This window comes from Streptomyces marincola, assembly GCF_020410765.1.
In the GTDB taxonomy this organism is placed as follows: domain Bacteria; phylum Actinomycetota; class Actinomycetes; order Streptomycetales; family Streptomycetaceae; genus Streptomyces; species Streptomyces marincola.
This window is the reverse complement of sequence record NZ_CP084541.1, coordinates 461,374-688,918: the sequence shown is the minus strand read 5'-3', so window position 1 is coordinate 688,918 and position 227,545 is coordinate 461,374. Positions and strand designations below refer to the sequence as shown.

General features: G+C 74.0%; 206 protein-coding genes, 6 tRNA genes, 1 pseudogene and 1 riboswitch (2 of these 214 running past the window's edge). Of the genes and pseudogenes, 139 read left to right on the top strand and 74 right to left on the bottom strand.

The window, feature by feature from the left end:
- Positions 1-1,098, bottom strand: partial view of an aminotransferase class V-fold PLP-dependent enzyme gene (locus tag LC193_RS02860; RefSeq protein ID WP_226071132.1) — the 5' portion only. Its footprint begins 228 nt before the window's first position; the window shows 1,098 of its 1,326 coding nt (coding positions 1-1,098); the start codon lies at positions 1,096-1,098; the stop codon falls past the left edge of the window.
- Positions 1,099-1,115: 17 nt separating this feature from the next.
- Positions 1,116-1,235, bottom strand: a riboswitch (SAM riboswitch).
- A gap of 190 nt (positions 1,236-1,425) precedes the next feature.
- On the opposite strand from LC193_RS02860, the gene LC193_RS02855 reads away from it, so the two are divergent.
- Positions 1,426-1,761, top strand: coding sequence for a hypothetical protein (locus LC193_RS02855; protein ID WP_226071130.1), 336 nt, complete (start codon positions 1,426-1,428; stop codon positions 1,759-1,761).
- A 53-nt stretch (positions 1,762-1,814) separates the two neighbouring features.
- Here LC193_RS02855 and LC193_RS02850 read toward each other — a convergent pair whose 3' ends face one another.
- The 5 genes from LC193_RS02850 to LC193_RS02830 form a co-directional block, all read right to left on the bottom strand.
- Complete coding sequence (locus tag LC193_RS02850) at positions 1,815-2,684, bottom strand: alpha/beta fold hydrolase (RefSeq protein ID WP_226071128.1); 870 nt, start codon at positions 2,682-2,684, stop codon at positions 1,815-1,817.
- The gene (locus LC193_RS02845; RefSeq protein WP_226071126.1) at positions 2,671-10,344 is read right to left on the bottom strand and encodes a type I polyketide synthase; all 7,674 of its coding nucleotides are present in this window, start codon (positions 10,342-10,344) and stop codon (positions 2,671-2,673) included. Before LC193_RS02845 ends, LC193_RS02850 begins: the two co-directional genes overlap by 14 nt.
- A gap of 234 nt (positions 10,345-10,578) precedes the next feature.
- Entirely contained in the window at positions 10,579-11,409 is an 831-nt protein-coding gene (locus LC193_RS02840; RefSeq protein WP_226071117.1) for a GNAT family N-acetyltransferase, read from the bottom strand.
- A 90-nt stretch (positions 11,410-11,499) separates the two neighbouring features.
- Positions 11,500-12,906: an aminotransferase class V-fold PLP-dependent enzyme gene (locus LC193_RS02835; RefSeq protein ID WP_226071114.1), complete on the bottom strand. Its 1,407-nt coding sequence runs from the start codon at positions 12,904-12,906 to the stop codon at positions 11,500-11,502.
- 210 nt (positions 12,907-13,116) lie between these two features.
- Positions 13,117-14,142: a glycoside hydrolase family 5 protein gene (locus tag LC193_RS02830; RefSeq protein ID WP_226071112.1), complete on the bottom strand. Its 1,026-nt coding sequence runs from the start codon at positions 14,140-14,142 to the stop codon at positions 13,117-13,119.
- A gap of 212 nt (positions 14,143-14,354) precedes the next feature.
- On the opposite strand from LC193_RS02830, the gene LC193_RS02825 reads away from it, so the two are divergent.
- A complete protein-coding gene (locus LC193_RS02825; protein ID WP_226071110.1) occupies positions 14,355-15,134 on the top strand; it encodes a GNAT family N-acetyltransferase in 780 nt (259 codons plus the stop codon).
- Positions 15,135-15,285: 151 nt separating this feature from the next.
- Here the strand turns inward: LC193_RS02825 and LC193_RS02820 are convergent, their stop codons facing one another.
- The 4 genes from LC193_RS02820 to LC193_RS02805 all read right to left on the bottom strand — a co-directional run bounded on the left by LC193_RS02820 (position 15,286) and on the right by LC193_RS02805 (position 19,969).
- Positions 15,286-15,786, bottom strand: coding sequence for a cupin domain-containing protein (locus tag LC193_RS02820; RefSeq protein ID WP_226071108.1), 501 nt, complete (start codon positions 15,784-15,786; stop codon positions 15,286-15,288).
- Between the two features lie 48 nt (positions 15,787-15,834).
- Positions 15,835-16,509 carry a VanZ family protein gene (locus tag LC193_RS02815; protein WP_226071100.1) on the bottom strand — a complete coding sequence of 225 codons (675 nt, stop codon included), beginning with the start codon at positions 16,507-16,509 and terminating at the stop codon, positions 15,835-15,837.
- A 191-nt stretch (positions 16,510-16,700) separates the two neighbouring features.
- Positions 16,701-18,842 (bottom strand): PQQ-dependent sugar dehydrogenase, encoded by a 2,142-nt coding sequence (locus LC193_RS02810; RefSeq protein ID WP_226071098.1) that lies wholly within the window; start codon positions 18,840-18,842, stop codon positions 16,701-16,703.
- Positions 18,843-18,985: 143 nt separating this feature from the next.
- Positions 18,986-19,969, bottom strand: a complete 984-nt coding sequence (locus tag LC193_RS02805; RefSeq protein ID WP_226071096.1) for a sugar phosphate isomerase/epimerase family protein — start codon at positions 19,967-19,969, stop codon at positions 18,986-18,988.
- Positions 19,970-20,462: 493 nt separating this feature from the next.
- Between LC193_RS02805 and LC193_RS02800 the strand changes: the two genes are divergently transcribed.
- Positions 20,463-21,269 (top strand): alpha/beta fold hydrolase, encoded by an 807-nt coding sequence (locus LC193_RS02800; RefSeq protein WP_226071094.1) that lies wholly within the window; start codon positions 20,463-20,465, stop codon positions 21,267-21,269.
- 96 nt (positions 21,270-21,365) lie between these two features.
- Here LC193_RS02800 and LC193_RS02795 read toward each other — a convergent pair whose 3' ends face one another.
- A complete protein-coding gene (locus tag LC193_RS02795) occupies positions 21,366-22,358 on the bottom strand; it encodes a GNAT family N-acetyltransferase (RefSeq protein ID WP_226071092.1) in 993 nt (330 codons plus the stop codon).
- Positions 22,359-22,973: 615 nt separating this feature from the next.
- Between LC193_RS02795 and LC193_RS02790 the strand changes: the two genes are divergently transcribed.
- The gene (locus tag LC193_RS02790) at positions 22,974-26,006 is read left to right on the top strand and encodes an AfsR/SARP family transcriptional regulator (protein ID WP_226071089.1); all 3,033 of its coding nucleotides are present in this window, start codon (positions 22,974-22,976) and stop codon (positions 26,004-26,006) included.
- A gap of 564 nt (positions 26,007-26,570) precedes the next feature.
- Here LC193_RS02790 and LC193_RS02785 read toward each other — a convergent pair.
- The 4 genes from LC193_RS02785 to LC193_RS02770 form a co-directional block, all read right to left on the bottom strand.
- Complete coding sequence (locus LC193_RS02785; RefSeq protein WP_226071087.1) at positions 26,571-27,632, bottom strand: enoyl-CoA hydratase/isomerase family protein; 1,062 nt, start codon at positions 27,630-27,632, stop codon at positions 26,571-26,573.
- Positions 27,633-27,773: 141 nt separating this feature from the next.
- On the bottom strand, positions 27,774-29,132 hold the full coding sequence (locus LC193_RS02780; protein ID WP_226071079.1) for a family 43 glycosylhydrolase: 1,359 nt from the start codon (positions 29,130-29,132) through the stop codon (positions 27,774-27,776).
- Between the two features lie 79 nt (positions 29,133-29,211).
- Positions 29,212-30,771, bottom strand: a complete 1,560-nt coding sequence (locus LC193_RS02775; protein WP_226071077.1) for a peptidoglycan-binding protein — start codon at positions 30,769-30,771, stop codon at positions 29,212-29,214.
- A 264-nt stretch (positions 30,772-31,035) separates the two neighbouring features.
- Complete coding sequence (locus tag LC193_RS02770) at positions 31,036-31,443, bottom strand: MerR family transcriptional regulator (RefSeq protein WP_226071075.1); 408 nt, start codon at positions 31,441-31,443, stop codon at positions 31,036-31,038.
- Between the two features lie 50 nt (positions 31,444-31,493).
- Between LC193_RS02770 and LC193_RS02765 the strand changes: the two genes are divergently transcribed.
- Positions 31,494-31,925 (top strand): PPOX class F420-dependent oxidoreductase, encoded by a 432-nt coding sequence (locus LC193_RS02765; protein WP_086161442.1) that lies wholly within the window; start codon positions 31,494-31,496, stop codon positions 31,923-31,925.
- A 49-nt stretch (positions 31,926-31,974) separates the two neighbouring features.
- Here LC193_RS02765 and LC193_RS02760 read toward each other — a convergent pair whose 3' ends face one another.
- From LC193_RS02760 to LC193_RS02740, 5 genes are all read right to left on the bottom strand, one after another.
- A complete protein-coding gene (locus LC193_RS02760; RefSeq protein ID WP_226071073.1) occupies positions 31,975-33,195 on the bottom strand; it encodes a threonine synthase in 1,221 nt (406 codons plus the stop codon).
- Between the two features lie 28 nt (positions 33,196-33,223).
- Positions 33,224-34,009, bottom strand: coding sequence for an ABC transporter permease (locus LC193_RS02755; RefSeq protein ID WP_226071071.1), 786 nt, complete (start codon positions 34,007-34,009; stop codon positions 33,224-33,226).
- The gene (locus LC193_RS02750) at positions 34,006-35,004 is read right to left on the bottom strand and encodes an ATP-binding cassette domain-containing protein (protein WP_226071069.1); all 999 of its coding nucleotides are present in this window, start codon (positions 35,002-35,004) and stop codon (positions 34,006-34,008) included. The genes LC193_RS02755 and LC193_RS02750 overlap by 4 nt, the downstream gene beginning before the upstream one ends.
- A gap of 88 nt (positions 35,005-35,092) precedes the next feature.
- Positions 35,093-35,938, bottom strand: coding sequence for a DUF4097 family beta strand repeat-containing protein (locus LC193_RS02745; protein WP_226071067.1), 846 nt, complete (start codon positions 35,936-35,938; stop codon positions 35,093-35,095).
- An 82-nt stretch (positions 35,939-36,020) separates the two neighbouring features.
- Positions 36,021-36,536, bottom strand: a complete 516-nt coding sequence (locus LC193_RS02740) for a hypothetical protein (RefSeq protein WP_226071065.1) — start codon at positions 36,534-36,536, stop codon at positions 36,021-36,023.
- A 169-nt stretch (positions 36,537-36,705) separates the two neighbouring features.
- On the opposite strand from LC193_RS02740, the gene LC193_RS02735 reads away from it, so the two are divergent.
- Entirely contained in the window at positions 36,706-36,885 is a 180-nt protein-coding gene (locus LC193_RS02735) for a hypothetical protein (protein WP_226071063.1), read from the top strand.
- Positions 36,886-36,990: 105 nt separating this feature from the next.
- Here LC193_RS02735 and LC193_RS02730 read toward each other — a convergent pair whose 3' ends face one another.
- From LC193_RS02730 to LC193_RS02720, 3 genes and pseudogenes are all read right to left on the bottom strand, one after another.
- Positions 36,991-37,236: a type II toxin-antitoxin system RelE family toxin gene (locus LC193_RS02730; protein ID WP_226078458.1), complete on the bottom strand. Its 246-nt coding sequence runs from the start codon at positions 37,234-37,236 to the stop codon at positions 36,991-36,993.
- Positions 37,237-37,247: 11 nt separating this feature from the next.
- Positions 37,248-37,541, bottom strand: coding sequence for a hypothetical protein (locus LC193_RS02725; RefSeq protein WP_226071061.1), 294 nt, complete (start codon positions 37,539-37,541; stop codon positions 37,248-37,250).
- 132 nt (positions 37,542-37,673) lie between these two features.
- Positions 37,674-37,884 (bottom strand): annotated as a pseudogene (locus LC193_RS02720) (DUF397 domain-containing protein).
- 409 nt (positions 37,885-38,293) lie between these two features.
- On the opposite strand from LC193_RS02720, the gene LC193_RS02715 reads away from it, so the two are divergent.
- Both LC193_RS02715 and LC193_RS02710 read left to right on the top strand, forming a co-directional pair.
- Positions 38,294-38,626, top strand: coding sequence for a MazG-like family protein (locus LC193_RS02715; RefSeq protein WP_226071059.1), 333 nt, complete (start codon positions 38,294-38,296; stop codon positions 38,624-38,626).
- On the top strand, positions 38,623-39,234 hold the full coding sequence (locus LC193_RS02710; protein ID WP_226071050.1) for a 3'-5' exonuclease: 612 nt from the start codon (positions 38,623-38,625) through the stop codon (positions 39,232-39,234). Before LC193_RS02715 ends, LC193_RS02710 begins: the two co-directional genes overlap by 4 nt.
- 251 nt (positions 39,235-39,485) lie before the next feature.
- On the opposite strand, the gene LC193_RS02705 is transcribed toward LC193_RS02710, so the two are convergent.
- Positions 39,486-39,570: transfer RNA gene (locus tag LC193_RS02705), tRNA-Leu, on the bottom strand.
- Positions 39,571-39,699: 129 nt separating this feature from the next.
- Between LC193_RS02705 and LC193_RS02700 the strand changes: the two genes are divergently transcribed.
- The 3 genes from LC193_RS02700 (at position 39,700) to LC193_RS29055 (ending at position 42,407) form a co-directional block, all read left to right on the top strand.
- Entirely contained in the window at positions 39,700-41,073 is a 1,374-nt protein-coding gene (locus tag LC193_RS02700; RefSeq protein WP_404819336.1) for a M20/M25/M40 family metallo-hydrolase, read from the top strand.
- A gap of 148 nt (positions 41,074-41,221) precedes the next feature.
- Entirely contained in the window at positions 41,222-41,455 is a 234-nt protein-coding gene (locus LC193_RS02695; protein ID WP_086161456.1) for a chaplin, read from the top strand.
- 145 nt (positions 41,456-41,600) lie between these two features.
- The gene (locus LC193_RS29055) at positions 41,601-42,407 is read left to right on the top strand and encodes a chaplin (protein ID WP_226071040.1); all 807 of its coding nucleotides are present in this window, start codon (positions 41,601-41,603) and stop codon (positions 42,405-42,407) included.
- A gap of 55 nt (positions 42,408-42,462) precedes the next feature.
- Here the strand turns inward: LC193_RS29055 and LC193_RS02685 are convergent, their stop codons facing one another.
- Positions 42,463-42,651 (bottom strand): DUF5703 family protein, encoded by a 189-nt coding sequence (locus tag LC193_RS02685; protein WP_059008558.1) that lies wholly within the window; start codon positions 42,649-42,651, stop codon positions 42,463-42,465.
- A gap of 47 nt (positions 42,652-42,698) precedes the next feature.
- Here LC193_RS02685 and LC193_RS02680 point away from each other — a divergent pair, with 47 nt between their 5' ends.
- Positions 42,699-43,364 (top strand): hypothetical protein, encoded by a 666-nt coding sequence (locus LC193_RS02680; RefSeq protein WP_226071038.1) that lies wholly within the window; start codon positions 42,699-42,701, stop codon positions 43,362-43,364.
- A 75-nt stretch (positions 43,365-43,439) separates the two neighbouring features.
- On the opposite strand, the gene LC193_RS02675 is transcribed toward LC193_RS02680, so the two are convergent.
- Both LC193_RS02675 and LC193_RS02670 read right to left on the bottom strand, forming a co-directional pair.
- A complete protein-coding gene (locus tag LC193_RS02675) occupies positions 43,440-45,368 on the bottom strand; it encodes a helix-hairpin-helix domain-containing protein (RefSeq protein ID WP_404819510.1) in 1,929 nt (642 codons plus the stop codon).
- Positions 45,353-46,339 (bottom strand): aldo/keto reductase, encoded by a 987-nt coding sequence (locus LC193_RS02670; protein ID WP_226071034.1) that lies wholly within the window; start codon positions 46,337-46,339, stop codon positions 45,353-45,355. Before LC193_RS02670 ends, LC193_RS02675 begins: the two co-directional genes overlap by 16 nt.
- Positions 46,340-46,424: 85 nt before the next feature.
- Here LC193_RS02670 and LC193_RS02665 point away from each other — a divergent pair, with 85 nt between their 5' ends.
- From LC193_RS02665 to mshC, 5 genes are all read left to right on the top strand, one after another.
- The gene (locus LC193_RS02665; RefSeq protein ID WP_226071032.1) at positions 46,425-47,474 is read left to right on the top strand and encodes an LLM class F420-dependent oxidoreductase; all 1,050 of its coding nucleotides are present in this window, start codon (positions 46,425-46,427) and stop codon (positions 47,472-47,474) included.
- Positions 47,475-47,504: 30 nt separating this feature from the next.
- The gene (locus tag LC193_RS02660; protein WP_226071030.1) at positions 47,505-48,197 is read left to right on the top strand and encodes an MSMEG_4193 family putative phosphomutase; all 693 of its coding nucleotides are present in this window, start codon (positions 47,505-47,507) and stop codon (positions 48,195-48,197) included.
- 65 nt (positions 48,198-48,262) lie between these two features.
- Complete coding sequence (locus LC193_RS02655; protein ID WP_086161463.1) at positions 48,263-48,856, top strand: DUF3090 domain-containing protein; 594 nt, start codon at positions 48,263-48,265, stop codon at positions 48,854-48,856.
- On the top strand, positions 48,817-49,662 hold the full coding sequence (locus LC193_RS02650) for an SCO1664 family protein (RefSeq protein ID WP_226071028.1): 846 nt from the start codon (positions 48,817-48,819) through the stop codon (positions 49,660-49,662). Before LC193_RS02655 ends, LC193_RS02650 begins: the two co-directional genes overlap by 40 nt.
- A gap of 50 nt (positions 49,663-49,712) precedes the next feature.
- On the top strand, positions 49,713-50,942 hold the full coding sequence (gene mshC, locus LC193_RS02645) for a cysteine--1-D-myo-inosityl 2-amino-2-deoxy-alpha-D-glucopyranoside ligase (protein WP_226071026.1): 1,230 nt from the start codon (positions 49,713-49,715) through the stop codon (positions 50,940-50,942).
- A 48-nt stretch (positions 50,943-50,990) separates the two neighbouring features.
- Here mshC and LC193_RS02640 read toward each other — a convergent pair whose 3' ends face one another.
- From LC193_RS02640 to LC193_RS02620, 5 genes are all read right to left on the bottom strand, one after another.
- Positions 50,991-51,971, bottom strand: a complete 981-nt coding sequence (locus tag LC193_RS02640) for a PAC2 family protein (protein WP_226071023.1) — start codon at positions 51,969-51,971, stop codon at positions 50,991-50,993.
- A gap of 226 nt (positions 51,972-52,197) precedes the next feature.
- Positions 52,198-53,787: a glycerol-3-phosphate dehydrogenase/oxidase gene (locus tag LC193_RS02635; protein ID WP_226071021.1), complete on the bottom strand. Its 1,590-nt coding sequence runs from the start codon at positions 53,785-53,787 to the stop codon at positions 52,198-52,200.
- Positions 53,788-53,792: 5 nt separating this feature from the next.
- Positions 53,793-55,337, bottom strand: coding sequence for a glycerol kinase GlpK (glpK, locus tag LC193_RS02630; protein WP_226071019.1), 1,545 nt, complete (start codon positions 55,335-55,337; stop codon positions 53,793-53,795).
- 94 nt (positions 55,338-55,431) lie between these two features.
- A complete protein-coding gene (locus LC193_RS02625; RefSeq protein ID WP_226071017.1) occupies positions 55,432-56,244 on the bottom strand; it encodes an MIP/aquaporin family protein in 813 nt (270 codons plus the stop codon).
- Between the two features lie 147 nt (positions 56,245-56,391).
- The gene (locus LC193_RS02620; protein WP_226071015.1) at positions 56,392-57,156 is read right to left on the bottom strand and encodes an IclR family transcriptional regulator; all 765 of its coding nucleotides are present in this window, start codon (positions 57,154-57,156) and stop codon (positions 56,392-56,394) included.
- A gap of 217 nt (positions 57,157-57,373) precedes the next feature.
- Here LC193_RS02620 and metH point away from each other — a divergent pair, with 217 nt between their 5' ends.
- Both metH and LC193_RS02610 read left to right on the top strand, forming a co-directional pair.
- Entirely contained in the window at positions 57,374-60,886 is a 3,513-nt protein-coding gene (gene metH, locus LC193_RS02615; protein WP_226071013.1) for a methionine synthase, read from the top strand.
- A gap of 133 nt (positions 60,887-61,019) precedes the next feature.
- Positions 61,020-61,730 carry an HAD family hydrolase gene (locus LC193_RS02610; protein ID WP_226071011.1) on the top strand — a complete coding sequence of 237 codons (711 nt, stop codon included), beginning with the start codon at positions 61,020-61,022 and terminating at the stop codon, positions 61,728-61,730.
- 24 nt (positions 61,731-61,754) lie between these two features.
- Here LC193_RS02610 and LC193_RS02605 read toward each other — a convergent pair whose 3' ends face one another.
- Both LC193_RS02605 and LC193_RS02600 read right to left on the bottom strand, forming a co-directional pair.
- Positions 61,755-62,423, bottom strand: coding sequence for a response regulator (locus tag LC193_RS02605; RefSeq protein WP_086161473.1), 669 nt, complete (start codon positions 62,421-62,423; stop codon positions 61,755-61,757).
- A 61-nt stretch (positions 62,424-62,484) separates the two neighbouring features.
- Complete coding sequence (locus tag LC193_RS02600) at positions 62,485-63,534, bottom strand: RecB family exonuclease (protein ID WP_226071009.1); 1,050 nt, start codon at positions 63,532-63,534, stop codon at positions 62,485-62,487.
- Between the two features lie 98 nt (positions 63,535-63,632).
- Between LC193_RS02600 and LC193_RS02595 the strand changes: the two genes are divergently transcribed.
- From LC193_RS02595 to LC193_RS02585, 3 genes are all read left to right on the top strand, one after another.
- Positions 63,633-64,886 carry a site-2 protease family protein gene (locus LC193_RS02595; protein WP_404819335.1) on the top strand — a complete coding sequence of 418 codons (1,254 nt, stop codon included), beginning with the start codon at positions 63,633-63,635 and terminating at the stop codon, positions 64,884-64,886.
- A gap of 24 nt (positions 64,887-64,910) precedes the next feature.
- Positions 64,911-65,810: a tRNA (adenine-N1)-methyltransferase gene (locus LC193_RS02590; protein ID WP_226071007.1), complete on the top strand. Its 900-nt coding sequence runs from the start codon at positions 64,911-64,913 to the stop codon at positions 65,808-65,810.
- Between the two features lie 141 nt (positions 65,811-65,951).
- Complete coding sequence (locus tag LC193_RS02585) at positions 65,952-66,527, top strand: hypothetical protein (protein WP_226071005.1); 576 nt, start codon at positions 65,952-65,954, stop codon at positions 66,525-66,527.
- A 15-nt stretch (positions 66,528-66,542) separates the two neighbouring features.
- Here LC193_RS02585 and LC193_RS02580 read toward each other — a convergent pair whose 3' ends face one another.
- Positions 66,543-66,857: a ferredoxin gene (locus LC193_RS02580; RefSeq protein WP_086161478.1), complete on the bottom strand. Its 315-nt coding sequence runs from the start codon at positions 66,855-66,857 to the stop codon at positions 66,543-66,545.
- 223 nt (positions 66,858-67,080) lie between these two features.
- On the opposite strand from LC193_RS02580, the gene arc reads away from it, so the two are divergent.
- From arc to prcA, 5 genes are all read left to right on the top strand, one after another.
- Positions 67,081-68,865 carry a proteasome ATPase gene (gene arc / locus LC193_RS02575; protein ID WP_404819334.1) on the top strand — a complete coding sequence of 595 codons (1,785 nt, stop codon included), beginning with the start codon at positions 67,081-67,083 and terminating at the stop codon, positions 68,863-68,865.
- A 175-nt stretch (positions 68,866-69,040) separates the two neighbouring features.
- A complete protein-coding gene (gene dop / locus LC193_RS02570; RefSeq protein ID WP_086161479.1) occupies positions 69,041-70,552 on the top strand; it encodes a depupylase/deamidase Dop in 1,512 nt (503 codons plus the stop codon).
- Between the two features lie 122 nt (positions 70,553-70,674).
- On the top strand, positions 70,675-70,893 hold the full coding sequence (locus tag LC193_RS02565; RefSeq protein WP_086161480.1) for a ubiquitin-like protein Pup: 219 nt from the start codon (positions 70,675-70,677) through the stop codon (positions 70,891-70,893).
- Positions 70,894-71,044: 151 nt separating this feature from the next.
- Positions 71,045-71,890, top strand: coding sequence for a proteasome subunit beta (prcB, locus tag LC193_RS02560; protein ID WP_226071000.1), 846 nt, complete (start codon positions 71,045-71,047; stop codon positions 71,888-71,890).
- A 57-nt stretch (positions 71,891-71,947) separates the two neighbouring features.
- Positions 71,948-72,748: a proteasome subunit alpha gene (gene prcA / locus LC193_RS02555; protein ID WP_226070998.1), complete on the top strand. Its 801-nt coding sequence runs from the start codon at positions 71,948-71,950 to the stop codon at positions 72,746-72,748.
- Positions 72,749-72,827: 79 nt separating this feature from the next.
- Here prcA and LC193_RS02550 read toward each other — a convergent pair whose 3' ends face one another.
- Positions 72,828-73,856 (bottom strand): LacI family DNA-binding transcriptional regulator, encoded by a 1,029-nt coding sequence (locus LC193_RS02550; RefSeq protein ID WP_226070997.1) that lies wholly within the window; start codon positions 73,854-73,856, stop codon positions 72,828-72,830.
- 94 nt (positions 73,857-73,950) lie between these two features.
- Here LC193_RS02550 and LC193_RS02545 point away from each other — a divergent pair, with 94 nt between their 5' ends.
- The 11 genes from LC193_RS02545 to LC193_RS02495 all read left to right on the top strand — a co-directional run bounded on the left by LC193_RS02545 (position 73,951) and on the right by LC193_RS02495 (position 85,751).
- The gene (locus LC193_RS02545) at positions 73,951-75,153 is read left to right on the top strand and encodes an MFS transporter (RefSeq protein WP_226070994.1); all 1,203 of its coding nucleotides are present in this window, start codon (positions 73,951-73,953) and stop codon (positions 75,151-75,153) included.
- Positions 75,154-75,222: 69 nt separating this feature from the next.
- Entirely contained in the window at positions 75,223-76,584 is a 1,362-nt protein-coding gene (gene pafA, locus LC193_RS02540) for a Pup--protein ligase (protein ID WP_226070986.1), read from the top strand.
- Between the two features lie 103 nt (positions 76,585-76,687).
- A complete protein-coding gene (locus LC193_RS02535) occupies positions 76,688-77,710 on the top strand; it encodes an FKBP-type peptidyl-prolyl cis-trans isomerase (RefSeq protein ID WP_226070984.1) in 1,023 nt (340 codons plus the stop codon).
- Positions 77,711-77,863: 153 nt separating this feature from the next.
- A complete protein-coding gene (locus LC193_RS02530; RefSeq protein WP_226070982.1) occupies positions 77,864-78,238 on the top strand; it encodes an FKBP-type peptidyl-prolyl cis-trans isomerase in 375 nt (124 codons plus the stop codon).
- Between the two features lie 77 nt (positions 78,239-78,315).
- Positions 78,316-79,266, top strand: a complete 951-nt coding sequence (locus LC193_RS02525; protein WP_226070980.1) for a helix-turn-helix transcriptional regulator — start codon at positions 78,316-78,318, stop codon at positions 79,264-79,266.
- Positions 79,267-79,279: 13 nt separating this feature from the next.
- Positions 79,280-80,248, top strand: a complete 969-nt coding sequence (locus LC193_RS02520; protein ID WP_226070978.1) for a helix-turn-helix transcriptional regulator — start codon at positions 79,280-79,282, stop codon at positions 80,246-80,248.
- A 2-nt stretch (positions 80,249-80,250) separates the two neighbouring features.
- Positions 80,251-80,478 carry a hypothetical protein gene (locus LC193_RS02515; protein ID WP_226070976.1) on the top strand — a complete coding sequence of 76 codons (228 nt, stop codon included), beginning with the start codon at positions 80,251-80,253 and terminating at the stop codon, positions 80,476-80,478.
- A gap of 123 nt (positions 80,479-80,601) precedes the next feature.
- Positions 80,602-80,886: a Sec-independent protein translocase subunit TatA gene (gene tatA / locus LC193_RS02510; RefSeq protein WP_226078456.1), complete on the top strand. Its 285-nt coding sequence runs from the start codon at positions 80,602-80,604 to the stop codon at positions 80,884-80,886.
- 72 nt (positions 80,887-80,958) lie between these two features.
- Positions 80,959-81,894, top strand: coding sequence for a twin-arginine translocase subunit TatC (gene tatC, locus LC193_RS02505; RefSeq protein WP_226070974.1), 936 nt, complete (start codon positions 80,959-80,961; stop codon positions 81,892-81,894).
- 12 nt (positions 81,895-81,906) lie between these two features.
- Positions 81,907-82,848, top strand: coding sequence for a diacylglycerol kinase (locus tag LC193_RS02500; protein WP_226070972.1), 942 nt, complete (start codon positions 81,907-81,909; stop codon positions 82,846-82,848).
- A 95-nt stretch (positions 82,849-82,943) separates the two neighbouring features.
- Positions 82,944-85,751 (top strand): DEAD/DEAH box helicase, encoded by a 2,808-nt coding sequence (locus tag LC193_RS02495; protein WP_226070970.1) that lies wholly within the window; start codon positions 82,944-82,946, stop codon positions 85,749-85,751.
- A gap of 39 nt (positions 85,752-85,790) precedes the next feature.
- On the opposite strand, the gene LC193_RS02490 is transcribed toward LC193_RS02495, so the two are convergent.
- Entirely contained in the window at positions 85,791-86,696 is a 906-nt protein-coding gene (locus LC193_RS02490; protein ID WP_226078455.1) for a 5'-3' exonuclease, read from the bottom strand.
- A gap of 245 nt (positions 86,697-86,941) precedes the next feature.
- Here LC193_RS02490 and LC193_RS02485 point away from each other — a divergent pair, with 245 nt between their 5' ends.
- Positions 86,942-88,135, top strand: a complete 1,194-nt coding sequence (locus tag LC193_RS02485) for a cation:proton antiporter (RefSeq protein WP_226078454.1) — start codon at positions 86,942-86,944, stop codon at positions 88,133-88,135.
- A gap of 26 nt (positions 88,136-88,161) precedes the next feature.
- The gene (locus tag LC193_RS02480) at positions 88,162-88,872 is read left to right on the top strand and encodes a helical backbone metal receptor (RefSeq protein ID WP_226070968.1); all 711 of its coding nucleotides are present in this window, start codon (positions 88,162-88,164) and stop codon (positions 88,870-88,872) included.
- 14 nt (positions 88,873-88,886) lie between these two features.
- Here the strand turns inward: LC193_RS02480 and LC193_RS02475 are convergent, their stop codons facing one another.
- On the bottom strand, positions 88,887-89,633 hold the full coding sequence (locus tag LC193_RS02475) for a gamma-glutamyl-gamma-aminobutyrate hydrolase family protein (protein ID WP_226070967.1): 747 nt from the start codon (positions 89,631-89,633) through the stop codon (positions 88,887-88,889).
- Between the two features lie 366 nt (positions 89,634-89,999).
- Here LC193_RS02475 and LC193_RS02470 point away from each other — a divergent pair, with 366 nt between their 5' ends.
- From LC193_RS02470 to mycP, 3 genes are all read left to right on the top strand, one after another.
- Entirely contained in the window at positions 90,000-90,920 is a 921-nt protein-coding gene (locus LC193_RS02470) for a DUF2510 domain-containing protein (protein WP_226070965.1), read from the top strand.
- 286 nt (positions 90,921-91,206) lie between these two features.
- Positions 91,207-92,034, top strand: a complete 828-nt coding sequence (locus LC193_RS02465) for a hypothetical protein (protein WP_226070957.1) — start codon at positions 91,207-91,209, stop codon at positions 92,032-92,034.
- Positions 92,031-93,254, top strand: a complete 1,224-nt coding sequence (mycP, locus tag LC193_RS02460) for a type VII secretion-associated serine protease mycosin (protein ID WP_226070955.1) — start codon at positions 92,031-92,033, stop codon at positions 93,252-93,254. The genes LC193_RS02465 and mycP overlap by 4 nt, the downstream gene beginning before the upstream one ends.
- On the opposite strand, the gene LC193_RS02455 is transcribed toward mycP, so the two are convergent.
- A complete protein-coding gene (locus tag LC193_RS02455) occupies positions 93,214-94,185 on the bottom strand; it encodes a serine hydrolase (RefSeq protein ID WP_226070954.1) in 972 nt (323 codons plus the stop codon). The genes mycP and LC193_RS02455 overlap by 41 nt on opposite strands.
- A 124-nt stretch (positions 94,186-94,309) precedes the next feature.
- Between LC193_RS02455 and LC193_RS02450 the strand changes: the two genes are divergently transcribed.
- Together LC193_RS02450 and LC193_RS02445 are read left to right on the top strand one after the other, a co-directional pair.
- The gene (locus LC193_RS02450; RefSeq protein WP_226070952.1) at positions 94,310-95,035 is read left to right on the top strand and encodes an SseB family protein; all 726 of its coding nucleotides are present in this window, start codon (positions 94,310-94,312) and stop codon (positions 95,033-95,035) included.
- 100 nt (positions 95,036-95,135) lie between these two features.
- Positions 95,136-95,906, top strand: coding sequence for an MIP/aquaporin family protein (locus LC193_RS02445; protein WP_226070950.1), 771 nt, complete (start codon positions 95,136-95,138; stop codon positions 95,904-95,906).
- On the opposite strand, the gene LC193_RS02440 is transcribed toward LC193_RS02445, so the two are convergent.
- Complete coding sequence (locus tag LC193_RS02440; protein ID WP_226070949.1) at positions 95,884-96,240, bottom strand: DUF1844 domain-containing protein; 357 nt, start codon at positions 96,238-96,240, stop codon at positions 95,884-95,886. The two genes, LC193_RS02445 and LC193_RS02440, sit on opposite strands and share 23 nt — an antisense overlap.
- Positions 96,241-96,538: 298 nt before the next feature.
- On the opposite strand from LC193_RS02440, the gene infC reads away from it, so the two are divergent.
- The 7 genes from infC to pheT all read left to right on the top strand — a co-directional run bounded on the left by infC (position 96,539) and on the right by pheT (position 104,060).
- Complete coding sequence (gene infC, locus LC193_RS02435; protein ID WP_226078453.1) at positions 96,539-97,171, top strand: translation initiation factor IF-3; 633 nt, start codon at positions 96,539-96,541, stop codon at positions 97,169-97,171.
- 54 nt (positions 97,172-97,225) lie between these two features.
- Entirely contained in the window at positions 97,226-97,420 is a 195-nt protein-coding gene (rpmI, locus tag LC193_RS02430) for a 50S ribosomal protein L35 (RefSeq protein ID WP_086161503.1), read from the top strand.
- A 108-nt stretch (positions 97,421-97,528) separates the two neighbouring features.
- The gene (gene rplT, locus LC193_RS02425) at positions 97,529-97,912 is read left to right on the top strand and encodes a 50S ribosomal protein L20 (protein ID WP_086161504.1); all 384 of its coding nucleotides are present in this window, start codon (positions 97,529-97,531) and stop codon (positions 97,910-97,912) included.
- A gap of 216 nt (positions 97,913-98,128) precedes the next feature.
- On the top strand, positions 98,129-98,983 hold the full coding sequence (locus tag LC193_RS02420; RefSeq protein WP_226070940.1) for a TrmH family RNA methyltransferase: 855 nt from the start codon (positions 98,129-98,131) through the stop codon (positions 98,981-98,983).
- 169 nt (positions 98,984-99,152) lie between these two features.
- Positions 99,153-100,232 (top strand): sensor histidine kinase, encoded by a 1,080-nt coding sequence (locus LC193_RS02415; protein WP_226070938.1) that lies wholly within the window; start codon positions 99,153-99,155, stop codon positions 100,230-100,232.
- 187 nt (positions 100,233-100,419) lie between these two features.
- On the top strand, positions 100,420-101,541 hold the full coding sequence (gene pheS / locus LC193_RS02410; RefSeq protein ID WP_226070936.1) for a phenylalanine--tRNA ligase subunit alpha: 1,122 nt from the start codon (positions 100,420-100,422) through the stop codon (positions 101,539-101,541).
- Positions 101,541-104,060: a phenylalanine--tRNA ligase subunit beta gene (gene pheT / locus LC193_RS02405; RefSeq protein WP_226070926.1), complete on the top strand. Its 2,520-nt coding sequence runs from the start codon at positions 101,541-101,543 to the stop codon at positions 104,058-104,060. Before pheS ends, pheT begins: the two co-directional genes overlap by 1 nt.
- 75 nt (positions 104,061-104,135) lie before the next feature.
- Here pheT and ligD read toward each other — a convergent pair whose 3' ends face one another.
- On the bottom strand, positions 104,136-105,026 hold the full coding sequence (gene ligD, locus LC193_RS02400; protein WP_226070924.1) for a non-homologous end-joining DNA ligase: 891 nt from the start codon (positions 105,024-105,026) through the stop codon (positions 104,136-104,138).
- 30 nt (positions 105,027-105,056) lie between these two features.
- Between ligD and ku the strand changes: the two genes are divergently transcribed.
- Positions 105,057-106,079 (top strand): non-homologous end joining protein Ku, encoded by a 1,023-nt coding sequence (ku, locus tag LC193_RS02395; protein ID WP_226078452.1) that lies wholly within the window; start codon positions 105,057-105,059, stop codon positions 106,077-106,079.
- A 30-nt stretch (positions 106,080-106,109) separates the two neighbouring features.
- Here ku and LC193_RS02390 read toward each other — a convergent pair whose 3' ends face one another.
- Complete coding sequence (locus LC193_RS02390; RefSeq protein ID WP_226070922.1) at positions 106,110-106,976, bottom strand: 3-hydroxybutyryl-CoA dehydrogenase; 867 nt, start codon at positions 106,974-106,976, stop codon at positions 106,110-106,112.
- 113 nt (positions 106,977-107,089) lie between these two features.
- Positions 107,090-109,786, bottom strand: a complete 2,697-nt coding sequence (locus tag LC193_RS02385) for a cellulose binding domain-containing protein (RefSeq protein WP_318842122.1) — start codon at positions 109,784-109,786, stop codon at positions 107,090-107,092.
- A 206-nt stretch (positions 109,787-109,992) separates the two neighbouring features.
- On the opposite strand from LC193_RS02385, the gene LC193_RS02380 reads away from it, so the two are divergent.
- The gene (locus LC193_RS02380) at positions 109,993-111,228 is read left to right on the top strand and encodes a glycoside hydrolase family 10 protein (protein ID WP_226070920.1); all 1,236 of its coding nucleotides are present in this window, start codon (positions 109,993-109,995) and stop codon (positions 111,226-111,228) included.
- Between the two features lie 26 nt (positions 111,229-111,254).
- Here LC193_RS02380 and LC193_RS02375 read toward each other — a convergent pair whose 3' ends face one another.
- The 4 genes from LC193_RS02375 to LC193_RS02360 all read right to left on the bottom strand — a co-directional run bounded on the left by LC193_RS02375 (position 111,255) and on the right by LC193_RS02360 (position 115,698).
- Complete coding sequence (locus LC193_RS02375) at positions 111,255-112,247, bottom strand: right-handed parallel beta-helix repeat-containing protein (protein ID WP_226070918.1); 993 nt, start codon at positions 112,245-112,247, stop codon at positions 111,255-111,257.
- A 187-nt stretch (positions 112,248-112,434) separates the two neighbouring features.
- Positions 112,435-114,828: an ATP-binding cassette domain-containing protein gene (locus LC193_RS02370; protein WP_226070916.1), complete on the bottom strand. Its 2,394-nt coding sequence runs from the start codon at positions 114,826-114,828 to the stop codon at positions 112,435-112,437.
- Positions 114,825-115,247 carry a VOC family protein gene (locus tag LC193_RS02365; RefSeq protein WP_226070914.1) on the bottom strand — a complete coding sequence of 141 codons (423 nt, stop codon included), beginning with the start codon at positions 115,245-115,247 and terminating at the stop codon, positions 114,825-114,827. The genes LC193_RS02370 and LC193_RS02365 overlap by 4 nt, the downstream gene beginning before the upstream one ends.
- Positions 115,248-115,257: 10 nt before the next feature.
- Positions 115,258-115,698 (bottom strand): helix-turn-helix transcriptional regulator, encoded by a 441-nt coding sequence (locus LC193_RS02360; RefSeq protein ID WP_226070912.1) that lies wholly within the window; start codon positions 115,696-115,698, stop codon positions 115,258-115,260.
- A gap of 167 nt (positions 115,699-115,865) precedes the next feature.
- Here LC193_RS02360 and LC193_RS02355 point away from each other — a divergent pair, with 167 nt between their 5' ends.
- Entirely contained in the window at positions 115,866-116,411 is a 546-nt protein-coding gene (locus LC193_RS02355) for a GNAT family N-acetyltransferase (protein ID WP_226070910.1), read from the top strand.
- 39 nt (positions 116,412-116,450) lie between these two features.
- Here LC193_RS02355 and LC193_RS02350 read toward each other — a convergent pair whose 3' ends face one another.
- The gene (locus tag LC193_RS02350) at positions 116,451-117,413 is read right to left on the bottom strand and encodes an NAD(P)-dependent alcohol dehydrogenase (protein WP_226070908.1); all 963 of its coding nucleotides are present in this window, start codon (positions 117,411-117,413) and stop codon (positions 116,451-116,453) included.
- A 103-nt stretch (positions 117,414-117,516) separates the two neighbouring features.
- Here LC193_RS02350 and LC193_RS02345 point away from each other — a divergent pair, with 103 nt between their 5' ends.
- The 6 genes from LC193_RS02345 to LC193_RS02320 all read left to right on the top strand — a co-directional run bounded on the left by LC193_RS02345 (position 117,517) and on the right by LC193_RS02320 (position 123,145).
- Positions 117,517-118,101, top strand: coding sequence for a TetR/AcrR family transcriptional regulator (locus tag LC193_RS02345; protein WP_226070906.1), 585 nt, complete (start codon positions 117,517-117,519; stop codon positions 118,099-118,101).
- A gap of 135 nt (positions 118,102-118,236) precedes the next feature.
- Entirely contained in the window at positions 118,237-119,265 is a 1,029-nt protein-coding gene (gene argC, locus LC193_RS02340) for an N-acetyl-gamma-glutamyl-phosphate reductase (RefSeq protein WP_226078450.1), read from the top strand.
- Entirely contained in the window at positions 119,262-120,410 is a 1,149-nt protein-coding gene (gene argJ / locus LC193_RS02335; RefSeq protein ID WP_226070904.1) for a bifunctional glutamate N-acetyltransferase/amino-acid acetyltransferase ArgJ, read from the top strand. The genes argC and argJ overlap by 4 nt, the downstream gene beginning before the upstream one ends.
- Positions 120,407-121,324 carry an acetylglutamate kinase gene (gene argB / locus LC193_RS02330; protein WP_086161519.1) on the top strand — a complete coding sequence of 306 codons (918 nt, stop codon included), beginning with the start codon at positions 120,407-120,409 and terminating at the stop codon, positions 121,322-121,324. Before argJ ends, argB begins: the two co-directional genes overlap by 4 nt.
- The gene (locus LC193_RS02325) at positions 121,321-122,544 is read left to right on the top strand and encodes an acetylornithine transaminase (protein WP_226070902.1); all 1,224 of its coding nucleotides are present in this window, start codon (positions 121,321-121,323) and stop codon (positions 122,542-122,544) included. Before argB ends, LC193_RS02325 begins: the two co-directional genes overlap by 4 nt.
- Before the next feature lie 16 nt (positions 122,545-122,560).
- The gene (locus LC193_RS02320) at positions 122,561-123,145 is read left to right on the top strand and encodes an arginine repressor (RefSeq protein ID WP_226070900.1); all 585 of its coding nucleotides are present in this window, start codon (positions 122,561-122,563) and stop codon (positions 123,143-123,145) included.
- A 72-nt stretch (positions 123,146-123,217) separates the two neighbouring features.
- Here the strand turns inward: LC193_RS02320 and LC193_RS02315 are convergent, their stop codons facing one another.
- Both LC193_RS02315 and LC193_RS02310 read right to left on the bottom strand, forming a co-directional pair.
- Positions 123,218-124,300: a polyprenyl synthetase family protein gene (locus LC193_RS02315; protein ID WP_226070898.1), complete on the bottom strand. Its 1,083-nt coding sequence runs from the start codon at positions 124,298-124,300 to the stop codon at positions 123,218-123,220.
- A gap of 668 nt (positions 124,301-124,968) precedes the next feature.
- On the bottom strand, positions 124,969-125,535 hold the full coding sequence (locus tag LC193_RS02310; protein WP_226070896.1) for a GNAT family N-acetyltransferase: 567 nt from the start codon (positions 125,533-125,535) through the stop codon (positions 124,969-124,971).
- 389 nt (positions 125,536-125,924) lie between these two features.
- Here LC193_RS02310 and LC193_RS02305 point away from each other — a divergent pair, with 389 nt between their 5' ends.
- Positions 125,925-127,121, top strand: a complete 1,197-nt coding sequence (locus LC193_RS02305) for an argininosuccinate synthase (protein WP_226070894.1) — start codon at positions 125,925-125,927, stop codon at positions 127,119-127,121.
- A complete protein-coding gene (argH, locus tag LC193_RS02300; RefSeq protein ID WP_226070884.1) occupies positions 127,118-128,560 on the top strand; it encodes an argininosuccinate lyase in 1,443 nt (480 codons plus the stop codon). The genes LC193_RS02305 and argH overlap by 4 nt, the downstream gene beginning before the upstream one ends.
- 48 nt (positions 128,561-128,608) lie before the next feature.
- On the opposite strand, the gene LC193_RS02295 is transcribed toward argH, so the two are convergent.
- Positions 128,609-129,622, bottom strand: coding sequence for a Gfo/Idh/MocA family protein (locus LC193_RS02295; RefSeq protein ID WP_226070882.1), 1,014 nt, complete (start codon positions 129,620-129,622; stop codon positions 128,609-128,611).
- Between the two features lie 212 nt (positions 129,623-129,834).
- Between LC193_RS02295 and LC193_RS02290 the strand changes: the two genes are divergently transcribed.
- Positions 129,835-130,644 carry an alpha/beta fold hydrolase gene (locus tag LC193_RS02290; protein WP_226070880.1) on the top strand — a complete coding sequence of 270 codons (810 nt, stop codon included), beginning with the start codon at positions 129,835-129,837 and terminating at the stop codon, positions 130,642-130,644.
- Between the two features lie 85 nt (positions 130,645-130,729).
- Positions 130,730-131,701, top strand: a complete 972-nt coding sequence (locus LC193_RS02285; RefSeq protein ID WP_226070878.1) for an aldo/keto reductase — start codon at positions 130,730-130,732, stop codon at positions 131,699-131,701.
- 27 nt (positions 131,702-131,728) lie between these two features.
- Here the strand turns inward: LC193_RS02285 and LC193_RS02280 are convergent, their stop codons facing one another.
- Positions 131,729-132,409, bottom strand: coding sequence for a lysophospholipid acyltransferase family protein (locus LC193_RS02280; protein WP_086161530.1), 681 nt, complete (start codon positions 132,407-132,409; stop codon positions 131,729-131,731).
- A 234-nt stretch (positions 132,410-132,643) separates the two neighbouring features.
- On the opposite strand from LC193_RS02280, the gene LC193_RS02275 reads away from it, so the two are divergent.
- Both LC193_RS02275 and LC193_RS02270 read left to right on the top strand, forming a co-directional pair.
- A complete protein-coding gene (locus tag LC193_RS02275) occupies positions 132,644-133,810 on the top strand; it encodes a glycerophosphodiester phosphodiesterase (protein WP_226070876.1) in 1,167 nt (388 codons plus the stop codon).
- A 206-nt stretch (positions 133,811-134,016) separates the two neighbouring features.
- Positions 134,017-134,517 carry a GNAT family N-acetyltransferase gene (locus LC193_RS02270; protein ID WP_226070874.1) on the top strand — a complete coding sequence of 167 codons (501 nt, stop codon included), beginning with the start codon at positions 134,017-134,019 and terminating at the stop codon, positions 134,515-134,517.
- Positions 134,518-134,539: 22 nt separating this feature from the next.
- Here the strand turns inward: LC193_RS02270 and LC193_RS02265 are convergent, their stop codons facing one another.
- Both LC193_RS02265 and LC193_RS02260 read right to left on the bottom strand, forming a co-directional pair.
- Positions 134,540-135,034 (bottom strand): hypothetical protein, encoded by a 495-nt coding sequence (locus LC193_RS02265; protein WP_404819333.1) that lies wholly within the window; start codon positions 135,032-135,034, stop codon positions 134,540-134,542.
- Positions 135,027-135,401, bottom strand: coding sequence for a hypothetical protein (locus LC193_RS02260; RefSeq protein ID WP_086161533.1), 375 nt, complete (start codon positions 135,399-135,401; stop codon positions 135,027-135,029). Before LC193_RS02260 ends, LC193_RS02265 begins: the two co-directional genes overlap by 8 nt.
- A gap of 436 nt (positions 135,402-135,837) precedes the next feature.
- Between LC193_RS02260 and LC193_RS02255 the strand changes: the two genes are divergently transcribed.
- From LC193_RS02255 to LC193_RS02220, 8 genes are all read left to right on the top strand, one after another.
- Positions 135,838-136,929, top strand: coding sequence for a methionine ABC transporter ATP-binding protein (locus LC193_RS02255; RefSeq protein ID WP_226070869.1), 1,092 nt, complete (start codon positions 135,838-135,840; stop codon positions 136,927-136,929).
- Positions 136,926-137,597, top strand: a complete 672-nt coding sequence (locus LC193_RS02250; RefSeq protein ID WP_086161535.1) for a methionine ABC transporter permease — start codon at positions 136,926-136,928, stop codon at positions 137,595-137,597. The genes LC193_RS02255 and LC193_RS02250 overlap by 4 nt, the downstream gene beginning before the upstream one ends.
- A gap of 76 nt (positions 137,598-137,673) precedes the next feature.
- On the top strand, positions 137,674-138,564 hold the full coding sequence (locus tag LC193_RS02245; RefSeq protein WP_226070867.1) for a MetQ/NlpA family ABC transporter substrate-binding protein: 891 nt from the start codon (positions 137,674-137,676) through the stop codon (positions 138,562-138,564).
- 110 nt (positions 138,565-138,674) lie between these two features.
- Positions 138,675-139,286: a GNAT family N-acetyltransferase gene (locus LC193_RS02240; protein ID WP_226070865.1), complete on the top strand. Its 612-nt coding sequence runs from the start codon at positions 138,675-138,677 to the stop codon at positions 139,284-139,286.
- Positions 139,287-139,332: 46 nt separating this feature from the next.
- Positions 139,333-140,580: a precorrin-6y C5,15-methyltransferase (decarboxylating) subunit CbiE gene (gene cbiE, locus LC193_RS02235; RefSeq protein WP_226070863.1), complete on the top strand. Its 1,248-nt coding sequence runs from the start codon at positions 139,333-139,335 to the stop codon at positions 140,578-140,580.
- A gap of 157 nt (positions 140,581-140,737) precedes the next feature.
- The gene (gene cobT / locus LC193_RS02230; protein WP_226070861.1) at positions 140,738-143,632 is read left to right on the top strand and encodes a nicotinate-nucleotide--dimethylbenzimidazole phosphoribosyltransferase; all 2,895 of its coding nucleotides are present in this window, start codon (positions 140,738-140,740) and stop codon (positions 143,630-143,632) included.
- A 69-nt stretch (positions 143,633-143,701) separates the two neighbouring features.
- Complete coding sequence (gene cobA / locus LC193_RS02225; protein ID WP_226070859.1) at positions 143,702-144,907, top strand: uroporphyrinogen-III C-methyltransferase; 1,206 nt, start codon at positions 143,702-143,704, stop codon at positions 144,905-144,907.
- On the top strand, positions 144,904-145,725 hold the full coding sequence (locus LC193_RS02220) for a TrmH family RNA methyltransferase (RefSeq protein ID WP_226070857.1): 822 nt from the start codon (positions 144,904-144,906) through the stop codon (positions 145,723-145,725). Before cobA ends, LC193_RS02220 begins: the two co-directional genes overlap by 4 nt.
- Before the next feature lie 21 nt (positions 145,726-145,746).
- Here LC193_RS02220 and LC193_RS02215 read toward each other — a convergent pair whose 3' ends face one another.
- Positions 145,747-146,811, bottom strand: a complete 1,065-nt coding sequence (locus LC193_RS02215) for a serine/threonine-protein kinase (protein ID WP_226070849.1) — start codon at positions 146,809-146,811, stop codon at positions 145,747-145,749.
- Between the two features lie 324 nt (positions 146,812-147,135).
- On the opposite strand from LC193_RS02215, the gene LC193_RS02210 reads away from it, so the two are divergent.
- Positions 147,136-147,303 carry a hypothetical protein gene (locus tag LC193_RS02210; RefSeq protein WP_176582995.1) on the top strand — a complete coding sequence of 56 codons (168 nt, stop codon included), beginning with the start codon at positions 147,136-147,138 and terminating at the stop codon, positions 147,301-147,303.
- 217 nt (positions 147,304-147,520) lie between these two features.
- Here LC193_RS02210 and LC193_RS02205 read toward each other — a convergent pair whose 3' ends face one another.
- The 6 genes from LC193_RS02205 to LC193_RS02180 form a co-directional block, all read right to left on the bottom strand.
- Positions 147,521-147,877, bottom strand: coding sequence for a hypothetical protein (locus tag LC193_RS02205; RefSeq protein ID WP_226070847.1), 357 nt, complete (start codon positions 147,875-147,877; stop codon positions 147,521-147,523).
- A gap of 134 nt (positions 147,878-148,011) precedes the next feature.
- Positions 148,012-148,377, bottom strand: a complete 366-nt coding sequence (locus tag LC193_RS02200) for a hypothetical protein (protein WP_226070845.1) — start codon at positions 148,375-148,377, stop codon at positions 148,012-148,014.
- A 370-nt stretch (positions 148,378-148,747) separates the two neighbouring features.
- Positions 148,748-148,822, bottom strand: a tRNA-Val gene (locus LC193_RS02195).
- A gap of 42 nt (positions 148,823-148,864) precedes the next feature.
- Positions 148,865-148,936 (bottom strand) — tRNA-Val (locus LC193_RS02190).
- A gap of 1 nt (position 148,937) precedes the next feature.
- Positions 148,938-149,008, bottom strand: a tRNA-Cys gene (locus LC193_RS02185).
- Between the two features lie 22 nt (positions 149,009-149,030).
- Positions 149,031-149,103, bottom strand: a tRNA-Gly gene (locus LC193_RS02180).
- Positions 149,104-149,239: 136 nt separating this feature from the next.
- Between LC193_RS02180 and LC193_RS02175 the strand changes: the two genes are divergently transcribed.
- From LC193_RS02175 to LC193_RS02165, 3 genes are all read left to right on the top strand, one after another.
- Positions 149,240-150,319, top strand: a complete 1,080-nt coding sequence (locus LC193_RS02175; RefSeq protein WP_226070843.1) for a chorismate-binding protein — start codon at positions 149,240-149,242, stop codon at positions 150,317-150,319.
- Entirely contained in the window at positions 150,294-151,118 is an 825-nt protein-coding gene (locus LC193_RS02170) for an aminotransferase class IV (protein ID WP_226070841.1), read from the top strand. Before LC193_RS02175 ends, LC193_RS02170 begins: the two co-directional genes overlap by 26 nt.
- 64 nt (positions 151,119-151,182) lie before the next feature.
- Positions 151,183-151,896 carry a GNAT family N-acetyltransferase gene (locus LC193_RS02165; RefSeq protein WP_226070839.1) on the top strand — a complete coding sequence of 238 codons (714 nt, stop codon included), beginning with the start codon at positions 151,183-151,185 and terminating at the stop codon, positions 151,894-151,896.
- On the opposite strand, the gene LC193_RS02160 is transcribed toward LC193_RS02165, so the two are convergent.
- Entirely contained in the window at positions 151,854-152,396 is a 543-nt protein-coding gene (locus LC193_RS02160) for a DsbA family protein (RefSeq protein WP_226070837.1), read from the bottom strand. The genes LC193_RS02165 and LC193_RS02160 overlap by 43 nt on opposite strands.
- A gap of 105 nt (positions 152,397-152,501) precedes the next feature.
- On the opposite strand from LC193_RS02160, the gene LC193_RS02155 reads away from it, so the two are divergent.
- Positions 152,502-152,906 carry a hypothetical protein gene (locus LC193_RS02155; RefSeq protein WP_226070834.1) on the top strand — a complete coding sequence of 135 codons (405 nt, stop codon included), beginning with the start codon at positions 152,502-152,504 and terminating at the stop codon, positions 152,904-152,906.
- A 139-nt stretch (positions 152,907-153,045) separates the two neighbouring features.
- Entirely contained in the window at positions 153,046-153,243 is a 198-nt protein-coding gene (locus tag LC193_RS02150; RefSeq protein ID WP_086161547.1) for a hypothetical protein, read from the top strand.
- A 24-nt stretch (positions 153,244-153,267) separates the two neighbouring features.
- Here LC193_RS02150 and LC193_RS02145 read toward each other — a convergent pair whose 3' ends face one another.
- Entirely contained in the window at positions 153,268-153,822 is a 555-nt protein-coding gene (locus LC193_RS02145; RefSeq protein WP_226070832.1) for a CGNR zinc finger domain-containing protein, read from the bottom strand.
- A gap of 187 nt (positions 153,823-154,009) precedes the next feature.
- Complete coding sequence (locus LC193_RS02140; protein WP_003959770.1) at positions 154,010-154,423, bottom strand: SsgA family sporulation/cell division regulator; 414 nt, start codon at positions 154,421-154,423, stop codon at positions 154,010-154,012.
- A 537-nt stretch (positions 154,424-154,960) separates the two neighbouring features.
- Here LC193_RS02140 and LC193_RS02135 point away from each other — a divergent pair.
- From LC193_RS02135 to LC193_RS02125, 3 genes are all read left to right on the top strand, one after another.
- Positions 154,961-155,032: transfer RNA gene (locus LC193_RS02135), tRNA-Val, on the top strand.
- Between the two features lie 158 nt (positions 155,033-155,190).
- A complete protein-coding gene (gene thrS / locus LC193_RS02130; protein WP_226070830.1) occupies positions 155,191-157,170 on the top strand; it encodes a threonine--tRNA ligase in 1,980 nt (659 codons plus the stop codon).
- A gap of 65 nt (positions 157,171-157,235) precedes the next feature.
- Positions 157,236-157,793 (top strand): HIT family protein, encoded by a 558-nt coding sequence (locus LC193_RS02125; protein ID WP_226070829.1) that lies wholly within the window; start codon positions 157,236-157,238, stop codon positions 157,791-157,793.
- Positions 157,794-157,835: 42 nt separating this feature from the next.
- Here LC193_RS02125 and LC193_RS02120 read toward each other — a convergent pair whose 3' ends face one another.
- Entirely contained in the window at positions 157,836-159,512 is a 1,677-nt protein-coding gene (locus tag LC193_RS02120; protein ID WP_226070828.1) for a hypothetical protein, read from the bottom strand.
- Between the two features lie 257 nt (positions 159,513-159,769).
- Here LC193_RS02120 and pgsA point away from each other — a divergent pair, with 257 nt between their 5' ends.
- From pgsA to LC193_RS02045, 15 genes are all read left to right on the top strand, one after another.
- Positions 159,770-160,444 (top strand): phosphatidylinositol phosphate synthase, encoded by a 675-nt coding sequence (gene pgsA / locus LC193_RS02115; RefSeq protein ID WP_226070826.1) that lies wholly within the window; start codon positions 159,770-159,772, stop codon positions 160,442-160,444.
- A complete protein-coding gene (locus LC193_RS02110; protein ID WP_226070825.1) occupies positions 160,441-161,361 on the top strand; it encodes a phosphatidylinositol mannoside acyltransferase in 921 nt (306 codons plus the stop codon). Before pgsA ends, LC193_RS02110 begins: the two co-directional genes overlap by 4 nt.
- Complete coding sequence (locus LC193_RS02105) at positions 161,358-162,518, top strand: glycosyltransferase family 4 protein (protein WP_226070823.1); 1,161 nt, start codon at positions 161,358-161,360, stop codon at positions 162,516-162,518. Before LC193_RS02110 ends, LC193_RS02105 begins: the two co-directional genes overlap by 4 nt.
- 47 nt (positions 162,519-162,565) lie before the next feature.
- Complete coding sequence (locus LC193_RS02100) at positions 162,566-163,096, top strand: LemA family protein (protein WP_226070821.1); 531 nt, start codon at positions 162,566-162,568, stop codon at positions 163,094-163,096.
- Positions 163,097-163,434: 338 nt separating this feature from the next.
- Entirely contained in the window at positions 163,435-164,349 is a 915-nt protein-coding gene (pdxS, locus tag LC193_RS02095) for a pyridoxal 5'-phosphate synthase lyase subunit PdxS (RefSeq protein WP_226070819.1), read from the top strand.
- A gap of 28 nt (positions 164,350-164,377) precedes the next feature.
- The gene (gene pdxT, locus LC193_RS02090; protein ID WP_226070816.1) at positions 164,378-164,968 is read left to right on the top strand and encodes a pyridoxal 5'-phosphate synthase glutaminase subunit PdxT; all 591 of its coding nucleotides are present in this window, start codon (positions 164,378-164,380) and stop codon (positions 164,966-164,968) included.
- Between the two features lie 60 nt (positions 164,969-165,028).
- Positions 165,029-165,781, top strand: coding sequence for a YebC/PmpR family DNA-binding transcriptional regulator (locus LC193_RS02085; RefSeq protein WP_226070813.1), 753 nt, complete (start codon positions 165,029-165,031; stop codon positions 165,779-165,781).
- A gap of 306 nt (positions 165,782-166,087) precedes the next feature.
- A complete protein-coding gene (gene ruvC, locus LC193_RS02080) occupies positions 166,088-166,642 on the top strand; it encodes a crossover junction endodeoxyribonuclease RuvC (protein WP_226070811.1) in 555 nt (184 codons plus the stop codon).
- Entirely contained in the window at positions 166,639-167,265 is a 627-nt protein-coding gene (ruvA, locus tag LC193_RS02075) for a Holliday junction branch migration protein RuvA (RefSeq protein ID WP_226070809.1), read from the top strand. The genes ruvC and ruvA overlap by 4 nt, the downstream gene beginning before the upstream one ends.
- A gap of 12 nt (positions 167,266-167,277) precedes the next feature.
- Positions 167,278-168,345 (top strand): Holliday junction branch migration DNA helicase RuvB, encoded by a 1,068-nt coding sequence (gene ruvB / locus LC193_RS02070; RefSeq protein WP_226070807.1) that lies wholly within the window; start codon positions 167,278-167,280, stop codon positions 168,343-168,345.
- A 171-nt stretch (positions 168,346-168,516) separates the two neighbouring features.
- Positions 168,517-168,969: a preprotein translocase subunit YajC gene (gene yajC / locus LC193_RS02065; RefSeq protein ID WP_226070805.1), complete on the top strand. Its 453-nt coding sequence runs from the start codon at positions 168,517-168,519 to the stop codon at positions 168,967-168,969.
- 89 nt (positions 168,970-169,058) lie between these two features.
- The gene (gene secD / locus LC193_RS02060; protein ID WP_404819332.1) at positions 169,059-170,963 is read left to right on the top strand and encodes a protein translocase subunit SecD; all 1,905 of its coding nucleotides are present in this window, start codon (positions 169,059-169,061) and stop codon (positions 170,961-170,963) included.
- Between the two features lies 1 nt (position 170,964).
- Complete coding sequence (secF, locus tag LC193_RS02055; protein WP_226070803.1) at positions 170,965-172,155, top strand: protein translocase subunit SecF; 1,191 nt, start codon at positions 170,965-170,967, stop codon at positions 172,153-172,155.
- Between the two features lie 5 nt (positions 172,156-172,160).
- Complete coding sequence (locus LC193_RS02050) at positions 172,161-172,712, top strand: adenine phosphoribosyltransferase (protein ID WP_404819509.1); 552 nt, start codon at positions 172,161-172,163, stop codon at positions 172,710-172,712.
- Between the two features lie 215 nt (positions 172,713-172,927).
- The gene (locus LC193_RS02045) at positions 172,928-175,375 is read left to right on the top strand and encodes a RelA/SpoT family protein (RefSeq protein WP_226070800.1); all 2,448 of its coding nucleotides are present in this window, start codon (positions 172,928-172,930) and stop codon (positions 175,373-175,375) included.
- Between the two features lie 103 nt (positions 175,376-175,478).
- Here the strand turns inward: LC193_RS02045 and LC193_RS02040 are convergent, their stop codons facing one another.
- Positions 175,479-176,708 (bottom strand): DUF349 domain-containing protein, encoded by a 1,230-nt coding sequence (locus LC193_RS02040; protein ID WP_226070798.1) that lies wholly within the window; start codon positions 176,706-176,708, stop codon positions 175,479-175,481.
- Between the two features lie 185 nt (positions 176,709-176,893).
- Positions 176,894-177,754, bottom strand: a complete 861-nt coding sequence (locus tag LC193_RS02035) for a peptidylprolyl isomerase (RefSeq protein WP_226070796.1) — start codon at positions 177,752-177,754, stop codon at positions 176,894-176,896.
- Between the two features lie 140 nt (positions 177,755-177,894).
- On the opposite strand from LC193_RS02035, the gene LC193_RS02030 reads away from it, so the two are divergent.
- The 4 genes from LC193_RS02030 (at position 177,895) to LC193_RS02015 (ending at position 182,033) form a co-directional block, all read left to right on the top strand.
- Positions 177,895-178,608, top strand: coding sequence for an MBL fold metallo-hydrolase (locus LC193_RS02030; RefSeq protein WP_226070794.1), 714 nt, complete (start codon positions 177,895-177,897; stop codon positions 178,606-178,608).
- Positions 178,609-178,619: 11 nt separating this feature from the next.
- Positions 178,620-179,882 carry a histidine--tRNA ligase gene (hisS, locus tag LC193_RS02025; protein WP_226070792.1) on the top strand — a complete coding sequence of 421 codons (1,263 nt, stop codon included), beginning with the start codon at positions 178,620-178,622 and terminating at the stop codon, positions 179,880-179,882.
- 96 nt (positions 179,883-179,978) lie between these two features.
- Positions 179,979-180,620, top strand: coding sequence for a vitamin K epoxide reductase family protein (locus LC193_RS02020; protein ID WP_404819331.1), 642 nt, complete (start codon positions 179,979-179,981; stop codon positions 180,618-180,620).
- Between the two features lie 45 nt (positions 180,621-180,665).
- Positions 180,666-182,033 carry a replication-associated recombination protein A gene (locus tag LC193_RS02015; protein WP_226070790.1) on the top strand — a complete coding sequence of 456 codons (1,368 nt, stop codon included), beginning with the start codon at positions 180,666-180,668 and terminating at the stop codon, positions 182,031-182,033.
- A gap of 27 nt (positions 182,034-182,060) precedes the next feature.
- On the opposite strand, the gene LC193_RS02010 is transcribed toward LC193_RS02015, so the two are convergent.
- Positions 182,061-182,918 carry a DUF2470 domain-containing protein gene (locus LC193_RS02010; RefSeq protein WP_226070788.1) on the bottom strand — a complete coding sequence of 286 codons (858 nt, stop codon included), beginning with the start codon at positions 182,916-182,918 and terminating at the stop codon, positions 182,061-182,063.
- A 76-nt stretch (positions 182,919-182,994) separates the two neighbouring features.
- Between LC193_RS02010 and rpsD the strand changes: the two genes are divergently transcribed.
- Complete coding sequence (gene rpsD / locus LC193_RS02005) at positions 182,995-183,606, top strand: 30S ribosomal protein S4 (RefSeq protein WP_226070786.1); 612 nt, start codon at positions 182,995-182,997, stop codon at positions 183,604-183,606.
- Here rpsD and LC193_RS02000 read toward each other — a convergent pair.
- Positions 183,594-185,831, bottom strand: coding sequence for an ATP-binding protein (locus LC193_RS02000; RefSeq protein WP_226070778.1), 2,238 nt, complete (start codon positions 185,829-185,831; stop codon positions 183,594-183,596). The genes rpsD and LC193_RS02000 overlap by 13 nt on opposite strands.
- 209 nt (positions 185,832-186,040) lie before the next feature.
- Here LC193_RS02000 and LC193_RS01995 point away from each other — a divergent pair, with 209 nt between their 5' ends.
- The 14 genes from LC193_RS01995 to nusB all read left to right on the top strand — a co-directional run bounded on the left by LC193_RS01995 (position 186,041) and on the right by nusB (position 199,146).
- The gene (locus LC193_RS01995; protein ID WP_086161574.1) at positions 186,041-186,469 is read left to right on the top strand and encodes a DUF948 domain-containing protein; all 429 of its coding nucleotides are present in this window, start codon (positions 186,041-186,043) and stop codon (positions 186,467-186,469) included.
- A gap of 8 nt (positions 186,470-186,477) precedes the next feature.
- A complete protein-coding gene (locus LC193_RS01990) occupies positions 186,478-186,813 on the top strand; it encodes a DUF6167 family protein (protein ID WP_226070770.1) in 336 nt (111 codons plus the stop codon).
- Positions 186,813-189,482, top strand: coding sequence for an alanine--tRNA ligase (gene alaS / locus LC193_RS01985; RefSeq protein ID WP_226070768.1), 2,670 nt, complete (start codon positions 186,813-186,815; stop codon positions 189,480-189,482). The genes LC193_RS01990 and alaS overlap by 1 nt, the downstream gene beginning before the upstream one ends.
- Entirely contained in the window at positions 189,482-189,946 is a 465-nt protein-coding gene (gene ruvX / locus LC193_RS01980; protein ID WP_226070766.1) for a Holliday junction resolvase RuvX, read from the top strand. The genes alaS and ruvX overlap by 1 nt, the downstream gene beginning before the upstream one ends.
- Positions 189,947-190,032: 86 nt before the next feature.
- Complete coding sequence (mltG, locus tag LC193_RS01975) at positions 190,033-191,835, top strand: endolytic transglycosylase MltG (RefSeq protein WP_226070764.1); 1,803 nt, start codon at positions 190,033-190,035, stop codon at positions 191,833-191,835.
- On the top strand, positions 191,832-192,671 hold the full coding sequence (locus LC193_RS01970; protein ID WP_226070762.1) for a shikimate dehydrogenase: 840 nt from the start codon (positions 191,832-191,834) through the stop codon (positions 192,669-192,671). The genes mltG and LC193_RS01970 overlap by 4 nt, the downstream gene beginning before the upstream one ends.
- A 106-nt stretch (positions 192,672-192,777) precedes the next feature.
- The gene (gene aroC / locus LC193_RS01965; RefSeq protein WP_086161579.1) at positions 192,778-193,962 is read left to right on the top strand and encodes a chorismate synthase; all 1,185 of its coding nucleotides are present in this window, start codon (positions 192,778-192,780) and stop codon (positions 193,960-193,962) included.
- A gap of 71 nt (positions 193,963-194,033) precedes the next feature.
- Positions 194,034-194,534 (top strand): shikimate kinase, encoded by a 501-nt coding sequence (locus LC193_RS01960; protein ID WP_226078446.1) that lies wholly within the window; start codon positions 194,034-194,036, stop codon positions 194,532-194,534.
- Positions 194,531-195,646: a 3-dehydroquinate synthase gene (aroB, locus tag LC193_RS01955; protein ID WP_226070760.1), complete on the top strand. Its 1,116-nt coding sequence runs from the start codon at positions 194,531-194,533 to the stop codon at positions 195,644-195,646. Before LC193_RS01960 ends, aroB begins: the two co-directional genes overlap by 4 nt.
- A complete protein-coding gene (aroQ, locus tag LC193_RS01950; RefSeq protein ID WP_086161582.1) occupies positions 195,643-196,083 on the top strand; it encodes a type II 3-dehydroquinate dehydratase in 441 nt (146 codons plus the stop codon). Before aroB ends, aroQ begins: the two co-directional genes overlap by 4 nt.
- Positions 196,084-196,216: 133 nt before the next feature.
- On the top strand, positions 196,217-196,909 hold the full coding sequence (locus LC193_RS01945; protein WP_404819330.1) for an AAA family ATPase: 693 nt from the start codon (positions 196,217-196,219) through the stop codon (positions 196,907-196,909).
- Positions 196,910-196,973: 64 nt separating this feature from the next.
- Positions 196,974-198,086: a M24 family metallopeptidase gene (locus tag LC193_RS01940; protein ID WP_226070749.1), complete on the top strand. Its 1,113-nt coding sequence runs from the start codon at positions 196,974-196,976 to the stop codon at positions 198,084-198,086.
- A gap of 65 nt (positions 198,087-198,151) precedes the next feature.
- Positions 198,152-198,718, top strand: coding sequence for an elongation factor P (gene efp / locus LC193_RS01935; RefSeq protein ID WP_226070747.1), 567 nt, complete (start codon positions 198,152-198,154; stop codon positions 198,716-198,718).
- 2 nt (positions 198,719-198,720) lie between these two features.
- Positions 198,721-199,146, top strand: a complete 426-nt coding sequence (gene nusB, locus LC193_RS01930) for a transcription antitermination factor NusB (RefSeq protein WP_226070745.1) — start codon at positions 198,721-198,723, stop codon at positions 199,144-199,146.
- A 112-nt stretch (positions 199,147-199,258) separates the two neighbouring features.
- On the opposite strand, the gene bldD is transcribed toward nusB, so the two are convergent.
- Positions 199,259-199,759: a transcriptional regulator BldD gene (gene bldD / locus LC193_RS01925; protein WP_086161587.1), complete on the bottom strand. Its 501-nt coding sequence runs from the start codon at positions 199,757-199,759 to the stop codon at positions 199,259-199,261.
- 199 nt (positions 199,760-199,958) lie between these two features.
- Between bldD and pyrR the strand changes: the two genes are divergently transcribed.
- The 14 genes from pyrR to LC193_RS01855 all read left to right on the top strand — a co-directional run bounded on the left by pyrR (position 199,959) and on the right by LC193_RS01855 (position 216,428).
- Positions 199,959-200,549: a bifunctional pyr operon transcriptional regulator/uracil phosphoribosyltransferase PyrR gene (pyrR, locus tag LC193_RS01920; protein ID WP_086161588.1), complete on the top strand. Its 591-nt coding sequence runs from the start codon at positions 199,959-199,961 to the stop codon at positions 200,547-200,549.
- Positions 200,550-200,605: 56 nt separating this feature from the next.
- The gene (locus LC193_RS01915) at positions 200,606-201,595 is read left to right on the top strand and encodes an aspartate carbamoyltransferase catalytic subunit (RefSeq protein ID WP_226070743.1); all 990 of its coding nucleotides are present in this window, start codon (positions 200,606-200,608) and stop codon (positions 201,593-201,595) included.
- Complete coding sequence (locus LC193_RS01910) at positions 201,592-202,887, top strand: dihydroorotase (RefSeq protein WP_226070741.1); 1,296 nt, start codon at positions 201,592-201,594, stop codon at positions 202,885-202,887. The genes LC193_RS01915 and LC193_RS01910 overlap by 4 nt, the downstream gene beginning before the upstream one ends.
- On the top strand, positions 202,884-203,498 hold the full coding sequence (locus LC193_RS01905; RefSeq protein ID WP_226070739.1) for a PH-like domain-containing protein: 615 nt from the start codon (positions 202,884-202,886) through the stop codon (positions 203,496-203,498). Before LC193_RS01910 ends, LC193_RS01905 begins: the two co-directional genes overlap by 4 nt.
- Positions 203,495-204,637, top strand: coding sequence for a glutamine-hydrolyzing carbamoyl-phosphate synthase small subunit (gene carA / locus LC193_RS01900; protein ID WP_226070737.1), 1,143 nt, complete (start codon positions 203,495-203,497; stop codon positions 204,635-204,637). Before LC193_RS01905 ends, carA begins: the two co-directional genes overlap by 4 nt.
- Positions 204,630-207,941, top strand: a complete 3,312-nt coding sequence (carB, locus tag LC193_RS01895; RefSeq protein WP_226070735.1) for a carbamoyl-phosphate synthase large subunit — start codon at positions 204,630-204,632, stop codon at positions 207,939-207,941. Before carA ends, carB begins: the two co-directional genes overlap by 8 nt.
- Complete coding sequence (locus LC193_RS01890) at positions 207,938-209,086, top strand: quinone-dependent dihydroorotate dehydrogenase (protein ID WP_226070727.1); 1,149 nt, start codon at positions 207,938-207,940, stop codon at positions 209,084-209,086. Before carB ends, LC193_RS01890 begins: the two co-directional genes overlap by 4 nt.
- On the top strand, positions 209,083-209,928 hold the full coding sequence (gene pyrF, locus LC193_RS01885; RefSeq protein WP_226070724.1) for an orotidine-5'-phosphate decarboxylase: 846 nt from the start codon (positions 209,083-209,085) through the stop codon (positions 209,926-209,928). Before LC193_RS01890 ends, pyrF begins: the two co-directional genes overlap by 4 nt.
- 229 nt (positions 209,929-210,157) lie before the next feature.
- On the top strand, positions 210,158-210,481 hold the full coding sequence (locus tag LC193_RS01880) for an integration host factor (protein ID WP_077062580.1): 324 nt from the start codon (positions 210,158-210,160) through the stop codon (positions 210,479-210,481).
- 61 nt (positions 210,482-210,542) lie between these two features.
- Positions 210,543-211,094 (top strand): guanylate kinase, encoded by a 552-nt coding sequence (gmk, locus tag LC193_RS01875; protein WP_086161594.1) that lies wholly within the window; start codon positions 210,543-210,545, stop codon positions 211,092-211,094.
- A gap of 48 nt (positions 211,095-211,142) precedes the next feature.
- Positions 211,143-211,415, top strand: coding sequence for a DNA-directed RNA polymerase subunit omega (rpoZ, locus tag LC193_RS01870; RefSeq protein ID WP_059008417.1), 273 nt, complete (start codon positions 211,143-211,145; stop codon positions 211,413-211,415).
- A 123-nt stretch (positions 211,416-211,538) separates the two neighbouring features.
- Positions 211,539-212,765, top strand: a complete 1,227-nt coding sequence (gene coaBC / locus LC193_RS01865) for a bifunctional phosphopantothenoylcysteine decarboxylase/phosphopantothenate--cysteine ligase CoaBC (RefSeq protein ID WP_226070716.1) — start codon at positions 211,539-211,541, stop codon at positions 212,763-212,765.
- A 213-nt stretch (positions 212,766-212,978) separates the two neighbouring features.
- Positions 212,979-214,187 (top strand): methionine adenosyltransferase, encoded by a 1,209-nt coding sequence (metK, locus tag LC193_RS01860; protein WP_086161596.1) that lies wholly within the window; start codon positions 212,979-212,981, stop codon positions 214,185-214,187.
- A gap of 111 nt (positions 214,188-214,298) precedes the next feature.
- Positions 214,299-216,428: a primosomal protein N' gene (locus LC193_RS01855; RefSeq protein ID WP_404819329.1), complete on the top strand. Its 2,130-nt coding sequence runs from the start codon at positions 214,299-214,301 to the stop codon at positions 216,426-216,428.
- 29 nt (positions 216,429-216,457) lie between these two features.
- Here LC193_RS01855 and LC193_RS01850 read toward each other — a convergent pair whose 3' ends face one another.
- Positions 216,458-216,961, bottom strand: coding sequence for a hypothetical protein (locus LC193_RS01850; protein ID WP_086161598.1), 504 nt, complete (start codon positions 216,959-216,961; stop codon positions 216,458-216,460).
- A gap of 244 nt (positions 216,962-217,205) precedes the next feature.
- Here LC193_RS01850 and fmt point away from each other — a divergent pair, with 244 nt between their 5' ends.
- The 5 genes from fmt (at position 217,206) to LC193_RS01825 (ending at position 223,179) form a co-directional block, all read left to right on the top strand.
- Positions 217,206-218,147, top strand: coding sequence for a methionyl-tRNA formyltransferase (fmt, locus tag LC193_RS01845; protein ID WP_226070714.1), 942 nt, complete (start codon positions 217,206-217,208; stop codon positions 218,145-218,147).
- 44 nt (positions 218,148-218,191) lie between these two features.
- Complete coding sequence (locus LC193_RS01840; RefSeq protein ID WP_226070705.1) at positions 218,192-219,607, top strand: RsmB/NOP family class I SAM-dependent RNA methyltransferase; 1,416 nt, start codon at positions 218,192-218,194, stop codon at positions 219,605-219,607.
- Positions 219,608-219,751: 144 nt separating this feature from the next.
- Entirely contained in the window at positions 219,752-220,426 is a 675-nt protein-coding gene (rpe, locus tag LC193_RS01835) for a ribulose-phosphate 3-epimerase (protein ID WP_226070704.1), read from the top strand.
- A 159-nt stretch (positions 220,427-220,585) separates the two neighbouring features.
- Entirely contained in the window at positions 220,586-221,578 is a 993-nt protein-coding gene (locus LC193_RS01830) for a sugar-binding transcriptional regulator (protein WP_226070702.1), read from the top strand.
- Between the two features lie 161 nt (positions 221,579-221,739).
- Entirely contained in the window at positions 221,740-223,179 is a 1,440-nt protein-coding gene (locus LC193_RS01825; RefSeq protein ID WP_226070700.1) for a GuaB1 family IMP dehydrogenase-related protein, read from the top strand.
- 46 nt (positions 223,180-223,225) lie between these two features.
- Here LC193_RS01825 and LC193_RS01820 read toward each other — a convergent pair whose 3' ends face one another.
- Together LC193_RS01820 and LC193_RS01815 are read right to left on the bottom strand one after the other, a co-directional pair.
- Positions 223,226-223,873: a TetR/AcrR family transcriptional regulator gene (locus LC193_RS01820; protein ID WP_226070698.1), complete on the bottom strand. Its 648-nt coding sequence runs from the start codon at positions 223,871-223,873 to the stop codon at positions 223,226-223,228.
- A gap of 107 nt (positions 223,874-223,980) precedes the next feature.
- A complete protein-coding gene (locus LC193_RS01815) occupies positions 223,981-224,877 on the bottom strand; it encodes an alpha/beta fold hydrolase (protein ID WP_226070696.1) in 897 nt (298 codons plus the stop codon).
- A 240-nt stretch (positions 224,878-225,117) separates the two neighbouring features.
- Between LC193_RS01815 and LC193_RS01810 the strand changes: the two genes are divergently transcribed.
- Positions 225,118-225,576, top strand: a complete 459-nt coding sequence (locus LC193_RS01810) for a phospholipase (protein WP_226070694.1) — start codon at positions 225,118-225,120, stop codon at positions 225,574-225,576.
- Between the two features lie 129 nt (positions 225,577-225,705).
- On the opposite strand, the gene LC193_RS01805 is transcribed toward LC193_RS01810, so the two are convergent.
- Positions 225,706-226,971, bottom strand: coding sequence for an MFS transporter (locus LC193_RS01805; RefSeq protein ID WP_226070692.1), 1,266 nt, complete (start codon positions 226,969-226,971; stop codon positions 225,706-225,708).
- A 128-nt stretch (positions 226,972-227,099) separates the two neighbouring features.
- Between LC193_RS01805 and LC193_RS01800 the strand changes: the two genes are divergently transcribed.
- Positions 227,100-227,545, top strand: the 5' end (the start) of a protein-coding gene (locus LC193_RS01800) for an ROK family transcriptional regulator (RefSeq protein WP_226070690.1). It continues 754 nt past the right edge of the window; the window shows 446 of its 1,200 coding nt (coding positions 1-446); the start codon lies at positions 227,100-227,102; its stop codon lies beyond the right edge, outside the window.

Below are 227,545 nucleotides of genomic sequence, written 5' to 3'. Positions count from 1 at the left end.
CGCGAACGCCGCGCCGTCCCACCCCGCCACGGTGAACGACAGCACCGCGACCCGTGGCGCGTCCGGCCCGAACAGCGAGAGCTCCCGCACCGCGGGCACCCCGGCCAGGCCCTCGCGCAGCACCCCGAGCAGCCGCTCCTCGTGCCCGGCCAGCGCCTCGTACCCGGCCCCCGCCAGGGCGCCGCACGCGGAGGCCACGGCGCGGACGCCGATCACGTTGGGCGAGCCGGCCTCGTGCCGCGCCGCGCCCCGCGCCCACTCCACCTCGACGCCGCCCGCCGTGCCGCGCGCGACCACCCGGGTCGCGCCGCCGCCCGCGAGGTACGGTTCCGCCTCGTCCAGCCAGTCGGCGCGCCCGGCCAGCACCCCGGTGCCGAACGGCGCGTACAGCTTGTGCCCGGAGAACGCCACCCAGTCGACGCCCAGGGCGGCGACGTCCACCGGGCGGTGGGGCACGAGCTGCGCCGCGTCCAGCACGACGCGCGCCCCGTGCCGGTGCGCCACGGCCGCGAGTTCACGCACCGGCCACAGCTCCCCGGTCACGTTCGACGCCCCGGTGACGCACAGCAGTTTCGGCACCCCCGCGGGGGCCGAGGCCAACGCATCCCCGGCCGTGCGCACCGCCGCGTCCGGCGAGCGCGGCGCGGCCAGGAACGTGACCTGGTGGCGGCGCCACGGCAGCAGCGCCGCGTGGTGCTCCGTCTCGAACACGAACACCCGCGTGCCGGCGGGCAGCGCGGCGGCCAGCAGGTTCAGCGAGTCGGTCGTGGACCGGGTGAACACCACCCGGTCCGCCGCGCGGCAGCCGAGGAACGCGGCCACCTCGGCCCGGCTGCGTTCGAACAGGTCCGTGGCGCGCTGCGACAGGTGTCCCGCGCCCCGGTGCACGCTGGCGTACAGCGGCGCGAACTCCGCCACGTCCGCCCAGACCGAGCGCAGGGCGGGGGCGCTCGCCGCGTAGTCGAGCGCCGCGTACTCCACCTCTCCGCCGGTGGTCAGCGGGACCCGCACGCCCTCGCCGAGCACGGGCAGGACCGGGCCGACGGGTCCCGGCGGCCCGGAGCACAGCGAGGAACGACCGGAGGACACAGTGGTCATGGCGCAACAGCTCCCACAATCCGCGCTTGCCGCGGACCTTGCTGCCCGCGGCCCGGTCATCACCCGGGAGCACCCCGCCACGGAAGGAGGGTTGCCGGACAGCGGACCGGGGTCCATGCGTGCTGTCACTCGTGACCTTGCGGGTGATTGTGCCACACGGCCGTGCCGCGCGCCTCACTCGGTCGTGCGACATGAACCACACGAACGAAGTACCCGCCGCATGGCGGCTGTTGGCCCGGGTAGCGAGGGCGGTGATCAGTGGCGCCGATGGGAGCGCCACGCCGCAGCCGCTGCCCCGGGGCAGCGCTGTCCACCCGAGAGGACACCATGCGTATTCGACACGTCGCGGGCGCCCTGGCCGCCGCCGCCCTCATCGCCGTCACGGGGCCCGGCGGCACCGCGCAGGCACAGACCGGGGAGTTGAGGTTCCACACGGTCGGCGGCAACCAGGGCACGGTCGACCTGCCGGAGCCCTACCTGTGCTACCCGCTCGGCGACCCGGAGGAGCCCGCGATCGGCGGCTTCAACGCGACGGTGTTCACCGCCCGCCTGTACGGCGACGGCTCCTGCACCTACGCGCTGCCGCGTGACATCCAGTCGGGCAAGGGCTTCGAGACCCAGGGCGCGGGCAGCGTCAAGTTCTTCCCGTCCAGGGCGGCCTGAAGCCCGTCCGGGCCGCCCCCCGCCGCGGGGGGCGGTCCGGCGCGCCGCCCGGATCACCTGGCGGCGCAGGCCAGTTCGCCCACGGGGCGCCCGGAGAAGAAGTCGTCGAGCAGCCGGACGAACTCAAGCGGGCGCTCCAGCCACATCAGGTGGCCCGCGTCCGGCACCGTCATGAACACGGCGTCCGGCAGCATGTCGGCCACCCGCTGCCCCGTCTCGGGCGGTGTGCACAGGTCGAGTTCGCCCGCGAGCACCAGCGTCGGCACGTGGTGCCCACCGGAGCGCAGCCGCGGATGGGCGAGCACCCGCGCCGAGTTCTCCGCGTACCGGGCGGCGGCCTCGGCCGTCAGCCCGCCGAACTGCGCGCGCAGCATCTCCGTGAGCGCGTCGTTGCGCCCGTCCGCGACGCCCGCGCGGGTCCGCGGAGCCAGCAGCGACACCATCACCTCGGTGAACTCCACCGTCCTGCCCGCCGCGAGCAGTTCGACCGTGCGCTGGTGCGTGGCCCTCGCGTGCGCGGGAGCGCCGTCGAACGCGCCGCTGAGCACCATCCGCGCGACCCGGCCCTGGCACCGCTGCGCCAGGCAGTAGGCCACGAGCGACCCGTAGGACGTGCCCACGAGGTTCACCCGCGCGAGGCCCAGGCCGGTCAGCAGGTGTTCGAGCGCGGCGGCGAGGAAGTCGTAGCCGTAGCGCGCGGGCAGGCCGTCGGCCGCGCCCCACCCGGGCAGGTCCACGGTGACCAGGTCGGCCACCGCGTCGAAGTGCGGCTGGTGCTGCCGCCAGGAGTCCTTGTCCTGGAACGCCCCGCCGACGATCAGCACCGGGTCGAGCCGCGGCTGCCGCGCCCGCACGACACGGCAGCCGTACCGGAAGCCTTCGTAGCTGAACTCCCGCACCTCGGCGCCGTCAGCCCCGCGCACCAGTGGACTCCTTCCGTGTCGGGCGGCCGAGGCGGAGCAGGGCGCGCCGGGCGAGGTCGGTGAGCCCCGCCGCGTTCATGATTTCGAGTGCGGGCAGATCGCAGCCGAGCCGCCGCCGTGCCGCGACCACGAGTTCCGCCGCCATCAGCGAGTCCATGCCGAGCCGGTCGAGGCGGCGGGCGCGGTCGATCCGGCCCGGCTCGGTGTGCAGCACCCGGGCCAGCTCCTCGGCCAGCACGTCGGTCACGGCGGCGACGGCCTCCTCGTCGGAGAGGCGGGACAGCCGCAGGCGCAGCTCCCCCGCGCCGCCCTCGTGCCGCCCGCCCTCGCCCCCGGACAGCACGGCCGCGAACCTCGGCGCGCCCACCGTGGGCATCACCTCCCGCAGCCGGTCCCAGTCGAAGTTGCCCACCGTCCCGGCGGCGACGCCCGCGGCGATGAACGCCTCGGTCGCGGCGTGCACCTGCGCCGGGCTCAGCGGGTGCACCCCGATGCGTGCCAGCCGGTCGGTCAGCAGCGGGTCGCGGGCCGCGAACCCCGTCTCGCCGAGGGTGCCAAGGGCCACGGCGAGCCCGGCGCGGCCCGCGGCGCGGCGGCGGCGGGTCAGCGCCTCAAGGCAGAGGTTGCCCGCGGCGTAGGCGGCCTGGCCGAGGTTCCCGACCCCGGCCGCGAACGACGAGTAGGCGAGGAACAGGTCGAGCGGCAGGCGCGCGGTCAGCTCGTCGAGCAGCGCGCCACCGAGCAGCTTGGGCGCGAGCACCGCGCGGATCCGCGCGGGCGTCAGCTCCGCGAGCGGCGCGTCGTCGATGTGCATGGTCGCGTGCACCACGCCCCGCACAGGACGCCCCGCGGCCTCGGCGCCCGCGATGATCCGCCGCAGGGCCGCCCGGTCGGCGACATCGGCCGCGTGCACCGAGGCCGAGGCGCCGAGCGCGCCGAGCTCCGCCATCAGTTCCGCCGCGCCGGGCGCCGCCGCGCCCTGGCGCGAGACCAGCGCGAGGTGGCCCGCGCCCTCGGCGGCGAGCCGGCGGGCGGTGTCGGCGCCGAGGCCGCTCAGCCCCCCGGCGATCAGGTAGGTGCCCGCCCGGTCGCGGGCGGGCGGCGGTGCCGCGCGCTCCACGCGCGGCGCGCGCGTCAGGTCGATCACGACCTTGCCCAGGTGCCGCGAGCGCCGCAGGGCGCGCAGCGCCTCGCCGGCGCGGTCGGCCTCCCACAGCTGGTGCGGCAGGGCCGGGTAGGCACCCGAGGCGACGTGCCGCGCCACGGCGCGCAAGCGCGCGGCGGCGCGTTCCGGATCGGTCGCGGGCAACCGGGAGGCGTCGACGACGAACAGGCTGATGTTGTCGCGCAGCAGCCGCATCGGCAGCGGACTGTCCGCGTACACGTCGCGCTTGCCCAGCTCGACGAACCGGCCGCCGGCGCGCAGGAGTTCGAGACTGCGGGTGAGTGCCTCGCCCGCGAGCGAGTTGAGCACGACGTCCACGCCCCGGCCGCCCGTCAGCCGGCGGACGTCCTCGGCGAACCGCAGGCTCCGCGAGTCGAGCACGTGCTCGACGCCGAGCAGCCGCAGCAGGGCGCGTTTGGCCGGGGTGCCCGCCGTCGCGATCACGGAGGCGCCGAGCGAACGCGCCAGGTGCGTCGCCGCCATGCCGATCCCGCCGGCGCCGCCGTGCACCAGGACCGTCTCGCCCGGCCCGAGGCGGGCCAGCTCGACCAGGCCGTGGTGCAGCGTGAACCACACGACGGGCAGGGTCGCGCCCGCGGCGAAGTCCATGGCGTCCGGCAGGCGCCCGGCGCACGTCGCGTCGGTCACCACGTGGGAGGCGAGGGAGCCGGGAGCCAGGGCGAACACCCGGTCGCCCGGCGCGAATTCCTCGACACCCGCCCCCGTCGCGCGGACCACGCCGGCGCATTCGAGGCCGAGGCGGTGCGCGACGGAAGCGCCCGCCTCGGCACCGGTCGGCAGCGCGCCGGTGGCCAGCAGGGCGTCCCGGTAGTTCAGGCCGGCGGCCCGCACCTCGATCAGCACCTGCCCGGGGCCGGGAACGAGCGCAGGCGCCGCCGCCCAGGACGTCACGGGCGAGGCGCCCGCCTCCCGCAGGTCGAGGCGGCAGGGCCCGGGACCGCCCCCGGGGCCCGCCCCGCACGGCGTGCCGGGCGCGTCGGGAAGGGCCGGCGCCTGGGCCGCCTCGGGGTCCGTGCGGTCGGGGCGGCCGGCACCGGCGGCGGACGCGCCGCCACCGGCGACGGCGGCGGGCAGGGGCAGCAGGCGGGGCACGAAGCGCCCGCGCCGGGTCAGCACGATCTCGTCGCCGTCCGCGGGCCGCAGCACCTCAAGGGCGAGCCGCGCGGCGTCGGCGGCCGGGTCGGGCCCGCGGTGCAGGGAGATCCGGCGGACGGCCACCGACGGCCGCTCGTTGCCGAACGTGCGGGCCGCCGCCCACGCCGCCGCGTCCCGCACGTGGGACACGCCCTCGGGCGCGGGCAGGGCCGCGCACGGCCGGGTGACCAGGGTGAGCGCGGCACCGGGCGCGGAGACGAACGTTTCGCGGGCCGCGAGCGCGGCCAGCACGCCGGTGCGCCGCACCGCCTCGTCGAGCGCCGCGTGCGGCGCCGCCGCGGCCGGGTCCTCGTCGAGCAGGAGCACGACGTGCGGCCCCTCGCCGCGCGCCCCGGCCGCCTCGTCCGCCCGCCGCGCCGCCTCCTCCGCCGGCACCACGGGCACCGGGCCGCCGGCCGCCGGCCCAAGGGCCGCGGCCAGCGCGCGGGCGAGCGGCGCGTCGGGCCGTTCGGCGGCCACGAGGAAGGACGGGGGGCAGGACGGGAGGAAGGGCGGGAGGAAGGGGGCGGCGCCGGGCGCCGGTTCCGCGGTGGGCGGCGCCGGGCGGCGCGGCCCCGGCACCCCCGGGGGCCGCGGCGCCCGCGGCGTCCTGCGGGCCAGCAGCACCGACATCGCCGGCTCCGCGCCCGGCCCGGCCTCGTCGCCGGCCCGGCACGCCCCGTCGAAGCCGCACTCGGCCAGCACCTCGGTCCAGCGCCGCGCGGACAGCAGCGGCGAGTCGGCGCGCAACTCGCCGTCGGTGAACGCCCAGAAGCCGTCGAGCAGGCCGAAGGCGACCGCGCCGAGACTCGCGTCGTGGAACTCGAACGCCAGCAGCTGACCGCCGTCCGCGAGCAGCCGCGCGACATTGCGCAGGCAGACCCGCAGGTCGGGCGGCACGTGCAGGGAGTTGGCCGCGACCACCAGGTCGAAGCCGCCCTCGGGCAGGCCCTGCGCGACCGGGTCGCCCGCCAGGTCGAGCGTGCGGTACTCGACGAAGTCGTGCCCGGCGAACCTGGCCCGCGCGCGCGGCAGGAAGGCGGCGGACACGTCGGTGAAGACGTACCTGGTCCGCTCCGGCGGCAGCACGCCGATCAGCTCGGCCGTCATGCCGCCCGTGCCGCCGCCCACTTCGAGCACGCGCAGCGGCTGATCGGCCGGCCACCGCGCGACCGCGGCCCGCAGCAGGGCGCGCGCCGTCCCGTTGTGGAACCGGCAGTCCGCCGTGTCGCCGTAGAACTGCTCGACCAGGTGCCGGTCCGCGTCCGCGAACAGCACCTCCACCGGATCGACGCGCCCGAGCAGCACGTCGGCCAGGTGCTCCCCGCAGTGCGCGAACAGGGCCACCGCCGCCGGCTCGCCCGCCAGCGGCCCCGCGAGCGCCGCGCGCACCGCGGCGGCGGGCGCGGGCGGCACGGCCCGGCGCCAGGCGGGCTCGGGGCTCCCGGGCCGCGGCACGAGCAGCCCGCGCCGCTCGGCGAGGCCGAGCAGCAGCCGGCACAGGCCCGCGTACGCGGGCCGCACCCCGGCGGCCAGCAGGCCGGGCACGGTGATGTCCGCCGTGCCGGGGACCAGCCGGGCCAGCGCGCGGGCCGCGAGGTGCGCCTGGACGTCCCGGGCCGCGTCCCGCGCCGCGGCCGGCCGGCCGGCCCGGTGCGCCGCGGCCAGGGCGGCGCGTTCCGCCGCGCTGGCCGCCAGCAGCGCGCCCGGCGCGGGCAGCGGGCAGCGGGCCGCCGCCGTGTCCGGCCGCGGCGCGGCGCGCAGCACGGTCGCCAGCCGCTGCGCGGCCTGCCCGGCGCGCGCCAGCACGCGCAGCCGGCAGCCGGCGAGCTCCATCACGACCCGTCCGGTCCCGTCGGTGACCGTGACGTCCCAGGTGACCTCATGACCGGTGGTCTCGCGGCAGCGCGCGTGCAGCCAGCCCCGGTTCGGCAGCCGGTCCCAGCTGCGCGCGGCGTCCACGGCGGCGGGCAGGAACAGCGCGTCGCGGCCGGTGAGTTCGGCCGCGAGGAAGGCGCCCGTCTGCATCACGGCGTCGAGCAGCGCCGGGTGCGCGCGGTAGCCGGCCGTGTCCACCTCGCCCGCGTAGGCGGCCAGGGCCTCCCCGTCCCCCGCCCACAGCCGCTCGACGACCCGGAACGCGGGCCCGAGCGCGAGGCCGCGCCGCGCCGCCCGCCCGTAGGCGCGCGCCGCGTCCGGCCGCGCGGCGAGCCGGTCGCGGATCGCGGCCACGTCCAGTGGCGCGGGCCGGTCGCGCAGCAGGCGGCGCGCCCGGCAGCGGGCGTGCTCGCGCCACTCGGCGTCCTCGGACGCGCGCGTCGAGATCCGCAGCGCCTGCCCGTCGCGGTCCGCCGCGACCTGCACGCGCGGCCCCGGCTCCCGCGCGTCGCCGCCGGGCAGGACCATGGCGCGGCCGATGGCCAGGTGCGTCACCTCGACGGGCCCAGGGGCGAGCCGGCCGGCGGCGGCGAAACCCATCTCCAGGTAGGCCGCGCCGGGCAGCACGACGAGCCCGTCCACCCGGTGGTCGGCCAGCCACGGCACGCGGGCGGCGTGCGGGGACCCCGACCAGGCCGCGTCCCGCGTCGGCAGCCGGGTGCCGAGCAGCGGGTGCGGCCCGCCGTCCTCGCCGGCGCCCTCGCCGAGGCCGTCGTGGCCGCCGCCCCGCCCGCGCGACCACCACGCGGGAGTGCCGTTCCAGTGCCGCTCGCGCTGCCACGGGTAGGCGGGCAGGTCGACCACGCGCCCCGGTTCGGGGAAGACGGCGGCCCAGTCGGCGCGCGCTCCGGCGGCGAGCGCCCTGGCCACCGCGTGCCGCACGCGGTCCTGGCCGTCGTCGTCGCGGCGGCAGGTGGGCACGACGGCGGCGGGCTCGGCCCGCAGGTTCGTGATGCGGCGCAGGTACGGCGCGAGCACCGGGTGCGGCCCGATCTCGACCAGGACGTCGCAGCCCTCGGCGAGCAGCGCCTCGGTGGCGTCGGCGAACAGCACCGGCTCGCGGACGTTGCGCCACCAGTGGCCCGCGTCCAGGGCCGCGTCCCCGACGAGGGTCCCGGTCACCCCCGAGGCGAACGGCAGTCCTGGCCGTCGCGGACGCAGCCCGGCCAGGGCGGCGCGCAGCGGCTCCTCGATGGGGTCCATGGCCCGGCTGTGGTAGGGGTAGTCGAGATCGAGCATGCGGAAGAAGACGTCCCTGGCGGCGAGTCGGCGCCCCAGCGCGGCGAGGTCGCCGGCCGGGCCGACCAGGGTGACGTCACGCGGGCTGTTGACGCCGGCGATCTCCACGCGGCCGCCGAACGCGGTCAGCGCCTTCCTGGCCTCGCGCTCGGGGAGTCCGACGGCCGCCATCCGGCCGCTGCCCGCCGTGGCGTTCTGCGTCCTGCCGCGCGCGGCGAGGACGAGCGCGGCCGCGGGCAGGTCGAGCGCGCCCGCCGCCCACGCGGCGGCGATCTCGCCGACGCTGTGGCCGAGCACCGCGTCGGGCACCAGGCCGTGCTCGCGCAGCAGCGCGGTCAGGCCCGCCTGGTAGGCGAACAGCAGCGGCTGGGCCACGGCCGCGTCCGCGAGGTCGGGGGCGGGGTGCGGGCCCGCGGCGAGCGTGTCGGCCACCGACCAGCCCAGGTGCCGGGACAGCTCCCGGTCGACCTCGTCGACGGCCGCCGCGAACGTTTCTTCACGGGCGAGGAGCCGCGCGCCCATCCCCGGCCACTGGGACCCGTTGCCGGAGAAGACGAACACCGTCCTGCCGCGCCCCACCGCCGCCGCCGTCGCGGCGCAGGGGGCGCGGCGGCCCTCGGCGAGGGCGCGCAGGGCGCGTTCCGCGACGGCGGGGGAGTCCGCGAGCACGGCGGCGCGGTGCTCGTGGTGCGCGCGCCGCCTGGTGGCGGTCCAGGCGGTGTCGTAGAACGCGCCGGGACCGGCCGCCGCCAGCCGGTCGGCCATGCGGCCCGCCGCCGCGGCGAGGGCGCGCGGGGTGCGGCCGGAGACGAGGAGCGGCAGGTGCCGGGGGCGCGCCGCGGCGGCGGGCGGCGGCGGGGGAGCGGGGGGCGGTGCGAGCACGGCGTGCGCGTTGGCGCCGCCGAAGCCGAAGGAGTTGACGCCGATCACGGGCCTGGCGGGGCCGGGGGGCAGGGGCCGCGCCTCGGGCACGGGCACGAGACCGAAGTCGTCGAACGGAATGCGCGGGTTGCGCGGTTCGGCGTGCACGGTGGGCGGGATGCGGCCGTGGCGGAGGACCAGCAGGGCCTTGAAGAGCCCGGCCATCCCCGAGGCGCACTCCAGGTGCCCGAGGTTGCCCTTCACCGATCCCACGGGAAGCGGCCCGCCCGTGCGGGCCCTGCCCAGCGCGTGCCCGAGCGCGGCGCACTCGATCGGGTCGCCCGCGGGCGTGCCCGTGCCGTGCGCCTCGACGTAGACGAGGTCGTCGGGAGGCACCCCGGCGCGGGCGTAGGTGTCGCGCAACAGGGCTTCCTGCGCGGCGGAGTTGGGCACGGACAGGCCGGCCGTCCGCCCGTCGCTGTTCGCGCCCGTCGCCAGGACGACGCCGTGCACGCGGTCGCCGTCGGCGAGCGCGTCGGGGAGCCGTTTCAGCAGCACCGCGCCGCCGCCCTCGGCCCGCACGTACCCGTCGGCGTCCGCGGCGAAGGGCCGGCACCGCCCGGTCGGCGACAGCATGGCGGCGGCGGAGAACCCCAGGAACGGCACCGGGCTGAGCAGCACGCTCACGCCGCCGGCGAGCACGGCGCGGGAGCGTCCTGCCAGCAGGTGCCCGCAGGCCAGGTGCAGCGCGGTGAGGGAGGACGAGCACGCCGTGTCGACGGCCGTGCTCACCCCGTGCCAGTCCATGGTCCAGGAGATGCGGTTGGCCGCGTTGGCCGCGGCGCCGCCCGCCATGGTCCAGGCGTTGATCCCGGCCGGGTCGGCGGCCTGGAGATCGGCGTAGTCGTGGCCGGAGATGCCGATGAACACGCCCGTGTCGGAGCCCGCGAGTGCCGCCCGGTCCTGCCCGGCGTCGTCCAATGCCTCGACCGCGAGTTCGAGCAGCAGGCGTTGCTGCGGGTCGATGCGTGCCGCCTCGCGGGGCGAAATGCCGAAGAATTCCGCGTCGAATCCGCTCACGTCGTCGAGGAATCCGCCGAACGTGTCCCGGCCGGCCCCCGGCCAGGCCCCGGCGAGGTCCATGCCGGTGCCGAAACGGTCCGGCGGCGCGCTTGTCACCAGGTCACGGCCCCGGTCCAGCACGTCCCACAGGCCGGCCAGGTCGTGGACGCCGCCCGGCATCCGGCACGCGGCGCCCACGATCGCGACGGCGTTCGCTTCTTCTGCCACAGGTTCGGCCACGGTCACGTCTCCACGCTCACGGGTGTCGGAAACCGGCAGGCACCGGCAAAAGGGGCTTTCGTATACGGAGTTGATCGTCGGTCCGCGCCCGCCGCACACGGAATGCCCTCTGCATGGGTACCAGACGCACCGTGAATTCCGCCAATGGCGTTCAGCGGAGCATCATTTCTGCATATGAAGCGAAGAGCCGTCCGGGGGAGTGAATTCACCGCATGACCGCACGGCCCGCACCGGTCAGCGCGCGACCGGCGCGTGGACGAACGGAGTGGTGACCGCCAGGGCCTGGAAGCCCAGGCGCGCCAGGATCGGGCGGCTGGCGTGGGAGGCGTCGGCGTACACGTAGCGGTATCCGCGCCCGGCCGCGAGGGCCGCCCGGTACGCCACCAGCGCGCGGTAGACGCCCCGGCCGCGCCAGTCCGGGACGGTGCCGCCGCCCCACAGGCCCGCGAACGGCGCGCCGGGCGTCAGATCCACGCGGGCCGCGCTCACCGGCCGCCCGCCCGCGACCGCGAGGACCGCCACGACCTGCCCCGCCGCCTCGCCCGCCGCCGGGCGCCCGGCGCCCGCCCCCTCGCCGAACCGCGCGGTGAGCGACCGCAGCAGGCCCTCGGACAGCGGCCCGCCGAACGCCTCCCTGTGCACCTCGGCGAGCAGGCCGACCCCGTCGGCGTCGGTGACGGGCCGCAGCTCGACGCCCTCGGGCGGCGGCACGGACGTCGCCAGCGCGGCCGTCTCCGCCACCATCAACGTCTCGGACTCGCCCGGCGCGAAGCCCGCGGCCCGCAGCCGTTCCGGCAGGTCGCGCGGCCGGTCGTGCCCGTACACCTTCCACTCGAACTCCCGCCCGAGAGCGGCGAAACGCGCGACCTCGGCGGCGATGGCCGCGTCGGCGGTGTCCTCCGTGAGCCCCGACCAGAGCACGCCTTCCCAGGCGCTGGCCGTCGGCCCCGCGCTGACCTGGCGCACCACGTGCCCGGCGCGTTCCACACGAGCGCCGGGCGCGTCCGCCACGGCTTCGCGCCGCATGGTGGTGTCGAACAGGGCGATGACCTCGTCATGATCCATCGCCCCACCCCAGCAGCCGGGCCGCACCGGGACAACCGGATATCGGCCCGCGGCCACAGGGCCCGGCAACGGTCCGCCCGCCGCGCCGCCTCAGCAGCCGACGCGCGGCCCGGAGTGCCTGGTCGCCGGGCCCGAGGCCACCTCGGCGCAGACCGCGAGCAGCCGGTCCACGTCGGCCGCGTTCGCCGCCGCGCCGGGCGACGCCCTGACCGCCCCCTGCGCCGGCACCCGCAGCAGCCGCAGGTACGCGTCCACGTCCTCGGGCGCGCCCCGGGCCAGCGCGTCGCGCACGACGCCCGGGGTCATGCCGTTGACCGCCTCGGCCACGCCCGGATTGCAGAAGCAGCCGGACCGCACGTCGATGCCCGCGGCCGACGCGGCGTCGAGGCACAGCCGTTCGTCGAGGACGGAACCGTCCGCGCGCAGCAGGTTGAACGCCACCACGGGACCCCGGTCCGCGTCCGCCGGCGGCCCGAGCACCACGGCCGCGGGTGCGCCGCCGGGATGCGCGAGCCGCGCCAGTCCGTCGAGCAGCCGCCGGGTGAGCGCCGCCGCGTGGCCGGCGAACGCCGGGCGGCCCACGGCGCGGTACCACGCGACGGCGGCCGTGACGTCCGGCAGCAGGAGGAACGGCGGGGTGCCGTCCTCGAAGCCCTCGGGCGCCGGCGCCGGCAGGTGCCAGTCCGTGCGGGCCGACGAGGCCAGCACGGTGCCGCCCGCGAACCAGGGCCGGCGCAGCCGGGCCAGGGCCTCGCGCCTGGCCACCAGGCAGCCGACGCCCGACGGGTAGCCGGTGATCTTGTACCAGGAGAGGACGACGAAGTCGGCGGGCACCGCGGACAGGTCGAGCGGCCCGGTCGGCGCGTGCGCGGCGGCGTCGAGCAGCACCCGCCAGCCGCGCCGCCGCGCGCCGGCGACCCAGGACAGCGGGTGCCGCACGCCGGTGGCGTTGGACTGGGCCGGGTAGGCGAGCAGGCCGGGGCCCGCCACCGCCTCGCAACCGTCGAGGCAGGCGGACACCGACTCCCAGTCGGCGGTGAGGTCGGCGCGCAACGGCACGACACCGACGGGCACTCCCGCCCTGGACGCGTAACGCCGCATCCCCAGCACCGAGTTGTGGTTGTCGGCGAGCAGCACGAGCGGCCCGTCGCTCCTGGCGGTCAGGCAGGACTCCGCCACCAGGCGGATCGCGGCGGTGGCGTTGGCCGTGAACACCACCACGTACTCGTCGGCCGGTGCCCCGCAGAACGAGAGCACCGCGGCGCGCGCCTCCTCCGCGAGCGCCGTGGAGGCGCGCGAGGCGGGCCCGGCCGCGTGCGGATTGCCGAAGACCCCGCCCGCGAGGCGCTCGGCGTGGCCGCGGACCAGGGAGACGGGCGGCAGCGCGGCCCCCGTGTGGTCGAGGTAGGCCCGGCCGGCCGCGTCGAGGTAGGGGAACTCCCGCGCGCGCAGCGCGTCGACCCGGCATCCGGCGGGGCACTCCGTGCTGCCGGACATGGCCCCTCCGTTCCGCCGCGCGCGCCCGGGCGGCTCGGCTCATGTCCTGGCCCCTACCCCGTGGAGCGCGGCGGGCGGGGCGTGTCGGCGAGAGCGACAGGTGTGCGGGGGCGCGTGAGCGCGCGCCCCCGCATGGGGCCCGGCCCGCGCGCCGGTGGCGTGGCGACGCCGGGCGGGGCCGGGCGGGAACGAGCCGGGCGGGCGCCCCGGTCAGCCGATCCGGTCGCGGATCCATTCTCCCGCGTCCTTCAGCGAGCCGGGGTCGGCCCACGAACCGTTGGCGCACGTGCCCGGCTCGAAGACGGCTCCCGAACGGAAGTCGTCCGAGTAGTTCCAGTTCGTCCAGCTGATGTTCTTCTCGGCCATCAGGTCGATGTACTGCTGCGCGGAGGCGAAGTCGTTCGGGCCGTCCCCGGTGTACTGCTGCGTGCCGAACTCGGTCACGAAGATCGGCAGCCGGTCCGCCGCGCGGGCGAGCGTGGACCGGTACCAGTCCCCGTGGGAGGCCGCGTAGAAGTGGAAGGTGTACATGATGTTCTCCGCGTCCACGGGGTCGGCCACGATCTCCGACTCGTCGGAGCCGTCCGAGACCCCGAGCGAGGACCAGCCGCGCGTGCCGACGAGCACGACCGCGTCCGGGTCGCCGGCGCGCACGACGGGGATGATCCGCTCGGCGTACCTCTTGATGGACTGCCAGCTCACGCCGTTCGGCTCGTTGGCGATCTCGTAGATCAGGTTGTCCTGGTGGCCGTGGCGCCGGGTGATCTCGGTGAAGAAGCGTTCCGCCAGCGCGGTGTTGGCGTTGGGGTCGCCGGGCGTGAGCATGTGCCAGTCGACGATGACGTACATGCCGCGCTCCGTCGCCTGGTCGATGACACGGCTGGCCAGATCGGTGAAGTGCCGCGGGTTCGTCGCGTAACCGCCCTCCTGCACGTAGGTGGACACGCGCAGCACGTCGGCGCCCCAGTCGTCGGCCAGCACGTCGAGGGAGGCGTCGGTGACGCACTGCGCGTACCACTGGGTTCCGTGCGTGCTCATGCCGCGCAGCTGCACCGGCTGCCCGTCCTCACCGCAGAGCGTGGTGCCGCAGACGTGCAGGGCGCCGTGGCTCTGCGCCGGGCCGGCCGCCGGGGTGGCGCCCGCGGCGCCCGCGGGAAGCACCGCCGCGGCACCGGCGGCGAGACCGGCGGCCAGCGCCAGGGTGCGAAGGCGCCCGAGGGTGTGCGTCAGGACCATAGCCATCCTCTCCAGAGGCCCCGGGGGCCTGCCGCCCGCCGGAGGTGGGGGTGGAGCAGGGAACGGTGTGACGGTAGAAGCAACACGCGGCACGGTCAACAGGTCCGTACCAACTTCGCCCGGCGGCCCGGGAACAGCGTTCCGGCACGCGGTTCCCGCCTCCGGCGCCGCGCGCCCGGCGGGGGGCACGGGGCGGTCGTTAGGCTGACCCCGTGACACAGACCCGGCCGGAAGCACTCGCTCGGCTCACCGCGATCCGCGCCTTCCTCGCCGCGTTCGCCCGCCGCCGGGCCGCCCGCACGGTCGACGTGCCCGGTGGATTCGCCGAGTTGAACGACGACTTCGCGCACTCAAGGGCGGACAACCGGCTCGTCGTCGACGGACCGGTGGACCCGCGGGCGCTGCCCGGCCTGGCCGATGAGGCCCTGGGCCACCTGCCCCACCGCCTCATCACCGTGCTCCACGAGGAGACCGGCGTGCTCGGCGCGCCGGGGCTGCTCGCCGCCGGCTACGCGTCGGCCACCCACCTGGTGATGCTGCACACCGGCCGCGTGCCCGAGGGCGGCGGTGCGGCACCGGTCGGCCTCGACGTGCTCAGGGCCGCGCTCGTCAGGCGCTGGCGCGGCTTCCTGCCCGACGCGGACGACGAAACGATCAGGCAGCTCGTCGAACGCCGCCGGCTGCGCGCCCGGGGCGCCGACACGGTGCACTTCGTCGCCTCCCGCACCCGCGCGGGCGAGGCCGCCTCGTGGGCCGACCTCTACCTGGACCCGGCCCGCGGCGTCGCCCAGATCGAGGACCTGCTGACGGCCGAGGAGCACTTGGGCGAAGGGCACGGCAACGCGGTGCTCGCCGCCGCCCTGCGGCTGGCCGCGGACGCCGGCTGCGGCACCCGTTTCCTGCTCGCCGACGAGGACGACTGGCCGCGCCACTGGTACGGCCGCCACGGGTTCACCGCCATCGGACGCGTGCTGGAGTTCGAACGGGCCTGAGGCCGCGCCGGGCGCCCGGCCGCAGGGCGCGCGCGACGGCGCGGGTCGTTCCCCCGGCGCGCCGGTCCCCGTCGGACGTGGCGACGCTGTCCACGCTCCCCTGAACGGGCGGCCCGAGGGCCGTCCCCGGCCCGCGGCCGAGCGCGCGGGCTCAGGCCGGGGCGTCGCCGGTCAGGGCGGTGCCGCAGCGGGCGCAGTAGCGGGCGTCCCGCTCGGCGGCGGGCCGCGCGCACTCCGGGCACAACCGGTGCAGCAGGCAGGCGCTCTCACCGCCCTCGGGTTCCGCGGCCGGGCTCCGGACCGTCAGCGCGGGGCGGCGCCGGTGCACGGTGAGGTGCACGAGTCCTGCGGGCCCGGCGGACAGCGAGCGGCGGGCGCCGCGCGGCAGCCAGGTGACGGTGCCGGGCCGCAGGTCGAGCGGGCCGCCGTCGGTGTCGAGGCGCCCGGCGCCCCCGACCACGAACAGCAGCACGTCGAGGTCCCGTTCGACGTGCGCGCCGATGGCGGCGTGGGGCGCCAGGCGCACCAGGTTCGCGTCGAGCTGCCGCCCCTCGCGGTCGAGCCGCCACAGCGCACCGTCCTGGTCCGCGGGCGCCTCGCGCAGCAACTCGGCCACGCGGGCCAGCACATCGGGCGTCTGCGTCGGCGTCACGTCGTTCTCCTCCACCGCCGGTGTTCTCACGTCCCGCTCTGGATGATGTCACGCGTCGGCCCGCCGCCGTGCCGGGCGAGCGGCCCGGCCGCCGGTCCACCGGTGCCACCAGTGGCGGCGCCTGGGGTGCAGCGCCCGGCCGAGCCGCCGCCCCACCGCGAGGTAGCCGAGGAGGGCACCGGTCACGTTGAGGATCACGTCGTCGATGTCGAACGCCCGCCCCTCCACGATCGACCCCTGGGCGACCTCCACCATCACCATCAGCAGCGCGGTGAACGCCATGACCCGCAGCAGGCCGCGCACGCGCGGGAAGAGCATGGGGAGCAGGACGCCGAGCAGCACGTTGCCGCCGATCTGCCGGAGCGTGTCGAAGCGTTCCGGCTGGTCCAGGTACGTCCGGATCGAGTGGCCCGGCCGGAGATTGGTGTGCACGAGACCGGTCGAGCCGGGCGAGGGCACGAGGGTCACCCGGGCCAGCGCCACCGCGAAGGCCACCATGCACACCAGCGCCGCGGCGAGCACGAGGGCCCTGGCGAGCGTGGCCCGCCTGGTGTCCCGTTGCAGCGCCGGGGGCCGGGGAACGCCTCGCTCCCGCCCGGCTCCCGGCGCGCTGCCTGCCTCCCCTGCGCCCCGGTGGCCTGGGGCCGACTCCCGCGGCGCGCGGTCGTCCCCTGCGGCGGCCCGCGCGCGCCGCCCCGCCCGGAACAGTGTGACTCTCGCCATCGCCACCATCCTTGGTCGGCAGCCGTCACCCGCCGTGTACCCGGGGCCCGGTGGCGCACGCCCCGGCGGGGGCGCGCCGCGCCCCCGACGCGCCCCGGCCGTGCGCGGCCCCCGGGAACGGGGTGCCGCGCACGGCCGGGTGGCTTGGAGGCCGGGCGGTCGGGGGAGCGCGAGCCCGCCCGGCCCCCGGCTCAGTCGACGATCGGGGTCAGGATGACCTGCGCGCTGCCCGTGACGGGCGGCAGGCCGTCACCGCCCGGGTCGGTGTAGGTCGCGTCGAACACGCCGAACAGGTTGTCCTCGTGCGGATCGTGGCCCTCGGGGTCCGTCGTCTGGATGGTTCCGGAGCAGCCCGTCGCCGAGGTCTGCGGGTGCCCGTGGTCGTCGTGGCCGAGGATGTAGGTGACCGTGACGCGGTTGCAGTCGACCGGCTGGTCGTCGGTGACCTCCACCTCGAAGCTGATGACGTCGCCGAACCTGAACTCGTCCCCGTCCCGCGGCGAGACGAAGGAGACGACGGGCACGTCGTTGCCCACCACGATCTCCACCTCGGCGGACGCCGAACGGCCGCGGTGCCAGCCGCCCTGGTCGGTCACGCGGAGACTGGCCCGGTAGACGCCGTTCTCCTCGAACGTGTGCGTCGGGTTCGCCTCGCGGGAGTCGACGCGCCCGTCGGCGTCGAAGTCCCAGGCGTAGCGCAGCCGGTCGCCGTCCGGGTCCTCGGTGCCCTCGCTTGAGAAGGCCACCGTCAGCGGCGCGTCCCCGCCGACCACGTCGGCGGATGCCACGGGAACCGGGGCGTGGTTGCCGTGCCGGCCGATCCAGTCGATCCTGGCGAGCTTCGCCTCGGGGTTCTCCGCGAAGTAGCCCGCGCCGTACTCCAGGATGTACAGCGCGCCGTCGGGGCCGAACTCCATGTCGATCACACCGGACAGCTCAAGTCCCGGCAGGATGTCCACGATGTCCGCCAGCTCGCCCGACCGGTCGAGCGGGAAGCCCTTGATGTAGTTGCGCGTCCACTCGTAGAACAGCGGGATGCCGTCGTAGGACTTGGGCCAGGCCACGGAGTGCCGGCCGAGGGCCGTCCACGGGCTGTAGTCGTACGCGGGGCCCGCCATGGGGCCCACCCCACCGGTGCCGAGTTCGGGGAACTCGGCGGACCCGGCGCCCGGGTACCACACGTCGGGCTGCTCGACCGGCGGCAGTTCCGTCAGGCCGGTGTTGTGCGGCGACTCGTTGACCGGGGCGGCGCAGTCGAACGGCTCGCCCGAGGCGCCCGTCGCGAAGTCGTAGTCGATGTACGGCATGTCGGGCGTCACGCAGTAGGGCCAGCCGTGGTTGCCGGGTTCCGTGGCCACGAACCACTTGCCGTGCCCGTTCGGCCCGCGCTCCGGGTCGGGCCGGCCGGCGTCGGGCGAGTAGTCGGCCACGTAGACGTCGTTCGTCCTGCGGTCGACCTCGATGCGGAACGGGTTGCGCAGGCCCATCAGGTAGATCTCGGGGCGGGTCTGCGGGGTGCCGGGGGAGAAGAGGTTGCCGCGCGGGATGGTGTACGAGCCGTCCCTGCCGACCTTGATGCGCAGCACCTTGCCGCGCAGGTCGTCGGTGTTGGCCGAGGTGCGCTGCGCGTCGTACGCGGGGTTGCGGTCCGCGCGCTCGTCGATGGGCGTGTAACCGCCGGACTCGAACGGGTTGGTGTCGTCCCCGGTCGCCAGGTACAGGTTGCCCCTGCTGTCGAAGGCGATGTCACCGCCGACGTGGCAGCACACGCCGCGGTCGGCCTCGACGTCGAGGATCCGCTGCTCGCTCGACAGGTCGAGGGTGTCGCCGTTGAGCTTGAAGCGGGACAGCCTGGTCACGCCCTCGAACGGCTCGAAGTCCTCGGGGCTGCCGGTGGTCGGGGCGTCGCCCTCGTTGACGTCAGGGGTGGCCGGGTCGTCCACGGGGGTGTCCAGCGTGGGCGCGTAGTAGAGGTAGACCCACCGGTTCGTCAGGCCGTTGAAGCCGGGGTCGACGGCAATGCTCTGTAGCCCCTCCTCGTCGTGCAGGTACACGTCGAGTTCGGCCGCGAGGTGGTTGAGGCCGGTGCGGGGGTCGTTCAGCCACACCTCGCCGTCGCGCGTGGTGTGCAGCACCCGGGAGTCCGGCAGCACGACGAGATCGATGGGCTCGCCGGGGGCGTCGTTGAGGGTGACCTTCTGGAACTCGTCGGTCGGCGTGGTCGGGGCGGACGCCTCCGGTGGACGGTCCTCGTGAGCCGCCGCGGGCAAGGGGGCGGTGAGCAGGGCCGTGGCGGCGAGCGCCGCCGTGGCGAGGGCAGGGACGGTGCGCATGTCGACCTTTCATGGCAGTCCGGCCGTGGCCGGGGGCCGGTCGCGGAACGGAACCGCGACCGGCCGGTACTACGGGTCTCGCCGGCGACGGGGCCGGCGCGCGGGTGCGGGGGCAGCGGGCCTCCCGACCCGGTGACGGCGGGTCAGCGCCGGCCGCGGCGCCCGTGACGCAGGTAGGCCCAGCCGACCTCGGCGGTCTGCAACGGCGTGACGTCAGGAGTGTCGTTCTCGACGATGTACTCCTTGACCGGGTGGGCCCGGAAGATGCGGGGGAAGTCGATCATGCCCGTGCCCGGGTCGATCGTGTCGCCGGTGACCGGGTCGCGGTCCTTGACGTGGTACTGGAGCACGCGCTGGGGCGCGGACCTGATGACGTCGATCGTGAAGCGCTCCGGGTCCCGGACGCCGTCACCGCTCTCGATGCCGCCGGTGACGGCCCAGTAGATGTCGATCTCCAAGTGCACGAGCCGCGGGTCGAGTTCCGAGGTCAGGACGTCCCAGGGCGTCACGCCGCGGCCGAGGTCGATGGTGAACTCGTGCGCGTGGTTGTGGTATCCGTACCGCAGGCCGTACCGCCTGGCCGCCGCGGCCTCCTGGTTCATCTGCTCCGCGAAGCGCTTCCAGTCGTCCAGGGCCTGCGAGTTGAGCCAGGGCACGTTCATGTAGGACTGGCCCAGCGTCCTGGCGTCCCGCAGCTTCGTCTCCAGGGCCGCGCGGTCGGGGCTGATGTCGTTGTGGCTCGACGTGGCGCGCACCCCTATCTCGCGGTAGAACGCGCGCATCTCGCGGGCGGTGCGCCCGAAGAGGCCGAGCGCCTGCTCGACCCGGGGGTAGCCCATCCGGGCCACGGCCCGCAGGGTCGCGTCGTAGCCGCGCGCGCCGTTCAGGTCGTCGCGCATCGTGTACAGCTGGAGGCTGATGAGCCCCGGGGGCACCAGCGGACGCCCGCGCCGGTCCTGGCCGGCGTGCGCCCCCGGCGCGGCCGTCACGCCGGCCGCGAGGGCGCCGGCGCCGACCGCGCCGGCGACGGCGCCGCGCAGCAGCGAGCGCCTGCCGGGGCGGAGGGGGCCGCCGCGCTGGGCGCGCGCGGCGGAAAGCGCTTGGTCATCCGAGATTCCGTAACACATGGCGGCTCCTGTCGGGTGGTTCGGTGCGGCGGCGGGCCCCGGGCCTCGACGTGGTGGTACGGCGGCGATGCCTCGCGGCAGGATCAACGAGCGGTGTCCCGCGGAAGGATCGCCGGGTGGTGCGGGGGCGTGGATCGCGTGCGGCGGACGGGGGAGGGGGACGGCCGCGCGGGGGAACGCGGCCGGCGCGTCGGATGCCGGGCCGGGGCTGGGCCGCGGCGGTGGCGGCGTGGCGGAGGAACGGGGGGCGTGGGGCGCGGCCGTGCGGGCGCTCGGCCTGGCGTTCGTCGAAGCTCGCGAGCCGGGGTCGGTCGTACCGGTGGCGCGCCGGACGTCTCCGGCGCGTCTGCCATGGCGCACAACGTAGAAATGCCTTTACCCGTAGTCAAGAGAAAGTTCCGCTTTTTTCTGCGAAACCTCGTCCGCGTTCGGTACAAAGCTCGCCGGGACCCGCCCGTGCGCGACGGCGGACAGCCCCGTAGGGTGCCGGATCATGTCCACTGCCATCACCGCGGACGGCGTCACGCTCCACTACCAGCCCAGGGGCGGCGGCGAGGTGCTGCTGCTCCTGTCCGGGCAGTCCAACAGCCACCGCTGGTGGGACAGCTGCCGGGAGGACTTCGAACAGGGCGGGTACCGCACGGTGACGTTCGACTACCGGGGCACGGGCGCGAGCGACAAGCCGGACGAGCCCTACTCCACCAGGGAGTTCGCGGCCGACGCCGTCGCGGTGCTCGACGCGCTCGGCGTCCGCAGGGCGCACGTGTACGGCACGTCGATGGGCGGGCGGGTCGCCCAGTGGCTCGCGGCCGACCACCCCGACCGGGTCGGGGCCCTGGTCCTCGGCTGCACCTCACCCGGCGGCGCGCACGGCCACGAGCGCGGCAGGGAGGTCAGGAGGGCGCTGAGCCAGCCGGACCGGAAGGCGGCGGGGCGCGCCCTGCTCGAACTCATGTACACGCCCGGCTGGCTCGCCACGCGCCGGGGGCCCTGGTACACGGTCGGCGACCCGGACATGCCCGCTCATGCCAGGCGCCGCCACCTGGCGGCCAGCGCGGAGCACGACGCCTGGGACGCGCTGCCCCGCATCACCGCGCCCACGCTCGTCGTGCACGGCACCGACGACGAGTTCAACCCCGCGGCCAACGCGCCGCTGCTGGCCGGCCGCGTCCCCGGGGCGCGCGTGCACCTGCTGCCCGGCGCGCGGCACGCCTACTTCGAGGAGTTCCGCGACACCGCCTCCCGCGTCGTGCTCGACTTCCTCGCCGAACACCGGGGCCTGGCCGACAGGGCCGGGTGACGCCCCGTACGCCGGGCGCCGCCCGACGGCCCGCTCCTGGTCCGGTGCCCGGCGCTCGCCGGGCACCGGACCGCGGGCGCGGAGGTCCCGCGTGCGTCAGGCGTCGACGAGGACCGGCCGGGCGGGCGGGCCGTCCGCGAGCAGCCGCGCCAGCAGGGCGGGCAGCCCCGCCGGGCGCAACACGTCGGCCGTCGCGGCCAGTTCGGCGGCCGTCCACCAGCGGTGGCCGGTGACCCTGGCCCGTTCCGCCTCGTCGAAGCCCGAGGTGTCGATCTCGCACACCGGCACCCGCGCCAGGAAGTACCGCTGCCGCAGCTCGTGCGCCACCCCGCCCCAGCGCGCGATCACGGGCCTTCCGCGCCACACCTCGCCGCTCAGGCGCACCCGGGTGAGCCCCGTCTCCTCGCGGATCTCGCGCAGGGCCGCCTCCTCGTGGGTCTCGCCAGGTTCGAGGCCGCCGCCCGCCGTGTACCAGTGCGTCCTGCCGTCCCGGCGGCCGGAGAACAGCAGCAGCCGCCCCTCGTCGTCCACCAGCAGCACCCGGGCGGCGGCCCGCGGCACGGGGACAGGGCCCGGGGCGGCCCCGAACGGCAGCTGGAACAGCCGGTATCCGTTCGCCTCCCCGGAGGCGGCGAAGCCGAGCCGCCGCAGGACCGCCGTGCCGCGCTCGTTCCCGTGCGTGACCGTCGCGTAGACGTCGCGCGCCCCGCGCGCGTCCCGCGCGTGGGCGACCGCCGCGCGCGCGGCGGCCGTGGCGAGTCCGCGGCCGGTGTGCCGCCGGTCGAGCCAGTAGGCGATGCGGTAGCGGGAGGCCGCGGTCGCGATCAGGTCGAGGCGCCCGACCAGCGTCCCGCCGAGCCGGAGTCCGAGGCGTATCGAGCCCTCGGGCGGAACCTCCGCGAGCCGCTCCCCGATCCACGCCGGGTCGCAGGAACGTTCGTCGTCCCAGTCCGCGAACCGGCCGACGTGCGCCTGGTTCGCGGCCAGCAGGGCCACGTATCCGGCCGCGTCGGCGGCAGTCAACTCGCGGAGGGTCAGGTCGTGTTCGGACGTACTCAGGCAGGTCCCGCCATCCCGCTCATGCGTCATAACGGCGTACCCTAGCCCGGCCCCGCCACCGGCGATCAAGACCGCGGGCGGCCTCGGGGCCCGGGGCGCCGACGCGCGGTGCGGGCAGGCGGCCGGACGCACGGCCCGCACGGCGGCACGCAGAGTGATCGTTTATGGAGCGCGCCGACCGCCGCCGTCCCACGATGCGCCGCTACAGCGCGTGACCGCCGACGGGCGGCGCATGCCCGTTCGGGCACCCGGGCCGACCGCTTCCAGCGCCTCGGCGCGCGCCCTGCGCGCCGAACGCCCTCTTCGGAAACCTCAGGACCGTCCGGTGGGATTTTTCCGCACCGCGACACCGGCGAAGATCGCCCGGGGCGCCGGGCGCACGCGAGCTGCCGCAGGTGCCGGAAATACCGTCCGGCTGGTAGGCGTTTTCATGGGTTGTCGTGCATGGGGGGCGCGTGTTCGGAGTCTCGCGCTGGTCAAATGCATCGTCACTGCGGCTATGCGCTCGGTCGCGGTCCCTCGGTCGTCATCACGCGGTGATCCGTTCGGAAAGCCGGTCCTTCGCTCTGGTGACGGCTCGTGAATCCGTGTCATTCTGTGAGCGGAGTACCCGATTCGGGGAGCGATACCGGCAGGAGGGGGCTGGTGGAGTTCCGGATACTCGGTGGTATTGATATCGCGGCCGAGGACGGCGTACGGCGCCTCGGTTCCGTCAAGGAACGCATCGTGCTGGCCGTTCTCGCGCTCGACGTGGGGCGCACCGTGGGGACCGACACGCTGATCGACCGTCTTTGGGAAGAAGACGTGCCCGCCGCGCCACGGGAAAACCTGCGCATCCACATTTCCCGGCTGCGCCGGAGAATGGGAAAGCCGGGCGGGACGCACGGGTCGGTCGTGGTGCAAAGGGACCACGGATACGTGCTCGACGTCGCGCCGGAACGGGTTGACGTCCACCGATACCTGCACCTCGTCGACCGGGCCCGCCATCTGGTCGACCGGGGCGACGACGAGGGGGCGATCGAGGCGCTCGACCGTGCGGGACCCCTCTGGCGCGGTGAGCCGCTGGCCGGAGTGGCCACGGTCTGGGCCGAGGAGGTGCGCGGGACGCTGCGCCCACGGTACCTCGCGGCGGCGCTGACGCGCTCCGAGATCCGGCTGCGGCGCGGGCACTTCGCCGACCTCGTGGGTGAACTCGCCTCGCTCGCCGGTCAGTACCCGCACGACCAGGGGGTGGCGGAGCACCTGATGCTCGCTCTCTACGGGTGCGGGCGCACCTCCGAGGCCCTTGCCGCCTACCAGGACATCCGGCGGCGGTTGCTCGACGAATCAGGCGCGGAACCGGACCGCAGGCTGCGGCGCGTTCAGGAAGGCGTGCTGCGTGACGTGCCCGTCGACCGGCTCCTGCCAGGAGCGTCGGGCACCTCCTCGCGCCTGGTCGGGCACCTCCCGCCGAGCAACCTTCCGGCGCCGTCGGCTCTTGTCGGCAGGACGGCCGAACGCGCCCTCTTGAGGAGCGCGTTGGAGCGCGGAGGGGGCGCGCCGGGGGGCGCGGTCGCCTTGGAATCCATCGAGGGCATGTCCGGCGTGGGGAAGACGGCGCTGGCGTTCTCCGTGGGGCATGAGGTGCGCGACCTGTTCCCGGACGGTCAGGTGTACGTCAACCTGCGGGCCCACGCGGGCGGTTCGGGACCACTCAGTCCGGCGGCGGCCCTCGACTTCCTGCTGCGCAGACTGGGCACCCCTACCGAGCGCATACCGGCCGACGCGGACAGCGCGGCCTCCCTGTGGCGCGCCATGCTCGCGCGCCGGCGTCTCCTGGTCATCCTCGACGACGCGGCCGACCCGGAGCAGATCCGGCCGATCCTTCCGGGCGACTCGCCATCCGCCGTGGTGGTGACCAGCCGCCGCAGGCTCCTCGGCCTACCGGGCGTCCGCCGTATCGCCCTCAGCACCCTTCCGGAGCCGGAGGCGGTCGCGCTCTTTCAGCGGCTCGTCCCGGACGAACGCACGCGGGACACCGTTCAGGTCGCTGATCTCATGCGCGCGGCCGGCCACCTGCCCCTGGCCATAGAAATCCTCGCCGGCCGCCTGAACTCCCACCCGCTGTGGAGCCTTGCCGACCTCAAGCGGCGGCTGCTCGACAGCGAGGCCCGGCTGAGCGAATTCCGGGACGGCTACCGCGAGATCGGCCGCACGTTCGAGTTCTCCTATCGGTGGTTGACCGGTGAACAGCAGACGGTCTTTCGCCGCCTCGGCCTGCACATGGGTCCCGACCTCACGCCGGACGCGGCGGCGGCGCTCACCGGACTTGGGATTCAGCGTACGGAACACGTGCTCGAAGACCTGCTCAATCACTATCTCGTGCAGGAGCTCGCCCCGCATCGTTACTCCGCCCACGACTTGCTGCGCGAGTACGCGCAAATGCTCGCTGAGACGGAGGACAGCGAGGCCGAAAGGGCCGCGGCGGTGGGCGGGTTGATCGACTGGTACCTGAGCCGCGCGGATGCCGCCGACCGCATGCTCTACCCCTACCGCTCCCGCACGCCGCTGGACGGGCCGACGCCCCGGCAGACCCCGGTGTGGCGCGACGCGGAGGAGGCCAGGGCCTGGCTGGCGGCGGAGCGCGAGAACCTTCTCGCGGCGGCGGAACAGGCATGGCGCACCGGACCGCGGCGCCGCGCCGCGCTGTTCGCACACGTGCTCGCGGGCTACCACGACCGCGAACGCCTCGGGCCCGCCGGGCGGCGCCTGATGGAACGGGCGGCGGACCACTGGAGCGACGCCGACGCACCGGCTGAAAAGGCGCGTGCCCTGATCGACCTCTGCGGAGCGCACACGGTAGCGGGCTCGTTGTCCGACGCGCTCAGCACGGCGGAAAAGGCTCTGGAACTCGCGCGCGCCATCGGTGACGAGGAAATCATTGCAGAGGCTCTGTCGCGGCTCGGGCAGTCGAACGGTTTCTCCGGGCGGGACGGAACGGCTGCGCGACTGCACCGTGAGGCACTTGACATCCGTATGCGCTCCGGGCAAGAAGTCCAGATCGCCCGGTCCAGGAACAACCTGGCGATATCCCTGCTCGCACTCGGGCGGTCGGATGCGGCCCTGGAGCTTTTCCGGGCAGCGCTCGAAGGGTTTCTCGCCGCGCGTCAGGCCAATTGGAGTGCTTCCGTGTACAACAATCTGGGCGACTTGTACAGGGCGCGGCAGGAATATGTGCAGGCCCGTTCCTTCTATGACCGCGCACTTCCCATCATGGAGTCACGGGGTGATGTGGTGTCCGCCGCGACGGTGCGGATGAACATCGCTCAGATGCTCCGGGACACCGGGGCACTCGCGGCCTCCTGTGACCTTTACCGCGACGCGCTCTCCGCGTTCCGTCTCGCCGGGGACAGGCGTAGGGAATCGGTTGTGCTCACCGGAATCGGCGGGGTGTTCCGGGTATGGGGCAAGTGGGACGAGGCCGTGTCTTATTGTCGGCAGGCGATCGAGGTCTCACGGAGTATCGGTGCGGCCCGTGAGGAAATGCTTGCCCTGCTGGAATTGAGCCTGACCGCCTCTGCTTCGGGTGACAGGACGATGGCGGTGGAGCATGCGGAGGCGGCCCTTGAGGTCGCTCAGCGTAACCAGGTAGAGGTCGACATCGGCCGCGTGCGGGACCAGCTTGCCGCTTTGCGGTAACAGCATGTGCTGCGCCGAAGTCCTGGGGCGCAGCGGCACTGCCACGGGAAGACGGCCAGGCCACGCGGCCTTTCACCCCCGCCTCATGGCGATTTGATGTCCCAGACGATTTATGCGTTACTGCCTGTCCCCGCTGTTCCGTCGGGAGCAGGGAACGTCGATCGCCATGTCTCCGTGTGGGAGTCCGAACGCTGTGCACACGAAACGCCGTACCAGGGTGGGAACCGTCCATTTTCTCGTTTGGGCCGTTGCCCTGGGGATGGCGGCACAGGACAACCTGTCGATACCCGGGCGCGCGCCGATAACCTCGACAAATTCGGGCACCCTGCCGGTGCGTGAGACAGAACCGGCGCGTGACCGAACTCCCACATCCTCGTTCCATTCTCGCGCCATGCCGACCTCGAAGGGGCGGACCACCGCTGCCAGGGCCGAAGGCGCGCCCGCGCCGATGACAACCGTGCGCCGGGCGCTCGGACCCGCGCCTCGGACCCTGGAATGCATCTACACCGCGACCCCGGCCCGCGGCACGGATGTTCCGGACCACGGCGAACGGGCAACCGCCCCTCAACCGCCGCCGAGAGCGAGTTCCCCGGGGCCGAGGCGGGCGAAGTGGGCCGCCACGGCGGCGTTTCCGACGTCGGCGAGCGTCGGGGGCGACCAGCGGGGCGCGCGGTCCTTGTCGACGACCTGAGCGCGAATGCCCTCCACCAGGTCGGCGTTCGCCAGCGCGGCGCACGAGACGCGGTAGTCCTGTTCGAGTACGCGTTCCACGGAGCCGAGCCGGGCGGCGCGGCGCAGGGCCGCCAGCGTCACCTTCAGGGCGGTGGGGGAACGCCGCAGCAGGACGCGGGCCGCGTCCTCGGCCCCGGCCGTCGGCGCGTCCCGCAGGCGCGCCACGATCTCCTCGACGGTGCCGGGCGCGTAGCAGTGGTCGATCCACTCGCGCTGCGCGGTGAGTTCGGCCGGCGGCGGGTCGGCGGCGTGGCGCGCCAGCGCCTCGGCGGCCGGTGCCCCGGCCAGGTCCGCGCGCAGGGCCGGCAGCCGCTCCGATGGCACGTAGTGGTCGGCCAGGCCGCAGGCGATGGCGTCCCCCGCGCCCACGGCCGCCCCGGTGAGCGCGAGGTGGGTGCCGAGCTCGCCCGGCGCGCGGGCCAGCAGGTACAGGCCCCCGACGTCCGGGACGAACCCGATGCCGGTCTCCGGCATCGCGACCCGTGAACGTTCGGTGACGACGCGCATCCGGCCGTGCGCGGAGACGCCGACCCCGCCGCCCATGACGATGCCGTCCATCAGTGCGACGAAGGGCTTGGGGAAGCGGGCGATACGGGCGTTGAGCCGGTACTCGTCGCGCCAGAACGCCCGGGTCGCCTCGGTGGTGCCCGCCACGGCGTCGCGGTGGATGGCGCGGATGTCGCCGCCGGCGCACAGGCCGCGTTCCCCCGCGCCGTCCAGGACGACGGTCTCCACCGCCGGGTCGCGCTCCCACGCGTCCAGCGCGTCCGCGAGGGCCAGGACCATGCCGTGGGTGAGCGCGTTGAGCGCCTCGGGACGGTTCAGCGTCAGCCGGGCGGCCCGCCCCTCGACGCGCGCCGTCACGTGCGGGTCGCCGGCCCCGGTGCGTTCCATCGCCTCGCCTCTCCTGTCCCGTCGTCCGTCCGTTCGTCCCCGCCCGGCCGAGCGGGTGAGGACGCCTCCCGGCATCCTCTCAACTCCCGCACCGAGGCGGTGCGGACGGGCCGGTGCGCCCGGCCCGCCGGGGACGGCGGGTCAGGCCACTTCGACGTAGTCGAGCTCCGCCCAGCGGCTGAGGAACTGGAGCCGCACGGTGTTGTGCCCGGCCGTCAGCCGCACCGGCACCGACACCTCCGTCCAGTTCTCCCAGCCGCGGTCGGGGTAGTCGACGGTGCCCACGCGCCGCCCGTTCACCGACAGGGCGTGCTGGGCGGCGCCGTAGCCGGCGGCGTAGCCGATGTGCAGGGTGTGCGCGCCGGGACCGGCCGCGAACACGGTCAGGTCCACCCAGCTGTCCGCGTGGTCGATGCCCGCGGCCACCGCGCCCTGCGAGGCGGACGGCGTCTGCCGCACCGCGGCGCGGTGGAGCGCTCCGCGTTCCGCCTCGTGCCGCACCCTGCTGCCCCGCACCACGGGCAGGTCGCCGTCCCAGCCGAGCTGGGCGACGTACAGGCCCCGCCCGCCGGCCGGGCGGGCGCCGTGGAAGAAGACGCGGCCGTCACCGATGTCGGCGCCGCCCGGCCCGCTGACCGCGCCATCGAGGCTCGCGGTCGTCATCAGCGGCCGGTAGGCCCGCGTGTACGGGCCGGTGAGGGACCGCGAAACGGCGTAGCCCGTCTGGTAGTCGGGCGTGCTGTACACCCCGGCCGAGTAGAACAGCACGTAGTGCGACGGGCGCTTCACCAGCACCGGCGCCTCGATCACCCCGTCCTCGGACGGCAGGTTGTTGCGCAGGAGTTCGGCGCGCGAGCCGATGAACGTCGTGCCGTTGGCCGCGACGCGCTGGAGCCACAGGATCGCGGGCCGGCCCACCGCGTTGCCGTCGTTCTTGTAGAGCAGGTAGCGGCTGCCGTCGGAGTCCACGAAGCTCGACGGGTCGATGGCGCCGCCCTCGCCGGGGTCGCACACCAACGGCCGGTCCGATGTGGCCGCGAACGGCCCGGCCGGGCTGGCGGCCAGCGCCGCGCCCAGGCACATGCGGCCCGAGGCGCGGTCCGGGCCGGTGAAGTACATCAGGTACCTGCCGTCGGCGCGGCGGGAGACGTCCGGGGCCCAGAACCCGCCGCCTCCGGTCCAGGCCGGGGCGGTTGGCATCGCGTCGCCCCTGACGGCCCACGGGCCGTCGGGCCCTGGCGCGGTGGCGTAGGGCACGCGGCCGTGCCGGGATGAGGTGGAGTAGGCCCAGTGGGTGCCGCCCTCGGCGAAGACGTCGGGATCGGGGAAGTCGTCGTCGATCACCAGCCCGGGGGCCACCGTGCGCGGCGCCGGCGCGCCGGGCGGCACGTCGGCTGCGGCCGGGACGGGCGCCGCGGGGGCCGCGGTCGCGGGCGACAGGGGGACGAGGGCGGCGAACACCGTCGCCAGCCCGAGCAGGGCACGGGTGGTACTGCGCATCGCGTGGACCTTTCCGCAGGGGCGTGGGCGCTCGGGGCGGGTGCCGAGGGGGCCGCGCCCGCGCGGCCCCCTCGGCCGGTCACCGGCCGGCCTGGAGCGCCGCCCAGGTCCTGGGACCGACCAGCCCGTCGGCGGTCAGCCCGCGCGCGGACTGGTAGGCGCGCACGGCCGTGGCCGTGTCGGGGCCGAAGATGCCGTCGATGGCCACCGTCCGCCCCAGCGCCGCGGTCAGCGCCCGCTGGAGCCGGGACACGGGCTCGCCCGTACTGCCCTGGCCGAGCGACACGGTGCTGCCCGCGGACAGCAGGGCCGTCCACGTCCTGGCTCCGATCACGCCGTCGGCGGTCAGCCCGCGCGAGGTCTGGAACGAGCGGACGGCAGCCGCCGTCGCGGGCCCGAACACCCCGTCGGTCTCGCCCGCGTCGTGCCCGCGGGCGTTCAGCAGGTACTGGGCCGCCGCGACCCGCGGCCCCGTCGAGCCCTCGCGCTGCGTGCCGTACGACGGGAAGTCGAGGCCGGGCGCGCCGGGTTCGCCCGGCTCGCCGGGGTCGCCGCCGACCAGCTCCATGTAGCGGTCCCAGTCCCAGTTCGGTCCCGGGTCGGTGTGGTCGTTGCCCGGCACCTCGACGTGGCCGACGATGTGCTCGCGGTCCTTGGGGATGTCGTAGCGGTCCGCGAGGTGGCGGGTCAGGGCGGCGGACGAACGGTACATGGCGTCGGTGAACCACGCCGGGTCGTCCACCCAGCCCTCGTGTTCGAGGCCGACGCTGTAGGCGTTGCCCGACCTGGCGTGCCAGGCGGTGTCGGCGTCGCGCACCGTCTGCGTGACCTCGCCGTCCGAGGAACGGATCACGTAGTGGGCGCTGACCCGCGAGGCGGGGTTCTGGAACCAGCTGATCGACCCCGCGTAGGAGCCCTGCGTGACGTGGATGACGACCGCGCTGATCGGCTGGGTCCTGCCGGTGCTGTAGTTGCCGCTGTGGGCGGGCACCCAGCGGGCCGGCGGGTAGTCCTGGCTGAGTGCGACGGGGCCCGCGTCGGCGTACCGGCCGCGTTCCGGGGCGACGGCGCGCGGTGCGACCTCCACCGTCTCGCCGCCCTCGACCGGGGCCCGGACGCCGTCGCGCAGCAGTTCGTAGACGGCGTCCGCGTACAGCCGCGCGGTGGCGTCCTCGGCCGCGCCCCCGTACCTGGCCACCGCCGGGTACCAGGCGTCGAGGTCGGCGCGTTCGCCGGGGGAGAGGCCGAGGGTGTCGGCGTAGTGGCGCAGGACGGCCGCGCCGCCGCGGATGTTGGCGGCCGTGTCCTGCCGCAGCCGCGCCTCGGGCAGCCCGGTCTCCTCGGCCGCGGTGTCCAGCGTGCGGTGCTCGGGATTGTCCACCAGGTGCATCACGCCGTAGCCGCGCGCCTGGCTCGGCTGCCCGTCGTGGCCGTCGAGGCGGGACTCGCCGTAGCCGACGGCCACCAGCAGGTCCCGCGGCACTCCGTACTCCTCGGCCGCCTCGTGGAACGCGGCGTTCACCGGCTCCGCGGCACCCGCCGCGACCGCGGGCGCGGTGGGCGCGACCAGCGCCGCGAGTGCGGCGCAGGACAGGGCGGCCACGCGCAACCGTCGTGAGAGGACAGGTCGTCTGATCACGGTTCTCCGTTCGCCGTTGCCGTGCGCGCGCCCCGTGGGGTCGGGCGCGCGCCGGCTCCCACCCTCGGGTAACGCCATGGTCATGTCAATGAGGTGGGCTCGGTTGAACGCGCGTGTCCCGCCGTTCCCCCTCGAACGGCCCAACAGCTCAACGGCTCGACGGCCCAGCGCGCCGCACCCGCCGGGGCCGGGGCCGCGCGCCCCCACGGCGCCACCGGCGCGGCGGCGGTCGAACGGGTGAACGCGCGGCCCGGACGCCGCCGTTCACGCGCGCGTGGGCTCCGCGAGGGCCGGGGCGCACTCGGGCACGGGGCGCGGCACGCGGCGTTCGGTGGCGTCGATGTAGTCGTGCAGCGCCCGGCGCGAGCGGACGAGCGTGTCGATGCGTTCGTCGAGACCTCGCAGGCGGCCCCGCAGCAGGTCGAGCAGCTCGGGGCAGGGCAGCAGGTCGGGGGCCGAGCCCGTGGCGCAGGGCAGCAGGGCGCCGATCTCCTGGGTCGACAGGCCGGCGTCGAGCAGCTTCCTGATCTGCGTCACGGTGAGCACGGCCTCATCGGTGTACTCGCGGTAGCCGCTCGGGCCGCGGCCGGGCCGCAGCAGCCCCTGGGCCTCGTAGTAGCGCAGCAGGTGCGCGTGGACGCCGGTCCGCCGGCTCAGCTCCCCGATCCGCACGACCGCTCCTCCTTGACCTTCATATCGGTGTGAAGGTTGATGATGCCTCCATGACCGTCACACCATTCAACCCGCGTGCCCTGCTGGCCGAAAGCCGCCTCGGCGTCCTCGCGACCATCAAGGCGGACGGCCGCCCCCAGCTGTCACCCGTCCAGCCCTTCTACGACCAGCGGTCCAACATCCTCTACGTGTCCACGAACGAGGGCCTCGCCAAGACCGCGAACCTCCGCCGCGACCCCCGGGCCGCGCTTGAGGTCACCAGCGCCGACGGGCTCTCGTGGGCCACCGCCGAGGGCACCGTGACCCTCACCGGGCCAGGCACCGACCGGCACGGCCCCGAGGTCGAGGCGCTGGTCGATTACTACCGCGCCGCGGCGGGGGAGCACCCGGACTGGGACGAGTACCGCTCCGTGATGGTGAACGACCGCCGCATGCTCATCACGATGCCGGTCGACCGCGTGTACGGGGCCACGATCGGCTGACGGCCGTTCAGGACCGGCCCGCGGCCGTTCCGGGGCGCGGGCCGGCGTGTCAGTCGCCGAGCCCCGCCGCGCGCAGCCGCCGGCTCACCGACTCCCAGTCCCCGGCGATGGGTTCGGTCGTCAGGGTGCCGACGGAACGGTCCTTGAAACCGCTCGACGTGGACACGCAGACCACCGGCCCGTCGTCACCACCCCCGACGGCGCGCAGCCCGGCGAGGCCCGCGGCGGCGGAGAGCTCGGCCCACAGGCCGGCCCGGGCCAGCTCGTCGCGGGCGGCCCGCAGCTGCCCGTCGTCGAGTGCGACCACCTCGCCGCCGCTGTCGCGGACGGCGACCACGCCGCGGTAGCCGCTGACGGCGGCGACGATCGCGTACGCGTCGGTCGGCTCCACGGCCACGTGCGCCGCGGGGACCCCCTCGCGCACGGCCTTGGCCAGGGGCGCGGCGGCGGCGGACTCGCAGGCGACCATGCGGGGCAGGCGATCGGTCAGGCCGAGCCGCCGCAGTTCCGTGAAGCCCTTCCACACCCCGTAGAGCAGTTCGCCGTAGCCGGTGGGCACGAACACGGCTTTCGGTACGCCGATGTCGAGGAAGATCTCGTACGCGATGGTCTTGTAGCCCTCGGGCCCGAAGGCGTGCCCCGTGTGCGTCGGGGTGAGGTTGCTGACCGGGTGCAGGCCCACGCGGTCGACGACCTGCCGCATCAACGGCCACCGCGCCTCCCACGGCACCGGCAGCACCACCGCGCCGTAGGCGCCGAGGAACGCGTCGACCGCCGGCGGCAGGTCGGGCCCCGTGAACACCACGCACGGCAGGCCGGCGCGGGCCGCGTACGCAGCCGCCGACGCGCCGTGGTTGCCCGAGGAGGCGACCACGATGCCCGGCGCGCCCACGCCGACCGCGGCACTGGTGGTGCAGCGGTTCAGGCGGTCCTTGTGGCTCCACGTGGGGTTGCGCGACTCGTCCTTGACGTAGACCCCGGCTTCGAGTTCGACCAGCGGGGTGCCGCCCTCGCCGAGACCGGGCGCGGCCAGCGGCGGGAGCAGCGGCGCCCACCGGTCCAGGCCGGTGCCGCGCGCCGCAGGCCCGCCGGCCGGGGAGAACAGCGCGGCGGAGACCCGCCCGTAGTCGTAGTCGACCTCGACCGGCAGAACGGTGTCACCGGTGGCCGTCTCGGGGCACCCCTCGGTCAGCGGCGGCCACAGCGGGTAGGCGAGGGCCGGGTCGCCCAGTGAACGCTGCACGGTCGCCGAGGAGTTGTTGGTCGCCACGGAGCCGATCCTAATCCGGCCGTCCGCGCTACCGCTGCGGGCGGTTGAACGAGGCCCGCGACCAGAGGTGGCCGAGCCCGGTCAGCGCGAGGCACCAGGCGAGCGCCAGCCACCCGTTGTGGCCGATCCCGCTGCCGAGCAGCAGGCCGCGCAGGGTCTCGATGGCGGGCGTGAACGGCTGGTACTCGGCGATCGGCCGGAACCAGCCGGGCATCGTGTCCACCGGGACGAAGGCGCTGGAGATGAGCGGCAGGAAGATCAGCGGCAACGCGTTGTTGCTCGCGGCCTCGGCGTTCGGGCTGACCAGGCCGATCCCGACGGCGATCCATGTGAGCGCCAGGGAGAACAGGACGAGCAGTGCGAACGCCGCCAGCCACTCCAACGGAGCGGCGTCCGTCGTGCGGAAGCCGATGGCCACCGCGACGGCCCCGACGAGCAGCACGCTCGCCGCGCATTGCAGCACGCTGCCCACGACATGCCCGATGAGCACCGCTCCGCGGTGGATCGCCATGGTGCGGAAGCGGGCGATGATGCCCTCGGCCATGTCGGTGGAGACGGACACCGCGCTGCCGATCGTGGTGCCCCCGATGGTCAGCAGCAGGATGCCGGGGACGATGTACGCGAGGTACTCGGAGCGGCCCGCGCCGCCGACGCCCGCGCTCATGACGTCCCCGAAGACGTGGACGAAGAGCAGCAGCAGTACGACCGGCGTCAGCAGCAGATTCAGGGTCATCGACGGATAGCGGCGCACGTGCAGCAGGTTGCGGCGCAGCATCGTGGAGGAGTCGCGCACGGCGAGGGAGAGGGCGCTCATCGGACATTCTCCTGGGTACGATCGCCGCGGCCGGTCCCGGCGGGCGCGCCGGAGCCGGTCAGGGCGAAGAACACGTCGTCGAGGTCGGGGGTGTGCACGGTGAGTTCGTCCGCCTCGACGCCGGCCGCGTCGAGCCAGTCGAGGAGGGAGCGCAGTTCGCGCTGGCTGCCGTCGCTCGGCATCCGCAAGGTCAGTGCCTCGTCGTCCCTGACGGCCTCGCGCAGGGCGCCCGCGGCGCTCCGGTACGCGGCCGGGTCGAGGAAGCGGAGCCGGACGTGGCCGCCGGGGACGAGCCGCTTCAGCTCGTCCGCGGTGCCCTCGGCCGCGATCCTGCCGTCGTTGAGCACGGCGATGCGGTCGGCCAGCTCGTCGGCTTCCTCCAGGTACTGGGTGGTGAGGAGGACGGTGACGCCGCCGGAGACGAGTTCGCGGATGATCTGCCACATGGTGTGGCGCGAGCGCGGGTCGAGGCCGGTGGTCGGCTCGTCGAGGAAGATGACGCGCGGGTCGCCGACGAGGGTCATGGCGATGTCGAGGCGGCGCCGCATGCCGCCCGAGTAGTTCTGGGCGGGCTTCCCCGCGGCTTCCGCGAGGCCGAACCGCTCCAGCAGTTCGGCGGCCACGCGCCGCCCATCGCGCTTGGGCAGGTGGTGCAGGTCCGCCATGAGGAGCATGTTCTCCTCGCCGGTGATCAGGCCGTCGACGGCGGAGAACTGCCCGGTGACCCCGATCGCGGCCCGCACCCCGTCCGGTGACGCGGCGATGTCGTGGCCCGCGACCCGGGCCTGCCCGGCGTCGGGGGTGATCAGCGTGGAGAGGATCTTCACGACGGTGGTCTTGCCCGCGCCGTTCGGCCCGAGCAGCGCGAACACGGACCCGGCCGGGATGCGCAGATCGATGCCGTCGAGCACGGTCTTGTCGCCGAAGGACTTGCGCAGACCGGTGGCGGAGACGGCGGCCGGCGGCGCACCGCCGCCCGTGCTGGATGTGGGCATGACAGGTGAAGGCATGGGGTTCCCCGTTCGGAGGAGTGACGTCGCTGGGTCGCTGCGGAAAAGGGCCGGCCGGGCGGAGGTGCGGCGTTCAGCTTCCGGCGCGCAGGATGTCGATGGCGCCGTGCCGGGTGCGGGCGCGGACCTCCAGGGTGTCCTCGCCCCGCCGGGCGCCCTCGGCCGTGGCGAGGGTGTTGCGGACCTGGCCCGAGCCGGAGTTGACGTCGAGCCAGGCGGCGGTGCCCTCGCGGATGCCGATCTCGATGGCACCGTAGGAGGTCTCCAACTGGACGGTGCCGCGGGCGACATCGGCGAGGCGTACGGCGCCGTGCGCGGTGGTCGCGGCGACCGAGGACTCGGCGCGCGCGATGTCGATGTCGCCGTGGGCGGCGTTCACCCGCAGATCTCCGGTCACGGCGCGGACGACCGTGCTGCCGTACGAGTTCTTCAGCACGGCGGGGCCGTTGAGGAGGCCGACGCGCAGGCTGCCGGAACTGGTCGTGATCTCGGCCTTGCCCTCGACCCGGTCCACGTTGATCGAACCGTGCGAGGCGGAAAGCCGCAGCGGGCCGGTCGTGTCGAGGCGCACGTCACCCGTCGAGGTCTTCACACGGACCTCGCCGAGCTTCCCTTCGCCGAGCACCTGGGCCCAGGCGCCGGTCACGTCGAGGCGTGAGTCCGCGGGCAGCTGGACCGTCACGTCGACGGTGCCGGTGCGGCCGAACAGGGAACGGCTCTTGGGTGTCCTGACGGTCAGCTCGCCGCCCGCGCAGGTGATCTCGGCCTGGTCGGCCGCCCGCACGTCGTGGTCGCGCTCCGGGTCGCGGGGGCGCACCTCGACGATGGTGTCGAGGCGGTCTGCCGCGATGAACCGGATGGAACCGGCCTCCACGTGTGCGGTGACCGAGATCGGCGCTGGAGTGTTGAATGTAGGCATGGTTGTCCCGTTCTCGTGAGTCATCGGAGCGTCCCCGCAGGTGGGACGTGGTGTGAGGGGAATGGCGCGGGCAGCGGTGCGGCTAGCGCACCCAACCCGTGAATCTCTGGCCGATGGTCTGGACCGGCTCCGCGGCGCGCGGCCGGGCGCCGCCCTCCACCGCGGCCGAGACCGCCCGCACCAGCCACGCGTTGACCGACAGGCCCTCGCGCCCCGCGGCCTCCTCGGCCCGCGCCTTGAGATGGGCCGGCAGGCGCAGGTTGACGCGGGCGGTGCCGCCCTCGTCGCCGTCCGCCGGCGGCGTGGCGGGTTCGGCGGGGGCAGGCGCCGCGACCTCCACCGGGGCGCCGCCGGCGGGCGGCGGCGTCACCACGAAGTCGGGGTCGAGGCCGCGCAGCCGGACATCGACCGAGCCGGGGGCGAGTTCACGGGTGATCTCGTCCATCGCGGCGGAGAGCACGTGCAGCATGGCCAGCCGGGTCGCCGACTCCAGCGGCGCGGTGAGCCGTTCGGCCAGTTCGCGGGCGTCCTCCCCGCCGGCTTCTGCGGCCACCGCGAGGTCGCGGCGGAGGGTCTCGACATACGGAGTGAGGTCCATGACGCCATCATGGCATCATGGTGGCACCATGCGCAAGCCCTAGTGGCGCCATGTGGCACCGGGCGGCGCCATGGTGTGCCATGGTGATGCCGCCCGCAGTGGTTCGGGCCGTCCAGAGCGGAAGCAGGGGCCGTGCGGGAGGGGGCGAGGGGGCAAGAAGAATGAGGCCATGGCGAAGTGCAAGAAGTGCGGTGCGGCCAAGCGCCGCTGGCCCCGCTCCTGCTCCCGGTGCGGCGCCGGCTCGGGCCGGGCGGACGCCGCCGACTTGGCCGTGGCCTCCGGGCTGTTCGGATGGATCTGGCGCGGAATCACGGGGGCGGTGCGGTGGGTACTGCGCGCGCTCGGCTGACCGTCCCGGAGGGCCTGTGCACCGTGCACCACTCGCCACGACCCCGGCAGTCGGCCCCGAGGGCCAACGCGCAACTCCCGGGTTGGGGCGGTGAACTTGCCCCTCTCAGGGGGTCCGAGTCCTGCCCACGTGTTCGACGCCAATGACCAACGGTTTACTGCTCACGATCTTGTAGAGCACTCGGTAGAAGCCGACGCGCATGCGGAACTGGTCGGGCCCGTATGGATGGGCTCCCGAGGGGCGAGGGTTCCTGAGCAGGAGATTGAGGCTGTCCAAGACCTGATCGATGCCGGCTGGGTCAGCTTTGGCCAGCCGAGTCAGTGAGCGTTCCGCCTCCGGGGTGTACTGCACGCGTCCCCGGCTCACTCGTCACTCCTCAGCTTGGCCACCAGATCTTCGTGCGAAATCGGTTCCTTGCCGTCTCGCCGGTCGATCTCGTTGCGCGTGAGGGCGAGCTCTTCCTCCAGGTCTTCCAGCTTCGAGGGGCTGATGACGACGGCGACGATGGCGCCGTCCTCGTCGGTCAACGCGATCTCCTCGCGGGAGTCGGCCACGCGCCGAGCGAGAACGGCCAACTGCTCTCCGGCGGCAGACAGCGGGATGGCATCCCAGGGGCCGAGCTTCACCAAGCCGCGCAACGGAGCGTAATCACTCATGCGCGAAAGTTTACCGGCGTGGGCAGAGGTTCCCGTCTCGACGGAGAGCAGTGGGCTCTCGTCGGTGCCGGAGCCAGTTGATCCCATCGCATCGAACGACGGGGCACCATCAGCAGACAGCTGGCCTGGCGATCAGGTGGTGCCCATTCTTCCGTCCTTGATCCCCGCCACGAACGTCGAGAACGCGGCGGTCGGGAAGTGCAGCACCGGACCGTCGAGGCTTTTGGAGTCGCGGACCGGCACCACCCCTTGGCGTCGCCGCGTAGTTGGCGGCGGCCTCCACGCAGGCGCCACCGTTGTCGCTGTAGGAGGAGGTGAACCAACGCGGTGCTTCGGACGTCACGGGGTGCCCTTTCGTATCTGCTGGATCGAGGCGACGGAGGCCGACCGCAAGTGCCGCTTCCTGACGGCATGTCGCGAAGCAATCCCGACAGGGACCGCTCCGGCCGCGCGGCTCGTTCTCGGTGGCCTCACCATTCTCGAACCCACGCACCGGCCCGGTACGGCTTCTTCCAGCCCTTCGAGTACGAGTTCTATGACTGGTCTCCGGGCACCTCACACCCGTCGTGGTGGACTGCTCCTACGTGCACGAGCCGCGCGAAACTCGGCCGACTGACCACTCTGCGATGTCCGCCGAACTCCGCCCCCCTGTCACCGACCCATTGGTAGGGTCCGGCCCTGCTGTCATGCCGACCGCGGGAACTCTCTTCCGGCAGCCGGCCCCCCCACCTCCATCACGAATCGGTGAGCACATGGACTCGGCGACCTGGACCACGATCAAGCGCCTCGTGGAATGGCTCGACGCCAACGACACCCACCCCCCGGAGCTGACCCGCCTCCTGCGCGTGCTGAAGATTCAGGAGGAGGCGGGGGAGGTCGCCGAGGCTATCCACGGCGCCATGGGCTCGAACCCGCGGAAGGGCGCCAGCCACACCTGGACCGATGTGGAGAAGGAACTGTGCGACGTCATCCTCACCGGCATGGTGTCTTTGGCGACCATCAACCCGGACGCGCAGCAGGTCTTCGAGTACCACCTCAGCCGCGTCGCCCGGCGCTCCCTTGAGGCGACCGGGCCGTCCACGTGAACGACGCGTCGTGGCCCCGGCTGCTGGCCGTCGACATCGAAGGCAACGGGGCGACCCCTCCCGACCTGGTGGAGGTCGCGGTGCTCCCCATTCGAAACGGCTGCTTCGACATCGAGGCAGCCGGGGCCTGGCTCGTCCGACCGCCCATCCCGGTGACCTCCTTCGCCACCCGCGTCCACAAACTCACCAACGATGACCTGGCCGACTGCCCGGAGTGGTCCGAGGTCGCCGAAGAAGTCAACACGGCCCTGGGCGACGCCTGGATCTGCGCCCACAACGCCTCCGTCGAGTACCGCGTTCTCCGCAGGCATCTCCCCGCGTGGACGCCGGCCGGGGTCGTCGACACCCTTCGCCTGGCCCGGACGACGTACCCGGACGCCACGAGTCACACGCTCGACGCTCTCACCGAGCACGTCGGCCTCGACCTCACCAGGGCGCCAGGACAGCGCCACCGAGCCCCCTGCGACGCCTTCGCCGCGGCCCAACTCCTCCTCGCGATGGCCGCCCACTACTCCTCCTGGGAAGAACTGGCCGTGAAGGGCACGCTGCCGGGATGCGCGCCGTCCGAACCCGCAGCACGGCCGACCGCACCGGAAACACTCTTCTGACCTCCACGGCGACCGCCGGGCCCGTGTGGAGGAGGCCGGGCTGAGAGAGGTCATCACAGGCGAGAAGGAGGCGGAGGCCGCCCGGGGCCCCGGCGGCGTGCGGTCCGCGGAGGTCCGGGGCGCCGGAGCGGTCGCGGCGCCGTGGCCGCGGACCGGCGAGACCGCCTCCGTTGGCCACGCGGTTGGCCATACGGGACCCCCGGAAGCCCATGACAACAGAAAAACCCCAGCTCAGCCGGGGTCTCTGTGAGTGTCCGAGGGGGGACTTGAACCCCCACGCCCTTAAACGGGCACTAGCACCTCAAGCTAGCGCGTCTGCCATTCCGCCACCCGGACGGGGTGTGCCGCTCGGGCATGCGCCCTGGCGACGGGAAAACCATAGCAAAGTCCGGGGGGTGCGGTGTCCACCGGTGGGCGGCCCGGGAGCGGGCCTGGTCTTGGGGCCGGTGGGGGCGTGGGTGGAGGATGGGGCCAGCGCCGAACGCAGGAGGAGGCAGCGTGAGTCAGTCGAGCCCGACACCGGACCGGGACGGAGTCAGCCGTCGCGCGGAGGACGAGGTGGTCGGTCTGTGCCGCGACCTCATCCGCATCGACACCAGCAATTACGGGGACGACTCGGGGCCCGGGGAGCGCGCGGCGGCCGAGTACGTGGCGGAGCAGCTGGCCGAGGTGGGGCTCGAACCGCGGATCTTCGAGTCCCGCCCCGGCCGCGCCTCCACCGTGGCCAGGATCGAGGGCGCCGATCCCTCCCGACCCGCGCTGCTCATCCACGGGCACACCGACGTCGTTCCGGCCAACGCCGACGACTGGACGCACCACCCGTTCTCCGGGGAGATCGCCGACGGGTGCGTCTGGGGGCGCGGGGCGGTCGACATGAAGGACATGGACGCCATGACCCTGGCCGTGATCCGCGACCGGCTGCGCACGGGGCGCAAGCCGCCGCGGGACGTGGTGGTCGCGTTCCTCGCGGACGAGGAGGCGGGCGGCCGGTACGGCGCCCGGTACCTCGTCGACCACCACCCGGAGCTGTTCGAGGGGGTCACCGAGGCGATCAGCGAGGTCGGCGGCTTCTCCTTCACCGTGAACGAGAAGCTGCGCCTCTACCTGGTGGAGACCGCCCAGAAGGGCATGCACTGGATGCGGCTGACCGTCGACGGCACCGCGGGCCACGGCTCGATGACCAACAACGACAACGCGATCACGGAGCTGTGCGAGGCGGTCGCGCGGGTCGGGCGGCACCGGTTCCCCGTCCGGGTCACCAAGACCGTCCGGTCGTTCCTCGACGAGCTGTCCGACGCCCTGGGCACGGAACTCGACCCGGAGAACATGGACGAGACGCTCGCCAAGCTCGGCGGCATCGCCAAGATCATCGGCGCGACGCTCCAGAACACCGCCGCGCCCACCCAGCTCGGCGCCGGATACAAGGTGAACGTCATCCCCGGCCAGGCCACCGCACACGTGGACGGGCGGTTCCTGCCCGGCTACGAGGAGGAGTTCCTGGCCGACCTCGACCGGCTGCTCGGCCCGCGGGTCAGGCGCGAGGACGTGCACGCCGACAAGGCCCTGGAGACCACGTTCGACGGTGCGCTGGTCGACGCGATGCAGTCGGCCCTCCAGGCCGAGGACCCCATCGCGCGGGCGGTCCCCTACATGCTGTCCGGCGGCACGGACGCCAAGTCGTTCGACGACCTGGGCATCCGCGGCTTCGGGTTCGCGCCGCTGAAGCTGCCGCCGGAGCTGGACTTCGCGGGCATGTTCCACGGCGTGGACGAGCGCGTGCCCGTCGACGGACTCACGTTCGGGGTCAGGGTGCTGGATCGTTTCCTCGATCAGTGCTGAGGGCGCGGCGGCGCGTGAGAATCGTTCATGCGTCCGGCGTTCCTCAAGGTGAGTGAAAGACCCCGGGGTTTCGTGCCCTCGTTTCACTCCTCCTCGTTGCAGGAAGTGCAGTCCCCGGCTGGGACCGCATTGTCACCAAGGAGGAAGAATGATCAAGAAGGTCGTCGCTGTCGCGGCTGCCACCGGCGGTCTGATGCTGGCCGGGTCGGGTATGGCGCTTGCCGAGTCCAACGCCGGGGGTGCCGCTGTCGGTTCTCCCGGTGTCCTTTCCGGGAACGTCGTCCAGGTGCCGATCAACCTCCCGATCACCGTCTGCGGGAACACCGTTGACATCATCGGCGTTCTGAACCCGGCCTTCGGCAACACCTGCATCGTCAACTGAGGCTCCGGTCCGTTTCTTGAGGGCATGAGCCACGGCCCCGGAGGGCGAGTACCGTCCCTCCGGGGCCGTTCCGGCTGCACAGACAGGCGCGGGTGCCCTCATCCCCCCACCCCGCGTACATGAGAATCGAGGCAGGGGAATCAGCATGCGACAGGTCACGAGAAAGGGCCTGATCACCGTGGCCGCCGCCGGCGGCTTGTTCGGCCTTGCGGCCGGTGGTGCGAGCGCGGAGTCGAACGCCGGCGGCGCTGCCGCGAACTCGCCCGGGGTGGCCTCGGGCAACACCATCCAGGTGCCGGTGAACGCGCCGGTCACGGCCTGTGGGAACACGGTCAACGTGGTCGGTGTGCTCAATCCGGCCTTCGGCAACAACTGCGTCGTCGACGGCGGCGCGCACGGCGGCCCCGGTTCCGCCGGCGGTAGTGAGAGCGGCGGCGGCGAGAGCAGCGGCGGCGGCGCCGAGAGCCAGGCGGGCGGCGGCAGCGTCGGCGGCGGTGGCGCGGAGGCGAGCGGGGCGGCCATCGGTTCCCCGGGCGTGGCCTCGGGGAACGCCGTCGAGGTGCCGGTGAACGCGCCGGTCACCGCGTGCGGCAACAGCATCGACGTGGTCGGTGTGCTCAACCCCGTGTTCGGCAACGGCTGCGCCGTGGACGCCGAACTCCCGCCGGCGCCGGTGCCACCGGCGCAGCCGGAGGCGCCAGGGGACCCGGCGGCTCCCGAAACGCCGGGCGACCCGGCGCCGCCGGCCGACCCGGTGGCGGACGAGCCCGCTCCGCGGCCGGCCGACCCGGCCCCGGTGGCCGACCCGGTCAGTGCCGATCCGGAGCAGTCCGGCGAGCTGGCCGCGACCGGCGGCGGCGTTCCGGCGGGAGCCGTGCTCCCGCTCGGAGCCGGTCTGCTGGTCGGCGGGGTCGTGCTCTACCGGCGCGGCCGTCTGGCCCGCCAGGGCTGACCCCGGCGGCAGGCAGCGTGACGAGTGGGTTCCGCCCGTGGGCGGGGCCCACTCGTCACCATGTGGGGCGCAACTGACGGATGATGCGCCGCCGCAGCCGCACCCGGCGGCTGCCGTCCGGATACAGGCGCAGCCTGGCCAACTCCCAGTGGCCGTACTCGGCGTGCTCGGTCAGCAGGCGGGTGGCGGCGGCCCGGGAGACCCCCCGCGGCACATACACATCGCGAAACTCATATTCCGGCATCGTATCTATTGTGCGGGCAAGCCCCCGATGCCGATACCGTCTGCACCATGTCTGATGCTGTGCAGCCGACCGCTGCCGAAGTCCGCGCCGCCGCCGACGCGCTCAAGGAGGCGATCGACCGGCATCTCGCCGCCATCGAACGGCGAGCCGAGGCGCCCGAGGCGGGTGCCGAGGCGGACGCCGCTGTGTTCGCCGCGTTCAACGACATGGCCGCCGCGGGTGAGGCGTACGACGAGCTGCTCTACGACGCCTACGACGAGGTGACCCCGTTCGAGGTGCCGGAGACCGGCGGCGGGGCCGAGTACGCCGGACCGCGGGACCCGGACGCGCTCAGCGTGTTCATCCGGCGGGACTACACGGTGGTCGAGCCCAGGCGGCTCCTGGCGCAGGCACAGCGCGTCGCGGAACTCGACCCCGACGCGACGGACGGCGAGTACGAGGACGGGGAGGACGGCGAGGGCGGCGGACGCGGCATGCAGGCCGCGCTCGGTGTGCTGTTCGGCGAGTTCGACCCGGACGAGATCGCCAGCAGACACAAGGAGTTCGGCCTGGAGGAGGGCGACGCGACGCTGTGGGTCACGGCCGCCGAGGAGACGGCGGAGCCGGGGGAGTGGCTGGCGGCTCCCTTCGAGTCGGTGGACCCGGAACGTGTCATCTGCCGCTTCGACATCAGCGAGGCGTTCGAGGAGGACGACCTGGAGGCCGCCGACTGAGCGTGCCGCACCCGCGGGGCGCGCGTGCCGCGGCGTGCTCGCCGGGCGGACAACGCGGGCGCCCCGCCCTGCCGTTCAGGCCCCGGACGCCGCCGTCTGCTCTTCGAGCAGGGCACGCAGCCGGGTCGTGCGCGCGGGCGCCGGCGACGCGGCGACGGCCTGCGCCAGCGCGGGGCCCGTGCCCTGCACGACGGACAGGTGGCGCTCCGCACGGCTGAAGGCCGTGTACACCCAGGCCCGGTCGAGACCGGCCGCGGCGTCGCCCGGCAGCACCGCGACCACCGCGGGCCACCGGTGGCCCGCGGCCTGATGCGCGGTGAGGGCCCAGCCGTGCCGCACGGTGTCCGCCACCAGGTCGCGGGACACGGCGAACCGGCCGTCCTGGCCGGTCAGCCAGAGCCCCCTCTCGTCCGCGTCGGCCACGGTCGCCATGCGGGTGTGCCCGGGCGCGGGGGAGTGGACGACCCGGTCGCCCGGGTCGAAGCCGGCGAACCGGCCAGGCCCCGCGTTCAGCCGTTCCTTGAGCGCCGCGTTCAGCACGCGGGTCCCCGCCGCGCCGCCATGCCCCGGCGTGATCACGCACACCTCGTGCGCCGCCACGCCGAAGGCCCGCGGCACCGAGTCGGTGACCAGCTGCACCGTGCGGTGGACGGCCTCGCCCGCGTCCCGCGCCGGCACGATCACCACTTCGTTCTCCGGGGCGGCGACCTGGAGCAGCTCACCCACGCCGATCCCGGAGACCAGTTCGCCGACCGGTCCGGGGTCGGGAGTGCGGGAGCGGACGTGCGGGCCGAAGCCGGCGGCCAGCACGTCGCCGAGCACCTGCCCCGGGCCCGCGGCGCCGAGCAGGTGCGGGTCGCCGCTGAGCACCAGGCGCGCGCCGTCGGGCAGGGACTCGGCGAGCGCGGCGGCGGCCTCGGCGCCGAGCCGGTCCGCGTCGAGAACGGCCAGCAGGTCGGCGGCGAGCAGTCCGTCCTCGTCGCGTCCCGGCCCCTCCGAGCCGTCGAGCAGCCCGCTCACGGTCACCGCCGCGTCGGCGGGCAGCGCAGCGGACAGGCGCCGCCTGCCGTCGTCGCTGTGCGCGGCGGCGAACGCGCGCAGGCCGAGGCCGCGCGCCGCCGCGACCAGCGCGGCCGGCTCCGCGCGGGCGGCCTCGCCGCCGGTGTGCAGCACCACGGGGTGCGCGGCCACCGCACCGATCAGCTCGGCCGCGGAGGGCGAGGCCGCCGCGGTGGCCGCGGCGGCCCAGTCGGGGCCGCCGTCGGCGGTCGGCCGCGGGGCGAACGTGCCGCGCAGCCGCGCCAGTCCGTCGGCCAGGCTCTCCTCGGCCAGCGCGTACCGTTCGAGGCCGAGGAGCAGCCGCACGGGGGCCTCCTCACCGCCGGGCTCCGCCTCGCGCGCGCCGCCGGGCGGCGTGTGCCGGAAGACGAGCACCCCTCCGGCCTCGATCGCGTCGCGGACCGCCGCGTCCGGATCCGGCACGGCGTGCTCGGCCAGGCCCCTGGCGACCGTCTCCGGCTCCAGGGCGGTGTGCCCCGCGGCGGCGGCCCGCTCCATCAGCCAGCCGGTCAGGGCCCGGGTCCTGCGGTCGTCCGCCGGCGTGCACTGGTCCCCGAGCAGCGCGCGGGCGAAGCCGTCCGCCTGCTCGGGGCGTACCCCGCCGACGGCGAGCAGGCGCCACGGGTCGGCCGTCAGCTCGCGCGCCGCCCCCTCGCCCAGGGCCGCCGCGACGCGCGGGGCCAGCGACCGCGGTGCCCCGCCCCGCTCAAGCAGCTCGGGCAGCTCGGCGGGGACGGCCGCGGGGGGCGCCTCCCGCGCCGGCGCGGCGCCGGTCCGGCGGGGGGCCCGCGGGGCGGGCGGCTGCGGTGCGGGCCGGGTGTAGAAGGAGGCGGCCGGGCGCTCACCGCTCTCGACGGCGCGTACGGCGGCCCGCAGCTCGGCCGCGGCGTCCCGGGCGGCGGGCTCGGCGCCCTCGGCGTTCTCGGCGGTCACAGCGAACTCCAGTCCTGGTCGGGGTACCGGTGCACGGGTGCCGAGACGTCGTCGAGCGCCCGGCAGATCTCGTCAGGAAGGCTAAGGTCCTCCACTGACAACGCCTCGTCCAGCTGCCGTGCCGTCCGCGCGCCGAGCAGGGGGGCGGCCACCCCGGGCCGGTCCCTCACCCAGGCCAGCGCCACCTGGAGCGGGGTCACCGCGAGCCCGTCGGCGGCTATCGCCACGGCGTCCACGATGTGCCCCGCCGTGTCGTCGAGGTAGGGCGCGACGAACGCCGCCATGCGGTCGGACGCGCCGCGCGAGCCGGCCGGTGCCTTCCCCCGCCGGTACTTGCCGGTGAGCACGCCGCGTCCCAGCGGCGACGAGGGCAGCAGCCCGACGCCCAGGTCGAGCGCGGCGGGCAGCACCTCGCGTTCCACCCCGCGCTGGAGGAGCGAGTACTCCATCTGCGTGCTGGCCAGGCGGGTGCGCGCGCCGGGAGCCGCGAGCTGCCACGTGGCGGCCTTGGCCAGCTGCCAGCCGCAGAAGTTCGACACGCCCGCGTACCTGGCCCGGCCGCTGCCCACCGCGATCTCCAGGGCCTGGAGCGTCTCCTCCAGCGGGGTATCGGGGTCGAAGGCGTGCACCTGCCACAGGTCCACGTGGTCGGTGTTCAGGCGTTCGAGCGAGGCGTCCAGTGCGGACAGCAGGTGGCCGCGCGAGGCGTCGAACCGCCGCTCGGGGTCGGGCACGCTGCCCGCCTTGGTCGCGATGACCAGGTCCTGCCGCGGCACGAGCCCGTCGAGCAGCCGCCCGAGCAGGTACTCGGAACCGCCGTCCCCGTAGACGTCCGCGGTGTCCACCAGCGTGCCGCCGGCCTCCCAGAACATCTTCAGCAGTTCCGCGGCGTCCTGCTCCCCGATGCTCCTGCCCCAGGTGAGCGTGCCGAGTCCGAGCCGTGAGACGCGCAGGCCGGTGCGGCCCAGGTGCCTGAGATCCATGAGCGTTGAGCGTACTTGCGGGGCACGTTACAGTCCGGGGGGACGGTTGGGTTACTCACGGGTAAGAGCGGCTGGAGGAGCGCGTATGCGACTCGGGATCAACCTCGGCTACTGGGGCGCGGGGATGGACGCGGACAACCTGGCCGTGGCGCGGGAGGCCGACCGGCTCGGCTACGACGTCTGCTGGGCCGCCGAGGCGTACGGCTCCGACGCGCCCACGGTGCTGGCGTGGGTGGCCGCGCAGACCGGCAGGATCGACGTCGGCGCCGCCATCATGCAGATCCCCGCCCGCGCGCCGGCCATGACCGCGATGACGGCGGCGACCCTGGACGCGCTCTCCGGCGGCCGGTTCCGGCTCGGCCTCGGGGTGTCGGGACCCCAGGTCTCCGAGGGCTGGTACGGCACCAAGTTCGACCGCCCGCTGGCCAGGACCCGGGAGTACGTCGAGATCGTCCGAAAGGCGATGTCCCGCGAACGGCTGACCCATCACGGAGAGCACTGGACGCTGCCGCTGCCCGACGGCCCGGGCAAGCCGATCAAGCTCACCGTCCACCCCGTCCGCGAGCACGTGCCGCTGTACATCGCCGCCATCGGCCCCAAGAACCTGACGCAGACGGGCGAGATCGCCGACGGCGCGCTCGTGCTGTTCTTCGCGCCGGAGCACGCCGAGGAGACCACGCTCGCGCCGCTGCGCGCCGGGCGGGCCGCGGCCGGCCTGACGATGGACGGCTTCGACGTGGTGCCGACCGTCCCGCTCGCCGTCGGTGACGACCTGGAGGCACTGGCCGACCAGTTCAGGCCGTATACCGCCCTGTACGTCGGCGGCATGGGCAGCCACCGGCAGAACTTCTACAACCGGCTCGCCGTGCGCATGGGCTACGGCCGGGAGGCCGCCGAGATCCAGGGCCGCTACCTGACCGGTGACCGGGAGGGGGCCGCGGCGGCCGTTCCGCACCGCCTCATCGACGAGACCACGCTGATCGGCCCGCTGCCGCGCATCGCCGACCGCATGCGGGCCTACGCCGAGGCGGGCACCACGACCCTGTCGCTCATGCCCGCCGGGTTCACCCTCGACGAACGGATCGCGGGGCTGCGCGCGGGCGTCGAGGCGCTCGAACGGGCCGGACTCGCCTGAGCCCGGCGTCCGTTGGCCTACGCTTGCCGCATGCCCACGCTGCTGCTTCTCCGGCACGGCCGGACCACGGCCAACTCCTCGGGCGTGCTCGCCGGCCGCGCCCCCGGCGTCCTGCTCGACGCGCACGGCACGCGGCAGGCCGCCGCGCTGCCGGGCCGCCTGTCCGGCGTTCCGCTGGCCGCCGCCGTGCACAGCCCGCTGGAACGCTGCGTCGAGACCCTCGCGCCGCTGCGCGCGGCACGGCCCGAGCTGCCCGTGCACGCCGAGCCGCGCGTCGTCGAGTGCGACTACGGCGAGTGGACGGGACGCACGCTCGCGGACCTCGCGGCCGAGCCGCTGATGGCCACGGTCAGGCGCCAGCCGTCGGCCGTGACCTTCCCCGGCGGCGAGGCGCTGCGCGACGTCCACGCGCGCGTGGTCGCGGCGGCCCGCGAGTGGGACGCGCGGATCGAGGCGGAGCACGGGCCGGACGCCGTCTGGCTGATGTGCACGCACGGGGACAACGTCAAGGCCATCGTGGCCGACGCCCTGGGCCTGCACCTCGACCTGTTCCAGCGCATCGTCCCGCACCCGGCGTCGGTGACGGCCATCCGCTACGGTGAGCCGCCCCTGCTGCTGCGCTTCGGCGACACCGGGGACCTCGGGGAGTTCGTTCCGGACACCGAGGAGGCCGCGCGCGACGCCGCGGAGGCCACCGAGAGCCCGGTGGGCGGTGGTGCCTGACCACGGTGATCGCGAACCGCAGTAGGGTGCCAGTGTCTCGAACCGTCGACCCCACGGAGCAGTACGTGTCCCGTCAGGTGTTCCTCTACGATCCTCCCGAACGCTTTGTCGCCGGGACGGTCGGGCTGCCTGGCCGCCGTACCTTTTTTCTTCAGGCCACGGCGGACGGCCGCACGACCAGCGTCGCTCTGGAGAAGGCGCAGGTCGAGGCGCTCGCCGAGCGCATCGACGAGCTGCTCGACGAGGTCGTGCGCCGCTCCGGCGGCAACACGACGGTGCCCGCCGTCGCGCCCGCGGAACTGACCGACACCCAGCCGCTGCAATCCCCCGTCGAGGAGGAGTTCCGCGTCGGCACCATGGCCCTGGCCTGGGACAGCGACAGCGAACGCATGATCGTCGAGGCCCAGGCGCTGGTCGAGTTGGAGGCCGAGACCGAGGAGGCGTTCGCCGAGGCGGAGGAGCGGCTGCTGCGGGACGACGAGAACGGCCCGCCCATGCTGCGCGTCCGGCTCAGCGGCACCATGGCCCGGGCCTTCGCCAAACGCGCACTCGAAGTCGTCAACGCCGGGCGCCCGCCCTGCCCGCTGTGCAGCCTGCCGCTCGATCCGGAGGGACACGTATGTCCGCGCCAGAACGGATACCGCCGCAGCCGGATGTGACGGCCGACGAGGTGCTCGCCCGCGGCGAGCTGACGGTGCACGGCCGCATCGTCGACGCCTCCAACGCCGTCCTCTACGCGACCGCCGAGCTGTCGGGGCGCAGCCTCGACTGCGTCTACAAGCCCGTGTCGGGGGAGCGCCCGCTGTGGGACTTCCCCGACGGCACCCTGGCCGAGCGCGAGGTGGCCGCCTACGAGGTGTCGCGCGCCCTGGGCTGGGACCTGGTGCCGCCCACCGTCCTGCGGGACGGGCCGCTGGGCCGCGGCATGTGCCAGCAGTGGGTGGGCCCCGCGCCGGGCGCGGAGGCCGCCGGGGGCGGGCCCGACTCGCTGCTCGCGCTGGTCGACGCCGAGGTGCCGGAGCCGGGCTGGAAGGCCGTCGGCTTCGCCGAGGTCGGGGCCGGCCGCACCGCGCTGCTGGTGCACGCCGACGACGAACGGCTGCGGCGGGTCGCCGCGCTCGACGCGGTGATCAACAACGGCGACCGCAAGGGCGGCCACCTGCTGCCGCTGCCGGACGGGCGCCTGTACGGCATCGACCACGGTGTCACGTTCCACACCGACAACAAGCTGCGCACGCTGCTGTGGGGCTGGGCGGGTGAGCCGCTGCCCGCCGCGGTGCACGCGTCGCTGCGCACCCTCGCGGCCGAACTCGCCGACGGCAAGCCCCTGCTGACGCGGTTGCGCGCGCTGCTCACCGACGGGGAGTGCGAGGCCCTGCGGGCCAGGACGGACGCGCTGCTGCGCACCGGCCGTTATCCCGAGCCGAGCGGGGAGTGGCCCGCGATCCCGTGGCCCCTGGTGTGATCCGCCCCGGCCCTGTCGTGGCCGGGGCGGTGGCCGGTTAGGCTCGGGGCATGCATGCCTGGCCAGCCTCAAAGGTTCCCGTTCTGCCCGGTCAGGGCCGTGATCTGGTGGTGCACGACACCGCCACGAACAGCCGGGTCACCCTCACCCCCGGCCCGGTCGCCCGGCTCTACGTCTGCGGCATCACCCCCTACGACGCCACCCACATCGGCCACGCGGCCACCTACACCGCGTTCGACCTCGTCCAACGGGTGTGGCTCGACACCAAGCGCCAGGTGCACTATGTGCAGAACGTCACCGACATCGACGACCCGCTGCTTGAGCGGGCCGCGGCCACCGGTGTCGACTGGACGGCCCTGGCCGAGCGCGAAACGGCCCTGTTCCGCGAGGACATGACGGCGCTGCGCGTGCTGCCGCCGCGCGCCTACGTCGGCGCTGTCGAGTCGATACCGGCCATCGTGCCCCTCGTCGAACGGCTCAGGGCGGCAGGCGCCGCGTACGACGTCGACGGCGACGTGTACTTCTCCGTGCAGGCGGACCCGCACTTCGGCGGGATCTCCCACCTCGGTACCGACGTGATGCGGGCGCTGTCGGCCGAGCGCGGCGGCGACCCGGAGCGGCCGGGCAAGAAGGACCCGGTGGACCCGCTGCTGTGGCGCGCCGCGCGGCCGGGCGAGCCGTCCTGGGACGGCGGCTCGCTCGGCCCCGGCCGGCCCGGCTGGCACATCGAGTGCGTGGCCATCGCCCTCGACCGGCTCGGCATGGGCTTCGACGTGCAGGGCGGCGGATCCGACCTGGTGTTCCCGCACCACGAGATGGGCGCGTCGCACGCGCACGCCCTCACCGACGAGCACCCCTTCGCCCGTTCCTACGTGCACGCCGGCATGGTCGCGTACCAGGGCGAGAAGATGTCCAAGTCGAAGGGCAACCTGGTGTTCGTCTCGCGGCTGCGGCAGGACGGACTCGACCCGGCCGCGATCAGGCTCGCGCTGCTCGCGCACCACTACCGGTCGGACTGGGAGTGGACGGACGAGGTGCCGGCGGCGGCGGCGCGCCGCCTGGCGCACTGGCGGGCCGCGGTGTCGAGGCCCGAGGGCCCGCCGGCCGACGGCCTCGTCGAGGAGATCAGGGCCGCGCTCGCCGACGACCTGGACGCGCCGGCGGCGCTGGCCGCCGTGGACCGCTGGGCCGACGCCCAGCACGCCGCGGGCGGTGCAGAGCCGGGGGCGCCCGGCGTGGTCAGCCGCGCGGTGGACGCCCTGCTCGGCGTCGCTCTCTGAGTGTCACGGGGGCGGCCTGGCGTGCGCCCGGCCGCCCCCGTCGCTCCGTCAGTCGTCGGACTCCTGGCCTCCGGGGTCCTGACCGCCCTGGTCGGACTCCGGCGGGCGCCTGCGGGGCCGGGTGCGCCCGCTGCCCGGGTCGCGCAGGTACGAGCCGGCGTCGCCGGCCGGCGGCTGCCCGTCCCGGCGGCGCAGATACCGTTCGAACTCCTTGGCGATGGCCTCGCCCGACGCCTCGGGTAGGTCGGCGGTGTCCCTGGCCTCTTCGAGCGACTTGACGTACTCGGCGACCTCGCCGTCCTCCGCGGCCAACTGGTCCACGCCGATCTGCCAGGCCCTGGCGTCCTCGGGCAGATCGCCCAGCGGAACGCCGAGCCCGAGCAGGTCCTCAAGCGCGTGCAGGAGGGCGAGCGACGCCTTCGGGTTCGGCGGCTGCGCGACGTAGTGCGGTACCGCGGCCCACAGGGTCACCGCCGGGACCCCGGCGTGCGTGCACGCCTCCTGGAGGATGCCGACGATGCCGGTGGGGCCCTCGTACCTGGACTCCTCAAGGTCGAGCGACCTGGCCAGGTCCTCGTCGGAGGTCACGCTCGTCACGGGGACCGGACGGGTGTGCGGGGTGTCGCCGAGCAGCGCGCCGAGGACCACCACCATCTCCACGCCCAGTTCGTGCGCGAAGCCGAGCAGTTCGTTGCAGAACGAACGCCACCGCATGCTCGGCTCGATGCCGCGGACCAGCACCAGGTCGCGGCGCGGCACCGGGCCGTGCTCCGAGCCGATCCGGACCACCGAGAGGCGGGTCGTCGGCCAGGTGATCCGGCGCACGCCGCCGTCCAGCCAGATGTGCGGGCGGTTGACCTGGAAGTCGTAGTAGTCCTCGGCGTCCAGCGCGGCGAAGACCTCTCCCTTCCACTCCCGCTCCAGATGGGCGACCGCGGCGGAGGCGGCGTCACCAGCATCGTTCCAGCCCTCGAACGCGGCCACCATGACCGGGTCGACCAGCTCGGGAACTCCGTCGAGCTCGATCACCCAGCGCCTCCTCCCGCCGGGGCGGGGAGGTGGTCCCGGCCCGGCTGCCGTAAGTGTTCCGTGCGGCCCCAGCCTACGGCGTGACCGTGCCCAGCCCGGAGTCCTCGTACGCACGCGCGGGGGAACGGTCCCCTGGTCCCGGGCCGTTCCCCGGTGCCGGCGGCGGGGGAACGGCCGGCCAGGGGCTCGGGCGCGGGCGAGGCGTCGGACGGGGGGCCCGTGGCCGTCAGTCCTGGCGCAGCAGGTCCGCGACGCGGGCCCGCACCTCCTCGGTGTCGAGTCCGCGCACGGTCAGCGTGGTGCGCCGGCGCAGCACGTCGTCCGCGGTCGCGGCCCACTCGCGGTCCCTCGCGTAGACCACCTGCGCCCAGATCTCGGGCCCTTCCGGGTGGATGCGTTCGCCGAGCGCCGGGTCGCGCCGGGCGAGGTCGGCGATCTCGAAGGCGAGCGCGCCGTAGTGGGTGGCCAGGTGGCGCACGGTGTCCTGGCTCAGATCGGTGGCCGGGTCGGCCAGCAGCCGGTGGGCCACGGCGTTCGGGTTCGCGACGCCGGGCAGCGGCACGCGCCGCACCAGGTCCCCGACGGGCGCCATGTCCTCGGCCACCGGGGAGCCGGGCAGCTTGGCGAGCTTGTCCAGCACCGTCCGTCCGATGTGCCGGTAGGTGGTCCACTTGCCCCCGGCGACGGACAGCATGCCGCCGCTGCCCTCGGAGACGACGGTCTCGCGCCGCGCCGAGGCCACGCCGCCGGGGCCCGCGGGCAGCACGCGCAGCCCGGCGAAGGCGTAGGTGAGCAGCGAACGGGAGAGGTGTTCGCCGCGGACGGCCAGCGCGGCCTCGTCGAGGATCTGCGCGATGTCGCCCTCGGTGGCGCGCACCTCTCCCGGGTCGCCCTCGTAGGGCTCGTCCGTGGTGCCCAGGAGCAGCTGGTCCTCCCAGGGCAGCGCGAAGGTGATGCGGAACTTGTCCACCGGCGTGGCCATCGCGGCCCGCCACGGCACGGTCCTGCGCAGCACGACGTGGGCGCCCTTGGAGAGCCGGACGCTGGGCTCCGCGGCCGGGTTCTCCATGCGCCTGAGGTGGTCGACCCAGGGTCCTGAGGCGTTCAGCACCAGCCGGGCGGAGACGCCGAACTCGGTGCCGTCGAGCCGGTCGCGCACGTCGGCGCCCGTGACCCGGCCGCGGGTGAAGCGCAGTCCTGTCACCTCGGCGTGGTTGAGCACCGTGGCGCCCGAGGCGACCGCGGCCCGCACGGTCATGACGGCCACGCGCGCGTCGTTCATCTGGTGGTCGTGGTAGACGGCGACGGCCTTGAGGTTCTCCGTGCGCAGCGCCGGATTGACCGCGGCGGCCCGCGCGGGCGAGATGACGCGGCCCACGCCGTCGCCGAACGCGGAGAGCGCCGAGTACGCGAACACGCCGGCGCCCAGCTTCGCCGCGCCGTGCGGGCCGCCCCGGTACACCGGCAGGTGGAAGGTGAGCGGGTTGACCAGGTGCGGCGCGACGTCGCGGGACAGCACGCGGCGTTCGTGGTGGTTCTCCGCGACCAGCCGGACCGCGCCGGTCTGGAGGTACCGGAGCCCGCCGTGGACCAGCTTCGACGAGGCGGACGAGGTGGCGCCGGCGAAGTCGCCGGCGTCCACCATGGCGACCCGCAGCCCCGACTGGGCGGCGTGCCAGGCGACGGAGGTGCCCAGGATGCCGCCGCCGACGACCAGCAGGTCGTAATCGCTCGCGGCGAGTCGGTCCCTGGTCTCGGTGCGTCGTTCCGCCGCGGTCGAGGCGCCGGCTGCGGCAGTCGGGTACGGGTTGTTCATCGCTCTCAGCTCTCCTCGTCGAGCCAGCCCATGGTCCGTTGCACGGCCTTGAGCCAGTACTTGTAGGCGCGGTCGCGTTCGGCCGCGTCCATCTGCGGGGTCCACTCGGCGGCCCGGCGCCAGTTGGCGCGCAGGTCCTCCACGTCGTTCCAGAAGCCCACGGCCAGGCCGGCCGCGTACGCGGCGCCCAGGCAGGTGGTCTCGGAGACCATCGGCCGCACCACGGGTGCGTCGAGGAAGTCCGCGATGTTCTGCATGAGCAGGTTGTTGGAGGTCATGCCGCCGTCCACCTTGAGGGTGGTCAGCTCCATGCCGGAGTCCTTCTTCATGGCGTCGACGATCTCGCGCGTCTGCCAGGCGGTGGCCTCAAGAACGGCCCTGGCGATGTGCGCCTTGGTGACGTAGCGGGTCAGCCCGGTGATGACACCGCGCGCGTCGGAGCGCCAGTAGGGGGCGAACAGGCCCGAGAACGCGGGCACGAAGTAGGCGCCGCCGTTGTCCTCCACGGACCTGGCCAGGGTCTCGATCTCGGCCGCGCTGTTGATCAGGCCCATCTGGTCGCGCATCCACTGCACGAGCGCGCCGGTGACGGCGATGGAGCCCTCAAGCGCGTACACCGGGTCCTGGTCGCCGATGCGGTAGCCGACGGTGGTGACCAGGCCCGCGTAGGAGTTGATGGCCCTGGTGCCGGTGTTCATCAGCAGGAACGTTCCGGTGCCGTAGGTGGACTTGCCCTCGCCGACGGAGAAGCAGGTCTGCCCGAACAGCGCGGCCTGCTGGTCGCCGAGGGCGGAGGCGACCGGCACGCCGTCGAGGGCGCCGCCCTTGGCGGTGCCGAACACTTCGGCCGAGGAGCGGATCTCGGGGAGCAGGGAGGTGGGGACGCCGATGGAGGCGCAGATCTTCTCGTCCCACTGGAGGGAGCGCAGGCCCATCAGCAGCGTCCGCGACGCGTTGGTGACGTCGGTGACGTGGACGCCGCCGTCGGTGCCCCCGGTGAGGTTCCAGATGACCCAGGAGTCCATCGTGCCGAACATGATCTCGCCGCGCTCCGCCCGCTCCTTCAGGCCCTCGACGTTGTCGAGCAGCCAGCGGATCTTGGGACCGGCGAAGTAGGAGGCGAGCGGCAGCCCGGTGTCGCGGCGGAAGCGGTCCTGCCCGACGTTGCGGCCGAGTTCGCGGCACAGCGCGTCGGTGCGGGTGTCCTGCCAGACGATGGCGTTGTGCACGGGCTCACCGGTGTTCCGGTCCCACAGCAGGGTCGTCTCGCGCTGGTTGGTGATGCCGATCGCCTTGACCTGCTCCTTGGCGATGCGGGCCTTGGCCAGGGCGCCGGCGACCACTTCCTGGACGTTGGTCCAGATCTCGGCGGCGTCGTGCTCGACCCAGCCGGGCCTGGGGAAGATCTGCTCGTGCTCCTTCTGGTCGACCGAGACGACGCGCCCGTCCCGGTCGAACACGATGCAACGGCTTGAGGTGGTGCCCTGGTCGATGGCGGCGATGTACTCGCGGGGCGTGCCCTCGGTGTCTGCCTCGTGTGCGTCGGTCATAACGCGGCTCCTCGTCGTCGTGTCGTCGGCGTCGGCGGTTGTGGCGGCTGGTCGGGCTGCGGACGGGTGCGGGCCGGGCGCGGTGCGGCGCATCTCAGAAGAGCAGGCCGTGGATGCCCGCCGCGAGCGCCGCGCCGACCAGCGGGCCCACGATCGGCACCCAGGCGTAGCCCCAGTCGGAGCTGCCCTTGTTGGGCAGCGGCAGCAGGGCGTGGACCAGGCGGGGCCCCAGGTCGCGGGCGGGGTTGATCGCGTAGCCGGTGGGGCCGCCGAGCGAGAGGCCGATGCCGACCACGACCAGGGCGACCATGAGTCCGCCGGTGCCGGAGACGGTCAGCCCGTCGTTCAGGCCGATGCCGAGGACGAGCAGGACCAGCACGGCGGTGCCGATGATCTCGGTGGCGACGTTCTGCACGCTGTTGCGGATCTCGGGGGCGGTGGCGAACACGCCGAGCACGGGTCCTGGCTCGTCGCGCGTCGGCTCCCGCCGCTCCTCGCGGTCCGCGCCCGCGTCGAACGCCTTCGGTCCCGGCGTCCTGGAGCCGCCGACGACCTCGCGGTGCTCCAGGTGGGCCAGGAAGTGGCCGTAGTACGCGAGCCACACCAGCGTGGCGCCGAGCATGGCGCCGACCAGCTGGCCGGCGACGTAGGTGGGAACGTCGTTCCACTCGCCGCTGTCGATCGCGATGCCGAGGGTGACGGCCGGGTTGAGGTGGGCACCGGAGAGCTGGGTGGAGACGTAGAAGCCGGAGAGCACGCCGATGCCCCACCCGAAGGTGATCGCCAGCCATCCGGCGTCGAACGACTTCGACTTCCGCAGCACGTTGCCCGCGACCACACCGCAGCCGAGCAGGATCAGTACGGCGGTGCCGAGCAGCTCACCGAAGAAGATGTCGGAACTGGACACCCGCGACTCCTTTGTCCTTCGTCCAGGGGTACCTGGCCGACTTCCGTCCACTGTTCGACAATGTCGACCATCGAACGGGAGTTTTCTCCCCGCACGGGCTGCCGTCAAGGGGTGCGCGGCTGAAAACTCTCTGATTTCCGTATTGTCCTAGAAACGCCCGGCTCCGAGATCGCGCGACACGGCCCGCGCGCAGTCCCGCACCGCGGCGATCAGCCGCGGGCTCAGCGCGCCGTCCGGGCACACGCGCTCCTCGGCACCCGTGATCCCCACGGCTCCGACGGGCATCCGGCGGCGGTCCATGATCGGCGCGGCGATCGATGCCACGCCTTCCCAGGTCTCCCCGGCCTCACTCGCCCATCCGCGTGACCTGACCCGCTCCAGGTCGCGTTCGAACGCCGCCGGGTCGGTCACGGTCTGCTCCGTGATCGGCGCGAAGTCGCCTTCGAGCGCCTCGTTGTGCGCGACCGGGTCGTAGGCGGCGAGCACCTTGCCGAGCGCCGTGCTGTGCAGGGGCTGCATCGCGCCCACTTCGAGCACCTGCCGGCTGTCGTCGGGGCGGAAGACGTGGTGGACGATCAGCACGCCCCGCTGGTGCAGCACGCCGAGGTAGGCGCTCTCGCCGCTCGCGCGCGCCAGGTCGTCGGTCCACACCAGGGCGCGCGCCCGCAGCTCGTGGACGTCCAGGTAGCTGTTGCCCAGGCGCAGCAGCTCCGCGCCGAGCTGGTAGCGGCCCGACACCGGGTCCTGCTCGACGAAGCCCTCCTGCTGGAGCGTGCGGAGCAGGCCGTGCGTGGTGGCCTTCGCCAGCCCGATGGCGGAGGCGATGTCCGAGAGGCCCAGGCGGCGCTCGCCCCCGGCGAGCAGGCGGAGGACCGCCGCGGCGCGCTCCAGGGACTGGATGGTGCGGGCCATGGGGCCGCCTCCTCGTTCACGATCCTTCCCGGCTGTCGTTCGGCATTGTCGAACAACAGCGGGCCATGCCGATAGCCCTCGGGGGCGAATTGAGTCTACGGCGGCGGCGTGGCCCACGGCGTCTCCCACATGTGAGGCCCTGGCCGTTAGGCTGAATCGGTGCGCTCCGTCACGGAGCCGCATAGCCGACAGCCGTCGCATCCCAGGGAGCACTTCCATGGCCTCTGCCAGTCCGTCCCTCGCCCAGAGCCCCGACCGGGTCGCCGCGCTCAGGGAGGCGTTCGCCTCCCGCGTCGTGGTCGCCGACGGAGGCATGGGGACCATGCTCCAGGCGCAGGACCCCTCGCTTGAGGACTTCCAGCAGCTCGAAGGCTGCAACGAGGTGCTCAACGTCACCCGGCCCGACATCGTCCGCACCGTCCACCAGGCGTACTTCGAGGCCGGTGTGGACTGCGTGGAGACCAACACCTTCGGCGCCAACCTCGCCGCCCTCGGCGAGTACGAGATCGCCGACCGCGTCTTCGAACTGTCGGCCGCCGGGGCCAGGGTGGCCCGCGAGAGCGCGGACGAGTTCACCGCGCGTGACGGCAGGATGCGCTGGGTGCTCGGCTCGATCGGGCCCGGCACCAAGCTGCCGACCCTCGGGCACGTCACCTACGGCGCGCTGCGCGACGCCTACCAGCGCAACGCCGAGGGCTTGATCGACGGGGGCGCGGACGCGCTGCTCGTGGAGACCAGCCAGGACCTGCTCCAGACCAAGGCCGCCGTGCTCGGCGCCCGGCGCGCGCTCACCGCGGCCGGCGCCGACCTGCCGCTACTGGTGCAGGTCACCGTGGAGACCACCGGCACCATGCTCCTCGGCTCCGAGATCGGCGCCGCCCTGACCGCGCTCGAACCGCTCGGCATCGACATGATCGGCCTGAACTGCGCCACCGGGCCCGCGGAGATGAGCGAGCACCTGCGCCACCTGGCGCGGCACGCGGGGGTGGCCCTGTCGTGCATGCCCAACGCCGGGCTTCCCGTGCTCGGCAAGGACGGCGCGCACTACCCGCTCGGCCCCGCGGAACTGGCGGACGCGCACGAGTCGTTCATCGCGGAGTTCGGCCTCTCCCTGGTCGGCGGCTGCTGCGGCACCACGCCTGAGCACCTGCGGCAGGTCGTCGAGAGGGTCCGCGACCTGCGCCCCGGCGTCCGCGACCCCAGGCCCGAGCCCGGCGCGTCCTCGCTCTACCAGACGGTGCCCTTCCGGCAGGACACCTCCTACCTCGCCATCGGCGAGCGCACCAACGCCAACGGGTCCAAGAAGTTCCGCGAGGCGATGCTCGACGGCCGCTGGGACGACTGCGTCGAGCTGGCCCGCGAGCAGATCCGCGAGGGGGCCCACCTGCTCGACCTGTGCGTCGACTACGTCGGCCGAGACGGTGTGGCCGACATGAAGGAGCTGGCGGGCCGCCTCGCCACCGCCTCCACGCTGCCCATCGTCCTTGACTCGACCGAGCCGGACGTGATCGAGGCCGGCCTGGAGAAGCTCGGCGGCCGGGCCGTGATCAACTCGGTGAACTACGAGGACGGCGACGGCCCGGACTCGCGGTTCGCCCGGGTCACCCGGCTCGCGGTCGAGCACGGCGCCGCGCTGATGGCCCTCACGATCGACGAGGAGGGCCAGGCCAGGACCCCGGAGCACAAGGTCGCCATCGCGGAGCGGCTGATCGCCGACCTCACCGGCAACTGGGGCGTCGCCGAGTCCGACATCATCATCGACTGCCTGACGTTCACGATCTGCACCGGGCAGGAGGAGTCCCGCAAGGACGGGCTCAACACCATCGCCGCCATCCGCGAACTGAAGCGGCGCCACCCCGCGGTCCAGACGACACTCGGCCTGTCCAACATCTCCTTCGGCCTCAATCCCGCCGCCCGCCTCGTGCTGAACTCCGTCTTCCTCGACGAGTGCGTGCGGGCCGGGCTCGACTCCGCGATCGTGCACGCGGCCAAGATCCTGCCCATCGCCAGGATCGAGCCGGAGCACGTCGAGGTCGCCCTCGACCTGATCTACGACCGGCGCCGCCCCGGCTACGACCCGCTCCAGCGCTTCCTCGAACTGTTCGAGGGCGTCGACACCAAGTCGATGAAGGCGGGCAAGGCGGAGGAACTGCGCGCCCTGCCCCTGGAGGAACGCCTCCAGCGGCGCATCATCGACGGGGAGCGCAACGGCCTTGAGGCCGACCTCGACGAGGCGCTCGCCGAGCGCCCTGCCCTGGAGATCGTCAACGACACCCTGCTCGCCGGCATGAAGGTGGTCGGTGAGCTGTTCGGCTCCGGCCGGATGCAGCTGCCGTTCGTCCTCCAGTCCGCCGAGGTGATGAAGACGGCCGTCGCGCACCTCGAACCGCACATGGAGAAGTCCGACGACGAGGGCAAGGGCACCATCGTGCTGGCCACCGTGCGCGGCGACGTGCACGACATCGGCAAGAACCTCGTGGACATCATCCTGACCAACAACGGCTACAACGTCGTCAACCTCGGCATCAAGCAGCCGGTCTCCGCGATCCTCGACGCGGCCACCGAGCACCGCGCCGACGTCATCGGCATGTCAGGACTGCTGGTGAAGTCCACCGTGATCATGAAGGAGAACCTGGAGGAGCTGAACCGGCGCGGCATGGCCGCCGACTACCCCGTCATCCTCGGCGGCGCCGCCCTCACCCGCGCCTACGTCGAACAGGACCTGCACGAGGTCTACGAGGGCGAGGTCCGCTACGCCCGGGACGCCTTCGAGGGCCTGCGCCTGATGGACGCGCTCGTCGCCGTCAAGCGGGGCGTGCCGGGTGCGAGCCTGCCGGAGCTGAAGCAGCGCCGCGTGCCCCGGCGCGAGACCCCGCTGCCCGAGCCGGAGGACGCCGGGGCGCCGGCCCGGTCGGCGACGGCCACGGACGTCCCGGTGCCCACCCCGCCGTTCCTCGGCACCCGCGTGGTCAAGGGAATCCCGCTCAAGGACTACGCGGACTGGCTCGACCCCGACGCCCTCTTCAAGGGCCAGTGGGGCCTGAAGGCGGCGCGCGACGACGAGGGGCCCGACTACGCCGAACTGGTCGAGACGGAGGGCAGGCCGCGGCTGCGCGGCTGGCTGGACCGCCTGCACACGGACAACCTGCTCCAGGCGGCCGTCGTCTACGGGTACTTCCCCTGCCACGCCGAGGGCGACGACCTGGTCATCCTCGACGAGGACGGCAAGGAGCGCACCCGGTTCACCTTCCCCCGCCAGCGGCGCGGCCGGCGCCTGTGCCTCGCCGACTTCTTCCGCCCGGCCGAGTCGGGCGAGACCGACGTGGTCGCGCTCCAGACCGTCACCATCGGGCCCCGGGTCAGCGACGCCACGGCGGAGCTGTTCGCCGCCGACGCCTACCGCGACTACCTGGAGCTGCACGGGCTGTCCGTTCAGCTGGCCGAGGCGCTCGCCGAGTACTGGCACGCGCGGGTGCGCTCCGAGCTGGGCATCGCGGGCGACGACCCGCGCGAGCTGGCCGGCATGTTCCGCACCGAGTACCAGGGCTGCCGCTACTCCCTCGGCTACCCGGCCTGCCCCGACCTGGAGGACCGCGCCAAGATCGCCGAACTGCTCGGTTCCGAACGCATCGGGGTGACCCTGTCCGAGGAGTTCCAGCTGCACCCGGAGCAGTCCACCGACGCCCTCGTCCTTCACCACCCCGAAGCCAACTATTTCAACGCGCGTTAGCCCGACCCCCCTCCGACCGGGTGAAATGGAGCGGCGGTCACCCGGCCGCGGACGTAGACTGATCGGTCCGGCGCAGGCCGGTCGTCCCCTCGGGGACGGCCGGCCTGCTCGCTCCCTGTGGAGGTGTGCGCGGATGACGAGTTCCCTGCCCGCTGTCGGCACGGCGGTGCCCACCGGCCCCGGACCCGAGGCGGTCCTGCTGGACATGGACGGCACCCTGGTCGACACCGAGGGCTTCTGGTGGGACGCGGAGGTCGAGGTCTTCAAGGCCCTGGGCCACACGCTGGGGGACGAGCACCGCGAGGTCGTCGTCGGCGGCCCCATGACGCGGAGCGCGGGCTACCTCATCGAGGTCACCGGCGCCGACATCTCGCTCGACGAGCTGCGGGACGAGCTCAACGCCGCGTTCCTGCGCCGTCTGGACGCCGGCGTCGAGCTGATGCCGGGGGCCCGCAGCCTGCTGACCGAGCTGACCGCGCACGAGGTGCCCACCGCCCTGGTCTCCGCCTCGCACCGGGCCGTCATCGACCGCGTCCTCGACTCCATCGGGCCAGGCCACTTCGCCGTCACCGTCGCCGGCGACGAACTGCGCCGCACCAAGCCGCACCCCGACCCCTACGTGACCGCGGCGGCCCGCCTCGGCGCGGACCCGGCGCGCTGCGTCGCCGTGGAGGACACGGCCACCGGCGTGGCCTCGGCCGAGGCGGCGGGCTGCCGGGTCGTCGCCGTGCCCTCGGTGGCCCCCGTCCCGGCCGCGCCCGGGCGCGTGCTGGTGCGCAGCCTCGAAGAGGTCGACCTGGCGTTCCTCCGCTCCGTCGTCGCGGCGGCCACCGCCCTGCCGTGACCCGCGGGACCGCCGGGCCCCGCGTCAGCTGCCGGGCCGCACCAGCCCGCTCTCGTAGGCGTACACGGCGGCCTGCACCCGGTCCCTGAGCCCCAGCTTCGTCAGTACGTGCCCGACGTGCGTCTTCACCGTGGTCTCGCTCACGAACAGGTCGGCCGCGATCTCCGCGTTGGACAGGCCGCGGGCGACCAGCTTCAGCACCTCGACCTCACGGTCCGTGAGCGTGTGCAGCGTGTCGGGCACGGGCTCGTCGCCCGAGGGCAGCTTCTCCGCGTACATGTCGAGCAGCCGCCTGGTGACGCTGGGCGCCAGCATCGCCTCACCGGCCGCGACCACGCGGATGGCCTGCACCAGCTCGGCCGCGGGCGCGTCCTTCAGCAGGAAGCCGCTCGCTCCCGCGCGCAGCGCCTCCACCACGTACTCGTCGAGGTCGAACGTCGTCAGGACCAGCACCTTCACCGGCCCGTCCTTGTCGGGGCCCGTGATCTGCCGGGTCGCCTCGACCCCGTCCATCCGCGGCATGCGGATGTCCATCAGCACCACGTCGGGCTGAAGCGCCCGCACCTGGTCGAGCGCCTGGAGGCCGTCCCCCGCCTCGCCGATGACGGCCAGGTCCGGCTCCGCCTCCAGGATCATCCGGAACCCGGTGCGCAGCAGCGGCTGGTCGTCGACCAGCAGGACGCGGATCGGCATGGGGGATGAGCCTCTCGGTCGGGAACGGCCGGACACGGCCGGCGGCCGTCCTCATTCTCGCTCACGGCGCGGCGCCGCCGGCCTCCGGGCGGCCGCCCGCGGCACCGGCCGGAGCGCCGTCCCCGTCGGGCGCCCCGGCCTGCGCGGGCACGGCCAGCGGGAGCTGGTCCTGCACCAGCAGCGGGTAGGGCGGCGGGGTCCCGCCGAACTCGGGGCAGCGCGCCCGGTGGTCGCACCAGCCGCACAGCCGGCTGCGGCTCGGCCGCCAGTCGCCGGTCTCCGTCGCCCTGCGGATCGCCTCCCACAACGCGTGCAGCTTGCGCTCCACGACCAGCAGGTCCTCCTCGTCCGGGTCGTAGGTCAGCACGTCCCCGCTGCCCAGGTACACCAGCTGGAGCCGGCGCGGCACCGTGCCCCGCAGCCGCCACAGCACCAGCGCGTAGAACTTCATCTGGAACAGCGCGGCGCCCCCGAACTCGGCTCGCGGCGCCTTCCCCGTCTTGTAGTCGACGATCCGCACCTCGCCGGTCGGCGCCACGTCCACCCGGTCGATCACCCCCCGCAGCCGCAGCCCCGAGTCCAGCCGGGTCTCCACGAACAGCTCGCGCTCCGCGGGCTGGAGCCGCGACGGGTCCTCAAGCGTGAACCACCGCTCCACCAACTCCTCGGCCTCGGTGAGCCACTTCGCCAGCCGTTCGCTGTCGATCGGCGCGGCGCCTGAACCCTCGCGCGCGGCCTCACGCGCGCCGTCCCCCTCCCCGCCGTCGCCCGCGCTGCCCGCGCCGTCACCGCCGCCCTCGCTGCCGTCCCCGCCGTCGTCCGCGCCGCCCTCCGGCGCGAACAACCGGGCCAGCTCGGGGCGCCGCGCCAGCAGCCGCTGCCACTCGGGCAGCACGAGCGCCCGCGCCCGCCGCGCGTCGCGCAGCGCGGGGGGCGCGTCGAAGACCCGCTCAAGAACGGCGTGCACGACCGTGCCCCTGGTCGCCGCCGCGCTGGGCTCCTCGGGCAGTTTGTCGATCACCCGGAAGCGGTACAGCAGGGGACACTGCATGAAGTCGGCCGCCCGGGAAGGAGAAAGAGAGTGCGGAGGCGCAGCGGAGGACCCAGTCATGGAGGGAACCCTACGGCGCGTCACTGACACACAGCGGCATACCATCGACTCCGGGCCCGCAGGCACGGCGCGATCGGGCAACGCAGCGAGGGGAACCGGTGGGAGACTCGGACAGCGACCGGACACCGCCCTCCGGGGACCGGCAGATCCCGGAGAACGAGCAGGAGCGCCCGGGGGAGCGCGGCGGGGGCTTCCTCATGGGCCGGGTGTTCGGCGTTCCCGTGTACGTCGCGCCCAGCTGGTTCCTGGTCGCCGCCCTCATCACGTGGTTCTTCGGCAACCAGCTCGACCGGGTGCTGCCGGAGCTCGGCGGCGCCCGCTACCTCGTGTCCCTCTTCTTCGCGGTGGCCTTCTACGCCTCCGTCCTCGTGCACGAGCTGGCCCACACCCTGGCCGCCGTCCGCTTCGACCTGCCCGTGCGCCGCATCCAGCTCCAGTTCTTCGGCGGCGTCTCGGAGATCGAGCGGGAGTCGCAGACGCCGGGGCGCGAGTTCGTCCTCGCGGCCGTCGGCCCGTTGCTCTCCCTCGTCCTCGCCGGGGTCTTCTACCTCGGCATGCTCGTCGTGGAGTCGGGGACCGTCCCCGGCGTCCTGCTGGCCGGTCTGATGATCTCCAACCTCATCGTTGCGGCCTTCAACCTGCTGCCGGGACTGCCGCTCGACGGCGGCATCATGCTGCGCGCCGTGGTCTGGAAGCTGTCGGGCAGCCCCATGACCGGCACCGTGGCCGCCGCCTGGACCGGTCGCCTGCTGGCCATCGCCGTGCTCGTCGGCTTCCCGCTGATCACCCACATGGGCTCGGTCACCGACCGGGACTCCTTCACCGGCCTCCAGTCGCTGACCGACGCGCTGCTCGCCGCGATCCTGGCCGCCATCATCTGGACCGGCGCGGGCAACAGCCTGCGCCGCGCCAGGCTCCGCGAACGCCTGCCCGCGCTCAACGCCAGGGCCCTCACCCGCAGGGCCGTCCCCGTCGCCGCCGAGACCCCGCTCTCCGAGGCGCTGCGCCGCGCCAACGACGTGGGCGCGGGCGCCCTGGTCGTCGTCGACGGGCAGGGCGCGCCCCTGTCCCTGGTCCGCGAGGCCGGCATCGCCGAGGTGCCCGAGCACCGCAGGCCGTGGGTGCCGGTCGGCTCCCTGGCCCAGGTGCTCACCGACGGGATGCGGGTCCCCGCCGACCTGACCGGCGAACGGCTGCTCGACCGGCTCCGGGCCACCCCGGCCACCGAGTACCTGGTGGTCGAGGAGACCGGCGAGATCTACGGCGTGCTCTCCAGCCGCGACGTCGAACGCGCCTTCATCGACGCCATGGCCCGCCCGGGCGCCTCGCCCCGGCCGCGGTCGGCGCCCTGACCCGAGTGGACTAGGCTTGCGTCCATGTCCGAACCGACCGGTGCCGCCCGCCGTCGCGGGCCCTTCGAGGTCGGGGACCAGGTCCAGCTCACCGACCCCAAGGGCCGCCACTACACGTTCACGCTCGAAGCGGGCAAGAGCTTCCACACCCACAAGGGAGCCTTCCCGCACGACGAGCTGATCGGCGCGCCGGAGGGGACCGTCGTCCGCACCACCGGAAACGTCGCCTACCTCGCGCTGCGCCCCCTGCTCCCCGACTACGTCCTGTCCATGCCGCGCGGCGCCGCCGTGGTCTACCCCAAGGACGCGGGGCAGATCCTGGCGATGGCCGACATCTTCGCCGGCGCGAGAGTCGTGGAGGCGGGCGTCGGCTCCGGCTCCCTCAGCACCTTCCTGCTGCGCGCCATCGGCGACCACGGCATGCTGCACTCCTACGAGCGGCGCGAGGACTTCGCCCGGATCGCCGAGGAGAACGTCGCCCGCTACTTCGGCGGGCCGCACCCCGCGTGGCGGCTGACGGTGGGCGACCTCCAGGACCACCTGTCCGACACGGACGTCGACCGGGTCGTCCTCGACATGCTCGCGCCCTGGGAGTGCCTGGACGCCGTGTCGAAGGCGCTGGTGCCCGGCGGGATCGTGTGCGCCTACGTCGCCACCACGACCCAGCTGGCGCGGACCGTGGAGAGCATCAGGGAGCACGGCACGTTCAACGAGCCGCGCGCCTGGGAGACCATGGTGCGCACCTGGCACGTCGAGGGCCTCGCCGTGCGCCCCGACCACCGCATGATCGGGCACACCGGCTTCCTGCTGACCGCGCGGCGCCTGGCCGACGGCGTGGCGCCGCCGCTGCGCCGCCGGCGCCCCGCGCCCGGCGCGTACGGCGCGGACTACACAGGTCCCGGCTCGGGCAGCGGCTCGGACTGAGCCTCCGGGGCGCGCGGAACGCCGGGACCCCGCCGTCACGCGCCGGTGTGAGATGTGGCACGATGCGTGCACCTGCCGACGGGCAGGGCCGGGCGTTCCTCCCCACCGCGCCCGCCGCCGCCGTTCCCTGGAGTCCTCCACGTGCAGCTCCGTCCCGGCTCAGGCCCCGCCCCCACCGGCCTTCCGCACACCAGGGCGCGTGCCCGGCACTGGCTGATCGTGGCCGCCGCGCTCGCGGTCGTCACCGGGGCCGCGGCCCTCGTCCGGCCGCCGGGCGCCACGGCGACGCCCGACGCCCCCGTCGCGGGCCCCGACCCCGCGGCCGTGTCCTACCCGGTGGACTGCGGTCCGCTCGGCGTCGTGGTCGCGGACAGCGCCGAGACCGACTTCGACGGGGACGGGCGGGCGGAGACGGTCGCCGTCGTGCACTGCGACGCGGGTTCCGGCACGCCGCCGCACGGCGTCTACCTGGTGACCCACCCCGCCGAGGGGGAGGGGGCGCCGCGCGTCGCGGAGACCCTGGTCGACCCGGGCGAGGGCATGACCGTGGACGGGCTCGACGTGCGCGAGCGTGAGGGAGCGGTCTCGGCCCGGCTGCGCGGCTACTCGGCGCCCGAGGTGCCCCGCTGCTGCCCCGACCTGCGCCGGGACGTCAGCTGGGCCTGGCGGGACGGGCGGCTCGAACTGTCGGTCGCGCCCGCCCCCGGCAGCATCTGACCGGCCGCGGGCGGGTCACTGGTCCGCGTCGGGTCCGTACACCTCGGTGCGGTCGGACACGCGCCGCACGTGGATGCACTGGCCCGGGCAGTCCTTGACGGACTCGGTGACGTCCCGCAGCAGCGGCAGCGGCACCGGAGCGGTGGCACCCGGCTCGGTCAGCAGGTCGGCCTCCTCGCCCGGGGCCACCGGCGGCTTCACGTAGGCGAGGCCGTCGATGTCCAGCTCGAACACGTCGGGCGCGTACTGCGCACAGATACCGTCGCCCGTGCAGAGGTCCTGATCGATCCAGACCTCAAGTTCTTCGGCGGCTTCGTTCCGCGCGGTCATTGGCCTACCGTTCCTCGTGGTTGTGCAAAGGGAGCCGTCCCTGGCGGGTGTTGACCGCTTACGACCATACAGTGAGCAGCTTTCCTGCGAGACATGCTGGGTATTTCCCTGGGCATGAGGGGAGTGCGCAAGGGTGAAGATCGGACACACCCCGACCGTCTTTGTGATCTAGGGGTTTCGAACTGCACCGGTCCAGGTAGGGTCTGGAAGCGTCCAGCTCCCCTTGGAGGAGGTGAGGACCGTGGTATCCCAGAACGACGACAGCAACCGCGGCATCCGGTCCGGGCGAGGGTCCGACGACTCGGCCGGGCAGATTGCCGACCTTGAGCAGGAGATCACCGTCCTGCGCCGAAAGCTGGCCGACTCTCCGCGGCACACTCGGATTCTCGAAGAGCGGATTGTCGAGCTTCAAACCAACTTGGCCGGCGTTTCGGCGCAGAACGAACGGCTGGCGAGCACCCTCCGCGAGGCGCGCGACCAGATCGTCGCCCTCAAGGAGGAAGTCGACCGGCTGGCCCAGCCCCCCTCCGGGTTCGGGGTCTTCCTGCGCGCCAACGACGACGAGACCGCCGACATCTTCACCGGCGGCCGCAAGCTTCGGGTCAACGTCAGCCCCAGCGTGGAGACGGCCGGTCTCCAGCGTGGCCAGGAGGTCATGCTCAACGAGGCGCTGAACATCGTGGCCGCCATGGAGTTCGAGCGCGCGGGCGACATCGTCACCCTCAAGGAGATCCTGGAGGACGGCGAACGCGCCCTGGTCGTGGGCCACACCGACGAGGAGCGCGTGGTCAAGCTCGCCGAGCCGCTGATGGACGCGACCATCAGGGCCGGCGACGCCCTGCTGCTCGACCCGCGTTCCGGTTACGTCTACGAGGTCGTGCCCAAGAGCGAGGTCGAGGAGCTGGTCCTCGAAGAGGTCCCGGACATCGACTACACGCAGATCGGCGGCCTCGGCGGCCAGATCGAGCTGATCAGGGACGCCGTCGAGCTGCCCTACCTCTACCCCGATCTCTTCCGCGAGCACGAGCTGCGCCCGCCCAAGGGCGTGCTGCTCTACGGCCCGCCCGGCTGCGGCAAGACCCTCATCGCCAAGGCCGTGGCCAACTCGCTGGCCAAGAAGGTCGCCGAGGTCACGGGCAAGCCCGCGGGGAAGAGCTTCTTCCTCAACATCAAGGGCCCCGAGCTGCTCAACAAGTACGTCGGCGAGACCGAGCGGCACATCCGCCTGGTCTTCCAGCGGGCCCGTGAGAAGGCGAGCGAGGGCACGCCCGTCATCGTCTTCTTCGACGAGATGGACTCCCTGTTCCGCACCCGCGGCTCCGGGGTCAGCTCGGACGTGGAGAACACCATCGTCCCGCAGCTGCTCTCCGAGATCGACGGCGTGGAGGGCCTGGAGAACGTCATCGTCATCGGCGCCTCGAACCGCGAGGACATGATCGACCCGGCGATCCTGCGCCCCGGGCGGCTCGACGTCAAGATCAAGATCGAGCGCCCGGACGCCGAGGCCGCGCGGGACATCTTCTCCAAGTACCTCACGCCGCGGCTGCCGCTGCACGCCGACGACGTCTCGGAGCACCGCGGCAGCGCCGAGGCCACGGTCGCCGGCATGATCCAGGCGGTCGTGGAGCAGATGTACGCGGAGACCGAGGAGAACCGTTTTCTGGAGGTCACCTACGCCAACGGTGACAAGGAGGTCCTGTACTTCAAGGACTTCAACTCCGGTGCCATGATCCAGAACATCGTGGACCGGGCGAAGAAGATGGCCATCAAGGACTTCCTCGACCACGACCAGAAGGGCCTGCGCGTCTCCCACCTGCACGCCGCCTGCGTGGACGAGTTCAAGGAGAACGAGGACCTGCCCAACACCACCAACCCCGACGACTGGGCCCGCATCTCCGGCAAGAAGGGCGAGCGGATCGTCTTCATCCGCACGCTCGTCACCGGGAAGCAGGGCGGGGACACCGGCCGGTCCATCGACACGGTGGCCAACACCGGACAGTACCTGTAGCAGTGCGACGAGCTTTTCGGCTGCGGGGTGCGCGAGAGCGGGCCCCGCAGCCGGGCACGTCTCCCAGACAGTCCTGAAGGAGACCCGCGGTGATCTCCTCACCGCACCCCGTGTCGCCTACGCTCGTATCCAGCGGCGGGACGGTGTGGAGCCGCCGCCGGGCTAGGAGGGCCGCATGACTGTACGGCGAGTGATGGGCATCGAGACCGAGTACGGCGTGTCCGTACCGGGACACCCGAACGCCAACGCCATGCTCACCTCGTCCCAGGTGGTGAACGCCTACGCCGCCGCCATGCACCGCGCCAGGCGAGCGCGCTGGGACTTCGAGGAGGAGAACCCGCTGCGCGACGCGCGCGGCTTCGACCTGGCCCGTGAGAACGCCGATTCCAGCCAGCTGACCGACGAGGACATCGGCCTGGCGAACGTCATCCTGACCAACGGCGCCCGCCTGTACGTGGACCACGCCCACCCCGAGTACAGCGCCCCCGAGACCACGAACCCGATGGACGCGCTGCTGTGGGACAAGGCGGGGGAGCGGATCATGGCGGAGGCCGCGCGGCGCGCCGCCGAGGTGCCGGGCGCCCAGCCGATCCACCTCTACAAGAACAACACGGACAACAAGGGCGCCTCCTACGGCACCCACGAGAACTACCTGATGAAGCGTGAGACGCCGTTCTCCGACATCGTGCGCCACCTGACGCCGTTCTTCGTCAGCCGGCAGGTCGTGTGCGGCGCGGGCCGGGTCGGCATCGGACAGGACGGCGGCGAGCACGGCTTCCAGCTGAGCCAGCGCGCGGACTACTTCGAGGTCGAGGTGGGCCTTGAGACCACGCTGAAGCGGCCGATCATCAACACGCGGGACGAGCCGCACGCCGACGCGGAGCGGTACCGCAGGCTCCACGTGATCATCGGCGACGCCAACCTCTCCGAGGTCTCCACCTACCTGAAGCTGGGGACCACCGCGCTGGTCCTCTCCATGATCGAGGACGGGTTCATCGCCGTCGACCTCGCGGTCGACCAGCCCGTGCGCACGCTGCACCGGGTCAGTCACGACGCGTCGCTGCGCGAGCAGGTCACGTTGCGCAACGGCCGCAGGCTCACCGCCGTGCAGCTCCAGATGGAGTACTGCGAGCTGGCCCGCAAATACGTCGACCAGCGCTGGGGCTCGGACGCCGACGACCAGACCACCGACGTGCTCGACCGGTGGGAGGACGTGCTCGGCCGCCTCGAACGCGACCCGATGAGCCTGGCGGGGCAGCTCGACTGGGTCGCCAAGCGGGAGCTGATGGAGGGCTACCGCCGCCGGGACGGCCTGGACTGGGACGCCGCGCGGCTGCACCTGGTCGACCTCCAGTACGCCGACGTGCGGCCGGACAAGGGCCTCTACAACCGTCTGGCGGCCCGTGGCCGGATGACCAGGCTGCTGGCGGACGAGGACGTCCTGCGCGCGCAGAGCGCCCCGCCCGAGGACACCAGGGCCTACTTCAGGGGCCGCTGCCTGGAGCGGTACGCCGACGACGTGGCGGCGGCCTCCTGGGACTCGGTGATCTTCGACCTGCCCGGGCGTGACTCCCTCCAGCGCGTGCCCACCATGGATCCGCTGCGCGGGACGCGCGAGCACGTCAAGGACCTGCTCGACCGGTCGGCGACGGCGGAGGACCTGGTCCGTGCGCTGTCGGGAGGCTGATTCGCGCCGTTCAGGGAATCATGAGGGTGGTTCCCGGACGTTGCAGCAAAGAAGGGCCCATGTCAGACCCTGCCAGTAGGGTCTGAATCCTGATACATCGAGTGATGCGTGGGGTGAGGGTTATGGCGACCAAGGACACCGGCGGCGGCCAGCAGCGGGCGTCACGCAGCAGTGAAGAGGTCGAGGAGCAGACACAGGAGGCCGAGGTCTCCGAGGAGCTGAAGGAGCGGCAGGAGGCCCTGACGGACGACGTGGACTCGGTCCTCGACGAGATCGACGAGGTCCTGGAGTCCAACGCGGAGGACTTCGTCCGCAGCTTCGTCCAGAAGGGCGGCCAGTGAGCGAGGCCGCCGGGCGGCTGTACGGTCCGGGTGGATCTTCGGCATGTGACGGGTAGGGTCCCTGCCATACGCTGCCGAGGGCCCGGCCGCACGGCCGGGCCGCGCGGCAGCGAACCGTTTCTGCGCCTGTTCACTACCCGGAAGGACACCTGTGGCGGCCAACTTCCACGATCAGGGGCGACTCCCGGCGGCTTTCCTGCGGCCGGGGTCCTCCTCCTTTCTGGACTTCCTTTCCGACTACGCACCGGAACGGCTGCCCGGCGGCCGGTCGCTGCCTCCGGTCGAGGGCCCGGTGGAGACCGTGCACGGCACCACGATCGTGGCGGCCACGTTCTCCGGCGGCGTGGTCCTGGCCGGCGACCGCAGGGCCACCATGGGCAACATGATCGCCCAGCGCGATGTCGAGAAGGTGTTCCCCGCCGACGAGTTCTCCGCGGTCGGCATCGCGGGCACCGCCGGGATCGCGGTCGAGCTGGTGCGGCTGTTCCAGCTGGAGCTTGAGCACTTCGAGAAGGTCGAGGGGCACGCCCTCTCCCTGGAGGGCAAGGCCAACCGGCTGTCCACGATGATCCGCGGCAATCTCGGCATGGCCCTCCAGGGGCTGGCCGTGGTACCGATGTTCGCGGGGTACGACGTGGAGCGGCAGCGCGGCCGGATCTTCTCCTACGACGTGACCGGCGGCCGTTCCGAGGAACTGGGCTTCGCCGCCGTCGGCTCCGGCTCGATCTTCGCCCGCGGCTCGCTCAAGAAGCTGCACCGCGACGACCTCGGCGAGGAGCAGGCGACCACGGCCGTGGTGCAGGCCCTCTACGACGCGGCGGACGACGATTCGGCGACGGGCGGCCCCGATCTGGCCAGGCGGATCTTCCCCATCGTCGCGGTGATCACCGAGGATGGGTACCGCAGGCTCACCGAGGACGAGGTGTCCGGGATCGCGCGGGCCGTGCACGAGGCCCGGCTCCAGCTCCCGAACGGGCCCCAGGCACCGGTTCTGTAGTTTCCCGCCCGGTGGCGCCGCAGACTTTTTCGACGGACAGGAAGGGACGAGTAGCCGGTGTCGACGCCGTTCTATGTCTCACCCCAGCAGGCCATGGCGGACCGCGCGGAGTACGCCCGCAAGGGCATCGCGCGCGGGCGCGGCCTGGTCGTGTTGCAGTACGCCGACGGCATCGTGTTCGTCGCGGAGAACCCCTCGCGCGCCCTGCACAAGGTCAGCGAGATCTACGACCGGATCGCGTTCGCCGCGACCGGCAAGTACAACGAGTACGAGAGCCTGCGCATCGGCGGCACCCGCTACGCCGACCTGCGCGGATACACCTACGACCGCGAGGACGTGACCGCCCGCGGTCTTGCCAACCTGTACGCGCAGACCCTGGGGAACATCTTCTCCAGCGGTGCGGAGAAGCCGTACGAGGTCGAGCTGCTGGTCGCGGAGGTGGGCGAGAGCCCCGCCGAGGACGAGATCTACCGGCTGCCCCACGACGGGTCGATCATCGACGAGCACGGCTCGGTCGCGGTGGGCGGCAACTCGGATCAGATCGGCAGCTACCTCGGGCAGCGGCACCGGGACGACATGGATCTCGGCGAGGCGCTGCGGCTGGCCGTCGAGTCGCTCGGGCGGGACTCGGGGGGCAACGACCGCACGCTGACGGCCGATCAGCTTGAGGTCGCGCTGCTCGACCGGAAGCGACCGCAGCAGCGGAAGTTCAAGCGCCTGCTCGGCCGGCAGCTGGCCGAGCTGCTCGACGGCGCGGGCACGCCCGCCCCGGCCGAGGGCGGCGGCGAGGAGGCGGCGGAGTCCGGCGCGGCCCCGGACGAGGGCGCGGCCGGCGCCGAGGACGGCTCGAAGGACTGAGCGGAACCCGCGGCCGTTCGCCCGCGCCCCCGGCCGGAGCCACCGCTCCGCCCCGGGGGCGCGGGCGTGTGCGGGCCGCTCAGGCGGCGGGCGGCCGGCCGGTGGAGCCGCGCCGCACGAGGGCGGCGGGGAGGACGGTGGTGCCGGGCCGTTCGCCGCGCAGCACGGCGAGCAGGGCCCGCATGCCCCTGGCGCCCAGCTCCTCGCCGGGGAGGTGAACGGTCGTCAGCTCCGGTTCCACCGCGACCGCGAGCGTGAGGTCGTCGAACCCGGTCACCGAGACGTCCTCGGGCACCCGGAGGCCGAGCCTGCGCGCGGCCTTGCAGACCCCGACGGCCAGCAGGTCGTCGTCGCACACCAGCGCGGTGGGCCGGCTCCCGACCCTCGGGGCCAGCGCCTGCTCGGCGGCGAGGACGCCGCCCGGCATGGCGATCGGCGCCCGGCACGTGGCCAGCAGGCGGGCCCCGGGCACCGCGGCCAGTTCCTCGGCCAGCACCCGCGCCCGCTCGCGGAACGTCCAGGAGTCGACATCGGCCGCGATGTGCGCGAACCGCCGGTGGCCGAGGTCCAGCAGGTGCCGCGCCACATGGCGCGTGGCCGCCCCGATGTCGAAGTTGACCGTGGCCGCGGCCCGGCCGCCGGGCTCGCTGTCCAGCATCACCAGAGGCAGGCCGCCGTCGCTGAGCGTCGTGAGCGCGTCCGCGGCCATCGAGGAGGCCAGCACCCCGTCGACGGCGGCCCCGGCCGAGACGAACGGGTCGCGCGCCGGCCCGCTGCCGAGCGGTGAGTTGTACAGGACCACGCCCACGTCGTCCTCCTCGGCCACGCGCACTGCCCCCGCGTGCACCCGTGCGAAGAACTCGTTGGTCAGGGCGGGGACGACGACCAGCACGGTCCTGCCGCGCCCGAGCCGCAGCGCCCGGGCCGCCTCGTTCGGCCGGTAGCCGAGCTCCCGGGCGGCGGCCCGCACGGCCTCCGCCCGCGCGGGGGAGACCCGGCCCCGCCAGCGGTCCCTGAGCACCAGCGAGACGGTCGCCTGCGAGACCCCGGCGCGCCCCGCCACGTCCCGACTCGTGGGCGCGGCGCGGCCCGTGCGTCGTTCACTCACGCTCGAAGGCTCCCATCGGCTCCCGGAATGCCGCCATCGTACGTACAATCAAGCGCGTTATACGTAACACTTCAACGGGCGGGAGGAGCGCCGCATGGCGACGGGGTACGCGGAACTGCTGCGGGGGCGCCACGTGCTGCGCCTCCTGGCGGGCACGCTCGTGGGGCGGCTTCCCCACGGCACGGCCGCACTGGCCATCGTCCTGTTCACCCGGGCCGACGGCGGCGGCTACGCGCTGGCCGGCGTGTTCGCCGCGGCGCACGGACTGGCCACGGCCGTGGGCCAGCCGCTGCTCGGCCGGCTGGTCGACCTGCACGGGCAGTTCCGCGTGATGCTGCCGGCGGCGGTGGCCTCCGCGCTCGCGATGGGCCTGTTCGCCGTGCTGGGCACCGAGCCGTTCGCCGCGGCCTGCGCGGCCGTCGTGGTCGCGGGGCTGACCACGCCGCCGCTTGAGGGCGGGCTGCGCGCCCTGTGGCCGAGCGTGCTGGGGCGCGCCGACCTCGTGCACCGCGCGTACGCGCTGGACGCGGTCGCGCAGGAGGTGATGTTCGCGGGCGGGCCCCTGGTCGTGATGCTGCTCGTGGCCGCCTGGTCCGAGGCCGCCGCCCTGCTGGTGATCAACGCCGTCGGTGTGCTCGGCGCCCTGTCGGTGGTGCTGTCCGCCCCTTCGAGGCGCTGGCGCGGAGCGGCGCGCGAGGCGCACTGGCTCGGTGCGCTGCGCTCGCGGGGGCTGCGCACGCTGCTCGGGTGCTTCTTCTTCGTGGGCGTCGCGCTGGGAGCCATCTCGGTCGCCGCCGTGGCCTACGCGGACGAGCGCGGGAACGAACTGGTGGCGACCTACCTGCTGTCCGCGCTCGGGGCCGGCGCGCTGCTCGGCGGCCTGTGGTACGGGGGCCGGGAGTGGACGGGAGAGCCGGAGCGGCGCCTGCTCGGCCTCACCGCGGCGCTGGCCGCCTGCTACGTGCCGCTGTTCCTGGTGCCCGAGCACGTCGCGGCCATGACGGCGCTCGCAGGCGTCGCGGGCGTCTTCCTCGCACCCGCCCTGGCCTGCGCGTTCGTCGTCGTCGACCGGCACGCGCCGGTGGGCACGGTCACGGAGGCGTTCTCCTGGCTGGTCACGACGTTCGGGGTCGGCACGGCCGTGGGCACGGCCGTGGTGGGCCCGGTCATCGAATGGGGGCGGGACGCGGCGGGGTTCGCGGTGGCCGCCGCGGGCGGCGCCTGCGCCCTCGCGGCCCTGCTCGCCGGCCGGCGCGCGCTGGCCGTCCCGGCCCTCGCGCCTACCCCGTCGCGGTGATCGCAAAATGATCGAAACGCCGCACGCCAACCCGGTTTCAGAACCCGGCATCGGGCGTAATGTTCACTCATGGATCGCCGAATCTTCGGGTTGGAGAACGAGTACGGCGTCACCTGTACGTTCCGCGGGCAGCGGCGGCTGTCACCGGACGAAGTGGCGCGGTACCTCTTCCGCCGAGTCGTGTCCTGGGGCCGCAGCAGCAACGTTTTCCTGCGGAACGGCGCACGGCTCTATCTGGACGTCGGTTCGCACCCGGAGTACGCCACCCCCGAGTGCGACAACGTGACCGAGCTGATCACGCACGACAAGGCCGGCGAGCGCATTCTCGAAGGGCTGCTGGTCGACGCCGAGCGGCGGCTGCACGAGGAGGGCATCGCCGGCGACGTCTACCTGTTCAAGAACAACACGGACTCCGCGGGCAACTCCTACGGCTGCCACGAGAACTACCTGGTGGCCAGGCACGGCGAGTTCTCGCGGCTCGCGGACGTGCTGATCCCGTTCCTCGTCACGCGCCAGCTGGTGTGCGGCGCGGGCAAGGTGCTCCAGACGCCGCGCGGCGCGGTCTTCTGCGTGAGCCAGCGCGCCGAGCACATCTGGGAGGGGGTCAGCTCGGCCACCACCAGGTCGCGGCCCATCATCAACACCAGGGACGAGCCGCACGCCGACGCCGAGCGGTACCGCAGGCTCCACGTGATCGTCGGCGACTCGAACATGTCGGAGACGACCATGCTGCTGAAGGTCGGGGCCACCGACCTCGTGCTGCGCATGATCGAGGCCGGCACCGTGATGCGGGACCTCACCCTGGAGAACCCGATCCGCGCCATCCGCGAGGTCAGCCACGACATCACGGGGCAGCGCAAGGTGCGGCTCGCCACCGGGCGCGAGGCGTCGGCGCTGGAGATCCAGCAGGAGTACTACGAGAAGGCGCTGGACTTCTGCGAGCGCCGCGGCATGCGGACCGGACTGACCGAGCAGATCCTCGAACTGTGGGGGCGGGCCCTCGACGCGATCCGCGCCCAGGAGCTCGACAAGATCAACACCGAGATCGACTGGGTCATGAAGTACCAGCTCATCGAGCGGTACCGGGCCAAGCACAACCTCACGATGTCCCACCCGAGGGTCGCGCAGATAGACCTCGCGTACCACGACATCCACCGGCGCCGCGGGCTGTACTACCTGCTGGAGCGCCGCGGCCAGGCACAGCGCGTCTGCAACGACCTGAAGATCTTCCAGGGCAAGTCGGTGCCGCCGCAGACCACGCGCGCGCGCCTGCGCGGCGACTTCATCCGCCGCGCCCAGGAGCAGCGCCGCGACTTCACGGTGGACTGGGTCCACCTGAAGCTGAACGACCAGGCGCAGCGCACCGTGCTGTGCAAGGACCCCTTCCGCTCCGTGGACGAGCGGGTGGAGAAGCTGATCGCCGGCATGTGAGGCGCGGCCGGGCGCCGGACAAACGGGCACGCAGGGGAAGAAGCCGTAGGGTGGGCGGGACCAGCGGGGTCCCGCCCCGGACGTGCTAGCCCAAGTTGGACAGATGATCCCCACCAAACGAGCGCACCGCGTCGCCGCGGTGCTGGCCGTTCCCGCACTGCTCCTGACTGCCTGCGGCTCCGAGGACTCCGGGGCCGCCGACGACTCCTCCGCCCCTTCGGGGCCGGTGGCCACCGTCTCCGGTGATCTCGGCGCGCCCCCGGAGATCACCGTCGACGAGGACGCCGAGATCGGCGAGGAGACGGTGGTCGAAGTCGTCAGTGAGGGGGACGGCGCCGAGGTGCGGGACGGGGACTTCGTCCGGGTGGACGTGGTCGGCCAGGTCACCACCAACCAGATGGAACTGCTCAACACCTGGGCCAACACCGAGCAGACCCAGGGCGGCGGGCAGGCCGATGAGGGCGGCGAGGCGCCCCGGCAGCAGTTCGTCGTGCAGGTGGGGGCCGAGTCCATGATCCCCGCCCCGGCCACCGCGCCGCTCGCGGGCACCACCGTGGGCAGCCGGGTCCAGGTCGAGGGATCGGTCACCGAGATGCTCGGCGCCGGGGCGGTGAACGCCGGCTTCGGTGAGCAGGACGGCGTGGTGTGGGTCTTCGACATCGGCGGCACGGTGACCGTCGACGCCGCCTCGCACGTCGAGGGCGAGCACGCGGCCACGGCCGACGGCATGCCCGAGGTCACCGACCAGGGGGACGAGGCGCCCGCCGTCACGATCCCCGAGGGCCAGGACCCGCCGGCCGAGCTCCAGGAGCAGGTGCTCATCGAGGGCGACGGCCCCGAGGTCACCGACGGGCAGGGCGTCATCGCCCAGTACGTCGGCCTGACGTGGGCCGACGGCGAGACGTTCGACTCCTCCTGGGAGCGCGGCGCCGCCTCCGGATTCCAGATCGGCACCCAGTCGGTCGTCGCGGGCTGGGACCAGGGCCTGGCCGGCAAGAACGTGGGGGACCGGGTGCTGCTGGTGATCCCGCCCGACCTCGGCTACGGCGACAACGAGTCCGGCAACGGCGCCATTCCGCCCGGTTCGACGCTGGTGTTCGTGGTCGACGTCATCGGCGTGGTCTGAGCCCCCACCCCGCCCGGAGGGCCGTCGCACGGCCACAGCAGACTGGGGTGCCGCGACGGTCGACGGCTGCGTCCCGGCACGGTCGCGGATTCTGTCCGAGGTTTCGTCCACCGGCATGCCCGCGGGTGTGTCCGCAAGGAGGAGTGAGTTTCTGTGAGCACCGAGAAGCCCGAGGTCGACTTCCCCGGCGGCGAGCCGCCCGCCGACCTGGAGATCAAGGATCTCTGGGAGGGCGAGGGCCCCGTCGCGCAGGCCGGGACGGAGGTCTCCGTGCACTACGTGGGGGTCGCCTTCAGCTCCGGTGAGGAGTTCGACGCCAGCTGGAACCGCGGCGCGCCGCTGCGCTTCCAGCTCGGTGCCGGCCAGGTCATCCCCGGTTGGGACCGCGGCGTCCAGGGCATGCGCGTCGGCGGTCGCCGGCAGCTGATCATCCCGCCGCACCTCGCGTACGGGGACGCCGGCGCGGGCGGCGGGCGGATCAAGCCGGGCGAGACGCTGATCTTCGTCTGCGATCTGGTCTCGGCCTGATCCGCGCAGGCGGTACGGTGGGCCCATCCCCTCGCGGGGGTGGGCCTGCTGCGTTGAGGAGGAGGGGCGGCGCGTCAATGGCGATTGCCAAGGCCGAGCGGCTGATGAATCTGGCCCTGTGCCTGCTGGGGACGGGACGGGCGCTGACCAAACGGGAGTTGCGCACCTCCATCGAGGCGTACCTTGAGGTGGGCTCCGACGACGCCTTCAACCGGATGTTCGAGCGGGACAAGGACGACCTGCGCGAGCTCGGCATGGTCATCGAGACGGTGGAGAACCTCGACGGCGACGTCGGCTACGTGGCCCGTCGCGACCGCAACCAGCTGCCGCCCGTGACCCTGGACGCCGAGGAGGCCGCGGCCCTGGGCCTGGCGGCGAAGGTGTGGCAGCAGGCCAGGCTCGCCGGGGCCGCGAGCGGCGCGCTCCAGAAGCTGCGCGCCGCCGGCATGCCCCTGGAGGAGGACCGGGAGGCGTACAGCGCGCTCGAACCCAGGGTGCCGGCGGGCGAGGCGGCGTTCGAGCCGCTGATGATCGCCTGCCGGGACCGGCGCCCGGTGTCCTTCGACTACCGCAAGTCCAACGCCGCGCGCCCCGGGACCCGGCACGTCGAGCCCTGGGCCCTGGAGTGCTGGCGCGGGCACTGGTACCTCGCGGGCTTCGACCGCGACCGCGGCGCGGTCCGCGTCTTCCGGCTCTCGCGCATCGTCGGCCGCGTCAGGTCGCGTTCGGGAACGTTCACCGCCGAGGTGCCGGGCCAGGTCGCGGTGCGCGAGAGCGTGGCCAGGTGGGCGGGGGAGCACGCCACGGGGCAGGCCAGAATCCTCCTGCGCGCCGGCGCGGGCTACCCGCTGCGGGCACGCGCCACCGTGGTCAGCGAGCGGGACGGGGGCTGGGACGAACTGGAGATTCCCCACGGGCACGGCCTGGGCGCGTGGCTCGCGGAGTTCGGCCCGGACGTGATCGTGCTGGAGCCCGCGGAGCTGCGGGCGGACGTGGTGGACCGGCTGCGCGCCGTCGCCAAGGGCTGAGGGGGAGACCGACGTGGCGACCACGGCGATCGACAGGACCCGGCGGATGCTGTCGCTGGTGACCTACCTGAGGGAACGGCCCGGCGCCCGGGTGGACGAGGTGGCCCGGGCGTTCGGCATCACGGAGGACGAGCTGATCTCCGACCTGAACGTGCTGCCGATGTGCGGCACGAGTTTCCGGGGCGGCGACCTGCTCGACATCGACACCGACGGCGAGCACATCTGGTGGTACAACGCGGACGCCACCGGCTCGGGCACGGGCCAGCCGCTGCGGCTGGCCGCCGACGAGGCCACCGCGCTGCTCGTCGCCGCCCGCGCGGTGGCCACCCTGCCGGGGCTGCGCGACGGGGACCGGGACGCCCTCGTGCGGGCCACGGCGAAGCTGGAGGCGGCGGCGGGGGAGAGCGCGGGGGCCAGCTCGCGGGTCTCGGTGACGTTCGAGTCCGAGGGCGGGGTGTTCGCGGACGTCGACCGCGCCATCACGGAACGCCGCAGGCTGCGCATCCGCTACTACTCGCCGGGCCGCGACGAGCTGACCGACCGGGAGATCGACCCGATCCGGCTGTTCGCGGTCGGCCACACCTACGTCGAGGCGTGGTGCCGCAGGAGCGAGGCGCGCCGCACGTTCCGGCTGGACCGGGTGGCCGGCATCGAACTGCTCGACACCCCGGCCGATCCGCCGCCGATCGAGCCGCGCGACCTCAGCGAGGGCCTGGTGCAGCCCGCGCCGACCGACCCCGAGGTGGTGATCGAGGTCGGCCCCGGCGGGCGCTGGGTCGCCGAGTACTATCCGCATGACGCGGCCGAAGAACTGCCGGACGGCGGGCTGCGGGTCACGCTCCGCACCCCGGACCCGGCGACGCTGCGCAGGCTCGCGCTGCGGCTGGGCCGGGACGGGCGCATCGTCTCGCCCCCCGCGCTGGCCGACAGCGCGCGTGAGGCGGCCCGCGCCGCGCTCGACCAGTACGAGGAGGTGCCGTAGCGGTGTTCTGGCCGATGTTCCAGCTCGCCCTCGCGTTCTGCGGGGTGGCCGTGCTCGGCGTGCTCGCGGTCCGCGTCGGCATCGAGGTGCGCCGGTTCGCGCGGGCCGTGGGGGACAGCACGGAACGGATCACCAGGGCGATGGAGGACCTGGAGCGTTCGGCGGCGCCGCTGGCCGCCAGGGGCGGACTGGTCCGGCGATCGAACGGCGGACACAATGCGGACGAATAGGTGGCCGTTCAGGCATTGCCTCGCGTTCACCCTTGCGCGTTAGGATTACTGCTCGTACGGGACGGTCGGGAATGTCCGTGCCGGACCGCCCGAAGGGCATTCCCCGATGAGAGAGAAGACGGAATTATGGGTCAGATCGGACCATGGCAGATCGTCCTCATCGCAGTCCTCGTCATCCTGGTCTTCGGGGCCAAGCGGCTGCCGGACACGGCCCGTTCCCTGGGCAAGTCGCTGCGCATCCTGAAGAGCGAGACCGCCGCGATGAAGAACGACGGCGGAAAGACCGACGCGGACGCCTCGACCGCGCCGTCCGCGGACACCGCGGCACCGCGCACCATCCAGGCCGCGCCGGGCGACATCGAAAGCTCCCGCCCCGTGGACGAGCCGAGGCGGACCTCGCAGGGCTGACGCCCCGCCGTTACCAGGAGTGAGGCCGGGCGGTCGGAGCTGATCCGGCCGTCCCAGAGACGAGGACGTGGGGTGCCCAGGGCCACGCGTAAGCAGGAGAAGGACCCCGAGGGGCGGATGCCTCTCACCGAGCACTTGCGCGAGCTGCGCAATCGCCTCGGTATTTCGCTGGCCGCGGTCCTCGCGATCACGATCGTCGCGCTGTTCTTCGCCAGGGACATCATGGAGGTGCTCACCGAGCCGCTCCCCGAGTGCCATGAGGTCAACGAGACGGAGCGGGCCACGGAGCGCTGCGCCACGCTCACCCAGCAGGGCCTGACCTCGCCGTTCGCGACCTACCTGCGGGTGTCGCTGCTGGTGGGCCTGATCGCCGCCTCGCCGGTGTGGCTCTACCAGGTGTGGGCGTTCATCGCGCCCGGCCTGCACCGCAACGAGAAGAAGTACGCGCGGTCGGTCGTCGCCGTCGGGGTCCCGCTGTTCCTGACCGGTGTCTACTTCGCCTACTGGCTGCTGCCCCGCGCGATCCCGGTGCTGTTGCAGTTCAGCCCTCCGGGCGTGGACAACCTCGTGACCGTCGAGGAACTGCTTGACATCACCGTCCGCATGGCGCTGGCCTTCGGGTTGTCCTTCGAGCTGCCCCTGCTCCTGGTCCTGCTGAACTTCGGCGGGGTCGTCTCGGGCCGGCGCATGCTGAGCTGGTGGCGCTGGATGGTCGTCGGGATCGCGGTCTTCGCCGCCGCCATCACCCCGACCGACTTCATGTCGATGATCGCCCTCCAGGTCCCGGTCACCGGACTGTACTTCCTGGCCTGCGGCATCGCCCTGCTCAACGACAAGCGGCGGCGCAGGTCGAACCCGGACCACGCGCTGAGCGACGACGAGGCGTCCGACATCGACCTCACGCCGTCCAGCATCGACGAGCCCGAGCCGGTCACGACCGCGCGCGACGGCTCCCGTCCGGAGTCCGGGGGATCGACCCGGCTCAACGGCTTCGACGACGCCACCTGACCCGGCGCGGCCGTGAGCGGCGAGATCACGCTGCTGGTCAATCCGGCGGCGGGTGAGGGGGGCGCCTCGCGCGCCGCCCTGCGCGCCGGGCGTGTGCTGCGGGACGCGGGTTTCCTGGTCCGCGCCGTCGTCGGCGCGGACGCGCGGGACACCGTGCGGCGTGCCCGCGCCGCGGTCGACCGGGGCACCGGCGCCCTGGTCGTGGCCGGCGGGGACGGCACGGTGGGGCTCGCCCTGCGCGCCGTCGCCGGAACCACCACGCCGCTCGGCCTCGTCCCCGCGGGCACGGGCAACGACATCGCGCGCGCCTGCGGGCTGCCGCTCGGCGATCCCGCGGCGGCGGCCCGGCTGGTCGCGGCGGCGCTGAAGGGCGGCCACGTCCGCGCGTTCGACCTCGGCCGGGTGGGGCCCGCCTGGTTCGGCAGCGTGCTGGCCTCCGGCTTCGACTCGCGCGTCAACGACCGCGGCAACCGGATGCGCCGGCCGCGCGGGCGGCTGCGCTACGACGTGGCGATGCTCGCCGAGCTGGGGAGGCTGCGCGCCGTTCCCTACCGCATGCGGCTGGACGGCGGGCCGTGGCGCGAGTTCGAGGCCACGCTGGTCGCCGTCGGCAACGGGCCCGGCTACGGGGGCGGCATGCGCATCTGCGCCGGGGCGAGGACGGACGACGGGCTGTTCGACATCACGGTGGTCGGCGAGGTGAGCCGCCGCACGCTGCTGCGGGTCTTCCCGCGCGTGTACCGCGGGACCCACCTCGGCCACCCCGCGGTCTCGGTGCACCGCGCCGCCGAGGTGGTCATCGACGCGCCGGGGGTGACCGGCTGGGCGGACGGGGAGCCGCTGGGGCCGCTGCCCCTGACGGCGCGCTGCGTGCCGGGCGCGCTGCGGCTGCTCGCGCCGGCGGAGCCGGGCGGCGGCGCGGCGGAGCCGGCGGCCGGGCCGCGGCGGCCGTGACCGGTCGTGCCGGGCGCGCGGTGGCGGGCGGTCCCGGGCGGCCGGGAGAAGTCCCCGGGGCGCCGGCCGCCCGGGCCGGTAGGCTCGTAGGCACAATGACCGACCACATGTCCCCTGCTGAGCGCTACTCCGCCGCCAGGCGGCGCGCCGCCGAGCAGGCCACCGCCCTCGCGTCGTTCCGGGAGCTGTACGACTTCGGTCTCGACGCGTTCCAGATCGAGGCGTGCCAGGCCCTGGAGGCCGGCAAGGGGGTGCTCGTCGCGGCCCCCACAGGATCGGGCAAGACGATCGTGGGGGAGTTCGCCGTCCACCTGGCCCTGGCGCAGGGCCGCAAGTGCTTCTACACCACGCCGATCAAGGCCCTGTCGAACCAGAAGTACACCGATCTGGTCAAGCGGTACGGCGCCGACCGGGTGGGTCTGCTCACCGGTGACAACAGCGTCAACTCCGACGCGCCCGTGGTTGTGATGACCACCGAGGTCCTGCGCAACATGCTGTACGCGGGCTCGCAGGCGCTGCGCGGCCTCGGGCACGTCGTGATGGACGAGGTGCACTACCTCTCGGACCGCTTCCGCGGCGCGGTCTGGGAGGAGGTGATCATCCACCTGCCCGAGTCGGTGACGCTGGTGTCGCTCTCCGCGACCGTCTCCAACGCCGAGGAGTTCGGCGACTGGCTGGACACGGTGCGCGGCGACACCGAGGTCATCGTCTCCGAGCACCGGCCCGTGCCGCTGTGGCAGCACGTGCTCGCGGGCCGGCGGATGTACGACCTGTTCGAGGAGTCGGAGGACAAGCGCGAGGTCAACCCCGACCTGGTGCGCATGGCGCGGATGGAGAACAGCCGTCCGTGGACCGCGCGCGAGCGCTACCGCAACGGGCGCGACCGCAAGCGGGCCGCCGAGCGGGAACGCGAGCGCAGGCAGCGCGCGCGCACGTACACGCCGAGCCGGGTCGAGGTCATCGACCGGCTCGACGCGGAAGGGCTGCTGCCCGCCATCACGTTCATCTTCAGCCGGGCCGGCTGCGAGGCCGCCGTCCAGCAGTGCCTGCACGCCGGGCTGCGGCTGAACGACGCGGCGGCCCGCGGGCGGGTGCGCGAGATCGTGGAGCGGCGCACGGCCGCGATCCCCGACGAGGACCTGCACGTCCTGGGCTACTTCGAGTGGCTCGAAGGGCTGGAACGCGGCATCGCGGCGCACCACGCGGGGATGCTGCCGACGTTCAAGGAGATCGTCGAGGAGCTGTTCGTCCAGGGGCTGGTGAAGGCGGTGTTCGCCACGGAGACGCTGGCGCTCGGCATCAACATGCCGGCGCGTTCCGTGGTGCTGGAGAAGCTGGTCAAGTGGAACGGCGAGCAGCACGCCGACATCACGCCGGGCGAGTACACCCAGCTCACCGGGCGGGCCGGCCGCCGCGGCATCGACATCGAGGGCCACGCGGTCGTGCTGTGGCAGCGCGGCATGGACCCGGCGGCGCTCGCGGGGCTGGCGGGGACCAGGACCTACCCGCTGCGCTCGTCCTTCCGGCCCTCCTACAACATGGCCGTGAACCTGGTCGCGCAGTTCGGCAGGCAGCGCTCGCGCGAGCTGCTTGAGACCTCGTTCGCCCAGTTCCAGGCGGACCGCTCCGTGGTGGGCATCTCCCGGCAGGTGCAGCGCAACGAGAACGGGCTGCGCGGCTACCGCGAGGCGATGACCTGCCACCTGGGCGACTTCACCGAGTACGCGCGGCTGCGGCGCCGGCTGAAGGACCGCGAGACCGAGCTGGCGAAGCAGGGCGTGGCGCAGCGCAGGGCCGCGGCGCACACCTCGCTCGAACAGCTGCGGCCGGGGGACATCATCCACGTCCCGACCGGGAAGTTCGCCGGCCTCGCGCTCGTGCTCGACCCGGGCGTGCCCGGCGGGGGCGGCGGGCGGCGCGGCTTCGAGCACCACGAGGGCCCGCGTCCGCTGGTGCTGACGGAGCAGCGGCAGGTGAAGCGGCTGGCCTCGATCGACTTCCCCGTGCCGGTGGAGCCGCTGGAGCGCATGCGCATTCCCAAGTCGTTCAACCCGCGCAGCCCGCAGTCGCGGCGCGACCTGGCGTCGGCGCTGCGCACCAAGGCGGGGCACGTGGTGCCGAGGCGGCACCGCAAGGAGCGGTCGGCCGCGGCCGACGACCACGAGATCGCGCGGCTGCGCGCGGAGATCAGGGCCCACCCCTGCCACGGCTGCGACGAGCGGGAGGACCACGCCAGGTGGGCGGAACGCTACGAGCGGCTGCGGCGGGACACCAGGCAGCTTGAGCGGCGCATCGAGGGCAGGACGAACACGATCGCCCGTACCTTCGACGACGTGGCGGCGCTGCTGACCGAGCTCGACTACCTGCGGGGCGACGAGGTGACGCCGGACGGCCGGCGGCTGGCGCGGCTGTACGGCGAGCTCGACCTGCTGGCCGGCGAGTGCCTGCGCGACGGCGTGTGGGAGGGGCTCGGCCCGGCGGAGCTCGCGGCCTGCGCCTCCGCCCTGGTCTACGAGGCCAGGTCGGCGGACGACGCGCCCGCGCCCGAGGTGCCGGGCGGGCGCACGCGCCAGGCGCTGAGCGAGATGATCGGCATCTGGGGGCGGCTCGACGCACTGGAGGAGCGGCACCACATCGGCCAGGCGACCGGGGTCGGGCAGCGCGAGCCCGACCTGGGGTTCGCGTGGCCGGCGTACCGGTGGGCGCAGGGGAGCGGCCTGGACGAGGTGCTGCGGGACGCGGACATGCCGGCCGGTGACTTCGTGCGCTGGTGCAAGCAGGTCATCGACGTGCTCGGCCAGCTCGCCGCCGCGGCGCCCGAGGACGGCACGGTGCCGCGCACCGCGCGGAAGGCCGTCGACAAGATGCTGCGCGGAGTGGTGGCCTACAGCTCGGTCGGCTGACGGCCGCCGGGCGCCCTGGCCGCCCCGGTGGGCCGCCGTTCAGCCGCCCAGGGTGGTGAGCAGGCGCGTGAGGGAGCCGCCCAGGCCCCAGCGGGTGGCGAGCTCGTCCACGCGGCGCGGGTCCGCGGGCGCTGCGGGCAGCGCCGGGTCGTGGTCGGGCAGCGGGATGTCGGTGGCGACCCGGACCACGCGCGGGGCGACGGCCAGGTAGGGTTCGGCCTCGGTGAGCCTCTTGCGCTGGGCCGGGGTGAACCCGGGATCCTGCGCCCGGAGCGCGGCGAGGATGCCGTCCAGGCTGCCGTACCGGTCCAGGAGGCGGGCCGCGGTCTTCTCGCCGACGCCGGGGACGCCGGGCAGGCCGTCGCTCGGGTCGCCGCGCAGCAGCGCCAGGTCGGCGTACCCGGGGCCGTCGACGCCGTACTTCCCGCGCAGCGCGGTCTCGTCGAACGTGGTGAGCGTGCCGACGCCCTTGACGGGGTAGAGCACCCGCACACCACGGGCGTCGTCCACGAGCTGGAGCAGGTCGCGGTCGCCGGTGACGATGTCGACCGGGCCCGTGGCGCGGTGCGTCAGGGTGCCGATGACGTCGTCGGCCTCGTAGCCGGGCGCGCCGATCCTGGCGATCCCGATCGCGTCGAGCACGTCGAGGATGACGGGCACCTGCGGGGTGAGCGTGTCGGGAACGGCCTCGGCGTCGGGGCCGCCGGTTGTCTCCTCGGCGACGCGGTGTGCCTTGTAGGTGGGGATCAGCGCCACGCGCCAGGCGGGCCGCCAGTCCTCGTCGAGGCAGGCCACCAGGTCGTCGGGCCGGTGGTCGGCCACGAGCCTGGCGATGAAATCAAGCAGGCCCCGCACGGCGTTGACAGGAGTGCCGTCCGGGGCGCGGACGGATTCGGGGACACCGAAGTAGGCCCGGAAGTACAGGGACGCGGTGTCGAGCAGCATGAGTCGTCGGGTCACACCCCGGATCATGCCGCACCGGTCCCCGGCGGGTGACCCGCCCCTGGGGCCCGAAAAAATCGTTTGGTAAGCTAAGTATTAACGCTTTCTTGACGCTCATCGACCGAGCCGTCCGGACGCCTAGGAGGAGCCATCCGCTTTCCGACGCCCGCCCGACCCGGCCGCCGTCCGTTTTCCGCAACCGTCAGTGAGGGGTGAGAGTCATGGGACACGCCGACACGCTGCTCGCCATGGGCGGCGCCTTCGTCGCCGCCGCCATCCTCGCCCGCCTCGGCGGGCGCATAGGACTGCCCACGATCCCGCTGTTCATCCTCGCCGGGATACTTCTCGGCCCCAACACCCCGGGTTTCGTGCTCCTTGACGATCCGCACGACCTGGAGATGCTTTCCGCGCTCGGCCTGGTGCTGCTGCTGTTCTACCTCGGTCTTGAGTTCCACATGGACGACCTCAAGACCGGTGGCCGCAAGATGGTGGTGGCCGGCACCGCCTACCTGATACTCAACGTGGGGGCCGGCCTGGCGTTCGGCTTCGCGCTCGGCTGGGGCACCTCGGAGGCGCTGGTGCTCGCCGGTGTCCTCGGCATCTCGTCCTCGGCGATCGTCACCAAGGTCCTGGTCGACCTCGGCCGCATCGGCAATCCGGAGACCAAGCCCATCCTCGGCATCATCGTCGTCGAGGACATCTTCCTCGCCCTCTACCTGGCGGCGCTCCAGCCGGTGATCTCGGGTGCCGACGACGTGGGCGCCATGCTGCTCGACATCGGCAAGGCGTTCGGATTCCTGCTGCTGCTCGCCATCGCGGCCCGCTGGGGCACGGGCATCATCGGCCGGCTGTTCGACACCAAGGACAACGAGCTGCTGGTCATCTCCTTCCTCGGCGCCGCGGTGCTCGTGGCCGGGATCGCGGAGAAGTTCGGCGTGGCCGACGCCATCGCCGCGTTCATGGTCGGCCTCATCCTGGGCAACACCAGCTCCCGGGGGCGCGTGCTCAACCTCGTGCATCCGCTGCGCGACGCGTTCGCCGCGATCTTCTTCTTCGGCTTCGGCCTGTCGATCGACCCGGGCGACCTGCCGAGCGTCATCTGGCCGGTACTGGCCGCCGTCGTGGTCACGCTGTCGATGAACGTGCTGGCCGGCCTGTTCGCCGCGCGCATCTACGGCTTCGGCCCGCAACCGACGGCGAACGTGGCGACCACGCTGCTCGCGCGCGGCGAGTTCGCGCTGATCCTCGCCACCATGGCGGCAGCCGCTGGTCTCGACGCCAGGCTCTCCCCGTTCATCGCCGGATACGTGCTCATCCTCGCCGTGGTCGCACCGCTCGTGGCCGGGCGCTCGCACTGGCTCGCCCGCCTGCTGCCCGGCGGCAAGGTGATGGCGGAGCGGCAGCGGGAAGAGGAGGAGCAACCGGCTCCCGCGGCCCGGTGAACGGGAGCGGCACGGGCCCGGGGCGCGTGGTCTCCCTCGTGCCGTCGCTGACCGAGGCGGTCGCGGCGACCGCGCCCGGGCTGCTCGCGGGGGCCACCGACTGGTGCGCCCACCCGGAGGACCTTGAGGTCGCCCGGGTGGGCGGCACTAAGAACCCCGACGTGGCGCGGATCGTCGCGCTGCGCCCCGGCCTCGTGCTCGCCAACGAGGAGGAGAACCGGCGGCCCGACCTGGACGCGCTCAGGGCCGCGGGGCTCGACGTCCTGGTCACCCGGGTGCGCTCGCTGCCCGAGGCGTTCACCGAGCTGACCCGCGTGCTCGCCGCCTGCGGCCTGCCCGGGCCGCCGTGGCTTGAACGGGCCGAGGCGGCCTGGCGGGCCGCGGTCCCGGCCGACCGCGACCGGGCCGCCGTGGTGCCGGTGTGGCGGCGCCCGTGGATGGTGCTCGGCCGGGACACCTTCGCGGGCGACGTGCTGCGCCGGCTCGGCGTGCGCAACGTGTACGCGGACCACGCCGAACGCTATCCGCGCGTCCCGCTCGCGGAACTGACCGCACCGGGCCGCGCCGACCTCGTCGTCCTGCCCGACGAGCCGTACGCCTTCTCGGCCGACGACGGGCCCGAGGCGTTCCCCGGACTGCCCGCCGCCCTCGTCAGCGGCCGGCACCTCACCTGGTACGGACCCTCCCTGGCCGAGGCGCCCGCCGTGCTGGGCGCGGCGCTCGCCGCCGCGCGCTGACGCCCTGCCGGCGCTCAGCCGCCGGGCGGGCCGGCGGGCCCCGGCACCCCGGGCGAGCGGGCCGCCCCGGCGGTCGCGGCGCCGGTCAGGGCCCGCATGACCGCCACGTCGTGCGGACCGCCGCCCGCCTCCGGGTGCCACTGCACGCCCAGCACGAGGCCGCCGGGAACGGGCAGTTCGACCGCCTCGACCGTGCCGTCCGGCGCGAAGGCGGACGCGACCAGGCCGTGGCCGAGCACGTCGACCGCCTGGTGGTGGTAGGCGGTCACGGCGAACGGCCCGGGCAGCACCGCGGCGAGCGACGTTCCGGCGACGGGCCGCACCTCGTGCTCGGTGAAGACGCCGGGCGGCCCGGCGTGGCCGTCGACGTGCTGGCGCAGGCTGCCGCCGAGCGCCACGTTCAGCAACTGCATGCCCCGGCACACCCCGAGCAGGGGCAGCCGCCGGTCGAGCGCCGCCTCGATCAGGGCCAGCTCCCAGCGGTCCCGCTCCGGCGCGGGCGGGCCGGTGCGCGGATCGCGCGCCGCGCCGTAGCAGGCCGGGTCGACGTCGGGGCCGCCCGCGATCACCAGCCCGTCGAGCCGGGTCACCGCGGCCACCGCCGCGGGCGCCTCGTCCGGCGGCAGCAGGACCGCGAGGCCGCCCGCGCGCCGCACCAGCCGGTGGTAGCCGGCCGGCAGCAGTGCCGCCGAGTCGTGCCACACCCCCCAGCGGACAGAATCCTCCAGATAGGTGCTGACGCCGATCAAGGGTGGTCGCACTCCCGCTCCCCTCGGTCATCGCAGGCCGCCGGTATGCCGGGCGGCTCCGGTCGGCCGGAGCCGCCTGACGCCTCGCCTGACGCCTCCGGCGCCGTGGCCGCCGGACGGTGAGCCGACTGTAGAAGGCGACGGGGCCGATGGCCACCACGCGCGCACCCGGCGCCCGCGCCCGCGCGCGTGGTGGCGCGCGGTCCGCCCGCGACGGCTCCGGTGCTGCCCGGTGCGGCCCGGGGCGGCCCCGCCGCGGCCCAACTCCCCGCAGGCGGTGGCATTCCGGGCACCCGGCGCGCGCCCGCGCCCGCCGGCGGAACCCCCTGGCCGACGGGGAGGTGGCCGGGACGGCCCCGGTGTGAGAAGTTTCCGTCTGTGAGCGCAACGACTCCGCCCGGGTGGTACTCCGACCCGAGCCACACCGGCCAGGGGCCCGCACCGGAACGCTGGTGGGACGGCTCCGCGTGGACCGATCACACCCGCGAGGCCGGGACGAATCCCGCCGTCCCCGCGACCGCGCCGGGCAGCACGCCGCCCGGCGCGGCGCCGTTCCCGCCCGGCGGGACGCCCGGCGCGCCGCCCCCGCCGCCGTTCGCCCCGCGGGCCACGGCCCGCCGGGGCCCGCGGGCCGGCATCGTCGTCGGCGGCCTCGCGCTCGCCGCCGCGCTCGTGGCCGGGGCGCTGGTCCTGCCGGGCGACGGGGACGGCCGGCCCGCGGGCGTGGGCGCCCTCGCCGAGGGGGACGAGGAGTCGGGGGACGACGCCCGCGAGGGCGGCTCGCACACCGAGGCCGCGCCCGGGGGCGTCGCCCTGCCGCTCCTCGACGGCTGGGAGGAGATGGGGCAGGACGGCGGCGCCGCCGTCGGCATCGGCCCCCACCCCTGCCCGGGCGGCGGGACCGCCACCTGCCTGCGCGCCGGCGTGAGCCTGGGCTTCATACCCGGGGCCGCGAACGTCCCGCCCGAGGAGTACGTGCGGGCCGACATCGGCGCGGCCGAGAGCGCCTCGTACGGCGAGGACACCTACGGGGCCATCACCGAGCGGGAGGAAGTGCTCGCCGAGGCCGCCACGTTCGCCGGGCAGGACGGATACCGCGTCCGCACCCGCATCGAAACGGCCTCGGGCACCGCCGCCCACGTCGAGTCCGCGGCCTTCCCCGCGCCCGACGGCAGCGGCGGGCTCGTCGTCATCCGCGCCGGCTTCGACATCGGGGACGAGGCGCCGCCGCCCGAGGACATCGACCGCGTCGTCCTCGGCGTGCGGGCCGCCGCGCCCGGGGCAGGTACCGAAGTCTGAGCAGGCACACGTAAAGTGACCGAGTCGATCGTGCACAGGTGACCAGCGGGCAGCCGGGCGGCCGGGGAGTGTGGGGATGAGCACCGAGCAGGGACCGCGGTCTTCACCACTGCCGCCCCTGACGCCCCCGGCTGTCCCGCCCCGGCGCCCCGCGCCCCCGAGAGCCGCGCGCTTCCCGCGCCCGGCCGCGCCCCCGCACCCGGTCGCCCCGCCCCGCCCCGCCGCGGCGCCCCGTTCGGCGCCGCGGCCCCCGGGACACCCGCCGGCCGCCGGCGAGCCGCCACCGGTGCCCCCGCACGTGCCGCCGCCCGCGGCGCGCCCGCGCCGCCGGGCCGGCGCGCTGCTGCGTGCCGCCACCGCCCACGCCTCGTCCCGGCTGGCCGCCGCCCTCGTGCTCGGCGTGCTCGGCACCGGGCTGCTCGGCGGCGCGGCGGCGGGCACCTGGCTGGCGGGCGGGGACGACCGCACGGCGGCGGAGGTCGCGTTCGACGCGCGCCGCGGGCTGTGGCGCGAGGTGCCCGTGGACGAGCTGTTCCCGCCCGAGATCACCGGCGAGGGCGCGGGACCCGGCGGCGCCGACCGGCGCTGGGTGCGCGTCGCCGTCGCCCCCGACAGCACCTGCGCCGAGGCGTTCGATCCCCTGCTCTCCGAAGTCCTCGCCGCCGTCGGCTGCCACCGGCTCCTGCGCGCCACCTACACCGACGAGACGGAGACCTCGGTGACCACGGTGGGCCTGCTGTTCACCGAGGCCGACGCCGGCGCCATGGCGGCGCTCGACGCCAGGCTCACCGACGAGGAACTGGCCGCGCGCCCCGACCTGCTGCCGCTGCCCTACGCCGCCCCCGGCACCGCCGCCGAGGACTTCGGCCCCCGGCAGCGCGCCAGCTGGACCATCGGCGTCGTGCCGGGACTGCCCGTCGTCGCCTGGGGGGTCTCGGGATTCGCCGACGGCCGGGTGTACGGCACCCCCGAGCCCGCCGCCGCGGCCACCGCGGAGGGCCACGACAGCACCGCGGCCCTCGCAGGACTCGGCCACGACGCCCGCGGCCTGACCGGCCACGTCGAGGAGCGGCTCGTGACCACCGCGGAACGGTACGCGGAGGAGCCGCGGTGACCGGCGGGTCCCGCGCGCGCGGCGCCCTGGCCCTGGCCTGTGTGCTGGCCGTCGCGCCGCTGCCCGCGACGGCGGCCCGCGCCGACTCGATACGCGACCAGCAGCAGTGGGCCCTGGACGCCATCAACGCGCCCGCCGCCTGGCAGACGACCCGGGGCCACGGCGTCACCGTCGCCGTGCTCGACACCGGCGTCGACCCCACCCACCCCGACCTGGCCGGCGCGGTGCGCCGGGGCACGGACTTCGTCGGCATGGGCGCCGAGCCCGGCGACCCGGAGTGGGCCGCGCACGGCACGGCCATGGCCGGCATCATCGCCGGCCGCGGCCACGGCGCGGGCCGCGACTCGGGCATCATCGGCGTCGCCCCCGAGGCCACCGTGCTGCCCGTCCGCGTGCTGCTCGAAGACGACGACCCGCAGCGGGACGAGGCCCGGGAGGCGCGTTCCGGCGCGCTCGCCGACGGCATCAGGTGGGCCGCCGACCAGGGCGCCGACGTCATCAACCTCTCCCTGGGCGACGACAGCGAGTCCGCCCACCCCGACCCGGCCGAGGACGCCGCCGTCCGCTACGCCCTCGCCCGGGGCGCGGTCGTCGTCGCCTCGGCCGGCAACGGCGGCGAACGCGGCGACCCCGTCTCCTACCCGGCCGGCTACCCCGGCGTCATCGCGGTCGCCGCGGTGGACCGCGGCGGACGCCCCGCGGAGTTCTCCACGCGCCGCTGGTACGCCACCGTCTGCGCGCCGGGCAAGGACGTGATCGTCGCGGACCCCGACCGCGAGTACTACACCGGCTGGGGAACGTCCGCCGCCGCCGCGTTCGTCTCCGGCTCCGCCGCCCTGCTGCTCGCCGCCCACCCGGAACTGACCCCGGCCCAGGTGCGCGACCTGCTCGCGAGCACCGCGCAGGACCCGCCGCGCGAGGGCCGCAACGACGCCATCGGCAGCGGAACGGTCGACCCGGCCGCCGCGATCGAGGCCGCCGCCGGACTCACCGGCCGGCCCCTGGAACCGGCCGCGGGCCCGCACGGCGCCGAGTACTTCGGCCCCGGCCCGCGCGAGGAGGCCGCCGGCTCCGGCGGCACGGCCTGGCTCGCGCCGGTCTCCGGCGGCATCGGCGTGCTGCTGCTCGGCGCCTCGGGCGCGCTGCTCACCGGGCGGATCGCCCGCCGGCGGGGCGGGCTCAGACCTCCGGCCGCGCGGCCGGGCCATCCGCCGCGGTGAGCGACGCCACGGCGGCCTCCGCCGCCGCCTCGACCGCCGCGATGCCCTCCTCGCGCGTCGCGTGCCCGTCGGACACCACGGCCACCAGGTAGTCCCGGCCGCCCGCGGTGACCCGGCCGATGCTGTTGATGTCCCACAGCTCGGTGCCGGTCCGCGGCAGCCAGCCGTTCTTCAGCTCGAACGCGCCGTCGGCCGCCGCGGAGACCCCCCACCGCTGGCCGTCCACGACGCCGCCCATCAGGTCGCGGATGTAGGCGCGCGAGGCCGGGGCGAGCGCGGACCGCTCACCGAATATCGCGCGCAGCAGCGCCACCTGGTCCTTGCTCGTGGTCTGGGTGAGGCCCCAGTGCCCCCCGGCGCCCCCGGTGGTGGCGGCCAGGCCGAGCCGCCGGTTGGCCGTGTCGAGGCCCGCGGCGCCGCCTATGGACAGCCACAGCGCGTCGGTCGCCTCGTTGTCGCTGTTCCGGATCATCACCTCGGCCCGCGACCGCTCCGCCGGGGTCAACGCGCGCCCCGCGTCCTGCGCCTGGAGCAGCAGCGCCGCCAGGATGTCGACCTTGACGATGCTCGCGGTGTCGAACCGCTCGTCGCCGAACGACGCGCCCCGCCCGCCCGCGAGCGGCTGCACCGAGACGGAGATCCGCGCCGGGCCGCCGGCGAGCAGCGGGCCCATGGCCTCGGCGAGCACGAAGTCGGGGCCGGAGCGCGGCGCCAGCAGGCTCCGCGAGGTGCCGCCCGGTCCTGGGGACGCCGGCCGGAGGGCGGCGTCCGGCACCGCGTCGCCCGGCGCGGCGTCGTCCACCGGCCGCGGCAGGTCCTCAGGACCCCGCGGCGGCGGGCCCGCGTCCCCGGCGACGGTGATGGCGAGCAGCGTGGTCGCGAGCGCCGTGTGCACCACCAGGGCAGGGCGGAAACGCCGCGGCAGATTCATGACGGCACGTTATCTCGCACGCCCTTGCGAGTCAGCGCCGGTCGCATGAAGAACGCGTAACGGTGCCCACCGCCCCGGGAGGGCCCCCCGCACGCGGCGCGCGGCCCTCGCATACCCTCGTCGGGTGGCGCTCAAGAACATCCCGCGACCGGCGTTCGCCGACGACGACGGAACGGCCGACCCGGCCCTGCGGCGGGCACTCGCCGCATACGCCCGCGACCGGGCGGCCGAGCCGGCCGTCCTGGCCGCGCTGGCCGGCGCCCGGCTGCTCGTGCCCGTGGTCGCGGTGCTCGGCGAGGCCGAGACCGGCCCGGACGGGCTGCGCAGGGAGAAGAGCAGCGACATGGCCGTGCTCACCCTTGAGGTCCCCGACGGCAGGCGGGCCCTGCCGGTCTTCACCTCAACGGACTCCCTCGCCCGGTGGCGCGAGGACGCGCGCCCCGTCGCCGTCACCGTGCGGCAGGCCCTGTCGGCGGCCGTCCAGGAGGGCGCGGGAGCGCTCGTGCTCGATCTCGCGGGCCCGGTCACCTACACCCTGGCGGGACCCGCGCTGCGCACGGTGGCCGCCGACGGCGGCCCCGCCGTGGGCCCGGACGTCGAACGCGCCGTGCACGACGTGCTCGCGGCGGAACCGGCGGTCGTGGCCGCCCGCCTCGTGCCCGGCGGTGACGCGGACGGCACTCTGGCCCTCGTGCTCGACGCGCGGGCGCCCGCGGAGGAGACCGTCGGCGGCCTCGCCCGCGCCCTGGCCGCGCACGAGGTGCTGCGCACGCGCCTGGTCCGCGGCCTGCGCATCGCCCTGCTGCCGCCGGGGAGCGAGGTCCCCGGGGGGCCGACCTACCGGCGCTGAGGCGCCGCGCGCCACCCGGATGGCGCGAGCCGGGATGCACCGGCGCCCGGCCGGGGCCCAGACTGCGACCAGGACGCACGACAGGCACAGGAGGGCGCTCATGTCCGCGGAGACAGAACCGCAACCGCTCGCGGCGGAATTCCTCGGCACGCTGGTCCTCGTCTTCTTCGCCGTCGGTTCCGCGGTACTGGCCGGCGAGTACATCGGCACGCTGGGCATAGCCCTGGCCTTCGGGCTCACCCTGGTCGCCCTCGTCTGGGCGCTCGGCCCGGTCTCGGGCGCGCACGTCAACCCGGCCGTGACGCTCGGCGTGCTGCTGTCGGGCCGGATGGGGCTGCGGACCGCGGGCCTGTACTGGGCGGCGCAGTTCCTGGGCGCCGTCGTCGGCGCCGCGCTGCTCTTCCTCGTCGCCCACCAGGTGCCGGGACTTGAGACGAGCGAGGCGTTCGGCACCAACGGCTACGGCGACAGGTCGGCGGTCGGCCTCTCGACCGGCGGCGCCTTCGTCGCGGAGGCGATGCTGGCGTTCCTGCTCGTCTTCGTGTGGCTCTCGGTCAGCCGCGGCCTGCTGCTCGAACGGCTCGACGGGCTGCCCGTCGGCCTGGCGCTCGGCGTCGTGCACCTCGTGGGCATTCCCCTGACCGGCGCCTCCCTCAACCCCGCGCGGAGCCTGGGGCCCGCGCTGTTCGCGGGCGGGGACGCGCTGGTGCAGCTGTGGCTGTTCATCCTGGCGCCCCTGGTCGGCGCGGCCCTCGGGGTGATCGCGCACCGGGTCGTCCACCCGCAGGAGGACGAGTGGCTCACCGAGCGTAAGGCCGGCAGGCGGGGGCGCGGGCCGGGCGGGGAGGCTAGCGGGGAAGCGGACCGGTGAACGCCTCGCCCGGGCCCGCGCCCGGCTCGTCCGGTACCGCGGACTCCTCGCGGAAGGCGAGCTGGAGCGACTTCAGGCCGTCCCGCAGGGGCGCGGCGTGCTGGGGGCCGAGGTCGGGCGCGCTGGCCGTGACCAGGCCGGCGAGCGCCGTGATCAGCTTGCGGGCCTCGTCCAGGTCCCGGTGCCGCTCGCCGTCCTCCGCCAGGCCGAGGCTGACCGCGGCCGAACTCATCAGGTGCACCGCGACCGTGGTGATCAGCTCGGCCGCCGGCACCTCCGCGATGTCGCGGGCCATGCCGCCGACGCGGTCGCCGTGCTCGCTGGGGTCGCTCATGCGGGCCAGCCTATGCGGCCCGCGGCGGCCCGCCGTTTCGGGGCCCGCGCCCGCGCGCCCCCCTTGTCCTGGTGTTGTACGATGGAAAGTGACCGGCCGGACATCCATGTGCCCGGCCCGCAAGTGGAGGCTCCGCGCTCCCACCTGATCGGCCTCGCGGCCGGCAGGTCTTCGGTCAGGCTGCGCCCCGCGATGAGCCGCGGTGGTGCTCCCGGTCTGTGGAGCCCCGCCCGCGTGCTGCCCGGGGCGTTTTTTCGACGCCGCGCGGCGGCGGTCCACATGATCTATTCCGGCACGGCTGTCCGCCAGGCATCCGTGCGGCGCCAACCGAGGAGGCCCCATCAGCGCCGAGCCCCGTATCAACGACCGGATTCGCGTCCCCGAGGTGCGACTCGTCGGTCCCAGCGGCGAGCAGGTCGGCATCGTGCCGCTTGCCAAGGCCCTGGAGCTTGCCCAGGAGTACGACCTGGACCTGGTCGAGGTGGCGGCGAACGCCCGCCCGCCGGTGTGCAAGCTCATGGACTACGGAAAGTTCAAGTACGAGTCGGCCATGAAGGCCCGTGAGGCGCGCAAGAACCAGGCGCACACGGTCATCAAGGAGATGAAGCTCCGGCCGAAGATCGATCCGCACGACTACGACACCAAGAAGGGTCACGTCGTCCGGTTCCTCAAGCAGGGGGACAAGGTCAAGATCACGATCATGTTCCGCGGTCGTGAGCAGTCCCGCCCGGAGCTGGGATACCGGCTGTTGCAGCGGCTCGCCGAGGATGTCCAGGACCTGGGCTTCGTTGAGTCCAACCCGAAGCAGGACGGGCGGAACATGATCATGGTTCTCGGTCCGCACAAGAAGAAGACCGAGGCCATGGCAGAGGCCAGGGAGGCCCAGGCCGCCCGCAAGGCCGAGCGCCAGCAGGGCAAGGCGTCCGCCTGAGCCGGACGCCGCCCCGCGGCACAGGAAAGCAAGACGACGAGGAGACACGGCGACATGCCGAAGAACAAGACGCACAGCGGTACCAGCAAGCGCTTCAAGGTGACTGGTTCCGGCAAGGTGATGCGCCAGCGCGCCGGTCGCCGCCACTACTTGGAGCACAAGTCGTCGACGCTGACCCGTCGCCTCGCCGGCACCACGGAGACGGCCCCGGCCGACGCCAAGAGGATCAAGAAGCTTCTCGGCATGTGAGCCGGGCGCGCCCGCCGGCACCCGGCGGCGCCGCCCGATCAGAAGGCCGGACCCCATCCGTTCCGGGCCGCGTGAGCACACCGCGGCCCCGCTACAAGGAGTACACACGTGGCACGCGTCAAGCGGGCAGTCAACGCCCACAAGAAGCGCCGGGCGATCCTGGAGCAGGCCAGCGGCTACCGCGGCCAGCGCTCCCGCCTGTACCGCAAGGCGAAGGAGCAGGTCACCCACTCCCTCGTCTACAACTACAACGACCGCAAGAAGCGCAAGGGCGACTTCCGGCAGCTGTGGATCCAGCGGATCAACGCCGCCGCCCGCGCCAACGGCATCACCTACAACCGGTTCATCCAGGGCCTGAAGGCCGCTGAGATCGAGGTGGACCGCAAGATGCTCGCCGACCTCGCGGTCAACGACCCGAACGCGTTCGCGGTGCTGGTGGAGACGGCCCAGAAGGCCCTTCCCAGCGACGTCAACGCCCCGAAGGCCGCCTGAGCCGACGGCAGGGGCGGGCCGTGCGCCCCGCCCGCCGTCCACCGGCGCGACCGGACCCGCAGGCTGTGCCTGCGGGTCCTCGTCTTCCCGGACGCCCCCCGCGCCTCCGCCGCGCTCCGCGTTCCGCCCGGATCGCGCCGCCTCCACCGTGCCGTTCGCGCCGTCGCTCCCGGCGCGCCCGCCGCCTACGCCCGCACCGGAAGTGAGCCGCCTGCCATGGGTCCTGCCGCCGAGCCCGTCTCCCCGCGCGCGGCGCGTGTCGCCGCGGCGCGCCGGCTGAGCCGGCGCAGCCTGCGGGGCAAGGAGCGCCGTTTCCTCGCCGAGGGGCCGCAGGCCGTCGGCGAGGCCGTCGCGCACAGGACCGACGGCGTCGGCACGCTGGTCGAGCTGTTCGCGACGCCGGAGGCCGCGGAACGGCACGCCGCCCTCGTCGACCAGGCGCGGGCCGCCGGCGCCCGGGTGCACCTGGCCAGCCCCGAGGCGGTCGCGGGCATCTCGCAGACCGTGACGCCGCAGGGGCTCGTCGGCGTATGCCGCTTCCTCGACCGGCCGCTGGCCGGCATCGTGGCCGCCCGGCCCCGGCTGGTCGCCGTGCTGGCGCACGTGCGCGACCCGGGCAACGCCGGCACGGTGCTGCGCTGCGCCGACGCCGCGGGCGCCGACGCCGTCGTCTTCACCGACGCCTCCGTCGACCTGTACAACCCCAAGGCGGTCCGCGCCTCGGTCGGCAGCCTCTTCCACCTCCCCGTCGCCGTCGGGGTGCCGGTGGCGGACGCGGTGCGCGAACTCGCCGCGGCGGGGGTGCGGGTGCTCGCCGCGGACGGCGCCGGCGACCGGGACCTGGACGCCGAGCTTGACGCGGGCACGATGGGCGGGCCCACCGCCTGGGTCTTCGGCAACGAGGCGTGGGGGCTGCCTGAGCCGACCAGGGCGCTCGCGGACGCCGTGGTGCGCGTGCCCATCCACGGCCAGGCCGAGAGCCTCAACCTCGCCACCGCGGCGGCCGTGTGCCTCTACGCCTCGGCGCGCGCCCAGCGGGCGCCGGGCGGGTGCCGGGCGCCCGCCCGGTGATTGCGCGTTCAACAGATGAGGCATGCTTCTCCCGGGCCCCGCGCCCGGCCGTCCCGCCCCGCGCGGCGCGGTGGGGCCCGGAAGGGCCAGGACGGACCCTAGTAGGCTGACGCTTCCCGGGGCCCGCGGAGACCGGGGAGGTAGCCCCATGGGAGAGGGGTGGACGGGGATGGACACCGCAGGCGGTGCCGGCCGGCTCGACATGCGGCCCGACGACCTTCCCGACGGACTGGTGATCGCCGACCGGCTCGGCCTGGTCACCTGCTTCAACGCCGAGGCCGCCCGGCTCACCGGGCACGCGGCGGCCGGAGCCCTGGGCCGGCCCGTCGAACGCGTGCTGCCCCTTGAGGACTTCGACGGCCGCCCCTGGTGGCGGCTGACCGACCCCTACGGCGGCCTGGCCACCCGGTCGGGACAGCCGGAGCGCAACCTGCTGCTGCCCGGCGGCCGCGAGGTGCTGGTCGCGGCGCGCTACGTGCGCACCCGGCCCGGAGGACCGGTGCGGCGCCTGGTCGTGACCCTCCGCGGCACGGACGCGCGCAGGCGCACCGAGCGCAGCAACGCGGAGCTGATCGCGACGGTCGCCCACGAACTGCGGTCCCCGCTCACCTCCGTGAAGGGGTTCACCGCGACGATGCTGGACAAGTGGGACCGCTTCACCGACGAGCAGAAGCGGCTGATGCTCCAGACCGTCGACGGCGACGCGGACCGCGTCACCCGCCTGATCACGGAACTGCTCGACGTCTCACGGATCGACTCCGGACGCCTTGAGATCCGCAGGCAGCCCGTGCGGCTCGACGAGGCCGTGCGCCGGCACGTGGAGACGATGGTCAACGGCGGCTGCGCGGCCGACCGGTTCGACCTGCGCATCCCCGAGCCGCTCCCGGGCCTGTGGGCCGATCCTGACAAGCTCGACCAGGTGCTCGGCAACCTGCTGGAGAACGCCGTGCGCCACGGCGGCGGTAGAGTCACCATCGAGATGGATCGCGTACCGCCCACCAGGACCCGTCAGGAAGGCATGGCCGTCACCGTGAGCGACGAAGGACCCGGCATCCCGGAAGAGGCGATGCAGCGGGTCTTCACGCGCTTCTGGCGGGGCAGCGACCGGGGCGGCACCGGGCTCGGGCTCTACATCGTCAAGGGCATCGTCGAGGCCCACGGCGGCACGGTCACCGTCGGGCGGTCGTCGGGCGGGGGCGCGCGCTTCCGATTTATCCTGCCCGCGGGCACCCCGGCCTTCCTCTCCTGAGCAGGGCCGCGAGCGCCCGGGGCAGGGACGGCGCCCGGGCTCACCGGCCCGGAGCGCGCCGCCGCCCCGGCCGGTCCCGCGGGCTCCACCGCGTACGCAACGCCTGCACACACCCCCTTAGACTCGGTCCCCGGACAACCCCCCGGGGGCGCGGCGGGGGCCAAGCCACACGGAAGCACGGGAAGAGATGTCGGCACCCAACAAGTCGTACGACCCAGTCGAGGTCGAGGCGCTGAAACCGGACGTGATCGAGCGGCAGCGCGACGAGGCGCTCGCCGCGATCGCCGCGGCCGGCAGCCTCGACGCGCTGCGCGAGGTCAAGGTCGCGCACGCGGGCGACCGTTCGCCGCTCGCGCTCGCCAACCGGGAGATCGGCGCCCTGCCCCCGCACGCCAAGGCCGCCGCGGGCCGGCTCGTCGGCCAGTCGAGGGGCGCCGTGAACAAGGCGCTCGCCGCCCGCCTGGCCGAGCTGGAGGCCGAGCGCGACGAGCGCGTCCTGGTCGAGGAGGCCGTGGACGTCACGCTGCCCCACGACCGCGTGCCCGCCGGGGCGCGGCACCCCCTCACGACCCTCGCCGAGCGCATCGAGGACATCTTCGTCGCGATGGGCTACGAGGTCGCGGAGGGCCCGGAGGCCGAGGCCGAGTGGTTCAACTTCGACGCGCTGAACATCGGGCCCGACCACCCGGCCCGCTCCCCGCAGGACACGTTCTTCGTCGAGGGGGCCGCGCGGGACCGTGACTCGGGCCTGGTGCTGCGGACGCAGACCTCGCCGGTGCAGATCCGTTCGATGCTGGACCGCGAACCCCCGATCTACGTCATCTGCCCCGGCCGGGTCTTCAGGACGGACGAGCTGGACGCCACGCACACCCCGGTGTTCCACCAGGTCGAGCTGCTCGCGATCGACAAGGGCCTGACCATGGCCGACCTCAAGGGCACCCTGGACCACATGGTGCAGTCGCTGTTCGGCGAGGGCATGCGCACCCGGCTGCGGCCCGACTACTTCCCGTTCACCGAGCCGTCCGCCGAGATGGACATGGTGTGCTTCCGCTGCCGCGGCGAGTCCGTCGGCAACCCGGACAGGACCTGCCGCACCTGCTCGAACGAGGGCTGGATCGAGCTGGGCGGCTGCGGCGTGGTCAACCCCCGGGTGCTCGTCGCCTGCGGCATCGACCCCGAGGAGTACAGCGGCTTCGCGTTCGGCTTCGGCATCGAGCGGCTGCTGATGTTCCGGCACAACGTCGCCGACATGCGCGACATGATCGAGGGGGACGTGCGGTTCACCCGCCCGTTCGGGATGGAGATCTGATGCGCGCCCCGCTTTCCTGGCTGCGCGAGTACGTCGACCTGCCCGCCGCGGTCACCGGCCGCGACGTGGCCGAACGGCTGATCGCCGCGGGTCTTCAGGTCGAGACCGTGGAACGGCTCGGCACCGACATCACCGGCCCGCTCGTCGTCGGGCGCGTGCTGGCGATCGAGGAGCTGACCGAGTTCAAAAAGCCGATCCGCTACTGCCAGGTGGACGTCGGCTCGGCGAACGGCACGGGGGAGCCGCAGAACATCATCTGCGGCGCGCGGAACTTCCGCGAGGGCGACAAGGTCGTCGTCATCCTGCCGGGCGGCGTGCTGCCCGGCGGGTTCGAGATCACCGCGCGCAAGACGTACGGCAGGGTCTCGGAGGGCATGATCTGCTCGGTGCGCGAACTGGGCATCGGGGACGACCACGACGGCATCCTGGTGCTCCCGCCCGAGCACGAGCCCGGAACCGACGCCATCGAACTGCTCGAACTGGTCGACGAGGTGCTCGACATCTCGGTGAACCCCGACCGCGGCTACTGCCTGTCGATGCGCGGCGTCGCGCGGGAGACCGCCACCGCCTTCGGACTCCCGCTGCGCGACCCGGCGCTGCTCGACGTGCCGCAGGCCAACGACGCGGGCCACCCCGCGCGGATCGAGGACCCGGGCGCCTGCGACCGGCTCGTGGTGCGCACCGTGCGCGGGCTGCGGCCCGGCGCGCGTTCCCCGCTGTGGTTGCAGCGGCGCCTTCAGAAGGCGGGCATGCGGCCCATCTCGCTGGCCGTCGACGTCACCAACTACGTGATGCTGGAGATCGGCCAGCCCCTGCACGCCTACGACCGCGCCCGCCTTTCCGGGCCGATCACGGTGCGCCGGGCCAGGCCGGGCGAGAAGCTGACCACGCTCGACGGAGCGGCCCGCGCCCTCGATCCCGAGGACCTCGTCATCACCGACGGCTCCGGCCCCATCGGCCTGGCCGGCGTGATGGGCGGCGCGGACACCGAGATCGCCGACGCGCCGCAGTCCGGTGAGGCCGGCGGCACCAGCGAGATCGTGCTGGAGATCGCCCACTTCGACCCGGTCGCGGTGGCGCGCACCGCCCGGCGGCACAAGCTGTCGAGCGAGGCCGCCAGGCGCTTCGAGCGCGGCGTCGACCCGGAGGCGGCAGCCGCCGCCGGGCAGCGCGCCGTCGACCTGCTCGTCCTCCTGGCCGGTGGCACGGCCGACCCGGGCGTCACCGAGGCCGGCGCCGCGGCACCGCCGCGCGGCATCGTCATCCGCGCCGACCACCCCGACCGGGTGGCCGGGGTGGTCTACGGGCGCGAGACCGTGGTGCGCAGGCTCCAGGAGGTCGGCTGCCAGGTCACCGGCACCGACGAGCTGACCGTCACCCCGCCGAGCTGGCGTCCCGACCTCACCGACCCCAACGACCTGGCGGAAGAGGTCATCAGGCTGGAGGGCTACGCGGCGCTGCCCGCCACGCTGCCCCGCCCGCCCGCGGGCCGCGGGCTGAGCCCGCGGCAGCGGCTGCGCCGCAGGATCGGCCGCGCCCTGGCCGGCGCCGGGTACGTCGAGGCGCCGAACTACCCGTTCGTGGGCCCGGCGGCGTTCGACGCGCTCGGACTGGCCGAGGGGGACGACCGGCGCCGCACCGTCGCGCTGGTCAACCCGCTCTCCGACGAGGAGCCCTGGCTGCGCACCACGCTGCTGCCCGGGCTGCTCGACGCGCTGCGCCGCAACGACGGCAGGGGCAGCCACGACCTGGCGCTGTTCGAGACGGGCCAGGTGTTCCTGCCGACCGGGCACGAGGGCGGCGCGGCCCGGCCGCCGGTCACGGCCCGCCCCTCCGACGAGGAGATCGCCGCCCTGGACGCGGCCCTGCCGAGCCAGCCCCGCCGGGTCGCCGTGGTCCTCGCGGGCGCCAGGGAGCAGGCCGGCTGGTGGGGCGGCGGCCGGCCCGCCGACTGGGCGGACGCCGTCGAGGCGGCCCGCGTCGTCGCGCGCGAGGCGGGCGTCGAGCTGAGCGTGGAGAACGCCCAGTACGCGCCGTGGCACCCGGGCCGCTGCGCCGCGCTCCACGTGACCCTGCCGGGCGGCGAGCGGGTGCTCGTCGGCCACGCCGGCGAGCTGCACCCGCGCGTGGTGAAGGCGCTCGGCCTGCCGGAGCGGACCTGTGCGATGGAGGCCGACCTCGACCGGATCGCGGAGGCCGCCGCGGGCGTGCCGCCGGCGCCGCCGGTGTCGTCGTTCCCGGTGGCGACCCAGGACGTCGCCCTCGTGGTCGACGCGTCCGTGCCCGCGGCCGACGTCGAGGCCGCGCTGCGCGCGGGGGCGGGTGAACTGCTCGAATCCATCCGGCTGTTCGACGTCTTCACCGGCGAGCAGCTGGGCGCGGGCCGCAAGTCGCTCGCCTACGCGCTGCGTTTCCGGGCGGGCGACCGCACCCTGACCGCCGAGGAGGCCGGCGCGGCCCGCGAGTCGGCCGTCGCCGCCGCGGTGGAGCGCACCGGGGCCGCGTTGCGCGGCGCCTGACACCGCGCACCCGCCCCGCGCCGCACCCGTCACCGGGCGCGGCGCGGGGCGGCGTCGTGCCGGGGCGCCCGCGCCTCAGCCGGCCGCCGGCAGGGGAGCGGCGCCGCGCCCGGTGCCGAGGCCGCTCATCAGGTCGCCGTGCCGCTCCAGCCGGGCGGGCAGGTCGGCGAGGGTGAAGGCGAGCCGGTCGGGGTCCGCGCACTCCTCGACCTCCTCCCAGGTGACCGGCGCGGAGACGAACGGGGCGGCCCTGGCCCGCAGCGTGTAGGGCGTCGCGGTGGTCTTGCGCGCGGCGTTCTGGCTGTGGTCGATGAACACCCGGCCGGGACGCAGGCGCTTGGCCATCGTCGCGATGGCGAGGCCGGGCAGGGCGGCGGTGGCCTCCTCGGCCAGCGCCCTGGCGTAGGCCGAGACGGCGGCGGACGGCGCCGTGGGCCGCAGCGGGCACAGCAGGTGCAGCCCCTTGGCGCCCGAGGTCTTCGGGTAGGCGGTGAGCCCGTCGGCGGCCAGCCGGTCGCGCAGCCAGCGCGCCACCTCGCAGCACTGCACGACGGTGGCCGGCGCCCCGGGGTCGAGGTCGAGAACGAGCCGGTCGGCCATGGCCGGGTCGGCCGCGCGCCACTGCGGGGTGTGGAACTCCGCCACGAGGTTCGCCGCCCACACCAGCGCGGGCAGGTCGGCCACGACGAGCTGCCGCTGGGTGCCGCCGCCGGAGCGCGGCACCTCCGCGGTGTTCACCCAGTCGGGCGTGCCGGGCGGGACGTTCTTGGTGAAGAACGTTCCGCCGTCCGGGCCGTCCGGGTAGCGCAGCAGGCTGAGCGGGCGGTCCGCGAGGTGGGGGAGGAGGACGCTCCCGTGGACCGCGTAGTAGTGCAGCAGCTCTCCCTTGGTGGTGCCGTCCGGGTGGATGACCTTGTCCAGGTTCGACAGCGGCAGGCGGCGTCCCTCCACGGTGACGACAGGCATACCCTGAGAGTGGCACGAAAGGGGTAGATGGTGCGAACGATATGGAAAGGGTCCATTTCATTTGGTCTGGTGACGATTCCGATCAAGGTGGTCGGTGCCACGGAGAACCACTCCGTGTCCTTCCGCCAGATCCATACCTCCGACGAGGGCCGCATCCGGTACCGCAAGGTGTGCGAGCTGGACGGCGAGGAGGTGCCGAGCGACGAGATCGGCAAGGGCTACGAAACGGGGGACGGCACCCTCGTCCAGCTCACCGACGACGACCTGGCCGCGCTGCCCCTGCCCACGGCCAGGACCGTGGAGATCCTCGGCTTCGTGCCGGTCGCCGACATCGACCCCTACCAGCTCGACCGTTCGTACTACCTGACGGCCGACGCGGGCGCGGCCAAACCCTACGTGCTGCTGCGGGAGGCGCTGCGCCGCGCCGGGCGGGGCGCCATCGCCAAGCTCGCCATGCGCGGCCGGGAGACCCTCGCCCTGGTCCGGGCCCTGGACGACGAGGACGTGCTCGGCATGCACACCCTGCTGTGGCCGGACGAGATCAGGCCGGCCGCCGGGCTGGCCCCCGACGAGCAGGTGACCGTGCGCGACGCGGAACTCGACCTGGCCGACACCCTGATGGACACCCTGGGCACCGTCGACATGGCCGAGCTGCGCGACGAGTACCGCGAGGCGGTGGAGGCCCTGGTCGGCGCGAAGCTCGCGGGCGCCGAGCCCGACCTCGGCGCGTTCGCCGCGCCCGAGGGCGGCAAGGTCGTCGACCTGATGGCCGCGCTTGAGGACAGCGTCCGCAGCGCCCGCGAGGCGCGCGGGGAGGACACGGAGGAGCGCGAGGCCACCATCACCCCGATCAAGAAGTCCGCGAAGAAGGGCGCGAAGCGGACCGAGAAGCAGACCGGCGCGAAGAAGACGGCGAAGAAGGCGCCCGCCAAGAAGGCGGCGCGGTCCAAGCAGGCGGAGCGGCAGGGCGGCGAGGGCGAGGGCGCGGACAAGGGCCAGGGACGCGGCACGCCCGCCAAGAAGAAGGCGGCGGGCCGCAAACGCGCCTCCTGAACCGCGCGGGCCCCCGCCAGGGCCGCCGGCTCAGCCCGCCGGGTACGGGTAGAAGCCGGCCCCCGACTTCCTGCCCAGCTGCCCCGCGGCCACCATGCGCAGCAGCAGCGGCGGCGGCGCGTACAGCGGCTCCTTCAGCTCCGCGTACATCGACTCGGCGATGGACACCACCGTGTCGAGGCCGATCAGGTCCGCGGTCTTCAGCGGCCCGAGCGGGTGCGCGCACCCCTGCTCCATCCCGCTGTCGATGTCCTCGCGGCTCGCGGCGCCCGACTCGAACATCCGCACGGCGGCGAGCAGGTAGGGGATGAGCAGCGCGTTGACCACGAATCCGGACCGGTCCTGCGCCCGGATCGGGTGCTTGCCCAGCACGTCGGACACCAGCCGCTCCGCCCGCCTGACCGTCTCCTCCGACGTGGTCAGCGCGGGGATCAGCTCGACGAGCCGCTGCACCTGCGCGGGGTTGAAGAAGTGGATGCCGAGCACCTGCGCGGGGCGCGTGGTCGCCACCGCGAGGTTCACCAGGGGGATCGCGGAGGTGTTCGACGCGAGCAGGGCGTCCTGGCGGGTCACGACCTGGTCGAGCACATGGAAGATCTCCGTCTTCACCTGCTCGCTCTCGACGACCGCCTCGATCACCAGGTCCCGGTCGGCGAACTCGCCGAGATCCGTCGTGAACGTCATCCGCTCAAGCGCCGCGTCCCGTTCCGCCCCGTCGAGCTTGCCGCGCGCGACGGCCTTGTCCAGCGAGTTGACCAGGCGGGTGCGGCCCAGTTCGAGCGCTTCCCCCGTGGTCTCCGCCACCCGGACGTCCAGGCCGGCCCGCGCGCAGACCTCGGCGATCCCGGAACCCATCTGGCCGCAGCCGACGACTCCGACCCGTTCGATATCGGTCACACCAGACCCCTCCGCCGATCCTTCCGCATCCCCAGACCGTACCGCCTGCGGCGCGTCGGCCGCTCGGGGGGCGCAGGCGACCGCCCGCGCCCCCCGAGTCCGTGCCGGGTCGCTCAGCCGGTGGCGCAGGCGGTGCCGTCGACCGCGAACGCGCGCGGCACCTCGTTGCTCCCCGACCAGCTGCCGGTGAAGCCGATCGTGGCGGAGGCCCCGGGCGCCAGGGTCGCGTTCCACGCGGCGGGGGAGACGGTGACGTCCGCTCCGCTTTGCGCGTAGGTGCCGTTCCACAGGTGGCCGATGCGCTGCCCGGAGGGGAACGCCCAGGTCAGGCGCCAGTCGGACAGCGGCTCTTCGCCCGTGTTCCGCAGCGTGACCTCACCCTGGAAGCCGCCCTGCCACTGCCCGCTCACGCGGTAGCCCACCGAGCAGTCGGCCTCGGCCGGCGGCTCACCTGGGCCGGGACCGGGACCGGGACCGGGGCCGGGGCCCGGCTCGCCGCCGCCGGACTCCGAGGTGTCGCCGTAGATCACACCGCGCCCGTTCGTACCGATGTATACCCGGCCGAACACGTCCGGGTCACCGGTGATCGCGGAACCGGTCCAGGCCCACTGGTGCTCGTCGTCGTTGATCCGCTCCCAGGTGGCGCCCGCGTCCAGGGACCTGTGGATGCCGCGCACGCCGTCGACGACGCCGCTGCTGTACAGCGCGTGGTAGTCGGCGCCCGGCGCCGCGGCCCCGAACCCGATGTTGTCCGCCGCGATGCCCTCGACCTCGGTGAACGTGGCCCCCGCGTCCGTTGAGCGCCACAGGCCGCCGCCCGCCACCCACACGTCGCCGCGCGCACCCGGCACGGCGGCGAAGCGGACGTCGCCCGTGGGCAGCCCGGTGGCGGCCGAGGCGCTGAACGTCGCGCCGCCGTCCGTGCTGACGTAGAAGGTGCCGCCCGCGATGCCGTAGAACACGTCGGGGTCGACGCGGTCCGCCTCGACCCTGGCGCCCTGCGGCAGCCCGCGGGACGCGGTCCAGCTGTTGCCGAACCCGACCGAGACGTGCGGACCCGCGCCCTCGGCCGGGCTCCACACGAACCGGCTGCCGTCCGCCGCCGCGGCCACGGTGCCGCCCGTGGCGCCCGAGGGCGCGGTGCCCTGGAACCAGGTGGACCCGCCGTCGGTGGAGAAGCCGACCAGCGGGGCCGTTCCCTCGCCCACGTGGTTGCCCACGCGCACGACGGTGCCGGGGGACAGCTCGGCGAAGTCCAGGCTCGTGGTCGTGCCGAACGCCGGGAACATCGCGTCGGGCACCCGCTCCACGTCGGTGTGCCGGAAGCCGCCCACGTCGCCGAGGCCGCTGAGCACCTCGGTGGCGCCGGGCGGCGCGGCCAGGTCCTGCACCGAGGTCTCCTCAAGGCCGCGCACCATGGGCCGCACGGTGAAGGTCTCGTCGCGGTCCCAGTTGGTCAGTTCCGTGGTGCCGTACAGCGTCGCGCCCGTGCCGTACATCAGCCGGTCGGAGTCGAACGGGTCGATCTCCATGCCCTCGGTCATCCACCCGAGCTTCGGGGTCTCCTCGGGCGGCTGCGGGTTCGAGCCGAACGTCAGCCACGGGAACTCGGAGATGTCCATCTCGTAGCGCTTGGCGCGCTCGGGGTAGGCGCCCCACGACCACGCCTGCGTCCAGTTCTCGCCGCTGTCGGTGGACCGGAAGATCTGCGTGTCGGGCCACCACGAGCTGTAGCCCGTCACCATGACGGTGCCCGGGTTCTGCCGGTCCACGGTCAGGCCGCTGAAGCCGAACCAGCGGTCGCCGCCGGCCGGGACCGGCGACACGTCGGTCCACGTGCCGTCCGCGGTGTCCAGGCGCCACACCTCGCCGTCCTCGCCCGCGTACGGGCCCGGGTTGTCGCTGGTGGCGATGTACAGGTGGCCGTTCTCCTCGTCGAGCACGCCCTTGTGCGGCAGGAAGCCGGTCGGCTGGCCCGGCACCGCCTGCCACGTCGCGCCGCCGTCGGTGGAGCGGTAGACGCTCTCCTCCAGGTCGGCCACGCCGGCGTACAGGGTCTGCGTCGGACTGCCGGGCGAGCCGGTCGCCGGGTCGAACGTGATCCAGGCGACGCCGATGATGTCGTTCTCAAGTCCCCAGGGGTCGTCCGGGTTGAGCACGTAGTCGCCCGGGTTGGGGAAGGAGGCGACCTCGGCCCACGTCTCCCCGGCGTCCGTGCTGCGCCACAGGCCGTGGCCGCTCGGCGCGCCGAGGTACAGCACGTCGTTGTCGTTCGGGTCGACCACGAGCCGCTCGCCCATGCCGCGCCCCGGCATGTTCCCGCCGAGCTTGAACGGCAGTTCGCTGGTCTGCCAGGTCTCGCCGCGGTCCGAGGAACGCAGCACCGCGCCGTTGTTGGGGTCCCAGTCGTTGGTGTAGGTGCCGACCGCCGCGTAGACGCGGTCCGGGTCGACCGCGTCGGTGGCGATCGAGGCGACGCCCGAGTAGCCCCACTCGTCCCAGCCGACGTGGTCGAGGAGCGGGATCCACTCCTGCTCGGCCTCGTCCCAGCGGTAGGCCCCGCCGATGTCGGTCCGCGCGTAGGCGAGGCCGGGTTCCGAGCGGTTGAAGACGATGCCGGGGACGAAGCCGCCGCCGCCGATCTGCGCGTTGTCCCACGTGTAGTGTTCGGCCGCCGCGGTCCCCGGCGCCCTGCCCGGGTCGGCGGCCCGGGCCGCCGGGGCCGTGGCCGCGGCCGTGCCGGCCGTCAGCAGCCCGCCGGTGAGTGCCAGGCCGGCCAGCAAGGCCGTGGCCGGTCTCCTTCTGCGCACGCTGGTGCTCCTCTCCGCGCTCCGCCGCGCACGGCGGTGGTGGATCTGGGGGGTGGGCAAAGCAGTGGGAGCGCTCCCAAGCGTGTCGCTGATGTTAACTGTCGAATGTTGTTCGCATAAGGGGTGTGTCCGCGAGGAAGGCGTGGAGGATCGGCGTCACCCTGTGCTGGGTATGCGTGACGGTGGGAGACGAAAGGGGGCAGGACATGGGACGTATCAGCCGCAGGGGTCTGGCCGTCGCGGCCTTCGGAACGGTCGCGGGGGCGCTGACGCTGAGCCGGGCCGCGGCCCACGTGCCGTTCGGGGCCGCCGGCCGGCGGCGGGAGCGGGACGTGCCGGAGATGCGCGGCATGTGGATCGCGACCGTCGCCAACATCGACTGGCCCGGCGGGCAGGGACTTCCGGCCGACGAGGCGCGGGCGGAGCTGACCGGGCTGCTGGACGCGGCGGCCGACTGGCGGCTCAACACCGTGTTCCTCCAGGTCCGTCCGACCGCCGACGCGCTGTGGCCCTCGCCGCACGAGCCGTGGTCGCAGTGGCTCACCGGTGAGCCCGGGCGCGACCCGGGCTGGGACCCGCTGGACTTCGCCGTCCGCGAGGCGCACAGCCGCGGCCTCGACCTGCACGCCTGGTTCAACCCCTACCGCGTCGCCACGCACGGGGACATCGGGCGGCTGGCGGAGGGCCACCCGGTCCGCGAGCACCCCGACTGGGCCGTGCGCTACGGCGGGCGGCTCTACTACAACCCCGGGCTGCCGGAGGTCAGGGCCTTCGTGCAGGACGCCATGATGCACGCGGTCGAGTCCTACGACGTCGACGGCGTGCACTGGGACGACTACTTCTACCCGTACCCGGTGGCGGGCGAGGAGTTCGACGACGACGCGGCGTTCCGCGAGCACGGCGGCGACTTCGGCGACCGCGGCGACTGGCGTCGGCACAACATCGACCTGCTCGTGCGGGAGATGGGCGACCGGGTGCGCGCCGCCCGGCCCGGCATCCCGTTCGGCGTGAGCCCGTTCGCCGTCTGGCGGAACAAGGCGACCGATCCGCTCGGCTCGGACACGCGCGGCGGGGTCCAGACCTACGACGACCTCTACGCGGACGTGCGGGCGTGGGTCAAGGGCGGGCTGCTCGACTACGTGATGCCGCAGGTGTACTGGCACATCGGCCACGAGGCGGCCGACTACGAGACGCTCGTCCGCTGGTGGTCGGACGTCGTCGGGGGCACCGGCACGGCGCTGCACATCGGGGAGGCGATCTACAAGGCGGGGGATCCCGCGCAGCCCGAGGCGTGGCAGGATCCGGCCGAGTTGTCGCGCCACCTCACGCTGTGCCGCGACCTCGCGAACGTCGGGGGGCACGTCTTCTACTCGGCGTCCCAGGTCGTGGCCGATCCGGTCGGCGCCATGAGCCGCGTGCACGAGGACCACTACCGCGACTGACAGGACCGGCCGGGGCCCGGCCTGGTTCAGCCGACCGGTACGCCCGGATTGACCAGGCCGTTCCCTCCGGTGACGGTGTTGTCGCCGGTGACCGTCACCGGGCAGGTGGCCGGGTCGTGGCGGGTGACGTTGATCGCGTAGCGGTCCGGTCCCGTGGCGCCGGTGAGGTCCGCGTGGTTGTCGCGGAAGACGGTGCCGCAGCCCCAGCCGTCGCGCACCTGGTGGGTCTGGAACCCGTCGTTCGTGGTGCGGGTGCCGGTGTTGCCCTCGACGAGCACGTCGTTGCCCTTGATGTCGACCCAGGAGTCGTCGTAGTGGGCGCCGGTCAGGCCGCTGCCGTCGAAGGTGTTGCCGATGATCCTGGCCCCGGTCGTGCCCTCCTTGATGTCGACGTTCTCGCCGCCGATGCCGGGCCCGAGGTGGTTGCCCTGGATGAGGACGTGGTCGCTGCGGTCGTCGGTGTCGCCCGCGCTGCCCACGTAGACGCCCTCGCCCATGCCGCGGCCGTCGGTGCCGGTGTCGTGCACGCGCGAGTCGCGCAGGGAACCGTGGGAGCTTGAGTCGCGGAAGTGGACCGCCTCCATCGCCAGGTCGTGCAGGGTCACGCCGGTGATGTGCACGTGGTCGGAGGCGTCCATGACGATGCCCTTCTGGCCGCCGGTGACGGTGAAGCCTGACAGGTTCCAGTGGGCGGCGCCGTCGAGGTGCAGCCCGTAGCCGCCGCGGGCGGTCAGCACGGCGCCGGCCGGGCCCGTCAGCGTGATGGGGGCGTCGGCGGTGCCGTCCGCGGTGGCGTCGAAATTGCCCCGGTAGGTGCCGGCCGCGAGGCGGATCGTGTCCCCGGGCGACGCGTCGGCCAGGGCCGCTGCCAACTGCTCGGCGTCCGCCACCTCGACGACGGCCGTCGCCGCGTGCGCGGCGACGGCGGGCGGGGACAGCGCCGTCAGCAGGCCGGCCGCGCACACGGCGGCGCACGCGTGCGGACGGCGGGCGGTGGCGCGGGCGGGGCGGACGGGCATGGCGCTCCTTCACACGAGGGCGGCCGGGCGCGGGCGCGCGGGCCGGGGAGGAGAAACGACGCTCGGAACCGGAACCTACGAACGCCGCCCGGGACCGTCAAGGCGGGCGCGGCCCGTTGGCGGGGCGCCCGCCGCCGGGCCGCGGTCGCCCCGAACGGCGGGCGCGGCCGGGTGCCGGGCCCGGCCGTCAGGCGCCGACGTAGGCCGCGAGGTGCTCGCCGGTGAGGGTGGACCGGGCGGCGACGAGATCGGCTGGCGTGCCCTCGAACACGATCCGGCCGCCGTCGTGCCCGGCCCCTGGGCCGAGGTCGATGATCCAGTCGGCGTGCGCCATGACCGCCTGGTGGTGCTCGATGACGATCACCGACGTGCCGGAGTCGACGAGGCGGTCGAGCAGGCCGAGCAACTGCTCGACATCGGCGAGGTGGAGCCCTGTGGTCGGCTCGTCGAGAACGTAGACACCGCCCTTCTCGCCCATGTGGGCGGCCAGTTTGAGCCGTTGCCGTTCGCCGCCCGACAGCGTGGTGAGCGGCTGGCCGAGTGCGAGGTAGCCGAGCCCCACGTCGGCGAGCCGGCCGAGGACGGTGTGCGCGGCGGGGGTGCGCGCCTCGCCCGCGCCGAAGAACTCCTCGGCCTCGGCCACCGACATCGCGAGCACCTCGCTGATGTCCCGCCCGCCGAGGCGATGGTCGAGCACCGACGCCTGGAACCGCTTCCCGCCGCACTCCTCGCACGGGGTGGCGACGCCGGCCATCATCGCCAGGTCGGTGTAGACGACGCCGGCCCCGTTGCACTGCGGGCAGGCGCCCTCGGAGTTGGGGCTGAACAGGGACGGCTTGACGCCGTTGGCCTTGGCGAACGCCTTGCGGATCGGGTCGAGCAGCCCCGTGTAGGTGGCGGGGTTGCTGCGCCGCGAGCCGCGGATCGCGTCCTGGCCGACCGCCACCACTCCCGCGCCCGCCGGGACCGACTCGCGCACGAGCGAACTCTTGCCCGAGCCCGCGATGCCGGTGACCACCACGAGCACCCCGAGCGGGATGTCCACGTCGACGTCGCGCAGGTTGTGCGCGGCGGCGCCCCGGATCTCCAGGGCGCCGGTGGGCGTCCGCACCGTCTTCTTGAGCGCCGTCCGGTCGTCGAGGTGGCGGCCGGTGAGGGTGCCGCTGGCCCGCAGTCCCGCCGGGGTGCCCTCGAAGCAGATCTCGCCGCCGGAGGTGCCGGCGCCGGGGCCGAGGTCGACGACGTGGTCGGCGATGGCGACGACCTCGGGCTTGTGCTCGACGACCAGCACCGTGTTGCCCTTGTCGCGCAGCCGCAGCAGCAGGTCGTTCATCCGCTGGATGTCGTGCGGGTGCAGGCCGGTGGTGGGCTCGTCGAACACGTAGGTCACGTCCGTGAGGCTGGAGCCGAGGTGGCGGACCATCTTCACGCGCTGCGACTCGCCGCCCGACAGCGTGCCGGAGGGCCGGTCGAGCGAGAGGTAGCCGAGCCCGATCTCCACCAGCGAGCCGAGCAGGTCGCGCAGCGCGCCGAGCAGCGGAGCGGCGGACGGCTCGTCGAGACCGCGCACCCACGCGGCCAGGTCGCTGATCTGCATCGCGCAGGCGTCGGCGATGCTGATCCCGGCGATCCGGGAGGAACGGGCGGCCTCGTTGAGCCGCGTGCCGCCGCAGTCGGGGCAGTCGGTGAACGTGACGGCGCGGTCCACGAACGCCCGGATGTGCGGCTGCAACGCCTCCCGGCTCTTGGTGAGGAACGACTTCTCGACCCGGGGGATGAGCCCTTCGTAGGTCAGGTTGGTGTTCTCGATCCTCACCTTGGTCGGCTCGCGGTGGAGGAAGTCGTGCAGCTCGGTCTCCGAGTAGTCACGGATCGGCTTGTCCGCGTCGAGGAACCCCGAGGCGGTGAAGACGCGCACCGACCAGCCGTCCGCCTTGTAGCCGGGAACGGTGATGGCGCCCTCGGCGAGGGACTTGTCCTCGTCGTAGAGCTGGGCCGGGTCGATGTCGCTCACCCGGCCCATGCCCTCGCAGGCCGGGCACATGCCCCCGGTGACCGTGTACGTCCGGCGCACGGTCGCGCGGTCACCGCGCTCGACGGTGATCGCGCCGCTCGCCCGCAGCGAGGCGACGTTGAAGGAGAACGCGTTGGGCGAGCCGACGTGCGGCTGCCCGAACCGGCTGAACAGGATGCGGAGCAGGGCGTTGGCGTCGGTGGCCGTGCCGACCGTGGAGCGGGCGTTGGCTCCCATCGGCTCCTGGTCGACGATGATCGCGGTGGTCAGCCCTTCGAGCAGGTCGGCGTCGGGTCGCGCGAGCGCCGGCATGAAGCCCTGGACGAAGGCGCTGTACGTCTCGTTGATCATCCGCTGCGACTCCGCGGCGATCGTGCCGAAGACCAGCGAGCTCTTGCCCGACCCCGAGACACCGGTGAACACGGTCAGCCGGCGCTTGGGGAGGTCGACGCGGACGTCCTTCAGGTTGTTCTCGCGCGCGCCCCGCACCCGGATCAGGTCGTGGCTGTCGGCGGCGTGCGGCGCGGCCGTCCGTTCGCCGTCCGCGCGCGGCCCGGTCGCTGTCACCGGGCGTCCCGGCGCGGCTCCTGGAGGCGGACCAGGTTGCCCGCGGGGTCGCGGACGGCGCAGTCGCGCACGCCGTACGGCTGCTCGGCGGGCTCCTGCACGATCTCGGCGCCCCCGGCCCGCAGGCGTTCGAAGACGCCGTCGAGGTCGGTGGCCGCCAGGAGGATGCCGGCGTAGGTGCCCTTGGCCATCATCTCGACGATGGTGCGCCGTTCCTCCTCGGTGATGCCCGGGTCGGCCGCGGGCGGTTGCAGGACGATCGAGGTGCCGGGCCGGCCGGGGGGACCGACGGTGATCCAGCGCATGCCGTCGTAGCCGACGTCGTCGCGCACCTCGAAACCGAGGAGGTCGCGGTAGAAGGCGAGCGAGGCGTCCGGGTCGTCGTGCGGGAGGAAACTGGCGTGAATGGTGACGTCCATGGCGGCCACGTTAGGCGCGGCCCGCCACCTGCGCTTCTCGATTCCTGACCGGTCGGGTCACCTGCTTCGCCACGCACGACGGGATGCCTGCCGTCGCCCGGGCCGCCCGGCGCCGGTAGGCGCTCGGCGGCATCCCGACCAGCTCGGTGAACCGGGTGCTGAAGGTGCCGAGCGAGGAGCAGCCGACGGTGAAGCAGACCTCGGTGACGCTGAGGTCGCCGCGCCGCAGCAGCGCCATCGCGCGCTCGATGCGCCGCGTCATCAGGTAGCCGTACGGCGACTCGCCGTAGGCGCGCCGGAACGCGCGGCTGAGGTGCCCGGCCGACATGTGCGCGCCGCGGGCGAGGGCCTCCACGTCCAGCGGCTGCGCGTACTCCCGGTCGATGCGGTCGCGGACGCGCCGCAGTGCGGCGAGGTCGCGCAGCCGCGCCTCGGTCGGTCTGCTGGTCACCCGGCGATCGTGCCACGGCGCGCCGCGCGTGCCCAAGGCGGCCCGCTGCGGTGCGGCCCGCTGCGGCGGTGCGGCCGGGACCCGCGTGCGCCCGGGACCGGCCCAGGCGCGTAACCTCCGCCAGGGGGCGTGCGCAGGCGCGCGGCCGTTGCAGAAGGGGGCTTGTGGTGTTCACGTGGCGTCGGATCGGGGAACGGGACTTCCCGCTGCTGCGGTCATGGCTGGAGCAGGCCCACGTGCGGCGCTGGTGGAACCACGAGACCTCGGCGGCGGCGGTGGCGCGCGACTTCGGCCCCGCGGCGCGGGGGGAGGAGCCCTCCGAGGACCTCCTCGCGTTCCTCGACGGCCGCCCGGTCGGCCTGGTGCAGCGTTCACGCCTGTGCGACTACCCCGAGTACCTGGCCGAGTTGGCGGCCGTCGTCCCGGTGCCCGACGGCGCGATGACCATCGACTACCTGATCGGCGCGCCCGAGGACACCGGCCGGGGCGTCGGAACGGCGATGCTCCGCTCCGTCGTCGAGCGGACGTGGACCGAGCACCCGGCCGCCCCGTGCGTCCTCGTTCCCGTGGTGGCGGCCAATCGCGCTTCGTGGCGCGCCTTGGAGCGCGCGGGGCTGCGCCGGGTCGGCGCCGGGGAACTGGAGCCGGACAACCCGGTCGACGACCGGGCCCACTACCTCTACCGCGTGGACCGGCCGGGAAGCGGAGGCTGACGGGGCGGCGGCGCCGCCGCGCTCCGGCGTCCGGTGCGGCTACGGGCGTCCGCGTTCCATGTCGATCAGGTACTTCCCCCGGACGCCGCCGGCTTCGAGTCTTCTGTGCGCCTCCGCGACACCGGTCGCGGGGAAGACCGAGTCGACCACCGGCCGGACGCTCCCCGCCTCGGCGAGGCGGGTCAGTTCCGCTATCCGGTCCGCCGAAGGGTTGTTGCTGAAGAGCTTGAACCGCCGCGGTGCGACGGCTGCCCGCGCTCCGGACGCGAGGATGGAGGTGAGCAAGCGGTCGGGGTCGAAGGCGAGGGCCACCATGCGCCCCCTGCGCGTCAGCCGCGCCCGATAGGCGCGCAGATCGGTGCCCACGACATCGAGGATCACGTCGAACCGCTCCAGGTCCTCGGGCCGCGTGGTGCGGTAGTCGCGTGCCTCGTCGGCTCCGAGCGCGGTGACCCAGGCCAGGTTGCCGGCCGAGGCGAGGGCGGTGACGTGGGCGCCGATGGCCTTCCCCAACTGGACCGCGATGCTGCCGACGCCTCCGGTCGCACCGCGGACCAGGAGCCGTTCCCCGGAGGCGAGCCGCGCCTTGTCGGTCAGCGCGGTCAGCGCGGTGGTGCCCGAGACGGGAAGCGCGGCGGCTTCGAGGAGGCTCAGGTTCTCCGGTGCCCGGGCCAGCCGCTCCTGGGGAACGGAGACGTAGTCGGCCATGGAGCCGAAGGCGAAGTGGGGCATGAGTCCCCACACCGCGTCCCCGGCCCGCCAGGTCCGGACACCGGGCCCGACCGCCGAGACGCGGCCGGTGAAGTCGCCGCCCGTGCGGCGAGGGAATCCCGCCCGGCTGACCCTCCGCAGCCGGCCCGAGCGGAAGGCGATCTCCCCCGCGTCCACGCTGGCGGCGCGGACCTCGACGAGCACCTCTCCACGGCCCGGCCGCGGGACGGGCACCTCGTCGACGCGTAGCACCTCGGGCGGGCCGAAACGGTCGTACTGCACGGCACGCATGGCGTGCTCCCCTCACTCTCGGCAAAAGTGGGGTGGCACCCCACTTTCCTTCGGCTACAGTAACCGGAGAGGCGCCCCATTTCGCACACCGCAGGAGGCCAGCGTGGCCGAGCCCGCCCGGCGGCGCCCCATGCGCGCGGACGCCCGGCGCAACCGCGACCGCATCGTCGCCGCGGCCCAGGAGGTGTTCGCCGCGGACGGCGCCCGCGCCTCGCTGGAGGAGATCGCCCGCCGTGCCGGGGTGGGGTCCGCGACGCTGCACCGGCACTTCCCCACCCGGCGCTCCCTGCTCGACGTGGTCTTCCACGACCGCGTCGAGGCGCTCTGCGCCAAGGCCGGGGAGCACGCCGACCGGAGGGAGCCGGGTGACGCGCTCGTCGCCTGGCTCGGCGACCTCAACGTCTACGCGGCGGCCAGCCACGGACTCGTGTCCTCGCTGCTCCGCGACGGTCCTGACGCCGACCTCCTGAAGCGGAACGACGACTGCCAGGCGATGATCACGGCCGCGGCCGGAGAACTCCTGGACCGCGCGCAGCGGGCGGGCGCGGCGCGCCCCGGTGTGCGCGTCGAGGACCTGCTCGCGCTGGTCAGCGCGCTGTCGCTCGCCGCCGAGCAGCGCGATGACGACGAAGGCCGGGCGAACAGGCTGCTGGACATCGCCGTCAACGGCGTCCTCCTGCCCCGGTGACGCACCCGCCCCGGGGCGTTCCCCGGGGCGCGCTCGCGCCTGACCGGCCGGCCGCGCCGGGCGTCTCCCACCCGGGCACCATTGCATAAAACTGCCGTGCTGCGTATAGTCATGCTACTCACTCTTGAGGAGGCGATGGTCGTGCGAGCTGCGGTGGCGGGAGCGAGTGGCTACGCGGGAGGGGAACTCCTGCGGCTGCTCCTGGGACACCCCGAGGTCGAGATCGGGGCGCTGACCGGTCATGCCAACGCGGGACAGCCCCTCGGGGCGCTCCAGCCGCAGCTGGGGCCGTTGGCCGACCGGGTGCTGGCGCCGACCTCGGCCGAGTCCCTGGCCGGACACGACGTCGTGTTCCTCGCCCTGCCGCACGGGCAGTCCGGGGCCCTCGCGGCGCAGCTCGGGGACGAGACGCTGGTCATCGACTGCGGCGCCGACTTCAGGCTGTCCGACGCGGCCGACTGGGAACGGTTCTACGGTTCCCCGCACGCGGGGACCTGGCCCTACGGGCTGCCCGAGCTGCCCGGCGCGCGGGACGCGCTCAAGGGCGCCCGGCGCGTCGCGGTCCCCGGCTGCTACCCGACGGCCGTGACCCTGGCCCTGTTCCCCGCCTACGCCGCCCGCCTCGTCGAGCCCGAGGCCGTCGTCGTCGCCGCGAGCGGCACCTCGGGCGCGGGGCGCTCCCTCAAGACCCACCTGCTCGGCAGCGAGGTCATGGGGTCCATGAGCCCCTACGGCGTCGGCGGCACGCACCGCCACACGCCCGAGATGATCCAGAACCTCTCCGGCGTCGCGGGGGAGCGGGTGTCCGTCTCGTTCACCCCGATGCTCGCCCCCATGCCCCGCGGCATCCTCGCCACCTGCTCGGCCGCGGCGCGCCCCGGCGTCACCGCGGCCCGGCTGCGGGAGACCTACGAACGGGCGCTGGCCGCCGAGCCGTTCGTCCGGCTGCTGCCCGAGGGGCAGTGGCCCAGCACGGCCGCCGTCGCCGGCTCCAACGCGGTCGCGGTCCAGGTCGCCCTCGACGAGGCCGCCGGGCGCGTCATCGCGATCAGCGCCGTCGACAACCTCACCAAGGGCACCGCGGGCGGCGCGGTGCAGAGCATGAACCTCGCCCTGGGCCTCCCGGAGGAACTGGGCCTCTCGACGATCGGAGTGGCGCCGTGAGCGTGACCGCAGCACAGGGATTCACCGCGGCCGGTGTCGCCGCAGGCATCAAGGACAGCGGCCTCGACCTGGCCCTCGTCGTCAACCAGGGGCCGCGCTCCGCGGCGGCCGGCGTGTTCACCAGCAACCGTGTCAAGGCCGCCCCCGTCCTGTGGTCGGAGCAGGTGCTCAAGGGCGGCAGCGTGACGGCCGTCGTGCTCAACTCAGGCGGCGCCAACGCCTGCACGGGCCCGCTCGGCTTCCAGGACACCCACGCCACCGCGGAACGCGCCGCCGACGTGCTCGGACTGAACGCGGCCGAGGTGGCCGTGGCCTCCACCGGCCTGATCGGCACCAGGCTGCCGACCGAGAAGCTGCTCGCCGGGGTCGGCACCGCCGCCGCCGAGCTGACCGCGCACGGCGGTGAGCGCGCCGCGCTCGCCATCATGACGACCGACACCGTGCACAAGACCGCCGTCGTCGAGGGCGAGGGCTGGCGCGTCGGCGGCATGGCCAAGGGCGCGGGCATGCTCGCCCCCGGCCTGGCGACCATGCTGGTCGTGCTCACCACCGACGCCGACGTGGAGGCGCCCGCGCTCGACCGCGCGCTGCGCGCCGCCACCCGCACCACCTTCGACCGCGTCGACTCCGACGGCTGCATGTCCACCAACGACACGGTGCTGCTGCTGGCCTCGGGCGCCGCCGGCGTCACGCCGGACGAGGCCGAGTTCGCCGAGGCCGTGCGCGCCGTCTGCGCGGACCTCGCGCTCCAGCTCGTCAAGGACGCGGAAGGCGCGTCCAAGGACATCCGCGTCGAGGTCGTCGGCGCGGCCACCGAGGACGACGCCCTGGAGGCGGCCCGCTCCATCGCCCGCAACAACCTCCTGAAGTGCGCGGTCCACGGCGAGGACCCCAACTGGGGCCGGGTGCTCGCGGCCGTCGGCACCACCTCGGCCGCGTTCGAGCCCGACCGGCTCGCCGTCGCGATCAACGGGGTCTGGGTCTGCCGTGACGGCTCCATCGGCGAGGACCGCTCCCTGGTCGACATGCGCTACCGCGAGGTCACGATCACCGCCGACCTCGGCGCGGGCGACGCGTCGGTCGTCGTCTGGACCAACGACCTCACCGCCGACTACGTCCACGAGAACAGCGCCTACTCCTCATGACCCACGCCCCCGCCCGCAAACACACCGCGCTGCCCAAGGCGCGCATCCTCATCGAGGCCCTGCCCTGGCTGACCCGTCACCACGGCAAGACCGTCGTCATCAAGTTCGGCGGCAACGCCATGGTCGACGACGACCTGAAGGCCGCGTTCGCCCAGGACGTCGCGTTCCTCAGGCACGCGGGACTGCGCCCCGTCGTCGTGCACGGCGGCGGACCGCAGATCACGGCGCAGCTGGAACGGCTGGGCCTGACCTCCGAGTTCCGCGCCGGTCTGAGGGTGACGACCCCCGAGACCATGGACGTGGTGCGCATGGTGCTGGCCGGCCAGGTCCAGCGCGAACTGGTCGGGCTGCTCAACCGGCACGGACCGCTGGCCGTCGGCATGACGGGCGAGGACGCCCGGCTGATGTCCGCGGTGCGCCGCTACGCCGACGTCGACGGGGAGCGGGTCGACATCGGCCGCGTCGGCGACGTCACCGAGGTGGACACAGGAGCCGTCCGCGCGCTGCTCGACGACGGCCGCGTCCCGGTCATCTCCTCCATCGCCCGCAGCGCCGACGACGAGAGCGTCTACAACGTCAACGCCGACACCGCCGCCGCCGCGCTGGCCGCCGCCCTCGGCGCGGAGACCCTGATGGTGCTGACGGACGTCGAGGGCCTGTACGCCGACTGGCCGGCGAGCGACGAGGTGATCAGCCGGCTCACCGAGAGCCAGCTGGAGAAGCTGCTGCCCGACCTGGCCAGCGGCATGGTGCCGAAGATGGAGGGCTGCCTCTTCGCGGTCCGCAACGGCGTGCGGACCGCGCGCGTCATCGACGGCCGGGTCCAGCACTCCATCCTGCTGGAGATCTTCACGGACGAGGGCATCGGAACGATGGTGGTGCCCGACGCGGCAGCCAAGGGAGAGCCGACATGAGCAACGCACCCGCCCACCCCGCGCCGGCCGCCGGCAACGCGTCGTTCGCCGCCCGCTGGCGCGGCGCGCTGATGGACAACTACGGCACCCCCCGGCTGGCCCTCACCCACGGCGAGGGCGCCCGGCTGTGGGACGCGGACGGCAACGCCTACCTGGACTTCGTCGGCGGCATCGCCGTCAGCTCGCTCGGCACCGGCCACCCGGCCGTCGTGCGGGCCGTCTCGGAGCAGATCGCGCGCCTCGGCCACGTGTCGAACCTCTACATCGCCGAGCCCCCGGTCGCCCTGGCGGAACGCCTGCTCGGGCTCGCGGGCCGGCCGGGCCGCGTGTTCTTCTCCAACTCGGGCGCCGAGGCGGTCGAGGCCGCGTTCAAGATCGGCCGGCTCACCGGTCGCCCGCACATGGTGGCCACCGAGGGGGGCTTCCACGGCCGCACCATGGGCGCGCTCGCGCTCACCGGGCAGCCGAAGAAGCAGCAGGGGTTCGGGCCGCTGCCCGGCGAGGTCACGCACGTCCCCTACGGTGACGCCGACGCCCTGCGCGCGGCGGTCACCGAACGCACGGCGCTGGTGATCATCGAGCCCGTCCAGGGCGAGAACGGCGTGGTGGTGCCGCCCGAGGGCTACCTGACCGCCGCGCGCGAGATCACCGGGGCCACCGGGACCCTGCTCGTCCTCGACGAGGTGCAGACCGGCGTCGGCCGGACCGGGCACTGGTTCGCCGGGCAGGCGGAGGGCGTGGAACCCGACCTGGTCACGCTCGCCAAGGGCCTCGGGGGCGGCCTGCCGATCGGCGCCACGCTGGCGTTCGGCGCCGCCGCAGAACTGCTGGCGCCCGGCGGGCACGGCTCCACCTTCGGCGGCAACCCGGTCGCGTGCGCCGCCGCCCTGGCCGTGCTCGACACCATCGAGTCCGAGCACCTGCTCCAGCGGGTCAAGGAGGCCGGGGAGCGGCTGCGCGACGGGATCTGGCGCCTGGGCCACCCCTTGGTCGACCGGGTCAGGGGCGCCGGGCTGCTGCTCGGTATCGTGCTCACCGAGCCCCGCGCCCCCCAGGCGCAGCAGGCGGCTCAGGACGCCGGACTTCTGGTGAACGCCGTCGCCCCCGACGTGCTGCGGCTCGCCCCGCCGCTGATCATCGGCGACGCGGAGATCGACGCGTTCCTCACGGCCCTGCCCGGCGTTCTCGACATCGTGGACACGGCGAGCGGAGAGCGATGAGCACGGGAGAGAGAACGTGACCGAGGAGTCGGGTGCCGCACCGGCGTCGCCGCGCGCCAGAGCCGCCGCGTCCGCGGCGGGCCCCGCCGTGCCGCAGACCCGCGCGGCACGGCACCGCCGCATCGTCGACATCCTCAACCGCCAGCCGGTGCGGTCGCAGAGCCAGTTGGCGAAGCTCCTCGCCGACGACGGGCTGACCGTCACCCAGGCGACACTCAGCCGGGACCTCGACGAACTCGGCGCGGTGAAGATCCGCAACACCGGCGGTGAGCTGATCTACGCCGTGCCGAGCGAGGGCGGCTACCGCACGCCCCGGGTGCCGCTCGGGGAGTCGGCCAAGGAGGAGCGGATGGCCAGGCTCGCCGGGGAACTGCTGATCTCGGCCGAGGCGTCGGCGAACCTGGTCGTGCTGCGCACCCCGCCGGGCGCCGCCCAGTTCCTGGCCTCCGCCATCGACCAGGCGGAGGTCCACGACATCCTGGGCACCATCGCGGGCGACGACACGCTGCTGCTGATCAGCCGCGACCCGGCGGGCGGCCAGTCCCTGGCCGACCACCTTCTGCGGCTGGCCCAGAAGGGGAAGGAGGAGCCGGAGGGCTGACCGCCCCCCGGCCTCGCCCTCCCCTCCCGGGCGCCCCCCAGTCGCACCGTGCCCTCCGGGCGGCCCGTCCGCTCAGCGGTCCCTGCGGCAGGCGAGCCGGGCGAGCGCGGCGAGCCGTTCGCCCGCGGCGGGTTCGGGACGGGCCGCGTCCAGGCACTGGAGCGCCAACCGCAGCTCCTCCTGCGCCGCCTGCTCCGCCCAGGCCCTGCCGCCCGCCTCCTCGACCAGGCCCGCGAGGCGGGCCGTCAGCTCGGGATCCGGCGCCTCCCGCCCCCGCCCGCCGTCCGCCCCGGAGGCCCCGCCGCCCGGCAGGTACAGCTCGGCGAGCCGCCGGGCGGCGGGCGTGCCGGAATCGAGGGCGGCGACCACGGGCAGCGACTTCTTGCGGCTGACCAGGTCGGCACCCGCCGGTTTGCCGGTGACGGCCGGGTCGCCCCAGATGCCGAGCAGGTCGTCGGTGAGCTGGAACGCCATGCCGAGGTGGGTGCCGAAGCGGCGCATCGCCTCGATGGCCTCGGGCGACCCGCCGCCCCACAGCGCCCCGAGGGCGCACGAACAGGCCAGCAGCGCCGCCGTCTTGCGCTCGGTCATCGCCAGGCACTCGGCCAGCGTCACCTGCGTGCGTTCCTCGAACGAGATGTCGGTCTGCTCGCCCTCGATCAACTGGGTGGTGGCCTCGCTGAGCCAGCGGATGCCGGTGAGGCTCGCGAGCCCGGCGGGCTGCTCGGTGAGCACGCGTCCCGCGTGGATCAGCAGCGCGTCCCCCGCGAGCAGCGCGGCCGAGGAGCCGAACACCGCCCAGGCGGTGGTCCGGTGCCTCCGGGTGGTGTCGCCGTCGAGGATGTCGTCGTGCAGCAGCGAGAAGTTGTGCACGAGCTCCACGGCGACGGCCGGCCCCACCGCGTCCTCGGGGGCTGCGCCGACGGCCTCGGCGCAGCCGAACACGAGCGCGGGCCGCAGGGCCTTGCCCGCGGGCGCGCTGTCGGGCCGACCCGCGGCGTCGGTCCAGCCGAAGTGGTACGAGGCGACCCGTGCGACGGGAGCGGGCAGGCGGTGCACCCAGGTGCGCAGTGCCGGGTCGAGCAACTCGCGCGCCCGGCGCAACGAGTCGAGAGCTGTGTGGTGCTCGTCCGCTGTGTGGGGGACGGTGGTCATGGCAGGGCCTCCGGTTCCTCCGCTTCGTGGGCTTGCTCGGTGAGGGCCAGGGCGGCCTCTCGCGGCGCTTCGGCGGCGCGGCTCCCGGGAACCGTGCGGACGGCCTCGCCCCGCACGCGGACGCGCCCCCCATCCGCGCCCCACGACGCCTCGGGGCACGCCCCCGCGGGGCCGTCGGGCCGGACCCGCGCGCGGCCCGACCGCGGCGCGGGGCCGGTGCCGCGTGGGCGGGGGCCGGGCAACGGGAGGCTCCGGATGGCGGCGTTCACCTCCTCGACGGGCGGGGCGTACCACGGGGAACGGGTCGTGCCGCCGGCGCCCTGGCCCGGCACCTGCCCCAACGTGACAGCGGACGTGACCGTTCCCCGCGGCGGCGGCCCCACCGCGGCTCCCCCAGGGCGCGGGGGCGCGGGCCGCCGTGCGGGGCGCCGGAACCGCCCGGTCGGCGCGGGCGGGCCGGGAGCCGCGGTCATCCCCGCACCCCCTCATACCGATCGCTGATCATGCGGCCAGCTTGACCGGGCGAGGGGAGCGCTGGAAGGCGCGTTCGGGAATCGCCGTGCGCCCCACGGGGGCAACCTCGCGCCCTCAGGCGGGGAGCCAGCCGAGCTGACCTGGAGTTCTTCTCAGGCCAAAGGCTCCGCGCTGCCGCGCCGGCCGTCCGCTAATCACCCGATCGAGTGAGGGGCCGCACGCTGCCGCCATTCCTCGCCGAGCACCGCCCAAACCTCCAGGTCATGCCGCTTTCCGTCCATTTCGAAAACGCTGCGCAGCGTGCCCTCGTGCGTCATGCCGAGGCGCCGGGCCACGGCGATGCTCCGCACGTTGTCCGGACTCACCAGCCACTCGACCCGCGCCAGTCCCCGCGTCCGCACGGCCCAGTCGATCATGGCCGTGGCCGCCCCGGTCACCAGCCCGCGGCCCTCAGCCCCGGGCGACAGCCAGGCGCCGAGCTCGCACGATCCCTGCCGGGCGTCGAACAACCGGTACATCATGCCGCCGACCAGTTCGCCCGACAGCCAGATGCCGTACAGGCGCGGCCCGTCCGCCGCCTGGCTCTCGGCGAACCGCCGCAGGAAGCGCCGCGCCGAATCGGCGTCCGTCACCGACCGGGTCCAGGGCAGCCACGGCGCCAGGTGGTCCCGCGCGCGGTCGGTGTAGGCCGCGAGCTCCTCGGCCTGCCAGGGTTCGAGCGGGCCGAGGCGGGCCTCGGGGCCGAGGGGATGACTGAGCACGTGGTGTGTCCTCTCCGGCCGCGGGCGCCCGTCCCCGGGATCCGCGGCCCTGGCGTCGGTTCGGCTGGTGAAGGGCGCGATCGCCTGGGAGAGGCCGTCCGGGCCGGTGCGCCCCCGCGCGGGCCGAGCGCGGCGGACACCCGGGAGGTACCCCCGTCCCCGGCGGTCCCTCCCGTCCCGGCCGCCGCGGCCCGCGGCGATTCCCCCATGCGTCCCCCAGGCGTCGTCGCGCGTCCATGCTCGCCCGGGCGGCTCCCGCCGCGCGACCGCTTTTCCGCGGTCTCTCCGCGGCGAGGCCGCGTTCTCGGGCCGCCGACCTGGCGAATTGACGAACCATGCGACACCCTGCATACTTATTCCAGTCAGCGTATGCATCCTAAGGAGACACCGTGACCCAGCGCGTCGTGCTCGCCTACTCCGGCGGCCTGGACACATCTGTCTGCATCGGCTGGATCGCCGAGGCGACCGGCGCCGAGGTCGTCGCCGTCGCCGTCGACGTCGGCCAGGGCGGCGAGAGCCTGGATGTCATCCGCAAGCGCGCGCTCGCCTGCGGTGCCGTCGAGGCGGAGGTCGTCGACGCGAAGGACGAGTTCGCGCAGGAGTACTGCCTGCCGGCGATCAAGGCCAACGGCCTCTACATGGACCGCTACCCGCTCGTCTCCGCCCTCTCGCGGCCCGTGATCGTCAAGCACCTCGTCGCCGCGGCCCGCAAGCACGGCGCCGACACCGTGGCGCACGGCTGCACCGGCAAGGGGAACGACCAGGTCAGGTTCGAGGCCGGCATCTCCTCCCTGGCCCCCGACCTCACGTGCATCGCGCCCGTCCGGGACTACGCCATGACCCGGGACAAGGCCATCGCGTTCGCCGAGAGCAAGGGCCTGCCGATCGCCACCAGCAAGAAGTCGCCCTACTCCATCGACGCCAACGTCTTCGGCCGCGCCATCGAGACCGGCTTCCTTGAGGACATCTGGAACGGGCCGATCGAGGACATCTACGAGTACACGCAGAACCCGGCGACCCCCAGGGAAGCCGACGAGGTGGTCATCACCTTCGAGCGGGGCGTTCCCGTGGCCGTCGACGGCCGGGCCGTCAGCGTCCTCCAGGCCGTGCAGGAGCTGAACGAGCGGGCCGGCGCGCAGGGCGTGGGCCGCATCGACATCGTCGAGGACCGCCTGGTGGGCATCAAGTCCCGCGAGGTCTACGAGGCACCCGGCGCCATCGCGCTGATCACCGCGCACCAGGAGCTGGAGAACGTCACGGTCGAGCGCGAGCTGGCCCGCTACAAGCGGCAGGTCGAGCAGCGCTGGTCCGAGCTGGTCTACGACGGCCTGTGGTACTCGCCGCTGAAGCGGGCGCTCGACGGCTTCGTGGAAGAGGCGAACGAGCACGTCAGCGGTGACATCCGGATGACGCTGCACGGCGGGCGCGCCGTGGTCACCGGGCGGCGCTCCGGCGAGTCGCTGTACGACTTCAGCCTGGCGACGTACGACACCGGCGACACCTTCGACCAGTCGCAGGCCAAGGGCTTCATCGACATCTTCGGCCTGTCCACCAAGATCGCGGCGCGGCGGGACCTCGCCCAGTGAGTGCCGACCAGCCCGAGGTGCGGCTGTGGGGCGGCCGGTTCGCGCACGGACCGGCCGAGGCCCTCGAACGGCTGAGCGCCTCCGTCCACTTCGACTGGCGCCTCGCGCCCTACGACATCGCGGGCTCGCGGGCCCACGCCAGGGTCCTGCACCGGGCGGGGCTGCTGACCGCCGAGGAGCTCGATCGGATGCTGGCCGGCCTCGACCGGCTCGCCGCCGACGTGGAGAGCGGCGCGTTCACCGGCACCGTGGCCGACGAGGACGTGCACACCGCGCTCGAACGCGGGCTGATCGAGCGGCTCGGCCCTGAGCTCGGCGGCAAGCTGCGCGCCGGGCGGTCGCGCAACGACCAGGTCGCCACGCTCTTCCGGATGTACCTGCGGGACCACGCGCGGATCGTCGCCGGTCTGCTGGCCGAGCTCCAGGGCGCCCTGATCGGCCTCGCCGAGGCGCACCCCGACGTGCCCATGCCCGGGCGCACGCACTTCCAGCACGCGCAGCCCGTGCTGTTCTCGCACCACGTCCTGGCGCACGTCCAGGCCCTGAGCAGGAACGCCGAGCGCCTGCGGCAGTGGGACGCCCGCACGGCCGTCTCGCCCTACGGCTCGGGGGCGCTGGCCGGCTCCTCGCTCGGCCTCGACCCGGAGGCCGTGGCCCGCGACCTCGGTTTCGAGGGCGGCTCCGCGGCGAACTCCATCGACGGCACCTCATCCCGCGACTTCGTCGCCGAGTTCGCGTTCATCACGGCGATGGCCGGCGTGGACATCTCCCGGATCGCGGAGGAGGTCATCGTGTGGAACACGAAGGAGTTCTCCTTCGTCACCCTGCACGACTCGTTCTCCACCGGCAGTTCGATCATGCCGCAGAAGAAGAACCCGGACATCGCGGAGCTGGCCAGGGGCAAGTCGGGACGCCTCATCGGCAACCTGACGGGTCTGCTCGCCACGCTCAAGGCGCTGCCGCTCGCGTACAACCGGGACCTCCAGGAGGACAAGGAGCCGGTCTTCGACTCCTGCGACCAGCTGGAGATCCTGCTCCCGGCGTTCACCGGCATGATCGCCACCCTGAAGGTCAACCGGGAGCGCATGGCGGAACTGGCGCCGGCCGGCTTCTCGCTCGCCACGGACGTCGCCGAGTGGCTCGTCAAGCGCGGCGTGCCGTTCCGGGTGGCCCACGAGGTCGCGGGGGAGTGCGTCAGGGTCTGCGAGGCGGAGGGCATCGAGCTCGACGCGCTGACCGACGAGCAGTTCGCGAAGATCTCCCCGCACCTCACGCCCGAGGTCCGCACCGTGCTGACCGTGGAGGGCGCCCTGGCCGCGCGCGACGCCAGGGGCGGCACCGCGCCCGCGGCCGTGGCCGTGCAGCTGCGCGAGGCCAAGGAGGACCTGGCGCGCCAGCTGGAGTGGGCGCGGCGGCCCGCGGGGCCGGTCGCGGGCTGAAGCCACGGGGATGCCGCGGCGGCCGGCCGGCCGCCGCGGCACCGCGCGCTACTCGCCCGGGTAGCGCAGGCCGATGCGGTCCCTGACCGCGTCCAAGGTGCGCATCACGGCCAGGCTGTCGTCCAGCGGCACCAGCGGCGACTCGGTCTCACCGGCCCGCAGGCAGCGCATGACCTCGGCCGCCTGGTGCGCGAACGAACCGGCGGGGCCGGGCCCCGAGAACTCCTCGGGCTCGCGGCCGTCCCGGTGCAGCACGAACCGCTCGGGGTGGAAGAAGCCGCGGGGGAACTCGATCCGGCCGCCGGTGCCCGTCACGGACGCCGTGCGCGCGGTGTCCGCGACCAGCGAGCAGGTCAGCGCGGCCACCGCGCCCGAGGCGTGGCCGAGCAGCATCCCGGTGTTCTCGTCGACCCCGTCGCGCAGCCGGGCCCACGCCGCGACCTCCGACGGCTCACCGAGCAGCAGGTGCGCGAAGGACACGGGGTACACGCCCAGGTCGAGCAGCGCGCCGCCGCCGAGGGCGGGGTCGAGCAGCCGGTGGCCCGGGTCGAGCGGCCCGCCGATGCCGAAGTCCGCGTGAATCGTGCGGATTTCGCCGATCGCTCCGTCCCGCACCAGGTCGGCCATGCGCCGGATCACCGGGTTGCAGTTCATCCACATGGCCTCCATCAGGAAGACGCCGCGGGACCTGGCCAGGCCGACCAGGTCCTTCGCCTCGGCCGCGGTGAGGGTGAACGGCTTCTCGCACAGGACCGGCTTGCCCGCATCGAGGCACAGGCGCGTCGCGGCGTGGTGCGCCGAGTGCGGCGTGGCCACGTACACCACGTCCACGTCGGGGTCGGCCGCGAGGTCGGCCCAACTGCCGTGGGAGCGCGGGATGTCGAACCGCCGGGCGAACTCCGCGGCCGGTCCTGGCGCGCGGGAGGCCACCGCGGCCACCTCGGCGTCCGGCAGGTCCGCGAGGTCCCCGGCCAGTTTGGCGGCGATGCCGCCGGTCGCCAGGATGCCCCACCGCACGGGGCGGTCCGCCGCGACGGCCCCGCCCTTCCCGCCGTCCGCCATGCCCAACTCCTCGTTCGTGCCGCGCGGTCCACGCCCCGGCTGCGTCAGAAATCAGGATCATCGTATGTGACAGTCCCGGTCGGGCCGCGTGAGCAAGATCGCCGGAGCCGCCCCCGCCCCCAAGTCCGCACCGGCCACCGGCTATTGTCGGCTGCCGCGTTCCGGCCGTCCCGGCCGGGACACCGTCCGTGCGGGGGATGAAGGGAAGCACCATGGAGAACGAGCCATCCGTACCGCTGCGGTACGCCGACGTGCGCGGCCTGCGCCTGGCGTACGCCGACTTCGGCGGCACGGGCCGGCCCCTGCTCGCCCTGCACGGGCACTTCGGCCGCGCCCGGATGTTCGCGCCCCTGGCCGCCGCGCTCGGCTCCGGCCACCGGGTGATCGCCCTCGAACAGCGCGCGCACGGCCGCAGCGGACGGGACGGCGACGTGCACCCCGACGCCTACCTTGAGGACGCGGCAACGTTTCTGCGCGACCTCGGCGCCGGCCCCGCCGTCGTGCTCGGGCACTCCGCGGGCGGGGTCACCGCGTTCCGCCTCGCGGCCCGTCACCCCGAGCTGGTCGCCGCCCTGATCGTCGAGGACCACGGGGCGCTCAACCGGCAGCCGGACGTCGCGAACCCTGTCCTCGACATCAGCGGCTGGCCGCGGCGCACGGGCTCGCTCGCCGGACTGCGCCGGGCCGTCGAGGCGCACGGCATCCCGGACGCCGGGTACTTCCTGGAGAGCGCGACCGAGTACGAGGACGGCTGGGGCTTCCTGTTCGACCACGACCAGCTGATGGAGTCCCAGCGCCTCCTCATGGGCGACTGGTGGCCCGACTGGCTCGCCTCGACCTGCCCCGCGCTGCTGATCCACGGCACGGAGAGCTTCGTGCTGCCCACCGCGATGGCCCACGCGATGGCCGAACGCCGGCCGCGCACCACGCTGCGGGAGTTCCCCGGCCGCGGGCACTGGGTCCACGACGAGGATCCCGAGGGCTTCGCCCGCGCCGTCGCGGACTTCCTCGCCACCCTCTGAGCCGGCCGCGGCGCCCGGGGTGGATACGGTGAGGGCACGCACCCGAGGCCGCCGCGAGGGCGGCACACGTTCCGAAGGTCACCGCATGGCGTTCTCCCGCTTCACCCCGGCCGCGACCGGCACCGCCCGCATCGGGCTCGGCCTCGCCGCCGTCGGCCGCCCCGGGTACATCAACCTCGGGCGGGCCCGCGACCTGCCCGCGCCGCGCACGCCCGAGGCGCTGCGGGCCCGCACCCACCAGCTGCTCGACGCGGCCCACGCGGCCGGCGTCCGCTACCTCGACACGGCGCGTTCCTACGGCAGGGCCGAGGAGTTCCTCGCCGACTGGCTCACCGGGCGGCCGGAGGCGACCGACGTCGTGGTCGGCAGCAAGTGGGGCTACACCTACACGGCGGACTGGCGTGCCGACGCGGACGTCCACGAGGTCAAGGACCACGGGGCCGCCACGTTCGACCGGCAGTGGGCCGAGAGCCGGGCGCTGCTCGGCGGCCGGCTCGACCTGTACCAGATCCACTCGGCCACCCAGGACAGCCGGGTGCTGGCCGACCCGGCCGTGCTCGACCGGCTGGCCGGCCTGGCCGACACCGGCGTCGACGTGGGCCTGTCCACCAGCGGCCCGCGCCAGGCGGAGACGATCCGGGCGGCGCTGGAGATCGAACGGGGCGGGCGGCCCCTGTTCCGGACGGTGCAGGCCACGTACAACGTGCTGGAGCAGTCCGCCGCCCCCGCGCTCGCGGAGGCGCACGCGGCGGGCCGCACCGTCATCGTCAAGGAGGCGCTGGCCAACGGCCGCCTCGCCGGGGCCGAGGCGCCGGGCGAGCTGCGGGAGGTCGCGGATGCGACCGGCACCGGGCCCGACGCCGTTGCCCTCGCCGCCGTGCTGGCCCAGCCGTGGACCGGGATCGTCCTGTCGGGGGCGGCCACCGAGGAGCAGCTCGCGGACAACCTCGCCGCCGCCCGGCTGCGCCTGGACGCCGCGCACCTGGACGCGTTCACCCGGCTGGCCGAACCGCCGGACGCGTACTGGCGCAGCCGCTCCGCGCTGCCCTGGACCTGACGCGGGGCGCGGGGGCGGGGCGCGCCCTCAGGCGGCCTTCGCCTTGGTGGCGTACATGTCCACGTACTCCTGCCCGGAGAGGCGCATCACCTCGGTCATCACCTCGTCGGTGACGGCACGCAGCACGTAGCGGTCCCGGTCCATGCCCTCGTACCGCGAGAAGTCGAGCGGCTGGCCGAACCGCACCGTGATCCTGCGCCCCCGGCCGACCCGCGGCAGGCCGCGCCCCCCCGGCTGGACCCGGTCGGTGCCGATCATCGCGAACGGCACCACCGGCGCGCCCGTCATCAGCGTGAGCCGCGCGATCCCGGTGCGCCCCCGGTACAGACGTCCGTCGGGTGACCGGGTGCCCTCCGGGTAGATGCCGAAGACCTTGCCCTCCTCCAGGACACGCCGCCCGGTCATGAGCGCGGCCACCCCGCCGTGCCCGCCGTCCCGGTCGACCGGGATCATGCCGACGGCCGTGAAGAACCACGCCATCAGGCGACCCCGCAGGGAACGGCCCTTGACGTACTCGTCCTTGCCGATGAAGAAGACCTGCCGCTCCATGACCAGCGGCAGAATGATCGAATCGATGAACGTGAGGTGGTTCCCGGCCAGGATCACCGGCCCGTCGGCGGGGATCTGCCGGATTCCCTCGACCCGGGGCCGGAAGAAAAGCTTCAGCAGCGGGCCGAGCAGCACCTTCAGCAGCACGAAACGGGACAACTTCCCCTCCGGTCGGTCATGGGCATGCGTGTTTCAGCATGCCTAGGGACGATACCCGCGCCGGGGCACGCCGCGCGCACCGGGTGCTCGCCCCCGATACTCGGGTTTGACGCGCATTCCCCGGCCGTTCCCCCGCATGTACCCGTGCGGACAGCGCCGCTTCCCTACGATCGGGCGCGATCACGGGCCGCCGGAGCGCGCGGCCCGACGACGGACGAGCCCTACGGAGTGACGATGGCAGCTCACCAGACGGCAGGCGCGGACGCGGGGCACCCCGGACGTCGGGCCCTGCTCGGCATGACGGCCGGCGCGGCCGGCGCCGCCGCCCTGCTCGGCACCGCGGCACCCGCGGTCGCGGGCTCGCGCCCGGGCGCGCGCGACCTCTCCCGCGAACTGCCCGTCCCCACGGTCGTCGCCCACCGCGGCGCCTCCGGCTACCGGCCGGAACACACCATCGGCGCCTACCAGCTCGGGCTCGACATGGGGGCCGACATCATCGAGCAGGACCTGGTGCCCACCAAGGACGGCCACCTGGTCTGCCGGCACGAGAACGACATCTCCGGCACCACCGACGTCGCGGACCACCCGGAGTTCGCCGACCGCCGCACCACCAAGACCGTCGACGGGCAGGAGCTGACCGGCTGGTTCACCGAGGACTTCACGCTCCGGGAGCTGAAGACCCTGCGCGCCGTCGAGCGGATACCCGAGCAGCGCCCCAACAACACCCTGTACGACGGACGTTGGGCCGTCCCGACCTTCGAGGAAGTCCTCGACTGGGCCGCCGAGCAGGGGCGCGAGCGGGGCCGTCCGGTGTGGCTGTACACCGAGACCAAGCACCCCACCTACTTCCGCTCCCTGGGCCTGGGCCTGGAGGAACCGCTCGCCCGCCTGCTGCGCCGGCACCGGCTGCACCGCGCCAACTCCCGCCTGATCCTCCAGTCCTTCGAGCCCTCCAGCATGGAGCGCATGGCCAGGCTCGTGGACACCCCGCGCGTCGTGCTGCTCTCCTCGGCTGGCTCCCGCCCGTGGGACTTCGTGGAGTCCGGCGACCCGCGCACCGTCGCCGACCTCGTCACGCGCCGCGGGCTGCGAGAGATCGCCCGGTACGCGCAGGGCATCGGCCCCACCCTCGACCTCGTCATCCCGCGCGCGGCCGACGGCTCGCTCGGCCGCCCCACCTCCCTCGTCGAGGACGCGCACCGCGCCGGACTGCTCGTGCACCCCTACACGCTGCGCAACGAGAACCGGTACCTGCCCGCCGAGTTCCGCCGCGGCGAGGACCCGCACGCGTACGGGGACGTGTTCGGCGCGCTGGACGCCTACTTCGCGACCGGGATCGACGGCGTGTTCGCCGACCACCCCGACACCGCGCTGCTGGCCGCCGCCGACTTCCGCGACTGAACGCCCGGCCCGTTCACCCGTCCGGGTACCGGTGAGTCGGAAATCTCACAAGCCAGTTGGCGCCGGCGCATTCCCCCGGCGGCCCGCGGCCCAGCACAATGCTGACGGCGCAGGTCACACCCTGCGCCGTCAGGGCAATCGCCGGCCGGTGCGCGACCCTCACCCCTGCGCGCGGCCGGCCCGGACCTCACCGGAGGCGTGTGCACATGGGTATGAGCGTCACCATCGGCCTGGCCGACCACCAGGACGCGGAGCAGATCCTGAAGTTGCAGTACCTCTGCTACCAGTCGGAGGCCGAACTCTACGGCGACTATTCCATCGAGCCCCTGACCGAGACGCTGGCCGCCGCGCGCGCCGAGATCAGCGAGACCTGCGTCCTGGTGGCCAGGCTCGGCCCCGAGGTCGTCGGCGCGGTCAGGGGACGCGTGGACGCCGACGGCACCGCCTGCATCGGACGCCTCATCGTCCACCCGAGGATGCAGCGGCACGGCCTGGGCGGCCGGCTGCTGGTCGCGATCGAGGACCGGCTCGCGGCCGAACGCGCCGCCGCGCGCTACCGCCTGTTCACCGGTCACCGCAGCGAGGGCAACCTGCGCCTGTACCGCAGGCTCGGCTACGCGCCCGTGAGCACCGAGCAGGTGTCGCGCCACCTGAGCCTGATCACCCTGGAGAAGGAAGCGCCCGCCTCCGTCGCGGCGGCGGTCTGACCCGCCCTCGCCGCGCACGCGGTCACGACGGCGCGTCCGGGCCCTCCGCGCGGGGGGCCCGGCGCAGCCACAGCAGCCCGGCGACCGGCAGCACCACGGGCAGGTAGAGGTACCCCTGCCCGAAGTCCGACCAGACCGTCGCGTCGGGGAACGCCGCCGGGTCCGCGACGGACCAGGCCCCCACGGTCAGCACCCCGGCGAGTTCCGCGACGCAGGCCGCCAGCGCCCCGCGCCGCGCGCGCTCCCCGCCGCGGACCAGGGACACGGTGATGAACGCGTAGACCAGCGCGGCCAGCGCGGACAGCAGATAGGCCAGCGGCGCCTCGTCGAAACGGGTCGACAGCTGGTACACCGAGCGTGACGTCGCACCCACGGTGAAGATCCCGTACAGCGTGACGAGCAGCCGGCCCGGGCCGCTGCTCAGGCCCCGCCGGCCCCGGCCGGCCCCCGTCCCCGCGCCGCGCTCCCCGGCCTCCGCGGCGTTCTCCCCGGCGCCGCCCGCGACCCGCTCAGGCACCGGTGCCTCCCGCCCAGACGTCGGCGAGCCGCAGTTGCAGGGCCGCGAGCACCAGCGCACCCGCGGCCACCGTCGCGGAACCCCACCGGGAGCGTTCCCCCAGCGCGACGACGCCCACCACCGGCAGGCACAGGGACACGGAGAAGAGATAGGACACGAACGTGGCGGTGCCGCCCTCGGCGGGCCGCTCGCCACCCGCGAGCCGCACCAGGCCGACGGCCAGCTGCACGAGCGTGAGCAGCAGCACGACGGCCATGCCGAGGTAGTGCCAGTCCTTGACCGGCTGGTCGCGCAGGGACGCGTACCCGCACCAGGCGGCGAGGAGCAACGCGGTCACGGCGACCGCCACCGTCAGTGGCGAGAACATGCGAGGACTCTAACGGGGCGCGCGCCCCCGCCCGCCAAGGCCCCCCTGACCGCGCCGCCGGCCCGCGCCGGTCCGCCCGCCGGCGGGCACCGCGGCCGGGAGCCGCGTGGTGTTGGCCACACCCGTCCTGACCACCTCGTTCCGCGTAGGGAACATCTGTTTTACTGGTCCGCATGACCGCGACGAGCAGCCGTCCGCAGACGACCGAGGCACTCCGTATGCCCGGTGCTCGCTGTCGCTGTCGAATGTGTGACATCTGAGGGCCATCGCCCGAGCAGCCTCGCGCCCCGAAGCGACGCCGGCAGGCCGGTCCACGGCGGACCGCGCCCCGCTGCCGGGTCCTGCTCCCCGCTCGTGCTCCGCCTGCACCTGCCCCGTGCCGTGCCGCGGCGGCGCCGTTCCCGCGCCCCGGGCACCCGACAGTGACGGATAACCAGTGATCACCACCAGGGACCTGACCAAGGTCTACCGCTCGCGCGGCCGTGAGGTCACCGCGCTCGACCACGTGGACCTCCACGTCAGGCCGGGCGAGGTCTACGGCGTCATCGGCCGCAGCGGAGCGGGGAAATCCACCCTGATCCGCTGCGTCAACCTGCTGGAGCGGCCCACCTCGGGAACCGTCACGGTCGACGGGCAGGACCTCACGGCGCTCGGCGGGCGCGGCAACCGCGCCCCCCGCCCGCTGCGCCAGGCCCGCGGCGGCATCGGCATGATCTTCCAGCACTTCAACCTGCTGTCCTCCCGCACCGTGCAGGGCAACGTGGAACTGCCGCTCGAAATCCTCGGCCTCGGCCGCAGGGAGCGCGCCCGCAAGGCCCTCGACCTGCTCGACCTGGTCGGCCTCTCCGACCACGCCCGCAGCTACCCCTCCCGCCTCTCCGGCGGGCAGAAGCAGCGCGTCGGCATCGCCCGCGCACTGGCCGGCGACCCCAAGGTCCTGCTCTCCGACGAGGCCACCTCGGCCCTCGACCCGGAGACCACCCGCTCGGTGCTGAGCCTGCTGCGCGACCTCAACCGGCAGCTCGGCCTGACGATCCTGCTGATCACCCACGAGATGGACGTGGTCAAGTCCGTGTGCGACTCGGCCGCCCTGATGGAGAAGGGGCGCATCGTGGAGTCCGGTGTGGTCTCCGACCTCCTCGCCACCCCGGGCTCGCGGCTGGCCCACGAGCTGTTCCCCGTGGGCGGCACGGCCTCGGGCGAGGACCGCACAGTCGTCGACATCACCTTCCACGGCGAGAGCGCGGACCGGCCCGTCATCTCTCAGCTCACGCGCGCCCACGACCTCGACGTCTCCATCCTCGGCGCCGCCATGGACACCGTGGGGGGCCGCCAGGTCGGCAGGATGCGCATCGAGCTGCCGGGACGGCCCGCGGACAACGGCGCGCCGCTCGACTTCCTGCGCGCCCAGGGCCTCACCGTCGAACTCGCGGACCCCGCACCGCCCGGCGAGGCGGCCGGCGCCTCGGCCGACGGCCCGCGGCTGGAGAAGCGGCGGCAGGAACGCACGGAGGAGAGCGCCCGATGACCTGGGAGGAGATGCGGCCCCTGCTGGAGCAGGGCACCATCGACACGCTGTACATGGTCGGCTGGTCGACGTTCTACGCGCTGCTCGGCGGCCTGCCCATCGGCGTGCTGCTGGTCCTGACCGACCGCGGCGGGCCCTTGGCCAACGTCGTGGTCAACAAGGTGCTCGGCGTGATCGTCAACATCGGCCGGTCCCTGCCGTTCATCGTCATGATGGTGGCGCTGATCCCGTTCACCCGCTTCGTCATCGGCACGGCGGTCGGCCCCACGGCCGCCGTCGTCCCGCTGGCCATCGGGGCCATCCCCTTCTTCGCCAGGCTCGTGGAGACCGCGGTCCGCGAGGTCGACCACGGCCTGACCGAAGCCGCCTGGGCGATGGGCGGCGGCACGTGGACCGTCGTGCTGAAGGTGCTGCTGCCCCAGGCCCTGCCGTCCCTCGTCGCCGGGCTCACCACCACCGTGATCGCCCTCATCGGCTACTCCGCCATGGCGGGCGCGGTCGGCGGCGGCGGGCTCGGCACCCTCGCCCTCACCTACGGCTACCAGCGCTTCGAGGACGGCTTCATGCTCGCCACCGTCCTCGTCCTCATCGTCATCGTGACGGCGGTCCAGCTCCTCGGCGACCTCGCCGTCCGGCTGATCCGCCGCCGCGAACGAGCCGCCGGCTGACCGGCGGCCCCACGACCTCTCGGGCGGCCCCAGGCCACCGGGACCCACCCGCACAGCACAACGAAAGGCACTTTTCGTGCGTACCGCATCACGCTCCCCGTTCAGAACGGGCGCCCTCCTGGCGGCCACCGCCGCCCTCACCCTCGGCCTCGCCGCCTGCGGCACCGACTCCGACCCGGACACCGGCGGCGACGGCGGCTCGGGCGACGGCGGCACCGAACAGACCCCGTCGGGTCCGCTGAGCGTCGCCGCCAGCCCCACCCCGCACGCGGCCATCCTCACCTTCGTCCGGGACAACCTCGCCGAGGAGGCGGGCCTGGAACTCGAAGTCCGCGAGTTCGCCGACTACGTCCTGCCCAACACCGCCGTCGACAGCGGCGAGATCGACGCCAACTACTTCCAGCACCGGCCCTACCTGGACGACTTCAACGAGAACCAGGGCACCGACATCGTCCCGGTCGTCAACGTGCACCTGGAGCCGCTCGGCCTCTACTCCAACTCCCTCCAGAGCGCCGACGACCTGGCCGAGGGCGACACGGTCGCGATCCCCAACGACGCGACCAACGCCGGCCGGGCCCTGCACCTGCTGGCCGACAACGGCGTCATCGAACTGGCCGAGGACGCCGGCGCCGAGGCCACCGTCGCCGACATCACCGACGACGGCGGGCTGTCGTTCCAGGAACTTGAGGCCGCCACACTGCCCCGCGCGCTTGAGGACTTCGACGCCGCCGTCATCAACGGCAACTACGCGATCGAGGCCGACCTGGCCCCCGCCGACGACGCCCTGCTCCTGGAGGCGGCCGAGGGCAACCCGTACGCCAACTTCCTCGCCGTCAAGGCGGGCAACGAGGACGACCCCCGCGTGCGCACCCTCGCGGAACTCCTGAACTCCGACGAGGTCGAGCAGTTCATCGAGGAGACCTACGCCGGGTCCGTGGTGCCCGCGTTCGGCGCCCCCGCCTCCTGACCCGCACCGCCACCCGGCCCGGGCCCCGGCGAACCAGCCGGGGCCCGGCGCCGTGTCCAGCCCCGCCGTATTGCATGCTGGCATCCCGGACTTCAGCCAGGGAGCGGCGCATGACACCCACCTTTCCCGACATCACGATCAGCACGGAGCGGCTCGTGCTGCGCCCGTTCGAGGAAGCGGACGTGCCCGAGCTGATCGCCATGATGAACGACGAACTCACCACCGCCTGGACCTCCGTTCCCGTTCCGTACACCGTGGTCGACGCCAGGGAGTGGGTCCAGCGCCAGGCCCCGCGCGAGCGCACCTCGGGCCGGGGCCTGGTCCTGGCCATGACCGAGCACCTGACCCACCGGCTGGTGGGCACCATGCACCTCAAGGCCACCAACTGGCGTTCCCTGAGCACCGAGGTGGGCTACGTCGTCGCCCCCTGGGCCAGGGGCGAGGGCTACGCGGCCGAGGCGGTGCTCGCCCTCGCGCAGTGGCTCTTCCGCGACCAGAAGTTCGAACGGCTCGAACTGCGCACCGCGGCGGGCAACACGGCCTCCCAGCAGGTCGCACAGAAGATCGGCTGCATCAGCGAGGGCATCCTGCGCAACGCGCTGATAGTCCGCTCCAGGACCGAGGACGGCGGCTGGGCGGACATCCGCACCGACCTCATCGTCTGGGGCCTGCTGCCCGAGGACCTGGAGGACGCGCCGGAGACCGGCCACCGCGCACGGTAGGCTTGCGCCGTCCCCGACCGGCGAGCAGCCCAGGAGCGCCCCGACCATGGCCGACCGCGTCACCGTGATCGGATGGGACGGCTCGCCGCTCGACCCGCCCGCCCGAACGGCCCTCCAGGCGGCGACCCTGGTGGCAGGCGCGCCGCGGCACCTGGATCTCCCCGAAGTCCCCGCCCACGCCGAACGCGTCCAGCTCGGCAGCCTGTCGCTCGCCGCCCGCCGCATCGCGGCCCACCGCGGCACCGCCGTCGTCCTCGCCGACGGCGACCCCGGCTTCTTCGGCGTCGTCCGCACGCTGCGCGATCCGGAGCACGGCCTCGAAGTCGAGGTCGTCCCCGCCGTGTCCGCGGTGTCGGCCGGGTTCGCCCGCGCCGGCATGCCCTGGGACGACGCGCGGATCGTCGTCGCCAACCGCAGGACCCTGCGCCGCGCCGTCAACGTCTGCCGCGCCCACCCCAAGGTCGCCGTGCTCACCTCGCCCGGCGCCGGACCCACCGAGATCGCGCTGCTCCTCGGCCCGGTGCACCGGACGTTCGTCGTGTGCGAGTCCCTGGGCACCGACAGGGAACGCGTCTCCGTGCTGACCTCCGACACCGTCACGCAGCACCGCTGGACCGACCCCAACCTGGTCATCGTGATCGGCGGCGGCAGCCGCGGGCCGGGCGGCAGCAGCTGGCTGGCCGGGCTCGACCCGGGCGGCTCGGAGCAGCCGCGCGGCTTCGGCCTGGCCGCCACCGAGTACCACCCCTACGCGCCCGGGGCCGATCCGGTGCCCGAGGCCGGCGGCCCCGGCGGCAGCCGGCGCCTGCGCGCGCTGCAACTCGCCGCGCTCGGGCCGGTCATGGGCGACCTGACCTGGGACGTCGGTTCGGGCAACGGCCTGGCCGCCATCGAGGCCGCCCGGCTCGGCTCCGCGGTGATCGCCGTGGACCGCGACGCGCAGGCGTGCGCCGCGACGGAGGCCGCCGCCCGCCGCCTCGGCGTCCAGGTCCACGTCGTGCACGGGGTCGCGCCGCAGGCCCTCGAAGACCTGCCGGAGCCCGACGTGATCCGCGTCGGCGGCGGCGGCGCGCGGACCCTGGCCGCGTGCGCCGACCGCAGGGCCCAGCGCATCGTGACGCACGCCATGACCCGGGATCAGGCGGAGGCGGCGGGGCGCGTGCTGATCGCGGCCGGCTACGACGTCGAGTGCACCCTGGTGCAGTCCGTCGAACTCTCCACCGCGGACTGGTCGGAACGCGGGCGCGTGGTGGTCTTCCTCCTCGTCGCGCGCCGTCTGCCCGCCCCCAGGTGACGAAGCCGGACCTCTCGGGATCACTCGTGCACCCGTGAGCGGGGAGCCGCCGTATCCCGGGTAGGCTGACTGACCGTTGTGCCGTCGGCCGGACTTGATGTTTCGTCCGTCAATGTCCGGGGTCGGAAGGAGCTTGTGCGATGGGCGAGGTGCACGCATGACGGACGCCGGCCGGGTCCCGGAAGAGGGACAGCCGGAGCACGCGGGAGTGGGGCCGGACCAGCTCGCGCAGCCGGGCGGGCCGGTTCCCGCGGCCTACCCGTTCCCCGCCGCGCCTGACGACGCGGGGGACGGCGACCTCGACGAGGAAGAACTGCTGATGCCGGGAGCGAACGTCGCCTGGGGCGAGGCCGCCACCGCGGCGCCGAGGCCCTCGGCCCCGGCGCCCGCCGCCGCGCCGCAGCCGGAGCCCGCTCCCGCGGTCACCCACAGGCCCGCGCCCCCGGCGCCCCGCGGCCCGCACCCCACCGAGCCCGAGTACCTCGACGTGCCCGCGGCCGAGACCGTGCCGCCGCCGGCCGCCCCGGCCGCCCCGGCCGCCCCGGCCGGTCCGCCGTCGCCCGCCGTGCCGCGGCAGGCCGGGCCCGGCCAGGACCTGGTGCCCGAGCCCGCGGCCGAGGCGCCAGGACCCGTGGCCGCGGCGCCCGTTCCTCCGGCGCCCGCGCCCCTGCCCGAACCGCCCGGCGCCTGGGAGCCGGTCCCGGCGCCCGCCGCCGTACCCGACGCGTCCGCGGCGCCGCCGGCCGGCGTCCCCGCCGCGGGGGAGCCGGAGCCGGCCGCCGTGCCGGGACCGGCGGACCCGGCGGGCCAGGGCGGCGGGGAGCCCGGCGCCGCTCCCGCCGTTCCGGCGGAGCCGGCCGCCGCCGAGCAGCCCGAGGCATCGGCGGAGCCGGTGGCCGTTCCGGCGGAGCAGCCGGCCGCGGCGGAGGAGCCTGCCGTCGCTGCCGAGCCCGTCGTCGCGCAGGCGCCCGCCCCGGCCGAGGAGCCGCCCGCCCCGGCCGAGGAGCCGCCCGCCGCCGCTGAGCCGCCCGCCGGGCCCGTCCCGCCGCCGGTCCCCGAAGTCCCCGTGCGGCAGGCGGGCGAGCAGCCCGAGGCATCGGCGGAGCCGGTGGCCGCGCCGGGGGAGCAGCCGGCCGCGGCGCAGGGGCCTGCCGTCGCTGCCGAGCCCGCCGTCGCGCAGGCGCCCGCCCCGGCCGAGGAGCCGCCCGCCGCACCGCCTCAGGCCCCGGCCGTGCCGGGCCCACGCCCGGCCCCCGAACCCGCTGCCGAGGCCGAGGAGCCGCAGGAGCAGGCGCGGCCCGCGGCCGGCGCCGCCGGCCCGCCCGCCCCCGGCTACCCGGAGTCCGAGCGCGCCGCCGTGCACCGCCTGATGCGCGAACGCCGCGACATCCGCAACGGCTTCCGGCTCGACCCGATCCCCAACGACGTGCTGCTCCGCGTCCTCGAAGCCGCGCACACCGCGCCGAGCGTGGGTCTTTCCCAGCCGTGGGACTTCGTCGTCGTCCGCTCCGCCGAGACCCGGGAGGCCGTCCACGAGGTCGCCGTGAAGCAGCGCGCGGCGTACGCCAAGTCGCTGCCCAAGGGCCGGGCCAAGCACTTCAAGGAACTGAAGATCGAGGCCATCCTCGACACCCCGGTCAACATCGTGGTCACGGCCGACCCCACGCGCGGCGGCCGGCACACCCTCGGCCGCATGGGCGTGCCGCAGATGGCGCCCTACTCCTCCGCGCTCGCGGTGGAGAACCTGTGGCTCGCGGCCCGTGCCGAGGGCCTCGGCGTCGGCTGGGTCAGCTTCTTCGACGAGCGCGAACTCTCGCGCGTCCTCGACCTGCCCGAGCACCTCGACATCGTCGCCTACCTCTGCGTCGGCTACGTCGACGCGTTCCCCGACGAGCCGGAGCTGGCCCAGAACGGCTGGTCGCGCCGCCGCCCGCTGTCCTGGGTCGTGCACGACGAGGTGTACGGCCGGCGCGCGCTGCCCGGCGCCGAGCCGCACGACCTGCTCAGCGAGACCCTCGCCGAGATCCGCCCGCTCGACGCGCAGGCCCTCGGCGAGGCGTGGGAGCGGCAGAAGCGCATGACGAAGCCGTCCGGCGCGCTCGGCGCGCTCGAAGTGCTCGCCGCGCAGCTGTGCGGCCTTTCCCGCAGCTGCCCCCCGCCGGTGCCGGAGCCGGCCGCGGTGGCCGTGTTCGCCGGGGACCACGGCGTCCACGCGCAGGGCGTCACCCCCTGGCCGCAGGAGGTCACCGGGCAGATGGTGGCCAACTTCCTGGGCGGGGGAGCCGTGTGCAACGCGTTCGCCGCCCAGGTGGGCGCCGAGGTCTGCGTCGTGGACGTCGGCGTCAGGTCCGAACTGCCCACCGCCACCGGCCTGCTGCCGCGCAAGGTCAGGGCGGGCACCGGCGACATCACCGTGGGTCCCGCCATGACGCGCGAAGAGGCGCTGCGGGCCGTCGAGGTCGGCATCGAGACCGCGCGCGACCTGGTGGCGGCGGGCAACCGCGCGCTGCTCACCGGGGAGATGGGCATCGCCAACACGACGGTCTCGGCGGCCCTGGTGGCGGCGTTCACCGACGCGGATCCGGCCGATGTCACCGGCCGGGGCACCGGCATCGACGACGAGACGCACGCCAGGAAGGTCGACGTCGTGCGCCGCGCCCTGGCGTTCCACGAGCCGGAGGCCACCGATCCGCTCGGCGTGCTCGCCGCCGTCGGCGGCCTCGAACACGCCGCGCTCACCGGGTTCATCCTGGGCGGCGCCTCGCTGCGGGTGCCGGTGATCCTGGACGGCGTCACCGCCGGCGCCGCGGCGCTGGCCGCCCGCGCCATCGCGCCCGAGGCGGTGTCCGTCTGCATCGCCGGGCACCGCAGCGCCGAGCCGGGCCACCAGGCGGCCCTGATGGCCCTCGGCCTGCGCCCGCTGGTCGACCTCGACCTCCGCCTCGGCGAGGGCACCGGGGCCCTGCTCGCCCTGCCGGTGGTGCAGAGCGCCGCCCGCGCGGTGCGCGAGGTCGCGACCTTCGACGCGGCCGGAGTCACCGACAAGAATTAGGGTGGGGGCGGCCGGGGCCGGGAGGCCCCCGGCCGGCCCGGCCCGCCGCCCGAGGAGCCCGCACCACCCATGTCAGAGAACCCCGCCTACCCCGTCGGTCTGCGCCTGACCGGCCGCCGCGTGCTCGTCCTCGGCGGCGGCACCGTCGCCCAGCGCCGTCTGCCCGCGCTGCTCGCCGCGGGCGCCGATGTCCGGCTGATCGCTCCCGCGGTCACGCCGTCCGTGCAGGCCATGGCCGACGCGGGCGAGCTGACCTGGGAGCCGAGGGGCTACCGGCCCGGCGACGTCGAGGGCGCCTGGTACGTGCTGGTCGCCACGGACGACCGCGAGGTCAACGAGGCCGTGTCCGCCGAGGCGGAGGAGCGCCGCGTGTGGTGCGTCCGCAGCGACGACGCCGCGGCGGCGACCGCCTGGACCCCGGCGACCGGCCGCGGCGACGGCGTCACCGTGGCCGTGCTCACGGGCCACGACCCGCGCCGTTCCGCCGCTGTCAGGGACGCGGTCGTCGAGGGGCTGCGCGACGGCACGCTCAGCGCGCCCAGGCACCGCGTCCGCCGCCAGGGCGTCGCCCTGGTCGGGGGCGGGCCGGGGGATCCGGGGCTCATCACCGTCCGCGGCCGGCAACTGCTCGCCGAGGCGGACGTCGTGATCGCCGACCGGCTCGGCCCCCGGGATCTTCTGGACGAACTGCCGCCGCACGTCGAGGTCGTCGACGCCGCCAAGATCCCCTACGGCCGGGCCATGGCGCAGCAGGCGATCAACGACGCCCTCGTCGAGCACGCCAGGGCCGGGAAGTTCGTGGTGCGCCTCAAGGGCGGCGACCCGTTCGTCTTCGGGCGCGGCAAGGAGGAGGCGCAGGCACTGGCCGAGGCGGGCATCGCCGTCACGGTGGTACCCGGCGTCACCAGCGCCATCAGCGTGCCGTCGGCCGTGGGCATCCCGGTCACGCACCGGGGGGTGGCCCACGAGTTCACCGTGGTGAGCGGGCACGTCGGGCCCGACGACCCGCGTTCGCTGGTCGACTGGAAGTCGCTCGCCGCGCTGCGCGGCACCCTGGTGCTCCTGATGGCCGTCGAACGCATGCCCGTCATCGCGGAGGCGCTGATCCGGTTCGGCCGCCCGGCCGACACACCGGTCGCCGTCGTCCAGGAGGGCACCACGGCGGCGCAGCGGCGGCTGGACGCCACGCTCGGGACCGTGGCCGACCGCATCGCGCGGGAGGGCATACGGCCGCCCGCGATCGTCGTCGTGGGCGACGTGGTGGCCGTCGGGTGAACGCCCCCGTTCCCGTCACCGACCCGGACGACCCCAGGCTCGCCGACTACACCGGCCTGACCGACGTGGCGCTGCGCAGGCGGCGCGAGCCGGCCGACGGCCTGTTCATGGCCGAGGGCGACAAGGTGATCCGCCGGGCCCTGGACGCCGGTTACCCGATGCGCTCGATGCTGCTGACCCCCCGGTGGGCCGAGGCGATGGCGGACGTGGCCGCGGCCACGGGGGCGCCGGTCTACCTGGTGGACGAGGCGCTGGCCGAGCGCGTCACCGGCTACCACGTGCACCGCGGCGCGCTGGCCGCCATGCAGCGCACGCCGCTGCCGCCGCCGGCCGGCCTGCTGGCCACCGCCGGGCGGCTCGTCGTTCTCGAAGCGGTGAACGACCACACCAACATCGGCGCCGTCTTCCGCGGCGCGGCGGCACTCGGCATGGACGGCGTGCTGCTCACGCCCGACTGCGCCGACCCCCTGTACCGCAGGTCCGTCAAGGTCTCCATGGGCGCGGTCTTCTCGCTGCCCTACGCGCGGCTGCCGCACGGCCCCGGGCACCTCGACGCGGTGCGAGAGGCCGGGTTCAGGCTGCTCGCGCTGACCCCGGACCCGCGGGCCCGCGACATCCGGGAGGTGGCGGCCGAGGAGGCCGGCGCCCGGACGGCACTGCTGCTCGGCGCCGAGGGCAACGGACTGTCCGCCCGCGCCCTCGCGGCGGCGGACGTCCGGGTGCGCATCCCGATGGCGCACGGTGTGGATTCGCTCAACGTCGCCGCCGCCGCGGCCGTCGCGTTCTTCGCCCTGGCGGAGCCGCGCCCCGGGCCCTGAGCCGGCACGGGACGGCAGGGCCTACACCGGCCCCTGGCAGCCCTGCGCCGCCGCGAGGCCGAGGACCACGAGCAGCGTGACCGTCACGAAGACGATCAGGCGCTGGCGCAGCAGCCGGCTGTCCACGCGGCCGGCCCGCGGCCTGGCGGCCGGTCCGCGGGCGCCGGTCCGCCGGGGCGCCGTGCGCCCCTCGGGGCGCCGTGGCTCCGGCGCCCGCGCCGGGGCGGGGGCAGGGCGCGCGCGCCCTGCGGGGCGGGAGACGCCGCGGGCCTCGCGCGCGGCGATCTCCTTGAGCCGCAGCGAGAGCTGGAGCGTACTCGGGCGCTCCTGCGCGGACTTCGCCAGGCACGAGCGCAGCAGGGGCGCCAAGGCGGCGGGGACTCCGTGCAGTTGCGGCTCCTCGTGCACCACGCGGTACAGCATCACCTCGGAACTGCCCTGGCCGAACGGCGAGTCGCCGAGCGCCGCGTAGGCCAGGGTGGCGCCGAGCGAGAAGACGTCGGACGCGGGCGTCACCGGCTGGCCGCGCACCTGCTCCGGCGCGAGGAACCCGGGGGAGCCGACGGCGGTGCCGACGTGCGTGAGGGTGCTGGCCCCGGTGGCCCAGGCGATGCCGAAGTCGATGATGCGCGGGCCCTTGGGCGAGAGCAGGATGTTCGACGGCTTGAGGTCGCGGTGCACCACACCGGCCTCGTGCACGGCCACCAGCCCTTCGGCGAGCGCGGCGCCGACGGCCGCCGTCTCGGCCGCGGACAGGGCGCCGTGCTCCGCCACCTTGTCGTGCAGCGAGGGTCCCGGCACGTACTGAGTGGCGAACCACGGCTTGGCGGCGTCGAGATCGGCGGCGACCAGGCGGGCCGTGCACCCGCCGCGGATGCGCCGCGCGGCGGAGACCTCCCGGGCGAACCGCGAACGGAACTCCTGGTCCTCCGCGAGGTCGGGTCTGATCACCTTGAGCGCGACCCGTTGCCCGCGCCGGTCGGAACCGAGGTACACCACCCCCATGCCGCCGGCGCCGAGCCGTCGGTGGAGCCGGAACGCGCCGATGACTCGCGGGTCCTCGCGCCGGAGCCGCATCATCGCCATGTCTACCTCGCTGCCCGGTGCTTGTGATGAGCCACAGCTTACGGACTGCGCGGCGCAAGCAGCGAGAAGGCCGGCGCGCAGGCGTTTTCTGCGTTTCCGCCGGCCCACCCGCAGGGGGGATCCCCGGTATCGGGGCCCCGGTGTCCACCCTGAGGAGTAGCCGGGCCGACCCGGTGTCCTCCTGCGGGATGCCACGGGTGCGGTACGCCGGGTTGACGTCACGACAGGTGGCGCGCGCCTAGGGTGGTCGGTGAGCGGCGGGCGCAGAACTCGTCCCCCGAGGTCACCCGCCCGCCGCGCCAACGAGAGGACGGGAGGGGACAGATGGCACGCACCGCGGTGCCGGACGACACCGTGCGGGCAGACCGGCGCCATCCGCTGGTGGCCACGGCCATGGTGTTGCCGTTCGCCATCGCCCTCGCCGTGGTCATCGGCGGCGTCGAGGCCGTCATGACCCAGGCGTCGTCCGTGGCCGGCATGCTGGGGCGCTGAGCGGCGCTCCGGACCCGGGAGAGCGGCCCGGGTCGGGGACACCGGCGAGCAGCCCCGTGGGGACGGGGGTGACACGGACGGCTGGGGGCCCGGGCAGCTGGGGAGCTGCCCGGGCCCCGCGTCGTACGCCCAGCCGGTCCAGGACCTGGCCGGGGGAGGGGTCAGGGAAGCGGACAGCCGGAGAACGGCCGCTCGCCACGCGTGGTGCCGGGGGATCTCAGGTCCAGGGGCCGCATTGGGTCAGCCCTCCGACCTGCACGCAGGCTCGTATCCTCCAGATGTCCTGGTGCTCGTGCTTGGTCACGGACGTGTTGCCGCCGAACACCTGGAGGTTCTGCACGCTGCCGTCGTAGAACGCGTACTCGACGGACCCCGCCGAGACGCCCGCGCCCGCGTGCACCCAGACCCAGCTCTCGGCTCCGTTCCCCGGGTTGTTGTCGAAGGCGGCGGAGACCCCTTGGTAGTGGGTGGTGACCTGGGACGCGGCGGCGGGCTGTGCGGCGGGGCCGAGCAGGCCCGCGAGGGCGGCCGTCGCCGCGGCGGCGGCCATGGCGGAGAGACGCTTGATGCTCATCCTTCTCATTCCTCCAGGACTGACGGCTCGGTGGTGGGTTCCGGGCTCCGCCCGGGTCGGGTGTCCGGCGCACGGCAGGGCACGAGCCGGTGGCCGGGCGGATGTCCCCTGGTTACTCGGGCTGTCCTCGGGCATCAGGTCCAGGGACCGCACCCCAGGGTCCTCGGGTACGGCCAGTGCAGGCAGGCCCGTATTCTCCAGATGTCCCGCGTCTCGTCCCGGGTCGCTGAGGCGTTGGCCTCCAGCACGTAGAGGCGTTGCGTGGTGCCGTCGTAGAACGCGTACTCCACGAGCGCGGGCACCGGGGTGTTCGGGCCGGCGTGCACCCAGACCCAGCTCTCGGCTCCGTTCCCCGGGTTGTTGTCGAAGGCGGCCGTGACCATCTCGTAGGACGTGGTGACCTGGGCCGCGGCGGCGGGCTGTGCGGCGGGGCCGAGCAGGCCCGCGAGGGCGGCCGTCGCCGCGGCGGCGGCCATGGCGGGGAAGCGCCTGATTCTCATCGTCTCCCGACTCTCCTGGTTCCTGGTCGAAGATCCCGCTCGTTCGCCTGGCCGAGCCCGCGACCGGCTGCCCAGGGGGTTCCGGTCATGCGCCGGCGCACAGGTGCGTCGCGGCGGCCCGCAAACGATCAATCCCTCACGCGCCGGAGATAATGAAAACTTCAACCAATGCCGTGGCGGCAGGCGCATACCGGCCAACGTGATCCGCTCGGCGGCGCGTTCTCGACCACGGCCGGCGTCCCCCGCGAGCGGGGGTGCTCAAGAAACTGAAGAAAAAGAGGAACAGCGCCCTCCCGGGTGGGAGGACGCTGTCCTGGAGACCTGAAGGCCCTACGTGGCCTCGACGCGGGGAAGCCCGGATGTCGGCCTGTGGTGCGCGATACTGGGATTGAACCAGTGACCTCTTCCGTGTCAGGGAAGCGCTCTCCCGCTGAGCTAATCGCGCGGGCCCGCGGCTGCCGCCGCGGGGCGGACCCGGTGGGTCCAGTGGACGATACTGGGATTGAACCAGTGACCTCTTCCGTGTCAGGGAAGCGCTCTCCCGCTGAGCTAATCGTCCGAGGTGGAGACGGGATTTGAACCCGTGTAGACGGCTTTGCAGGCCGTTGCCTCGCCTCTCGGCCACTCCACCGAATGGGGGCGTGCCCCCTTCGAGCGGACGACGAGATTCGAACTCGCGACCCCCACCTTGGCAAGGTGGTGCTCTACCAACTGAGCTACGTCCGCAGTGTTGTCCCCGCCGCTGCCGTCCGTCTGTGACGTCCGTGCCGCGGCGACGTCATGAACCTTAGCGGATTCGCGGGCCAGCTCAAACTCGGTACCGTGCGGGCCGCCGTGCGAGGGCCGCCATAGACTCGCACGCGTGCCCGATACCTTCCCGCTCGCCCGCCTCGGCGGATTCCTCGCCACCGGGCTGCGCGACGTCACCAGCGACCCCGGGGCCCTGGAGTCGAGCGGCTGGTGGGCGGTGGTCGCGGGCTATGAAGGTGACCTGCTGTGCGCCAGGTTCGACGACGTCCGCCCGGCGCGCGCCGGCGCGCCCCCGCGCCCCGGCGCCTGGCGCGGGCCGGGGCCGCACGCGTGGCGCAGCTCGCTCGACCGCGCCGCCTACGGCGCGGCCGTCGAGCGCGTGCGGGAGCACATCGCCGCGGGCGACGTCTACCAGGCCAACCTGTGCCGCGTGCTGTCCGCGCCGCTCCCCGCGGGTGACGACATCGACGCCCTGACGGCGCTGCTCACGCGGCGCAACGCGGCACGGTTCGCCGGCACGGTCCGGCTGCCCCACCACGGCACGGAGATCGCCACCGCGTCCCCCGAGCTGTTCCTGCGCCGCCGGGGCCGCGTCGTGGAGTCGGGGCCGATCAAGGGCACCGCCCGGCGGGCCGAGGACCTCGGCGCGAAGGAGCGGGCCGAGAACGTCATGATCGTCGACCTGGTCCGCAACGACCTCGGCACCGTCTGCGTCCCCGGCACCGTCACCGTGCCCGAGCTGTGCGTCCCCGAGGAGCGGCCCGGGCTGACCCACCTGGTCTCCACCGTCCGCGGCGAACTGGCCCCCGGCGCCGGCTGGCCGGAACTGCTCGCGGGGGCGTTCCCGCCCGGCTCCGTCACCGGAGCGCCGAAGTCCAGCGCCCTGCGCGTCATCGACGTACTCGAACCGGCGCCGCGCGGCCCGTACTGCGGCGCGGTCGGCTGGGTCGACGCCGACCGCGGCACCGGTGAACTCGCCGTCGCCATCCGCACGTTCTGGATCGACCGGCACGGCGGGACCGCCGAACTGCGGTTCGGCACCGGCGCGGGCATCATCTGGGACTCGGACCCGGAGCGCGAATGGGCGGAGACGCAGCTGAAGGCGGCCCGGCTGATCGGGGTAGCGTCTACGGGAGGGCAGCCGAACGGCGGCGAAAGGAGCCAACATGGCGCTGATCTGGCTGGACGGTGAGCTGCGCGACGCCGACAGCGCGCGGGTCTCCGTCTTCGACCACGGACTGACCGTCGGCGACGGCGTCTTCGAGACGCTGAAGACCGAGGACGGCCGGGCCTTCGCCACGACCAGGCACCTGAACCGCCTCGCCGCCTCCGCGGCCGGCCTCGGCCTGCCGGAGCCGGACCTGGCCGAAGTCGAACGCGCCTGCGCCGCGGTCCTGCGGGCGGTCCCGCTGCCGCTCGGCCGGCTCCGCGTCACCTACACCGGCGGTCCCGGCCCGCTCGGCTCCGGCCGCGACGAGGGCCCGCCGACCCTGCTCGTGGCGCACGCCCCGATGGCCCGCCGCCCCGACACCACCTCGGTCATCACCGTCCCCTGGACCCGCAACGAGCGCGGGGCCCTGGCCGGCCTGAAGACGACCTCGTACGCCGAGAACGTGATCGCCCTGGCCCGTGCCCGCCAGGAGGCGGCGTCCGAGGCGCTGTTCGCCAACACGGCGGGCCGGCTGTGCGAGGGGACGGGAAGCAACGTGTTCGTGGTCATCGGCGGCGAGGTGCACACGCCGCCGCTGTCCGACGGCCCCCTCGCGGGTGTCACGCGGGCCCTGGTCGTCGAGTGGACCGGGGCGAAGGAGACCGAACTGCCGATGGACGTCCTGCGCACGGCCGACGAGGTGTTCCTCACCTCAAGCGCCCGCGACGTGCAGGCCGTGCGCCGGATCGACGGCCGGGAGCTGCCCGGCGCGCCCGGGCCGGTGACGGCCGGGGCGATGCGGGTGTTCGCCGAGCGCGCGGCGGCCGACATCGACCCCTGACCGCACCGGGCGCGCACGGGACGGGCACGCTGCAACCGGCCGCCGCCCGGGTAGGAATGGCCGCGTGACCACCACACTGCGCCCGGCGGGGCCGGGGGAGCCGCTGTCAGGGGAGCCCGGCTCGGCCCAGACGTTCGACATCCGCGTCAACGGCCGCCGCGTGGGCGGCCTGCGCCTCCTGGTGCGCGGCTCGGGCCGTGACGCCGAAGGAGAGATCAGCGACCTCCTGGTCGACCCGGACGAGCGCCGGCGCGGGCGTGCCACCGTCGCGCTCCTGGCCGCCGAGGAGGTGCTGCGGTCCCGGGGCTGCCCGCGGGCCGACGCGGTCGTGCCCGCGACGGCGCACGGCGCCCTCGCGCTCGCCGCGGCGCTCGGCTGGACCGAACGGGCCCGCGGCCTGGTCAAGCACCTGACCGGGCCGCCCCCGCCGCTGCCGCCCGACCTCGCCGTGCGCGACGCGGGCGCCGGGGCGCTGCGCCTGCTCACCCGCGAGGGCGCGGGCACCGGGCACGTCGGGGAGCTGCGCGTCTCCCGGCCCCCGGCCGGCGCCGCGCCGACGGGCGCCGTCGTGTCCGTGAGCGCGCTGCGGGTGCCCGAGGAGCACCGGCGCCGCGGCTACGGGCGGGCGCTGCTGCACGAGGCGGAACGCGTGTGCCTGGCCGCCGGCGGGCACGTCCTCGGCGCGACGGTGCCCCGCCGCGCGGCGGAGGGCCTGCGGCTGCTGGCCTCCCTCGGTTACGAGGCGGCGGAGTTCCACCTGTCCAAGCCGCTCGGCTGAGCCAGCAGCTGCTCGACCAGCTCCGCGATGCGGTCCAGCAGCCCCTCCTGGCTCTTGCCGCCGTCCAGGCGCTGCCCGCCGATCACGTACGTCGGGGTGCCGGTGACGCCCAGGGCCTGGCCCTCGGCCTGGTCGGCGTCCACCATCAGCATGTGCCGCCCGTCGACCAGCGCGGTGTCCACCTCGTCCGCGTCCAGGCCCAGCCCGCGGGCGACATCGAGCAGGACCGGCGTCCCGCGTTCCGACAGCTCGGCGGTGCGCGCGAGCAGCGCCGTCCAGAAGGCGTCGCCGCTGCCCTGCGCGTGCGCCTCCTCGGCCGCCTGGGCGGCGGCCAGGGCGTGCTGGTGGCGGGGCAGCGGGAAGTGCCGGCGGCGGATCTCCAGGGCCGGCCCGAAACGTTCCGCCAGGACGCGCAGATCCGACTCGGCGCGGTGGCAGTCCGGGCACTGGAGGTCGCACCACACGTCCAGCACGACGGGGCGGCCGGTGTTCTCGTTCATACGCACAGTCTTCCATCCGGCGGCCCTCGGGGGCGCACCCGGAAATGTCCCTGAGTCCGACCACGGGCCATGGCGTCACGGGCACGGGAGCGGCAGGATGGAAAGATGTTGATTGGCACCGCCTGTACCCTTCTTTCCGCCGCGGGCCTCGGCATCGCCTTCGTGGTGGCCCGCAGGCGCCGCTACGCGCTGGCGCTGAGGACCGCCGCGGTGGCGCTGCTGCCCGTCGGCCTCGCGATGACGGGCGTGGTGCGCTTCGTGCTCAATATGACCTTCAACCCCCTGGCGTGGGCCGGTTTCGGGGTCCTCGGGCTGGCCGTGCTGCTGTTCCTCTCCGGCCGGCTCGTCGAGGGCAGGGGCAAGGACCGGGGCGCGGGAGCGCGCGCGGCGGCGGAACCCGCGGCCGGGACGCCGCGTTCCCTGCCCCGCGGCGGTCGGCGGGGCGCGGGCGCCGCGGACGCGGACGACTTCTCCGACATCGAGGCCATCCTGAAGAAGCACGGCATCTGACCGCCGGCCGGCCGCCGGACGAGCCCTCTGACCTGTGACCGAACCGTCCCTCGATCCAGTTCGACATTCACCGCACGAGCGGTCAAATGGGATGTGTTGATCGCGCCGCGTGCTCCGGCTGCGCCATGATCGCCGCGACATGGCGCACATCACGCGGGAACCGACTCCCGACACCTCGAACCGGCCGGGGCCGGCCGTCCAGGCGGAACGCGCGCACGCGGCACCCGAGGGCCGCGGCTGCCTGTTCGCGCTCTCCCAGCCGCCGTTGATGCTCTTCCTCACCGTCATCGGCACGCTGCTGCTCATCGCGGGGGTGCATGACCTGTTCCTTCTCTGACCGGCGCGCGGCGGGGCCCGCGCGTCACGGCAGGCGGCGCCTGGCCCGGTAGGCGGCCACGTGCATGCGGTTGCCGCAGGTGCGGTTGGAGCAGTAACGGCGGGACCGGTTGCGGGAGAAGTCGACGAACGCCTGCCCGCAGCCGGGGGCGGCGCATCGGCGCAGCCGCTCGCGTTCCCCCGCGACCACGAGGAAGCCCAGGGCCATGCCGCCGTCCGCGGCCAGGTGGTCGGCCACGCAGGCCCCCGGCGCGAAGTAGTGCACGTGCCAGCCGTGGCCGTCGTGGTCGGTCAGTCGCGGGGTGGTGCCCGCGTTGGCCACCAGTTCGTTGATCAGCCCGGCGGCGGCGCGGTCGGTGGGCGCGTCCAGGATCTCGGCGAAACGGTCCCGCACCTCGTGCACGGCCCGCAGGTCGGCGGGGCCGAGCCGGTCCGGGCGGACGTCGCTGACGTTGTGCGCGGCCACGAAGGCGCGCAGCGCGCCGAGGTCCGCGAGTCCGTCCGCCGAGGGTCCTGGCGCGGTGTTGAGCAGGCCGACCGCGTGGTCGAGCGCGCACCGGGTGTCGTGGCTGATCTGCACCGAGGGCTCCGGGGTCCGCGGGTGCCCCGGCCGGCGTGGCGGCCGGGGCGGTCGTCCACGCGACTCTAGTCGCGACATGGCGCGTGGCGCCGCCGTGGCCGGGGCCACAGCGGCGCCACCGGGTGCGCCTGCCGCCGGTTCCGCGCCGTCACCCCGAGTCAGACGGCGCGAAGAACCGGCGAGTCCGTCAGCTCTCGGCCAGGATGTGCGAGAGCTCCGTGTCGAGATCGAAGTGGCGGTGCTCCGTGCCTGGCGGCACGGCCGCGTCGGTGCGCTTCAGGAACGACTCAAGGGCCCTGGCGGGGGCCTCAAGCAGTGCCTCGCCCTCCGGCGAGCTGAGGGCGATGCAGACCACGCCCTGTCCGTGGCTGCGGGAGGGCCACACCCGGACGTCACCCGTGCCCGTCGGCCGGTGCAGACCTTCGGCCAGCAGATCGCGGGCGAAAACCCATTCGACGGTTTCTTCGGCTCCGGTGTGAAACGTGGCGTGGACGGCGTAGGGGTCCGCCGTGTCATACCGCAGCCCCGCGGGTACAGGAAGTGAGGACTCGCTCGATACGACGAGGCGCAGGTGCAGCTCGCAGCTGACCGTGGTGTTCATAAGCGCCAGGGCCTTTCGCTCAGTGTGCGCTCGGGGATTCGCACGTCGGCGAAATCGAGATGCCACGTACCCGCCAGTTGTAAACCCCTCTGCCCTAATTATGGCCTTTAACGTCATTCCAATGGCCGATTGGCGATATCGGGCATGACGGGAGGAGCGGGATGGTGAGCGCCGGCCGAGTCGTTTCCGATTTCATGGCGACTGGTTGGTAGCTGCCCCGTCCGGGAGTGTTTATGCCGCACTGCACCTTCCCGCGGCCGTCCGCCGCCGTGTTCCCGGATCGCGCACGCGGCCCGCAGGGGGCGGGGGAGAGCGGGGGAGGCGGACGGAGGGGCGGGGTGCGGACGGGCCGCGCGGGCCCCGGCGCACGCGGCGCGGCGGGGCGTGCCGGGCCCGTCCCGGCCCGGGGGCGGACGGGCCGTGCGGGGGCCGCGGGCAGGCCGTGGGAAGCGGGTCTCCTGGCCTGGCGAGGAGCGCATTTGGACCATGGGTGATCGGCACTGTATGGTTCTTCCCGTGCCGCAGGGCACAAGCCCCGGGCGATTAGCTCAGCGGGAGAGCGCTTCGTTCACACCGAAGAGGTCACTGGTTCGATCCCAGTATCGCCCACCGCGGGGAAGGCCGGTCCGTAGCAGCGGACCGGCCTTCTGCGTGTGCGCCGCCGCCCGTTGCCGTTTCGCGGCCCGGGTCGCCCGCTCGGTACGATGCGGGTCTGCGCGGCCAGGGCAGGCCAGGCCGCTTCCGCTTCAGCACGTCAGGAGAGACCGGTGTCGGACGTCCGTGTGACCCTCAAACGCGATTCCGAGCGGGAAGAACGTGTGGTGGTCACGGGCACGACGGCCGCGGCGCTCTTCGAAGGGGAACGCTCCGTCGTGGCGGTCCGCGTCGGCGGTCAACTGCGGGATCTGGCGCATCAGCTCGCCGACGGCGACGAGATCGAGCCGGTCGACATCACCTCGCCCGACGGCCTCGACATCCTGCGGCACTCCACCGCGCACGTGATGGCGCAGGCCGTGCAGGAGCTGTTCCCCGAGGCCAAGCTGGGCATCGGGCCGCCCATCAGGGACGGCTTCTACTACGACTTCGACGTCGAGCGCCCCTTCCAGCCGGAGGACCTGGGCCGCATCGAGAAGCGCATGCAGCAGATCCAGAAGCAGGGCCAGCTCTTCGCCCGCCGGGTCGTCACCGACGAGGAGGCCAGGGGTGAACTGGCCGCGGAGCCCTACAAGCTCGAACTGATCGGTCTCAAGGGCGCGGCGGCCGAGTCGGCCGAGGGCGCGGGGGCCGAGGTGGGCGCGGGCGAGCTGACGATCTACGACAACCTCGACCCGAAGTCGGGCGAGCTGTGCTGGAAGGACCTCTGCCGCGGCCCGCACCTGCCGAGCACCCGGCTCATCCCGGCGTTCAAGCTCATGCGCAGCGCCGCCGCCTACTGGCGCGGCAGCGAGCGCAACCCGCAGCTCCAGCGCATCTACGGCACCGCCTGGCCGAGCCGTGACGAGCTGAAGGCGCACCTGGCGTTCCTGGCCGAGGCCGAGAAGCGCGACCACAGGAAGCTCGCGGCGGAACTCGACCTGTTCTCGATCCCCGAGGAGCTGGGTTCAGGACTCGCCGTCTTCCACCCCAAGGGCGGCGTCATCCGCAAGGTGATGGAGGACTACTCCCGCCGCAGGCACGTGGAATCGGGCTACGACTTCGTCAACACCCCGCACATCAGCAAGGCCAACCTTTTCGAAACGTCGGGGCATCTTCCCCACTACGCCGAGTCGATGTTCCCGCCCATGGAATTCGAGGGGCAGGACTATTACCTCAAGGCGATGAACTGCCCCATGCACAACCTGATCTTCCGGGCGCGCGGGCGGTCGTACCGGGAATTGCCGCTGCGGCTTTTCGAGTTCGGCACGGTCTACCGCTACGAGAAGTCGGGTGTCGTGCACGGGCTCACCCGCGCCCGCGGCTTCACGCAGGACGATTCGCACATCTACTGCACCAAGGAGCAGATGCCCGACGAGCTGGACGCGCTGCTCACCTTCGTGCTCGGCCTGCTGCGCGACTACGGGCTCAGCGAGTTCTACCTCGAACTGTCCACCCGAGGCGACTCCGACAAGTTCATCGGCGAGCCGCAGGAGTGGGCGGAGGCTACCGAGACGCTGCGGCAGGCGGCCGGCAAGCAGGGGCTTGAGCTGGTCATGGACCCGGGCGGGGCGGCCTACTACGGCCCGAAGATCTCCGTCCAGGCGAAGGACGCGATCGGCAGGACCTGGCAAATGTCCACCATCCAGGTCGACTTCCAGCAGCCGAAGCGTTTCGGGCTCGAATACACCGCGGCCGACGGCTCGCGGCAGACGCCGGTGATGATCCACCGGGCCCTCTTCGGTTCGATCGAGCGATTCTTCGCCGTACTGCTCGAACACTACGCGGGCGTCTTCCCGCCGTGGCTCGCGCCCGTCCAGGCCGTCGGCATCCCGATCGGTGACGCCCACGTGCCCTACCTCCAGGAGTTCGCGGCCGAGGCCAAGGCGGCGGGGCTGCGGATGGACGTGGATTCCTCCGCGGACCGCATGCAGAAGAAGATCCGGAACGCGCAGAAGCAGAAGATCCCGTTCATGGTGATCGCGGGTGACGACGACGTCGCCCAGGGTGCCGTGAGTTTCCGCTACCGGGACGGTTCGCAGAAGAACGGTATTCCGCGCGCCGAAGCACTCCGCGAGATCGCGGAGGCCGTGGAGACCCGCGCCCAGGTGTGAGCGTCCGGGCGATCGGGCTCCGGGGCGGTCCCGCCCCGGAGCCCGGCCCCGGGCGGCGACGCCATATGCTGGCCGCCATGAGCAGCGAGCCGGAGCACCAGATCGGGGTCGGGACGCCGGACGCGTTCCAGCGCCTGTGGACGCCCCACCGGATGGCGTACATCCAGGGGGAGGGCAAACCGACGGGGCCCGGCGCCGACGACGGCTGCCCGTTCTGCTCCATCCCCGGCAAGAGCGACGAGGACGGGCTGATCATCGCGCGGGGCCGCGAGGTCTACGCGGTCCTCAACCTGTACCCGTACAACGGCGGCCACCTGCTCGTGGTCCCCTACCGGCACGTCGCCGACTACACCGAGCTGACGGGGTCGGAGACCGCGGAGCTCGCGGAGCTGACCAAACAGGCCATGATCGCCATCCGCCGCGCCTCCGGGGCCCACGGGTTCAACATCGGCATGAACCAGGGCACGGCGGCGGGCGCGGGTATCGCGCCCCACCTGCACCAGCACGTCGTGCCCCGGTGGGGCGGCGACGCCAACTTCATGCCGGTCGTCGGCCACACCAAGGTGCTGCCCCAACTCCTCGCCGACACCCGGCGCATGCTCGCCGACCAGTGGCCCGCCTGATCCCGCCTACGGCCGGGCCCCGCGCGCCGGCCGGGCCCCGGCTCACATGTTGTAGCGGTCGGCGTGCTTGGGCTCGGCCGTCTGCACCTGGCCGCTGAGCGCCTGCGACCTGCTCTCGAACGGCGTGATGTCGACGCCGTGCTCGTCGAGCACCCGCAGGGCCGCCGCGTGCGCGACCCGCAGCACCGGGGTCGCCGCCCGCAGCGCGTCGTCCACCATGAACCGGTGGTTCCACGGCGTGGTCGCCCACGTGTGCCGCAGGCCGAAGGGCTCCGGCAGGGCCAGCGTGCCGCCGAACGCGTCGAGACGCGCGGGGAACCACGTCAGCGGCGCCCGGGCGGCCAGGCGCACGACCTCCTTGGCGTCCACGAGCGGCAGCGGCTGCTTCTGCTTCTTCCAGGGCCGCAGCGGGTTGCGGATCTCCTTGCTCGGAGTGTCAGGGCCCTTGCGGAAGAAGCCGTGGATCGGCCCGAGCGCGTGGGCGGTCACCTCGATGCGCAGCGTGTGGTGCAGCACGGTCACCGTGATCATCATGGTGACGACCAACTCGCCGTCCCACAGCACGAACTGGACCCCCAGGTAGTGGCGGTCGCCGCTGCCGAACTGCTGCTCGTTGCAGATGCGCTGCACTTCGAGGTTGCTGAAGCTGTAGCCCTCCGCGTTGGGGCCCTCGGGCCTCGACACCGCGGAGGCGCCCTCCCCGACGTGCCGCACCACCCAGTGGGTTATCGAGGGAGGGGAGAAGCCCCCGGTGTGCAGCGGCCCGCGTTCCAGCATCCGCAGCTGGTCGTACATGGCGCGCGCCACGTCCCAGCTGCGGAACGGGTCGATCTCGCGTCCCGGGTTCTTGGGCCGCAGCTCCTCGGCGAGCTGCCAGCTCGCCCAGCGCACCCCCATGCCCAGTATCCCCTTGGGCCCCGCGTAGTGGACGAGGTTGCTGCCCTGCTCGGCGGCGAGCTTCGCCAGGCCAAGGCGCAGGCGCTCGGCGTCCGCGTCGTTCGGGTTCTGCGGAACGGCCTCCGGTATCCGCGCCCCGGCCCCGCCGCCCCCGAGCAGCTCGGACCAGTGCGCGCGCAGGTTCACCGCGGTCCGCTCGCTGATCTGCCGGGCCAGGAACCAGCCGAGGATCGGCGCGGGCAGCATGGCGAGGACGTAGATCTGGAGGACGCCGGTGACCGGCAGTTGCAGCACGAGGAACACGATCAGCGCGCAGAGCAGCACGAGCAGCGCCATGCCGAACGCGCCGGCGCGCTTGTCCTGCGCCCCCGCGATGGTGCGCCGCAGCTGGAACAGCCCGAGCCATATCAGCACGCCCGGCAGGAACAGCAGGCCGAAGACGAGCATGATGGCCGTCAGCCGGGTGTCCCGCTGCTTCCTGATCCGCTTCGCGGCCAGCGCGTGCTCCACCACCATCTGCGGCTCGGCGCCGAAGGACTGGATCAGCGGCTTGCGGTCGTCGGCGAGCATGCGGACCTCGACGGCGCGGGTGAACGCCTCCCCGAGGTTGGGTTCGAGCAGGGAGAACTTGCCCGGCTTGAACGAGGCCGCGTCGTTGGCCTCGCATATGTCCTTCGGCGCCACGTCGCGGTAGGCGACCGAGGCGATGGCGTGAGAGACCCCCGTCTTCCCGCTGCTCACGGAGGACAGCGGGACCTGGGCACCGGGCGCGAAGTCGAACTCGACTCCGGCCGCCCGCCTCAGGTCGTCAAGACCGGCCATCGGCCACCCCCACACTCTTCCCGCCCCCGGCACGCGCCCGGGGGCCGCTGACTCGGTCGCCGACAGGCCCTTGCCCATCCGGGGCCCGCGGCAACCCTGCGCGGGATCAGCCTAGCGGGGGGAGTGCCCGCCGGGTGGCGGATTCGGGACCGCCGGGACAGGGGCCGGGTGCCGCGCGAGTGCCCGCGCGGCGTGACTACGATGGGGCCCTCACGGCGGCCGCCGCAGCGCGGCCCCCTGCGACCCCTGGGAAGGACATGCTCAACAAGTACGCGCGTGCCTTTTTCACGCGTGTCCTCACGCCGTTCGCCGCCCTGCTGCTGAGATGGCGGGTCAGCCCGGACGCCGTGACACTCATCGGCACCGCCGGTGTGATGGCGGGAGCGCTGGCCTTCTACCCTCGGGGCGAGTTCTTCTGGGGCACCGTCGTGATCACGCTTTTCGTGTTCTCCGACCTCATCGACGGCAACATGGCCCGGCAGCTCGGGACGTCGAGCCGGTGGGGGGCGTTCCTCGACTCCACGCTCGACCGCCTCGCGGACGCGGCCATCTTCTCCGGCATCGCCCTGTGGTACGCGGGCGAGGGCGACAACCTGGCGCTGTGCTCCGTGACGCTGTTCTGCCTCGCCAGCGGGCAGGTCGTCTCCTACACCAAGGCCAGGGGCGAGAGCATCGGCCTGCCGGTGAAGGTCAACGGCCTCGTCGAACGCGCCGAGCGGCTCGTCATCACGCTGGTGTGCGCCGGCTTCGCCGGCTGGGAGCGGACCTTCGGCGTGCCGCACATCGACATCCTGCTGCCCGTGGCGCTGTGGGTGGTGGCCGCGGGCAGCGCCGTCACGCTCGCCCAGCGCGTGGTCACCGTGCGCCGGGAGTCCGCGGAGGCGGACGCGGCCGAGCGCGGGGAGGCGCGGGGCAGCGGGCCGGCCTCATGAACGAACGGCTCGCGGGCGCGCTGTACGGCGCCGGGTGGGGCGCGGTCAAACGGCTCCCCGAGCCGGCGGCGCGCGCGCTGGGACGGCGCACGGCCGATGTCGCGTGGCGCCGGCGCGGACCCGGCGTGCGCCGCCTTGAGGCGAACCTCGCGCGTGTGGTGCCCGAGGCGGGGCCCGAGGCGCTGCGCGAGCTGTCGCGGGCCGGGATGCGCAGCTACCTGCGGTACTGGATGGAGTCCTTCCGGCTCTCCACGTGGAGCAGGCAGCGCATCGCCGCGTCCTTCGCGGCCCAGGACATCGACCGGCTCACCGACGGCCTGGCCTCGGGCCGCGGCGTGGTCATCGCGCTGCCCCACACGGCGAACTGGGACCTCGCGGGCGCCTGGGCGGGCGCGGCGCTCGGCGTTCCGCTGACGACGGTCGCGGAACGGCTGAAACCCGACAGCGTCTTCGACCGTTTCGTCGCCCACCGCGAGTCGCTTGGCATGGAGGTGCTGGCCCACACGGGCGGCACCTCGTTCGGGCGCCTCGCCCGCAGGCTGCGCGACGGCGGGCTCGTGGCGCTGGTCGCCGACCGCGACCTGTCGGCGTCCGGGGTCGAGGTCGCGTTCTTCGGCTCGGCCACGCGCATGCCCGCCGGGCCCGCGCTGCTGGCCCAGCAGACAGGCGCCCTGCTGCTGCCCGTCACCCTGTGGTACGACGAGACCCCGGTGATGAAGGGGCGGATCCACCCGCCGGTGCCCGTGCCCGCCGGCGGCACGCGCGCGGAGCGCACGGCGGTCATGACGCAGGCCGTGGCGGACCGCTTCGCGGCCGGTATCGCCGCGCACCCGCAGGACTGGCACATGCTCCAGCGGCTGTGGCTCGACGACCTGGAGCCGCGGCCCGCTGGGGCGAACGGAGGCGGAACGGCATGAGGATCGGCATCGTCTGCCCCTACTCGTGGGATGTGCCGGGCGGCGTGCAGTTCCACGTGCGCGATCTCGCCGAGCACCTGCTGCGGCTCGGCCACCACGTGTCGGTGCTCGCCCCCGCGGAGGACGGGACCCCGCTGCCGCCCTACGTGGTGCCGGCGGGGGGCGCCGTCTCGGTGCCGTACAACGGCTCCGTCGCCCGGGTCAACCTCGGCGTGATGTCGGTCGGCCGGGTCCGCAGGTGGGTCAAGGAGGGCGACTTCGACGTCCTGCACATCCACGAGCCGGTCGTTCCCTCCCTCGGGCTGCTGACCTGCTGGGCGGCGCGCGGCCCCATCGTCGCCACGTTCCACACCTCCAACTCCAGGTCCAGGGCCATGAGCGCGGCCTATCCGATCCTCCAGCCCGCGCTGGAGAAGATCAGCGCCAGGATCGCGGTGAGCGAGTACGCGCGCCGCACCCTCGTGGAGCACCTGGGCGGGGACGCGGTGGTGATCCCGAACGGGGTCGACGTGCGCTTCTTCGCGGACGCCGAGCCGAGAGCCGAGTGGCAGGACCAGACCATCGGCTTCATCGGGCGCATCGACGAGCCGCGCAAGGGGCTCCCGGTGCTGATGCGGGCCCTGCCCGGCATCCTCGCCGCCAGGCCGGGCGCGCGCCTGCTCGTGGCCGGCCGCGGGGACGAGAAGGAGGCCGTCGCCGGGCTGCCGCGGCACATGCGCGACCGGGTCGAGTTCCTCGGCATGGTCAGCGACGAGGACAAGGCCAGGCTGCTGCGCAGCGTCGACCTGTACGTGGCGCCCAACACCGGGGGCGAGAGCTTCGGCATCATCCTGGTCGAGGCCATGTCGGCGGGCGCCCCGGTGCTGGCGAGCGACCTGGACGCGTTCGCGCAGGTGCTCGGCGGCGGGACGGCGGGTGAGCTGTTCCCCAACGAGGACGCCGACGCGCTTGCGCGCGCCGCCGCGGGGCTGCTCGCCGACCCGCGGCGGCGTGCCGACCTGCGGGAACGCGGCAGCGAGCACGTGCGGAAGTTCGACTGGGCCACGGTCGGCGCCGATGTCCTCGCCGTCTACGAGACGGTCGCCGCGGGCGCGGAGGCCGTGGCGCCCGACGACCGGGCCGGGCTGCTCGGCCGGCTCGGCTTCGCCAGGGACTGAGCGGTGGCCGGGGGCCCGGCCGCGGGCGGCCGGTAGGGTGACGGGCCGTGACCACTGTCATCTGGATCGCCGTCGCCCTGGTGCTGGTCGGCATCTACCTCAGCTGGACAGCCGGCCGCCTCGACCGGCTGCACGCGCGCATCGACGCGGCCCGCGCGGCGCTGGACGCCCAGTTGCTGCGCCGCGCCTCCGTCGCGCAGGAACTGGCCACGGCGGGGGTGTTCGACCCGGCCGCCTCGATGGTGCTCCACCAGGCGGCGCACGCGGCGCGGCTCGCGGAGGACGAGCACCGCGAGGTCGCGGAGAGCGAGCTGAGCCAGGCGCTGCGGGTGGTGCTCGCCGAGCCCGCGCAGGTGCGCGCGCTGCGCGAGGCGCCCGGCGGGTCCGGCACGGCGGAGGAGCTGCTCGCCGCGGTGCGCCGCGTGCCCATGGCCAGGCGTTTCCACAACGACGCGGTGCGCGCGGCGCGGGCCGTGCGGCGGCACAGGACGGTGCGGTGGTTCCGGCTGGCCGGGCACGCGCCCTTCCCGCTCGCGTTCGAGATGGACGACGAGCCGCCCGCCGCGCTCACCGAATAGTGCCGCGAGTCAGGGTTTGCCCGTCGAGGAGCGGCGATCCGGTGCGGTGCATCGCAAGGCGCCGGATCGCCCTCGTGCTGGGCGCACTTGGGTGATGCGGCAACGCAGCGAGGTGACGTGCCGGGCGTCGCGACGGGGCAGGCCTTGGCTGATGGGGCACTGGGGGACCCGGGCCGAGGGACCGGGCCACTGAGCGTCGATTGGCCCTTCCGGAACGGGCCACCGCGCGGTTCCATCGGGAGGTGGCGCCCGCCGGGCGGCGGAGTGCTCCGCGGTTCGCTCAGGCGCGGCCCTACCATGGTCGTATCGCACACATTTCCGTCGAGTGAGGTCAATTCGTGTCGAGCACGTCATCCAGCGCCCCCCAGACCCCGGAAACCGGTACCGCCCGCGTCAAGCGCGGCATGGCGGAGCAGCTCAAGGGCGGCGTGATCATGGACGTCGTCACGCCCGAGCAGGCGAAGATCGCGGAGGACGCGGGAGCGGTCGCCGTGATGGCGCTGGAGCGCGTCCCCGCGGACATCCGCAAGGACGGCGGCGTGGCCCGCATGTCCGACCCGGACATGATCGACGGCATCATCGAGGCCGTCTCGATCCCCGTGATGGCCAAGTCCCGCATCGGGCACGTCGTCGAGGCCCAGGTGCTCCAGGCGCTCGGCGTCGACTACATCGACGAGTCCGAGGTGCTGACCCCGGCCGACGAGGTCAACCACACCGACAAGTGGTCGTTCACCACCCCCTTCGTCTGCGGCGCGACCAACCTGGGCGAAGCGCTGCGCCGCATCGCCGAGGGCGCGGCCATGATCCGCTCCAAGGGCGAGGCCGGGACGGGCAACGTCGTCGAGGCCGTCCGCCACATGCGTCAGATCCGGGGCGAGATCGGCCGGCTGCGCGCCCTGGACAACCACGAGCTGTACGCCGCGGCCAAGGAGCTGCGCGCCCCCTACGAACTGGTCCGCGAGGTCGCCGAACTCGGCAGGCTGCCGGTCGTGCTGTTCTCCGCCGGCGGCGTGGCCACCCCGGCCGACGCGGCGCTGATGCGGCAGCTCGGCGCCGAGGGCGTCTTCGTCGGCTCCGGCATCTTCAAGTCGGGCGACCCGGCCAAGCGCGCCGCCGCCATCGTCAAGGCCACGACGTTCCACGACGACCCGAAGGTCGTGGCGGACGTCTCGCGCGGTCTCGGCGAGGCCATGGTCGGCATCAACATCGACACCACGCCGGGCGCCGAGCGCTACGCCGAGCGCGGCTGGTGAGCGGAACGGGAAAGCGAGGCACCGCACCGTGACGACCCCCGTCGTCGGCGTGCTCGCCCTCCAGGGCGACGTGCGCGAACATCTCGCCGCGCTCACCGGGGCCGGCGTACGGGCTGTTTCCGTGCGCCGCCCCGAGGAGCTGGCCTCGGTGGACGGCCTGGTCATCCCCGGCGGGGAGTCCACCGCCATCTCCAAGCTCGCGGTCGCGTTCGGCCTGCTCGGGCCGCTGCGGGAGCGGGTGCGCGACGGGCTGCCGGTGTACGGCTCGTGCGCCGGCATGATCATGCTCGCGGACAAGATCCTCGATCCGCGCTCGGGCCAGGAGACCGTCGGGGGCATCGACATGATCGTGCGGCGCAACGCCTTCGGCCGCCAGAACGAGTCGTTCGAGGCCGCCGTCGAGGTGGCCGGGGTGCCGGGTGGGCCCGTTCACGGCGTGTTCATCCGCGCCCCCTGGGTGGAGTCGATCGGGGCCGCCGCCGAGCCGGTCGCCGAGTACGGCGGCCACACCGTCGCGGTGCGGCAGGGAGCCCTGCTCGCGACCGCGTTCCACCCCGAGCTGACGGGGGACCACCGGGTGCACGCCCTGTTCGCCGACATGGTGCGCGCCGCCAGGTAGGCCGCTCCCGGTAGGATCACCACGTCGGTTGAATTCTGGTGACATCGAAGGAGCAGCGCTGTGTCCGGCCACTCCAAGTGGGCAACCACCAAGCACAAGAAGGCCGTGATCGATGCCAAGCGCGGCAAGCTGTTCGCCAAGCTGATCAAGAACATCGAGGTCGCGGCGCGCACGGGGGGCGGGGACCCGGACGGCAACCCCACGCTCTACGACGCCATCCAGAAGGCCAAGAAGAGCTCGGTCCCGAACAACAACATCGAGCGTGCCGTCAAGCGCGGCGCGGGACTCGAAGCGGGCGGCGCGGACTACCAGACGATCATGTACGAGGGCTACGGCCCCAACGGCGTCGCCGTGCTGATCGAGTGCCTCACCGACAACAGGAACCGGGCGGCCTCCGACGTGCGCGTCGCCATGACCCGCAACGGCGGCTCCATGGCCGACCCCGGCTCGGTCTCCTACCTGTTCAACAGGAAGGGCGTCGTCCTGGTCCCCAAGGGCGGGCTGACGGAGGACGACGTCCTCGGCGCCGTTCTCGACGCGGGCGCGGAGGAGGTCAACGACCTGGGCGAGTCCTTCGAGGTGCTGAGCGAGGCGGGCGACCTGGTCGCGGTCCGCACGGCCCTCCAGGACGCCGGGATCGACTACGACTCGGCCGAGGCGGCGTTCGTGCCGACCATGCAGGTCGAGCTCGACGAGGACGGTGCCCGCAAGATCTTCCGGCTGATCGACGCGCTGGAGGACAGCGACGACGTGCAGAACGTCTTCGCCAACTTCGATGTCGCCGACGACGTCATGGCCAAGGTCGACGCCTAGGCCCTGGCCCGCGGGCGCTCCCGCCCGCCGCGCGCGGCCGGCAGCTCCCTGGTCCCGGCCTGCCCTGCCGCTCTTCCGATACCTGCTCGCGGCGCGGGGACCGGTTCCGACGGGCCGCGGCGGAACGGCACCCGGCCCGGGGGAGGGGCGCGCGTCGTTCCGGTGCGCTCCGGGGGCGCGGAACCTCCGTCCGGGCGGCACCGGCGCGCGGGTGGGCGGCCGGCTTCGCCGCGCGCCCCGTTGTCGGTGGTGGCCGGTAGCCTGCCGCACGGCTGAAGGCTGATCACGGCGAGCGAGGGAGGGCCGGTGCGAGTCATGGGCGTGGACCCGGGGCTGACGCGCTGCGGGGTGGGGGTGGTGGACGGCAGCACCGGGCGCCCGCTGCACATGGCGGCCGTCGGCGTCCTGCGCACCCCGGCGGACGAGGAGACCGCGCGGCGCCTGGTCATGATCGAGCGGGGCATCGAGGAATGGCTCGACGCGCACAGCCCCGATGTCGTCGCCGTCGAGCGGGTCTTCAGCCAGCACAACATCAGGACGGTCATGGGCACGGCCCAGGCCAGCGCCGTGGCCATGCTCTGCGCGGCCCGCCGCGGACTGCCGCTCGCCCTGCACACCCCCAGCGAGGTGAAGGCCGCCGTCACCGGCAGCGGCCGGGCCGACAAGGCCCAGGTCGGCGCCATGGTGACCCGGTTGCTCAGGCTCCGCGAGGCACCGCGCCCGGCCGACGCGGCCGATGCCCTGGCCCTGGCGATCTGCCACATCTGGCGCGCACCCGCCCACGACCGCCTGCGCCGGGCCCGCGCGGTGGCCCACCCGGAGCACGGCACCATCCGATCGAAGGGCAGCACCCCGTCATGATCGCGTTCGTCCAGGGGCCCGTCGCGGCCCTGGCCCCCGGCTCCGCCGTCGTGGAGGTCGGGGGCGTCGGCATCGTCGTCCAGTGCACCCCGGGCACGCTCGCCGGGCTGCGCCAGGGCGAGCCGTCCAGGCTGGCCACCTCGCTCGTGGTCCGCGAGGACTCGCTCACCCTCTACGGCTTCGCCGACGAGGACGAACGGCAGGTGTTCGAGCTGCTCCAGTCCGCCAGCGGCGTCGGGCCGCGACTGGCCCAGGCGATGCTCGCCGTGCACACGCCCGAGGCCCTGCGCCGGGCCGTCGCCGCCGGCGACGAGAAGGCGCTCACGGCGGTGCCCGGCATCGGCAAGAAGGGGGCCCAGAAGCTGCTCCTTGAGCTGAAGGACAGGCTCGGCGAGCCCCGGGGCACCGGCGCCGCGGCCACCACGCGCCCGACGGCCGCCGCGGCGGGCTGGCGGGACCAGCTGCACGCCGCGCTCGTCGGTCTCGGCTACGTGCCGCGCGAGGCCGACGAGGCGGTCGCGGCCGTCACCCCGCAGGCCGAGGCCGCGGCGGCCGAGGGGGCCGCCCCGGCCGTGTCGCAGCTGCTGCGTGCCGCCCTCCAGACACTCAACCGCACCCGGTAGGAAGCGATCCGCATGAGCGCGAACGAACAGGCAGGCGGCGAGGCGGCGGAACGCCTGGTGGGGGCCGCGGCGGACGGCGAGGACCTGGCGGTCGAGGCGGCTCTGCGGCCCAAGGACCTGGAGGAGTTCATCGGGCAGACCCGGGTCCGCGAGCAGCTCGACCTCGTGCTGCGCGCGGCGCGGGCCCGCGGGGGGACCGCGGACCACGTCCTGCTCTCGGGCTCGCCCGGCCTCGGCAAGACCACGCTCTCCATGATCATCGCCGCCGAGATGGGGGCCCCGATCCGCATCACCTCGGGCCCGGCCATCCAGCACGCGGGCGACCTCGCGGCGATCCTCTCCTCGCTGACCGAGGGCGAGGTGCTGTTCCTCGACGAGATCCACCGCATGTCGAGGCCCGCCGAGGAGATGCTGTACATGGCGATGGAGGACTTCCGGGTCGACGTCGTCGTCGGCAAGGGCCCGGGCGCGACCGCGATCCCCCTGGAGCTGCCGCCGTTCACCCTGGTCGGCGCGACCACGCGGGCCGGGCTGCTGCCGCCGCCGCTGCGCGACCGGTTCGGCTTCACCGGGCACATGGAGTTCTACGAGCCGCCCGAGCTTGAGCGCGTCGTGCGCCGTTCCGCGGGGCTGCTCGGCGTCGAGGTCACGGCGGAGGGCGCGGCCGAGATCGCCGGCCGTTCCCGCGGCACCCCCCGCATCGCCAACCGCCTGCTGCGCCGGGTCCGCGACTACGCCCAGGTGCGGTCCGACGGCATCGTCACGCGTGAGACGGCGACGCGGGCGCTGGCCGTGTACGAGGTCGACGAGCGGGGCCTCGACCGGCTCGACCGCGCGGTGCTGAACGCCCTGCTCAAGCTGTTCGGCGGCGGACCCGTCGGCCTTTCGACGCTGTCCGTCGCGGTGGGGGAGGAGCGGGAGACGGTCGAGGAGGTCGCCGAGCCGTTCCTGGTGCGGGAGGGCCTGCTGGCCCGCACCCCGCGCGGACGGGTCGCGACCCCGGCCGCGTGGCACCACCTCGGGCTCCAGCCGCCCCGTTCCCCGGCCGGCGGCGGGCAGGACGGATTGTTCGGCGGCTGAGGATCGGGCACCGCGCGGATCACCCCGCCACGGAACTCCGATAGCATCCTGCACGTTGTTCCCCAGGCGCGGCCTCGCTTAGACTCCGCCGACGTCGTCCCACTCAGGACGGCGTGCCCACCCCCGCACATCAGGCCGCTCCGGCTGCCGGACAAAGGAAATCCCGCCACCGTGGACATCGCGTTTCTCTTCCCGTTCATTCTGCTCATCGGTGTCATGTTCCTCATGACGCGCTCCGCCAAGAACCGGCAGCGCGAGGCTCTGGCGATGAGGGACTCGATGCAGCCGGGCTCCGGGGTGCGGACCATCGGGGGCCTGTACGCCGAGGTGAAGGAGGTCCGCGAGGACACCGTTCTCGTCGAGATCGCGCCGGGCGTGCACACCGTGTTCACGAAGAACGCCATCGCCGCGGTCCTGGACGCCGAGGAGTACGCCAGGATCATCAGCGGTGAGGACGCCTACGCCGACGGTGAGGAGCCGGTCGTCCCCGACGACGCCTCCTCGCTGACCGAGGGCGGGGAAAAGCGGATCGGGCTCGACAAGAACGACGCCGAGGACCGCGATCGCACCGAGTCGCGGGACGCCAGGGACGACGACGGCGAGAACGGAACTGCCAAGTCCTGAACGCGGCGGCACCGGCCGCCCGTCAGTCATTCCGCTGAGCCGCGCGGCGGTCACCGGCCGCGGGTCGCTGGACAGAGAGAGACGAGAAGGTGGCGACACCGAAGAGGGACTTCAAGTCCTCCCGGAAAGGGAAATCCCCGATCCGGGGAGCACAGGGCAAACCAGGGCGTCCCCTGCTGCTGGTCGTGCTCATCATGGCGGCGCTGACCGGGGGCATGTTCCTCTCCGGCCACACCACGCCGCGGCTGGGCATCGACCTCGCCGGTGGTACGAGCATCACGCTCTCGGCCGTGGCAGAGGAGGGCGCCGAGGACGCGATCAACTCGACGAACCTCAACACCGCCGTCAGCATCATCGAGCGGCGCGTGAACGGCCTCGGCGTCTCCGAGGCCGAGGTCCAGACCCAGGGCGACCGGAACATCATCGTCAACATCCCCCGGGGCAGCAACGAGGACCAGGCCCGCGAGCAGGTCGGCACCACGGCGGAACTCGGTTTCAGGCCGGTGCTCTCCATGGGCACCGCCATGCCGGCCGAGCAGCCCGCCGAGGAGCCGGCGGACGGGGAGTCCGGGGAGCCCTCCGAGGGCGAGTCCGAGGAGCCGGCGGACGGCGCGTCCGAGGAACCGGCGGACGGCGCGTCCGAGGAACCGGCGGACGGCGCGTCCGAGGAGCCCGCGGACGAGCCCACCGAGGGGACGGGCGAGGGCACGGAGAACCAGAGCCTGTCCGCCCCGGGCGGCACCGGCTTCCTCACCCAGGCCTCCTACCGGACCGACGAGACCGAGGCGCCCGCGGGCGAGGAGGAGTCGGGCGAACCGGCCGAGGAGGAGTCGGGCGAACCGGCCGAGGAGCCCCAGGACCAGGAGCAGATCGCGCAGGACGCCGCCGACCTCCAGGCGCGGCTCGACGAGCTCGACTGCTCCACCGAGGAGGCCCGCGTCGCGGCGGGCCGCGAGGCGGCGCGGGCGCAGGACGAGGACGTCGTCGTCGCGTGCGACGCGGACGGCCTGTACAAGTACGCGCTCGGTCCCGTCGCGGTCCCCGGCACCGACGTCAGCGACGCGGCCGCGGTCTACGACACCCAGCGCGGCCAGGGCTGGATCGTCCAGATGGAGTTCAACGACGCCGGCGCGGGCAAGTTCGCCGACATCACCGCCGAGCTCGCCACCCAGGTCCAGCCGCAGAACCAGTTCGCCATCGTCCTCGACGGCGGCGTCGTCTCGGCCCCCTCGGTGTCCGAGCGGCTCGGCGGCGGCAGTGCCGAGATCTCGGGCGGCTTCACCCAGGAGTCCGCGGACGACCTGGCCAACATCCTCAGCTACGGCGCCCTGCCGCTGAGCTTCGAGGAGTCGAGCGTCTCGACGGTCTCCCCGACCCTGGGCGGCGAGCAGTTGGAGGCCGGCCTCATCGCCGGCGCCATCGGCCTGCTCCTGGTCGTCCTCTACATGATCACGTACTACCGCGGCCTGGCCCTGATCGCCCTCGCCAGCCTGGTGGTCTCCGGCATCCTGACCTACACGATCATGGCGCTGCTCGGACCGGCCATCGGCTTCGCGCTGAACCTGCCGGCCGTCTGCGGAGCCATCGTCGCCATCGGCATCACGGCCGACTCCTTCATCGTCTACTTCGAACGCATCAGGGACGAGGTGAGGGAGGGCAGGAGTCTGCGCCCGGCGGTGGAACGCGCCTGGCCGCGGGCCCGGCGCACCATCCTCGTGTCGGACTTCGTGTCCTTCCTGGCCGCCGCGGTGCTGTTCGTGGTCACCGTCGGCAAGGTGCAGGGCTTCGCGTTCACGCTCGGCCTCACCACGGCCCTCGACGTGGTCGTCGTCTTCCTGTTCACCAAGCCGCTGATGACGCTGCTGGCCCGCAGGAAGTTCTTCCTGAGCGGCCACCCGTGGTCAGGGCTGGACCCGAGGCGCCTGGGAGCACGGCCCCCGCTGCGCCGCGGCCGGCGTCCCGTCACCGTTCCCAGCGACCCGAAGGAGGCGTGAGATGTCACGGCTCGGCGATTTCGGTGCCCGCCTGTACCGCGGCGAGGTCGGTTTCGACTTCGTGGGCAAGCGGAAGATCTGGTATGCCTTCTCCATCCTGATCACCATCCTCGCCTTCGCCGGTCTCGGCGTCCGCGGTCTGCACATGGGCGTGGAGTTCGAGGGCGGCGCGGTCTTCACCACCGAGGCGACCGACGTCTCGGTGGAGCGGATGAGGGACGTGGCGGAGGAGGCCTCGGGCAGCCTGCCCCTGGTGCAGACGCTCGGTGACGACGGGGCGATGCGCATCCAGGTCAGCGGGCTCGACACCGAGGCGTCCAACGTGACGCGCGCGGCCCTCGCCGAGGAGCTCGGCGTGCCCACGGAGCAGCTGAACGCCGAGCTGATCGGCCCGAGCTGGGGCTCCCAGATCGCCAACCGCGCCTGGCAGGGCCTGGTGATCTTCCTCGTGCTCGTGGTCGTCTACCTGGCCATCGCCTTCGAGTGGCGCATGGCGCTCGCGGCCCTGATCGCCCTCATCCACGACCTCACGATCACCGTCGGCGTGTACGCGCTCGTCGGCTTCGAGGTCACGCCGGGCACGGTGATCGGCCTGCTGACGATCCTCGGCTACTCCTTGTACGACACCGTCGTGGTCTTCGACGGACTCAAGGAGAGTACGAAGAACTTCACCAAGCAGAGCAGGTTCACCTACGCCGAGCTGGCCAACCGCAGTCTCAACGGCACGCTGGTGCGGTCGATCAACACGTCCGTGGTCGCCCTGCTCCCGGTCGCCGGCCTGCTGTTCATCGGTGGCGGCGTCCTCGGCGGCGGCATGCTGAACGACATCGCGCTGTCGCTGTTCGTGGGCCTGACCGCCGGTGCCTACTCGTCCATCGTGATCGCCACCCCGCTGGTCGCGGACTTCAAGTCGCGTGAGCCCGCCGTGCGCGCGCAGGACCGCAAGGTCCTGGCCAAGCGGGCCAAGCGCGCGGAGGACGGGATCGAGGACGAGGAGGAGGACGAGCACGGCGACCGCGACGGTGCCGCGTTCGCCGACGACGGCGACGACGGCGACGACGACGGGCCGCACGACACGAGGGAGGGTGCCGGGAGCGGCCCCGCGCCCGTCGCCGCCGGTGCGTCCGGGCCGCGGCGGCAGCCGGTCTCGCGCACGCGGGGCAAAGGCCGCCCCTCGGGGAAGCGGAGGTGAGCGCCGTGGCACAGGTGCGCGACGACCTCGTCCGGCTGCTGCTGAGCCGCATCCGCGACGTGCAGGACCACCCGAAGCCCGGGATCGTCTTCAAGGACATCACCCCGCTGCTCGCGGACCCTGAGGCGTTCTCCGCGCTCACCGACGCGCTGGCCGCGTTCTGCCGCGAACAGGGCGCGACCAAGGTGGTGGGCCTCGAAGCGCGCGGCTTCATCCTCGCCGCCCCGGTCGCCGTCCGGGCCGGCCTCGGCTTCGTGCCCGTCCGCAAGGCGGGCAAGCTGCCGGGCGCCACCCTCTCCCAGCGCTACGACCTGGAGTACGGCAGCGCGGAGATGGAGATCCACGCCGAGGACCTGTCCGGGACCGACCGCGTGCTGGTGATCGACGACGTGCTGGCGACCGGCGGCACGGCGGAGGCGTCCCTGCGGCTGATCCGGCGCTCGGGGGCCCAGGTGGCCGGACTCGCCGTGCTGATGGAGCTGAATTTCCTCGGCGGGCGCGAGCGCATCCTGCCCGTGCTCGACGGGGCCCCCTACCAGGCACTCGTCACCGTGTGACAGGGACCGCGCACGCCACGGGCGCCCGGCCACCGGCCGGGCGCCCGTCGCTTGCGCGGGCTTGGGCGCGTGCGGTCCCGCCGGGCTCGTTACCATGGCAGTCCGATCGCATCCCGGCCGGACCCTCCACGGGGGCCGACGGCGACCCGGAGGACCGGCACCGCCCGGCTCCCTCCCCGGCCGCCGCGGCCGGAGAGGCCCGAGAAGGAGTGCCCTTGCCAGACGACGCCCAGCCGCTCACCTCGGCACAGCGGAAGAGTGCCAAGCCGTCCACCGCCCTCGGCTGGCGGGACGGCGCGGACGGCCGTACCCAGGCGCCCGCCCCGGCTCAGCCGGCCGTGTCCGGCGTCTCGGGCCGTTCCGGCTCGTCCAACCGGGTGCGCGCCCGGCTCGCCAGGCTCGGCGTCCAGCGGTCCAACCCCTACAACCCGGTCCTCGAACCGCTGCTCCGGGTGGTCCGCGCGTCGGACCCCAAGGCGGACACCACGGTGCTGCGGCAGATCGAGCGGGCCTACCAGGTCGCCGAGCGCTGGCACCGGGGACAGAAGCGCAAGAGCGGCGACCCGTACATCACGCACCCGCTGGCCGTGACCACCATCCTGGCGGAGCTGGGCATGGACCCGGCCACGCTGATGGCCGGGCTCCTGCACGACACCGTCGAGGACACCGAGTACGGCCTCGACGCGCTGCGCCGGGACTTCGGCGACCAGGTCGCACAGCTCGTCGACGGGGTCACCAAGCTCGACAAGGTCAAGTTCGGCGAGGCCGCCCAGGCCGAGACGGTGCGCAAGATGGTCGTCGCGATGGCCAAGGACCCCAGGGTCCTGGTGATCAAGCTCGCCGACCGCCTGCACAACATGCGGACCATGCGGTACCTCAAGCGCGCCAAGCAGGAGCAGAAGGCGCGCGAGACGCTGGAGATCTACGCCCCGCTCGCCCACCGGCTCGGGATGAACACGATCAAGTGGGAGCTGGAGGACCTGGCGTTCGCCATCCTCTACCCCAAGATGTACGACGAGATCGTGCGGCTCGTCGCCGAGCGCGCCCCCAAGCGCGACGAGTACCTGGCCACCGTCATCGACGAGGTGCAGGCCGACCTGCGCGGTGCCCGGATCAGGGCCACCGTCACCGGCCGCCCCAAGCACTACTACAGCGTCTACCAGAAGATGATCGTGCGCGGCCGGGACTTCGCCGAGATCTACGACCTGGTGGGCATCCGCGTCCTCGTGGACACCGTGCGCGACTGCTACGCGGCGCTCGGCACCGTGCACGCCCGGTGGAACCCCGTGCCCGGGCGGTTCAAGGACTACATCGCGATGCCGAAGTTCAACATGTACCAGTCGCTGCACACCACGGTGATAGGGCCGGGCGGCAAGCCGGTGGAGCTCCAGATCCGCACGTTCGACATGCACAGGCGCGCCGAGTTCGGCATCGCCGCGCACTGGAAGTACAAGCAGCAGGCCGCGGCGGGATCGGTCAGGACCCGTTCCGACGCCCCCAGGAAGGGCGAGCGCAGGAACGGCCACAGCACCGTCGACGACATGGCGTGGCTGCGGCAGCTGCTCGACTGGCAGAAGGAGACCGAGGACCCGGGCGAGTTCCTCGAATCGCTGCGCTTCGACCTGTCGCGCAACGAGGTGTTCGTCTTCACGCCCAAGGGCGACGTGATCGCCCTGCCCGCCGGCGCCACCCCCGTCGACTTCGCCTACGCGGTGCACACCGAGGTCGGCCACCGCACCATAGGGGCCAAGGTCAACGGGCGCCTGGTGCCGCTGGAGTCGACGCTCGACAACGGCGACACGGTGGAGATCTTCACCTCCAAGGCCGAGGGCGCCGGGCCGTCCCGCGACTGGCTCGGCTTCGTGAAGTCCCCCCGGGCGCGGAACAAGATCCGCGGCTGGTTCTCCAAGGAGCGCAGGGACGAGGCGATCGAGCAGGGCAAGGACTTCATCACCCGGGCCGTGCGCAAGCAGAACCTCCCCATCCAGCACGTGCTCAGCGGCGACGCGCTGGTCACCCTCGCGCACGAGATGCGCTACCCCGACATCTCCTCGCTGTACGCGGCGATCGGGGAGGGGCACGTCTCGGCGCAGACCGTCGTGCAGAAGCTGGTGCAGGCGGTGGGCGGCGAGGAGGCGGCCAACGAGGACATCGCGGAGGCCGCCCCGCCGGTCCCGGCCCGGGGCAGGCGCCGCACGACGGCTGATCCCGGCGTGGTCGTCAAGGGCGTCGACGACGTGTGGGTCAAGCTGGCCCGGTGCTGCACGCCGGTGCCCGGCGATCCCATCATCGGCTTCGTGACCCGGGGCAACGGGGTGTCCGTGCACCGCGCGGACTGCGTCAACGTCGACTCGCTGGCCAGGGAACCCGAGCGCATGCTGGACGTCGAGTGGGCGCCCACCCAGTCCTCGGTCTTCCTGGTCGCCATCCAGGTCGAGGCCCTCGACCGCTCCCGCCTGCTGTCGGACGTCACGCGCGTGCTGTCCGACCAGCACGTCAACATCCTGTCCGCCGCGGTGCAGACCTCGCGCGACCGCGTCGCGACCTCGCGCTTCACCTTCGAGATGGGCGACCCCAAGCACCTGGGGCACGTCCTGAAGGCCGTACGGGGCGTCGAGGGCGTCTACGACGTGTACCGGGTGACCTCGCCGCGCCGCCCCTGACCCGCTGCCGGGATCCGGCGGCGGCACGGCGCCCCGCACGGCAGCGGGCCGCGCCGGGGCACTCCCCGGCGCGGCCCGCTGCGGCGGTCCCGCGACCCCGCGGTCAGCCGCCGAACTCCTCCAGGCCCTTGAGCGCCTGGTCGAGCAGCGCCTGCCGGCCGGCCAGCTCCTGCTCCAGCTTCTCGGCCTTCGCGGTGTTGCCCGCGGCCCTGGCCCGCTCCGCCTGGTCCCTGAGCCGGTCGACCGCGTCCTGGAGCTGCCCGGTCAGCCCGGCCGCACGGGCCCTGGCCTCCGGGTTGGTGCGGCGCCACTCGGCCTCTTCCGCCTCGGCGACGGCGCGTTCCACCGCGTGCATCCGGCCCTCGATGGCGGCCCGCGCGTCCCGGGGGACGTGCCCGATCGCCTCCCAGCGCTCACCGATGGACCGCAGCGCGCTCCTGGCGGTCCTCAGGTCCGTCACGGGCAGCAGCTTCTCCGCCTCGGCCGCGAGCTGCTCCTTGCGGGCCAGGTTGTCCCGCTGCTCGGCGTCCCGTTCGGCGAACGCGGACCCCCGCGCCTGGAAGAAGACGTCCTGCGCGGCGCGGAACCGCGCCCACAGGTCCTCCTCCGCGTCCCGGTGCGCCCGGCCCGCGGCCTTCCAGTCGCGCATCAGGTCCCGGTACCGGGCCGCGGTCGCGACCCAGTCCTGGGAGTCCGAGAGCGCCTCCGCCTCGGCGATCAGCTTCTCCTTGCGACGCCTGGTCTCCTCGCGCTGGGCGTCGAGCGCCGCGAAGTGCGACTTGCGGCGCTTGGAGAACGCGGAACGCGCCTGCGAGAACCGGTGCCACAGCTCGTCGTCGGTCCTGCGGTCCAGCCGCGGCAGGCCCTTCCAGGTGTCCACCAGGCCCCGCAGCCGCTCCCCGGCGAAGCGCCACTGCTCGCTCGCCGCCAGCTCCTCGGCCTCCGCGACCAGGGCCTCCTTGGCCGCTTTCGCCTCCTCGGTCTGCCTGGCCTTGGCCGCCTTCCGCTCCTCGCGGCGGGCGTCCACGGTCGCCACCAGGTCGTCGAGTCGGCGGCCGAGTGCCGCCAGGTCGCCCACCGCGTGCGCGTCGTCCACCTGCTCGCGCAGGTGCCCGATGGCGGTCATCGCGTCCTTGGCCGACAGGTCGGTCGTCCGCACCCGGCGTTCCAGGAGGTCGACCTCGACGGCGAGCCCCTCGTATTTGCGCTCGTAGTACGCGAGCGCCTCCTCCGGGGAGCCCGCCTGCCAGGAGCCGACGGCCCTCTCGCCGTCCGCCGTCCGCACGTACACGGTCCCCGTCTCGTCAACGCGGCCCCACGGCTCGCTGCTCACAGCGCCTCCTCGTTTGATGCGCGCGACAGGGCGGTCACGCCCCCGGCACCGTCCACATTCCCAGCCGGTCCAACCGTTGTCTTCTCCCGCCCGACCGGCGCAGGCACCCTACACAACGCCAACATAGGCGACAGCCCGCCCGGCTGTCCGCACCTTCCCTGGCGGAAGTTGCCGCTCAGCCGGGCTCACTCGGAGCCCACCGGTTCCACGGTGGCCTCGTTGATGACGACGGTCGCGTGCGGCGCTGTGTTCCCCGATGCCGGATCCGGCGGCGCCGCACCGGCCTCGGCGATCAGCTCGACCACGTCGAGGCCCTCGGTCACGGTGCCGAACGGGGTGTAGTCCGGCGGCAGTTGGCTGTCCTCGTAGACGATGAAGAACTGGCTGCTGCCGCTGTCGCGCCCGCTGTCGTCCTGCGGGTTGTACTGGTTCGCCATCGCGACGGTGCCCGCCGGGTAGACGCCGTCCGCCACGTCCGGGTCGTCCAGGTTCTCGTCCGGGATGGTGTACCCCGGGCTGCCCGCCCCGGTGCCCGTGGGATCGCCGCACTGGAGCACGTGGATGCCCTCCGTGACCAGGCGGTGGCAGCGGGAGTGGTCGAAATACCCCTCGCCGGCGAGGAAGGCGAACGAGTTCACCGTGCGCGGCGCCGCCTCGGTGTCCATGGTGATCCCGATGTCGCCGCACGAGGTGCGCAGCCGCATCAGGTGGTCGGTGCCCGTGTCCACCGTCAACTCCGGCTCCTCCTCCCAGGTCTGCGTGGACGGCTCGCCCGGCTGCGGCTCGTCGCACGGGTCGGGCGCCGGCTCGGTCGGCTCGGCCGTCGGCTCCGCCGTCGCGCCGTCACCGGCCTGGTCCGACTGCCCGTCGTCGTCCCTGCTCAGCACCGCCCACGCCGTTCCGCCGCCCGCGACGAGCACCACGAGCAGGGCGACGAGCACGATCCGGCGCCGTCGGCCGCGCTGCGCCCTGCGGGCCCTGCGCTCCTGCTGCCGTTCGAACTTCGCCCGCGCGAGCTGCTTGCGGCGCTGCTCCTTGCTGACCACCGCGCACTCCCTTGTCTCGACTGTCCCGACGTTGCTGCCGACCGGCCGCGTGGCGTCACCGTATACGGGTTCGCCCGGGCTGCACCGCCGCCGGTAGGCTCTCTTCACAGCCGCACCGCCACGACGACCGAAGGACGACCGTGCTCATCGCTGGCTTTCCCGCCGGGGCCTGGGGGACCAACTGCTACCTGGTCGCCCCCGCGGCGGGTGAGGAATGCGTCATCATCGACCCCGGGCACCGGGCCGCGCCCGGTGTGGAGGAGACGATCGCGAAGCACCGGCTCAAGCCGGTGGCGGTGATCCTCACGCACGGCCACATCGACCACGTCGCCTCGGTCGTCCCCGTCTGCGGGGCCAACGGCGTGCCGGCCTGGATCCACCCGTCGGACCGCTTCATGCTCAGCGACCCGGAGAAGGCGCTCGGCGTCCGGCTCGGTGCCCCGCTGCTCGGCGAGCTGACCGTGGGGGAGCCGGACGACCTGCGCGAGCTGGGCGACGGCGCGGAGCTGTCGCTCGCGGGCCTTGAGTTCACCGTCGCGCACGCGCCGGGCCATACCAAGGGGTCGGTGGCCTTCAAGCTGCCCGAGCAGGCGGACGTTCCGCCGGTGCTGTTCTCGGGCGACCTGCTGTTCGCCGGCTCCATCGGACGCACCGATCTGCCCGGCGGGGACCACGCCGAGATCCTGCGGTCGCTGGCCCGTGTCTGCCTGCCGCTCGCCGACTCGACCGTGGTGCTCTCCGGGCATGGACCCCAGACCACCATCGGACGCGAGCGCGCCAGCAACCCGTTTCTCCGGGACCTGGCCGCCGGCCGGGGACCCGCGGCCGACGCGGCCCCGCGAACAGGAATGTGAAGACCCCTTCCGTGAGCACTTTCTCCGCCCCCAAAGGCACCTACGACCTGCTGCCGCCCGACTCGGCGGCCGTTCTCGCCGTGCGCGAGGCACTCGCCGCGCCGCTGCGCGCCGCGGGCTACGGCTACGCCGAGACGCCGGGCTTCGAGCACGTCGAGCTGTTCTCCCGCGGTGTCGGTGAGTCCACCGACATCGTGACCAAGGAGATGTACACCCTCACCACCAAGGGGGGCACGCGCCTCGCGCTGCGCCCCGAGGGCACCGCGTCCGTGCTGCGGGCCACCCTCCAGGCGAACCTGCACCGGGCGGGCAACCTGCCGGTCAAGCTCTGGTACTCGGGCACGTACTACCGGTACGAGCGCCCGCAGGCCGGCCGCTACCGGCACTTCTCGCAGATCGGCGCCGAGGCCATCGGCACGGAGGACCCCGCGCTCGACGCCGAACTGATCATCCTGGCCGCCGACGCGTACCGTTCGCTCGGCCTGACCGGCGTGCGGCTCCTGCTGAACTCGCTGGGCGACCGCGCCTGCCGGCCCGCCTACCGGACGGCGCTCCAGGACTTCCTCCGGGGGCTCGACCTCGACGAGGAGACGCGGGCCCGCATCGAGGTCAACCCGCTGCGCGTGCTGGACGACAAGCGGGAGAGCGTGCGGCGGCAGCTCGCCGGGGCCCCGGCGATGCGCGACCACCTGTGCGAGGCGTGCAAGGAGTACCACGAGCAGGTGCGTGAGCTGCTCACGGACGCGGGCGTCGCCTTCACGGATGACGAACGGCTCGTCCGCGGCCTGGATTACTACACCCGCACTACGTTCGAATTCGTACACGACGGGCTGGGCTCGCAGTCGGCCGTCGGCGGCGGTGGGCGCTACGACGGGCTGTCGGAGATGCTGGGCGGTCCGCCGCTCCCCTCGGTCGGCTGGGCCATCGGCGTGGACCGGACCCTGCTCGCGCTGCGCGCGGAGGGCGCGGCCCCGGCCGCGGCCCCGGCCACGGACGTGTTCGCCGTCCCGCTCGGGGACCGGGCGAGGCGGGAGCTGTTCACCGTGGTCACCGCGCTGCGCAGGGCGGGCGTCGCCGCCGACTTCGGCTACGGCGGGCGCGGCGTGAAGTCGGCCATGAAGTCCGCCAACCGCAGTGGCGCCAGGTTCGCGCTGGTCGCCGGCGAGCGCGATCTCGCCGACGGCGTGGTCCAGCTCAAGGACCTGGAAAGCGGCGAGCAGACGCCGGTCGCGCTGTCGGACGTCGTCGAGGACCTGCGGCGCCGGCTGGGGTGACGGCCGGGACCCGTGGCCGGTTGACATCGGCGCGGTGTGAGCGTTGGGTCACTGAGGCAGAATGGGCAGCAGGACCGAACGAGAGCGGATGACGAGATGGCAGCATCGGCGATGGACGTGGCCCGCCCGCGGGGGGCGACGGACGAGGGCGGCGGACACGGGCCCGTGGGGGCCGGGCGCGGCTTCGCGCTGACGCTCGTGGTCACCGGCCTCGCGGGCCTGCTGGCCTCGTGGGTCATCGTGCTGGACAAGTTCCATCTGCTTGAGGATCCGGACTTCACGCCCGCGTGCAGCCTCAACCCGGTGGTCTCCTGCGGCAACATCATGGAGAGCGACCAGGCGGAGGTCTTCGGCTTCCCGAACCCGATGCTCGGCCTGGTGACCTACGGAGCCGTGGTCGCCATCGGCATGGGGCTGCTGGCCGGCGCCGCCTACCGGCGCTGGTTCTGGCTCGGCCTCCAGGGCGGCACGCTGTTCGGGGTCGCCTTCTGCACCTGGCTCCAGTACCAGTCGCTGTACGAGATCAACGCGCTGTGCCTGTGGTGCTGCCTGGCCTGGGCCGCGACCATCGTCATGTTCTGGTACACCACGCTGCACAACGTGCGGCACGGCTTCCTCCCCGTGCCGCAGGGCGTCAGGCGGACGATGGAGGAGTTCCACTGGCTGATCCCCGCGGTGCACCTGGGCATCATCGGCATGCTCATCCTGACCCGCTGGTGGGACTTCTGGACCAGCTGACCCTGGCCCGCCCGGCTGTCGGTGGTGTGACTTAGGGTCGGTGGCGTGGAGCCCGATCTGTTCACCGCCGCCGCCGAGGAGCGCGCGGAAAAGGACGTGTCAGCCCGGCCGCTGGCGGTCCGCATGCGCCCGCGCACCCTGGACGAGGTCGTGGGCCAGCAGCACCTGCTGCGCCCGGGGTCGCCCCTGCGCCGCCTGGTCGGCGAGCGCGGCGGAGGCCCGGCCGGGCCGTCCTCCGTCATCCTGTGGGGCCCGCCGGGCACGGGGAAGACCACGCTCGCCTACGTGGTGAGCCAGGCCACCGACAAGCGTTTCGTGGAGCTGTCCGCGATCACCGCGGGGGGCAAGGAGGTACGGGCCGTCATCGACGGGGCGCGGCGCTCCTCGGGGGCGTACGGCAAGGACACGGTCCTGTTCCTCGACGAGATCCACCGGTTCAGCAAGGCCCAGCAGGACTCCTTGCTGCCGGCCGTGGAGAACCGCTGGGTCACCCTCATCGCGGCCACCACGGAGAACCCGCACTTCTCGGTGATCTCCCCGCTGCTCTCCCGGTCGCTGCTGCTGACGCTCGAACCGCTCACCGAGGACGACCTGCGCGGGCTGCTGCGCCGGGCGGTGGCCGACGAGCGCGGGCTCGGCGGCGCGGTGGCGCTGCCGGCCGAGAGCGAGGGGCACCTGCTGCGCGTCGCGGGCGGCGACGCCAGGCGCGCGTTGACGGCGCTTGAGGCGGGTGCGGGCGCGGCCCTGGAGAAGGGGGAGTCCGAGCTCACCCTGTCGACGCTTGAGGAGGCGGTGGACCGCGCGGCGGTGCGCTACGACAGGGACGGCGACCAGCACTACGACGTGGCGAGCGCGTTCATCAAGTCGATCCGCGGCTCGGACGTGGACGCCGCACTGCACTACCTGGCGCGGATGGTGGAGGCGGGGGAGGACCCGAGGTTCATCGCCAGGCGGCTGATGATCTCGGCGAGCGAGGACATCGGCATGGCGGACCCGACGGCGCTGCCGACGGCGGTCGCCGCGGCGCAGGCGGTCGCCATGATCGGCTTCCCGGAGGCGGCGATCACCCTGAGCCACGCCACCATCGCGCTCGCGCTGGCGCCGAAGTCCAACGCGGCCGTCGTCGCCATCGGCGAGGCGCAGGCGGACATCAGGGCGGGGCTGGCCGGGCCCGTGCCCGCGCACCTGCGCGACAGCCACTACCGGGGCGCGGAACGGCTCGGCCACGGGGCCGGCTACCAGTACCCGCACGACCTGCCCGGCGGCATCGCGGCCCAGCAGTACGCGCCGGACGCCGTGCACGGCAAGCGGTACTACCGGCCGACCGGGCACGGCGCGGAGGCGCGGTACGGGGAGGTGCTCGACCGGGTCAGGCACCGGCTGGCGGGCGAGGGCCGGGAGCCGCGCGGCTGACCCGCGCGCCCCGGGCCGCGGTCCGGCTCAGGTGCCCGCCGCCTCGAACAGCTGCCGCATCGCGCGGCGGAGCTGGGTGAGGTCGCGCACCGGCTCGGGGAACTCGAACCTGGCGTCGAAGCAGGCCGCTCCGGCCCGGAAGCGGACCCGCAGGCCGAAGCGGTCGAGGCCGAGCGGCACGACCGTCTCCCAGGGGGTGCCGCCCTGCCCGTACGGTGGCCCGCACGTCGCGGGGCCGTCCCCGAGCAGCGTGCAGAGGGTGCGGAGCTGGGCCCCGTGGGCGGCGGCGAGGTGCTGGAGCAGGTCCGCCTCGTGCCTGGCCAACGGGTCGGGCGCCGCCTCGGCGAACTCCTCGGGTTCCACGTGGCACGCGCCCCACAGGTCGTCGGTGAACGCCTCGCCCACTTCGAGCCGCAGCACGCGTCCGGTGGCGGCGGGCGAGGCGGCCGGCCGGGTGCCGGGCAGCGCGTCCAGCGCCGGATAGCGGTCGGTGAGCAGCCGCAGCGCGGTGTGCCGTTCCTGGTCCGACGCGGTGGTGAGCCAGCCCGCCACCCAGCCGCGCCCCCGGATACGCTGGGGAACGGCGACGGGGGCGACGTCCGTGAGCTCGATCACTGCCGTGAGTTCGTCGTCGAGCGCGTGCGCGGCGATGCGTGCCGCGGGGGACCCGGGGGCGGCCAGCAGGTAGACGTCGCCGGAGGGGGCGACGACCCGGTGGTCGAGCTGCCAGGCGGCGGGATCGTCCTGGTCGGCCCCAGGAATGGTCAGGGTCGCGGACGCGTTGGAGGCCAGCAGGGTGCGCACCCGCTCGGCCGCCGACGGCTGCCGGGGCTCCTCGTCGGGGCGCGGGAGGTCCTCCGGGTCGCGGTGTCCGGTGCCGGGCATGGGGCTCCCAGGTCGAATCATGCGCACTCCTCAGCTAAGGTAAGGCTCACCTAACTTACATGGAGGTTCGTTCAACGTGAACCAGTCGCGTCCCAAGGTCAAGAAGTCCCGGGCCCTCGGCATCGCGCTGACCCCGAAGGCCGTGAAGTACTTCGAGAAGCGCCCCTACCCGCCGGGGGAGCACGGGCGCGGCCGGAAGCAGACCAGTGACTACAAGGTGCGCCTGCTGGAGAAGCAGCGGCTGCGCGCCCAGTACGACATCAGCGAGCGCCAGATGGCCCGCGCCTACGACCGCGCCCGCAAGGTCGAGGGCAAGACGGGCGAGGCGCTGATCATCGAGCTGGAGCGCCGCCTCGACGCCCTGGTGCTGCGCTCCGGGCTGGCCCGCACGATCTACCAGGCCCGCCAGATGGTCGTGCACGGCCACATCGCGGTCAACGGCCGCAAGGTCGACAAGCCGTCCTTCCGGGTCCGCCCCGACGATGTCGTGTCCGTGCGCGAACGCAGCCGCGCCAAGCACCCGTTCCTCGTGGCCAGGGAGGGCGGCTACGCGGGCGAGGGCGAGACGCCGCGCTACCTCCAGGTCAACCTTGAGGCCCTGGCGTTCCGCCTGGACCGGGACCCCAACCGCCGTGAGATCCCTGTGATCTGCGACGAGCAGCTGGTCGTCGAGTACTACGCCCGCTGACCGCCGCCCCGCCGCCCGGTCCCCCCGCGGTCCGGGCGGCCGACGGCCGCGGGCGCGGAAGGGGTCCCGGTGCCCGACGACGTGGGCCCCGCCGCGCGGCGCCGCAGCGCACGCGCGACCGCGGCGTCGGTGTCCAGGCGCCGCCCCTCCTCGAAGCACTCGGTGAACCTCGCGGTGCCGAGCTGGCGCCGCAGCAGCCGCTCGCACTGGACGTGCGGGGCGTTGAAGTAGACCGAGCCGAACAGCCTCATGCCCACCGAGCGCCACAGCCGTGCCGCGGCGCCCTGGAGAACGGCCGCCTCGCCCGGGTCGCCCTCGGTCGCCGTGACCCCCGCGAGGAGTTCAAGCGCGAGCACGGTGCCCACCAGGTCGCGGAAGGCGTGGTTCACGGGCAGCGACGTCTCCATGAGATGCCTGGCCTCCACCGTGTCGCCCCGGCTCCACGCGGCGAAGCCCAGCACGTACAGCGCGTAGGTGCGGGCCCACTGCTCGCCGTGCTCCTCGCAGATGCGCCTGGCCTCCTCGCACAGCCCGACCGCGCCCGCCAGGTCGCCCTGGAACGCGACGGCCATGGCCAGTTGGGCCTGGCACATCAGCACGTCGCTGTTCAGCTCGCCGATCTCCGCGAACCGGTCGAGCGCGGCCCGCAGCAGCCGTTCCGCGCGCTGGGTCTCGTCGCTGATCAGCGCGAGACAGCCGTTGCGGTGGTCGGCGTAGGCGGCGGCCCGCGCGCTGCCGGTCCGCTCCGCGCCCTCCTGGCACTCGTGCAGGGCGGAGAGCGCGCTCACGGTGTCGCCCCGCAGGACGGCGACGTAGCCGGCCACCCACAGGGCCTTCAGCCGCGCCTCCTCGTGCTCCGTCTCCAGTTGCAGCGCCCGCCCCAGCCAGTGCGCGCCCTCGCCGAGCCGCCCGCAGCCGACCCAGCCGAACCACAGCGTGCCGGTCAGGTAGAGGGCCAGGCGCGCGTCCCGCTCGTGGTCGAGGGCGAACTCCAGGGTGGCCCGCAGGTTCGGCATCTCGTCCTCGATGCGCCGCGCCACCTCCGCCTGCCGCGGGCTGAACCACTCAAGTTCGCACCATGTGACCAGGCCCGTGTACCAGTCGCGGTGCCGGCGGCGCAGACGTGCCGTGTCGCCCGTCGCCGCGAGCCAGTCGGCCCCGTAGGCGCGCAGGGTCTCAAGCAGCCGGTACCGCACGCCCGAGGCGCCGTCCTCGCGCGTCACGACCGACTGCGCGACCAGCTCCGTCAGGACGTCGAGCACCTCGTCCGCGCCGAGGTCGGGCCCCGAGCAGACGTACTCGGCCGCCTCCAGGTCGAAGTGCCCGGCGAAGACGGAGAGCCTGGCCCACAGCAGCCGCTGGGCCGGCGTGCACAGCTCGTGGCTCCAGCCGATCGCCGTGCGCATCGTCTGGTGGTGGTGCGGGGCGTCCCTGCTGCCCCCGACCAGCAGCCGGAACCGGTCGCCGAGCCGGTCGAGCGCCTGCCCGAGCGAAAGGGTCCGCAGCCGGCCCGCGGCCAGTTCGAGTGCCAGCGGGATGCCGTCGAGCCGGTGGCACAGCTCGGCGACCACCCGGTAGTTCTCCGCGCCGATAGCGAAGCCGGGCAGCACGGCGGCGGCCCGGTCGGCGAACAGCCAGGCCGCCTCGCTCAGCGGCGCGCTCGCGTCCTCCTCGTCGGGGCGGGGCGCCGGTGCCGCCAGCGGCGGCAGCGGGTACAGCCGTTCGCCCGTCACCCCCAACGGGCGGCGCCCGGTGGCGAGCACCCGCAGGCCGGGCGCCCGGCGCAGCAGGTCGTGGACCAGTTCGGCGGACGGCTCGACGAGGTGCTCGAAGCCGTCGAGGACGAGCAGCAGGCGCCGGCCGGCCAGCCGTTCCACCAGGACCGTGCGCGGCGGCCTGCCGGTGTGGTCGGTGAGCCCCAGCGCGTCGACGACGGCGTGATCGAGCAGCTCCGCGTCGCGCACCGTGGCCAGTTCGACCAGCCAGACGCCGTCGCAAAAGCGTTCCTGCAACTCCCGGGCGGCCCGCATCGCGCACCGCGACTTGCCGACCCCGCCGACCCCCGTCACCGTCACCAGCCGTGACTCCGTCAACTGCTGCACAATCGAGCCCACTTCGGTGTGCCGACCGATGAACCGGGTCAGCTCGGCCGGCAGGTTGCCCGAGCCGCGGCCGGTCGCCTGGTTCTCCCGGCCCGCAGGCCCGGTGCCGTGAAAGCCTCGCATGGGACACGCAGCGTACTCGTGGGTATGCACAACGTACAATCGCGCCTCCCGGCCCTGGCGGCGCCGGGCGCAATACGGTACGAGCGCGCGCACGCGGCGCGATAAGGTCGGGACCTGCCGCCGTACCGTTGGGAGGGCCGCCCGCCCGGGGCGCACGGCGGCCGACCGACAGCTGTCCAAAGAACCCATCCGAGGGAAGCGGTGCGCCTGTGTCCGGTGGAGAAGTGGCCGGCCTGCTCGTGGCCGTCTTCTGGGCGATCCTGGTCTCGTTCCTCGCCGTGGCCCTGTACCGGCTGGCGCAGGCGCTCAGGGCCGCGACCGAACTGGTCACGGGAGTCACCGAGCACGCCGTCCCGCTGCTCGGCGAGGCGTCGCGGACCGTGCGGTCGGCGCAGACCCAGCTCGACCGCGTGGAGAGCATCGCCTCCGACGTGCAGGACGTCGCCGCGAACGCGTCCGCGCTCTCCGGCACCGTCGCCTCCACCTTCGGCGGCCCGCTCGTGAAGGTGGCGGCCTTCGGCTACGGCGTGCGGCAGGCGCTGCGCCGCCGCGGCGGCCCGCGCCCGCCGGCCGCGCCCGGGCGCGCCGCACCCGGCGCGTTCCCCGCCCCCAGGCGCCGCTCCCCGCGAAAGGACTGATCCCGGCCATGTTCCGCCGCGCCTTCTGGTTCACCACCGGCGCCGCAGCAGGCGTCTGGGCCACCACCCGGGTCCAGCGCCGGCTGCGCGAACTCGCGCCAGAGAGCCTCGCCGTCCGCGCGGCGGGCCGCGCCGTCGAGACGGGCCACCGCGTCCGCGGATTCGCCCTCGACGTCCGGGCCGGCATGGCCAGGCGCGAGGACGAGCTGAACGACGCGCTCGGCATCGGCCGCGGCCCCGCGCCCCGCGCGGCGCTCCTCCCCCCACCCGCGCACGGGGCCGGGACCTTCCCGGCCCCTGAGACCACCGGAACGACCGGAACGACCGGAAAAGAGGACCACTGATGGAGTCGGCCGAAATCCGCCGCCGCTGGCTGAGCTTCTTCGAGAAGCGCGGGCACCAGGTCGTGCCCTCGGCGTCGCTGATCGCCGACGACCCCACGCTGCTGCTCGTGCCCGCGGGCATGGTGCCGTTCAAGCCGTACTTCCTCGGCGAGGCGACCCCGCCCCACCCGCGCGCCGTCAGCGTGCAGAAGTGCGTGCGGACGCCGGACATCGAGGAGGTCGGCAAGACCACGAGGCACGGCACGTTCTTCCAGATGTGCGGCAACTTCTCCTTCGGCGACTACTTCAAGGAACGGGCCATCCCCCTCGCCTGGGAGCTGATGACCTCGCCGGTCGCCGACGGCGGCTACGGTCTCGACCCGGAACGGCTGTGGATCACCGTCTACGAGGAGGACGACGAGGCCGAGCGCATCTGGCGGGACGTCGTCGGCGTGCCGGCCGAGCGCCTCCAGCGCCTGGGGATGGGCCCCAACTTCTGGTCCATGGGCGTGCCGGGGCCCTGCGGCCCCTGTTCCGAGATCCACTACGACCGCGGCCCCGAGTTCGGCGCGGAGGGCGGCCCCGCCGTCAACGACGAGCGGTACGTCGAGCTGTGGAACCTGGTCTTCATGCAGTACGAGCGGGGGCCGGGCGCGGGCAAGGAGGGCTACCCCATCCTCGGGGACCTGCCCGCCAAGAACATCGACACCGGCCTCGGCCTGGAACGCCTCGCGATGATCCTCCAGGGCGTCCAGAACATGTTCGAGACGGACACCCTGCGTGTCGTCATCGACAAGGCGGGCGACCTGACCGGCGTGCGGTACGGGGCCGGTGAGGACACCGACGTCTCGCTGCGCGTGGTCGCCGACCACATGCGCACCTCCGTCATGCTGATCGGCGACGGCGTCACACCGGGCAACGAGGGCCGCGGTTACGTGCTGCGGCGCATCATGCGCCGGGCGATCCGCAACATGCGCCTCCTCGGCGCCGAGGGCCCCGTGGTCCGCGAGCTCGTCGACGTCGTGCTGACCACGATGGGCGAGCAGTACCCCGAGCTGCTGACCGAGCGCCGGCGCATCGAGACGGTGGCGCTCGCCGAGGAGGCGGCGTTCCTGAAGACGCTCAAGGCCGGGACCAACATCTTCGACCTCGCGGTCACCGAGACCCGCGCCGCGGGCAGCGGCGTCCTGCCGGGCGACAAGGCGTTCCTGCTCCACGACACGTGGGGCTTCCCCATCGACCTGACGCTTGAGATGGCCGCGGAGGCCGGACTCTCGGTCGACGAGGGCGGCTTCAGGCGGCTGATGAAGGAGCAGCGCGAACGGGCCAAGGCCGACGCGCGCGCCAAGAAGCAGGGGCACGCCGACCTGTCCGCCTACCGCCAGGTCGCGGACGCGGCGGGACCCTCGGAGTTCATCGGCTACAGCCGCACCGACGGCGAGTCCACCGTGGTCGGGCTGCTCGTCGACGGGGTCGCCGCCCCCGCCGCGCACGAGGGCGACGAGGTGGAAGTGGTGCTCGACCGCACCCCGTTCTACGCCGAGGGCGGCGGCCAGCTCGCGGACACCGGGCGCATCCGCCTCGACTCCGGTGCCGTGATCGAGGTCAGGGACGTGCAGCAGCCCGTGCCCGGCGTCATCGTGCACAAGGGCGAGGTGCAGGTGGGCGAGGCGACCGTGGGCGCCGGCGCGTACTGCCACATCGACGTGCAGCGCCGCCGTGCCATCGCCCGCGCGCACAGTGCCACGCACCTCACCCACCAGGCGCTGCGCGACGCGCTCGGCCCGACCGCCGCCCAGGCCGGTTCCGAGAACTCGCCCGGGCGCTTCCGCTTCGACTTCGGCTCGCCCGCCGCCGTGCCGGGCGCGGTGCTCACGGACGTGGAGCAGAAGATCAACGAGGTGCTCGCGCGCGAACTCGACGTCACCGCCGAGGTGATGTCGATGGACGAGGCGAGGAAGCAGGGCGCCATCGCCGAGTTCGGCGAGAAGTACGGCGACCGCGTCCGCGTCGTCACCATCGGCGACTACTCCAAGGAGCTGTGCGGCGGCACCCACGTGCACAACACCGCCCAACTCGGCCTGGTGAAGCTGCTCGGGGAGTCCTCCATCGGCTCGGGCGTGCGCCGGGTCGAGGCGCTGGTGGGCGCGGACGCCTACCGGTTCCTGGCCCGCGAGCACGCCGTGGTGGCGCAGCTCACCGAGCTGGTCAAGGGCAGGCCGGAGGAACTGCCGGAACGCGTCTCCGGCATGCTCGCGCGCCTGAAGGAGGCGGAGAAGGAGATCGAGCGGTTCCGCGCGGAGAAGGTGCTCCAGGCCGCGGGTTCGCTCGCCGCCGGAGCGCGGGACGTGCGCGGCGTGGCGCTGGCCACCGGGCGCGTGCCCGACGGCACCACGCCCGACGACCTGCGCCGGCTCGTGCTGGACGTGCGGGCCCGCATCCAGGGCGACCGGCCCGCCGTCGTGGCGCTGTTCACGGTGGTCAAGGACCGTCCGCTGACCGTCGTGGCCACCAACGAGGCCGCGCGCGAACGCGGTCTGAAGGCCGGCGACCTGGTGCGCACCGCGGCCAAGGCGCTCGGCGGCGGCGGGGGCGGCAAGCCGGACGTGGCGCAGGGCGGCGGGCAGGACCCCGCGGCCATCGACGAGGCGCTCGCCGCCGTGGAACGCCAGGTCGCGGACGTCGCCTGATGCGACGTGGCAGGCGGCTGGCCGTCGATGTCGGCGAGGCCAGGATCGGGGTCGCGAGCTGCGACCCCGACGGCCTGCTCGCCACGCCCGTGGAGACCGTGCCGGGGCGCGACGCCGAGGCGGCGCGGCGCCGACTGGCCGCGCTGACCGAGGAGTACGAGCCGATCGAGGTGCTGGTCGGGCTCCCGCGGTCGCTCAGCGGCGGCGAGGGCCCGGCCGCGGCCCGCGTCCGGGCGTTCGCCGAACGGCTGGCGCGCCGGCTCGCGCCGGTGCCGGTGCGGCTGGTGGACGAGCGGATGAGCACGGTCAGCGCCGCGCGCGGCATGCGGGCATCAGGGGTGTCGGCCAAGAAGGGCAGGTCCAGGATCGATCAGGCCGCAGCGGTGGTGATCCTCCAGGCCGCGCTGGACGCGGAGCGCAGCGCGGGGCAGCCGCCCGGGCAGTGCGTCGAAGTGGTTGTCTGATCGCGGTACGGTAACGTTCCGCGCGACAGGGCAGCCGCGCGGATCGCGTGGGGGATCGGCTGCCACCTTGCGTGACAAGGGGTTCGATGACTGACGATGGCCGGAATCCCGGCTCCGAACCGTGGTATCCCGACGATCCGCGCTACGCGGACCAGGGATGGTCCGGCGGGTACGAGGGAGCCGGAGGCCACCCCGCGCAACAAGGCTCGTGGCAGCACCACTACGGGGCGCAGCAGCAGTATCACGGACAGCAGTACGATGCGCAACCGGGATACGACGGGCAGCAGTACGGGGGGCAGCAGTACGGGGACGGCGGGCCGTACGCCTCGAACGACCCGCACTACGGGGACGGGCAGCAGTACCACCAGCAGCAGCCGTACCAGGGGCAGGGCGGATGGGAGAGCGCCGGCGGGCACTACGGGCAGGGGTACGGGGAGGATCCGTACGCCACCGCGGGGCAGCCGGGCCCGGTGCAGGACCCCGGGGGCTTCCAGGGCGCCTACGGCGCGGACCAGGGCTACCCGGGGCAGCCGTACGACACGGCAGGGCACCAGCCGGGCCAGGACGGGCACCCCTACGCCTCGGACCAGCAGTACGCCGGGCAGCCGGGGCACCCGGCGGCGCCGCGGCCGGAGCACGAGCGGCAGCAGGCCCCCGGCGCGGTCGGCGGGCAGCCGGGGGAGCGGCGCCGTGAGCCGGAGCCCGACCCGGAGACGGGCTGGGACCCCGGGCCCGACCAGGGGGAGCTGGACTTCTTCCGCCGCGAGGACGAGGACGGGGACGAGGGCCGCGCCGGCGACTCGGGACGCGGCTCCGGCCGCCGGGGCGACCGGCAGAAGAGCGCCAAGAGGCGGCGCGGCGGCCGCGGTTGCGCGGTGGCGGCCGTGCTCGTGCTCGCGGGCGTCGGCGGGGTCGGGTACTACGGATACGACTTCTACCAGGAGCGGTTCGGCCCGGCGCCCGACTACCAGGGCGAGGGCACCGGCGAGGTGCAGGTCACGATTCCGGACGGCGCCACCGTCTCCCAGATGGCCAACATCCTGCGCGAGGCCGGCGTGGTCCGCAGCCACGACGCGTTCGTCGACGCGGCCGGCGGCCAGGCGCTCCAGGCGGGCGTCTACACGCTGCGGGAGCAGATGTCGGCCGAGTCGGCCGTCGCGATGATGCTCAACGGCGAGGCCGTCGGCGGCCTGATCATCCCCGAGGGCCGGCGGGCCACCGAGGTCTACACCATGATCGACGAGTACCTGGGCCTGGCCGAGGGCGCCACGGCCGAGGCCGCCGAGGCCGCCGATCTCGGCCTGCCCGACTGGGCCGAGGGCGACCCCGAGGGCTTCCTCTTCCCCGCCCGCTACGACGTCGGCACCGACACGGCGCCCGAGGAAGTGCTGCGTCAGATGGTGCAACGGGCCACGGCCGAGTTCACCGAGACCGACCTCGAAGGCCAGGCCGCCTCGATCGGCAGGACGCCGCGCGAAGTGCTGGTGATCGCCTCGCTGATCGAGGCGGAGGGGCAGTCGGACGAGGAGTTCGTCCGGGTCTCGCGGGTCATCCACAACCGCCTCGAACAGAACATCCGCCTGGAGTTCGACTCGACCGTCAACTACGCGTTGGGGCGCCACACGCTGGACGTCTCACTCGACGACACCGACATCGACTCGCCGTACAACACCTATGAGGAGTTCGGGCTGCCGCCCGGGCCCATCGCCAACCCCGGGCACGCGGCCATCGAGGCGGCGCTCAACCCGGCGGACGGCCCCTGGCTGTTCTTCGTCACCGTGCGCCCCGGGGACACCCGTTTCACCGACGACTACGACGAGCACCTCCAGAACGTGCTGGACTTCAACGCCGCGCAGCGGGAGGCCAGGGAGCAGGAGGGCGGCGAGTGAGCGGCGCGCCTTTCTCCGGCCGCCGCGCGGCGGTCCTGGGCTCCCCGATCGCCCACTCGCTCTCCCCGGTGCTGCACCGGGCCGCCTACCGCGCCCTCGGCCTCGACGACTGGACCTACGAGCGGTTCGAGGTGGACGAGCGGGCCCTGCCCGGTTTCGTCGCGGACCTGGGCCCCGAGTGGGCGGGCCTGTCCCTCACGATGCCGCTCAAGCGCGCCGTTCTCCCGCTGCTCGACGAGATCAGCGAGACCGCGGCCTCCGTCTCCGCGGTCAACACCGTCACGTTCACCCGGGAAGGACGCAGGCGCGGGGACAACACCGACATCCCCGGCATGGTCGAGGCCCTGCGGGAGCGCGGCGTGACGCGGGTGGAGCGCGCCGCCGTGCTCGGCGCGGGCGCCACCGCGTCCTCCGCGCTCGCCGCGCTCGCCCGGATCTGCGACGGGGAGATCACCGCCTACGTGCGCGGCGCGGAGCGTGCCGCCGAGATGCGGGAGTGGGGGAGCCGGCTGGGCGCGGCCGTGCGGATCGGTGCCTGGGAGGACGCGGCGCAGGCACTGGAGGCGCCGCTGGTCGTGGCCACCACGCCCGCGGGGGCCACCGACGCCCTGGCGGGCGCCGTGCCCGCGGCGCCCGGAACGCTGTTCGACGTCCTGTACGAGCCGTGGCCCACGGCGCTCGCCGGCGCCTGGGCCGCCGGGGGCGGCGCGGTCGTCGGCGGCCTCGACCTGCTGGTGCACCAGGCCGTCCTCCAGGTCGAGGCCATGACAGGGCTGGCGCCTGCCCCGCTCGAACGGATGCGCGCGGCAGGCGAGGAGGCGCTCGGCGCGGGCTGAGCGTCGCGCGACCTGGTCCGCGCCCCACCCCGAGGAGTCGTGTCGCAGGGGCGTGGGAGGATCTGCGGAGGAAGGTCCCACAGGCGTTGAATACTGAGGAGCACCGTTGAGCAGGCTGCGCTGGCTGACGGCGGGAGAGTCGCACGGTCCCGCACTGGTGGCGACTCTGGAGGGGCTGCCCTCCGGGGTACCGGTGACCACGGAGATGGTGGGGGACGCGCTGGCACGCCGGCGCCTCGGCTACGGTCGCGGGGCCCGGATGAAGTTCGAGCGCGACGAGGTCACGTTCCTCGGCGGCGTCAGGCACGGGCTGACGCTCGGCTCGCCGGTCGCCATCATGGTGGGCAACACGGAGTGGCCCAAGTGGGAGAAGGTCATGGCGGCCGACCCCGTGGACCCGGAGGAGCTGGCGGGGCTCGCCCGCAACGCGCCGCTGACGCGTCCGCGCCCCGGCCACGCCGACCTCGCGGGCATGCAGAAGTACGGCGTGAACGACGCGCGGCCCATCCTGGAACGCGCCTCCGCGCGCGAGACGGCCGCCCGTGTCGCGCTCGGCACCGTCGCCCGGTCCTACCTCAAGGAGACGGCCGGTATCGAACTCGTCTCGCACGTCATCGAGTTGGGCGGGGCCCGCGCCCCGAGGGACGTGCTGCCGCACCCGCGCGACCTCATGACCCTGGACGCGGACCCGGTGCGGTGCCTCGACCCGCTGGCGTCCAAGGCGATGGTCGACGTGATCGACCAGGCGCACCGGGACGGCGACACCCTCGGCGGCGTCGTGGAGGTCGTGGCCTACGGCGTACCGGTCGGGCTCGGCTCGCACGTCCACTGGGACCGGCGGCTCGACGCGCGGCTCGCGGGCGCGCTCATGGGGATCCAGGCCATCAAGGGCGTGGAGCTGGGCGACGGCTTCGACCTGGCCCGCGTGCCCGGTTCGCAGGCCCACGACGAGATCGTGGCGGGCGAGGACGGCATCCGGCGCGCCAGCGGCAGGTCGGGCGGCACGGAGGGCGGCCTGTCCACGGGCGAGGTACTGCGCGTGCGCGCCGCGATGAAGCCGATCGCCACCGTGCCCCGGGCCCTGGCCACGGTGGACGTCGCCACCGGCGAGGCGACCAGCGCCCACCACCAGCGTTCCGACGTGTGCGCGGTCCCGGCGGCCGGGATCGTCGCCGAGGCCATGGTCGCGCTCGTCCTCGCGGACGCGGTGGCGGAGAAGTTCGGCGGTGACAGCGTGACCGAGACCCGGCGCAACGTCACCGCGTTCCTCGACCACCTGGAGATCCGGTGACCGCCGAGCCCGCCGCGCGGGCGGCCGGGGCGCCGGACGCGGCGGGCTCGGCAGGTCCCGCGACCCCCGCCGTGGTGCTCGTCGGGCCGCCGGGCTCCGGCAAGTCCACGGTCGGCGCGCTGCTCGCCCGGCGGCTCGGCGTCACGGTCCGCGACACCGACACCGACGTCGAACGCACCGCGGGCAAGCCGATCCCCGACATCTTCGTCGAGGACGGCGAGCCGCGGTTCCGCGCACTGGAGGCCGCCGCGGTGCGGGCCGCCGTCACCGGCCACGAGGGCGTGGTCTCGCTCGGCGGCGGCGCCGTGCTCGACCCGGAGAGCCGGGCCCTGCTGGCCGGGCTGCCGGTGGCCTTCCTCGACGTGCCGCTGGCCGAGGCGGTCCGCCGCGTCGGCCTCGACGTGCCGCGCCCGTTGCTCGCCGTCAACCCCAGGCAGCGCTGGCGCGTGCTCATGGAGGAACGCCGCCCGCTGTACACGGAGGTCGCCAGGGCGGTCGTGGAGACCGCCGAGCGCACCCCGGACGAGGTTGCCCAGGCCGTCCTCGACGCATTGGAGATCACGACCCCATGAGCGTTCCCCCGAAGGACGCGCGCCCCACCGACCCGACCAGGATCACGGTGGGGGGCAGCGCGGGTACCGAGCCCTATGACGTGCTGGTGGGCCACCACCTGCTCGGCGAGCTGCCGCGCCTGATCGGCACGGCCGCGCGGCGTGTCGCGGTGCTGCACCCGCGGGCCCTGAGCGGGACCGGCGAGGCGGTGCGCGAGGACCTCGCGGGCCAGGGGTACGAGACCATCGCCGTCGAGCTGCCGGACGCGGAGGAGGCCAAGACCGCCGAGGTCGCCGCCTACTGCTGGAAGGCGCTCGGATCGAGCGGGTTCACCAGGACCGACGTGATCGTCGCGGTCGGCGGCGGCGCCACCACCGATCTGGCGGGCTTCGTCGCGGCCTCCTGGCTGCGCGGCGTGCGCTGGGTCGCCGTGCCGACCACGGTGCTCGGCATGGTCGACGCGGCCGTCGGCGGCAAGACCGGGATCAACACGGCCGAGGGCAAGAACCTGGTGGGCGCCTTCCACCCGCCCGCCGGCGTGCTGTGCGACCTCGCCGCGCTGGCGACACTGCCGGTCAACGACTACGTGTCCGGCCTCGCCGAGATCATCAAGGCCGGGTTCATCTCCGATCCCGTGATCCTCGACCTGATCGAGTCCGACCCCGAGGCCGCCCGCGGCCCCGCGGGACCGCACACCGCGGAGCTGATCGAGCGCGCGGTGCGGGTGAAGGCCGCCGTGGTGGCCACCGACCTGAAGGAGTCGGGCCTGCGGGAGATCCTGAACTACGGGCACACCCTGGCGCACGCCATCGAGAAGAACGAGCGCTACAGCTGGCGGCACGGCGCCGCGGTCTCCGTCGGCATGGTCTTCGCCGCGGAGCTCGGGCGCGTCGCGGGCCGCCTCGACGACGCCACGGCCGACCGCCACCGCGCGGTGCTGACGTCCGTGGGGCTTCCCGTGACCTACCGCGGCGACCAGTGGCCGCGCCTGCTTGAGACGATGCGCGTGGACAAGAAGACCCGCGGCAACCTGCTGCGTTTCATCGTGCTCGACGGGCTGGCCAAGCCCGCCGTCCTTGAGGCCCCCGACCCGGCGATGCTGCTGGCCGCACACGCGGAGATCGCCGCGTGAGCCGCCGGGTGCTCGTGCTGAACGGGCCCAACCTCGGCCGTCTCGGCTCCCGCGAGCCCGACGTGTACGGCTCGACCTCCTACGCCGGCCTCGTCGAGCGGTGCACCGCGCTGGGCGGGGAACTGGGCCTGGATGTCGAGGTCCGGGAGACCAACGACGAGGGCGAGCTGATCCGGTGGCTGCACGAGGCGGCCGACGGGGCCGTGCCCGTCGTGATCAACCCGGGGGCGTTCACCCACTACTCCTACGGGCTGCGCGACGCCGCCGCCCAGCGGACGGCCCCGCTCGTCGAGGTGCACATCTCCAACCCGTACGCCAGGGAGGAGTTCCGCCACACCTCGGTGATCGCCGCCGTGGCGAGCGGCACGGTCGCGGGGTTCGGCATCGGCTCGTACCTCATGGCCCTGCGCGCGCTCGCCGAGGGAACGGCGGACTGACGGGGGGCGCGCGGCACTTCGGTGAAGGGGCGCGCGTTCACGAAGGGCCGGGTGCCACCGGGTACGGTGTGACTGGTCCGAAGGGGATGCACGAGCCGCCGCGCCGTGCGGGAAGGACAGAGGTGGGGAGCGGATGCAACAGTCCGGCGGAGTGCCTGTGCCACCGTCCGCCCCGCTCGACGGCGGGACGGCCGCGTACCTGAGCCCGCCCGCCGGCGGGGTCCCGGCGCCTTCGCCGCCCCCGGGGGCGGCGCGCCCCGACGTCTCGCACGCCGCGGTCGCGGTGCTCCTGATCGGCCCGGCCGGGGCGGGCAAGACGACGGTCGCCAGGTACTGGGCCGAGCGCCGCCCGGTGCCGACGGCCCACATCAGCCTCGACGATGTGCGGGAATGGGTGCGTTCGGGCTTCGCCGACCCGCGCTCCGGCTGGGACGACCGCTCCGAGGCCCAGTACCGGCTGGCCCGCAGGACGTGCGGCTTCTCCGCCCGCAACTTCCTGGCCAACGGCATCTCCTGCATCCTGGACGACGCCGTCTTCCCCGACCGGCCGGCCGTCGGGCTCGGCGGCTGGAAGCGGCACGTGGGCCCCGGGCTCATCCCGATCGTGCTGCTGCCTGGGCTCGACATCGTCCTGGAGCGGAACGCGGCGCGATCCGGCACCCGCCGCCTCTCCGACGAGGAGGTGGCCACGATCCACGGGCGGATGGCCGGGTGGTACGGCTCGGGGCTGCCGATCATCGACAACTCGCGGCACGACGTGGCGACCACCGCCCGCATGCTGGACGACGCGGTGGCGAGGAGCCTGACCAGCCCGCCGCAGTGGTGAGGGCCGTGCTCGTCCGGACGAGTTCAGGCAGCCGAAGCCGCGCGGTGGTGCGTAGGCTCGACCCATGTCCGAGGTACACGCGGCCAGGCGGTCGCGGCTGCGTGCCCGCCACGCGTCGACCGGCCCGCAGGCGGCGCTGGTCTCCCGGCCGGCCAACGTCCGCTACCTGGCCGGTCCCGCGCCCGCGGGTGCCGTGCTGCTGGTGGGGGAGTCGGGCGAGGACGTCCTGTTCGGCCACTGGGACCCGGCGGTCGCGCCGGAGGTGCCCAGGCCGGCCGGTGGCGGCGGACTGCGCGGCGTGGCGCTCGACGGGCACGTCGACCCGGTCGTGGCCGCCGCCGCGCAGGCGGAGCGGGCGGGTGCGGCGGCGCTGGCCGTCGAGGAGCACCACCTGACCGTCGCCAGGCACCGCGCCGTGGCCACCGAGTTCCCGCGGCTGCGCCTGACCGACCTGGGCTGTGCGGTGGAGCAGCAGCGGCTGGTCAAGGACGAGGACGAGATCGCCGCCCTGAGGTCCGCCGCCGAGATCACCGACCGGGCGCTGGGCGAGCTGCTGGAGTCGATCCTCGTCGGCCGCACGGAGCGGCACCTGGCGCTCGAACTGGAGCGGCGGCTGGTGGACCACGGGGCGGACGGCCCGGCGTTCCCCACCTCGGTGGCCACCGGCAGCCACTCCGGGGTGGCCGGCCACCGGCCGACCGACCGCCGGGTGGAGGAGGGCGACTTCCTCACCGTCCGCCTCGGGGCCCGCTACCGCGGCTACCGGTGCCAGATCGGCCGGACCTTCGTCATCGGCACCAGCCCGGCCGCGTGGCAGATCGAGCTGTACGAGGTGGTGTTCGCCGCGCAGCGGGCGGCCAGGGAAACGCTGGCGCCCGGCGCCGAGTACCGCGCGGTGGACCTGGCCGCGCGGGAGGTGCTGACCGCCGCGGGGCACGGCGCGGCGCTCGGTCCCGGCACAGGTCACGGGGTGGGGCTGGAAATCGGGGAGGACCCTCAGCTGGCTCCCGCGGCCACGGGTAGACTTGGCCCTTGCGTTCCGGTCACCGTCGAGCCGGGGGTCCATCTTCCCGGCAGGGGCGGCGTCCGGATCGATGACACGCTCGTCGTGCGCTCAGCGGCGGACGGCGGACCTGAGCTACTCACCATCACGACCAAGGAGCTCCTCGCCCTGTAGGCACTGCCGGGGGCGGTGGAGGAACTCGGTCCCCCAAGCAGCAGTCGGTAGGAGATTCCGCGACCGTGGCCACCACGAACGACCTGAAGAACGGCATGGTGCTCAAGCTCGACGGGGGCCAGCTCTGGTCCGTTGTCGAGTTCCAGCACGTGAAGCCCGGCAAGGGCGGCGCTTTCGTGCGCACCAAGCTCAAGAACGTACTCTCCGGCAAGGTGGTCGACCGGACCTTCAACGCCGGCACGAAGGTCGACACGGCCACCGTGGACCGACGGGGCATGCAGTTCTCCTACAAGGACGGCACCGACTTCGTCTTCATGGACACCGAGACCTACGACCAGCTGCACATCAACCCGGAGACCGTGGGCGACGCGGCCAACTACCTGCTGGAGGGCCAGGACTGCACCGTGGCCATCCACGAGGAGAACCCGCTGTTCGTGGAGCTGCCGGCGGCCGTCGAGCTGGTCATCGAGTACACCGAGCCCGGCGTGCAGGGCGACCGGTCCACCGGTGGCACCAAGCCGGCCCGGCTGGAGACCGGCTACGAGATCGGCGTGCCCCTGTTCATCACGACCGGGGAGAAGATCAAGGTCGACACCCGCTCCGGCGAATACCTTGGCCGGGTGAACAGCTAACCGTGGCTGCCCGCAGCAAGGCCCGCCAGCGCGCCCTCCAGATCCTCTTCGAGGCCGACCAGCGGGGCGTCCCGCCGGTCGACGTCCTCGCGGACTGGGTCAGGCTCGCGCGGACCGACGACCGGCAGCCGCCGGTCAGCGAGTACACCCGCGAGCTGGTCGAGGGCTACGCCGCCCACGCGCACCGCATCGACGAACTCATCAGCCAGTACACCGTGAGCTGGCCCCTGGACCGCATGCCGGTCGTCGACCGCAACATCCTGCGGCTGAGCACCTTCGAGCTGATCTGGCAGGACGGCACGCCCGATCCCGTGGTGCTCGACGAGGCGGTGCGCCTGGCCAAGGAGTTCTCCACGGACGACTCCCCGTCCTTCGTCAACGGCCTCCTCGGCCGTCTGAAGGACCTCAAGCCCACGCTCCGCCGTTAGGGCCTCTCGCGCGGGCCTGCTTCCGCGCGGCGTCCCCCGCGTGTCGGGGAGGGCGCCGACGGGCCGACCGGCCGGGTACGGAACCCCGCACCCGGCCGGCCCGGCACGTGCGTCAGCTGTCCTCGGTCTGGACCGCCCGGCGCGCGTCAGCGCCCAGCACGCCCCAGCTGATCAGCTGCTCGGTCAGCACGGAAGGCGACTGGTCGTAGATCACGGCCAGAGTGCGCAGGTCGTCCTGGCGGATCGACAGCACCTTGCCGTTGTAGTCGCCGCGCTGGCTCTGGATCGTCGCGGTGTACCTCTGGAGCGGGCCCGCCTTCTCGCTGGGCACGTGGGCCAGGCGCTCCAGGTCGAGGACGAGCTTCGGCGGCGGCTCGGCGGCACCCCCGGGCGTCGAGCCGGGCAGCAGCTCCTGCACCGGGACGCCGTAGAAGTCCGCCAGCTCCGCGAGGCGCTGCACGGTCACGGCACGGTCGCCGCGCTCGTAGGAGCCGACGACGACCGCCTTCCAGCGGCCCTGCGACTTCTCCTCGACGCCGTGAAGCGACAGACCCTGCTGGGTGCGGATGGCGCGGAGCTTGGCTCCGAGCTGTTTGGCGTATTCGCTGGACAATGTGTCTCCCCGGACGGCTACTTCGTAACTCACTGTGATGTTACGCAGCGTGATATCTCCCGTCAAGCCGGGGTCCGGCACCCAGGCTCTGACCTGGGGGAATGCGGAGTGTGCCGATCGGCCTGCTATTGTCGGCCCCGATCGGCCCAGGCGTCCTTTAAGGCCCGTCCCGTGAGGCGGGGAAGGAGGTCCTTTTCGTATGGATGAAACCCAGCCACCCCAGCAAGCCAGGCCCCCGGCCCGCTCCGTCCTGGAGCCGCCGGACATCGCGCGGGCCCTGACCCGCATCGCCCACGAGATCGTCGAGCGCGCCAAGGGCGCCGACGACGTGGTGCTGCTCGGCATCCCGACCAGGGGAGTCTTCCTCGCCCGGCGGCTCGCCGCCAAGCTGCGGGAGGTCACCGGCCACCCCGTGCCCGTCGGTTCCCTCGACGTCACGATGTACCGGGACGACCTGCGGCTGCGGCCCGCCCGCGCCCTCGCCCGCACCGACATCCCGGGCGACGGCGTCGACGGCCGGCTCGTCGTGCTCGTGGACGACGTGCTGTTCTCCGGCCGCACCATCAGGGCCGCCCTCGACGCCCTGGGCGACATCGGCCGCCCGCGCGCCGTCCAGCTCGCCGTCCTCGTCGACCGCGGGCACCGCGAGCTGCCCATCAGGGCCGACTACGTCGGCAAGAACATCCCGACCTCGCAGCGGGAGACCGTCAAGGTGCTGCTCACCGAGGAGGACGGCCGCGACGGCGTGCTGCTCGGCGTGCGCGAGCACACGCCGGCCGACGAGCGCTGACGCGCCGTCACGCCCCGGTCCACGGCACACCTCAACTCTCCCACGGAAGGCACCAGATGAAGCACCACCTCATCTCGGCCACCGATCTCACCCGCGACGACACGGTGCTCATCCTCGACACCGCCGAGGAGCTCGCCCGGGTCGCCGACCGGCCGATCAAGAAACTGCCGACGCTGCGCGGTCGCACCGTGGTGAACCTCTTCTTCGAGGACTCCACCAGGACCCGCATCTCCTTCGAGGCGGCGGCGAAACGACTCTCAGCCGACGTGATCAACTTCTCCGCGAAGGGGTCGTCCGTCTCCAAGGGCGAGTCCCTCAAGGACACCGCCCTGACGCTTGAGGCGATGGGCGCCGACGCCGTCGTCATCAGGCACCACGACTCGGGAGCCCCGCACCGGCTGGCGACCTCGGGCTGGATCGGGGGCAGCGTCGTCAACGCGGGGGACGGCACGCACGAGCACCCGACGCAGGCGCTGCTCGACGCGTTCACCCTGCGCCGCCGCCTGGCGGGCGGTCCCGAGCGCGGCATGGGCGGTGACCTGTCCGGCCGCCGCGTCACCATCGTGGGGGACATCCTGCACAGCCGGGTGGCCCGTTCCAACGTCCACCTGCTGACGGCACTGGGCGCCGAGGTCACCGTCGTCGCCCCGCCGACCCTGCTGCCCGTGGGCGTATCGCACTGGCCCTGCGCGGTGTCCTACGACCTGGACACGGTGCTGCCCACGTCCGACGCCGTGATGATGCTGCGCGTGCAGCGCGAGCGGATGAACGCCGCCTACTTCCCGACCGAGCGGGAGTACGCGCGCCGCTACGGGCTGCACGGCGAGCGCATGGCCAGGATGCCGGAGCACGCCCTCGTGATGCACCCGGGCCCGATGAACCGCGGCATGGAGATCACCGCGGAGGTCGCGGACTCGCCGCGCTGCACCGCCGTCGAGCAGGTCTCCGGCGGCGTCAGCGTCCGCATGGCGGTGCTCTACCTCCTGCTCGGCGGCGCCGAGCCCGCCGCCACCACCCGTACCGACGAGAACGGACAGCCCGCATGAACCGGAACGAGCGCACCCTGATCCGCGGCGCGCGTATCCTCGGCGGCCCGCCGCAGGACCTCCTGATCGACGGCTCCGCCGTCGCCGCCGTGGGCACCGGTCTCCCCGCCGACGGCGCGGCCGTCGTCGAGGCCGAAGGGCTCGTCCTGCTGCCTGGACTGGTCGACCTGCACACCCACCTGCGCGAGCCCGGCCGCGAGGACTCGGAGACGGTCCTCACCGGCACCCGCGCCGCCGCCGCCGGGGGCTTCACGGCCGTGCACGCGATGGCCAACACCTTCCCCGTGGCCGACACCGCGGGCGTCGTCGAGCAGGTCTGGCGCCTGGGCACGGAGTCCGGCTACTGCGACGTGCAGCCCGTCGGCGCGGTCACGGTCGGCCTTGAGGGCAAGCAGCTGGCCGAGCTGGGCGCGATGCACGAGTCGGCCGCCCGGGTCGTCGTCTTCTCGGACGACGGCAAGTGCGTCGACGACGCGGTGATCATGCGCAGGGCCCTGGAGTACGTGAAGGCGTTCGACGGCGTCATCGCCCAGCACGCGCAGGAGCCGCGGCTGACCGAGGGCGCGCAGATGAACGAGGGCGTCGTCTCGGCCGAACTCGGCCTCGCCGGCTGGCCGGCCGTCGCCGAGGAGTCGATCATCGCGCGGGACGTGCTGCTCGCCGCCCACGTCGGCTCCCGGGTCCACGTCTGCCACCTGAGCACCGCGGGCTCCGTCGAGCTGGTCCGCTGGGCCAAGTCCAAGGGCTGGCAGGTCACCGCCGAGGTCACCCCGCACCACCTGCTGCTCACCGACGAGCTGGTGCGTTCCTACGACCCGGTCTACAAGGTGAACCCGCCGCTGCGCACCCGGGAGGACGTCCTGGCGCTGCGCGAGGCGCTGGCCGACGGCACCATCGACTGCGTGGCCACCGATCACGCCCCGCACCCGCGCGAGGACAAGGACTGCGAGTGGGGCGCGGCGGCCATGGGCATGATCGGCCTGGAAACGGCGCTCTCCGTGGTCCAGCACACCATGGTCGACACCGGGCTGCTCGACTGGGCCGCGGTCGCCGACCGGATGTCGTTCAGGCCCGCCGCCATCGGCCGCCTGGCCGGGCAGGGCCGCCCGGTGGCCGAGGGCGAGCCGGCGAACCTGACGCTGGTCGACCCCGACCACCGCGCGGTGGTCGAGCCCGCCGGGTTCGTCTCCCGCAGCCGCAACACCCCCTACCGCGGCATCGAACTGCCCGGGCGGGTGGTGCACACGTTCCTGCGCGGCCGGGCCACGGTGCGGGACGGGGCGCCGGTATGACCTCCGCGCCGCTGCTCCGCCTCGCGGCGGACGGCGAACTCGAACGCAGGTCGCAGGAGGTGACCGACTGGGCCGCGCGCATCGGCTGGATCGTGGGCATCCTGCTGTTCCTCGCGCTGGTCTACTGGCTCATGCGCGAGGGCTGGAAGTGGCGAGCCGTGCTCCAGGACGACCTGCCCGAGCTGACTCCCGCGCCCGAGGACCCGCCAGGGGCGCGCCTGGCACTGGCCGGCCGCTACCACGGCACCACCACCGCCGGGCAGTGGCTGGACCGCATCGTGGCCCGCGGCCTCGGCGCGCGCAGCCGGGCCGAGCTGACGCTGAGCGGCGCGGGCGTGACCGTGCTGCGCCCGGGCGCGACCGACTTCCACATCCCCGCCGACCGGGTCCGCGGCGCCCGCCTGGACAAGGGCATCGCCGGCAAGGTGCTCACCGAGGGCGGCCTGCTGGTGATCACCTGGGAGCACGGCGGGCGCCTGCTCGACTCCGGATTCCGGGCCGACCGGCCCGCGGAACACGCCGCGTGGGTCGGGGAACTCGGCGCGTTCGACCCGTACGAAGGCTCCCTCGTGGGCCACACCCGCAACACCCCTGAGGAAGGTGCACCATGACCACCGCCCCGCGGCACACCGCCACGGCTCCCGCCGTGCTGGTCCTGGAGGACGGCCGGGTGTTCCACGGCCGGGCCTACGGCGCGGTCGGCGAGACCTTCGGGGAAGCCGTCTTCGCCACCGGCATGACCGGCTACCAGGAAACGCTGACCGACCCGTCCTACCACCGGCAGGTGGTCGTCATGACCGCCCCGCACATCGGCAACACCGGCGTGAACGACGAGGACCCGGAATCCCGGCGCATCTGGGTCGCCGGCTACGTGGTCCGCGACCCCGCCCGGGTGCCGTCCAACTGGCGCTCGGTGCGCCCGCTCGATGCCGAGCTGGCGAGCCAGGGCGTCGTCGGCATCAGCGGCGTCGACACCCGGGCCCTGACGCGGCACCTGCGCGAACGCGGCGCGATGCGCGCCGGCGTCTTCTCCGGGCCCGCGCTCGCCGACACCGAGACGCTGCTCGCGCGCGTCAGGTCGGCTCCCGAGATGACGGGCGCCGACCTGTCCGCCGAGGTCGCCACGACCGAGACCTACGTCGTACCGGCCATCGGCGAGAAGCGGTACACCGTCGCCGCGGTCGACCTCGGCATCAAGGGCATGACGCCGCACCGCATGGCGCAGCGCGGCATCGAGGTGCACGTGCTGCCCGCGACCGCGACCCTGGACGAGGTGTACGCGGCCGGCCCCGACGGGGTCTTCTTCTCCAACGGCCCGGGCGACCCGGCGGCGGCCGACCACCCGGTCTCGCTGATGCGCGGGGTGCTCGACCGCCGCACGCCGCTGTTCGGCATCTGCTTCGGCAACCAGATCCTGGGCCGCGCGCTCGGCTTCGGCACGTTCAAGCTGAAGTACGGGCACCGCGGCATCAACCAGCCGGTGAAGGACCTGGCCACCGGCCGCGTCGAGGTCACCGCGCACAACCACGGCTTCGCCGTCGACGCGCCGATCGACAAGGTGTCAGAGACGCCGCACGGCCGCGTCGAGGTCTCGCACGTCTGCCTGAACGACGACGTCGTCGAGGGGCTGCGGCTCCTGGACCGCCCGGCCTTCAGCGTGCAGTACCACCCCGAGGCCGCCGCGGGTCCCCACGACGCCGCCTACCTGTTCGACCGCTTCGTCTCCCTGATGGAGGACCAGCGTGCCTAAGCGCACCGATATCCAGTCCGTCCTGGTCATCGGCTCGGGTCCGATCGTCATCGGCCAGGCCGCCGAGTTCGACTACTCCGGTACCCAGGCGTGCCGCGTGCTGAAGTCCGAGGGGCTGCGCGTCATCCTCGTCAACTCCAATCCGGCCACCATCATGACCGACCCGGAGATCGCCGACGCGACCTACGTCGAGCCGATCACGCCGGAGTTCGTCGAGCGGATCATCGCCAAGGAGCGCCCGGACGCGCTGCTGCCGACCCTGGGCGGCCAGACCGCGCTGAACACCGCGGTCGCGCTGCACGAGGCCGGCACCCTGGACGCGCACGGCGTGGAGCTGATCGGCGCGAACGTGGCGGCGATCCACAAGGGCGAGGACCGCGAGCAGTTCAAGCACGTCGTCGCCGCGGTCCGGGAGCGCATCGGGCACGGCGAGTCGGCCCGTTCCGTCATCTGCCACTCCATGGACGAGGTGCTGGCCGGCGTCGAGGGGCTCGGCGGCTACCCGGTCGTCGTCAGGCCCTCCTTCACCATGGGCGGGGCCGGCTCGGGCTTCGCGCACGACGAGGCGGAGCTGCGCCGCATCGCGGGCCAGGGCCTCGCCCTTTCGCCGACCACCGAGGTGCTCCTTGAGGAGTCGATCCTCGGCTGGAAGGAGTACGAGCTTGAGCTGATGCGCGACCGCAACGACAACGTGGTCGTGGTCTGCTCGATCGAGAACCTCGACCCCATGGGGGTCCACACCGGAGACTCGATCACGGTGGCCCCCGCGATGACGCTGACCGACCGCGAGTACCAGGTGCTGCGCAACATCGGCATCGAGGTCATCAGGGAGGTCGGGGTCGACACGGGCGGCTGCAACATCCAGTTCGCCGTGAACCCCGAGGACGGCCGGGTCGTCGTCATCGAGATGAACCCGCGGGTGTCCCGCTCCTCCGCGCTCGCGTCCAAGGCCACCGGCTTCCCCATCGCGAAGATCGCCGCCCGCCTCGCCATCGGCTACACGCTGGACGAGATCCCCAACGACATCACCGAGCAGACGCCGGCCTCGTTCGAGCCGACCCTCGACTATGTCGTCGTCAAGGTGCCGCGGTTCGCGTTCGAGAAGTTCCCCGCGGCCGACCCGACCCTCACGACCACCATGAAGTCCGTCGGCGAGGCCATGGCGATCGGCCGCAGCTTCACCGAGGCGCTGAACAAGGCGCTGCGGTCGGTCGAGAAGAAGGACGCGCCGTTCGACTTCACCGGGGAGCCGGGCGACAAGGAGGCCCTGCTGCGGCTGGCGGCCGTCCCCACCGACGGCAGGCTCAACACCGTGATGGCCGCCATCAGGGCGGGGGCCACGCCCGACGAGGTGTTCGAGGCCACGCGCATCGACCCCTGGTTCGTCGACCAGCTCTTCCTGATCAAGGAGATCGCCGACGAACTCGCGGCGGCCGACCGGCTGGGCCCGGAGCTGCTGGCCGCCGCCAAGCGGCACGGCTTCTCCGACGCCCAGATCGGGGGCATCCGCGGCCTGCGCGAGAACGTCGTCCGCGAGGTCAGGCACGCGCTGGGCGTGCGCCCGGTGTACAAGACCGTCGACACCTGCGCCGCGGAGTTCGCGGCCCGCACGCCCTACCTGTACTCGTCCTACGACGAGGAGTCCGAGGTCACGCCGCGGGAGAAGCCCGCGGTGATCATCCTCGGCTCCGGCCCCAACCGCATCGGCCAGGGCATCGAGTTCGACTACTCGTGCGTCCACGCGTGCTTCGCGCTCAGCGAGGCGGGCTACGAGACCGTGATGGTCAACTGCAACCCGGAGACGGTCTCCACCGACTACGACACCTCCGACCGGCTGTACTTCGAGCCGCTGACCCTGGAGGACGTCCTTGAGGTCGTCCACGCCGAGACGCAGGCGGGCCCCGTCGCCGGGGTGCTGGTGCAGCTCGGCGGGCAGACCCCGCTCGGCCTGGCGCAGGCGCTGAAGGACAACGGCGTGCCCGTGGTCGGCACCTCGCCCGAGGCGATCGACCTCGCCGAGGAGCGCGGCGCGTTCGGCCGTGTCCTGGCCGACGCGGGACTGCCCGCGCCGAAGTACGGCACCGCGTTCTCCTTCGACGAGGCCAAGGACATCGCCGCGGGCATCGGCTACCCGGTCATGGTGCGGCCCAGCTACGTGCTCGGCGGCCGCGGGATGCAGATCGTGTACGACGAGCCCGCGCTCGCCGAGTACCTGAGGCTGCACGCCGGGCTGATCTCCGAACACCCGGTCCTGATCGACCGGTTCCTCGACGACGCCATCGAGATCGACGTCGACGCCCTCTACGACGGCGAGGAGCTGTACCTCGGCGGCGTGATGGAGCACATCGAGGAGGCCGGCATCCACTCGGGCGACTCCGCCTGCGCGCTGCCCCCGATCACGCTGGGCGGCCACGACATCAAGCGGCTGCGCGCCTCCACGGAGGCCATCGCCCGCGGCGTCGGCGTCCGCGGACTGATCAACATCCAGTTCGCGCTGGCAGGCGACATCCTGTACGTGCTCGAAGCCAACCCCCGCGCCTCCCGCACCGTGCCGTTCACCTCCAAGGCCACCGCCGTGCCGCTGGCCAAGGCGGCGGCGCGCATCTCGCTGGGCGCCACCGTGGCGCAGCTGCGGGCCGAGGGCCTGCTGCCGGCGCACGGGGACGGCGGAACGCTGCCCCCGTCCGCGCCGATCTCCGTGAAGGAGGCGGTGATGCCCTGGTCGAGGTTCCGCGACGTGCACGGGCGCGGCGTGGACACCGTGCTCGGCCCGGAGATGCGGTCGACGGGCGAGGTCATGGGCATCGACTCGGTCTTCGGCACCGCCTACGCCAAGTCGCAGGCGGGCGCCTACGGCGCGCTGCCGACCAAGGGCCGGGCCTTCGTCTCGGTCGCCAACCGCGACAAGCGCGCCGTGATCTTCCCCGCCAGGGCCCTGGTCGAGCACGGCTTCGAGCTGCTGGCCACCTCGGGGACGGCCGAGGTGCTCCAGCGCAACGGCATCCAGGCCACCGTCGTGCGCAAGCAGAGCGAGGGGACGGGCCCGCAGGGCCAGCCGACCATCGTCACGCTGATCCACGAGGGCCAGGTCGACCTCATCGTCAACACGCCCTACGGCACTGGCGGCCGGCTCGACGGCTACGACATCAGGACCGCCGCCGTCGCCCGCGGGGTGCCCTGCCTGACGACGGTGCAGGCACTGGCCGCCGCGGTGCAGGGCATCGACGCCCTGAACCGCGGCGAGGTCGGGGTCCGCTCCCTCCAGGACCACGCGCGCGACCTCGACGCGACCAGGGAGCGGTGAGCGACGTGCCCGCCTACCAACTGCTGTTCGACAAGGTCCTGCGGCGCGTGGACGCCGAACGCGCGCACCACCTGGCGTTCGGGCTCATCAGGGCCGCCGCCCGGGTCCCCGGCGCGCGTGGTGCGGTGCGCACCGCGTACGCGCCCTCGCACCCCTCCCTGCGCGTTCACGCGCTCGGGCTCGACCTGCCGGGACCGCTCGGCCTCGCCGCCGGATTCGACAAGAACGCCGTGGGCGTCACGGGCCTGGCCGCCCTCGGCTTCGACTTCGTCGAGATCGGCACCGTGACCGCCCGTCCGCAGCCGGGGAACCCGGCGCCGCGCCTGTTCCGGTTGCCGGCCGACCGGGCCCTGATCAACCGGATGGGCTTCAACAACGACGGCTCGGTCGCCGTCGCGGCCCGCCTGGCCAGGCTCCGCGCCCCCAGGCCCGTGGTCGGCGTCAACATCGGCAAGAACAAATCCGTCCCCGAATCGGAGGCAGTCGCCGACTACGTCACCACGACCCGGCGGCTGGCCCGCCACGCCGACTACCTCGTGGTCAACGTGTCCTCGCCGAACACCCCGGGGCTGCGCGACCTCCAGGCCGCCGACCGGCTGCGGCCCCTGCTCGCCGCCGTCCGCGAGGCCGCCGACCGGTCCTCGCCCGTGCGCCGCGTTCCGCTGCTGGTCAAGATCGCCCCCGATCTGGCAGACGAGGACATCGACGCGGTCGCCGACCTCGCCGTCGAGACCGGCCTCGACGGCATCGTCGCGACCAACACGACCACGGGGCGCGCGGGGCTGACCACCGGGGCCGCGGCGGTCGAGGCCCTCGGCGCCGGCGGCCTGTCCGGCGCCCCGCTCAAGGAGCGCTCGCTCGCCGTGCTCCGCCGCCTGTACGCGCGGGCCGGCGACCGGCTGACCCTGATCGGCGTGGGCGGCATCGAGACCGCGGACGACGCCTGGCAGCACATCCTGGCCGGCGCCACGCTCGTGCAGGGGTACAGCGGCTTCGTCTACGGCGGTCCAGGATGGGCCCGCGACCTGCACCGCGGCATCGCGGAACGGCTGGCCGCGAGCCCGTACCGCAGCCTGGCCGAGGCCGTCGGCGCCTCGGCGGAAACCGGCCCGGCCGCCGCCCGCGCCCCCGAGGAGTCGCGATGACCGCGCCCGAGCCGTTCGGCGCGCGCCTGCGCCGTGCCATGGACGAACGCGGCCCGCTGTGCGTGGGCATCGACCCGCACGCCGCGCTGCTCGCCGAGTGGGGGCTGCCCGACGACGTCGGCGGCCTCGAACGGTTCACCGCGACGGTGGTGGAGGCGCTGGCCGACCGGGTCGCGGTACTCAAACCGCAGTCGGCGTTCTTCGAACGCTTCGGCTCCCGCGGCGTGGCCGTGCTGGAGCGGGCCATCGCGGACGCCAGGGCGGCGGGCGCGCTGGTCGTCACGGACGTCAAGCGCGGCGACATCGGTTCGACGATGGCCGCCTACGCGGACGCCTACCTGGCCGAGGGCGCGCCGCTGCGCTCGGACGCGGTCACGCTGAGCCCCTACCTCGGGTTCGACGCGCTGCGGCCGGCGTTCGACCTGGCGCGCGCGCACGGCGCGGGCGTGTTCGTGCTCGCCCTCACCTCCAACCCGGAGGGCGCCGAGGTGCAGCGGGCGACGACGGAGGCGGGGCCCTCGGTGGCCGGTGCCGTGCTCGGGCGGCTGCGCGCGGAGAACGCGGGCGCCCTGCCGCTGGGCTCCTTCGGCGCCGTGGTCGGCGCGACCCTCGCGGAGGCGGGCGAGGATCTCGCGATGGGCGGACCGCTGCTGGCCCCGGGGCTCGGCGCGCAGGGGGCGCGCGCGGCCGACCTGCCGCGCGTCTTCGGCGGCGCGCTGCGCGACGTGCTGCCCAGCGTGAGCAGGGGCGTGCTGCGGCACGGCCCGGACGCGGGCGCCCTGCGCGCCGCGGCGGAGCGTGAGGCCGCGGCCCTGGCCGCGTGCGTCGGTGCCGGAGGGTGACGGGCCGTCGCCTTGGGGCGCCGACGGGTGCGTTATGTCGGAAATGTGGAGGCCGCTTCACAGCTGACCAGGACTTTTTGTCGATTCTCCCTGACTTATTGCGTCGAGCACCGCTAGTCTCCGTCGAGAACGGGGCACCCGAGCGTTGCTCGTTGCCCCACTGGTGCGGGGACCACTAGGTTCCTCACCGTTCCGTATCCGACAGTTCGACAACCGAGGTGACGTAGGCGTGGCTCTACCGCCCCTAACCCCTGAACAGCGCGCAGCCGCGCTTGAGAAGGCCGCCGCGGCTCGCCGGGAGCGCGCCGAGGTCAAGAATCGGCTCAAGCACTCCGGCGCGTCGCTGCACGAGGTCATCAAGCAGGGCCAGGAGAACGATGTCATCGGCAAGATGAAGGTCAGCGCCCTGCTGGAGTCGATGCCTGGCGTCGGCAAGGTCCGCGCCCGCCAGATCATGGAGCGGCTCGGCATCTCCGAGAGCCGCCGGGTCCGCGGGCTCGGCTCCAACCAGATCGCGGCGCTGGAACGCGAGTTCGGCAGCACTCCGGCCTGACCCGCGCGCGACCCGGCGGCGCGGTTTTCGCCGCCGCCGCGGGAGAAGCGATAATCACCGCATGACCGATCGTCCGCGACTGACCGTGCTCTCCGGCCCCTCGGGGGTCGGCAAGAGCACGGTCGTCGCTCATCTGCGCAAGGCCCATCCCGAGGTGTGGCTCTCCGTCTCCGCCACCACGCGCAAGCCCCGCCCGGGCGAGCGGCACGGCGTGCACTATTTCTTCGTGGACGACGAGGAGTTCGACAAGCTGGTCGCCAACGGCGAGCTGCTGGAGTGGGCCGAGTTCGCCGGCAACCGCTACGGAACGCCCCGTCGCGCCGTGCTCGACCGCCTCGACTCGGGCGCGCCCGTGCTCCTGGAGATCGACCTCCAGGGCGCCCGCCTGGTGCGGACGTCCATGCCGGACGCCCGGCTCGTGTTCCTCGCGCCGCCCAGCTGGGAGGAGCTGGTCCGCCGGCTCACCGGCCGCGGCACGGAGGCGCCCGCCGTCGTCGAGCGCCGCCTCGCCGTGGCGCGCACGGAGCTCGCGGCGGAGCGTGAGTTCGACATCACGCTGGTCAACACCTCGGTCGAGGACGTCGCGGCCGAACTGCTAGCCTTGATTCGTTGACCCCTACCCATCGTGGGGCATCCTGAGACATCCAGCGGAAGGCAGAGCGTGTCCTCTTCCATCACCACGCCCGAGGGCATCATCAACCCGCCGATCGACGAGCTGCTTGAGGCCACGGATTCGAAGTACAGCCTCGTGATCTACGCCGCCAAGCGCGCGCGCCAGATCAACGCCTACTACTCGCAGCTCGGCGAGGGCCTGCTGGAGTACGTCGGGCCGCTCGTGGACACGCACGTCCACGAGAAGCCGCTCTCCATCGCGCTGCGTGAGATCAACGCGGGACTGCTGACCTCGGAGGCGGTCGAGGGCGCCACCGACTGACGGCGTTCCCGACCCGAAGGCCCGGCCGCGCGCCGGGCCTTTTCCGTGCCGTGCGGCAGGATGGACCTCCGAAGACGGGCGGCGGCGGGAGAAGCGGCCCAGGACTACAGGGAGAGGCGAGCGATGGAGCGGCCCAGGGTCGTGCTCGGAGTGGGGGGCGGCATCGCCGCCTACAAGGCGTGCGAGCTGCTGCGGCAGTTCACCGAGTCGGGGCACGAGGTGCGCGTGGTCCCGACGGCCTCGGCACTGAAGTTCGTCGGCGCCCCCACGTGGGCCGCCCTGTCCGGCGCCCCGGTGACCACGGAGGTCTGGCAGGACGTCGAGGAGGTGCCGCACGTCCGCATCGGCCGGGCGGCCGACCTGGTGGTCGTCGCCCCGGCGACGGCGGACGTCCTCGCCCGGGCCGCCGGCGGCCGGGCCGACGACCTGCTGACGAACGTCCTGCTCACCGCCACCTGCCCCGTGGTCTTCGCACCCGCGATGCACACCGAGATGTGGGAGCACCCCGCCACCCGGGAGAACGTGGCGACCCTCAGGCGGCGCGGCTGCCTCGTCATCGAGCCCGCCGTGGGGCGGCTGACGGGCGCGGACACGGGCAAGGGGCGGCTGCCCGACCCCGACGCCATCTTCGCGGTGTGCCGGCGGGTGCTGTCCCGCGCGGGCACCGCCCCGGCGGCGGACCTCGCGGGCCGGCACGTCGTCGTCACCGCGGGCGGCACCCGCGAACCGCTGGACCCGGTGCGCTTCCTCGGCAACCGTTCCTCGGGCAAACAGGGATACGCCCTGGCCAGGACGGCCGTCGCCCGGGGCGCGCGCGTCACGCTGATCGCCGCGAACACCGCGCTGCCCGCGCCCGCGGGCGCCGAGGTCGTCGAGGTCGGCACCGCGCTCGAACTGCGCGCGGCGGCCCTCGAAGCCGCGGGGGACGCCGACGCGGTGGTCATGGCGGCGGCCGTGGCCGACTTCCGGCCCGCCGTCCGCGCCGACCGCAAGATCAAGAAGCGGGACGGGGAGGACCCCGAGCCGGTCGCCCTCGTCCGCAACCCCGACATCCTGGCCGAACTGGCCGCGAACCGGCGCCGGGGCAGCGTCGTCGCGGGCTTCGCGGCCGAGACCGACGACGTCCTCGCCAACGGCCGCGCCAAGCTGGCCCGCAAGGGCTGCGACCTGCTCGTCGTCAACCGGGTCGGTGAAGCACTGGTGTTCGGCGCCGAGGAGAACGAGGCGGTCGTCATCGAGGCCGAGGGCGGCGAGACCGCCGTTCCGCGCGGCACGAAGGACGAGGTGGCGGACCGGATCTGGGACATCGTGGGCAGGCGCCTGACCGGCGCACCCGCGCCCGGGGCCTGACCGCCGCGCGGCGCGGGACGTCTCGCAGTGCGGGCGGCCTCTATGCCGGAGGGATACCGGACCGTTACTGTGGTCCCCGGTATCCATGCCAGGACCGAGGCCGTGCCGCAGGTCCTGGCCGGGTTCCGGCCGGATACACTGGCGCCGGCCCCGCCCCCGTGGGCGATCAGCCAGTGACTTGAGTCAGCAGCCGCTGCAACACGAGGGAGCGATGTGTCCCGCCGTCTTTTCACCTCGGAATCCGTGACCGAGGGTCACCCCGACAAGATCGCCGACCAGATCAGCGACACCATTCTCGACGCGCTGCTGCGGGAGGACCCCTCCTCGCGCGTGGCCGTGGAAACGCTGATCACGACCGGCCAGGTCCATGTGGCCGGCGAGGTCACCACGCAGGCATACGCGCCGATCGCCTCGCTCGTGCGCGACAAGATCCTCGAAATCGGTTACGACTCCTCCAAGAAGGGGTTCGACGGCGCCTCCTGCGGCGTCTCCGTCTCCATCGGCGCGCAGTCCCCCGACATCGCCCAGGGCGTGGACACCGCCTACGAGAACCGGGTGGAGGGCGACGAGGACGAGCTGGACCGCCAGGGCGCGGGCGACCAGGGCCTGATGTTCGGCTACGCGTGCGACGAGACGCCGGAACTGATGCCGCTGCCGATCCGGCTGGCCCACCGCCTCTCGCACCGCCTGTCCGAGGTGCGCAAGAACGGCACCATCCCCTACCTGCGCCCCGACGGCAAGACCCAGGTCACCATCGAGTACGACGGCGACAAGGCCGCCCGTCTCGACACGGTCGTGGTGTCGAGCCAGCACGCGAGCGACATCGACCTCGACTCGCTCCTGGCGCCCGACATCCGCGAGTTCGTCGTCGAGGCCGAGCTGAAGCTGCTGACGGACGAGGGCATCAAGCTGGAGACGGACGGGTACCGCCTCCTGGTGAACCCGACCGGGCGGTTCGAGATCGGCGGCCCGATGGGCGACGCGGGACTCACCGGCCGGAAGATCATCATCGACACCTACGGCGGCATGGCGCGGCACGGCGGCGGCGCGTTCTCCGGCAAGGACCCCTCGAAGGTGGACCGTTCCGCGGCCTACGCGATGCGCTGGGTCGCCAAGAACGTCGTGGCCGCCGGGCTCGCCACCCGCTGCGAGGTGCAGGTCGCGTACGCCATCGGCAAGGCCGAGCCGGTCGGTCTCTTCGTGGAGACCTTCGGCACCGCCACCGTGCCGGCCGAGCGCATCGAACAGGCCATCTCCCAGGTCTTCGACCTGCGCCCGGCCGCCATCATCCGCGACCTCGACCTGCTGCGCCCCATCTACGCCAGGACCGCCGCCTACGGCCACTTCGGCCGCGAGCTGCCGGAGTTCACCTGGGAGCGCACCGACCGCGTCGACGCCCTGCGCGCCGCGACCGGTCTCTGAGGCACCGCCGCCGGGGGGCGCCCCGCCGCGCCCCCCGCCCCGGCCCGCAGGTGACGCCGTGCCGCCCCGGGCGGCACACGGGCGTCCGACCCGTTTGATGTACTGGGTGCCGTGGGCGAGGCAGCGGAACGGGAAGCGCGCGGCGGTGAGCAGCTGGCGCTGCTGCGCGCCGCCGCCCGCGGCGGCGCGGCCCCCCGGGCCAGGCCGCGCACCTGGCGCGGCGCCCGGCCCGCGGAGCACCTGCCCGTCGCCCGCGTGCTGGTCGACAAGGGCCTGGTCCACCTCGACCGCTACTTCGACTACGCGGTGCCCGCGGCCATGGACGCCGAGGCCCAGCCGGGCGTCAGGGTCAGGGTCCGCTTCGGCGCCGGCCAGCGCGACGGCCGCCGCGAGGGCGGCCGTCTGATCAACGGGTACATCGTCGAACGGCGCGCCGACTCCGACTTCCCCGGCGTGCTCGCCCCGCTCGCCCAGGTGCTCTCCACCGAACGGGTCCTCACGCCCACGCTCCTGCGCCTGTGCCGCGCGGTGGCCGACCGGTACGCGGGGACCCTCGCCGATGTCGTCGCCCTCGCGGTGCCGCCCCGCATGGCCCGCGCGGAACGGCAGCCGTCCGCGGGACCGCAGGCCCCGCCCGCGCCGCCAGGACCCGGCGGCTGGGCCCGCTACCCGCACGGGCCCGGCTTCCTCGACGCCGTCGCCCGCGGCGAGGCGCCGCGGGCCGTGTGGACCGCGCTGCCAGGACCCGGCTGGGCCGAGGAGCTGGCCACCGCGCTGGCCACCGCGCTGGCCGCCGGCCGGGGCGCGCTCGCCGTCCTGCCCGACGGCCGGGCCGCGGCCCGTGTCGACGCCGCGCTGACCGCGCTGACCGGCGGCGGCGCCCACGTGCTGCTGACCGCCGACGCGGGGCGCGAGGCGCGCTACCGGCGCTGGCTCGCCGTCAGCCGGGGAGCCGTGCGCGGCGTCGTGGGCACGCGGGCCGCGATGTTCGCGCCCGTGCACGACCTGGCCATCGCGGCCGTCTGGGACGACGGCGACCCGGCGCATCGCGACGAGCACGCGCCGCGTCCGCACGCCCGCGACGTCCTCGTGCTGCGCGCCGCCCAGGAGGGCGCCGCCGTCCTGCTCGGCGGGCACGCCGTGACCGCCGAGGCGGCCCAGCTCGTCGAGACCGGCTGGGCCCGCCCGCTGGCCGCCGACCGGGACACCGTGCGTGCGGCGGCCCCGCTGGTGCGGACCGTGGGCGACGAGGACCAGGCGAGGGACGAGGCCGCCAGGTCGGCCCGGCTGCCCACCGTCGCCTGGCACGCGCTGCGCGCCGGGCTCGCCGAAGGCCCGGTGCTCGTGCAGGTGCCGCGCCGCGGCTACGCGCCGCACCTGGCCTGCCACCGCTGCCGCGCCCAGGCCCGCTGCGGCCACTGCCACGGCCCGCTGGCCGCGGAGGCCGCGGACGAGGTGCTCGGCTGCGGCTGGTGCGGCACGCGCCAGCCGGACTGGCACTGCCGGGACTGCGGCGGCACGCGGCTGCGCGCCGTCGTGATCGGGGCCAGGCGGACGGCGGAGGAGCTGGGGCGGGCGTTCCCCGCCGTTCCCGTGCGCACCTCGGGGCGCGACCACGTCCTCGACACGGTGCCCGACGCTCCCGCCCTCGTCGTGAGCACCCCGGGGGCAGAACCCGTGGCCGCAGGACCCGGCTACGCGGCGGCCCTGCTGCTCGACGGGTGGGCGCTGCTCGGGCGGCCCGACCTGCGGGCGGGGGAGGAGGCGCTGCGCCGCTGGCTGAACGCCGCGGCCCTGGTCAGGCCCCAAGCGGCGGGCGGCACGGTCGTGGTGCTCGCGGAGTCCGCCGTGCGCCCCGTCCAGTCGCTCGTGCGCTGGGACCCGGCGGGCCACGCGCGGCGCGAGCTGGCCGACCGCGCCGCGCTCGGCTTCCCGCCGGTCTCGCGCATGGCGGCGGTCACCGGGCCGCAGGACGCGGTGGCCGCGCTGCTCGGCGGCGCGGAACTGCCGCCGGAGGCCGAGGTCCTCGGCCCCGTGCCGCTTCCGGCCGCGGACCCGGGCCGCCCGCGCCGCACCGGCGACCCGCCGCCGGGCGAGCGCTGGGAACGGGCGCTGGTCCGGGTGCCCCCGGGCCGCGGGGCCGCGCTCGCCCGCGCGTTGAAGACGGCCAGGGCGGCCCGGCTCGCGCAGCGCGACGGAGCCGTGGCGCGCGTGCTGATCGACCCGGCCGACATCGGCTGACGCCGGGCCGCGGCCCGGCGCCGCGCGCCTCAGCCGCTGCGCTGCCCGGGGAACGCGCCGGGCCGCGCCTCGTCCACTCCCGGCGGGCCGCCCTGCCCCGGTACCCCGCGTGCCTGCGGCACCGCGGGCGGCACCGCCACCTCGGGCCGCCCCGCCTCGCGTGCCGGGGCCGGCGGCGCGCCCGCGGGCCGGCGCGCCCCGTAGCGGCGGTGCACCGCCTGCTTGGTCACGCCGAGCGCGGAGCCCACGGCGTCCCAGGAGAAGCCGAGCGAACGGTCGAAGTCCACCGCCGCCGTCACCAGGGACTCGACACTGTCCCTGAGTTCCTGCGCGAGGCGCACCGTCGGCGCGGGGGCCCGCCCGTACACCACGAATCCGGCCGATGGCCCGGTGCGGCGCGGGCGGTAGACGTTGCCGAGCTGAGCGGTGAGGGTGCGCAGCGCGTCCACCTGGCGGCGGACCCGCTCGATGTCCCGCACCAGCACATGCAAGCTGGCCCGTGCCTGAGCGTCAGGGGTGGCGTGGTCGGCCATGAACAAGCCTCTCGAACCGGCGTCAAGGAAGCGGGCCCCAAAACGGCCCGTTGCGGTCAATCTGTCTTGACAACGCGCCACCGCCCGTCGGGGTCACGCTGGCGGCGCGCATTGTCAACTCGGCGCGGCGCCCGATGACCTGCACGCCCCTGGCGGCGCCGGGCCCCGGCGGACCGTAGACTTGCCAGCCGCCCCGCGGGTGCGCTCCTCGCCCGCACCGTCCACGAGAGGTGAATACCGCACGATGAGGCTTGTCTTCGCCGGCACGCCCGAGGTGGCCGTTCCCGCCCTGGACGCCCTGCTGGCCTCGGAGCGGCACGAGGTGGTCGCCGTCGTCACCCGGCCCGACGCCCCCGCGGGGCGCGGGCGCCGCCTGGTGCGCAGCCCCGTGGCCGAGCGCGCCGACGAGGCGGGGATCGAGGTCCTCACGCCCGCGCGCCCCAGGGAACCGGCGTTCCTCGACCGCCTCCGCGAGATCGCCCCCGACTGCTGCCCCGTCGTCGCCTACGGCGCGCTCCTGCCCAAGGCGGCCCTCGACATCCCGGCCAGGGGCTGGGTCAACCTGCACTTCTCCCTGCTGCCCGCCTGGCGCGGCGCGGCGCCGGTGCAGCGGGCCCTGCTCGCGGGCGACGAGATCACCGGGGCGGCCACGTTCCAGATCGAGGAGGGACTCGACTCCGGTCCCGTGTTCGGCCTGCTGACCGAGCGGATCAGGCCCGAGGACACCAGCGGCGACCTGCTGACCCGGCTCGCGCTCGCCGGGGCCGGGCTGCTCGCCGCGACCATGGACGGCATCGAGGACGGCACGCTGACGGCCAGGCCGCAGCCGGCCGAGGGCGTGAGCATGGCACCGAAGCTCACCGTCGAGGACGCCGCCGTCGACTGGAACGCGCCCGCCCTGCACGTCGACCGCCAGGTGCGCGCCTGCACGCCGGCGCCCGGCGCCTGGACGGTCTTCCGCGGCGAGCGGCTGAAGCTGCGGCAGGTCGCGCCGGCGCCCGCGCGCGCGGGGCTCGCCCCGGGCGAGCTGGCCGCGGACAAGCAGTCGGTCCACGTGGGGACCGGCTCGCACGCCGTCGAGCTGCTGTGGGTGCAGCCGCAGGGCAAGAAGCCGATGCGCGCCGCCGACTGGGCGCGCGGCGTCCGGGTCGCGGCCGGGGAGCGGCTGACCGCGCCGCAGCCGTAGGCTTGCACCGCACCCGTCCCGTACCACCCGGAGTTGACCGCACCGTGAGCACCCGGCCGCGCCGTCCCGACAGGCCCTACCGCAAGCCCCGCAGGGACCCGGTGCGCCTGCTCGCCTTCGACGCGCTGCGCGCCGTCGACGAGCGCGGCGCGTACGCCAACCTGGTCCTGCCCCCGATGCTCGCCAAGGCCAGGGCGGACGGCACGCTCGACGCGCGCGATGCCGCCCTGGCCACCGAGCTGGTGTACGGCACGCTGCGCCGCCAGGGCACCTACGACGCCGTGCTCGCCGCGTGTGTGGACCGGCCGTTGCGCGAGGTCGACCCGCCGGTGCTCGACGTGCTCTCGCTCGGCGCGCACCAGCTGCTCGGCACCCGCATCCCGAGCCACGCGGCGGTCAGCGCCTCCGTCGAGCTGGCGCGCTGCGTGCTGGGCGACGGGCGGGCGAAGTTCGTCAACGCGGTGCTGCGCAAGGTCACCGCGCACGACCTCGACGGGTGGCTTGAGCGGGTCGCCCCGCCGTACGACGAGGACCCGGAGCAGCACCTGGCGCTGGTGCACGCGCACCCGCGCTGGATCGTCTCCGCCCTGTGGGACGCGCTCGGCGGCGACCGCGAAGGGATCGAGAGCCTGCTCGCGGCCGACAACGACAGGCCGCGGGTGACGCTGGCCGCCCGCCCCGGCCGTTCCACCGTGGCCGAACTGCTCGCCGACGGCCGCGCGGAGCCCGGCCGTTACTCCCCCTACGCGGCGCGGCTGGCCGAGGGCGGCGAGCCCGGCGCGCTCGACCCCGTCCGCGAGGGCAGGGCCGGCGTGCAGGACGAGGGCAGCCAACTGGTGGCTCTCGCGCTGGCCAACGCCCCGCTGACCGGCCGCGACGCCCGCTGGCTCGACGGCTGCGCGGGTCCAGGCGGCAAGGCCGCCCTGCTCGCGGCCCTGGCGGCCGAGCGCGGCGCCGCGCTGGTGGCCGCCGAGAAGCAGCCGCACCGGGCCCGGCTCGTGGCCCGCGCGCTGGCGGGCAATCCGGGCCCGGCGCACGCGGTCGTCGCCGACGGCACCAGGCCCGCGTGGCGGCCCGGCACGTTCGACCGGGTCCTGGTGGACGTGCCGTGCACGGGTCTCGGCGCGCTGCGCCGCCGCCCGGAGGCGCGCTGGCGCCGCCGTCCCGAGGACCTGGACCGACTCACCGCGCTCCAGCGCGACTTGCTGCGCGGCGCCCTGGCCGCGGTGAGACCCGGCGGGGTGGTGGGCTACGCGACGTGTTCTCCGCACCTGGCCGAGACCCGTCTGGTCGTGGGCGACGTGCTGAAGGGGCTCGACGGCATCGGCGTGGAACGCGTCGACGCGCGCCCCCTGCTGCCCGGGGTGCCCGCGCTCGGCGAGGGCCCCGATGTCCAGCTGTGGCCGCACCTGCACGGCACCGACGCGATGTACCTGGCCCTGCTGCGGCGCACGCGGTAGGGGGTCGCGCGTTTCCGAACGAGGCGCCGCGCGCCGGGCATGGTGTGCCGCGCGCCGGGGAGGGTGTGCCGCGCGCCCCGGTGCGCACCTCCCGCGGCCGGGGGGCGCGCGGGGCGCCGGCCGTGATGCTGAATACTTGCGGCCATGGCTCAGATCAACCCCAGTATGCTGTCGGCCGACTTCGCGCGCCTCGCCGAGGAGGCCGCCGCCGTCGAGGGCGCCGACTGGTTGCACATCGACGTGATGGACAACCACTTCGTGCCCAACCTGACGCTCGGACTGCCCGTCGTCGAGGCGCTGGGCCGGGCCACCCGTACCCCGCTCGACTGCCACCTGATGATCGAGGACCCCGACCGGTGGGCGCCGCAGTACGTCGAGGCGGGCGCGGGCTCGGTGACCTTCCACGCCGAGGCCGCCGCGGCCCCGGTCCGGCTGGCACGGGAGATCAGGGCCAAGGGCGCGCGGGCCTCGCTCGCGCTGAAGCCGGCCACGCCGATCGAACCTTACGAGGACCTGCTGCCCGAACTCGACATGGTCCTGGTGATGACCGTCGAGCCGGGCTTCGGCGGGCAGGCGTTCCTCGACGTCATGCTGCCGAAGATCCGGCGGACCCGGCAGCTCATCGACCGCCACGGGCTGCCGCTGTGGCTCCAGGTGGACGGCGGGGTCTCCGCGTCGACGATCGAGCGGTGCGCCGAGGCGGGCGCGGACGTGTTCGTCGCGGGCTCGGCCGTCTACGGGGCCGACGACCCCGCGGCGGCGGTCGCCGCGCTGCGCGAGCAGGCGCGGCGGGCCGCTTCCGGGCCCACGGCGGGATGAACAGCTGCTGTCGATCAGGTGCCGTGCCGCCCGGGGGTGTGCGGCACCCGGCTCGGCGGTGCCCGGCATCTGCGAGGATGAACGCGGAGACGTGAGCGGGGACACATGGCGGAGGACAGTGAGGTGAGTGCGGTGCCGACCGGGAGGTCATCCACACGGATGGGGCCCGCCGAGCTGATGCAGGCGGCGGCGATGGCGCGCCGCTTCTACTTGGAAGGCAAGTCGAAGATCCAGATCGCCGACGAGTTCGGCGTCAGCCGGTTCAAGGTCGCCCGCGTGCTGGAGTCCGCGGTGGAGCACGACCTGGTGCGCATCGAGATCCGGGTGCCCGCGGAGCTCGACGCGGAACGGTCCGACGCGCTGCGCGCGCGGTTCGGCCTGCGGCACGTCGTGGTCGCCGAGTCGCCGCCCGGCGCGGCGGACGACACGCCGGACCCCGAGCACCTGGGGGAGGTGGCGGCCGAGCTGCTGGGCGAGCTGGTGTCGGAGGGCGACGTGCTCGGGCTCGCGTGGGGGCGCTCGACGATCCACATGGCGGCGGCGCTGCGGGAGTTGCCGCCCTGCACGGTGGTGCAGCTCACCGGCGTGTACGACGCGGGCACGGCGGAGCGCGGCTCGGTCGAGGCGGTGCGCCGGGCGGCGGCCGTCTCGGGCGGCGCCGCGCACCCGATCTACGCGCCGATGCTGCTGCCCGACCCGGGGACGGCGGCGGCGCTGCGCCGGCAGCCCGGCATCGCCGCGGCGTTCGAGTTCTTCGACCGGGTGACGATCGCCGCCGTGTCCATCGGCTCCTGGGAGCCGGGCATCTCGGCGGTGCACGACATGCTCGGCAAGGACGAGCGGGAGCACTACGCCTCGCTCGGTGTGGCGGCCGAGATGTCGGCGCATCTGTTCGCCGAGGACGGCCGCCGCGTGGGGCGGGACCTGGGGGAGCGGTGCATCACCGTGGAGGCGGACCGGCTGCGGCGCGTGCCCGAGGTGGTCGCCATCGCGGGCGGCCGTCGCAAGGCGGACGCCATCGGGGCGGTGCTGCGCTCCGGCCTGGTGACCAGCCTGGTCACCGACACCGCCGCCGCAGACCGCCTGCTGGCGCAGCCCTCGGGACGGCAGCCGGCCCTGGACCGGGAGGACCCCGACCTGCGGGCCTCGTGACCGCGGCGGGCGGCGCCGCGCCGCGGCCCGCCCGCCGCGGCGAGCGCCCCCGCCCGCGGCGCCGGGGCGGTTCGTTCCTCCGCGCCGGGATCGGCGATACTGACACAGGAGCCGCAGCTCCCCACCGGCCGGACCCGTACAGCAGCAGGTGAGAGAGCGACATGAGGTTCCTCAACGACGTCACGCCGTCCTACGATCTGACGTACGACGACGTGTTCATGATTCCCAACCGTTCCGCGGTCGGCTCCCGGCAGGCCGTCGACCTCGCCACCCCGGACGGCACGGGCACGACGATCCCGCTGGTCGTGGCGAACATGACCGCCGTCGCCGGCCGCCGGATGGCGGAGACCGTGGCGCGCCGCGGCGGGCTCGTGGTGATCCCGCAGGACATCCCGCTCGACGTCGTCACCGAGGTCATCGGCTGGGTCAAGCGCCGCCACCTGGTGCTCGACACCCCCATCGTCCTGGCGCCCACGCAGACCGTCGCCGACGCGCTCGCCCTGCTCCCCAAGCGCGCGCACGGCGCGGCCGTGGTGGTCTCGTCGGAACGGCCGGTCGGCATCGTCACGGAGGCCGACCTGCTGGGCGTCGACCGGTTCACCCAGGTGGGCGAGGTGATGTCCCGGGACCTGCTGGTGCTCGACGCGGGCCTCGACCCGCGCGAGGCGTTCCACACGCTGGACAGCGCGCACCGCAAGATCGCCCCGGCCGTCGGCGCCGACGGCCGCCTCGTCGGCATCCTCAACCGCAAGGGCGCGCTGCGCGCGACGCTGTACACGCCGGCCACCGACGCGGACGGGCGGCTGCGCGTCGCCGCAGCCGTCGGCATCAACGGCGACGTCGCCGGGCGGGCCAAGGCGCTGCTCGAAGCGGGGGTCGACACGCTCGTGGTGGACACCGCGCACGGCCACCAGGAGTCGATGATCTCGACGCTGCGCGCGGTGCGCGCCCTCGACCCGGGGGTGCCGGTCGTCGCGGGCAACGTGGTCTCGGCCGAGGGCACCAGGGACCTGATCGAGGCGGGGGCCGACATCGTGAAGGTCGGCGTGGGTCCCGGCGCGATGTGCACCACGCGCATGATGACGGGCGTGGGGCGCCCGCAGTTCTCCGCCGTGCTCGAATGCGCCGCGCAGGCGCGCAGGCTCGGCAAGCACGTGTGGGCCGACGGCGGGGTCAGGCACCCGAGGGACGTGGCGATGGCCCTGGCCGCGGGGGCGTCGAACGTGATGATCGGCTCGTGGTTCGCCGGCACCTTCGAGTCGCCCGGCGACCTCCAGCAGACCGCCGACGGGCGGCTGTACAAGGAGAGTTTCGGCATGGCCTCGGCACGTGCCGTGCGGAACAGGACGAGTGAGGAGTCCGCCTACGACCGGGCGCGCAAGGCGCTGTTCGAGGAGGGCATCTCGACCTCGCGCATGTTCCTCGATCCGGCCCGGCCCGGGGTGGAGGACCTCGTCGACTCCATCGTGGCCGGGATCAGGTCCGCCTGCACCTACTCGGGCGCGGCGACCCTGGAGGAGTTCGCCGAACGCGCGGTGGTCGGGGTGCAGAGCGCCGCGGGATACGCGGAGGGCAAGCCGCTGCACGCCAGTTGGCAGTGAGGGCGCCGGGGGCGCGCGGCCTGGCCGGCGCCCCCGGGCGGCGGTGTCACGGGGCGGACAGCCGCGACGGGTCGACGGCCACGCGCAGCAGGCGGTCGAGGATTCCCCTGGCCGCTTTGCCGTAGGCCGTGACGTCGTCGTGCAGGACGGATTCGGCGTTCGCCATCTCAAGCAGCGCCGCGAGTTCGAAGACGAGCTGCGGCAGGTCCGCGTCCGCCGTCAGCTCGCCCGCCTCCCGTGCCTCCCGCGCGGTCCGCTCCAGGTAGGCGAGCCAGTCGGAACGCGCCGTGACGAGCGCGTCGTGCACCTTGCCCGCGCGGGCGTCGTACTCGGCGGACACCGAGTAGAAGAAGCACCCGCCGGGGAAGACCCGTTCGCGGGAATAGGCGAGCCAGCTGTCGCACAGGTGCTTCAGCCGGCCGATGCCCGCGGGCAGTTCGCCGGCCGGTCCGACCACGTGCGTGGTGAAGACGGCGACGGCGGCGCGGATGGTCGCGAGTTGCAGGTCCTCCTTGGAGCCGAAGAGGGCGAACACACCGCTCTTGCTCAGCTTCAGCTCCGAGGCGAGCCGCCCCATGGAGAGCGCGTCGAGGCCCTCGACCGAGGCGATCTCCATGGCCCGCCCGAGGACGAGCCGCCGGGTCTGCTCGCCGCGCGCGATCCGGCCGTCCACCCGCGTTCCTGCCGTACCCATGCGCACCTGCCTTCCCGGGCCCCGGACTCCCGTGGCATCGCCGTGGTGACCGAGTGTAGCGAACGGGTGGACGGCTGCCCGCCCGCCCGCGGGACAGGCGCGCGGCCTCAGCCCGCCGCCGTCGCGCGGGGGTTCGTTCCGTCCGCGGGGTCGGGGCCGTTGTCCACGAAGTCGAGAACGGTGCGGAGCACGTCGGCGTCGCCGAGGACGCGCCGGTGGCCGAGGCCGCGGGTGACGACGAGCCTGGCCCGGTCGCCGAACGCGGCGGCGAGCCGCCTGCCCTGCGCGACCCGGATCCTGGTGTCGTCCTCGTCGTGGACCACCAGGAGCGGTGCGGACACGTGGGCGGGCATGTCCGTGAGGGAGAAGGGCGTCTCGTCGGCGGGCAGGCCGGGGAACAGCCGGGTGCGGACCTCCGCGCGCAGCCGGGACCTGAGCCGGTCGCCGGCCCCGACCTCCGCGCAGAACTCGTCGACCAGGTAGTCGAAGTCGCAGACGCCGCCGATGGTGACGATCCTGCGGGCCCGCGCGCCGTGCCGCAGCCCGAAGAACGAGCCGAGCGCGCCCAGGGAGTGGGCGATGAGGCAGTCGAACGTCCCGTACCGGTCGTCGAGGGCGAGGACGATGTCGCGGTAGTCCAGGATCGTGGTGCTGCGGCCGTCCGCCTCGCCGTGGGCAGGGGCGTCGAAGGCGATGACGCTGTGGCCGCGTTCGAGCAGTTCGGGGACGAAGCAGGCCAGCCGGGAGGCCCGCGACTGCCAGCCGTGCGCGAGCAGCGCGGGGCGGTCGCCGCCGCCCCAGTGGTAGGCCACCGCGTGCCTGCCGCTGCCGAGGCGTATCCGGTCCACCCGGGCCTTTTCGAACACCTTTCGTTCCGCGGTGCGCAGCCGACTGCGCACCATCGGCATGTGGAACAGGGAGAACGCGCCCCTGCCCGCCGCCCGGCCCGGAAGGAGCGCGGTGGCGTTGAGGATGCTGCTGGCGACGGCCACGGCAGGTTTCATGCCGGTCGCTCCTTTGTCTGGGAGGGGAGAGGAGGACGCCAAGATTAGCACGAACGGTCGTGCACTTTTCTGTGCCGCTCGGTCCGTCCGCCGTTCCCGCGCCCTGCGGCCGGATGTTCGAAAGGTAGTCAACTCGTGTAAACGCGCGGAGGGTTGTGCATTCCACCCCCGGGTCGTAACTTCAACCTCCGGTCCCCACACGGCTGTTCCCCAGGCCGTCCGATTCCCCGGAGGATGCGCATGCGCACCCGTCATCGGCTCGCCACCACCCTGTCCGCCGCCGCCCTCGCGGTCGGCGGCGTCGCCGCGACGGCCGCTCCCGCCGCGGCGGCTCCCGCCGACAAGCCCCAGGTGCTGTCCAGTTGGACCCAGACCGGCGCGAGCAGCTATCAGTCCTGGCTGTCCGCGCGCGGCAACCAGGGGGCGTGGGAGCGGTACGAGTTCGACTGGAGCACCGACCTGTGCTCCTGGTCGCCCGACAACCCGCTCGGCTTCCCGTTCGAACTCTCCTGCGCACGCCACGACTTCGGCTACCGCAACTACAAGGACCAGGGCACGTTCGAGGCCAACAAGGCGCGACTCGACAACGCCTTCCACGCCGATCTCGGGCGCGTCTGCGACCGCTACTCGGGCGCCACGGCCGCCGCCTGCGACGCCACGGCGTGGACGTACTACCAGGCCGTGCGCAACTTCGGCTGACGCCCGCGCTCGGCGCGCCTCGCCACGCGGCGCGCCGCACCCCGCCGTCAGGTCTCGGCGCCGGCCTTCGTGCCGGGGCGGCGGTCTCCCACCCGCCGCCCCGGCGTCGGCCGGCCCGGCCGGGGAAGGTCAGCCGGGCCGGTCGCCGGCCCCGGGGGCCGGTGCCTCCGGTTCCCCGGCCGCGCCCGCGGCCGGGGAACGCCCCTCCCGCGCGAGCGGCGCGCCCCGGCGCTCGCGCGGGCCGAGCACGCCCGCGGCGAGCACCAGAACGGTGGCCGCGGCGGTGACCAGCCCGAACGAAGCCCGCAGGCCCAGGACTTCGCCGATGCCGCCGACCAGCGTCGGGGCGATCAGGCCGGTCGTGTAGGTCACGGTCGCCACGCCCGCGATGGCCCGGCTCGGGTTGGAGCCGCTGCGCCCGGCCGCGGCGAAGGCGAGCGGGACCACGACCGCGATCCCCACGCCGAGCAGCGCGAAGCCGGCGATGCCCTGCGCGGGCACCCGCGCGGTGACCACGAGCACGCCGCCGCACACGGCCAGCGCGCCGCTGAACCGGACCGTGCGCACAGGACCGAGGCGTCGCACCACCGCGTCGCCGGCGAGCCGGGCCGCGGCCATGGTGCAGGCGAACGCGGTGAAACTGGCCGCGCCCACCGCCTCCGAGGCCTCGGTGATGTCCCTGAGGTACACGCCGGACCAGTCCATGCTGGCGTACTCGGCCAGGATCGCGCACATGCCGACCGCGCCGATCAGCAGCGCGGACCGCGGCGGCAGCGCGAACCGGGGCGGCGGCTCCTCGCCCGGGGCCGGGCGCACGTCGAGCACACCGCGGCAGGCGAGGGGCACCACCGCCGCCAGCGCGAGGCCGGTCAGGGCCAGGTGGGCCGGGGCGTCCACGCCGAGCCCCACCGCGCCGACGCCGACGGCGGAGCCGAGCAGCGCGCCGACGCTCCACAGGCCGTGCAGACCGGACATGATCGACGTGCCGTGCAGGCGTTCGACGTCGATGCCCTGGGCGTTCATGGCCACGTCCGCCATGCCCGCCGTGGCGCCGAAGACGAAGAGCGCGGCGCACAGCGCGGGGAGCCCGGGCGCGAACGCCGGCGGCACGAGCGCCAGGCACCACAGTGCGAGCAGGGCGCGGACGGCGGCGAGCGCGCCGTACCGGTGCATCAGGCGGCCGGCCAGGGGCATCGCGAGGGAGGCGCCGATGGCCGGGAAGGCGAGGGCCAGGCCGAGTTGCGCGGTGCTGAGGTCGAGGTGGTCCTTCACCCACGGGATGCGGGTGGCGAAGCTGCCGCTGACGGCGCCGTGCAGGGCGAAGACGGCCCCGGCCGCGCGCCGCGCGCGGCGGACGCGGTCCCTGTCGGCCGGCGCGGGCTGCTGCTGCGTCATGGGGGAGCGCTCCTCGGGAAGGGCGGGACAGGGCGGGGCGGGTGGTACGGGGCGCGGTCCGGGGCGCGGCCGCCGCATAAACTATCAGGAAGGCTTACTGATAAAAAAGGTCTGCGAGGATCTTCCGCATGACCCCAGCGCGCACCGCGTCCCCCCGCACGGCCCGGGCCATCAACGACCGCATCGCCCTCGACCTGCTCGTGGAACAGGGGCCGCTGACCGCCGCGCGGCTGCGCGACCTCACCGGCCTGTCCCGCCCCAGCGTGGCCGACCTCCTCCAGCGGCTCGCCAAAGAGGGGCTGGTCGCGGTCGTCGGCGAAGCGGGGGAGGAGCGCCGCGGCCCGAACGCCCGGCTCTACGGACTGGTCGCCGACCGCGCCCACGTCGCCGCGCTCGACGTCCGCACGCACGGGGTGTCCCTCGTGCTGGCCGACCTCGCGGGCCGGACCGTGGGCCGCGCCGCGTTCCCGGTGCCCGAGGGGGGGCGCGCCGGGGCGGACGGCGTGATCGGCGGCGTCATCGCCGCCCTGGACGACGCCATGCGCGGCGCCGCGGTCCCCGCCGTGCACACCGC

Excerpts from the sequence above, each read along its gene's own strand:
- LC193_RS02855 (WP_226071130.1), top strand. The coding sequence starts at position 1,426 with ATGCGTATTCGACACGTCGCGGGCGCCCTGGCCGCCGCCGCCCTCATC.
- LC193_RS02840 (WP_226071117.1), bottom strand. The coding sequence starts at position 11,409 with ATGGATCATGACGAGGTCATCGCCCTGTTCGACACCACCATGCGGCGC.
- LC193_RS02835 (WP_226071114.1), bottom strand. The coding sequence starts at position 12,906 with ATGTCCGGCAGCACGGAGTGCCCCGCCGGATGCCGGGTCGACGCGCTG.
- LC193_RS02830 (WP_226071112.1), bottom strand. The coding sequence starts at position 14,142 with ATGGTCCTGACGCACACCCTCGGGCGCCTTCGCACCCTGGCGCTGGCC.
- LC193_RS02815 (WP_226071100.1), bottom strand. The coding sequence starts at position 16,509 with ATGGCGAGAGTCACACTGTTCCGGGCGGGGCGGCGCGCGCGGGCCGCC.
- LC193_RS02810 (WP_226071098.1), bottom strand. The coding sequence starts at position 18,842 with ATGCGCACCGTCCCTGCCCTCGCCACGGCGGCGCTCGCCGCCACGGCC.
- LC193_RS02805 (WP_226071096.1), bottom strand. The coding sequence starts at position 19,969 with ATGTGTTACGGAATCTCGGATGACCAAGCGCTTTCCGCCGCGCGCGCC.
- LC193_RS02800 (WP_226071094.1), top strand. The coding sequence starts at position 20,463 with ATGTCCACTGCCATCACCGCGGACGGCGTCACGCTCCACTACCAGCCC.
- LC193_RS02795 (WP_226071092.1), bottom strand. The coding sequence starts at position 22,358 with ATGACGCATGAGCGGGATGGCGGGACCTGCCTGAGTACGTCCGAACAC.
- LC193_RS02785 (WP_226071087.1), bottom strand. The coding sequence starts at position 27,632 with ATGGAACGCACCGGGGCCGGCGACCCGCACGTGACGGCGCGCGTCGAG.
- LC193_RS02780 (WP_226071079.1), bottom strand. The coding sequence starts at position 29,132 with ATGCGCAGTACCACCCGTGCCCTGCTCGGGCTGGCGACGGTGTTCGCC.
- LC193_RS02765 (WP_086161442.1), top strand. The coding sequence starts at position 31,494 with ATGACCGTCACACCATTCAACCCGCGTGCCCTGCTGGCCGAAAGCCGC.
- LC193_RS02755 (WP_226071071.1), bottom strand. The coding sequence starts at position 34,009 with ATGAGCGCCCTCTCCCTCGCCGTGCGCGACTCCTCCACGATGCTGCGC.
- LC193_RS02750 (WP_226071069.1), bottom strand. The coding sequence starts at position 35,004 with ATGCCCACATCCAGCACGGGCGGCGGTGCGCCGCCGGCCGCCGTCTCC.
- LC193_RS02745 (WP_226071067.1), bottom strand. The coding sequence starts at position 35,938 with ATGCCTACATTCAACACTCCAGCGCCGATCTCGGTCACCGCACACGTG.
- LC193_RS02740 (WP_226071065.1), bottom strand. The coding sequence starts at position 36,536 with ATGGACCTCACTCCGTATGTCGAGACCCTCCGCCGCGACCTCGCGGTG.
- LC193_RS02735 (WP_226071063.1), top strand. The coding sequence starts at position 36,706 with ATGGCGAAGTGCAAGAAGTGCGGTGCGGCCAAGCGCCGCTGGCCCCGC.
- LC193_RS02725 (WP_226071061.1), bottom strand. The coding sequence starts at position 37,541 with ATGAGTGATTACGCTCCGTTGCGCGGCTTGGTGAAGCTCGGCCCCTGG.
- LC193_RS02715 (WP_226071059.1), top strand. The coding sequence starts at position 38,294 with ATGGACTCGGCGACCTGGACCACGATCAAGCGCCTCGTGGAATGGCTC.
- LC193_RS02700 (WP_404819336.1), top strand. The coding sequence starts at position 39,700 with ATGGGGCCAGCGCCGAACGCAGGAGGAGGCAGCGTGAGTCAGTCGAGC.
- LC193_RS02695 (WP_086161456.1), top strand. The coding sequence starts at position 41,222 with ATGATCAAGAAGGTCGTCGCTGTCGCGGCTGCCACCGGCGGTCTGATG.
- LC193_RS29055 (WP_226071040.1), top strand. The coding sequence starts at position 41,601 with ATGCGACAGGTCACGAGAAAGGGCCTGATCACCGTGGCCGCCGCCGGC.
- LC193_RS02685 (WP_059008558.1), bottom strand. The coding sequence starts at position 42,651 with ATGCCGGAATATGAGTTTCGCGATGTGTATGTGCCGCGGGGGGTCTCC.
- LC193_RS02680 (WP_226071038.1), top strand. The coding sequence starts at position 42,699 with ATGTCTGATGCTGTGCAGCCGACCGCTGCCGAAGTCCGCGCCGCCGCC.
- LC193_RS02670 (WP_226071034.1), bottom strand. The coding sequence starts at position 46,339 with ATGGATCTCAGGCACCTGGGCCGCACCGGCCTGCGCGTCTCACGGCTC.
- LC193_RS02665 (WP_226071032.1), top strand. The coding sequence starts at position 46,425 with ATGCGACTCGGGATCAACCTCGGCTACTGGGGCGCGGGGATGGACGCG.
- LC193_RS02660 (WP_226071030.1), top strand. The coding sequence starts at position 47,505 with ATGCCCACGCTGCTGCTTCTCCGGCACGGCCGGACCACGGCCAACTCC.
- LC193_RS02650 (WP_226071028.1), top strand. The coding sequence starts at position 48,817 with ATGTCCGCGCCAGAACGGATACCGCCGCAGCCGGATGTGACGGCCGAC.
- mshC (WP_226071026.1), top strand. The coding sequence starts at position 49,713 with ATGCATGCCTGGCCAGCCTCAAAGGTTCCCGTTCTGCCCGGTCAGGGC.
- LC193_RS02635 (WP_226071021.1), bottom strand. The coding sequence starts at position 53,787 with ATGAACAACCCGTACCCGACTGCCGCAGCCGGCGCCTCGACCGCGGCG.
- glpK (WP_226071019.1), bottom strand. The coding sequence starts at position 55,337 with ATGACCGACGCACACGAGGCAGACACCGAGGGCACGCCCCGCGAGTAC.
- LC193_RS02620 (WP_226071015.1), bottom strand. The coding sequence starts at position 57,156 with ATGGCCCGCACCATCCAGTCCCTGGAGCGCGCCGCGGCGGTCCTCCGC.
- metH (WP_226071013.1), top strand. The coding sequence starts at position 57,374 with ATGGCCTCTGCCAGTCCGTCCCTCGCCCAGAGCCCCGACCGGGTCGCC.
- LC193_RS02610 (WP_226071011.1), top strand. The coding sequence starts at position 61,020 with ATGACGAGTTCCCTGCCCGCTGTCGGCACGGCGGTGCCCACCGGCCCC.
- LC193_RS02605 (WP_086161473.1), bottom strand. The coding sequence starts at position 62,423 with ATGCCGATCCGCGTCCTGCTGGTCGACGACCAGCCGCTGCTGCGCACC.
- LC193_RS02600 (WP_226071009.1), bottom strand. The coding sequence starts at position 63,534 with ATGACTGGGTCCTCCGCTGCGCCTCCGCACTCTCTTTCTCCTTCCCGG.
- LC193_RS02590 (WP_226071007.1), top strand. The coding sequence starts at position 64,911 with ATGTCCGAACCGACCGGTGCCGCCCGCCGTCGCGGGCCCTTCGAGGTC.
- LC193_RS02580 (WP_086161478.1), bottom strand. The coding sequence starts at position 66,857 with ATGACCGCGCGGAACGAAGCCGCCGAAGAACTTGAGGTCTGGATCGAT.
- dop (WP_086161479.1), top strand. The coding sequence starts at position 69,041 with ATGACTGTACGGCGAGTGATGGGCATCGAGACCGAGTACGGCGTGTCC.
- LC193_RS02565 (WP_086161480.1), top strand. The coding sequence starts at position 70,675 with ATGGCGACCAAGGACACCGGCGGCGGCCAGCAGCGGGCGTCACGCAGC.
- LC193_RS02545 (WP_226070994.1), top strand. The coding sequence starts at position 73,951 with ATGGCGACGGGGTACGCGGAACTGCTGCGGGGGCGCCACGTGCTGCGC.
- pafA (WP_226070986.1), top strand. The coding sequence starts at position 75,223 with ATGGATCGCCGAATCTTCGGGTTGGAGAACGAGTACGGCGTCACCTGT.
- LC193_RS02535 (WP_226070984.1), top strand. The coding sequence starts at position 76,688 with ATGATCCCCACCAAACGAGCGCACCGCGTCGCCGCGGTGCTGGCCGTT.
- LC193_RS02525 (WP_226070980.1), top strand. The coding sequence starts at position 78,316 with ATGGCGATTGCCAAGGCCGAGCGGCTGATGAATCTGGCCCTGTGCCTG.
- LC193_RS02495 (WP_226070970.1), top strand. The coding sequence starts at position 82,944 with ATGACCGACCACATGTCCCCTGCTGAGCGCTACTCCGCCGCCAGGCGG.
- LC193_RS02490 (WP_226078455.1), bottom strand. The coding sequence starts at position 86,696 with ATGCTGCTCGACACCGCGTCCCTGTACTTCCGGGCCTACTTCGGTGTC.
- LC193_RS02485 (WP_226078454.1), top strand. The coding sequence starts at position 86,942 with ATGGGCGGCGCCTTCGTCGCCGCCGCCATCCTCGCCCGCCTCGGCGGG.
- LC193_RS02455 (WP_226070954.1), bottom strand. The coding sequence starts at position 94,185 with ATGAATCTGCCGCGGCGTTTCCGCCCTGCCCTGGTGGTGCACACGGCG.
- LC193_RS02445 (WP_226070950.1), top strand. The coding sequence starts at position 95,136 with ATGTCCGCGGAGACAGAACCGCAACCGCTCGCGGCGGAATTCCTCGGC.
- LC193_RS02440 (WP_226070949.1), bottom strand. The coding sequence starts at position 96,240 with ATGAGCGACCCCAGCGAGCACGGCGACCGCGTCGGCGGCATGGCCCGC.
- rpmI (WP_086161503.1), top strand. The coding sequence starts at position 97,226 with ATGCCGAAGAACAAGACGCACAGCGGTACCAGCAAGCGCTTCAAGGTG.
- LC193_RS02420 (WP_226070940.1), top strand. The coding sequence starts at position 98,129 with ATGGGTCCTGCCGCCGAGCCCGTCTCCCCGCGCGCGGCGCGTGTCGCC.
- LC193_RS02415 (WP_226070938.1), top strand. The coding sequence starts at position 99,153 with ATGGACACCGCAGGCGGTGCCGGCCGGCTCGACATGCGGCCCGACGAC.
- pheS (WP_226070936.1), top strand. The coding sequence starts at position 100,420 with ATGTCGGCACCCAACAAGTCGTACGACCCAGTCGAGGTCGAGGCGCTG.
- pheT (WP_226070926.1), top strand. The coding sequence starts at position 101,541 with ATGCGCGCCCCGCTTTCCTGGCTGCGCGAGTACGTCGACCTGCCCGCC.
- ligD (WP_226070924.1), bottom strand. The coding sequence starts at position 105,026 with ATGCCTGTCGTCACCGTGGAGGGACGCCGCCTGCCGCTGTCGAACCTG.
- LC193_RS02380 (WP_226070920.1), top strand. The coding sequence starts at position 109,993 with ATGGGACGTATCAGCCGCAGGGGTCTGGCCGTCGCGGCCTTCGGAACG.
- LC193_RS02375 (WP_226070918.1), bottom strand. The coding sequence starts at position 112,247 with ATGCCCGTCCGCCCCGCCCGCGCCACCGCCCGCCGTCCGCACGCGTGC.
- LC193_RS02365 (WP_226070914.1), bottom strand. The coding sequence starts at position 115,247 with ATGGACGTCACCATTCACGCCAGTTTCCTCCCGCACGACGACCCGGAC.
- LC193_RS02350 (WP_226070908.1), bottom strand. The coding sequence starts at position 117,413 with ATGCGTGCCGTGCAGTACGACCGTTTCGGCCCGCCCGAGGTGCTACGC.
- argC (WP_226078450.1), top strand. The coding sequence starts at position 118,237 with ATGGTCGTGCGAGCTGCGGTGGCGGGAGCGAGTGGCTACGCGGGAGGG.
- argB (WP_086161519.1), top strand. The coding sequence starts at position 120,407 with ATGACCCACGCCCCCGCCCGCAAACACACCGCGCTGCCCAAGGCGCGC.
- LC193_RS02325 (WP_226070902.1), top strand. The coding sequence starts at position 121,321 with ATGAGCAACGCACCCGCCCACCCCGCGCCGGCCGCCGGCAACGCGTCG.
- LC193_RS02315 (WP_226070898.1), bottom strand. The coding sequence starts at position 124,300 with ATGACCACCGTCCCCCACACAGCGGACGAGCACCACACAGCTCTCGAC.
- LC193_RS02295 (WP_226070882.1), bottom strand. The coding sequence starts at position 129,622 with ATGGCGGACGGCGGGAAGGGCGGGGCCGTCGCGGCGGACCGCCCCGTG.
- LC193_RS02290 (WP_226070880.1), top strand. The coding sequence starts at position 129,835 with ATGGAGAACGAGCCATCCGTACCGCTGCGGTACGCCGACGTGCGCGGC.
- LC193_RS02285 (WP_226070878.1), top strand. The coding sequence starts at position 130,730 with ATGGCGTTCTCCCGCTTCACCCCGGCCGCGACCGGCACCGCCCGCATC.
- LC193_RS02275 (WP_226070876.1), top strand. The coding sequence starts at position 132,644 with ATGGCAGCTCACCAGACGGCAGGCGCGGACGCGGGGCACCCCGGACGT.
- LC193_RS02270 (WP_226070874.1), top strand. The coding sequence starts at position 134,017 with ATGGGTATGAGCGTCACCATCGGCCTGGCCGACCACCAGGACGCGGAG.
- LC193_RS02260 (WP_086161533.1), bottom strand. The coding sequence starts at position 135,401 with ATGTTCTCGCCACTGACGGTGGCGGTCGCCGTGACCGCGTTGCTCCTC.
- LC193_RS02250 (WP_086161535.1), top strand. The coding sequence starts at position 136,926 with ATGACCTGGGAGGAGATGCGGCCCCTGCTGGAGCAGGGCACCATCGAC.
- LC193_RS02240 (WP_226070865.1), top strand. The coding sequence starts at position 138,675 with ATGACACCCACCTTTCCCGACATCACGATCAGCACGGAGCGGCTCGTG.
- cbiE (WP_226070863.1), top strand. The coding sequence starts at position 139,333 with ATGGCCGACCGCGTCACCGTGATCGGATGGGACGGCTCGCCGCTCGAC.
- cobT (WP_226070861.1), top strand. The coding sequence starts at position 140,738 with ATGACGGACGCCGGCCGGGTCCCGGAAGAGGGACAGCCGGAGCACGCG.
- cobA (WP_226070859.1), top strand. The coding sequence starts at position 143,702 with ATGTCAGAGAACCCCGCCTACCCCGTCGGTCTGCGCCTGACCGGCCGC.
- LC193_RS02215 (WP_226070849.1), bottom strand. The coding sequence starts at position 146,811 with ATGGCGATGATGCGGCTCCGGCGCGAGGACCCGCGAGTCATCGGCGCG.
- LC193_RS02210 (WP_176582995.1), top strand. The coding sequence starts at position 147,136 with ATGGCACGCACCGCGGTGCCGGACGACACCGTGCGGGCAGACCGGCGC.
- LC193_RS02205 (WP_226070847.1), bottom strand. The coding sequence starts at position 147,877 with ATGAGCATCAAGCGTCTCTCCGCCATGGCCGCCGCCGCGGCGACGGCC.
- LC193_RS02200 (WP_226070845.1), bottom strand. The coding sequence starts at position 148,377 with ATGAGAATCAGGCGCTTCCCCGCCATGGCCGCCGCCGCGGCGACGGCC.
- LC193_RS02170 (WP_226070841.1), top strand. The coding sequence starts at position 150,294 with ATGGCGCTGATCTGGCTGGACGGTGAGCTGCGCGACGCCGACAGCGCG.
- LC193_RS02160 (WP_226070837.1), bottom strand. The coding sequence starts at position 152,396 with ATGAACGAGAACACCGGCCGCCCCGTCGTGCTGGACGTGTGGTGCGAC.
- LC193_RS02155 (WP_226070834.1), top strand. The coding sequence starts at position 152,502 with ATGTTGATTGGCACCGCCTGTACCCTTCTTTCCGCCGCGGGCCTCGGC.
- LC193_RS02150 (WP_086161547.1), top strand. The coding sequence starts at position 153,046 with ATGGCGCACATCACGCGGGAACCGACTCCCGACACCTCGAACCGGCCG.
- LC193_RS02140 (WP_003959770.1), bottom strand. The coding sequence starts at position 154,423 with ATGAACACCACGGTCAGCTGCGAGCTGCACCTGCGCCTCGTCGTATCG.
- LC193_RS02125 (WP_226070829.1), top strand. The coding sequence starts at position 157,236 with ATGCTGGCCGCCATGAGCAGCGAGCCGGAGCACCAGATCGGGGTCGGG.
- LC193_RS02120 (WP_226070828.1), bottom strand. The coding sequence starts at position 159,512 with ATGGCCGGTCTTGACGACCTGAGGCGGGCGGCCGGAGTCGAGTTCGAC.
- pgsA (WP_226070826.1), top strand. The coding sequence starts at position 159,770 with ATGCTCAACAAGTACGCGCGTGCCTTTTTCACGCGTGTCCTCACGCCG.
- LC193_RS02110 (WP_226070825.1), top strand. The coding sequence starts at position 160,441 with ATGAACGAACGGCTCGCGGGCGCGCTGTACGGCGCCGGGTGGGGCGCG.
- LC193_RS02105 (WP_226070823.1), top strand. The coding sequence starts at position 161,358 with ATGAGGATCGGCATCGTCTGCCCCTACTCGTGGGATGTGCCGGGCGGC.
- ruvA (WP_226070809.1), top strand. The coding sequence starts at position 166,639 with ATGATCGCGTTCGTCCAGGGGCCCGTCGCGGCCCTGGCCCCCGGCTCC.
- ruvB (WP_226070807.1), top strand. The coding sequence starts at position 167,278 with ATGAGCGCGAACGAACAGGCAGGCGGCGAGGCGGCGGAACGCCTGGTG.
- secF (WP_226070803.1), top strand. The coding sequence starts at position 170,965 with ATGTCACGGCTCGGCGATTTCGGTGCCCGCCTGTACCGCGGCGAGGTC.
- LC193_RS02020 (WP_404819331.1), top strand. The coding sequence starts at position 179,979 with ATGGCAGCATCGGCGATGGACGTGGCCCGCCCGCGGGGGGCGACGGAC.
- LC193_RS02010 (WP_226070788.1), bottom strand. The coding sequence starts at position 182,918 with ATGCCCGGCACCGGACACCGCGACCCGGAGGACCTCCCGCGCCCCGAC.
- LC193_RS02000 (WP_226070778.1), bottom strand. The coding sequence starts at position 185,831 with ATGCGAGGCTTTCACGGCACCGGGCCTGCGGGCCGGGAGAACCAGGCG.
- LC193_RS01990 (WP_226070770.1), top strand. The coding sequence starts at position 186,478 with ATGTTCCGCCGCGCCTTCTGGTTCACCACCGGCGCCGCAGCAGGCGTC.
- alaS (WP_226070768.1), top strand. The coding sequence starts at position 186,813 with ATGGAGTCGGCCGAAATCCGCCGCCGCTGGCTGAGCTTCTTCGAGAAG.
- ruvX (WP_226070766.1), top strand. The coding sequence starts at position 189,482 with ATGCGACGTGGCAGGCGGCTGGCCGTCGATGTCGGCGAGGCCAGGATC.
- mltG (WP_226070764.1), top strand. The coding sequence starts at position 190,033 with ATGACTGACGATGGCCGGAATCCCGGCTCCGAACCGTGGTATCCCGAC.
- aroB (WP_226070760.1), top strand. The coding sequence starts at position 194,531 with ATGAGCGTTCCCCCGAAGGACGCGCGCCCCACCGACCCGACCAGGATC.
- LC193_RS01945 (WP_404819330.1), top strand. The coding sequence starts at position 196,217 with ATGCAACAGTCCGGCGGAGTGCCTGTGCCACCGTCCGCCCCGCTCGAC.
- LC193_RS01940 (WP_226070749.1), top strand. The coding sequence starts at position 196,974 with ATGTCCGAGGTACACGCGGCCAGGCGGTCGCGGCTGCGTGCCCGCCAC.
- pyrR (WP_086161588.1), top strand. The coding sequence starts at position 199,959 with ATGGATGAAACCCAGCCACCCCAGCAAGCCAGGCCCCCGGCCCGCTCC.
- LC193_RS01915 (WP_226070743.1), top strand. The coding sequence starts at position 200,606 with ATGAAGCACCACCTCATCTCGGCCACCGATCTCACCCGCGACGACACG.
- LC193_RS01910 (WP_226070741.1), top strand. The coding sequence starts at position 201,592 with ATGAACCGGAACGAGCGCACCCTGATCCGCGGCGCGCGTATCCTCGGC.
- LC193_RS01905 (WP_226070739.1), top strand. The coding sequence starts at position 202,884 with ATGACCTCCGCGCCGCTGCTCCGCCTCGCGGCGGACGGCGAACTCGAA.
- carA (WP_226070737.1), top strand. The coding sequence starts at position 203,495 with ATGACCACCGCCCCGCGGCACACCGCCACGGCTCCCGCCGTGCTGGTC.
- pyrF (WP_226070724.1), top strand. The coding sequence starts at position 209,083 with ATGACCGCGCCCGAGCCGTTCGGCGCGCGCCTGCGCCGTGCCATGGAC.
- gmk (WP_086161594.1), top strand. The coding sequence starts at position 210,543 with ATGACCGATCGTCCGCGACTGACCGTGCTCTCCGGCCCCTCGGGGGTC.
- coaBC (WP_226070716.1), top strand. The coding sequence starts at position 211,539 with ATGGAGCGGCCCAGGGTCGTGCTCGGAGTGGGGGGCGGCATCGCCGCC.
- LC193_RS01850 (WP_086161598.1), bottom strand. The coding sequence starts at position 216,961 with ATGGCCGACCACGCCACCCCTGACGCTCAGGCACGGGCCAGCTTGCAT.
- fmt (WP_226070714.1), top strand. The coding sequence starts at position 217,206 with ATGAGGCTTGTCTTCGCCGGCACGCCCGAGGTGGCCGTTCCCGCCCTG.
- rpe (WP_226070704.1), top strand. The coding sequence starts at position 219,752 with ATGGCTCAGATCAACCCCAGTATGCTGTCGGCCGACTTCGCGCGCCTC.
- LC193_RS01830 (WP_226070702.1), top strand. The coding sequence starts at position 220,586 with ATGGGGCCCGCCGAGCTGATGCAGGCGGCGGCGATGGCGCGCCGCTTC.
- LC193_RS01825 (WP_226070700.1), top strand. The coding sequence starts at position 221,740 with ATGAGGTTCCTCAACGACGTCACGCCGTCCTACGATCTGACGTACGAC.
- LC193_RS01820 (WP_226070698.1), bottom strand. The coding sequence starts at position 223,873 with ATGGGTACGGCAGGAACGCGGGTGGACGGCCGGATCGCGCGCGGCGAG.
- LC193_RS01815 (WP_226070696.1), bottom strand. The coding sequence starts at position 224,877 with ATGAAACCTGCCGTGGCCGTCGCCAGCAGCATCCTCAACGCCACCGCG.
- LC193_RS01810 (WP_226070694.1), top strand. The coding sequence starts at position 225,118 with ATGCGCACCCGTCATCGGCTCGCCACCACCCTGTCCGCCGCCGCCCTC.
- LC193_RS01805 (WP_226070692.1), bottom strand. The coding sequence starts at position 226,971 with ATGACGCAGCAGCAGCCCGCGCCGGCCGACAGGGACCGCGTCCGCCGC.